The sequence below is a fragment of the Streptomyces sp. NPDC001401 genome (assembly GCF_042895385.1).
Taxonomy (GTDB): domain Bacteria; phylum Actinomycetota; class Actinomycetes; order Streptomycetales; family Streptomycetaceae; genus Streptomyces.
Genome location: NZ_JBIAWI010000009.1, coordinates 224,011 through 434,516, shown reverse-complemented (window position 1 = coordinate 434,516; position 210,506 = coordinate 224,011). Strand labels below are relative to the sequence as shown.

Annotated in this window: 181 protein-coding genes, 11 pseudogenes and 1 riboswitch (1 of these 193 running past the window's edge); of the genes and pseudogenes, 99 read left to right on the top strand and 93 right to left on the bottom strand. The window is 70.2% G+C overall.

Features of this window, described 5'->3' with window-relative positions:
* Positions 1-579: pseudogene (locus ACFY10_RS29580) on the top strand (alkene reductase); the annotation flags it as partial.
* A 580-nt stretch (positions 580-1,159) separates the two neighbouring features.
* Positions 1,160-1,732, top strand: coding sequence for a TetR/AcrR family transcriptional regulator (locus ACFY10_RS29575; RefSeq protein WP_390668257.1), 573 nt, complete (start codon positions 1,160-1,162; stop codon positions 1,730-1,732).
* Positions 1,733-2,086: 354 nt separating this feature from the next.
* Here ACFY10_RS29575 and ACFY10_RS29570 read toward each other — a convergent pair whose 3' ends face one another.
* Together ACFY10_RS29570 and ACFY10_RS29565 are read right to left on the bottom strand one after the other, a co-directional pair.
* A complete protein-coding gene (locus ACFY10_RS29570; RefSeq protein WP_390668235.1) occupies positions 2,087-2,230 on the bottom strand; it encodes an alpha/beta fold hydrolase in 144 nt (47 codons plus the stop codon).
* 686 nt (positions 2,231-2,916) lie between these two features.
* Complete coding sequence (locus ACFY10_RS29565) at positions 2,917-3,768, bottom strand: alpha/beta fold hydrolase (protein ID WP_390668234.1); 852 nt, start codon at positions 3,766-3,768, stop codon at positions 2,917-2,919.
* A gap of 505 nt (positions 3,769-4,273) precedes the next feature.
* Between ACFY10_RS29565 and ACFY10_RS29560 the strand changes: the two are divergent.
* The 4 genes and pseudogenes from ACFY10_RS29560 to ACFY10_RS29545 all read left to right on the top strand — a co-directional run.
* Positions 4,274-4,875 (top strand): annotated as a pseudogene (locus ACFY10_RS29560) (TetR/AcrR family transcriptional regulator).
* 373 nt (positions 4,876-5,248) lie between these two features.
* Complete coding sequence (locus ACFY10_RS29555; protein ID WP_390668233.1) at positions 5,249-6,211, top strand: NADP-dependent oxidoreductase; 963 nt, start codon at positions 5,249-5,251, stop codon at positions 6,209-6,211.
* A gap of 103 nt (positions 6,212-6,314) precedes the next feature.
* Positions 6,315-7,184: an alpha/beta fold hydrolase gene (locus ACFY10_RS29550; protein WP_390668232.1), complete on the top strand. Its 870-nt coding sequence runs from the start codon at positions 6,315-6,317 to the stop codon at positions 7,182-7,184.
* 1,090 nt (positions 7,185-8,274) lie between these two features.
* A pseudogene (locus tag ACFY10_RS29545) lies at positions 8,275-8,398 on the top strand (transposase); the annotation flags it as partial.
* A gap of 65 nt (positions 8,399-8,463) precedes the next feature.
* Here ACFY10_RS29545 and lipB read toward each other — a convergent pair.
* From lipB to ACFY10_RS29525, 4 genes are all read right to left on the bottom strand, one after another.
* The gene (lipB, locus tag ACFY10_RS29540; protein ID WP_390668231.1) at positions 8,464-9,132 is read right to left on the bottom strand and encodes a lipoyl(octanoyl) transferase LipB; all 669 of its coding nucleotides are present in this window, start codon (positions 9,130-9,132) and stop codon (positions 8,464-8,466) included.
* Positions 9,133-9,317: 185 nt separating this feature from the next.
* Positions 9,318-9,761 carry a hypothetical protein gene (locus ACFY10_RS29535; RefSeq protein WP_390668230.1) on the bottom strand — a complete coding sequence of 148 codons (444 nt, stop codon included), beginning with the start codon at positions 9,759-9,761 and terminating at the stop codon, positions 9,318-9,320.
* Positions 9,762-10,527: 766 nt separating this feature from the next.
* Positions 10,528-11,013 carry a DUF6114 domain-containing protein gene (locus tag ACFY10_RS29530; RefSeq protein ID WP_390668229.1) on the bottom strand — a complete coding sequence of 162 codons (486 nt, stop codon included), beginning with the start codon at positions 11,011-11,013 and terminating at the stop codon, positions 10,528-10,530.
* A 119-nt stretch (positions 11,014-11,132) separates the two neighbouring features.
* The gene (locus tag ACFY10_RS29525) at positions 11,133-11,747 is read right to left on the bottom strand and encodes a DUF6230 family protein (protein ID WP_384574507.1); all 615 of its coding nucleotides are present in this window, start codon (positions 11,745-11,747) and stop codon (positions 11,133-11,135) included.
* Positions 11,748-12,019: 272 nt separating this feature from the next.
* Here ACFY10_RS29525 and ACFY10_RS29520 point away from each other — a divergent pair, with 272 nt between their 5' ends.
* Positions 12,020-12,730 carry a MerR family transcriptional regulator gene (locus ACFY10_RS29520; RefSeq protein WP_390668228.1) on the top strand — a complete coding sequence of 237 codons (711 nt, stop codon included), beginning with the start codon at positions 12,020-12,022 and terminating at the stop codon, positions 12,728-12,730.
* 93 nt (positions 12,731-12,823) lie between these two features.
* On the opposite strand, the gene ACFY10_RS29515 is transcribed toward ACFY10_RS29520, so the two are convergent.
* From ACFY10_RS29515 to ACFY10_RS29490, 6 genes are all read right to left on the bottom strand, one after another.
* On the bottom strand, positions 12,824-13,108 hold the full coding sequence (locus tag ACFY10_RS29515; protein WP_390668256.1) for a hypothetical protein: 285 nt from the start codon (positions 13,106-13,108) through the stop codon (positions 12,824-12,826).
* 42 nt (positions 13,109-13,150) lie between these two features.
* Entirely contained in the window at positions 13,151-13,507 is a 357-nt protein-coding gene (locus ACFY10_RS29510; RefSeq protein WP_390668227.1) for a hypothetical protein, read from the bottom strand.
* Between the two features lie 277 nt (positions 13,508-13,784).
* The gene (locus ACFY10_RS29505; RefSeq protein WP_390668226.1) at positions 13,785-15,461 is read right to left on the bottom strand and encodes a CocE/NonD family hydrolase; all 1,677 of its coding nucleotides are present in this window, start codon (positions 15,459-15,461) and stop codon (positions 13,785-13,787) included.
* Positions 15,462-15,565: 104 nt separating this feature from the next.
* On the bottom strand, positions 15,566-16,444 hold the full coding sequence (locus ACFY10_RS29500; RefSeq protein WP_390668225.1) for an alpha/beta fold hydrolase: 879 nt from the start codon (positions 16,442-16,444) through the stop codon (positions 15,566-15,568).
* Between the two features lie 535 nt (positions 16,445-16,979).
* The gene (locus ACFY10_RS29495) at positions 16,980-17,549 is read right to left on the bottom strand and encodes a TetR/AcrR family transcriptional regulator (RefSeq protein WP_390668224.1); all 570 of its coding nucleotides are present in this window, start codon (positions 17,547-17,549) and stop codon (positions 16,980-16,982) included.
* A gap of 770 nt (positions 17,550-18,319) precedes the next feature.
* Positions 18,320-19,537 carry an acetyl-CoA C-acetyltransferase gene (locus ACFY10_RS29490; RefSeq protein WP_390668223.1) on the bottom strand — a complete coding sequence of 406 codons (1,218 nt, stop codon included), beginning with the start codon at positions 19,535-19,537 and terminating at the stop codon, positions 18,320-18,322.
* A 576-nt stretch (positions 19,538-20,113) separates the two neighbouring features.
* On the opposite strand from ACFY10_RS29490, the gene ACFY10_RS29485 reads away from it, so the two are divergent.
* Genes ACFY10_RS29485 through ACFY10_RS29470 form a run of 4 tightly spaced genes read left to right on the top strand, consistent with a single transcriptional unit; the run spans position 20,114 to position 23,476 of the window.
* Complete coding sequence (locus ACFY10_RS29485; protein ID WP_390668222.1) at positions 20,114-21,259, top strand: acyl-CoA dehydrogenase family protein; 1,146 nt, start codon at positions 20,114-20,116, stop codon at positions 21,257-21,259.
* A 42-nt stretch (positions 21,260-21,301) separates the two neighbouring features.
* Positions 21,302-22,039 carry an SDR family oxidoreductase gene (locus tag ACFY10_RS29480; protein ID WP_390668221.1) on the top strand — a complete coding sequence of 246 codons (738 nt, stop codon included), beginning with the start codon at positions 21,302-21,304 and terminating at the stop codon, positions 22,037-22,039.
* A 16-nt stretch (positions 22,040-22,055) separates the two neighbouring features.
* Positions 22,056-22,814, top strand: coding sequence for an SDR family NAD(P)-dependent oxidoreductase (locus tag ACFY10_RS29475; protein WP_390668220.1), 759 nt, complete (start codon positions 22,056-22,058; stop codon positions 22,812-22,814).
* Between the two features lie 35 nt (positions 22,815-22,849).
* A complete protein-coding gene (locus ACFY10_RS29470; protein WP_316765879.1) occupies positions 22,850-23,476 on the top strand; it encodes a TetR family transcriptional regulator in 627 nt (208 codons plus the stop codon).
* Positions 23,477-23,932: 456 nt separating this feature from the next.
* On the opposite strand, the pseudogene ACFY10_RS29465 reads toward ACFY10_RS29470, so the two are convergent.
* The 7 genes and pseudogenes from ACFY10_RS29465 to ACFY10_RS29435 all read right to left on the bottom strand — a co-directional run.
* Positions 23,933-24,337: pseudogene (locus tag ACFY10_RS29465) on the bottom strand (MFS transporter); the annotation flags it as partial.
* Positions 24,338-24,679: 342 nt separating this feature from the next.
* Complete coding sequence (locus ACFY10_RS29460) at positions 24,680-26,146, bottom strand: class I adenylate-forming enzyme family protein (protein WP_390668219.1); 1,467 nt, start codon at positions 26,144-26,146, stop codon at positions 24,680-24,682.
* A gap of 74 nt (positions 26,147-26,220) precedes the next feature.
* On the bottom strand, positions 26,221-27,105 hold the full coding sequence (locus tag ACFY10_RS29455; RefSeq protein WP_390668218.1) for an MBL fold metallo-hydrolase: 885 nt from the start codon (positions 27,103-27,105) through the stop codon (positions 26,221-26,223).
* Positions 27,106-27,278: 173 nt separating this feature from the next.
* Complete coding sequence (locus tag ACFY10_RS29450) at positions 27,279-28,112, bottom strand: peroxiredoxin family protein (protein ID WP_390668217.1); 834 nt, start codon at positions 28,110-28,112, stop codon at positions 27,279-27,281.
* Between the two features lie 94 nt (positions 28,113-28,206).
* Complete coding sequence (locus ACFY10_RS29445) at positions 28,207-28,647, bottom strand: tautomerase family protein (RefSeq protein WP_390668216.1); 441 nt, start codon at positions 28,645-28,647, stop codon at positions 28,207-28,209.
* 80 nt (positions 28,648-28,727) lie between these two features.
* The gene (locus ACFY10_RS29440) at positions 28,728-29,633 is read right to left on the bottom strand and encodes an alpha/beta hydrolase (RefSeq protein ID WP_284432432.1); all 906 of its coding nucleotides are present in this window, start codon (positions 29,631-29,633) and stop codon (positions 28,728-28,730) included.
* 173 nt (positions 29,634-29,806) lie between these two features.
* Positions 29,807-30,760: an AraC family transcriptional regulator gene (locus ACFY10_RS29435; protein ID WP_390668215.1), complete on the bottom strand. Its 954-nt coding sequence runs from the start codon at positions 30,758-30,760 to the stop codon at positions 29,807-29,809.
* Between the two features lie 100 nt (positions 30,761-30,860).
* On the opposite strand from ACFY10_RS29435, the gene ACFY10_RS29430 reads away from it, so the two are divergent.
* Positions 30,861-31,907 (top strand): AraC family transcriptional regulator, encoded by a 1,047-nt coding sequence (locus ACFY10_RS29430; RefSeq protein WP_388539822.1) that lies wholly within the window; start codon positions 30,861-30,863, stop codon positions 31,905-31,907.
* A 45-nt stretch (positions 31,908-31,952) separates the two neighbouring features.
* Here ACFY10_RS29430 and ACFY10_RS29425 read toward each other — a convergent pair whose 3' ends face one another.
* Complete coding sequence (locus ACFY10_RS29425; protein ID WP_390668255.1) at positions 31,953-34,196, bottom strand: SpoIIE family protein phosphatase; 2,244 nt, start codon at positions 34,194-34,196, stop codon at positions 31,953-31,955.
* Positions 34,197-35,029: 833 nt separating this feature from the next.
* Positions 35,030-35,656 (bottom strand): annotated as a pseudogene (locus ACFY10_RS29420) (peroxiredoxin).
* A 291-nt stretch (positions 35,657-35,947) separates the two neighbouring features.
* Between ACFY10_RS29420 and ACFY10_RS29415 the strand changes: the two are divergent.
* Positions 35,948-36,544, top strand: a complete 597-nt coding sequence (locus ACFY10_RS29415) for a winged helix-turn-helix domain-containing protein (RefSeq protein ID WP_390668214.1) — start codon at positions 35,948-35,950, stop codon at positions 36,542-36,544.
* A complete protein-coding gene (locus tag ACFY10_RS29410; RefSeq protein ID WP_390668254.1) occupies positions 36,460-37,026 on the top strand; it encodes a transposase in 567 nt (188 codons plus the stop codon). Before ACFY10_RS29415 ends, ACFY10_RS29410 begins: the two co-directional genes overlap by 85 nt.
* Positions 37,027-37,702: 676 nt before the next feature.
* On the opposite strand, the gene ACFY10_RS29405 is transcribed toward ACFY10_RS29410, so the two are convergent.
* From ACFY10_RS29405 to ACFY10_RS29375, 7 genes and pseudogenes are all read right to left on the bottom strand, one after another.
* The gene (locus ACFY10_RS29405; protein ID WP_390668213.1) at positions 37,703-38,875 is read right to left on the bottom strand and encodes a thiolase family protein; all 1,173 of its coding nucleotides are present in this window, start codon (positions 38,873-38,875) and stop codon (positions 37,703-37,705) included.
* A 56-nt stretch (positions 38,876-38,931) separates the two neighbouring features.
* Positions 38,932-39,609, bottom strand: a complete 678-nt coding sequence (locus ACFY10_RS29400; RefSeq protein WP_390668212.1) for a 3-oxoacid CoA-transferase subunit B — start codon at positions 39,607-39,609, stop codon at positions 38,932-38,934.
* A 98-nt stretch (positions 39,610-39,707) separates the two neighbouring features.
* Positions 39,708-40,364, bottom strand: a pseudogene (locus ACFY10_RS29395) (3-oxoacid CoA-transferase subunit A); the annotation flags it as partial.
* 841 nt (positions 40,365-41,205) lie between these two features.
* The gene (locus tag ACFY10_RS29390) at positions 41,206-41,832 is read right to left on the bottom strand and encodes a CGNR zinc finger domain-containing protein (protein WP_390668211.1); all 627 of its coding nucleotides are present in this window, start codon (positions 41,830-41,832) and stop codon (positions 41,206-41,208) included.
* 122 nt (positions 41,833-41,954) lie between these two features.
* Entirely contained in the window at positions 41,955-42,743 is a 789-nt protein-coding gene (locus tag ACFY10_RS29385; RefSeq protein WP_390668210.1) for an enoyl-CoA hydratase/isomerase family protein, read from the bottom strand.
* A gap of 69 nt (positions 42,744-42,812) precedes the next feature.
* Complete coding sequence (locus ACFY10_RS29380) at positions 42,813-44,033, bottom strand: alpha/beta fold hydrolase (RefSeq protein WP_390668209.1); 1,221 nt, start codon at positions 44,031-44,033, stop codon at positions 42,813-42,815.
* The gene (locus tag ACFY10_RS29375; RefSeq protein ID WP_390668208.1) at positions 44,030-44,752 is read right to left on the bottom strand and encodes a flavin reductase family protein; all 723 of its coding nucleotides are present in this window, start codon (positions 44,750-44,752) and stop codon (positions 44,030-44,032) included. The genes ACFY10_RS29380 and ACFY10_RS29375 overlap by 4 nt, the downstream gene beginning before the upstream one ends.
* Positions 44,753-45,055: 303 nt before the next feature.
* Between ACFY10_RS29375 and ACFY10_RS29370 the strand changes: the two genes are divergently transcribed.
* The 3 genes from ACFY10_RS29370 (at position 45,056) to ACFY10_RS29360 (ending at position 47,940) form a co-directional block, all read left to right on the top strand.
* Entirely contained in the window at positions 45,056-45,922 is an 867-nt protein-coding gene (locus tag ACFY10_RS29370; RefSeq protein ID WP_390668207.1) for an alpha/beta hydrolase, read from the top strand.
* Entirely contained in the window at positions 45,915-46,811 is an 897-nt protein-coding gene (locus ACFY10_RS29365) for an alpha/beta hydrolase (protein WP_390668206.1), read from the top strand. The genes ACFY10_RS29370 and ACFY10_RS29365 overlap by 8 nt, the downstream gene beginning before the upstream one ends.
* Before the next feature lie 277 nt (positions 46,812-47,088).
* The gene (locus ACFY10_RS29360) at positions 47,089-47,940 is read left to right on the top strand and encodes an MBL fold metallo-hydrolase (protein WP_390668205.1); all 852 of its coding nucleotides are present in this window, start codon (positions 47,089-47,091) and stop codon (positions 47,938-47,940) included.
* A gap of 1,816 nt (positions 47,941-49,756) precedes the next feature.
* Here the strand turns inward: ACFY10_RS29360 and ACFY10_RS29355 are convergent.
* The gene (locus ACFY10_RS29355; protein WP_390668204.1) at positions 49,757-50,455 is read right to left on the bottom strand and encodes a dienelactone hydrolase family protein; all 699 of its coding nucleotides are present in this window, start codon (positions 50,453-50,455) and stop codon (positions 49,757-49,759) included.
* Between the two features lie 206 nt (positions 50,456-50,661).
* On the opposite strand from ACFY10_RS29355, the gene ACFY10_RS29350 reads away from it, so the two are divergent.
* A complete protein-coding gene (locus tag ACFY10_RS29350) occupies positions 50,662-51,390 on the top strand; it encodes an FAD binding domain-containing protein (RefSeq protein WP_390668203.1) in 729 nt (242 codons plus the stop codon).
* Positions 51,391-51,651: 261 nt separating this feature from the next.
* Here ACFY10_RS29350 and ACFY10_RS29345 read toward each other — a convergent pair whose 3' ends face one another.
* Complete coding sequence (locus ACFY10_RS29345) at positions 51,652-52,605, bottom strand: alpha/beta fold hydrolase (protein ID WP_390668202.1); 954 nt, start codon at positions 52,603-52,605, stop codon at positions 51,652-51,654.
* Between the two features lie 133 nt (positions 52,606-52,738).
* Between ACFY10_RS29345 and ACFY10_RS29340 the strand changes: the two genes are divergently transcribed.
* The 3 genes from ACFY10_RS29340 to ACFY10_RS29330 all read left to right on the top strand — a co-directional run bounded on the left by ACFY10_RS29340 (position 52,739) and on the right by ACFY10_RS29330 (position 53,953).
* Entirely contained in the window at positions 52,739-53,350 is a 612-nt protein-coding gene (locus tag ACFY10_RS29340) for a TetR/AcrR family transcriptional regulator (protein ID WP_390668201.1), read from the top strand.
* 54 nt (positions 53,351-53,404) lie between these two features.
* Entirely contained in the window at positions 53,405-53,581 is a 177-nt protein-coding gene (locus tag ACFY10_RS29335) for a hypothetical protein (RefSeq protein ID WP_390668200.1), read from the top strand.
* 207 nt (positions 53,582-53,788) lie between these two features.
* Complete coding sequence (locus ACFY10_RS29330) at positions 53,789-53,953, top strand: hypothetical protein (RefSeq protein WP_390668199.1); 165 nt, start codon at positions 53,789-53,791, stop codon at positions 53,951-53,953.
* An 86-nt stretch (positions 53,954-54,039) separates the two neighbouring features.
* On the opposite strand, the gene ACFY10_RS29325 is transcribed toward ACFY10_RS29330, so the two are convergent.
* On the bottom strand, positions 54,040-54,963 hold the full coding sequence (locus ACFY10_RS29325; protein WP_390668198.1) for an SDR family NAD(P)-dependent oxidoreductase: 924 nt from the start codon (positions 54,961-54,963) through the stop codon (positions 54,040-54,042).
* A 149-nt stretch (positions 54,964-55,112) separates the two neighbouring features.
* On the opposite strand from ACFY10_RS29325, the pseudogene ACFY10_RS29320 reads away from it, so the two are divergent.
* Positions 55,113-55,976: pseudogene (locus tag ACFY10_RS29320) on the top strand (helix-turn-helix transcriptional regulator).
* 4 nt (positions 55,977-55,980) lie between these two features.
* On the opposite strand, the gene ACFY10_RS29315 reads toward ACFY10_RS29320, so the two are convergent.
* Positions 55,981-56,721, bottom strand: coding sequence for a GntR family transcriptional regulator (locus ACFY10_RS29315; RefSeq protein ID WP_390668197.1), 741 nt, complete (start codon positions 56,719-56,721; stop codon positions 55,981-55,983).
* 224 nt (positions 56,722-56,945) lie between these two features.
* On the opposite strand from ACFY10_RS29315, the gene ACFY10_RS29310 reads away from it, so the two are divergent.
* From ACFY10_RS29310 to ACFY10_RS29285, 6 genes are all read left to right on the top strand, one after another.
* Positions 56,946-58,097 (top strand): ABC transporter substrate-binding protein, encoded by a 1,152-nt coding sequence (locus tag ACFY10_RS29310; RefSeq protein WP_390668196.1) that lies wholly within the window; start codon positions 56,946-56,948, stop codon positions 58,095-58,097.
* Positions 58,094-58,990: an ABC transporter permease gene (locus ACFY10_RS29305; protein WP_390668195.1), complete on the top strand. Its 897-nt coding sequence runs from the start codon at positions 58,094-58,096 to the stop codon at positions 58,988-58,990. The genes ACFY10_RS29310 and ACFY10_RS29305 overlap by 4 nt, the downstream gene beginning before the upstream one ends.
* The gene (locus ACFY10_RS29300) at positions 58,978-59,790 is read left to right on the top strand and encodes an ABC transporter permease (protein WP_390668194.1); all 813 of its coding nucleotides are present in this window, start codon (positions 58,978-58,980) and stop codon (positions 59,788-59,790) included. The genes ACFY10_RS29305 and ACFY10_RS29300 overlap by 13 nt, the downstream gene beginning before the upstream one ends.
* A gap of 2 nt (positions 59,791-59,792) precedes the next feature.
* Positions 59,793-60,869 (top strand): ABC transporter ATP-binding protein, encoded by a 1,077-nt coding sequence (locus ACFY10_RS29295; RefSeq protein WP_390668193.1) that lies wholly within the window; start codon positions 59,793-59,795, stop codon positions 60,867-60,869.
* A 61-nt stretch (positions 60,870-60,930) separates the two neighbouring features.
* Positions 60,931-62,397 (top strand): HAD-IA family hydrolase, encoded by a 1,467-nt coding sequence (locus ACFY10_RS29290; RefSeq protein ID WP_390668192.1) that lies wholly within the window; start codon positions 60,931-60,933, stop codon positions 62,395-62,397.
* A gap of 133 nt (positions 62,398-62,530) precedes the next feature.
* Entirely contained in the window at positions 62,531-62,998 is a 468-nt protein-coding gene (locus tag ACFY10_RS29285) for a hypothetical protein (protein ID WP_390668191.1), read from the top strand.
* Between the two features lie 2 nt (positions 62,999-63,000).
* On the opposite strand, the gene ACFY10_RS29280 is transcribed toward ACFY10_RS29285, so the two are convergent.
* The 11 genes from ACFY10_RS29280 to ACFY10_RS29230 form a co-directional block, all read right to left on the bottom strand.
* A complete protein-coding gene (locus ACFY10_RS29280) occupies positions 63,001-63,996 on the bottom strand; it encodes an MASE1 domain-containing protein (protein ID WP_390668190.1) in 996 nt (331 codons plus the stop codon).
* A 50-nt stretch (positions 63,997-64,046) separates the two neighbouring features.
* Entirely contained in the window at positions 64,047-64,877 is an 831-nt protein-coding gene (locus ACFY10_RS29275) for a PP2C family protein-serine/threonine phosphatase (RefSeq protein WP_390668189.1), read from the bottom strand.
* 153 nt (positions 64,878-65,030) lie between these two features.
* The gene (gene pgm, locus ACFY10_RS29270; RefSeq protein WP_390668188.1) at positions 65,031-66,671 is read right to left on the bottom strand and encodes a phosphoglucomutase (alpha-D-glucose-1,6-bisphosphate-dependent); all 1,641 of its coding nucleotides are present in this window, start codon (positions 66,669-66,671) and stop codon (positions 65,031-65,033) included.
* Positions 66,672-66,753: 82 nt separating this feature from the next.
* Entirely contained in the window at positions 66,754-67,926 is a 1,173-nt protein-coding gene (locus tag ACFY10_RS29265; RefSeq protein WP_390668187.1) for a serine hydrolase domain-containing protein, read from the bottom strand.
* A gap of 107 nt (positions 67,927-68,033) precedes the next feature.
* A complete protein-coding gene (locus ACFY10_RS29260; RefSeq protein ID WP_390668186.1) occupies positions 68,034-69,641 on the bottom strand; it encodes a serine/threonine-protein kinase in 1,608 nt (535 codons plus the stop codon).
* Between the two features lie 53 nt (positions 69,642-69,694).
* A complete protein-coding gene (locus ACFY10_RS29255) occupies positions 69,695-71,287 on the bottom strand; it encodes a cation acetate symporter (protein WP_390668185.1) in 1,593 nt (530 codons plus the stop codon).
* Entirely contained in the window at positions 71,281-71,664 is a 384-nt protein-coding gene (locus ACFY10_RS29250; RefSeq protein ID WP_390668184.1) for a DUF485 domain-containing protein, read from the bottom strand. Before ACFY10_RS29250 ends, ACFY10_RS29255 begins: the two co-directional genes overlap by 7 nt.
* A gap of 418 nt (positions 71,665-72,082) precedes the next feature.
* A complete protein-coding gene (locus tag ACFY10_RS29245) occupies positions 72,083-72,556 on the bottom strand; it encodes a carboxymuconolactone decarboxylase family protein (RefSeq protein WP_390668183.1) in 474 nt (157 codons plus the stop codon).
* A 111-nt stretch (positions 72,557-72,667) separates the two neighbouring features.
* Positions 72,668-73,120 carry a flavodoxin family protein gene (locus tag ACFY10_RS29240; RefSeq protein WP_390668182.1) on the bottom strand — a complete coding sequence of 151 codons (453 nt, stop codon included), beginning with the start codon at positions 73,118-73,120 and terminating at the stop codon, positions 72,668-72,670.
* Positions 73,121-73,187: 67 nt separating this feature from the next.
* A complete protein-coding gene (locus tag ACFY10_RS29235; RefSeq protein WP_390668181.1) occupies positions 73,188-74,069 on the bottom strand; it encodes a YegS/Rv2252/BmrU family lipid kinase in 882 nt (293 codons plus the stop codon).
* 51 nt (positions 74,070-74,120) lie between these two features.
* On the bottom strand, positions 74,121-75,719 hold the full coding sequence (locus ACFY10_RS29230) for an FAD-binding oxidoreductase (RefSeq protein ID WP_390668180.1): 1,599 nt from the start codon (positions 75,717-75,719) through the stop codon (positions 74,121-74,123).
* A 94-nt stretch (positions 75,720-75,813) separates the two neighbouring features.
* On the opposite strand from ACFY10_RS29230, the gene ACFY10_RS29225 reads away from it, so the two are divergent.
* From ACFY10_RS29225 to ACFY10_RS29210, 4 genes are all read left to right on the top strand, one after another.
* On the top strand, positions 75,814-76,413 hold the full coding sequence (locus tag ACFY10_RS29225) for a TetR/AcrR family transcriptional regulator (protein ID WP_390668179.1): 600 nt from the start codon (positions 75,814-75,816) through the stop codon (positions 76,411-76,413).
* Positions 76,410-77,987, top strand: coding sequence for a glycerol-3-phosphate dehydrogenase/oxidase (locus ACFY10_RS29220; protein WP_390668178.1), 1,578 nt, complete (start codon positions 76,410-76,412; stop codon positions 77,985-77,987). Before ACFY10_RS29225 ends, ACFY10_RS29220 begins: the two co-directional genes overlap by 4 nt.
* 103 nt (positions 77,988-78,090) lie before the next feature.
* The gene (locus ACFY10_RS29215; RefSeq protein ID WP_390668177.1) at positions 78,091-78,372 is read left to right on the top strand and encodes a hypothetical protein; all 282 of its coding nucleotides are present in this window, start codon (positions 78,091-78,093) and stop codon (positions 78,370-78,372) included.
* Positions 78,373-78,765: 393 nt separating this feature from the next.
* Positions 78,766-80,046, top strand: coding sequence for an MFS transporter (locus ACFY10_RS29210; protein WP_390668176.1), 1,281 nt, complete (start codon positions 78,766-78,768; stop codon positions 80,044-80,046).
* Positions 80,047-80,119: 73 nt separating this feature from the next.
* Here the strand turns inward: ACFY10_RS29210 and ACFY10_RS29205 are convergent, their stop codons facing one another.
* On the bottom strand, positions 80,120-82,201 hold the full coding sequence (locus tag ACFY10_RS29205; RefSeq protein ID WP_390668175.1) for a DUF1996 domain-containing protein: 2,082 nt from the start codon (positions 82,199-82,201) through the stop codon (positions 80,120-80,122).
* Positions 82,202-82,371: 170 nt separating this feature from the next.
* Between ACFY10_RS29205 and ACFY10_RS29200 the strand changes: the two genes are divergently transcribed.
* Positions 82,372-82,959, top strand: coding sequence for a hypothetical protein (locus ACFY10_RS29200; RefSeq protein ID WP_390668174.1), 588 nt, complete (start codon positions 82,372-82,374; stop codon positions 82,957-82,959).
* 127 nt (positions 82,960-83,086) lie between these two features.
* On the opposite strand, the gene ACFY10_RS29195 is transcribed toward ACFY10_RS29200, so the two are convergent.
* Together ACFY10_RS29195 and ACFY10_RS29190 are read right to left on the bottom strand one after the other, a co-directional pair.
* A complete protein-coding gene (locus tag ACFY10_RS29195) occupies positions 83,087-84,448 on the bottom strand; it encodes a cytochrome P450 (protein WP_390668173.1) in 1,362 nt (453 codons plus the stop codon).
* A gap of 164 nt (positions 84,449-84,612) precedes the next feature.
* Positions 84,613-85,392 (bottom strand): maleylpyruvate isomerase family mycothiol-dependent enzyme, encoded by a 780-nt coding sequence (locus ACFY10_RS29190; protein ID WP_390668172.1) that lies wholly within the window; start codon positions 85,390-85,392, stop codon positions 84,613-84,615.
* A gap of 349 nt (positions 85,393-85,741) precedes the next feature.
* Between ACFY10_RS29190 and ACFY10_RS29185 the strand changes: the two are divergent.
* The 4 genes and pseudogenes from ACFY10_RS29185 to ACFY10_RS29170 form a co-directional block, all read left to right on the top strand.
* Positions 85,742-86,614, top strand: a pseudogene (locus tag ACFY10_RS29185) (chitinase); the annotation flags it as partial.
* 89 nt (positions 86,615-86,703) lie between these two features.
* The gene (locus tag ACFY10_RS29180; protein ID WP_390668253.1) at positions 86,704-88,884 is read left to right on the top strand and encodes an RICIN domain-containing protein; all 2,181 of its coding nucleotides are present in this window, start codon (positions 86,704-86,706) and stop codon (positions 88,882-88,884) included.
* A gap of 19 nt (positions 88,885-88,903) precedes the next feature.
* Positions 88,904-89,734, top strand: a pseudogene (locus ACFY10_RS29175) (ThuA domain-containing protein); the annotation flags it as partial.
* 150 nt (positions 89,735-89,884) lie between these two features.
* Entirely contained in the window at positions 89,885-91,615 is a 1,731-nt protein-coding gene (locus ACFY10_RS29170; RefSeq protein ID WP_390668171.1) for a dolichyl-phosphate-mannose--protein mannosyltransferase, read from the top strand.
* A 24-nt stretch (positions 91,616-91,639) separates the two neighbouring features.
* On the opposite strand, the gene ACFY10_RS29165 is transcribed toward ACFY10_RS29170, so the two are convergent.
* Positions 91,640-92,272 carry a GNAT family N-acetyltransferase gene (locus tag ACFY10_RS29165; RefSeq protein ID WP_390668170.1) on the bottom strand — a complete coding sequence of 211 codons (633 nt, stop codon included), beginning with the start codon at positions 92,270-92,272 and terminating at the stop codon, positions 91,640-91,642.
* Positions 92,273-92,362: 90 nt separating this feature from the next.
* Positions 92,363-93,790: an alkaline phosphatase family protein gene (locus ACFY10_RS29160; protein WP_390668169.1), complete on the bottom strand. Its 1,428-nt coding sequence runs from the start codon at positions 93,788-93,790 to the stop codon at positions 92,363-92,365.
* A 153-nt stretch (positions 93,791-93,943) separates the two neighbouring features.
* On the opposite strand from ACFY10_RS29160, the gene ACFY10_RS29155 reads away from it, so the two are divergent.
* The 4 genes from ACFY10_RS29155 (at position 93,944) to ACFY10_RS29140 (ending at position 100,737) form a co-directional block, all read left to right on the top strand.
* Positions 93,944-94,084 carry a hypothetical protein gene (locus tag ACFY10_RS29155; RefSeq protein ID WP_390668168.1) on the top strand — a complete coding sequence of 47 codons (141 nt, stop codon included), beginning with the start codon at positions 93,944-93,946 and terminating at the stop codon, positions 94,082-94,084.
* Positions 94,085-94,293: 209 nt separating this feature from the next.
* Positions 94,294-96,828, top strand: a complete 2,535-nt coding sequence (locus ACFY10_RS29150) for a SpoIIE family protein phosphatase (RefSeq protein WP_390668167.1) — start codon at positions 94,294-94,296, stop codon at positions 96,826-96,828.
* A gap of 104 nt (positions 96,829-96,932) precedes the next feature.
* Positions 96,933-99,737, top strand: a complete 2,805-nt coding sequence (locus ACFY10_RS29145) for a SpoIIE family protein phosphatase (protein WP_390668166.1) — start codon at positions 96,933-96,935, stop codon at positions 99,735-99,737.
* 151 nt (positions 99,738-99,888) lie between these two features.
* Positions 99,889-100,737, top strand: coding sequence for a chitosanase (locus tag ACFY10_RS29140; RefSeq protein WP_390668165.1), 849 nt, complete (start codon positions 99,889-99,891; stop codon positions 100,735-100,737).
* A 50-nt stretch (positions 100,738-100,787) separates the two neighbouring features.
* Here the strand turns inward: ACFY10_RS29140 and ACFY10_RS29135 are convergent, their stop codons facing one another.
* Together ACFY10_RS29135 and ACFY10_RS29130 are read right to left on the bottom strand one after the other, a co-directional pair.
* Entirely contained in the window at positions 100,788-101,720 is a 933-nt protein-coding gene (locus ACFY10_RS29135; RefSeq protein ID WP_390668164.1) for a CU044_5270 family protein, read from the bottom strand.
* Entirely contained in the window at positions 101,713-102,348 is a 636-nt protein-coding gene (locus ACFY10_RS29130; protein ID WP_390668252.1) for an RNA polymerase sigma factor, read from the bottom strand. The genes ACFY10_RS29135 and ACFY10_RS29130 overlap by 8 nt, the downstream gene beginning before the upstream one ends.
* A 222-nt stretch (positions 102,349-102,570) precedes the next feature.
* Between ACFY10_RS29130 and ACFY10_RS29125 the strand changes: the two genes are divergently transcribed.
* The 3 genes from ACFY10_RS29125 to ACFY10_RS29115 all read left to right on the top strand — a co-directional run bounded on the left by ACFY10_RS29125 (position 102,571) and on the right by ACFY10_RS29115 (position 105,860).
* A complete protein-coding gene (locus tag ACFY10_RS29125) occupies positions 102,571-103,935 on the top strand; it encodes an FAD-dependent oxidoreductase (RefSeq protein ID WP_390668163.1) in 1,365 nt (454 codons plus the stop codon).
* Between the two features lie 166 nt (positions 103,936-104,101).
* A complete protein-coding gene (locus ACFY10_RS29120) occupies positions 104,102-105,265 on the top strand; it encodes an FAD-dependent oxidoreductase (RefSeq protein WP_390668162.1) in 1,164 nt (387 codons plus the stop codon).
* 103 nt (positions 105,266-105,368) lie between these two features.
* A complete protein-coding gene (locus tag ACFY10_RS29115) occupies positions 105,369-105,860 on the top strand; it encodes a lamin tail domain-containing protein (protein WP_390668161.1) in 492 nt (163 codons plus the stop codon).
* 90 nt (positions 105,861-105,950) lie between these two features.
* On the opposite strand, the gene ACFY10_RS29110 is transcribed toward ACFY10_RS29115, so the two are convergent.
* Positions 105,951-106,952: a hypothetical protein gene (locus ACFY10_RS29110; protein ID WP_390668160.1), complete on the bottom strand. Its 1,002-nt coding sequence runs from the start codon at positions 106,950-106,952 to the stop codon at positions 105,951-105,953.
* Positions 106,949-107,329 carry a PadR family transcriptional regulator gene (locus ACFY10_RS29105; RefSeq protein WP_390668251.1) on the bottom strand — a complete coding sequence of 127 codons (381 nt, stop codon included), beginning with the start codon at positions 107,327-107,329 and terminating at the stop codon, positions 106,949-106,951. The genes ACFY10_RS29110 and ACFY10_RS29105 overlap by 4 nt, the downstream gene beginning before the upstream one ends.
* 304 nt (positions 107,330-107,633) lie before the next feature.
* On the opposite strand from ACFY10_RS29105, the gene ACFY10_RS29100 reads away from it, so the two are divergent.
* Positions 107,634-108,803, top strand: coding sequence for a hypothetical protein (locus ACFY10_RS29100; protein WP_390668159.1), 1,170 nt, complete (start codon positions 107,634-107,636; stop codon positions 108,801-108,803).
* Positions 108,804-108,892: 89 nt separating this feature from the next.
* Here the strand turns inward: ACFY10_RS29100 and ACFY10_RS29095 are convergent, their stop codons facing one another.
* Positions 108,893-109,924, bottom strand: a complete 1,032-nt coding sequence (locus ACFY10_RS29095) for a hypothetical protein (RefSeq protein WP_390668158.1) — start codon at positions 109,922-109,924, stop codon at positions 108,893-108,895.
* A gap of 240 nt (positions 109,925-110,164) precedes the next feature.
* Between ACFY10_RS29095 and ACFY10_RS29090 the strand changes: the two genes are divergently transcribed.
* The 3 genes from ACFY10_RS29090 (at position 110,165) to tgmB (ending at position 111,789) form a co-directional block, all read left to right on the top strand.
* Positions 110,165-110,455 carry a YkvA family protein gene (locus tag ACFY10_RS29090; RefSeq protein ID WP_390668157.1) on the top strand — a complete coding sequence of 97 codons (291 nt, stop codon included), beginning with the start codon at positions 110,165-110,167 and terminating at the stop codon, positions 110,453-110,455.
* A 132-nt stretch (positions 110,456-110,587) separates the two neighbouring features.
* Positions 110,588-110,779 (top strand): putative ATP-grasp-modified RiPP, encoded by a 192-nt coding sequence (tgmA, locus tag ACFY10_RS29085; protein WP_390668156.1) that lies wholly within the window; start codon positions 110,588-110,590, stop codon positions 110,777-110,779.
* Between the two features lie 17 nt (positions 110,780-110,796).
* Positions 110,797-111,789 (top strand): ATP-grasp ribosomal peptide maturase, encoded by a 993-nt coding sequence (gene tgmB / locus ACFY10_RS29080; RefSeq protein ID WP_390668155.1) that lies wholly within the window; start codon positions 110,797-110,799, stop codon positions 111,787-111,789.
* A 9-nt stretch (positions 111,790-111,798) separates the two neighbouring features.
* On the opposite strand, the gene ACFY10_RS29075 is transcribed toward tgmB, so the two are convergent.
* Together ACFY10_RS29075 and ACFY10_RS29070 are read right to left on the bottom strand one after the other, a co-directional pair.
* Positions 111,799-112,014 (bottom strand): hypothetical protein, encoded by a 216-nt coding sequence (locus tag ACFY10_RS29075; RefSeq protein ID WP_390668250.1) that lies wholly within the window; start codon positions 112,012-112,014, stop codon positions 111,799-111,801.
* 244 nt (positions 112,015-112,258) lie between these two features.
* On the bottom strand, positions 112,259-112,498 hold the full coding sequence (locus ACFY10_RS29070) for a DUF5133 domain-containing protein (RefSeq protein ID WP_390668154.1): 240 nt from the start codon (positions 112,496-112,498) through the stop codon (positions 112,259-112,261).
* 169 nt (positions 112,499-112,667) lie between these two features.
* On the opposite strand from ACFY10_RS29070, the gene ACFY10_RS29065 reads away from it, so the two are divergent.
* On the top strand, positions 112,668-113,003 hold the full coding sequence (locus tag ACFY10_RS29065) for a hypothetical protein (RefSeq protein ID WP_390668153.1): 336 nt from the start codon (positions 112,668-112,670) through the stop codon (positions 113,001-113,003).
* Positions 113,004-113,134: 131 nt separating this feature from the next.
* Here the strand turns inward: ACFY10_RS29065 and ACFY10_RS29060 are convergent, their stop codons facing one another.
* On the bottom strand, positions 113,135-113,992 hold the full coding sequence (locus ACFY10_RS29060) for an aldo/keto reductase (protein WP_390668152.1): 858 nt from the start codon (positions 113,990-113,992) through the stop codon (positions 113,135-113,137).
* Positions 113,993-114,252: 260 nt separating this feature from the next.
* Between ACFY10_RS29060 and ACFY10_RS29055 the strand changes: the two genes are divergently transcribed.
* Entirely contained in the window at positions 114,253-115,146 is an 894-nt protein-coding gene (locus ACFY10_RS29055; protein ID WP_390668151.1) for a Gfo/Idh/MocA family protein, read from the top strand.
* A gap of 21 nt (positions 115,147-115,167) precedes the next feature.
* Here ACFY10_RS29055 and ACFY10_RS29050 read toward each other — a convergent pair.
* A pseudogene (locus ACFY10_RS29050) lies at positions 115,168-115,518 on the bottom strand (hypothetical protein); the annotation flags it as partial.
* A 25-nt stretch (positions 115,519-115,543) separates the two neighbouring features.
* Positions 115,544-115,873: a hypothetical protein gene (locus ACFY10_RS29045; protein ID WP_390668150.1), complete on the bottom strand. Its 330-nt coding sequence runs from the start codon at positions 115,871-115,873 to the stop codon at positions 115,544-115,546.
* Between the two features lie 109 nt (positions 115,874-115,982).
* Here ACFY10_RS29045 and ACFY10_RS29040 point away from each other — a divergent pair, with 109 nt between their 5' ends.
* Entirely contained in the window at positions 115,983-117,095 is a 1,113-nt protein-coding gene (locus ACFY10_RS29040; protein WP_390668149.1) for a PP2C family protein-serine/threonine phosphatase, read from the top strand.
* Here ACFY10_RS29040 and ACFY10_RS29035 read toward each other — a convergent pair.
* Positions 117,067-119,328 carry an MMPL family transporter gene (locus ACFY10_RS29035; protein ID WP_390668148.1) on the bottom strand — a complete coding sequence of 754 codons (2,262 nt, stop codon included), beginning with the start codon at positions 119,326-119,328 and terminating at the stop codon, positions 117,067-117,069. The genes ACFY10_RS29040 and ACFY10_RS29035 overlap by 29 nt on opposite strands.
* Positions 119,329-119,491: 163 nt before the next feature.
* Here ACFY10_RS29035 and ACFY10_RS29030 point away from each other — a divergent pair, with 163 nt between their 5' ends.
* Complete coding sequence (locus ACFY10_RS29030; protein WP_123969739.1) at positions 119,492-119,698, top strand: hypothetical protein; 207 nt, start codon at positions 119,492-119,494, stop codon at positions 119,696-119,698.
* A gap of 45 nt (positions 119,699-119,743) precedes the next feature.
* On the opposite strand, the gene ACFY10_RS29025 is transcribed toward ACFY10_RS29030, so the two are convergent.
* Positions 119,744-120,874 (bottom strand): sulfite oxidase, encoded by a 1,131-nt coding sequence (locus tag ACFY10_RS29025; protein ID WP_390668147.1) that lies wholly within the window; start codon positions 120,872-120,874, stop codon positions 119,744-119,746.
* A gap of 248 nt (positions 120,875-121,122) precedes the next feature.
* Here ACFY10_RS29025 and sthA point away from each other — a divergent pair, with 248 nt between their 5' ends.
* From sthA to ACFY10_RS29010, 3 genes are all read left to right on the top strand, one after another.
* Positions 121,123-122,526 (top strand): Si-specific NAD(P)(+) transhydrogenase, encoded by a 1,404-nt coding sequence (gene sthA, locus ACFY10_RS29020; RefSeq protein ID WP_390668146.1) that lies wholly within the window; start codon positions 121,123-121,125, stop codon positions 122,524-122,526.
* 272 nt (positions 122,527-122,798) lie between these two features.
* On the top strand, positions 122,799-124,271 hold the full coding sequence (locus ACFY10_RS29015; protein ID WP_390668145.1) for an APC family permease: 1,473 nt from the start codon (positions 122,799-122,801) through the stop codon (positions 124,269-124,271).
* Between the two features lie 11 nt (positions 124,272-124,282).
* The gene (locus ACFY10_RS29010; protein WP_390668144.1) at positions 124,283-125,242 is read left to right on the top strand and encodes a hypothetical protein; all 960 of its coding nucleotides are present in this window, start codon (positions 124,283-124,285) and stop codon (positions 125,240-125,242) included.
* A gap of 15 nt (positions 125,243-125,257) precedes the next feature.
* Here the strand turns inward: ACFY10_RS29010 and prcB are convergent, their stop codons facing one another.
* On the bottom strand, positions 125,258-126,112 hold the full coding sequence (gene prcB / locus ACFY10_RS29005) for a proteasome subunit beta (protein ID WP_390668143.1): 855 nt from the start codon (positions 126,110-126,112) through the stop codon (positions 125,258-125,260).
* A 93-nt stretch (positions 126,113-126,205) separates the two neighbouring features.
* Entirely contained in the window at positions 126,206-126,601 is a 396-nt protein-coding gene (locus tag ACFY10_RS29000; RefSeq protein ID WP_390668142.1) for a YybH family protein, read from the bottom strand.
* A 104-nt stretch (positions 126,602-126,705) separates the two neighbouring features.
* Here ACFY10_RS29000 and ACFY10_RS28995 point away from each other — a divergent pair, with 104 nt between their 5' ends.
* Entirely contained in the window at positions 126,706-127,362 is a 657-nt protein-coding gene (locus ACFY10_RS28995) for a nucleoside/nucleotide kinase family protein (protein ID WP_390668141.1), read from the top strand.
* On the opposite strand, the gene ACFY10_RS28990 is transcribed toward ACFY10_RS28995, so the two are convergent.
* From ACFY10_RS28990 to ACFY10_RS28965, 6 genes are all read right to left on the bottom strand, one after another.
* Positions 127,352-129,184 (bottom strand): hypothetical protein, encoded by a 1,833-nt coding sequence (locus ACFY10_RS28990; RefSeq protein ID WP_390668140.1) that lies wholly within the window; start codon positions 129,182-129,184, stop codon positions 127,352-127,354. The genes ACFY10_RS28995 and ACFY10_RS28990 overlap by 11 nt on opposite strands.
* A 49-nt stretch (positions 129,185-129,233) precedes the next feature.
* A complete protein-coding gene (locus ACFY10_RS28985) occupies positions 129,234-130,949 on the bottom strand; it encodes a hypothetical protein (protein ID WP_390668139.1) in 1,716 nt (571 codons plus the stop codon).
* Positions 130,950-130,951: 2 nt separating this feature from the next.
* Entirely contained in the window at positions 130,952-131,854 is a 903-nt protein-coding gene (locus ACFY10_RS28980) for a carbohydrate ABC transporter permease (protein ID WP_390668138.1), read from the bottom strand.
* Positions 131,851-132,762, bottom strand: coding sequence for a carbohydrate ABC transporter permease (locus tag ACFY10_RS28975; RefSeq protein ID WP_390668137.1), 912 nt, complete (start codon positions 132,760-132,762; stop codon positions 131,851-131,853). Before ACFY10_RS28975 ends, ACFY10_RS28980 begins: the two co-directional genes overlap by 4 nt.
* Before the next feature lie 115 nt (positions 132,763-132,877).
* Positions 132,878-134,209, bottom strand: a complete 1,332-nt coding sequence (locus ACFY10_RS28970) for an extracellular solute-binding protein (protein ID WP_390668136.1) — start codon at positions 134,207-134,209, stop codon at positions 132,878-132,880.
* Between the two features lie 280 nt (positions 134,210-134,489).
* Positions 134,490-135,623, bottom strand: a complete 1,134-nt coding sequence (locus ACFY10_RS28965; RefSeq protein ID WP_390668135.1) for an ROK family transcriptional regulator — start codon at positions 135,621-135,623, stop codon at positions 134,490-134,492.
* Positions 135,624-135,852: 229 nt separating this feature from the next.
* Between ACFY10_RS28965 and ACFY10_RS28960 the strand changes: the two genes are divergently transcribed.
* From ACFY10_RS28960 to ACFY10_RS28935, 6 genes and pseudogenes are all read left to right on the top strand, one after another.
* On the top strand, positions 135,853-136,752 hold the full coding sequence (locus tag ACFY10_RS28960) for an N-acetylglucosamine kinase (protein ID WP_390668134.1): 900 nt from the start codon (positions 135,853-135,855) through the stop codon (positions 136,750-136,752).
* A 200-nt stretch (positions 136,753-136,952) separates the two neighbouring features.
* Entirely contained in the window at positions 136,953-138,881 is a 1,929-nt protein-coding gene (locus ACFY10_RS28955) for a phosphatase PAP2 family protein (protein ID WP_390668133.1), read from the top strand.
* A 42-nt stretch (positions 138,882-138,923) separates the two neighbouring features.
* Positions 138,924-140,669: an ArnT family glycosyltransferase gene (locus ACFY10_RS28950; protein WP_390668132.1), complete on the top strand. Its 1,746-nt coding sequence runs from the start codon at positions 138,924-138,926 to the stop codon at positions 140,667-140,669.
* 130 nt (positions 140,670-140,799) lie between these two features.
* A complete protein-coding gene (locus ACFY10_RS28945; protein ID WP_390668131.1) occupies positions 140,800-141,723 on the top strand; it encodes a MurR/RpiR family transcriptional regulator in 924 nt (307 codons plus the stop codon).
* 435 nt (positions 141,724-142,158) lie between these two features.
* Positions 142,159-142,533 (top strand): hypothetical protein, encoded by a 375-nt coding sequence (locus tag ACFY10_RS28940; protein ID WP_232648728.1) that lies wholly within the window; start codon positions 142,159-142,161, stop codon positions 142,531-142,533.
* Between the two features lie 167 nt (positions 142,534-142,700).
* A pseudogene (locus ACFY10_RS28935) lies at positions 142,701-143,419 on the top strand (PP2C family protein-serine/threonine phosphatase); the annotation flags it as partial.
* 59 nt (positions 143,420-143,478) lie between these two features.
* On the opposite strand, the gene ACFY10_RS28930 reads toward ACFY10_RS28935, so the two are convergent.
* Both ACFY10_RS28930 and ACFY10_RS28925 read right to left on the bottom strand, forming a co-directional pair.
* Positions 143,479-143,664: a hypothetical protein gene (locus ACFY10_RS28930; RefSeq protein ID WP_390668258.1), complete on the bottom strand. Its 186-nt coding sequence runs from the start codon at positions 143,662-143,664 to the stop codon at positions 143,479-143,481.
* 59 nt (positions 143,665-143,723) lie between these two features.
* Positions 143,724-144,383, bottom strand: coding sequence for a peptidoglycan-binding protein (locus tag ACFY10_RS28925; RefSeq protein ID WP_390668130.1), 660 nt, complete (start codon positions 144,381-144,383; stop codon positions 143,724-143,726).
* A 214-nt stretch (positions 144,384-144,597) separates the two neighbouring features.
* On the opposite strand from ACFY10_RS28925, the gene ACFY10_RS28920 reads away from it, so the two are divergent.
* Positions 144,598-145,269 carry a TetR family transcriptional regulator gene (locus ACFY10_RS28920; protein WP_390668249.1) on the top strand — a complete coding sequence of 224 codons (672 nt, stop codon included), beginning with the start codon at positions 144,598-144,600 and terminating at the stop codon, positions 145,267-145,269.
* 165 nt (positions 145,270-145,434) lie between these two features.
* Positions 145,435-145,848, top strand: a complete 414-nt coding sequence (locus tag ACFY10_RS28915; protein ID WP_365838376.1) for a zinc ribbon domain-containing protein — start codon at positions 145,435-145,437, stop codon at positions 145,846-145,848.
* 7 nt (positions 145,849-145,855) lie between these two features.
* Here ACFY10_RS28915 and ACFY10_RS28910 read toward each other — a convergent pair whose 3' ends face one another.
* Positions 145,856-147,199, bottom strand: coding sequence for a Gfo/Idh/MocA family protein (locus ACFY10_RS28910; RefSeq protein ID WP_390668129.1), 1,344 nt, complete (start codon positions 147,197-147,199; stop codon positions 145,856-145,858).
* Between the two features lie 187 nt (positions 147,200-147,386).
* Between ACFY10_RS28910 and ACFY10_RS28905 the strand changes: the two genes are divergently transcribed.
* Positions 147,387-150,164 (top strand): hypothetical protein, encoded by a 2,778-nt coding sequence (locus ACFY10_RS28905; RefSeq protein ID WP_390668128.1) that lies wholly within the window; start codon positions 147,387-147,389, stop codon positions 150,162-150,164.
* 64 nt (positions 150,165-150,228) lie between these two features.
* On the opposite strand, the gene ACFY10_RS28900 is transcribed toward ACFY10_RS28905, so the two are convergent.
* The 3 genes from ACFY10_RS28900 to ACFY10_RS28890 form a co-directional block, all read right to left on the bottom strand.
* Entirely contained in the window at positions 150,229-150,615 is a 387-nt protein-coding gene (locus ACFY10_RS28900; protein WP_390668127.1) for a PPOX class F420-dependent oxidoreductase, read from the bottom strand.
* 129 nt (positions 150,616-150,744) lie between these two features.
* Complete coding sequence (locus tag ACFY10_RS28895) at positions 150,745-151,503, bottom strand: type 1 glutamine amidotransferase domain-containing protein (RefSeq protein ID WP_390668126.1); 759 nt, start codon at positions 151,501-151,503, stop codon at positions 150,745-150,747.
* Between the two features lie 56 nt (positions 151,504-151,559).
* Positions 151,560-152,738, bottom strand: coding sequence for a MalY/PatB family protein (locus tag ACFY10_RS28890; protein WP_390668125.1), 1,179 nt, complete (start codon positions 152,736-152,738; stop codon positions 151,560-151,562).
* A gap of 160 nt (positions 152,739-152,898) precedes the next feature.
* Between ACFY10_RS28890 and ACFY10_RS28885 the strand changes: the two genes are divergently transcribed.
* Entirely contained in the window at positions 152,899-153,729 is an 831-nt protein-coding gene (locus ACFY10_RS28885; RefSeq protein WP_390668124.1) for an SAM-dependent methyltransferase, read from the top strand.
* A 115-nt stretch (positions 153,730-153,844) separates the two neighbouring features.
* Complete coding sequence (locus ACFY10_RS28880; protein ID WP_390668123.1) at positions 153,845-155,227, top strand: S1 family peptidase; 1,383 nt, start codon at positions 153,845-153,847, stop codon at positions 155,225-155,227.
* A 117-nt stretch (positions 155,228-155,344) separates the two neighbouring features.
* Here ACFY10_RS28880 and ACFY10_RS28875 read toward each other — a convergent pair whose 3' ends face one another.
* Positions 155,345-155,530: a hypothetical protein gene (locus ACFY10_RS28875; RefSeq protein WP_390668122.1), complete on the bottom strand. Its 186-nt coding sequence runs from the start codon at positions 155,528-155,530 to the stop codon at positions 155,345-155,347.
* 99 nt (positions 155,531-155,629) lie between these two features.
* A complete protein-coding gene (locus ACFY10_RS28870; protein ID WP_390668121.1) occupies positions 155,630-156,790 on the bottom strand; it encodes an ROK family protein in 1,161 nt (386 codons plus the stop codon).
* A gap of 167 nt (positions 156,791-156,957) precedes the next feature.
* Between ACFY10_RS28870 and ACFY10_RS28865 the strand changes: the two genes are divergently transcribed.
* Genes ACFY10_RS28865 through ACFY10_RS28850 form a run of 4 tightly spaced genes read left to right on the top strand, consistent with a single transcriptional unit; the run spans position 156,958 to position 161,465 of the window.
* Positions 156,958-157,923, top strand: coding sequence for a carbohydrate ABC transporter permease (locus ACFY10_RS28865; protein WP_390668120.1), 966 nt, complete (start codon positions 156,958-156,960; stop codon positions 157,921-157,923).
* Between the two features lie 17 nt (positions 157,924-157,940).
* Entirely contained in the window at positions 157,941-158,864 is a 924-nt protein-coding gene (locus ACFY10_RS28860; protein ID WP_390668119.1) for a carbohydrate ABC transporter permease, read from the top strand.
* Positions 158,865-158,874: 10 nt separating this feature from the next.
* A complete protein-coding gene (locus ACFY10_RS28855) occupies positions 158,875-160,224 on the top strand; it encodes an ABC transporter substrate-binding protein (RefSeq protein WP_390668118.1) in 1,350 nt (449 codons plus the stop codon).
* Between the two features lie 38 nt (positions 160,225-160,262).
* Positions 160,263-161,465 carry a Gfo/Idh/MocA family protein gene (locus tag ACFY10_RS28850; RefSeq protein ID WP_390668248.1) on the top strand — a complete coding sequence of 401 codons (1,203 nt, stop codon included), beginning with the start codon at positions 160,263-160,265 and terminating at the stop codon, positions 161,463-161,465.
* 32 nt (positions 161,466-161,497) lie between these two features.
* On the opposite strand, the gene ACFY10_RS28845 is transcribed toward ACFY10_RS28850, so the two are convergent.
* Entirely contained in the window at positions 161,498-162,196 is a 699-nt protein-coding gene (locus tag ACFY10_RS28845) for a L,D-transpeptidase family protein (protein WP_390668117.1), read from the bottom strand.
* A 154-nt stretch (positions 162,197-162,350) separates the two neighbouring features.
* Positions 162,351-163,148: an SDR family NAD(P)-dependent oxidoreductase gene (locus ACFY10_RS28840; RefSeq protein ID WP_390668116.1), complete on the bottom strand. Its 798-nt coding sequence runs from the start codon at positions 163,146-163,148 to the stop codon at positions 162,351-162,353.
* Positions 163,149-163,197: 49 nt separating this feature from the next.
* On the opposite strand from ACFY10_RS28840, the gene ACFY10_RS28835 reads away from it, so the two are divergent.
* The gene (locus tag ACFY10_RS28835; RefSeq protein WP_390668115.1) at positions 163,198-163,731 is read left to right on the top strand and encodes a hypothetical protein; all 534 of its coding nucleotides are present in this window, start codon (positions 163,198-163,200) and stop codon (positions 163,729-163,731) included.
* A gap of 2 nt (positions 163,732-163,733) precedes the next feature.
* On the opposite strand, the gene ACFY10_RS28830 is transcribed toward ACFY10_RS28835, so the two are convergent.
* From ACFY10_RS28830 to ACFY10_RS28815, 4 genes are all read right to left on the bottom strand, one after another.
* Entirely contained in the window at positions 163,734-164,648 is a 915-nt protein-coding gene (locus tag ACFY10_RS28830) for an SDR family oxidoreductase (protein ID WP_390668114.1), read from the bottom strand.
* Positions 164,649-164,752: 104 nt separating this feature from the next.
* Positions 164,753-165,160, bottom strand: coding sequence for a hypothetical protein (locus tag ACFY10_RS28825; RefSeq protein ID WP_390668113.1), 408 nt, complete (start codon positions 165,158-165,160; stop codon positions 164,753-164,755).
* Between the two features lie 142 nt (positions 165,161-165,302).
* On the bottom strand, positions 165,303-165,932 hold the full coding sequence (locus ACFY10_RS28820; protein WP_390668112.1) for an MBL fold metallo-hydrolase: 630 nt from the start codon (positions 165,930-165,932) through the stop codon (positions 165,303-165,305).
* Positions 165,932-167,017: an S-(hydroxymethyl)mycothiol dehydrogenase gene (locus tag ACFY10_RS28815; protein ID WP_390668111.1), complete on the bottom strand. Its 1,086-nt coding sequence runs from the start codon at positions 167,015-167,017 to the stop codon at positions 165,932-165,934. Before ACFY10_RS28815 ends, ACFY10_RS28820 begins: the two co-directional genes overlap by 1 nt.
* Before the next feature lie 154 nt (positions 167,018-167,171).
* Between ACFY10_RS28815 and ACFY10_RS28810 the strand changes: the two genes are divergently transcribed.
* Positions 167,172-168,926: an ABC transporter ATP-binding protein gene (locus ACFY10_RS28810; protein WP_390668110.1), complete on the top strand. Its 1,755-nt coding sequence runs from the start codon at positions 167,172-167,174 to the stop codon at positions 168,924-168,926.
* A gap of 114 nt (positions 168,927-169,040) precedes the next feature.
* On the opposite strand, the gene ACFY10_RS28805 is transcribed toward ACFY10_RS28810, so the two are convergent.
* On the bottom strand, positions 169,041-169,883 hold the full coding sequence (locus ACFY10_RS28805; protein WP_390668109.1) for a (2Fe-2S)-binding protein: 843 nt from the start codon (positions 169,881-169,883) through the stop codon (positions 169,041-169,043).
* 207 nt (positions 169,884-170,090) lie between these two features.
* On the opposite strand from ACFY10_RS28805, the gene ACFY10_RS28800 reads away from it, so the two are divergent.
* The 9 genes from ACFY10_RS28800 to ACFY10_RS28760 all read left to right on the top strand — a co-directional run bounded on the left by ACFY10_RS28800 (position 170,091) and on the right by ACFY10_RS28760 (position 181,093).
* Positions 170,091-171,083, top strand: coding sequence for a FecCD family ABC transporter permease (locus ACFY10_RS28800; RefSeq protein ID WP_390668247.1), 993 nt, complete (start codon positions 170,091-170,093; stop codon positions 171,081-171,083).
* Entirely contained in the window at positions 171,080-172,132 is a 1,053-nt protein-coding gene (locus ACFY10_RS28795) for a FecCD family ABC transporter permease (RefSeq protein ID WP_390668108.1), read from the top strand. The genes ACFY10_RS28800 and ACFY10_RS28795 overlap by 4 nt, the downstream gene beginning before the upstream one ends.
* On the top strand, positions 172,129-172,938 hold the full coding sequence (locus tag ACFY10_RS28790) for an ABC transporter ATP-binding protein (protein ID WP_390668107.1): 810 nt from the start codon (positions 172,129-172,131) through the stop codon (positions 172,936-172,938). The genes ACFY10_RS28795 and ACFY10_RS28790 overlap by 4 nt, the downstream gene beginning before the upstream one ends.
* Positions 172,939-172,971: 33 nt before the next feature.
* Positions 172,972-173,991 carry an ABC transporter substrate-binding protein gene (locus ACFY10_RS28785; protein WP_390668106.1) on the top strand — a complete coding sequence of 340 codons (1,020 nt, stop codon included), beginning with the start codon at positions 172,972-172,974 and terminating at the stop codon, positions 173,989-173,991.
* A gap of 83 nt (positions 173,992-174,074) precedes the next feature.
* Positions 174,075-175,250 carry an acetyl-CoA carboxylase biotin carboxylase subunit family protein gene (locus tag ACFY10_RS28780; protein WP_390668105.1) on the top strand — a complete coding sequence of 392 codons (1,176 nt, stop codon included), beginning with the start codon at positions 174,075-174,077 and terminating at the stop codon, positions 175,248-175,250.
* On the top strand, positions 175,247-176,950 hold the full coding sequence (locus ACFY10_RS28775) for an IucA/IucC family protein (RefSeq protein ID WP_390668104.1): 1,704 nt from the start codon (positions 175,247-175,249) through the stop codon (positions 176,948-176,950). The genes ACFY10_RS28780 and ACFY10_RS28775 overlap by 4 nt, the downstream gene beginning before the upstream one ends.
* The gene (locus ACFY10_RS28770) at positions 176,947-178,149 is read left to right on the top strand and encodes an MFS transporter (protein WP_390668103.1); all 1,203 of its coding nucleotides are present in this window, start codon (positions 176,947-176,949) and stop codon (positions 178,147-178,149) included. Before ACFY10_RS28775 ends, ACFY10_RS28770 begins: the two co-directional genes overlap by 4 nt.
* The gene (locus tag ACFY10_RS28765; protein ID WP_390668102.1) at positions 178,149-179,888 is read left to right on the top strand and encodes an IucA/IucC family protein; all 1,740 of its coding nucleotides are present in this window, start codon (positions 178,149-178,151) and stop codon (positions 179,886-179,888) included. The genes ACFY10_RS28770 and ACFY10_RS28765 overlap by 1 nt, the downstream gene beginning before the upstream one ends.
* A complete protein-coding gene (locus ACFY10_RS28760; RefSeq protein ID WP_390668101.1) occupies positions 179,885-181,093 on the top strand; it encodes a type III PLP-dependent enzyme in 1,209 nt (402 codons plus the stop codon). The genes ACFY10_RS28765 and ACFY10_RS28760 overlap by 4 nt, the downstream gene beginning before the upstream one ends.
* Positions 181,094-181,189: 96 nt before the next feature.
* Here ACFY10_RS28760 and ACFY10_RS28755 read toward each other — a convergent pair whose 3' ends face one another.
* On the bottom strand, positions 181,190-181,483 hold the full coding sequence (locus tag ACFY10_RS28755; RefSeq protein ID WP_390668100.1) for a hypothetical protein: 294 nt from the start codon (positions 181,481-181,483) through the stop codon (positions 181,190-181,192).
* Positions 181,484-181,656: 173 nt separating this feature from the next.
* On the opposite strand from ACFY10_RS28755, the gene ACFY10_RS28750 reads away from it, so the two are divergent.
* Both ACFY10_RS28750 and ACFY10_RS28745 read left to right on the top strand, forming a co-directional pair.
* Complete coding sequence (locus tag ACFY10_RS28750; RefSeq protein ID WP_390668099.1) at positions 181,657-182,022, top strand: nuclear transport factor 2 family protein; 366 nt, start codon at positions 181,657-181,659, stop codon at positions 182,020-182,022.
* A gap of 244 nt (positions 182,023-182,266) precedes the next feature.
* A riboswitch (ZMP/ZTP riboswitch) is annotated at positions 182,267-182,350 on the top strand.
* A 23-nt stretch (positions 182,351-182,373) separates the two neighbouring features.
* The gene (locus ACFY10_RS28745) at positions 182,374-183,231 is read left to right on the top strand and encodes a bifunctional 5,10-methylenetetrahydrofolate dehydrogenase/5,10-methenyltetrahydrofolate cyclohydrolase (protein WP_390668098.1); all 858 of its coding nucleotides are present in this window, start codon (positions 182,374-182,376) and stop codon (positions 183,229-183,231) included.
* Here the strand turns inward: ACFY10_RS28745 and ACFY10_RS28740 are convergent, their stop codons facing one another.
* Positions 183,232-184,206 carry a CU044_5270 family protein gene (locus tag ACFY10_RS28740; protein ID WP_390668097.1) on the bottom strand — a complete coding sequence of 325 codons (975 nt, stop codon included), beginning with the start codon at positions 184,204-184,206 and terminating at the stop codon, positions 183,232-183,234. It abuts the gene before it with no gap.
* Positions 184,199-184,747: an RNA polymerase sigma factor gene (locus tag ACFY10_RS28735; protein ID WP_390668096.1), complete on the bottom strand. Its 549-nt coding sequence runs from the start codon at positions 184,745-184,747 to the stop codon at positions 184,199-184,201. Before ACFY10_RS28735 ends, ACFY10_RS28740 begins: the two co-directional genes overlap by 8 nt.
* Before the next feature lie 105 nt (positions 184,748-184,852).
* Between ACFY10_RS28735 and ctaD the strand changes: the two genes are divergently transcribed.
* Together ctaD and ACFY10_RS28725 are read left to right on the top strand one after the other, a co-directional pair.
* Positions 184,853-186,460 carry a cytochrome c oxidase subunit I gene (gene ctaD, locus ACFY10_RS28730; protein ID WP_390668095.1) on the top strand — a complete coding sequence of 536 codons (1,608 nt, stop codon included), beginning with the start codon at positions 184,853-184,855 and terminating at the stop codon, positions 186,458-186,460.
* Positions 186,457-186,807: a hypothetical protein gene (locus ACFY10_RS28725; RefSeq protein WP_390668094.1), complete on the top strand. Its 351-nt coding sequence runs from the start codon at positions 186,457-186,459 to the stop codon at positions 186,805-186,807. Before ctaD ends, ACFY10_RS28725 begins: the two co-directional genes overlap by 4 nt.
* Here the strand turns inward: ACFY10_RS28725 and ACFY10_RS28720 are convergent.
* Positions 186,800-188,767, bottom strand: coding sequence for an RICIN domain-containing protein (locus tag ACFY10_RS28720; protein WP_390668093.1), 1,968 nt, complete (start codon positions 188,765-188,767; stop codon positions 186,800-186,802). The genes ACFY10_RS28725 and ACFY10_RS28720 overlap by 8 nt on opposite strands.
* Before the next feature lie 240 nt (positions 188,768-189,007).
* Between ACFY10_RS28720 and ACFY10_RS28715 the strand changes: the two genes are divergently transcribed.
* Entirely contained in the window at positions 189,008-190,234 is a 1,227-nt protein-coding gene (locus ACFY10_RS28715) for a glycosyltransferase (RefSeq protein WP_390668246.1), read from the top strand.
* A 35-nt stretch (positions 190,235-190,269) separates the two neighbouring features.
* Here the strand turns inward: ACFY10_RS28715 and ACFY10_RS28710 are convergent, their stop codons facing one another.
* The gene (locus tag ACFY10_RS28710) at positions 190,270-190,932 is read right to left on the bottom strand and encodes a TetR/AcrR family transcriptional regulator (RefSeq protein WP_390668092.1); all 663 of its coding nucleotides are present in this window, start codon (positions 190,930-190,932) and stop codon (positions 190,270-190,272) included.
* 160 nt (positions 190,933-191,092) lie between these two features.
* Here ACFY10_RS28710 and ACFY10_RS28705 point away from each other — a divergent pair, with 160 nt between their 5' ends.
* Complete coding sequence (locus tag ACFY10_RS28705; protein ID WP_390668091.1) at positions 191,093-192,352, top strand: YncE family protein; 1,260 nt, start codon at positions 191,093-191,095, stop codon at positions 192,350-192,352.
* Positions 192,353-192,539: 187 nt separating this feature from the next.
* Here the strand turns inward: ACFY10_RS28705 and ACFY10_RS28700 are convergent, their stop codons facing one another.
* Both ACFY10_RS28700 and ACFY10_RS28695 read right to left on the bottom strand, forming a co-directional pair.
* Positions 192,540-194,396, bottom strand: a complete 1,857-nt coding sequence (locus ACFY10_RS28700; protein WP_390668090.1) for an endoglycosylceramidase — start codon at positions 194,394-194,396, stop codon at positions 192,540-192,542.
* 93 nt (positions 194,397-194,489) lie between these two features.
* Positions 194,490-196,508, bottom strand: a complete 2,019-nt coding sequence (locus ACFY10_RS28695) for a GTP-binding protein (protein WP_390668089.1) — start codon at positions 196,506-196,508, stop codon at positions 194,490-194,492.
* A gap of 227 nt (positions 196,509-196,735) precedes the next feature.
* Between ACFY10_RS28695 and ACFY10_RS28690 the strand changes: the two genes are divergently transcribed.
* The 7 genes from ACFY10_RS28690 to ACFY10_RS28660 all read left to right on the top strand — a co-directional run bounded on the left by ACFY10_RS28690 (position 196,736) and on the right by ACFY10_RS28660 (position 204,398).
* Positions 196,736-197,206 (top strand): (2Fe-2S)-binding protein, encoded by a 471-nt coding sequence (locus tag ACFY10_RS28690; RefSeq protein ID WP_390668088.1) that lies wholly within the window; start codon positions 196,736-196,738, stop codon positions 197,204-197,206.
* Positions 197,203-199,575, top strand: coding sequence for a xanthine dehydrogenase family protein molybdopterin-binding subunit (locus ACFY10_RS28685; RefSeq protein WP_390668087.1), 2,373 nt, complete (start codon positions 197,203-197,205; stop codon positions 199,573-199,575). Before ACFY10_RS28690 ends, ACFY10_RS28685 begins: the two co-directional genes overlap by 4 nt.
* Positions 199,572-200,426, top strand: a complete 855-nt coding sequence (locus tag ACFY10_RS28680) for an FAD binding domain-containing protein (RefSeq protein ID WP_390668086.1) — start codon at positions 199,572-199,574, stop codon at positions 200,424-200,426. Before ACFY10_RS28685 ends, ACFY10_RS28680 begins: the two co-directional genes overlap by 4 nt.
* A 75-nt stretch (positions 200,427-200,501) precedes the next feature.
* Complete coding sequence (locus tag ACFY10_RS28675; protein ID WP_390668085.1) at positions 200,502-201,359, top strand: AAA family ATPase; 858 nt, start codon at positions 200,502-200,504, stop codon at positions 201,357-201,359.
* A gap of 155 nt (positions 201,360-201,514) precedes the next feature.
* Positions 201,515-202,687 (top strand): VWA domain-containing protein, encoded by a 1,173-nt coding sequence (locus ACFY10_RS28670; protein ID WP_390668245.1) that lies wholly within the window; start codon positions 201,515-201,517, stop codon positions 202,685-202,687.
* Positions 202,680-203,780 carry an XdhC family protein gene (locus ACFY10_RS28665; protein ID WP_390668084.1) on the top strand — a complete coding sequence of 367 codons (1,101 nt, stop codon included), beginning with the start codon at positions 202,680-202,682 and terminating at the stop codon, positions 203,778-203,780. Before ACFY10_RS28670 ends, ACFY10_RS28665 begins: the two co-directional genes overlap by 8 nt.
* 18 nt (positions 203,781-203,798) lie before the next feature.
* Complete coding sequence (locus tag ACFY10_RS28660; protein ID WP_390668083.1) at positions 203,799-204,398, top strand: SRPBCC family protein; 600 nt, start codon at positions 203,799-203,801, stop codon at positions 204,396-204,398.
* A 49-nt stretch (positions 204,399-204,447) separates the two neighbouring features.
* On the opposite strand, the gene ACFY10_RS28655 is transcribed toward ACFY10_RS28660, so the two are convergent.
* From ACFY10_RS28655 to ACFY10_RS28645, 3 genes are all read right to left on the bottom strand, one after another.
* Positions 204,448-205,371, bottom strand: coding sequence for an aminoglycoside phosphotransferase family protein (locus ACFY10_RS28655; RefSeq protein ID WP_390668082.1), 924 nt, complete (start codon positions 205,369-205,371; stop codon positions 204,448-204,450).
* A gap of 280 nt (positions 205,372-205,651) precedes the next feature.
* Entirely contained in the window at positions 205,652-206,152 is a 501-nt protein-coding gene (locus ACFY10_RS28650; protein ID WP_390668081.1) for a metallophosphoesterase family protein, read from the bottom strand.
* Positions 206,153-206,211: 59 nt separating this feature from the next.
* On the bottom strand, positions 206,212-207,024 hold the full coding sequence (locus ACFY10_RS28645; RefSeq protein ID WP_390668080.1) for an SAM-dependent methyltransferase: 813 nt from the start codon (positions 207,022-207,024) through the stop codon (positions 206,212-206,214).
* 157 nt (positions 207,025-207,181) lie between these two features.
* On the opposite strand from ACFY10_RS28645, the gene ACFY10_RS28640 reads away from it, so the two are divergent.
* The 4 genes from ACFY10_RS28640 to ACFY10_RS28625 form a co-directional block, all read left to right on the top strand.
* Positions 207,182-207,643 carry a MarR family winged helix-turn-helix transcriptional regulator gene (locus tag ACFY10_RS28640; RefSeq protein WP_390668079.1) on the top strand — a complete coding sequence of 154 codons (462 nt, stop codon included), beginning with the start codon at positions 207,182-207,184 and terminating at the stop codon, positions 207,641-207,643.
* Positions 207,640-209,049, top strand: coding sequence for an MFS transporter (locus tag ACFY10_RS28635; protein WP_390668078.1), 1,410 nt, complete (start codon positions 207,640-207,642; stop codon positions 209,047-209,049). The genes ACFY10_RS28640 and ACFY10_RS28635 overlap by 4 nt, the downstream gene beginning before the upstream one ends.
* Positions 209,050-209,052: 3 nt before the next feature.
* Positions 209,053-209,637, top strand: coding sequence for a hydrolase (locus ACFY10_RS28630; RefSeq protein ID WP_390668077.1), 585 nt, complete (start codon positions 209,053-209,055; stop codon positions 209,635-209,637).
* Positions 209,638-209,757: 120 nt separating this feature from the next.
* Positions 209,758-210,506, top strand: the 5' end (the start) of a protein-coding gene (locus ACFY10_RS28625; protein WP_390668076.1) for a glycosyltransferase family 2 protein. The gene runs 1,210 nt beyond the window's last position; only the first 749 of its 1,959 coding nucleotides appear in the window; its start codon is at positions 209,758-209,760; the stop codon falls past the right edge of the window.

The window sequence follows — 210,506 nt, the reverse complement described above, 5'->3', positions numbered from 1 at the left end:
GCCATCGCGGCCGGCGCCGACGGCGTCGAGATCCACGGAGCCAACGGCTACCTCCTGCACCAGTTCTTCGCCACCAACACGAACCAGCGCACCGACCAGTACGGGGGCTCCCTCGACAACCGCATCCGTTTCGCGGTGGAGGTCGCCACGGCCGTGGCCGACGAGATCGGCGCCGACCGCACCGGCGTCCGGATCTCTCCCGGCAACCCCTTCCAGATCAACGACCTCACGGAGAGCGATCCCCACGAGCTCTACCCGCACCTCCTGCGCGCCCTCGCTCCCCTCAACCTCGCCTACCTGCACATCGGCCACGGCGGCGACGAGGAACTCCTGCATACCCTCCGGAAGCTGTGGCCGACCACGCTGCTCCTCAACCGGGGCGGCGCCGATCTCTCCACCCGCGCCAAGGACATCGAAGACGGCCTGGCCGATGTGGTCACCGTCGGCACCATGGCACTCGCCAACCCCGACCTCGTCGAGCGCGTACGCACCGGCGCACCCCTGAACACCCCGGACCCCGCCACCTTCTACGGCGGCGGCGCGACCGGCTACACCGACTACCCCACCCTCGCCGCCTGACGAAGGACCGCGCGTCCGGGCGAAATCATCGCCCTCGCATGCCTGGAACAGGCCTACGCCGCACGGTGGTGACGACCCGAGGAGTAGCGGGCCGTCACCACCGTGCCCGTAGGCATTTCCCTCGCACCTTCGAGAGGGAGACGCACCGAAAAGAGCACGCGGTTGCTGGAACCATGGGCAAGAAGGAGGTCCGCCCGGGCTGCCAACTGCGCCTGGGCCAGGGCGGTTTGACAGCCCTTGCTGACAACGGCGCCGATGGCCCGCACCGTGCCCGTGTCATGGAAATGGACGTTGCTGATCCCGCGTGACGCGGCCAAGGAGTCCGACGCTTCGACGACTTCCACCGCCACATCGGCCTGTCGGAGGCGTCCCCAGTGACCGTTTCCGGAAGTTGATCTCGGCCGGCATCCTGAAGGCCGTCCCACTGAGCCAGCGGGCGAAGCATACGTACTCGGCCCCGAGGGTCCCGTCCGGAGAACCGGCACCCGAATGGCCTGCTGATCGTAATATTACGTACATCAGGTCATGGATTAGGCTTGACTGCGAGGCATCGGTCTTACGGAGCGAACGGAGGATGCTCGTGGTGCGCTACGCCAAGGAGCACAAGCAGGCGACGCGGCAACGGATCATCGAGACGGCGGGCCACCGATTCAAGCAGGACGGCATCGACGGCTCGGGCATCTCCACCCTCATGTCGGATGCCGGGCTCACCAACGGAGCCTTCTACGCCCACTTCGCATCCAAGGACGACCTCGTCGCCAACGTCGTGACCGACCAACTGCGCACACAGGTCGCGGGGTACGGCACTCTGCGGCCCGGCCGCCAGGGTCTCGAAGACCTGGTTCGCGAATACCTGTCGCCTGGACACCGGGACCACCCCGGCGACGGATGCCCCTCCGCCGCGCTGCTCGACGAGATCAGCCGCTGCGGGGACGAGACGCAGCAGGCTTACACCGACGGCGCACGAGACATCGTGAACGAGATCGCCGCCCGCCTGACGCCTGCAAATCCGCAGTCCGCCCGGGGCAAGGCCATCGGGCTCTTCACCATGATGGTGGGCACGTTGCAGCTCTCCCGAGCCCTCTCCGACCAGAAGTTCTCAGACGAGGTCCTGGCGCAGGGGATCGAGAACGCCCTCTCGTTCATGCACTGAGGGGAACCGTTCACGGCCTCGCAACGCCGCCGAGGGCAACGGCCGCGACGCTGGAAGCCGCCCGATGCGACGGTCACGGCCAGTGGAATCACGATCATCGCGGACGGCGGCCACCCAAGGGAAACGCCATCGCCCGCGCCACGAGGCTCGTCCCCGCGTCGACCACGCCCTCGCCCGGCTGACGGACGGGGGCGGCCGGGCGTGGGCGTCCACCAGGCCGAGCCCAGCCTCACCGGGATGCCCGGGAAGTAAGCTGCACCTTCCGGAGGGTCTGCCCGACTCGCTCATACCCGGGGGCGCCACGGCCCTGAGGCGACACCCCCCGTCTCATACGGCGACCCCACTCGACGCCTACTACCGTTCGAGGAACTCGAGAGCCGTCTGCACGAACTGTCGGTGGAACTGGAACATGCCGCCGTGACCGGCGTCGGGGTAGATCACCAACTCGCCGTTCGGCACCCGCCTCGCCAGGTCGGCCGAGTTCTGCGACGGAACCATCCTGTCGCTCTCACCGTTCCCGAACGTGCTTCGGCCTCGCCGACGATCTCGGCTCTCCAGGTGGCGGAGGAGCAGATGCTCACGCCTCGGTGACCGCGGGCCGGATCAGGACGCCGTCGGCGGACAGCTGCGGGGTCTTGGGTTGCGCCACTGCTCGCCCATACCCCTTGTCCACCTGTCCAGCAGGGCCACTACCGCGGCGTGCCCACAGCCCGGGGCCGAATCAGCGCCGACGGATGCGGAGGCCGACGAGGCGCCGGGAGCTGTCAGGGAGTACCTCGGCAGGGCGAGCGGGAAGCTGCGATCCCCACCGGACGGACGAGGCCCGCTTGGCCGCCACGGGAGCGCACAGACAGGGGAGTTGAGCCGATGGAAGGTGGACGGGCGAGCGGCCCCGCCCCTGCCCCCGGGAGGCACCGGAGCTCCAGGGACGCCGACACACCTGACGACAAGGAACAAGACGGCGACTCGACGCTCATGACACACATGGGCAGAGCAGGACAGCCGGATTCAGCATGGGCCAGCTGCGCGGGGTCTCGTCACCCGGGCACAGCGACCGCCGCTCGCTCGGCGGTGCCGTTCGACACTCGTGCGAGCGCCGCCTCACACGGCTGCGAGGCGGCGCTCGCACGCTGACACCGCCGCCGCCCGTGCATCGGTCCGGGTCGGCGGCGAGAGCGGTGCGGTCAGACGGCGAGGAAGTCGGCCACCTGCTTGGTGAAGGCCTTGGCGTACTGGAACAGGAACGCGTGGCCGACGCCGGTGTAGAGCACGAGGGTGGCGTCCGTGAGGTGCTGGACCGCGACATAGGAGTTGTGCGCGGGGATCATCACGTCGTCGAGACCGTTGGCGTAGAGGACCGGATGCTTGATGGCCTCCAGTTCCGAAACCACCTCGTCGAAGGGGGCCGCCAAGAGGCTCGCCGCCGCGGTGAGCATGCCCTGGGCCGCCGCCTCGGAGACCGTGGGGCCGCCGCCCGCAAGCCGTGTCGAGACGTGGGCGAAGTGTTCGCGCCCAGAGGCGTGGGCCGTTTCCGTCTCGGAGTAGAACAGGTACAGCATGTCCTCCAGGTCGGCATCGGGCTTGGCCATGATGCCGAGGACCTTCTCGCTGAAGGCCGGAGCGTCGGGCACCCAGCCGGCCGGGCCGCTTCCTGCCACGACGAGCTTGCGCACCAGCTCAGGGCGCCGTACGGCCACACGCTGGGCGACGATGCCACCCAAGGACCAGCCGAGCAGGTCGGCCTGGGCGAGGCCGAGCGCGTCGATGAACTCGATGGCACCCGCGGCGAACCCTTCGAGGGAGTCGCGCGGCTCGCCGTCGGTGCAACCGACGCCGACGTTGTCGAAGACGATCACGTCGTGATCCGCGGCCAGGTAGTCCAAGAACTCCGGGTCCCACCAGTCGATGGTGCCGCGGAAGCAGTTGAACAGGACCAACGGGACGCCACCCAGCGGACCCATCCGCCGGTAGGTGAACCGTGCTGAGGAACCTTCGACGGTGAGATCCTCGGCCTTGTCTGCCAGATACGTGCTCATTGATGGCCTTCTCTTGTCGGTGGGTGTGCACGACATCTCACGGGTCCGCTCGGGCAGCACCGCGAAGACGTGCGGGGGTGCCGGACGGGGTCCTCTCCGTCGGCGCCGATGCGTTGAGCCGACGCTGTCGACGGGGGTCGAAGATCCGCCCGAATCGGCCGATCACTCCGTCGGCCTGTGCGTCGCCGCTTGCATGAAGCTCGCGGAAGATCAGCCGCCGCTGTCGGCAGCACTCAATCTTCCAACTTAATATTATGTTCGTAATACTGCGCAGGGGGCGCTGCGGGCGCAGGCGGCGTTCGAGTCCAATGACCGTCACCACACTGCGGAACGAGTCCAGGCGGGCGCAGAGGCTGACCACCAATCGAGCTCCCGATGCAGCGCGGCGCCATCGACTTCAGACGGCAGCCGACGTCCCGAAATCTTTACATTACGTTCGCAATACAATACGGCGAGGGAGCCGGTGACGGGCGAGCAGCCCCACGGACAAGCGAAGGAACGTGCCGTGCGATACGGGAAAGACCACAAGCAGGCGACCAAGCAGCGGATCATCGAAGCGGCCGGCCGCCGGTTCAAGCTGGACGGCATCGACACGTCGGGCATCTCGACACTCATGAAGGACGCGGGGCTGACCAACGGCGCCTTCTACACGCACTTCACATCGAAGGACGACCTGGTGGCCACCACGGTCACCGACCAGCTAGAGGCACAGAACGCGAGCATCGTCACGCAGGCAGCACCCGGCCGCGCCGGGATCGAACAGATAGTGCGGTGGTACCTGTCCGCGTGGCACCGCGACAGCCCCGGCGACGGATGCCCCTCCGCCGCTCTGCTCGACGAGATCGGGCGCTGTGCAGACCCGACCAAGCAGGCTTACACCGACGGTGTACTGCTAGTCATCGACGGCATCGCCGCCCGCATGGACCCGGCGACCCGCTCTCGGTTCGCACCAGGACACTCAGCGCTTACGCCATGATGGCCGGCACGCTACAGCTCTCCCGAGCCCTCACCGACCGGCAACTCTCCGATGACCTCCTCAACCAGGGCATCCACAACGCCCTCGCACTGCTGGACGTCGAACGTGAGCACGCCGGGACCACGAACTGAGTCACCCGCCGCACGCACCCCAAGTCGCTCGCCAGGCGCATGTGACGCATCGCCCCGCACTGCACCAACCCCTGGCCACAGAGATCGAGCACCCCGCCGAGGCCTCAAGAGTCACAGCCGCAACGGCGGCCGGAACCCGCCGGTCAGCCTTGCATCCACCACGGGTACGCCCCCCGGGGGTGCGGCTCCAGTTGCGGTCCGCAGGCCGGCAACTTAAGATTATGATCGTACTTTAATTCCGGTCGACCCTCGCCTAAGCGACGTCGACACCCGGAGCGCCCGGGATGGCAGCACCCCCTGTCCGCCTACGGACGAGATGCGGAGACGACGATGAGGGCCTTTCACGGTAGAGCGCTACGGCGACAAGGCCGGCGTGCGTGCCGGCGAGGTGCCGGATCCGGAAGTGGGCGCGGACGACGTGCTGGTCCGGATCCAGGCCGCGAGCATCAACCCCCTCGACCGCATGATCCGGGACGGGGAGATGAAGACGATCCTGCCGTACCGCGCCCCGTTCGTCCTCGGCAACGACCTGGCCGGGGTGGTCGTCGAAGTGGGTGCGGCCGTTACCCGGTACACAGTGGGAGACGAGGTCTTCGCGCGCCCCGGCAAGGACCGGATCGGCGCGTTCGCCGAACTCATCGCGGTGCACCAGGACGACGTGGCACCCAAGCCGGCCACGCTGACCATGGAGGAGGCAGCGTCCCTCCCCCTGGTCGCCCTCACCTCGTGGCAGGCGCTGGTCGAGAGGGCACGCATCCAGCCGGGTCAGAAGGTCCTCATCCACGCGGGCTCCGGCGGCCTGGGCACCATCGCCATCCAGTTGGCGAAGCAGCTGGGCGCACACGTGGCGACCACTGCGAGCACGGCCAACGTCGACCTGGTGAAGCGTCTGGGCGCGGACGTCATCGTCGACTACAAGAAGCAGTCGTTCGAGACTGTCCTGCACGGCTATGACCTGGTCCTGGACTCGCTCGGCGGCGAGACACTCAAGAAGTCCCTGGACGTCCTCAAGCCCGGCGGGAAGGTCATCAGCGTCTCAGGCCCTCCCGACGCCGCTTTCGCCCGGGAGCTGGGAGCGAATCCGATCATCCGGCTGGTGATGTCCGCACTGAGTTACCGGACGCGACGACGCGCCCGGCAGCGCAACATGACGTACTCGTTCCTCTTCATGAAGGCCAGCGGGGACCAGCTGCGCGAGCTCACCCCTCTCATCGAGGCCGGCAGGATCCGGCCCGTCGTCGACACCGTCTTCCCGTTCGAGTCGACCCGAGAAGCCCTGGAGTACGTCGAAGCGGGGCGCGCAAAAGCAGGCAAGGTCGTCGTCAGGATGACGTGACGGAACACTCCCCCGCTCATCGATCACGGTCTTCCACGAGCGCGGACGACAGCGCCCCCCGCCACGAGAAGCGCCCTCAAACCCACTACAGAAGGTCCTGGACATGACCACACCGCGGAATCCCCCGTCCCCCTCGACGCCGGCCTACCAGAACGCGCCGACCCGTTCCGTGTCCGTTCGCGGCGAGGACTTCGCCTACCGGGAGCTCGGCCCCGCGGAGGGCGTGCCGCTGATCCTCCTGATCCACCTGGCCGGAGTCCTGGACAACTGGGACCCGCGCGTCGTCGACGGACTCGCCTCGAGCCGTCGGGTCATCACCTTCGACAACCGCGGCGTGGGTGGCTCGAGCGGCTCCACACCGGCCACCGTCGAGGCGATGGCGGACGACGCCGTGCTGTTCATCCGAGCCCTCGGATTCGACCAGGTCGATCTGCTCGGCCTGTCGATGGGCGGCTTCATCGCACAGGTCATCGCGGAAACGGAGCCGCGCCTCGTCCGCAAGGTCATCCTCGCCGGCACGGGGCCCGCCGGAGGGCCCGGCATCGACAAGGTCCCGGCACTCACCATCCAGGCCACACTCAAGGGCGCCCTGACCCGCCAGGACCCCAAGCTCTCCCTCTTCTTCACAGCAACCGCAAGCGGCAGGCAGGCCGGACGCGACTTTCTGGAACGACTGAAGGAGCGCACACAGAACCGCGACAAAGACATCTCGCTACCGTCGTTCCGTGCCCAGTTGAAGGCCATCAAACGCTGGGGCCGCCAGGCACCGTCGGACCTGTCGAAGATCCACCAACCGGTCCTCGTGGCAAACGGTGAGAACGACCGGATGGTGCCTAGCCAGAACACACTCGACCTGGCCGCACGCCTCCCCCGGAGCGAACTCGTCCCCCTCTATCCGGATGCCGGCCACGGGGGAATCTTCCAGTACCACGATGAATTTGTGGCAAGTGCGCTCGACTTCCTTGCGTCTTGACCCTGAGCGGATGCCCTTGGAGCCGGTCCCACATGCGCCCTTGCCGATGCGAGTCGACCGGGTGCCGGACGCCAGGGCATCCGCCAGTTGCCGCACCTCTCCCCAACTTCAACGTCCGCTCCCGCCGCAAGCGCTCGATCCGCGCCCAAAGGGCTTCGCCCTTCAACTCGTAACTCGAGCACGGGCTAGCACTTAACGTACGATCGTAATAATAGGGCTGAGGGCGACACCCTGCGTGCCCTCAAGGCGGCCGGCGCTAAGGTCGAGCTACAACCCGTATCCCTCCCCGTCGACATGACGACCAGTCATGACATATTTCTGAGCCTCCTCTACGGCGCGTTCACCTACGACCGGCGGACTGACAGCGGCCTCCAACGCCGCGCTCCTCGCGCGTTTGGTCCAGCATCCTCGTGGAGAAGCCATGCATGCCTTGCGAGGAACCTTCCAGTCCCACTACAGCTGGCTGCAGGCGGACGTTGCACGCCATGAACTTGCAGGACGCGGAACGGGTGAATCCCACTCATGACTTACTCCGGTCTCGGACAACACACTCATATCCGCAGAAGGGCGGACAGCTTCATTGCAGTCCGGCGACCCTCGGAACGTTCAATCTCGACACACACGGCCATCGATGCGGAACCAGGGATACAGCACCCCCACCGGGATTCCGACTGATGAAACCGGTCGGTTTCAGGATCATCGCAAACCGATCAGTTTATAATTCCAAGTCGAGGCGCCGGCCCAAATCCCAGCAGCTCCAGGAAGCCGGATGCGGCGCCACCGCTGTCATCGGGGCGCTCCGAGCCGCGAGTGGAGCGGCTCGCTCCAGGTCACACAAACGGACCAGGTCCGTCGCGCCGACACGGCCATCGGGGCCGCCCCACCCAGCAGTCGCCGTTACCGGCTCCCGGTGACCTGCCGGCCCCAGATGATGGCCTCGATCTGCCTGGGCCCGGATGACGCCGATACCGTGCTCCATCCGCTCGATCGACAGCGACTCCCCGCGGAGCTGGGAGTTCCCGGCCAGTTCTCCGGTGGCGGGCCTGTGTAACGGCAACTCACCGACGAGCATTGGCAGGGTCGAGCCGTTCTGCCGATAGGCGAGTACGGTCCGTACCCTGAGCGGCTGCGTGAGCAGTTCGAGAGGGGTGATTTGGCGGTTCCGCACCAGCAGTCAGTGGCGGGAAATGCCGGGCCAGTTCGGCCCGTGGGCCGACGGGCTACGGGAGGCGGGGACTGGAAACTGAGCGGCGGCCACCGCGCAAGCGCCTGCCCCGGCTCAGGAGGCTGTGCGCGTAGGCGCCAACTCGGCTGTTACGGCGTCGGCTACAGCGTCTTTCACCTGCGCCTCCGTGGGTGTGGGACGGCCGAGTTCGGCAGCGAGTTGAGCCAGCGAGGTCATCCGAACACCGGGCAGGGCGCAGGCCGTGAATGTGGTGTACACGTCGAGGTCCGGGTCGATATTGAGCGCGAATCCGTGGCTGGTGACGCCGCCGCTGATGCGCATGCCGATGGAGGCGATTTTGCGATGCCCGGGGGTCCACACACCGACCAGGCTCTCGGCGCCTCGGGGTGTGTCCCGGCGTATCGCCTCGAACCCGAGTGCCTCCAGCGCACGGATCAGGGCGTGTTCGATCCGTCGTATCAAGCCGCGCGGTCCCAGCTCGCGTACGTTCAGCACGAGATACCCGATCAGCTGCCCTGGCCCGTGATAGGTGGCGTGACCTCCCCGGTCGGCTTCGACCAGGCTGATCGGTGAAGCCGGTTCTGGCAGTTGGTCAGCCGGTGTCCGCGCCGTGTAGGTGATCACGGGAGGGTGGGTGAGCAGAAACAGCCGATCCCCAGTACGCCCCTGCTTCCGCTCGGCCACCCAACCGGCCATGTCGGCCTGCGCCACCTCATACCGCACCTCACCCAGATCGACCCGCTCCAACTCCCCTGACTGCATTACCTCTCCTTTGCCTTCGAGGCGATGTCGCCTCGCGCCGCGCCTGCGAAAACCCGCCCCCGACGAACAGACCACGGCCGCTGCTTTCGCCGCTGCACCAGCAGACCACCGTGCACGCGACACCACCCCGCGGACAGGTGTCGTCACCCATGACCGCGACCCACCACAGCCGCTTGCGGCCGGCTTCAGCGGGGTGTTCCGTACCCGTGGATCCCCGGGATGGCGAGTTGTCCGCCTGTCTGCCCTGCCTGGTCGATGTCGGCGTCGTCCAAGCCGAGTTGGAGCTTCAGGTCGAGCCTCCCGACCATGTCGTACAGCCACTCCGGAATGGTGTCCGGAGTGAGGTGCAGGCGGAGGACGGGTGGTGCGGGAAGGTTTTCGATGCTGGAGAGGGTGCCTGTGAGGCTTTCGACGTACATGGTGATGTCGTCACCGCGGAGCGCGGAGGTGGAACCGGGCGCTCCGTCGATGTGCTGGATCTGGGGGCCGACGGGCACCGCCATCTTCAGGTCGCGGATCGTGACCGCCGCCGCGGTGAACTTGAGTACCCGCTTGGGCCCGGCGGAGGTGTCCACGGTCACCACGCCGCCGAAGACGAGGTCGTGCAGTTCGAGGCGGCTCTCCTTCATGTTCCATGCCTCGGCGGAGAATCGGCCGGCCTCATGGTCCTCAGGGGCCTTGAGTTCACTGATGTTGCAGGTGCGGGCAGTTCCTTGGGGCGACTCCGGTCGGGGCGACGGCTCGGCGGTCCGGTGGCTGGGAGCAGGTGATACAGGTGTGGTGGGCAGCCGGGGCTCGGGCAGTGCTCCGGACTCTGGCCTCGAGGTGGCCGAGCTTGGTGAAGGGCTCGCGTGGAGTGAGGGGCTCGCGTTGGGTGACGGGCTTTGCTGCTCGGCGTCGTCGCGGAAGAGGGGACCGAGGATGTCCGCAAGGCTGGTTGTCGCGGAGGTTGCGCCGGGCGAGGGGGCGGGAGTGGCGGTCGGTGCTGGGGTCGGGCCCGCTCCCTCCTCGTCCGCGTGCGACGGCGGCTTGACGGGCTCCCCGCTCGGGTGGGCGCCGGCCGTGCGGGGATCAGCGGACGGGGTGGGGTTTGCGGGAGCGTTCGTCGCTGAAGTTGAGGTGTCGTCGGGACGGGCGCAGCCGACACCGCTGGTTCCCGGCGCGCCTGACCCCTCTTCGGAAACGGAGAGCGCCGCAGTGGCGCTCGTGTCCGCGGACTCGGGCAGGCGTTGACTTCCCAGGATGAGGGCGGTCGGCAGCGCGGTCAGCGCGAGTGCCCTCCCGACCGGCAGACGCAGACGCGTCAGCGCGGACGTACGGGGGGTGGCGTGCCGGCCCCTCGGTGGTCGAGCGAATCGGGGGGCTGCGGCCTCGTTGTGGGTGTCGGGCGACTGGTCACTCACTCCCTTGTCCTCCCGCCCGGCTGACGGCGGCTGACGGCCCCTCGGCGCCGTCGGGTATGTCCTCCGGGTGCCCGTCCACCGGGCCCCACGCCAGAGCCAGGAGTCCGCCCGCCGCCGCGAGCAGTGTGCCGACGAGGAATCCGCCGAAGTTGGAGATGGGAAGCGACAGCACGCCGAGGAACACCGCGACGCAGCCGGCGAAGAACCTGATGACCGGCTGGAACCAGAGGAGTCCGCCCAAGACGATCAGAGTCAGGCCGATGACCAGGGACCCGGCCCCCGCAGTGGTGGACATCGCCACGGACAAGGCGCCCAGGGAAAGGTTGAAATACGGGAAGTAGATGATGGGCGCAGCGGCAAGGAGCACCAGCAGACCCGCCCAGAAGGGGCGGGTGCGACGCCAGGCCCGGAAGTCCCGGCGAGCGCGGGCGAAGCCGCTGTCACTGTGGGGGTGCGCGGGTGCACCTGCACTCGTCATGTGGCAGCTCCCAAGTCGTGGTGGGGGTGAGGGCGTCCGCGAGGACGATGGAGCACTGCCGCCCCCTGGGCAGTCGCCGGTCGCTTCCGCGCACGGGCAACTAGAGGGCGGGAGCAAGGTCAGAAGCAGTCGTGGCGGCCGGCCGCGATGTTCATGTGGAGGCCCGCCAGTTCGAACGTTCCCGCGGTCGTGGCCCAGACCTTCTGGTGGGCATCAATGATTTCGACCGCGTCCGCCTGTTGGGCGTAGCCGTCGGGATCGACGTGGTCCTTCGGGTTGACCTGACCCTTGGTCATGGAACCGGTGGCGACGCCGATGTCGACGTTGGTGAAGGTGCCCTTCTTCGCCTGGAGATCGGTCATGTCGATGTACAGGTCCTTGGCCTTGACCGGCGTACCCGATCCGCCGGCCTTGAGCGTCATCGTGTAGGTCCCGAGGACGGGTATGTCCACCGGGACGGACTGGCACATGTCGGTGACCGTCGCATTCTTGATGGACGAGACGGAGACGGGCACGTGCTTGCCGTTCTTGGCGACGTCGACCGTGGCGTAGTTGCCGAATCCGGTGCCGCTCAACTTGCCGGCCGAGACCTGGAAGTCGGAACCGGAGATGCTGAACGAAGCGGCCAGTGCGCCCTGGGCCATGGAGACGGCGACCGCCGCGGTGGCGGCCACCGTCGGCACCGCACCGATGGCAAAGCGCTTCCAGTGGGTCTTGCCGATTCGCTGGGACATTGTGTGGTCTCCGTTGTCGAGGCGTACGAGACGACCGGACCCAGAACCGACTGGCCCGGGCCCAGGGCGGGGGAAGAACTACGGCTGGGTGTGGCCGTGGCGGTGCAGGCGGCTTCCGCGGGCGCATGTCGTCCACGCACACGGAGGAAATGGCACACCGAAGAAGCACTCGATAGCGTTACTACCGGGTACCAGATAGTGGCACTATCGAGCTCGGGGAGGCAACCCCCGGTAACGCGATACTGGTGGGACAGTTGAGCGTGAGGGAGCGCATGAGGATTTCAGAGCTCAGTCGCCGGTCCGGGGTACCGGTGGCGACCATCAAGTACTACCGACGGGAGGGGCTGCTCCCCGAGGGACGTGCGCTGAACCCGACCACGGTCGAGTACGACGAGGAGCACATCCAGCGGCTGCGTCTGATCCGTTCTCTCATCCAGCTCGGCGGGCTCTCCGTCGCCCGCACCCGTGAAGTGCTCGAAGCCGTCGACCGTCCACTGGATGCGTTCGAGACCCTGGGCGTCGTCCACCACGCACTGCCCGTTCCCTCCGCGGAGACGAACGGGAAGAGCGGCGCGGACAACGAGGACGGTCCCGGAGCGGAGAACGCCGCCGACGAGGCTGTACCGGGCGGAGCCGCCGCGAGGGTCGAGGCTCTCATCGAGAACATGGGCTGGCGGATCTCCGACGCGTCACCGCACCGCCCGGCACTCGCCGAAAGTCTCGCCGCGCTGAGCCGCCTCGGCACCGACTACACGGCAGACGACCTCATCCCCTACGCAGAGCTCGCCACGTCCACCGCCGATTTGGACTTCGCGCAGTTCGAGGGGATCGAGGACCGCATCGCCCTCGCCGAGAGGGCGGTGGTCCTCACCGTGCTGTTCGAGCCGGTCGTGCGGCTGCTACGGCGCCTGGCCCAGGAGGACGCGAACCACCGTCGCCATGATCGCCGTGCGCGCGGGCGGGGCGAGAATCCGGAGGGGTGAGTCCCCAGCAGTGCACCGCCGACACCCCCCGCTCGCGACGGCAGCGAGGGCCGAAGTGCCCCGGGTGAAACCACTTCGGCCTCTCGGGAGGGTTCAGCCCGTGGCGAAGGGGACCCGCTCATCGCCTCCGAAGTCCGCGTCCGACCGCACCGGGGAGCCAGACGCTTGATCCGCCGGCCGGTACCAGCCGCCGGTTGAGGTGACCGTCGCCGATGAGGGTGGTGTAGGCGACGACCAGGCCAGCGCCAGTTCGAGGCCCCCGGCGACAGCGTGACCATGCACCACGGCGACCCATGGTTTCGGGCTGGGCGCAATGCGGCTGAAGCGGGCCGACACGTCGGCCAGGAAGTCGACCGGGTTGTCGCCCCGCTCGTGCAGCTCCAGGAACTGGTGAAAGTCCCCGCCGGCACAGAAGCTCGGTCACCGGCCTGCCACGGCGATGACCGCGGTGCCGGGGTTGGCCTCAGCGCTGGTGATCTGTTTGTCCAGGGCTTCGATGAGGGTGATGTCGAGGGCGTTGCGCCGCTCGGGGCGGTTGAGCAGCAGCCACCGGACGGTGCCACGTTGCTCGACGAGCAGAGGTTCGGTGTCGGTCAACGTGGCTCCGGGGCGGCGAGTTCGGTGCGCCTGCGATTGCGCAGCAGGTAGCGCTGGGTCTTGCCGCTGGGGGTCTTGGGCAGGGCGTCGATGAAGTGGATCGCGGGCGGCGTAGCGGGCCTTGACCAGCAGCTGGAGTTCGGTGGCCAACTCTGGCATCAGATCGAGCAGGCGGGTCACTCGTGCCCCCTTGGCCCAGGACCTCGGTGCCGTACTCGACCGGATGGCCGCCGCCTCCGGATCCGGCCGCGTCATCGCAGGCCGGTCGAGCGGAACCTGGTCGGTCTGCTGACCGAGGAATCTTCACCGCGGCGTTTGCCGAGGGGCAGGCGCCCGTGGGAGGTCATCGCCTCCGCCGCAGGATGCCTGCCGCCCTTCGACCGAGCCGACATGGCTACTTCGGCGCCCTTGCCCACCGGAGCAACGGATCGGCGGGCTCTCCCATCGCTCCTCCCGGTCAGGCTGGAGGCACCACGGGCAGGACGATGCGGGACGGCCGGGCGGGATCGTGGAAGACCTGCTGCCGGGCCACTCGCGCCGTGGTCGCGTTCTCCTCGGGTTCGCCGGTGTTGAGGTTGCGGTCCCAGCGCGGGAAGTTGCTGGAGGTGACCTGGACCCGTATCCGGTGACCCGCCCGGAAGACGATGCTGGTCGACCACAGGTCCACAACGTGCTCGACCGCCTCGCCCGGTGTCGCCGCCCGCACCCGAACAATGCCGTCGGTGACATTGCGGGAGACACCGTGCTCGTCGACGTCACACAGCCGTGCCACCCAGTCGGTCGAGGGCCCATCCGTGGCGGCGAAGAGCACGGCCTTGACTCGGCCGGTCACCTCGATGTCCTCGGCGAGGGGTTCGGTGGTGAACACCAGGACGTCCTCGCGCGCCTCCACGTCCCTCTGGTCGAGAGGCCCGGGACGGAACTCGTCGGTCATCAGCAACGCGCCGCCGGTGGTGGGCACCGGGTCCATGGGGTCGTAGGTGAACTCCTCGGCCTGCTCGGCGACGGCGGGCGGCTCCTGCGTCAGGCGTCCGTCGGCGCGCAGGTGGAAGTCCGTGTCCACGGCCCGCGACAGGGGCCATTCCGTCTCCTCGCGCCACTGGTTGACGCCCATGACGAACAGCAGCACCCTGCCCGTGTCCGGCTCCAGCGCCTCACCGTCGCCGATCGTACGCTGGAACCAGTCGAGCTGGAGACCGTGCAGGGGTCCGCGCATGCCCATGAAGGCGGAGTTCGCGCCGAACCCGAAGTTGACGTCGCCGATGACGTGCTGCTGGTTGGCGTGACTCCACGGACCCATGATCAGCGTGGCGGGCCGACCGGCGCGGCGCATGACGGTGAAGTTGTCGAGCGTGCCCTGGGTGAAGATGTCGTACCAGCCACCGACCTGGAAGGTGGGCAGGTCGACCTCGTCGTGCCGGCCCGCGACACGGGAGGAACGCGCCCAGTCGGGCTCCCGTCGGGAACGCTCGTAGCCCAGCTCGGGCAGGTGGTGCCGGGCGAACGCGGGAAACCGCCCGGCGGGCAGTTCGCCGTAGCCGCCGTCGGCCAGGCCGTCGAGATCCTGCACGAGCCTGCCGAGGCTGCCGCCGAGCGTGGCCGGGTCGGCGCTGTGACGGCGCATCAGCGCGTCGGCGCCCATCATGAGGGACCAGGGCGCGGTGATGCCGAGTTCGATCGCGCCGCCGCGCGTCCACAGTCCGTCGTCCGGGTCGGACCAGGTGACCATCGGCGCGATCGCCTTCAGCTCCGGCGGCTTGGACAGCGCCGCCATCCACTGGGTGTTGCCGAAGTAGCTGGCGCCGATCATGCCCACGGAGCCGTTCGCTCCGGGAAGGGCAGCGGCCCACCGTACGGTGTCGTACCCGTCGCTCTCCTCGTACGTCCAAGGCTCCCACTCCCCCTCGGAGGCGAACCGGCCGCGGGTGTCCTGGAGGACCACCATGAAGCCACGCCGAGCCGCCGCCAGGGGATCGAGGAGGGCGATCGCCAGGGCCATCTGCTTGCCGTACGGCAGTCGGCTCAGCAGCACCGGCCACGGCCCCGTGCCCCCGGGCCGGTAGACATCGGCGCGCAGCACGGTGCCGTCACGCATCTCGGCCGGAACGTCGAACTCGATCTGAATCTCTGCCACGCGCTGCTCCTTTGCATGCCACGGCACTGTCAGGCACATGGTCGAACCTGGTCCCCGTCCCGCACTACACCCGAACGGGGGTGACTACGGCGCTCTCGGGGCGGTCAGGCCACCGCGTTCAGCAGGTCGGCCAGCAGGTCGGGCCGTTCCAGGGCAATGAAGTGGCCTGCTCCCGGCACCTGTGTGAAGTCGGCGGCCGGCAGCAGCTCCTTGTTGGCTTGCCGGTCCGATGGCCGCGACCAGTCCTTCTCCCCGTAGACGAGGTGGACGGGTGCCTTGACCTCGGGGTAGCGCGAGCGGGCGGCGATGAGGCTGGGCAGGCTCTGGTACACGGCTCGGGCGACGCTCGGGTAGCCGGGGCGGCGGCCCACCTGGAGGAGCTCATCGACGTAGTCCGCCTGCAGGGCGGTCTTGTCGACCAGCCCGCCCTGCAGGATCCTGCGGAAGACGGCCTTGGGCTCCACCCCGGCGACCACCGGGCCCACCCCCGGAGTGAGGGCACCGCCGACCACCACACGGGCGAGAAGACTGGACCGGGCGATACCGCCGCGGAAGTCGTACGTGTTCACCGCGACGACGCGCCGGACCCGCTCGGGCAGGTCGGCCGCGGTGGTCAGGGCGAGCACCGCCCCCATGGACTCCCCGACCAGCGTCACGTCGTGGAGGTCGCGTTCGGTCAGGAGCCGCTCGACGCCCGCGCGCATGGCCGGCTCGTCGTACGACGCACCCGGCACGATCTCGGAGTAGCCCATCCCCGGCAGATCCAGGGCATACACGGTGTACTGGTCCGCGATCAGCGGGATGAGGTCGCGGAAGTGCTCGGCCTGCGTGCGCACGGTGTGCAGCAGGACCACGGGAGCGCCAGTGCCCGCTCTGAGGTAGCGCAGGGTCCCCTCGTCGCTGCGGTGTCCTGCGCGCGGGGCGAGGGTATGGCTGGTGGTTCCCGGGATGTGAATCGTGGGACGTGGCTCTGGGCTGGGCATTTCGCTGGCTTCCCTTTGTGTGAACTGCTGCAGACGGGTGATTCGGACAGGGCCCGCCCGAAGGGGGCGTGACCACGGACCAGCCCTTGGATTCATTGAGAAACCGACCGGTTTCCATCACCGTAAACCGATCGGTTTCCAAGCGCAAGGCTGAGGTTGCCATCCGCAGCAGTAGGGTCAGCGCACAGGAGAGACGCGAGAGTGTCATCCGCACAGCGGTCGCCGATTCCGCACTCAAGGGCTACTACGGCACGCCTAAACGCTCCAGCTGCAGGTGTAGGGCTACGCCGCCGCGGCCAGCCGCCGAGGCCAAGGGTGATACGGCCAAGCGGTCCGGGCCGACTGGATGAGGCCCTGGGAAACCGCGTACCTGCTGTTGGGTGCTGATTTCGACGAGACGACGGCCTTCCTGGCGCGCGGCACGCCCGTCAACACCCTTACGGCCACCGGGCTCCCCTCGATTGCGGGGAATCAGGGGCGGGAGCCATCGGCCTGGGGCGGGCACGGTCACGGCGCCTGCTCGCAAGGGGATGCGTCAGTGCACGGCTGCCGCATCGAGCAGGTTGGTCACGGTGGGCGTGACGAGCCCTGTCAGATTGTCGGCTCCAATCCCCGCGCGCGCGCTTGCGCCGTCGAAGACCAGGCTGAGCTGCCGGGCCAGCAGGTCGGGATGGCTTGCCCCGCCCCGTTCGGCCTCGACACGGAAGAAGGCAGTCAGATTCTCTTTGACCCGGTGGGCCACCTGGCTTGCAGGGTGACTCTGGTCTTTGAGCTCGATCTGAGCAGCCAGGTACCGACAGCCTTGGAAGTCGGGCGCACCCGCCTGCTCCTCCAGCTGGTCGAAGACGTACAGGATTCGCTCGCGGGGTGAACGGCCGTCATCCGCCGCCGGCAGGAGCCCGGCTGCGAAGGCAGAGGCGCGCGCCCCCAGGCTCGCCGCCAGCAGTTCGTCCTTGCTCTCGAACAGCTGGTACAGGGAACGCTTCGACACCCCCGCCGCCTTGCACAGCGCCTCGACGCCGATGCCGACACCGTCTCGGTAGGTGAGCGTGGCCGCCGCCTCCAGCAGCCGCTCTCTGGTACTTGGCTTCACTTCGGTGGTCATACCGCGAGGTTAACTCGATGTGGACAAAACGAAAACCGATCGGTTTACAGCGCCTTGCCGGGGCGCTCTCGCGCCGCCCACGGGCCGAGCGGGCCTGTGAGTACGGTTCCGCTACGCGGGGACGGCGGTCTTCTCGGCTTCGTCCGGGCGGGGATGCGGTGAAGCCCCTGGCGGCCGCCCGTCACCCCCGAAGCCGGCGAGTGCGGCCGCGATGAGGCCGACGGTCATCCTCACCAGCCCCTGGCCAGGCCCGCGCCCACTGGGCGCCGTTGTAGAGGATCTCTGCCGCAGCGGCTTCGAACTCTGGGAGGACGCGCGCGAAGGGTCGTGGCCAACCTACCCGTGACGGACCTCGCAGGCCGGGACAGTCGGGAAGCGGCCGTCGCCTCGGACCTCCCTTGGGCCGGGTAAGCACAGTGCCCGTGGCGATGAAAGGAACAGCCCTCGGCCGAAACAGGTGGGGGTGTGGAATCCATGCTGGAGCAGGAACGTGCCCGGACCCGAGAAGCCCGCTTCGGATCGCTGGCGCGCGCGGCGGCAAAGCCGCTGCACCGATACCTAGCTGCGCCGGGCGGACACCGACGCGGCAGATGACATCCTCGCGGAGACGATGCTCGTGCTCTGGCGCGCATCGAGGACGTGCCCGGGCTCGGGAAGGGCCCCGTGACCGACCCCGACAGCGTGCTGCCCTGGTGTTACGGCGTCGCACGCGGCTGCTTGTCCAATGCCCGCCGGGCGGACGGGCGCGTGCCGGGACCGACGGGCTACGCCTAGGCGAGCCGCTCGATCAGCATGGCCATGCCCTGCCCGCCGCCGACGCACATCGTCTCCAGGCCGATCTGTTTGTCATGGGCCTGAAGGTTGTTGATGAGCGATCCGGTGATCCGCGCTCCGGTCATCCCATAGGGGTGACCCAACGCGATGGCCCCGCCCGAAACGTTGAGTTTGCCCTCGTCGATCTGCAGCGCCTGTGCAGAGCCGAGCACCTGCACGGCGAATGCTTCGTTGATCTCGACGAGGTCGACGTCGCTCATGGTCAGGCCTGCGTGGTCGAGTGCCTGACGAGTGGCCTCGATGGGGCCGAGGCCCATGATCTCCGGCGAGAGAGCGGTCACGCCGGTGGAGATGATGCGGGCCAGCGGCTGCAGGCCGAGTTCACGCGCCCGGACATCGGACATGATGACGAGGGCCGCCGCTCCGTCGTTGAGCGGGCACGAGTTGCCGGCAGTGACGGAGCCCTTCTCACGGAAGACCGGCTTGAGCGCGGAGACCGCATCGAGCGTCGTCCCGGGCCGCGGGCAGTCGTCCTCGCTCACGATCGAGCCGTCGGGCAGGGTGATCGGGGTGATCTCCTTGCGGAAGTGGCCGCGCGCGATGGCCTCCTCGGCCCGGTGCTGCGAACGAACCGCCCACCGGTCCTGCTCTTCGCGACTGATGCCCGTGAGGGAGGCAACGTTCTCCGCGGTTTCACCCATGCTGATGTACACGTCGGGCACCAGTCCCGACTCGCGAGGGTCGGTCCAGGCCTCGTGGCTCGCCTGCCTGGCGGCCGACCGTGCCTGAGCGACGCGGAACGCGGGATTCTCCGTGTCCGGCCAGGAGTCCGAGTTGCCGTTGACATACCGGGACACGGCCTCGGTGCCCGCCGAGATGTAGGCCGAACCTTCGCCTGCCTTGATCGCGTGGAAGGCCATCCGCGTCGTCTGCAGCGACGATGAGCAGTAGCGGGTCACCGTGGTGCCCGGCAGGTTGTCGTAGCCCAGTTGGACCGCGACGTTGCGCGCCAAGTTGAAGCCTTGTTCGCCACCGGGCAGGCCGCAGCCGAGGATCAGGTCTCCGATCTCGTCGGGGTCGAGGTCCGGGACCTTGGCGAGCGCCGCAGCGATCACCTGGGTGGCGAGATCGTCGCTGCGCATCTCCTTCAGCGACCCCTTGAACGCCCGACCGATCGGCGAGCGGGCGTAGGACACAATCACGGCTTCGGGCATCTGGGTGCTCTTCTCGGAGATCTGACGGTGGGTTCTGTCCGGGCGAGCGGCTCTCAAGCTCCGGCAGAACAGGGATTACGTCAGCAAGGTAGCCACCCGAAACAGGTAGTCCATAGGACGATCGCGCCTCGCCCTGGTACGTCCGCGCCAGACGACCCCTGCCCGTTTCGTATTGGTTCGGGTACCTCGGTGAGCGCCTCGCCCGGGCCCGCCGTCCTCCCGCACGCCCTCGGCGACCGAGGCAATCGCATACAGACGTTCGGCGGCACTGCGGAGCGAGCACGCCACCGATCCGCGCCTGCCTGCGGGCATGGCCGCCCATCACCCCGCTCAACCAGACCCGTCAACACGGTTGATTTGTTGGGAGTCGATGGGGGAACCGCCGGCGGACTCCACTGCGCGCGATGGAGGACCCCCGCGGCGTACGTCATGTCCGCCTACCTCGCAGACGGGGTTGACGGAATCGACCCGTCCAAGAAAACTAAGCACTCGCATAGTTACTATGCACTCGCTTACTTCCTACTTCCTACTTCCTACTTCCTACTTCCTATTTCCGGCGAGCGACGAGGAGCTCCTGTGCGCCGTACTGTCTTCGATGCCGACCACGAGGCCTTCCGGAGCTCCGTCCGGGCATTCGTGGAGCGCGAGCTGCGGCCGCGCCAGGAGGAGTTCATCCAGCAGCGGGCGATCGACCGCGCCGCGTGGAAGGCCGCTGGGCAGCGAGGACTGCTCGGGCTGCTGATACCGGAGCAGTACGGCGGCAGCGAGGCGGGCGACTATCGCTTCACCGCGGTGCTGCACGAGGAATTCGCCAGGCTGTCGGTGGCATTCGCCTCCTCGTTCACCATCCACTGCGAGGTCGTCGCCCCCTACCTGGTCGAGCTGACCACCGAGGAGCAGCGTGAGCGCTGGCTGCCGCGGTTCTGCGCGGGCGAACTGATCACCGCGATCGGCATGACCGAGCCCTCGGCAGGTTCCGATCTCGCTGCCCTGCGGACCACGGCCGTACGCGACGGGGAGAACTGGACCCTCAACGGTTCCAAGACCTTCATCACCAACGGCTTCAGCGCCGACCTGGTGGTCGTCGCCGCTCGCACCAGCCCGGAGAAGGGCGCCAAGGGCATCACCCTGTTCGCCGTGGAGACGGACATGCCCGGTTTCGAGCGCGGGCGCAAGCTGGACAAGGTCGGTCAGCACGAAGCCGACACCGCCGAGCTGTTCTTCCACGACGTGCACGTCCCGGCCGCCAACGTCATCGGCGAAGTCGACCGCGGCTTCATCCACATGATGGAGCGGCTCCCGCAGGAGCGGATCGGTGCTGCCGTGCTCAACCTGGCCCACGCCGCGCAGATCCTGAACGAGACGCTGGAGTATGTGAAGGAGCGCAAGGCCTTTGGCCAGTCCGTCGGCTCCTTCCAGTACAACAAGTTCCGACTCGCCGAGATGGTCACCCAGATCGAGGTGACCCAAGCCTTCGTCGACCAGTGCATCGCCGCCCACGTCACGGGCCGGCTCTCAGCGGTGGACGCGGCCAAGGCCAAGTGGTGGACCGCCCAGGTGCAGAACGAGGTCCTCGACGCCTGCGTCCAACTGCACGGCGGATACGGCTACATGAACGAGTACCGGGTCGCCCGGGCCTGGCAGGACGCCCGCGTCACCAAGATCTGGGCCGGCTCGAACGAAATCATGAAAGAACTCATCGGCCGCGACCTCGGCCTGTAAGGCCCGTGGGCACGGACACCACTATCCGGATGGGAGCGCCCGATGGGCAACCTCAGCTTCGACTTCACCGGCCACACCGTGATCATCACCGGCGCGGCCCGCGGCATCGGCCTCGAACTAGGCCGGCACCTGCGCACTTCAGGCGCGGACATGGTCATTGTCGACCGAGACGAGGACGAACTCCGCGCGGTGGCGAAGGAGTTGGACGCTCTATGGGTGGCCGCGGACGTCGCCTCCAGCACTGACGCGGAGCGTGTCGTCGCCACCGCGCTGGCCGAGACCGGCCGCGTCGACGTCCTGGTCAACAACGCCGGGATCCTGCGCGACGGCGTCCTGTGGAAGCTCACCGACGACGACTGGGACGCCGTCCTGGCCGTTCACGCGGGCGGCGCCTTCCGGTTCACCCGGGCGTGCGTCCCCCACTTCCGCACGCAGAGGTACGGCCGGGTCGTCAACGTCACCTCCTACTCCGGCCTGCACGGCAACATCGGCCAGTCCAATTACGCCACCGCCAAAGCCGGGATCATCGGCTTCACCCGCACCGCCGCCAAAGAGCTCGCCCGCTTCGGCGTCACCGTGAACGCCATCTCCCCCAACGCGGAGACCCGCATGGTCTCTTCCGTCCCCGCCGAGAAGCGCGCCGAGCTGACTGCCGGCATCCCGATGGGCCGCTTCGGCGATCCCAGCGAGATGTGCGCGGCTGTCGCCTTCCTCGCCTCTGAGGAGGCCGGCTACATCACCGGTGCCGTGCTGCCCGTCGACGGCGGCCTGTCCATCTGACCTCACTGGAGCCCCTGTGAACATCCTCGACCGCTTCCGCCTCGACGACCGCGTCGCCATCGTCACCGGCGCTTCCTCCGGTCTCGGCGTCGCCTTCGCTCAGGCTCTCGCCGAAGCCGGGGCCGACGTCGTCCTGGCCGCCCGACGCACCGACCGGCTCGCCGACACCGCCCGCCTCGTCGAGGCCACGGGCCGCCGCGCCCTGTGCGTCAAGGCCGACGTCGCCTCGCCCGACGACTGTCATGCGGTCGCGGCGGCAGCCGCGGACTTCGGCCACGTCGGCGTCCTGGTCAACAACGCCGGCGTGGCCGCTGCGGTCCCGGCCAGCCGGGAGACACCGGAGCACTTCCGGCACATCATCGACATCAACCTCATGGGTGCCTACTGGATGGCCCGGGCGGCAGCCAGAGTGATGACCGGCGGCGGCTCCATCGTCAACATCGCCAGCGTCCTTGGCCTGGTCAACACCGGCCTGCCGCAGGCCGGCTACTCCTCGTCCAAGGCGGGCCTGCTCGGTCTCACCCGCGACCTGGCCGCCCAATGGAGCCACCGCAAGAACATCCGTGTCAACGCCCTCGCCCCCGGCTACTTCGCCTCCGAAATGACCGCCCGTCAGGACGCCGACAACATCGACGCCATCGTCCGCCGCATCCCGCTTCCCCGCACCGGCGAACCCGAGGAACTCGCCGCCGCCGTGGTCTTCCTCGCCTCCGACGCCTCCAGCTACGTAACCGGCACCACCCTCACCGTCGACGGCGGCCTCGTCATCAGCTGAGCAGACCGACAGACGTGATCCGCAAGAATGGGCGCGTGACAACCAGCGCAACCGACGACCTGTGGGGCGAGGCCGGCCCCGGCTCCCGGCGCATCCTCGAGGCGGCGCTCACGGCCTTCGCCGCCCGCGGCTACCACGGCGCCTCCACCCGCGACATCGCCGCCGCCGCCGGGATGAGCCCGTCGGCCGTCTACGCACACCACCGCACGAAAGAAGACCTCCTCTACGCGATCAGCCTCGCCGGCCACCGCAGCGCACTGGCCGCAGTGGAACGCGCCCTGGCGGAGGAGGTGACGGCGGTCGGCCGGCTTCGGGCGCTGGTTCACGACTACACCGCCTGGCACGCCCGCCACCACCTGCTGGCCCGCGTCGTCCAGTACGAGCTCGGCGCCCTCGCGCCGGACCACCGTGACGAGATCCTCCGGCTCCGCCGCCGCACCGAGGAAGTGGTGCTCGACGAGATCGCGGCCGGCATCGCGTCAGGGGCGTTCCGCACCGAGGACCCGGGCGGTGTAGCGCTGGCGGTACTCTCCCTCGGCGTCGATGTCAGCCGCTGGTACGCCCCCGGCGGCCACCACACACCCGTCAGCCTCGGCCGCCGCTACGCGACGCTGGTGCTGGCCATGCTGGGCACCGACCACCGGTCCGCGACCGCAGGCTGACGAACGACGTCGGCTCTCTCCCATCACGGCTACGTCGTGCTCGGTCAGCCACGGGCGCCCCGGCTTCCCGGAGAAGTCGAGCACCCAGATGTCGAGTTGGGGATGGTCGGCCTGCCAGGCCTCCCTGGGTACGCCTGCCTCGCTCCGGCAGTTCGAACCCACGCCTCCCGGCGGCGCTCGGCGCTCCGGTGCGCCCTCACTATCGGCCCCGGATCGACAAAGGTGACGATCTCGTGCACTGTGCCTACCGGGGGCTCGGCCGATCCCTCCGGGCCGCGACGCCGGACGCCTGCCGTTGGAGCGCCGCTGTCGGGAGACCAAGCGTCCTCAACCCAGGCCCTCGATGAAACATCCAGGGCATCGAAGCGGCCCGCGTGACAGGCAACCAGCCACCGCTGAGCGGCTTGGTACGGCACCTGCATCGCCGGCGGGGCCGCTGTGAGCGTCACCCGGTCGGGCGGGTAAGCACCCTGCTGCTCGGCACCGCCTGCAGGCACGCGCCGCGAAGAGCAGGCCGGGGCCCGTCGCGGCGCCGCCAGGGCGGACGCTGCCGCGAAGCCGACCAGGCCCACAAGGAAGGTCCGCTCGCGTCCGACCAGGTCGGCGATCCGACCGCCCGCAGGCAGACTCCCGAACGCGAGCGTGTATGCGGTAATCACTCACTGGCGGCTGTCATCGAACGCCCCCAGTCCCCGCTGGGCCGAGGGCAGAGCGATGTTCACGATCGTGGTGTCCAAGACACCATCGGCTGCGCGAGGGCGATCACGCCCAGGCCCACCACCGATCCGGATCAGGAGACAGCTCGTCCGATCGGGCGTGGGCGGTGGCCGAAGTTCTGCCGGGCGTCTCACCGGCTCGCATGCGCTCAGTCCGGGTGAGCCGGCTCCTGACCGCCTCCGCGCCATCCCGTCGTGGGCGTCGCGATGGCCAATGTGCACTGCCAAGACGCAGGCAGGGTCGTCGGTCGCGCAGGCCGTGGTGAGTTGCGGAGGTCGGACGCGGCGCGGGACATGGAACCGTTCGTCAGATGCTCGCCCCTTGCCTCTCGGTCGTCCATCCGCACGAGCATGCCCCTGAAGCGTCACGCCGGTCCCTCCAGCCAGCACCTTCGAAGACGATCGGGTGGTGGGAGGGAATCTCGCCCCGCGGGCCACCCGACCTTCGAAGATGGCGAGCCCTCGATGACCGAGCATCTGCTGGTGGTCAATGGGATGACAGGGCTGCAGCGTGAGCGGCCCGCAACGAGGGCTTGTCGATCTTGCCGACGGCGTTCTTGGGGAGGGCGTCGACCACGAAGAACGACGTCGGCCGCTTGTAGCCACTGAGGTGTTGCGCAGTCAGCGCTTCCAGAGCCGCGGGGTGGACGGTCGTACCAGGCCGCGGCTGGACGTAGGCGACCACCACCTCTCCCCACTTGTCGTCAGGCACACCGATGACAGCGGCCTCGAGAACACACGGGTCAGCCGTGAGGACGTCCTCGATCTCCTTGGGGTAGATGTTCTCGCCACCACGGATGATCATGTCTTTTGACCGCCCGACCAGGGTCAGGTAGCCGTCCGCGTCCAGGTGGCCCACGTCGCCTGTGTACAGCCAGCCGTCCACGATCGTCTTCGCCGTGTCTTCCGGCCGGCCGAGATAACCACGCATGACGTTGGGGCCGCGCACGATGACCTCACCATCCATGCCGGTCGCCAGCTCGTTACCCTGCTCGTCGACGATCCGGAGCTCCTGCCCCGGGACGACAACCCCCACGGTGCCTGCCCGGCGCGGACCCGCGACGGGGTTGACGGTGGAGAAGCAGGTTCCTTCGGACAACCCGTAGCCCTCGATGATGGGGAAGCCGTACCGAGCCTCGAAACGGACCGGCAATTCGGCGGAGGCGGGTGCCGCACCGCACGTGCCGAAACGCAGCGAGGACGTGTCAGGTCGAACATCGGCCGGCAGCGCCTCGAGCATGTTGTAGATCGTGGGCACGGCACTGAAGTAGGTGGGCCGCTCCCGCTCGACGAGATCGAAGAATGTCTTGGGGTCGAATCGATCAGTGATGAAGACACTGCCGCCTGCCACCAGCGGCATCAGCACGCTGACCACGATGGCGTTGACATGGAAGAGCGGCAGGATCAGCAAGCAGCGGTCGGTCGGCCCGGCCTCGATCGCCCGGCACCCCATCGCCGCCATCGCGTCGATGTTGGAGTGGTCGAGCATCACGCCCTTCGGTACGCCCGTCGTTCCGCTGGTGTAGATCAAGAGTGCCGGCGCGGTCGAGTCCGGCTGCGGCGTCGGACCCGACCCCACCACCTCTCCGTACAGGTCGTCGACGGCCAGCGTGGCGACGCCTGCAGCGGTCGTGCCATCCTCGACGACCAGCACGCGTGCGCCCGAGTCGTGGACCTGCCGCGCGACCTCACCCTCGGTCAGGCTCGGATTGACCGGGGTGACGGTCGCCCCGAGCCGCCAGGCCGCGAACAGCAGAAGCACGAACTCGACGCGGTTCCTCAGCTTGAGCGCCACGACATCGCCGGTACCGATCCCAAGGTCCTGAAGGTGACGAGCAGCAGCCCGGACACGGGTCAGGAACTGGGCATTGGTGAGCGACTGACGCCCGTCGGCAACCGCGGGCCCATCCGGAGTGGATGCGGCGCGACGGTCGGGCAGAGAGGCGAAATTCATGGTGAGGTCACCTATCGTGGTGTGGCGCGTTTCGACGCGAAGGCAACAGTGCGGGCTTCGGGTGACAGGCTCGGTCACTCAGCAGCATCGCGCTTCGCGATCGCCTCGCCGGCGGAGAACTGGAGCGTCCAGACGTTGCCGTGGTGCGGGTACTTCTCCACCATGGTGGCCACCAGCTCTTCGGCGTCCTTCGCGACCTCGGAGGCGGACGCGAAGTCCTGGATGTAGGCGCGGGTCTGGGCGATCATGGTCTCGACCGCGTAGTCGTCGCCGTCGGGCCTGCGGTGTCCGGACACGATCATGCGCGGGCGGAGGCTCTCCACGGTGTCGACAGTCTCGAGCCAGTCCTGCCACTCGTCGGGCGTCGACAGGCCGAGCATCGGGTGGATCTCGTTGTAGATGGAGTCACCGGCCACGACGACGTCGATCTCGGGGATGTGCACGATGCTCGTGGGATGGATGTCGGCCTGCTTCACCTCGATGATGTGCAGGCGAGATCCGTCGACGTACAGCGTGTCGCCTTCGAGTGGCTCCGGAAGCGGCCCCGCCATGATGCAGGAGTCGCCGAACAGCATGCCCCACTGCTCGATCTGAAGCTGCATGGTCTGCTTCATGGACTCGACCACGTGGGGCAGCGCCACGGCCTTCGCCTCCGGGAACCGCTCCAGGAGCGGTCCGAAGCCCAGGTAGTGATCGGCGTGATCATGGGTGATGTAGATCGTCGTGAGCTTCTTGCCGGTGCGCTCGATCAGGTCACCGAGGTCACGGACGTCGTCCTTGAGGTAGAGCGCGTCGATCAGGACCACCTCGGTGGCGCCGCTCACGAGCGTGGCCGTGGTGGGCGAGAAGGTGCCGTTCGGTACGCCGGGAAATTCCTCGGCCGGGACATTCGGCCAGCGACCGACGAAGACCGTGGCGCGGATGGGTGCGGCCGGCGAGGAGTGGGGGGCAGTGGTCACGAGATACCTCCGGTTGCGGTGTTGTCGGCCGACGCGGCATTACGCACGTCGGCGGCGGAGTCACGTTATGAACGCACGCTCGGCGACTCATAGAACGAGTGCGCCGAGCGCTGGTATGCGAGCGCCACGTTGCTCTGAAGCACCACCGTGGCTGCTGGAGCGGTTGATACGGCTCACTGAAGGACAAGCAACCCCGCGGAGACAGCGGCAGCGCAGAGTGCCAGAGTGATCGCGACGGTCGGCGCGACGCGCCGTTCGCTCGGCAGGGAGCGGAAAAGTCCGGACAGCGTGATCATCGCTGCGACCGGTTGTGCGGCTCGCCAGAAATCGCGCAGGGCCCCACGACCGGCCGCAGCGAGCGCGGTATCCGCATACGCCGTCATCCGCGTCAGTGCGCGTGTCGTCTGCCCCACATTCGTAGGCAAGGGTGCTCGGCCCACGACGACGGCACGCAGCGCCTCCTCGAGCGGCTCCAGTCTGTTCGACCAATGTGCCCGGAACACGATGGTGCCTGAGGGGTCGATGATGTACGCCGAGCTGGGGCGCGTGCCGAACGCGCGATGCACCGTGCCGTCGATGCCGTCGACGGCGACCTCGAAGCCGAAACCGTGATGGCCCTTGAGAGCGCCCGCGTTACGCATCTTCTCGTCGATCATGCGTGGCTGCGGAGTCTCGGCGCCAGGGTGTGCCTCACGAACGTTCACCACCACGAACCGGATCGCGTCACCGTACGTGCGGTGCAGGTCGAGCAGCCCCCGCCCCGCGCTCTCGGTTACCGGGCAGGTCAGTGTACCGAAGACGAGCAGGACGGGACGGCCGTCCGCGGCGATACTTTCGCTGCTGAAGCGGCCTGCGTCAGTTGTCGGCAAGTCGATGTGGGGAATCCTGTCCCCGGCTCCCAGGTCGCCCCCCGGAATCCGCAGATCGCGCATGATGTCCGCGAAGGTCGGCCGGTCGATGCGGTAGCGGGTGCCCTCGCCGCGGGTGGTACGCGCTGTGGTCATCATGCGCTCCTCAGACGGATCCTCCGGAGATGGATGAGGTCCCGGGGCCCGCACGGTGGACAGGACCCCCACGGTGCCTCGGGACCTCGGTCAGGGGTCAGCGGGTCAGCTCGTAGGGGACGGGACGGTTCTCCCTGGCCCAGAGCTTCTCGATGTCGGACTCCGGCGGAGGCGGAACGAGGCCCTGGACGCGCCACAGGTCCATGGGGGTCTCGTCGATGTGGACCTCCCAGTCGTAGCCACGCTCCTTCACGAACGGCGCCAGCTTCTCCTCGATGACCTCCATGCACAGGAACCGCATCTCGGGGTCGTCCATCTGCCGGGCGATGTGGTCCACGCGGATCCGTATGAAGTTGTTGTTTGCCTTAGCACCGACGTACATGGTGTTCGCTGGCATTTCCTTGAACAGGACGACGACATAGAACTTCGGCAGGTCATAGGCGTAGTCCGTGTAGAGCGAGGTGATCCTCTCGGACAGTTGTTCCTTGTCCTCCGGGGTGAAGGCGCTCTTCGGGGTGAAGATCTCCCAGTACGGCATTGCGGCTCCTTGATGGATGGATCGGTGACGGAAGGTGCGGCTCGTCGATGCGGCTCAGGAGGGGGGCTCAGGAGAGGGGCTCAGCCCCGGAGGTGCTTGACGAAGTGGTCCCGTGCGGCTGCGGAGAGCTCGTCGAAGCCGGGGCCGCTGTAGAAGTCGAAGTGGCCGCCCTGCTTGACGATGATCTGCTTCGGCTCCCGGGCCTCTTCGTACGCGTCGAGGGCCAACTCGAACGGTGCCACCCTGTCGTTGTCAGCCACGATCATGAGCAGCGGGGTCGGCGCGATGCGGCTGATGAAGGTACCCGGGGCGTACTCGGTCACCATTTCCATGCTTCGAGCCGTCAACTCGTTCTTCCAGTTGGGCGCCCGGTCCGCCGACGTCTTGCTGAACCACTCGTAGGCGTCGGCCGCGGGCATCACGGCCTGCGCCGTAGGGTCGGCCGCGACGACCGGGACCATGGCGGGCTCTCCGCCGGTGAACCGGTTGAGTCGGTCGCCCTCCTGGATCGCACGGAAGACCGGGATGAAGTCCGGCCGGATCGCCCGGCTCAGGGTGCGCGGACCCGTGATGAACGGCACCTGGGAGACGACGGCCTTCACCCTCTTGTCGATCGCCGCGACCATGAGGACGTGTCCACCGGAGAAGCTGGAGCCCCAGATGCCGATCTTCGACGCGTCCACCTCGGGGCGGGTGGTGGCGTAGGTGATCGCGTTCCGGAAATCCCGGTACTGCAGGACCGGGTCGACCTCCTGCCGGGGAGTTCCCTCACTGTCGCCGAAGTTCCGATGATCGTAGGCGAGCACGTTGAGGCCGGCTTCTGAGAAGACCACGGCATAGTCGTCGAGGTGCATCTCCTTGACGCATGACAGCCCGTGCGCCAGGACCACGACCGGTGCCGGCGTGATGGTGTTCCTGGCCGGATAGAACCAGCCCCGGAGGGTGACGCCGCCCTCGCCCTGGAACTCGATGTCTTCTCGATTCATGGGATCTTCCGATTCGCTTGCGATGGTCCGTCGGTCGTGTGGAGGTTCACTCGGAGTGATCCGACACTCGCGAGTAGTGGTGCCGGGCCCAGAATCCACGAATGCCTGTGAGGGCTCATAGAAGGATCGCGCCGCGGGCTGGTATGGGTGTGCCACGGCCTACGAGGAGACGGTCAGGCGCATCCGTGGGCTTCCCGGTAGTCGCCGGGCGACAGCGAGAACTCTCGACGGAACTCCCGTCCGAAGTGGCTGGCATCGCAGAAGCCCCACCGGTGCGCGATCGCGGCAATGCAGAGGTTCGTGTTCACCAGGTCGCCTCTGGCCGCTGCCAGGCGGTGCATGCGGATGACCGCCCCGACGGTGTCTCCGGTCGACGCGAAGGCCCGGTGGACCGTCCTCGGAGAAACGCTGTGGGCGGCGGCGAGGTCGGCGACTCTGACCGGTCCACCGGCGAGATGGTCGATGATCCAGTCTTCCAGCCGCCGTCGGAGCAAATGCAGGAACTCGTCGTCGCCGATGTGGGGTCGACTCGCACGGATCATGCCGGCGATGAGGACGAGGAGGGCGTTGCGCGCTCCCTCGACCTCCGCCGGGGACATCCGCCCGACCTGACGGTCCATGCTCATGAGGAAGCCGTGGAGGAGGTTGGCGAAAGGGCTCTGAGCCGTGTCCAGGAGCAGGCAACCGGGTGCACCGCCCCCCGCGTCGAACGGGGACAGGGCGCTCATGGGCACCCGGACCGTTCGTTTGGCCAGGTGATCCGGGATGACGAACCGCCCGGTGGTGCGGGTGCTCATGATGAGAACCGTTCCTGGTCGCAGGATGACGGTCTCGTCAGAAGTCTCGATGATCTGTTGGCCGGCCCTGGCCGCGAGGAGCAGCAGCGCGTCATCGTCCTGACGCACTGCGTTTCTGCCTCGGGTCCCTTCGACCTGCGGGCACACCCAGTCGGTGATGAGAAGGTCTCCGAGGTCCAGCTCCTCGGCAGATCCGAAGCGCTGGTCCGGCCCTGTGAGCTGCAGGTCCATGGAGACAAGGCGGTCGCGGACGGCGAGCCTCCAGCGGACGTCCAACTCTTCGGGTGTCAGCAGGTCGGCGGGGCTTAGCATGGATGGGGCGACAGTCACTTCGGCTCCAGCTCGGTAGAAGCTGTCCTCTCGGTCGTGACGTGTAGTTTGCTTCGTTGAAACATTCCGGTACTTGCCCTGAGGCGACAAGGATTTGTCCTTGCGTGACACCGATCTTCCTGTCCGGTGCTCGGCCCTGCAGGGGCTCTCCGCGCTCGTCACCGAGATCGGCGGCTCGGGCCCCGAACTCCTCGCGGCATACGGCTTCGACGAGGCGAGGATCGCCGAGGGCAACTCGTTCGCCAGTCTCCGACTGGTGGAGCGCGTTCTCGAGGAAACGGCCCGCCGATTCACGCTTCCGGACCTCGGGTTGAGGATGGCGGCGCAGCAGGATCTGCATGTGCTGGGGCCGCTGGCGATCGCCATGGAGAACTCACGCACGATCGGCGAGGCCGTCGAGTGCGCGAGCCGGTACCTGTTCGTCTACAGCCCGGCCCTCTCACTCGAGGAAACCGACGATCCGCTGGGAAGTCCCGGTGTGGTCGGCCTTCGCTACACGACCACGGGCATCAACGCCTCACCACAGGCGATCGACTACGGCATCGGGATCGTCCACCGAGTCCTGACGCTGCTCCACGGCGACGCACCGTACGGACTTCGTTCGGTCCTGCTTCCACACGCTCGCCTGGTACAGGAAAGCTCCTACCGGAAGTACTTCGGGGCCGAGGTCAGATTCGACTGTCCGAGCGCGGTCCTGCGTGTCCCGAGCCAACTGTTCTCGACACCGGTCAGCGGCGGCGACGACCTGCTTCACGACATCGCGATGGACCATCTCGAAACGCACTTCGGCCACCAGCACGTGCCGATGTCGGACCTGGTCGCAGCGATTCTCGGCGAACAGCTCGGATCCAGCGGTCCGGACCTGTCGAAAGTCGCGCGCCTGCTGAGCCTCCATCCGCGTTCACTGCAGCGGTCCCTGTCCAAGGAGGGCACGACCTTCTCCGGCGTCGTCGATCGTGTACGCAGGAGTCAGGCCCTGGACTTGATCACGAGGACCGACCTGTCCTTCTCGCAGATCGCGGCCAGCCTGGGGATGCAGGAACAGTCCAGCCTCACTCGTGCGGTACGTCGGTGGTTCGACACGTCACCTTCCAGACTGCGACGCGAAGGACTGGTACCGAAAGGTCAGTCCGCCCTCATTGACTGAGCGTGCTCCGCAAGCCCCGAGCCGGCCCCGGGTGATCTCGTCTCTCTACGGTCTCAAGGGCGCCGTCACAGACCTGAGCTCGGAGCTGCCTCTGCCCGGGAGGGCCTGTTCGGCCCAGATGACCTTGCCCTCACCGCTGTGCCGTGCGCCCCAGCGCTCGGCGAGCTGGGCGACCAGGAGCAGGCCACGGCCGCCTTCGTCGAAGACCCGGGCATGGCGCAGGTGCGGGGCGGTGCTGCTGGCGTCGGAGACCTCGCACGTCAGAGTGGACTGGAGGATCATCCGCAGCTGTATGGGGGCTTTGCCGTAGCGGATGGCGTTGGTCACCAGTTCGCTGACCATGAGCTCCGTGGTGAAGGACAGTTCTTCCAGGCCCCAGGCGGCGAGTTGGTCGGATGCGTAGGTGCGGGCGCCGGCCACGAGCGCCGGGTCGGAGGGGAGATCCAATGTGGCGACATGCCTGGCGTCAAGCGCTCGGGTTCGCGCCACGAGAAGAGCGATGTCATCGGTGGGGCGGCCGGGCAGCAGCGCGGACAGCAGGTCCTCGCAGGTCGCCTCCAACGAAGCGGGTGCTCGGGCAAGGACGTTGCGCAGCAGCGTGAGTGCGGTGTCCACGTCGCGAGCACGGCTTTGGATGAGGCCGTCGGTGAACAGGACCAGGAGACTGCCTTCCGGCAGTTGGAATTGGGCTGTTTCAAAGGGGAGGCCGCCCAGACCCAGAGGCGGGCCGCTTGACAGTTCCGGGAAGCCGACCACCCGGAGGGCTGGGCTGTGGCCGCCGGAGTCCAGGGAAGTGACGACGGCCGGTGGAACGTGTCCGGCGCTGGCCAGGGAGCACAGGCGGGAGACCGGGTCGTAGACCGCGTACAGGCAGGTGGCGATTATCTCGTCCGCACCCCGTTCCTGCTCACGCTGCATCCGGATGACCACGTCATCGAGGTGGGTGAGCAGTTCGTCGGGCATCAGGTCGATGTCCGCGAGAGTACGGACGGCCGTCCGCAGGCGGCCCATGGTGGCAGAGGCGTGGAGGCCGCGGCCGACAACGTCACCCACCACGAGTGCGACGCGGGCACCGGACAGCGGAATCACGTCGTACCAATCGCCGCCCACGCCTGCCCGGGATCCGCAGGGCAGGTAGCGGCAGGCGGTCTCGACGGCGGACTGTTCGGGCACCTGATGCTGGAGCAGGCTGCGCTGGAGCGTGAGCGCCGTGGAACGCTCGTGGGTGTAGCGACGGGCGTTGTCGATGTACACGGCAGCTCTGGACGCGATCTCGTGGGCCAGGCGCAGATCCTCGTCGTCGAACGGGAGTGCGGTTCGGTGGCGGAGGAACTGCACGAGGCCCAGGGGGGTTCCGCGGGCCCACAGCGGGACCAGGAGCACTGAGTGGATGCCGAAGATCCGCAGGGCACGTCTACGGTCCGGGGAAGCCGCCAACCATGGCGGAACGTCCGAGCCCTCAATGTCGTGCCGCAGGGGCTGTCCAGTGGCCAGTGAGCGAGCAGGCTCCGACCCCTCGGGATATGTGTGCCTTTCCCCGGTGCCGACTGCTGAGTCCGGGCAGCCATCCAATACGGATTGCTGGGCGACCCGACGGACTGCCGACGCAACGTGGGCCGGCACCACATCCCCCTCCTGGAGCGCGGAGTCGAGTAGGTCGACGGTGACGAGATCAGCGAAGCGGTCGGTACCGACGTCTGCCAGTTCCTGGGCGGTGCAGTCGGTGTCCAGGGTGGTCCCGATCCGCGTGTTGGCCTCATTGATCACGCTCAGCCGCCGCTGCAGCCAGCGGTCGCGTTCCTGCTGGTACGCCGCGACGGCCTGCTCCGCGGTGCGATCGACGTACTCGAAACCCATCGCGCTCAGTGCGACCGTTGCCGCGTTGATCAGCTCCGGGGCGTCGGTGAGACGGGTTGTCTCCTCGTAGAGCAGATGAACAAGACGAGCCTGGACCAGCCGATAGATGCGTAGGAGATCACTGATCGGCACCCTGTGCTTGGCGAGTAGGCGAGCGAGCTCAATGGCGGCAGGCGGCGTCTTCACATCGGTCTCTGTGCCCTGCTCGAGAAAATCCAGAAGGGTGGTGATGTGTTCCGACGCAGCCATTGGCAGCACAGCGGCGATGTCCTGGTATGCCCACACCTTCGGAAGCTCCCAGCGCAAGCACTGCAGCGACGCATCGACCAATTGGTCCGCTCGCGGCTCGAGCCCTCGAGCGAGATCGCTGATGAAGGCATGGGTGTCGGTACCCACATCCACAATGTACGGGCAAAACGGGTGGGCGGGCATCCGCCTGCCTGCCTCGAACATGCAGCCGATCCGTGGGCTGGTGGTGCCACGGAGTGTGGAAGGTGGTGGTCGTGCCGCGTTCTCGTGGCATCACCAGAAGCTCGGCCCGGAGGGACGCGCCTCGGCGCAGCAGGCGCGCTGGGGCCAAGGGCCTGGGTGACGGTGCCAGCACCGGACTACCAGCGGATTCTGGGTGTGCTGGAGGAGTGGCGAACAGGGGGACCGGCGAAGGCTCAGAAGATCGCGGCGGAGCTGGGCCTGGGGACGACGCCGGCGAAGGTCGAGGGGGTGCGCTCGAAGGCCAGGCACCTGGCAACCCGGGGGGCTCAGGCAGGAGACGTCGGAGATGTTCAGCACCGACCGGCGGCCCATGGTCGCGCCGGACGCCGGCCCATCGTGGCTGCCCCGGCCACCGCCCCGCACCTGGGGCGGGGTCCTGGTCGTCGATGACTCCGGCGACCGCAAGGCCAGCCGGGGTCGCGGGTGCTTTCGCCGCTGTCGCGCAGGATGACGAGCGGGACGGGATCGAGCAGTGACACCAGCGCGTAGGTGGCGCACCAGCCCCCGTGGGGGGGATTGAGCTGGAGGGCGCCGGGGGCGAGACCGGCGTCCCGCATGGCCGGCGCGACCACACATGCCTGTGGACCGGCCGCCGGAACGGTCCCCTGCGCACAGATCGTCGACGTGGGATCCGGTCCCGGCGCGATCACGGTACAGCTGATCGAGATCGCTACTTCGGACGGCGCGGTCTGGGCCGTCGACCGGGACGGCGACGCGCCTGCGCAGACATCATTGCTTTCTCCGCCCGTATTGGCTGGTTGGGCGGCGGGAGACTACGGCTGGTCCGTCAGGCGCAGGTATGGCTTCACCGTTCGATATCCGGGAAACCGAATGGCTGCCTCTTCGTCACTTACGGCAGCGGTGATGACGACCTCCTGGCCCTACTGCCAGTCCGCAGGCGTGGCCAGTTGGTGCTGAGCCGTGAGCTGCAGAGAGTCCAGTACTCGAAGAATCTCTGCGAAGTTCCGCCCCGTGCTGGCCGGATATGTCATGGTCAGCTTGATCTTCTTGTCGGGCCCGATGACGAAGACGGTGCGCACCGTCGCTGTGTCGGATGCGTTCGGGTGGATCATCCCGTAGAGGTCTGCAACAGACCGATCGCTGTCGGCGATCATAGGGAAGTTGACCTGGGCGCCCTGCGTCTCGGCGATGTCCTTCGCCCAGGTGCGATGGTCCTTGGCGGAGTCGACCGACACCGCAGCGATCTTCGTGTCACGCCTGGCAAATTCGGGTTCAAGTCGGGCGGCCGCACCGAGCTCCGTGGTGCAGACCGGAGTGAAGTCGCCGGGATGGGAGAACAATATTCGCCAACTCTCGCCGAGCCATTCATGAAAACGCAGTTCACCGGTGGCGGACTCTGCCGTGAAATCTGGGGCGAGGTCACCTATTTGGAGCGTCATTTCGGGGTTCTCCTTCAGCCAGAGTGGGTTGTGGGAAAGCTGCGTGGCGAAGTGCCACTGAAGCACCTGCAGATCGAAACCAACGTGACGGCGAACAGCACTGATCCCCAAGCCTCGGTGGCGACGCGGACCGTGCCGAGCCGGCTCTATCGCTCCTGCGAGGGAGGAAGGCTGCGGATCGCGCCGAGGGTCCTGTTGCGCAATTCACGGGACTTACTGACTTCGGCTCGTCGGGGTGAACTTCCGCGATGTGCCTGATGGACCCGGTGTGGTGGCTCTATCCAAGGGCGTGTGAGATATGCGGATGGGGGCGGGCTGACCGCTGCGGGTCGGCTGCGCCGTGAGTCGGTGCGGATGCAGGCGGCTGAGCTGTTCGAGCAGGGCGTCAAACCATTGGACGTGGCACGGCGTCTGCGGGTGAGCGGGAAGTCGGCTTACCAGTGGCACCAGTTGTGGCGGTCCGGTGGTGTGCGAGCTCTCAATTCCCGCGGCCCGAGCGGTTCGCGATGCCGTCTGTCCCCGCGCTGTCTGGAGAAGCTGGCCGCGTATCTGGAACAGGGCCCGGCCGCGCACGGATGGGTGGAGGACCAGGTGTGGACCGCGGCGAGGGTAGCCACGCTGATTGGCAGGAAGTTCCACGTCTCCTACAGCGTCTCTGGGGCGACGAGGCTGATGCACCGGCTCGGCTTCAGCCCGCAGGTCCCCGCGCGGCGGGTCGCCGAGCGCGACGAGCAGGCCGTCACAGTATGGAGGGAGGCGACCTGGGACGAGGTAAAACAGCCCGGGCGGCCTGCGGGGGCTACATCTGCTTCGAAGGCGAGGCAGGCTTCACCCGCCGGCCGCCCAGGGTACGCACCTGGGGCCAGCGCGGCCGCACCCCGGTCGTGACCGTCAGCGGTCGGCGCTCAGGACGGCTGTCAGTGGCCGGACTGATCGCGATGAGGCCCGGGTCTCGCACCCGGCTGTGCCACCGCCTGCGCACCCACCCCGCCGGCCGGGGCAAGCGCCGCAGCATGGGTGAGCGCGACTTCATCGCGTTGATCGACGGTGTCCACCAGCTCGTCAAGGCACCGATCGTGCTGGTATGGGACCGCCTGAACACCCATGTTTCTCAAGCCATGCGCGAGCTGATCGCCGAGCGTGCCTGGCTCACGGTGTTCCTCCTGCCCGCCTACTCGCCCGACCTCAACCCCGTTGAGTGGGTCTGGGCACACGTCAAACGCAGCCTGGCCAACCTCGCCGTCGTCGCCCTCGACCGACTCGAGACCCTCGTCCGTAACCGGCTCAAGCGCCTGCAGTACCGGCCCGACACTCTCGACGGCTTCATAGCCGGCACCGGCCTGACCCTCGGCGATCCAGCATCACCTTGACGGCCGAAGTCCGGAGTGCAGACGTTCGTCTGCGTAGCATGTGCCAGATGAGGACTTGGGGTCAGGCCCTGTCGGAGAGATACCTGGCGGTCGAACGCGTAGCGGGAGCCGGCCTGCCACGGACCCGCCTCCAGAAGTGGGCTTCGCGGCACCCGGTACGGCTTGGTGTCTACATCGCTGTTCCCGTGACCATCGGAGGCTTGTTGGTAGCCGAGAAACCCGGATCGGTGGTGGTTGTGCTCATCGCCGGGCCGGGGTTGGGGGCCGTCTACTCCCTGATGGTCATCATGGACCGGGTCCTTCGAAGCCGCATCAGGCGGCGTATGGGACTCGATAGCGAGGACTGAATTAGACGTGGTCAGGGTCAGCAGGACTAGCGCATAGGTTCACCCTGACGAGCCGAAGTGAGTATCGCTGCCCTGTACAGAGGCTTACCTGTCCGTGCAGGAGGGGAGGCCGCTCTTCGTCAGCCGCGGAGATCCCGCCGACGGCCCAGGCGTGCAGCAGGGCTTGTGCGCGGCGTAGGCGCGGGTGGGACCCTGGGCGGCCATGCAGGCGAAAGCGGTCGCCTCGGCCAGCAGGCACGCGGCGGCGGTATCGGCGTCGCCGCCAGCTGAAGGATCCCGCTGCACACAGTGGGCGTAAACCCCGCCGTTGTCCGTTGTGGTGTGCCCGGTCATGCTTCGAGCACTACTGCGAGTCCCTGGCCGACGCCGATGCAGATGGCGGCGACGCCGATACCGCCGCCGCGTGCGGTAAGTGCGTGTGCGAGGTGTCCGACGATGCGTCCTCCGGAGGCGCCGAGGGGGTGGCCGATGGCGATGGCGCCGCCGTCGACGTTCACCTTCTGGGGATCGAGTTCGGGCCAGAGCCGCATGCAGGCGATGCTCTGGGCGGCGTATGCCTCGTTGAGTTCGACGAGGTCGACGTCCGACCAGGTTCTGCCGGCGCGGGCGAGGGCGCGGTTGGCTGCCTCCACCGGGGCGATGCCGAAGACGTCCGGGTCGTTGCCGGCCACTCCTCGTCCGGTGATGCGGGCCAGGGGTTGTGCTCCGGGCAGTGCGTTCTCGGCTCCGAGCAGTACTGCGGAGGCACCGTCGTTGAGGGGAGAGGAGTTGCCCGCTGTGACGCTTCCGTTCGCGAGGAATGCCGGCTTGAGCGCGGCAAGGGCGGCCATGCTCGTGTCGTCGCGGATGCCCTCGTCGCGGTCGAGGTGGACACCGGGCATGCTGATGATCTCTGCCGCGTAAGCGCCGTCGGCGAATGCGCGTGCCGCGTTCTGATGGCTGCGCAGGGAGAAGGCGTCCTGCTCCTCGCGTGAGATGGCGAAGCGTTCCGCGAGGATCTCGGCTGTCTGTCCCAGGGGGATGGTCCACTGCTCGGGCATGCGGGGGTTCACGAGCCGCCATCCCAGGGTTGTGGAGATCATGGTCGCGTTGCCTGCCGGGTAGGCTCGGTCCGGCTTGGGCACGACCCACGGTGCGCGGCTCATCGACTCGACGCCGCCGGCGAGCACGAGCGTTGCGTCACCTGCTTCGATGGCGCGGCTGCCCTGGATGACTGTCTCGACTCCGGAGCCGCACAGGCGGTTGACGGTCACGCCGGGCGTGCTGGTGGGGAACCCTGCCAGCAGTGCGCCCATTCGGGCCACATTGCGATTGTCCTCGCCGGCGCCGTTGGCGTTGCCGAACACGATGTCGTCGATCCGCTCCGGGTCCAGGTCCGGCTGCCGCTCGACGAGGGCGCTCATGACATGTGCGGCGAGGTCGTCCGGGCGTACGCCCGCCAGTGCTTTGCCGTACTTTCCGAAAGGGGTTCGTAGCGCGTCGTATACGAAGCTAGCGGTCATGACCTCGTCCGTTTTCGTTCATGGTCGTCGAGTGGCGGAATTGTGCTGGCGCCTTGTCAGGAACGGCCGGCAAGGGGGACGGCTCGTCCATCCCCGAGGTGCAGGCCGGTGGCCGAGGCGAGCGCGTCGATCGTGGCGGTGCCGAACAACTCGCGCACCGCAAAGCCGGCGGGGGTGATGTCGAATACCGCGTGGTTGGTGTAGACGCGGGTGACGCAGCCCACGCCGGTGAGGGGGTAGGTGCACTGTGTGACGAGTTTTGGTGTGCCGTCCCGGGTGAGCAGATCGGTCATCACCCACACCGACTTGGCACCGATCGCCAGGTCCATCGCCCCGCCGACCGCGGGTATGGCGTCGGCAGCGCCGGTGTGCCAGTTGGCCAGGTCGCCGTGCTCGGATATCTGGAACGCCCCGAGCACGCAGATGTCCAGGTGACCTCCGCGCATCATGGCGAACGAGTCGGCGTGGTGGAAATAGGAGGCTCCGGGCCGCTCGGTCACCGGCTGCTTCCCCGCGTTGATGAGATCTGGATCGATGTGGCCCGGCACTGGTGCGGGCCCCATCGCCAGCATGCCGTTCTCGGTGTGCAGGACGACTTCCACATCTTCGGGGATGGCATCGGCCACGAGTGTCGGCGCGCCGATCCCCAGGTTCACGACGGAGCCCTCGGGAATGTCGAGCGCGATGCGGGCGGCGAGTTCGCGGCGGGAAAGGCCGGAGCTGAGAACGGTCATCGGTTTTCGTCCCGTGATTCGATGGTGCTCGGGTTCGGGTTGCCCTCCGCGTCCGCGGCGCCGACGAATGCACCCTCACGCAGCCATGTCCGCTCTCCGACACCGACCACCCGATCGACGAAGATCCCCGGCGTGACAACGGTCTCGGGATCGATCGCGCCCAACTCCACGACGCGGTCCACCTGTACGACGGTGCTCTGCGCGGCGGCAGCCATGATCGGCCCGAAGTTCCGCGCGGTCTTGCGGTACACCACGTTGCCCCAGCGGTCGGCCAGATGGCCGCTCACCAGCGCATAGTCAGCCTGCAGAGGGTGTTCCAGCACGTGGTCGCGCCCGTCGATGACCCGATGCTCCTTGCCGGCGGCCAGCGGGGTGCCGAAGCCCGTGGGAGTGAAGAACGCGCCGATTCCCGCGCCTGCGGCTCGGATGCGTTCCGCCAGTGTCCCCTGCGGGGCGAGTTCGAGCTCGATCTTCCCCGCCCGGTAGAGGCGGTCGAAGACATAGGAGTCGCTCTGACGCGGGAACGAGCAGATGATCTTGCGGACGCGGCCTGCTGCGAGCAGAGCGGCCAGGCCCGTGTTTCCGTTGCCTGCGTTGTTGTTGATGACCACGAGTTCGCGGGCGCCCTGCTCGAGAAGGGCGTCGATCAACTCCACGGGCTGACCGGCTCTGCCGAAACCACCGATCATGATCGTTGCCCCGTCCTCGATGCCAGCCACGGCCTCGGCGACACTCGGACAGACCTTCGAGATCAAGTGACATCACCCTTTCGCGAAGCGGCCTCAACGCCGCTCTGCTGGCGGTAACAGTACATCGGGAGAGGCGATTCGTACATAGCCCAAACACTAATGGCTATGTACAAGACGGTGGGCCATCCGGCGGGCGGCAGCGGGGCGTGCCTCATGTGCCCAGAGGAAGTGTCCACAGGAGGAGTCCGGCCGCCGGACCGCGAGCTGCGAGGAGCCGCCGGACGCCGTGGAAGGATTCGACGGCCGTGACCGCCGTGGGTTGCCGAGGACAGCGCCGAACTGGCGGAGGCTCGTTGATCGCCGAGCCGAGCGCGAACGGCGCAGGCAGCGACTGGGCGGCGGCTCCGGACTGGGCGGGCAGGGTGGACCCGTACCGAGCCCGGTCGGCAGCACGGTGGGCATGGGTACGAGGGCGGTCGCCGCCCATGGAACCCTGGGTGCCGATGGCAACCTGCCGCCGGCCGACGGGAATTCCGGCAGGAGCGGGGCTGGTGACGTAGGCGAGACCAGGGCGGCGAAGGCCGCCTGCAGAGCCCGCCCCGCGATCAGCGACGCCCGCGTTCGACGCGAGGACGCACGGGGCACAAGCTGGAGACGGCCTGCGTGACGAAGCGGCGGCCGACGAGCATCCCGGGAACTCCGCCGGGCAGATCACACCGTACGGCGGGTTGCCCAGCGTGCCGCGGCGGGAGGCGTCAGCCACGCTTCGGGTCGGTTGCCTCGGTCGCTGCCGGACGGGCGGTGGCGGGCGTCACCGTCCCGCCGGGCTGACTCGGTCTTTGTGACTGAGCATCTTCGGCAGCGCCCGCACCGCGCGCGACGGCGTCCGCTCGCGGATGCCGTCGCATCACCGCGCCGAGGAGCGCCCGCGTTCCTTCAGACGGGCCCGATAGGCCCGTACGTTCTGGGTGTTCCCGCAGGTGGTGACGTCGTGCCAGAGACGCGAGCAGTTCTTGGAGCGGTCGTAGAACGCGCCGCGACAGCGAGGGTTCGCACACACCTTCAGTCGCCGCATCGTGTCGGCATAGGTGGCGGCGGCCAGTTGGATCATGACGTACGAGCGGAGAAGTTCGACGCCCTTGCCGCGAGCGTGCAGCCGCGCGCCTCCGGCGTCCAGACTGACGGCTGCCGTCGTCTCGATCGACGGTGCGGCGACGGCGGCGGAAGGTTCGTCGGCATGCCTGGTGGCCAGCGCGGCACGGAGGTCGTCGCGCAGCGATTGGAGGCGACCGAGGCCCCGTGCATCAAGGGGGCATGGAGCGGAAGGAGCGCTGGAGTCGATACTGCTCAGCGTTGCGAGGGAGGACCGGAGCCACTGCTCCGCCATATCGACGGACTCCAGGAGGTCAGGCTGGCGTGGCTTGCCCAGGCTCGCTGTGTTCAAGAGGTCCTGTACGAATCCCAGCCCGCCTGGGGCGTTGTGTTCGACTTCCTCATAGCGAGCCGAGGCCGGCCATTGGACCGCCGCACTCATCGTGTCCTCCTGGTGCCGTCAGGGTTCTTGCATGGCCCCTGTAAGAGCCTATCGCTTTCACCTGTGACCCATGGCCAGACCGCATGAGCGGGGCCGCCTGCAGGACGGCCCCGCGAGAGGACCTATTCCCCGGTGAAGTCGACAGTGGGTCGGGGCCGTCCTGCCTTGTAGGCCGCCACGGCCGACGTGAGAGCGACAGCCACATCCTTGGACTCGAACAGGGGGATGGCGATGTCGAACATCGAGTCGTCGGCGGCCTTCACGCCACCGGCTTCCCACACCCGCAGCAGCGCCTTGTGCGCGGCGTGCGCCCGGGTGGGCCCTGCGGCCACCTTGCGGGCGAACGCCCGAGCGGCCTCGATGACTTCGGCATCGGGCAGGATGTGGTTGACGACTCCGGCCTGCGCCATCGTGGCAGCGGGAACCTGTTCCGAGGTCAGTGCCCATTCGTAGGCCCTGGCACGGCCCGCACGAGCGGCCGATCGGTAGATGCCGCCAAGCAGGGTGACGATGCCCAGCGTCTGCTCGGGGTGCCCGAACCGGGCGCCCTCGCCGGCGAAGATCACGTCGGAGCGCAGGGCGAGTTCGAAGCCCCCGCCGAAGCACAGGCCGTTCACCGCTGCGACCACTGGCACGGGAATCTGCTCGAAGCGGTTGAAGGCGAACATGTACCGCTCGAACAGCATCCGCAACTGCCGCACGTCGAGGTCGGGCCACGTGACGATGTCCCCGCCGAAGCAGAAGTCAGGCCCTTCGGCCCGCAGCAGGATCGCCCGCGCCCCCGATGACTCCGCCTTCTCGACCGCTGCGAGCAGTTCCTCGGCCATCTGTTCGTCGATACGGTTCTGCGGCGGGTTCTCCAGGACGATCTCGGCGACGTGGTCGTTGATGTCGAAACCAAGATGGCTCATCGGTCTTCCATTTCTTTCCTGCAGGCACGGTTGCTGAAGGTGGCCGCGCGGGACAGTCGGGGAACTGGGCTATGCGCCCGGAGCGGGCTGCGGGTCACCCGCATAGAAGTGATCGGGCGGGACGATGCCGACCAGCCGGTCGCGGACCGTGGCGGAGAATCGCAGGACTGCTCCGAGCGGACGATGGTGGATCGCCGCCCGGACGACATCGCCCTCTGCGTTCTTCTCCAGAAGAGTGACGCCGGAGAACTCCACTCCGCCGAACGCCGTCGCCTTCCACTGCAGGTAGGTCGTGGTCGCGTCGGAGGCCTCGGCCGTGAACTCCAGCGACTCGTAGATCGTGCTCGCAGCCGCGAGAGCAGAGGCGACGAGTGCCCGACCGGCGATCGGCCGGGCAAGAATGCTGGCCTCCAGCACGACGTCCTCGGCGAAGCCCTGGGCGAAGGTGTTTTCGGAATGCTCCGAGAAGCCGCTGCGCCAGCCCGAAGCCGCATCGCCGGCATTCAAGTTCTGGAGGAAGCCAAGGACTTCGCGGGCCAGGGCGTGGGGGTACTCCACGTGCAGCCAGTGCCCACCGCCGGGAACCGTCGCCTGACGCGCAGCAGGGAAACGAGGCGCGATGGCGCCGGTGACAACTTCCTCGGTGACGAAGCCGTCGCTGTCGCCGCGGACAATGAGGACGGGGCCCAAGTACGCGCTCTGTTCCGGTGCCTCCTCGATACCGTTGTTCCAGATGTCGACGTACCGTGCGACCACGGGCGGGGCAACCAGCAGGCCGCTGCGGCCCAGCGCATCCAGTGCCTCCTTGCCGAGCGCCGGCGAGAGCTGGGTGCGAACGGCACGCTGGGCCTCCGCGTTCCCGCCGAGTGCCCGGAACGGCACGACGGCTTCCTCGGACAGACGGGTACCCCCGAGCGGGACCGGCGTGAGCAGAACCAGTCCGGCGACGCGCCCGGGCCGGGCGGCGGCCGCGAGTTCGGCAACCTGGGAGCCCATGCTCTGGCCCACCACAACGACGGGTCCCTTGATGTCGTCGACGACGGATGCGACCTCGTCGGCGAACAGGGCCAGGCTCAGCTTCTCCGTGTCCTCGGCAAAGGACGCACGGGTCCCGGAACCCGGAAGATCGATACGCGCCGTCGCCACGGCACCCTTCAAGGCTTCGACGAAGCCGTCCCAGACCGTGGCATCGTCCAGGAAGCCGTGGACGAGCAGCAGTGTCGGCGCCTGCGGGAGCGCCTCGCCACCACCGGTACCGGCCGGGTCGGTGCGAGCAAGGTCTCTGGTCATTTCGGTTCCGTCCTCGTTGATCCGGAAGGCGACCATTCCGCCGTGTCGATGGGTGAGAAGTCAGTCGGACGTTCATCGAGCCGCGGGCTGCGCGTCACGCGCAGACGCTCGACGAGCTCCTCGGGAAGGGGGGTGGTGAAGATGTTGTCGACGAGCGAGTACTCGGCGGCCAGACGCCCGACGGCCCCCAGGGCACCGATGTCGATGCGCCCGCCGGGCAGGTAGAGGTCGTCGCGCACGTGGAAGCGCTCCACGCGCCCCCAGACCACGTGGTCCGGCATCGGGGGCATGGGGATGATCCGGTCGACCACGCACTCCATGGAAACAGGGGCGTCGGCGATCCGGGGCGCCGCTACGACCTCGCACTCGCCCTTCTCCAGGCCGAGTGCCTCGAATTCGTCGACCTCCGGGTCGAACTCGAAGGCGGAGCGGTGCACCTCGTCGGCATGGCCGATCGACGCCATGTTCACCACGAACTCACCGGTGTCCCGGATGTTGACGAACGTGTCCTTCAGGGTGACCTCGTCGGAGCGGGGCTGAAGGGAGATCGACACGATCGGGGGAAGGCGGCCGACGACGGTGAAGAAGGACACCGGGGCCACGTTGCCGATGCCCGCGGTCGACCGGGTGCTGACCCAGGCGATCGCGCGCGGCAGAACGCTGCCGATGAGAAGTTTGTAGCTCGACCTGGCGTCGAGCGATGCCGTATCGATGATCATTTGCACTCTCCGTTGAACGCCTCATCCGAAGGCTGCCGGTCTCGGCCTGCTCTCGGCGCCCGCGACGATGGCCGGCTCGATTCCCCGTCGGTACCGGGTGCGGACAGCCCCGGGGAAGCGCGGGGCGAGAGGGACGACCTCTGATGTGTACAGGAGCGTAGCGCCTACACTTGTGACAACGCCAGGTGTGCGCCACCGGAAATACCTGCCGGTACTCCGGAGAGGGAAGGTCGCTTCAACACATTCGAAATGACAGAGCCATACCGTTGTCACCTATGTACCCAGCTGTTAGGGTCCGCCGCTATGAAAGCAACAACGCTTCCAGGTCTCACCGGGGAACCGGCACTGGAGATGCTCCACGCCGCACCAGTGAGACCCGCGGCGCCCGGAACACCCCAGTTGCTGTTCGTGCACGGTCTGGGCTACGCCGCCTGGGTCTGGGAGGACTGGATGGCCGCGGCGGCCGCGGCCGGACACGACAGCTGGGCGGTCTCTTTGCGCGGCCACGGTGGCAGCGGCGGCACCGCTGCCCGCTCCGCGCTGAGCGACTACGAGGCCGACGTCGTCCGCGCCGCACGCTCGCTCCCGGGGCCCGTCGTGCTGATCGGGCACTCCATGGGCGCGCTCGTCGTCCAACGCGCGGCCGCGGCGGCGAACGCCGCTGCCATGATCCTGGTCGCTCCGCTGCCCCCACGGCCCGCGGTGCACACGATTCTGGCGGTACTGCGCCGGCAGCCGTTGGAAGTGCCGCGCTACATAGCCGGCAGGCCGATCAAGCTCGGTCCCCACATCCTCTACGCCCACCCGGACGACCCGGCGACGGCCGAGGCGAGCAAGCGTGTGACCCCCGACTCCCCGCTCGTCCAGTACCAGTTCCTCTTCCACCGGCCGACGCGCGTGCCGCCGCTGCCGATCCTGGTACTCGCCGCCGCGAAGGACCGGCTCGTGCCCCTCGTCTCCGTACGGGCCACTGCGCGGCGCTACGGGGCGCGACTCCGGAAAATCGCCGGCGTCGGACACACCATGATGCTCGACCCGGAATGGTCCGAGGGCTGGAAGCAGATCGAGTCCTGGCTCGCCGACGGCCCCCCGACGGCAGCCCACCCCACCGGCCCGCCACCCACCCGGCGCGGCAGGAGTGTTAGTACGGAAAAGAGGAACCATGGTTGACAGGCGAGACGTGGCCTTCACCGCCGACGGTGGAGTGACCCTGCGCGGCTGGTACTTCGTGCCCGAAGGCGAAGGCCCGCATCCGGCCATCTCCATGGCTCACGGCTACGCGGGCGTCAAGGAGCACTCCCTGGAGGGCTTCGCCCGGCGGTTCGCCGAGGCGGGCTTCGCCGTACTCCTCCACGACCACCGCACGTTCGGCGCCAGCGACGGCGAGCCACGTCAGGACGTCAATCCGTGGGTGCAGGCCGAGGACTGGCGTCGAGCGATCTCATTCCTGGAGGCGCAGCCCGAGGTTGATCCGGACCGGCTCGGCGTCTGGGGAAGCAGTTACGCCGGTGGGCACGCCATCGTGCTCGGTGCCACGGACCGGCGCCTGAAGGCCGTCGTCGCGCAGGTTCCGAACATCAGCGGCTACCGGCAGGGGCTTCGGCGGGTGCCTCCGCATCTGGTTCCCGCCCTTGAGGAGGGATTCGCGGAGGAGGAACGCAGCGCCGCCCGCGGGGAACCGCTCCAGTACCAGCAGATCGTCAGCAGCGATCCGGCGGTCCGCGCGTCCTACTACTCCGGCGACGCGGTCGACTTCTATCTCCAGGAGCTGCCGGAGGGAGTCTGGGAGAACCGGGTGACCGTACGGTCCACGCGTATGGCGCGCATGTACGAGCCTGGGTCGTTCATCCGCAGGGTGTCCCCCACGCCTTTGCTGATGATCGTTGCCGAGGACGATTACCTGACGGTGACCGACGTCGCCCTCGAGGCCTACGAGGACGCCCTCGAACCCAAGAAGCTGATCCTCATCCCCGGTGGCCACTTCGACCCGTACCTCGCCCAGTTCGAGCGCGCCTGCTCGGAAGCACTCGACTGGTTCCGGAAGTTTCTGCAGGCATAGAACGAGTGCACCCGCGAGGGAATCGGCCGGGTCAGCATCCGGCCTGATGGATGATCAGACCAGCTCGTCGGTGAACTCCTCGTCGTTCAAGTGACGGCAGGATCTTGGAAGAGGGACCCCACCGTTGCCCCCGCCTGGCGAGCCAGGCACCCGGCTGGGTGGCGTCCGGACCCGGTATTCCGGGCGAGCTGGAGCAGTTCACGGAAGGTGCGCCCCAACACGGCCGCCTCGACCGCGGGGCACGGGCCCCATGACGACTAAACGACAGGAGTCGGCCTTGGCCGGTAAGAAGGACCTTCGATACGCGGTCCACATCTCACCCTCGATCCCCACTGAGATCAGTGATCTGCCGCCCGGTGTGGAGCGGCGGATGTGGTCGCCCATCTCCTCGACGCTCGTCTACGGCGAGCGGGACGCGGTACTCGTCGACCCGGTCATGACGGTCCAGCAAGCCGTCGCGCTCGCCGAATGGGTGGAAGCGTACGACCGGAATCTGACGACGGTCTACGTCACCCACGGGCATGGAGATCATTGGTTCGGGCTGGCGACCCTCCTCGAGCGCTTCCCGAACGCCCGAGCGGTCGCCACGCCGGCGGTCGTCGAGCACATGGCGAAGCAGATGGAGCCGAGCTTCGTCGAGAGCTTCTGGAACGCGAGGTTCCCGGGCCAGATCCCGGACCGCCTCGTGGCAGCCGACCCGATGGAGGACCAGGTGCTCGAACTCGAGGGCCGAGAGTTGACGGTCGTGCCGCTCGGTCACACCGACACCGACGACACGACCGCGCTGCACGTCCCGTCCATCGGGCTCGTGGTCGCCGGGGATGCCGCCTACAACGACGTGCACCTCTATCTCGCCGAGTCGCCGAGCGAGGGCCGCAAGGCGTGGAAGGAGGCGCTAGGCGTGATTGCCGGCCTCGGAGCCGACCATGTCGTGGCGGGGCACAAGCGTCCCGGCCGGCCTGACTCCCCGGACATCCTCGCCGAGACCCGCGCCTACATCGATGACTTCGAGGACTGCGTCGCGCGCACCGCCTCCACTGAGGAGCTCTACCAAGCGATGCTGGAGATCCATCCGGACCGGGTCAATCCGGGCGCCCTGTGGGGCTCGGCCCGTTCGGTGAAGGGCTGACGCGACACGCCTTCTTCGGCCCCGTGCCACTGTGGCCTGCACCATGCGTCCGGCTGACAGCCGATCACCGACCCGTGGTACGCGCAAGGCCGCGCTGTTCAGGCGGTCGCCCCTTCCGGAGGCCCCACGACGGCTGGCCAGGCGAAGTCCGCCGCCCTCGAAGACCGGCCAGCGGGCGAGCCATGGCAAGGCGGTCTGCTGTGCGGGTGAGGGCGGTGTAGGAGCGTCGTCGCCACTGCCACGAGCCTTGGGAAATCTTCATGCCCGACTCTGCCCATGCCGCCCGACACCACCGACTGCTCGACCGGATCGAACATGCGGCGGAGCAGGCCTGACTGGAGTCGTCGGAAGGGGCTTCGCCACGCGGCGGGCACTCGCGGCAGCGCCGCCCCCGGCGTTGACTATTTGCGGGCAGGCGCCGCGGAGTCCTGAGCTCCTGGAACGCTCAGGAGCGCACGAATGGCGTCACTCGCGGCGGTCAGGATGCCGTTCGCCTCGTACCGCGAGGTGAGTTCGGTCGACCGACCCCGCTCAGCCGCCTCCACGGTGTCCCAAGCGAGGGTCGCCCCGCTGAAGCGGGCTTCCAGGCTGCCCCGTTCGCCGCGGGCGCACGGGCGTCCGTCACCCCGCGCGGGGGACCTCACCGTCACCGACGACATCAGTGTCGACCTGGACACAGAAGATGTGAACTCCCTCAACTGCCCAGCCATGGGCGGGACTTACTTGAGCACCACTCAAGGGCCCTCACGGAGGTCCATGAACTCGTTGAGGTACCGAGATTTCCAGTTCGGCGTCGGTGGCGGCGAGCCGACCGAGGCTGTGCTGATGTCGGCGCCGAGGAATGGCAGTTCCGGGGCGTACCGGCTGAAGCGAGAGCGCCAGCTGCCTCGCAAGGCGGCCGGGCAGCCAGCTACGCCACCCGCCTACCACCCGTCTCCTGGATAGCCCTTGCCGCCCGGCAGGTCGGTCTCGGCCAGGAACCGCCAATCCCGCGCCGTCGCACATCAGCCGTCCCGCCTGAAGACATGTCCGCAGGACATGATCACAAAAGGCGTGCACCACCACCAGCGAAGAATCCGCTGGTGAGCCCCCCGCGCCTGGCAGCCGACCACAGCCACTCAGCGCCCCTTCAGCGGCTCATCGGACCGACGGCTCGTGGCGCTGCCCCCGTACACGAGGCGAACCAGCACGTGACCTCACACCACCCTGACCAGCGGCGACACGCTCAACAGCCTAAAAGGGTGCGGATTCGACCCGGATTCGACCCGCGAACCCCAGACTCCAAAACGATCAGTAGTTGACCTGCAGCAATGCTGAATCTTGCCGCTGTACCGAGCATCGATCGACAGACGGGTATCACATTTGCAATTAAGCAGACATGTTTGGGCGAATAACGCTACGCAGTGAGTAGTCGCACTCACCGTCGCCCTCTCCGGCTAACCCAAGCGCGAACCGAACAGCAGCACCACCCGGGCCACCTACTCTGGCGACTAGGGGCTGACAGAACAGGGCTCTGACCAGCCTCTTTACAGAAGTCCTTCCGCCTGGCAGATGCCGCCTTGCCGAGCCGATACAAGCCTCACGACCCTGATTCCAACCACGGCACGCGGGGCGACGGCGCCCCGCCGACAGGGACGGGAACCCCCATGCCTCACATGACCGCCTTCGCCAGGAACCAGTGGTTCTTGGCAGGAGCGGTAAGTCCGCCAGGGCTGCTGGACGTACAGCCTCCGTCCGAAGCGTCGGCCGGCCCGATCTGTGGCGGCTTCGGCTGCCCGGGCTCCGTCGGCCGGGCAAGGGGCTTCTTCCGGTCCGGCTAAAGGTCGATCGCGCCGTCCGCCGCGCAAGCCTGCGCGGCCAATCCCTCCGCGCCCGGATCCGGCTGCAGTATCTGGGCGACGATCTCGGCCGTGGCCCGGTGCCAGTCACCGCTGCGACGGAGCATCGCGTGGTCTGCGCCCCTGACCACGACCATGCCTGCCCGGGCCCCGGCCTCCCGGGCCCTGCGCACGTAGTCCGCCGATTCGGCGGGTGGCGTCACGCGGTCGCGGTCACCGTGCAGGACGACCAGCTGCACGCCGTCGAGGTGACGGGCGGAGTCCTCCGGCGGGCACCACGGGGCCAGCGCCAGCACGCCGCGCACCAGCGGGTGCGACGCGGCCCGCAGGGCCGCCCGGGCTCCCATCGAGTGTCCTACGAGGACGGTGGGCACGGTGCCCGCCAGCCGCTGAAGTTCGTCGAGCGCACGCAGAGCGTCGCGCGCGGGATCGCCGTCGTTCCAGCCCTGGTATCGGTAGCGGACCTGGCCGAGCAGGGCGTTCCGGGGCGCGGCCGACGCCGCTGCCCGTAGTACCGGGTGCATACGGAGCGCGGCCGGCTGCCAGGGGCGCGCCGTGCGACGGCTCAGCTCGCGGCCGCCATGGAGCGTCACGATCGCCGCGGCCGCGGTATCGGCCGGTGTGTGCCGCACGATCAGCGCAGACCAGTTCCGCTGCACGTCCCCACCATTGCTCACCGCTACGGCACCCCTCCACTCGGGACTGCCCATCCTCCCCCAGGAGATCCGACGCTGTGGCGGGGAGGGGCGCACGCAGTACAGCAGTGAGCCCTGTACGCGCCTCCACACGCGTGAGGAAAATGCGCCATGTCAGCGGTCTCGTGGCCGAGGCAACGTGCACCTCGGCTCGAATGCTCCAACTCGTCGAGAAAGCAGGTCGGCCCGTGCTGCTACGTCTGCCCGAGTCCGTGTCCGAAGCGCAGGAATGCATCGCTGAGGGAGCGGTGCCCATCGGCGGGGCGACGCTGGTCTGGGCCGGTTGGCAGCGCGACGGATTCCCCGAGCAGGCCATGTCGCTGCGCAACCTGCCGGAGGCCAATGTGATCGCGCGCGGGGCGCTGGGCTCCGCCGTGGTGCTGAACCGGATCGACGAACGGGTGCCCGAGGTCCTCCACCAGGCGGCCGCCACGGTAGGGACCGGAGCCGTGCGGCGCACGGCCACCGTGGGTGGCAACCTGGTCGGCAGCACGCTGCGTTGCCTGCTGCCGGCGGCGCTTGTGCTGGATGCCCGGGCGACGGTTCTCGACCGGGACGGGGTCTACGAGACCGACCTCGCCGAAGTCATGGCCAAGCACCACCTCCTGCTCAGCCTGCACTGGCGTGAACCGCTCGCCAGCAGCTACCGCAAGCTGCCGGGTGAGGCGGGCGGACCGCCACCGTTCGTCGTCGCCGCCGCGGTGCACACCGACGACGACGGACTCGAGCGCCTGCAGGTGGCTGTGCGCGACGGCTACGAAGTGCTCGCCGGCAGCGCTCGTTGTGGCGCCGGGGCCGAAGAGGCCATCGACGGCCTTCGTGATTCGGCCATCGGCACGCTGTGCTCCGCGGGTCGGGACGCGGTGCGCCAACACGTCACGGATCTGTTGGCCCGTCCGGGCGGGGGCGTTCGTTGAGGCAGTGACGCGGCGGCCGACTGCGCTGGCGTACGACGACGGAGGCGTAGAGGTGGCCGGCGGTGCATGGAGCTGCCGTCCACGGCACGGCAGAGGTCGAACGGTGGGTCGGATCAGTGCCACAGATGCCTGGCGCCCACCTTCGGACTCCTGCGGGCGACGCGCTTGTTGGGGATGGCGAAGAGAACCCTCGCCAGGCCTCCGCGCAGTCACTTTCGGACTGCCGCAGCCCCGGCACCCCGTACTCGCCCCGGCCGCCTCTCACACACCTTGGCCGGTTTGCGGTGACCGCTTGAGGAACGTCATCAGGGCCGTCAGCATCTCGTCGGGGGTCTCCTCGGCCGGGTAGTGCCCGCAGCCGGGAATGACCAGGCTCTCCACGTCGTCGGCGGCAAGCCGCATCGTCGCGCCGACCCGTTCGCCCAGGTTCTCTGCTCCGCCGATCGCCAGGACGGGCAGATCCAGCCGCCGGGTCCGGCGCCGCTCGTTCTGCGGGATGGTCACGTCGAGCGCACGGTAGAACGCGAAGCTCGACCGCAGGGCGGCAGGGTCCTCGGCGAGGGTGTCGACGTAGTGCCGGACGGCGTGGTCGGGCAGCGGTTTCGCGGCCTTGCTGGCGAACTGTCCGCCGAAGTAGAGGTGTTCACGGCCCCTGACCAGCTGTTCATTGAGCTCGGGGAGCCGATTGAAGGCGAAGTGCCAGAGTTTCTCATTCGCCTCGGCGGTACCGAGCAGCGGGGTCGACGGGGACAGTCCCGGGATGGCGGCCTCGGCGACCGCGAGGCGGGCGACGCGCTCCGGGTGGTCGACCGCCAGGGCGTAGCCGACCCACATGCCCACGTCATGTCCGGCCACCGAGAACCGCTCGTGCCCGAGCTCGGCCATCAACGCCACCGCGTCGCGGGCGAGCGTGCCGGTGTCGTACCCCTCGAGGGGCTTGTCGGACAGCCCCACGCCCCGTGAATCGATGGCGACGACCCTGAAGTGCCGGGCCAGCCCGGGCATCACGAGGCGCCAGGCGTACCACGTCTGGGGCCAGCCCGCGAGAAGTAGCAGCGCCGGTCCTTCCCCGCCGGTGACAGCGTGCAGGCGGACATCTCCCGTGTCGACGTAGCGACTTGTGAAGGTGCGGGCGAAGCCGTCCGGGAGGTGCGGCGCGCGGGAGACGGAACCCCGGCCTTCGGGAACGGACGGACCGACTGGGGACGGACTCACCATCATCCTCTTTTCGTGGGAACGACGGACCGCCACGCTAGCCATCTTGGATCGATCAGTCAAAGATACTTGGACCGATCGATCCAAGAAGCGTTAGGCTCGCGGCGACAGCACGGAACGAGAGGTGAGCGGCATGTCCGGCCGAAAGCAGTTCGATGTCACGACAGCCCTGGACCGGGCCATGCGCGTGTTTTGGCAGCACGGATACGCAGGGGCCTCGCTCGACGCCCTCGGCTCCGCCACCGGCCTCGGCCGCGGATCGCTGTACGGCGCCTTCGGCAACAAGGACGCGCTCTTCCGCCAGTGCCTCGACCGCTACGCCTCGATCTACGGAGCGCGGCACGAGGAGGCGCTCGCGGCGCACCCCGGCGACCCGGTGCGCGCCGTGGAGGCCTTCTTCGACGCCACCCTGGCCCGCATCTCCGATCCGGCGGTTCCGGACGGCTGCCTCATCGCCCAGTCCGCCGTCCAGTCGCCGACGCTGAAGGAGGAGAACGGCGCCCATGTGCGCGCCCTGGTCGACGCTCAGCGCGGACGGGTGCGCGGGGCGCTGGACGGCGCCCCGGCCGACCCCCGCGTACTCGACGAACTCGCTCTGTACGTCGTCGCCGTCAACCAGTCGCTCGCCGTACTGAGCCGGGCCGGCACGCCGGAGGAGGAGCTTCGCATCGTGATCCGGCTGGCGTGCGGCACATTGGCGGACAGCCTCGCCCACGCAGCCTCAGAAGCCCCCGCCCACAGCTGACGGTCCAAGACGAGGACAACGCGCGCCGTCATACCGTGAGGCATACATCTCGGGGTGATCGTGGCAATTCTCTACTGCCTGCAGTTCAGCGGGGAGTTGAGCGACTCCGAGGTCGAGCGCATCGCGGGCATGATCCTGGAACGGCCCTTCCACGACCTCGCCGTCGAGGAGCAGTACGCCGGCATTGAAGCCGCCCTGGCGGCGGAGGCCTGGGAAGACGACCTGTCCTGACAGCCGCATGGCGAGCCGTTGATCCGGGACTTCCTGCAGCGCGTGTTTGAGGCGCCTGGACGAGCAGCAGCCGTGGCAGGAACCGCCCTTCGGTACAAGAGTGGAGTGCTGCCCCGGGGCCAGGGCCCATGCAAGGCAGAACAGACGGGTTGCGCTCTGGACCGTCCGGCGAGTTGTCGATCGGGCCGACGCATGCGCTCGTCGCCGGTGAGGGTCTGGGTCGAGTCGCCGCGCCGGCGCGACCGGCTGTACCTCTCCGGCTGGTACGTCGGCGGGGTCGACGCTTTCGGCCTGGCCGGTCGCCGTGAAGTCGTCGCACGGGTGACGTCGCTGCTGCGGTGCACCGCCGGCTTCCGCACGGCCGAGCGCTGATCGTCTCGTCCGCGGACGGACTGCTCCCGCGCCGGGAGCCCGACGCAGGCTGGTCACGTGGGTGGAGCTCGGGCCCAGTCCGGCGCTCAGGCGGTGTGCGCGGCGGTCAACCGTTCCGCGGCGTCCCAGAGTTCGCGTTCGCGGCGGGGGTCGTAGGACTCCGCGGAGGAGCGGGCCACGTGTGCGCGGTCGACGTAGCAGCCGGTCGGTGCCACGGTCGTGCCGACGGCGAGGTCGGCGAGGTGGCGGCCCGCCGCCGTGCGGCTGGTGGCGAAGGGGGTGAGGATCATCGCCGGCAGGATGCGGTGCATGGCGAACCGGGAGACAGAGCCGGCGTTGCGGGCGAGGTCGGTGCCGGGGACGAAGCCGGGATTGTAGGCGATGACATCGATACCGGTCGGCAGGCGGCGGGCGTGCTCGTGGACGAGGTGGATGGCGGCCAGTTTGCTCGTCGAGTAGGCGGTGCGGCCGGCGGTCGTGGTGTGCAGCTCGGGGAAGGCGGCCGGGCGGGCGAGGACGTCCGGGGAGCGCCAGGCGGGGCCGGGGACCATGCCCAGGTTGTGCCTCAGGTCGCCGAAGTGCGTGTCGCTGACGGTGATCACGATCCGGGCGGGGCGGACGAAGTGGGCCTGCAGGCGGCGGACGAACAGGTGGTTGGCGAGTACGTTGACGGCGAAGGTGGTCTCGAAGCCCTCGGGGCCCTCGATGAGCGCGTTCGTGCACTGCACGCCCGCGTTGCCCACGAAGCCGTGCAGGGGCGGCAGTTCGCCGTGTTCGAGACGTTCGCGGATCTCGTCGGCCGCCGACCGTACGCTTTCGAGTGAGCCGAGGTCGGCCGTGACGTACGAGACCCTGTGTCCGCCCGTGCCGAGGTCTGCGGCCGGCCCGGCGCCGGAGGAGCCGCGGGCCACGACGAGGAGATGGGTGTCCGGTGACTCGCGCAGGATGCGCTGCGCTGCAGCGCGGCCGATCCCCCGGCTCGCGCCCGTCATCACGATCGTGGACGGCATGAAGGGCTCCTTCGACGGTTGTTCGCTGAGCGCCTCCAGCGGCGCATCACCCACGCTCACCGCTGCCGCGCCCGCCAAACAGTGCCGTCCGCGTCGGTAGGACCGGCAGTACCCAGGCTGCTGTCGCCGCCAGCGGCGACAATGGCCGTATGGCCACCTCCCGATCTGATTTCGGCTCGCTCCTGCACGCCTGGCGCGACCGTCTCTCCCCCGGGGACGCCGGTTTCCCCGAGACGGTCGGCCGACGCGCGCCCGGGCTGCGTCGTGAGGAGCTTGCTCAACTGGCCGGTCTGTCCGTCGACTACGTCCTGCGTCTGGAGCAGGGGCGGGCCCGCCATCCCTCGGCCCAGGTCGTCGGTGCCCTCGCGCGGGCCCTGCAGCTGTCCCGGGCCGAGCGCGACGAGCTCTACCGGAGCGCGAGGCTGCTGCCGCCCCAGGACGAGACGATCAACGCCCATGTGCCGCCCGGCATCCAACGACTGACCGCACGCCTCGGAGACGTCCCGATCGGCGTGTTCGCAGCCGACTGGAGTCTGGTGTGGTGGAACGCCATGTGGAGCGCCCTGCAGGGCGATCCCACCACGTTGCCCGTGTACGAACGCAACCTCGCCCGCGCCGTCTTCGGCGACGGGCCCGCCAGTGCGGCAGTGCGCCCCTTCCACTCCGAGCGCGGCGGCGACACCTTCGCCGCATCGATCGTCGCCGACCTCAGGCACGCCGCGTCCCGCTACCCCACCGACACCCAACTCGCGTATCTCGTACAGGACTTGCGGGCGACCTCCCCCGCCTTCGCCCAGCTCTGAGCCACGGCGAGTGCGGCTCAGCACACCACCGACCGCAAGACCGTCCGACATCCGGAGGTCGGCGACATCCTCCTCGACTGCGACGTCCTGATCGTGCCGGGCGCGGATCTGCGCGTGGTCACCTACACCGCGGCAGCCGGCACCAGCGACGCGGCCAAGCTGGACCTCCTGCGCGTCACCGGCAGCCAGGCGGCCCCCACGCTGCCCTGATGCCTCAATCCGCCGTCTTGCGGGCCAGCGCGTTGTTGTCTATCGAGTTGTGCACGCTGAAGCTGACGGCGTCCGAGCGGTAGCGGTCGTCCGACCACTCCACCGGGCGTCCCTCGCGGGTGGTCGTGATGCGGCGGACTCGCAGAAGGGGGCTGGTGCGGCGGATGCCGAGGAGTTCGGCGTCCTGGGCGCTCGCCGCGACCGCGTCGATGACGTGCTCTCCGTAGGCGAAGACCAGGCCCGTGCTGTCGTACAGCCGCTGGGTGACGGACGGGGCGTCGGATTCGATCTCCTCGACGGCGGGTGAGATCCAGTCGGCGTACACGGTGCGCTCGACGAGGACCGGTTCGCCGTCCAGGCCGCGGACCCGCAGGACGTGCAACACCCGTGCACCCTCCCGGAGTTGGAGACGGGTGGCGTCCTGCGCGGTGGCGGGCAGGTACTCCTGGGCCACGACCCGGCCGGTGGCCTCGCGGCCCATGGCGCGGGCCCATTGGGCGAAGCTGCGCAGTTCGGCGAAGCTCTGGCTGCGGCGGCTGGCCAGAACGACCCGGCGGGCGCCCTGGCGGGAGCCGATCAGGCCCTCGGCGGTGAGCGCGGCGACGGCCTGGCGGACGGTGCCGCGCGAGACGCCGTAGTGGGCGGCGAGTTCCGTCTCGGCGGGCAGCCTGCTGCCGACCGTGTACTCCTCACGGTCGATCGCCCGCCGCAGCTCGTCGGCGATCTCCTCGTGTCGTGTCGCCACCGTTTCCCTCCGAGTCTGCTGCTGTGCACAGCGTGACCAGCGTAATCGAGGCCGGCAGGTGATCGCGCTTACCCCGAACTATGCAGGGAATGGGAGGTCACAATTTCGCCACTGTTTACGAAGAGGTCACCACGGGCGGCCTTACTGGGGCCAACTTGTTCAGACAAGTTCTCAGCCTTGTGCGTCCTTGTGCGTCCTCCCCTGCGCCCCCTTCTGGAGTCACCGTGTCCCAGCCGAGAACAGCCGCCCTGGCCGGCTCCCTCGCCGTCGTCGCCGCACTCGCCCTCAGTGCCTGCGGCGCCGCTCCCGACAACGCGTCGACGACCGCCGACGGCAAGAACGCGGCCACCGCCACCTCGGCCGCCGACTTCGGCGGCCTCGACGCCCTGGTGAAGGCCGCCAAGAAGGAGGGCACGCTGCACGCCATCGCGCTGCCCCGCGACTGGGCCAACTACGGCGCCCTGATCGACGGCTTCACGAAGAAGTACGGCATCAAGATCACGGTGGAGAGCCCGGACGGCACCAGTCAGGACGAGATCAACGCCGTGACCTCGCGCAAGGGCCAGGACCGTGCCCCGGACGTCCTCGACCTCGGCAGCTCCTTCGCGCTCAGCGCCGCCCAGCAGGGCCTGCTCGCGCCGTACAAGGTGGCCTCGTACGCCGACCTCCCCGCCGGGCAGAAGGACCCGCAGGCGCGCTGGTACAACGACTACGGCGGCTACATCTCCATCGGCTGCGACGCCAAGCGCGTCAAGACCTGTCCGACGACCTTCGCGGACCTGCTCAAGCCGCAGTACAAGGGCCAGGTGGCGCTCAACGGCAACCCCACCAAGTCCGGTTCGGCCTTCGGCGGCGTGTACGCGGCCGCGCTCGCGAGCGGCGGCTCCTTCGACAGCATCCAGCCCGGCCTGGACTTCTTCGCCAAGCTGAAGAAGAACGGCAACTACACGCCCGTCGAGTCGACTCCGGCGACCGTCGAGAAGGGCGAGACGCCGATCAGCATCGACTGGGACTACCTGAACGCCGGTTACGCCGACGAGTTCAAGTCCAAGGGCGTCGACTGGAAGGTGTCGGTGCCGTCCGACGGTCAGTTCTCGCAGTACTACTCCCAGGCCATCAACAAGGACGCCCCCCACCCGGCGGCCGCCCGCCTGTGGCAGGAGTATCTCTACAGCACCGAGGGCCAGAACCTGTGGCTCAAGGGCTACGCCCGTCCGGCGCTGATGACCGCCATGGAGAAGGCCGGCACCCTCGACAAGACCGCCGCCGCCAAGCTCCCGAAGGTCTCCGGTACGCCGTCCTTCCCGACCGAGGCCCAGCAGAGCAAGGCCAAGACGGTCATCGCGCAGGGCTGGTCGAAGGCCGTCGCCGGATGACCACCGCTCTGACGCGTGTGGACGTGGCGCCCGTCGCTTCTGCGAAGCGGCGGCGCCGCGCCCCCGGCTGGCTCGCCGTCGTCCCGCTGCTGGTGTTCACCGCGATCGCCTTCGGTATCCCCGCCGTGGCCATGATGAACGGCGCCTTCACCGTCAAGGACCAGGCCACCGGCGCGACCTCCTACACGACGGCCAACCTGACGATGTCCCTGCAAGGGGCTTACCTGACCGCGCTGCTCGGCAGCGTCAAGCTGTCCGCCGTCTCCGCCGCCCTCGGCGTCGCGCTCGGACTGCCGCTTGCGCAGGCCGTCGTGACCTCGCGCTTCCGCGCGCTGCGCGAGGCCGTGCTGACCGCCTCCGGCGTCCTCGCCAACTTCGGCGGCGTCCCGCTGGCCTTCGCCTTCGTCGCCACGCTCGGCAACTCCGGCGTGCTGACCACGCACCTGGGCCTGACGGACAAGGGCTGGGACCTCTACAGCTTCTGGGGACTGGTCATCGTCTACCTGTACTTCCTCATCCCGCTGATGGTTCTCACCATCACGCCCGCCCTGGAAGGCCTGCGCGTCCAGTGGCGCGAGGCCGCGCAGAACAACGGCGCCACGAGCCTGCAGTACTGGCTGCACGTCGCCCTGCCCGTGCTCGCGCCGTCCCTGCTCGGCGGTCTGGTGCTGCTCTTCGGCAGCGCGTTCGCCGCGTACGCCACCGCCGCGGCAATGGTGGGCAGCGCGGTCCCGCTGGTCACCCTCCAGATCGCCGATGCCCTCGGCGGCAATGTGCTGGTCGGCCAGGAGAACGTGGCGCTCGCCCTCAGCCTCGACATGGTCCTGGTCGCGGGCCTGGTCATGGCCGTGTACCTGCCCCTGCAACGACGGAGCGCGCGATGGCTCGCCTGAACCTGTGGCGGTGGGCCGTATTCGGCCTGGCCGCGCTGTACTTCCTGGTGCCGCTGGCCGCGTCCGTGGTCTTCACCGTCGATGTGCCGGGGGGCGTCTCCTTCGACGCCTACACGAAGATATTCTCCGCCGACGGCTTCGTCTCCAGCCTGCTGCTCTCTCTGGAGCTGGCCGCCGCCACCATCGCCGTCGTCCTGCTGCTGATGGTGCCCGCCATGGTCGCGCTGCGGCTGGGCGCGCCGCGGCTCAGGCCGGTCGTGGAGGTGGTGTGCTCGCTGCCGCTGGTCGTCCCGCCGATCGCGTTCGTCGCCGGGATGTCCACGGTCCTCAAGTGGGGCCCCGAGTACCTCTCCCGCACACCACTGTTCCAGACGATCGTTGCGATCCAGAACCCGAGCTTCCCGTTCGTGCTCGTGCTCGCGTACGTCGTGATGGCGCTGCCGTTCGTGTACCGGGCTCTGGACTCCGGGCTGCGCGCGATCGACGTGCCCACCCTCGTCGAGGCCGCCCGCAGCTGTGGTGCGAACTGGCTGCAGGCGCTGGTGCGGGCCGTGCTGCCCAATCTGCGTGGGGCGCTGCTGAACGCCGCGTTCCTCACGCTGGCGCTGGTGCTCGGCGAATTCACCGTCTCCCACCTGCTGGGCTATACGCCGTTCGCGGTGTGGATCGTCAACGTCGGCGGCGAGCAGGCCCAGCTGTCCGTCGCCGTCTCCGTGCTCAGCCTGCTCGTCACATGGGCCCTGCTCCTCACGCTCGCCGGTGTCGGCGGGCGCTCCCGAACGACTTCCTCCCGGGGATGAACATGACCGCCACCACGCTTCAGAAGGCCGCTCCGGCCACCGCCGCGACCGTTGAATTCCGGGGCCTGCGCCGGGAGTTCGGACCGACCGTCGCCCTCGACGGGCTCGACCTGACCGTGCAGCCCGGCGAGTTCCTGGCGCTGCTGGGCCCGTCCGGCTGCGGCAAGACCACCGCGCTGCGCATGCTCGCCGGCTTCGAACACCCCGACTCCGGCGAGGTGTTGGTGGACGGCGAGGACGTCACCCAGGTGCCGGCCCACCGCCGGGACGCCGGGATGGTCTTTCAGTCGTACAGCCTCTTCCCGCATCTGAGCGCCCTCGACAACGTCGCCTTCGGGCTGCGGATGCGCAAGGTGGGCACGGCCGAACGCCGCTCCCGTGCGGCCGAGTTGCTGGAGCTGGTCGGTCTCGCCGACAAGGGCGGCCGGTTCCCGCACCAGCTCTCCGGCGGCCAGCAGCAGCGCATCGCTCTCGCCCGCGCCCTCGCGCTGCGGCCCCGCGTCCTGCTGCTGGACGAACCGCTGTCCGCGCTCGACGCCAAGGTGCGGCTCACGCTGCGCGAGGAGATCCGGCGGCTGCAGCAGGAACTCGGCATCACCACCCTGTTCGTGACGCACGATCAGGAAGAGGCCCTGTCCGTGGCCGACCGGGTCGCCGTGATGCGGGCCGGCCGGCTCGAACAGTGCGCCGAACCGGCCGAGTTGTACGGGCGTCCGGCCACCGCCTTCGTCGCCGAGTTCGTCGGCACGATGAGCCGGATTCCCGGGCGGCTGTCCGGCACGACCGTGGACGTCCTCGGCCTGCGGCTGCCCGCCGAGGGGACCCTCCCCGCGGCGGCGGAGGTGGACGTGCTGGTGCGGCCCGAGGCCGTGCACGTCACCGCGGACGCCACCGGTGACGCCCGGGTCATCGCCACCGCCTTCCTCGGCGCCGCCACCCGTATCACCGTGCGCCTGGCCGACGGCACCGAGGTGAAGGCCGATCTGCCCACCCATGAGGCCGCCGGGCTGGGAGCCGGAGCCACCGTACGGGTGTCGCTGCCCGAGCGTCCGGTGCTGGTCGCCGAACGGGTGGCGTGAGACGCCGGGCACTCGCCCGTAGGACATGCAGGAAATCTCCCCACACACGAAAGCTGAGACCGTGACCCAACCCCCGCTCCAGGCCGTCCTGTTCGACATGGACGGCACGCTCGTCGACACCGAGCGGCTGTGGTGGGAGGCGGTGCAGGACGTCGCCACGGGCCTCGGCCGGCCGCTGACTGACGCCGACCAGCCGGAGGTGCTCGGCAGGTCGGTCGAGCACACCGCCGCCTGGCTGGGCGGGCTCACCGGGACACCGGATCTCGCCGGCCGGCTGCACTCCGAGTTCAGCGACCGCGTGCGCACCGGCATCGTGCCGCGTCCCGGCGCGCTCGGCCTCCTCGACGCCCTCGCCCGCGACGGTGTGCCGACCGCCCTGGTCACGGCCTCGCCCCGCGCGGTGGCCGACAACGTCCTGGCGGTGCTCGGCGCCGACCGCTTCCGGGTCTCCGTCACCGCGGACGACACCGAGCACACCAAGCCCGCCCCCGACCCCTACCTCGCCGCCTGCCGCGCCCTCGGCGTCGACCCCGCCCGCTGCGTGGCCGTCGAGGACACCCCCACGGGGGTCGCCTCCGCGGAGGCCGCCGGGTGCGCCGTGCTGGCGGTACCGTCGCTGGCGCCGATCGAGGCGGCTCCCGGGCGGACGGTCGTGGCCAGTCTGGAAGAGGTGACCCCGCACCGGCTGCGGGCCCTGGTGGGTCCCCGGCTGCGCGTGCTGAGCTGGAATCTCTGGCACGGCGGCGCGAAGGTCGACGACCACCGTGCCAAACAGCTCAAGGTCATCCTGGACACCGAGGCCGATGTCGTGGGCCTCCAGGAGACGGCCGGCACGGCGGCCCGGGAACTCGCCGACGCGCTGGGCTGGCACCACCACCAGGCCGGCGAGAACCTCGGCATCATCAGCCGCCACCCCATCACGGCCCGCCTCGGCGACCCCGACGTCGGCTTCTACGGAGCGGCCGGCGCCCGCATCCGTATCGGCCGCGCCCACGAGGTGGACGTGTGGACGGCCCATCTCCACTACACGCCGTACGGCCCCTACGAAGCGGCCTTCGACGGGCTCGGGCCGGCCGAGCTGATCGCCCATGAAGACGTGCGTCTGGCCCAGATGCGGGAGACCCTGCGCCGGATCGCGGAGTCGGCGGACGAGACGACACCCGTGGTCCTGACCGGCGACTTCAACTGCCCCTCCCACCTGGACCGGCCCGAGGTGGCCTGGCCGGTGACCAGGGCGGCCGAGGATGCCGGCCTGCGCGACTCCTACCGCGAGGCCCATCCCGACCCGGTCCGCGCACCGGGCCACACCTGGTCCCCCGTCCACACCCGCAACGAGGACGACATCACCCGCCCGGAACCGCAGGATCGCATCGACTACGTCCTCCACAACGGCCGCGGCCTCGAAGTCGTCGACTCCCGCACCGTCGTCACCGGCGTCCCGCGCGCGTGGCCGGACGTCGCAGGCAACGACTGGCCCTCGGACCACGCGGCGGTCCTCACCACGTTCGCCCTGAACCACCGGGAGTGACCCGACGCCGACGGCCCGGCCCGAGGCGTTGCTCCGTCCGAGTGGTGTATCCCTTTCCGCGGTCGTAGCGTCGAACCGAGCCATAGCGTCGGAACGTCATAGCGTCGGTAGGAGACGGCAGCGGGGAGCGGACATGCGCAGGCACACATTGAGTACGGCGGTCACGCTCTGTTTCGCTGCCTCGCTCGCGGCAGCCGCAAGCGCCCCCTCCGAAGCCCGGCCGACGTCCCCGCCTCCCGCGCACACGGCACGGCAGCAGGCCAGGGTCCCCGTGCTCGTCGACTGTTTCTGGCACCCGGAAGTACGCCCCACCGACTTCGTGCTCGCCTGCGGTGACGGCAACAGCCGCCTGGCCTCGCTGCATTGGTCCCAGTGGGGCCCGACTTCGGCCAAGGCCGAGGGCGTCAACATCGTCAACGACTGCAAGCCCTACTGCGCGGCGGGCAAGTTCCACTCGTACCCGGTCGTCGTCCGGCTCGACCGCGCGCAGCCCTGGAAGAAGCGCCCGCACCTGCAGCACTACAGCCGGATGACCCTCGAATACCCGGCCGGCAGGCCGGACACGTTCTCGCCCACGGTGACGTATCCCCTGTGGAACTGAGGTCACCGCCGGTCGTCCGCCTCCATGGGCGGCCGGCTCTGCGGGTTCTCCCCCGCGGTGAGGTGTTCCAGGACCTCGACCAGTTCCTGGCAGGCCTGTTCCACCGACCGCCTGGTGTTCAGCTGCTCGGTGATCACCGCTGACAGGAGCAGAGCGGTCAGCGCCATCGCACCGTTGAAGGCCTGGAGCTTGATCATCACTTCGACGCCGGTCAGGCGGGCGAAGGGTCCGACCCGGTCCGTCGCCGCGGTGGTGGCCATGACGGACGCGAAGAGGGCGCACAGCATGCTGCCCGCGAGCTGGAAGCGCAGGGCCGCCCAGATCAGGAGCGGGTAGACGAGGAACAGCAGGCTCACGGAGCTGTGGGTGGCGAAGGGGACGAGGGCGCAGGCGACGAGGACGAGGCCCAGGCCCTCCTTCCACCGCAGCGCGTGGCCCCGGCGGCGCGCGCCGTACAGCACCAGCAGGACCGGGGTGACGATCAGAACGCCCATCGCATCGCCGGCCCACCAGGCCGACCAGACGAGCCAGAAGCCGTCCGCGGCGAGCTTGCCGGTGAGGACGAGCAGACCTGCACCCGCGGTCGCGCTGATCAGCGTGGCGGCCAGGGCTGCCAGGAACACCAGCGCGAAGCCGTCCCGCAACCGGCCGAGATCGGTGCGGAAGCCGGCCTTGCACAGCAGGTAGTACGCGCAGACAGGGGCGGCGGTGTTGCCGACAAGGGTGCCGATGACGGCGGGCTGGATCGGGCCGATGGACATGATGACCACGAGGGTGCCGAGTGCGATGCCGGGCCAGATGCGCACCCCGAGGAGCAGCAGACAGGCCACCGCGACGCCGGTGGGCGGCCAGATGGGGGTGACGACCGCGTGCTCGACGACGAGCTGCCGCAGGAGCCCCAGCCGCCCGGCGGCGAAGTAGCAGGCAGCGACGGCCAGCGTCTGGAGGGCCCAGACGGCCGGTCGGCGCAGATCCTGGACAGCCACCACAGCTGCCATCAGACACCGGTGCCGCCCGGCCGGCGAGGCGGGAGGCGCCGGATCCGGCCCTATGGCTGAATGCCGGGACCGTCGTGGGTGACGACCAGTACCGCGGCGTCGTCCTCGTGGCCGACCCGCTCGGCGATCTTCATCACGCCGGCGGCGAGGGCGTCGGCCTCCATGCCGGCGACCGCGGCGATGCCCGCGAGCCGTACCACCTGGTCGAGGCCCTCGTCGACGCTCAGCGACGGCCCCTCCACCACGCCGTCCGTGAGCAGGACGAACACGCCGCCCGTGGTGAGCCGGTAGCGGGTCACCGGGTACTGCATGCCTGCCTCGATGCCGAGGGGCGGTCCGCCCTCGTCCTCGGCGATGCCGGACTGTCCGTCCGCCGTGGCCCAGAGGTGGGGGATGTGTCCGGCCCGTGCACTCTCCAGGACGCCGGTGGACGGGTCGAGCCGCATGAAGGTGCAGGTGGCGAAGAGGTCGGTGCCGAGGGACAGGAGCAGGTCGTTGGTCCGGGCGAGGAGTTCGCCGGGCTCGCTGGTGACCGAGGCGAGTGCGCGCAGGCCGACCCGGACCTGTCCCATGAAGGCGGCCGCCTCGGTGTTGTGGCCCTGGACGTCGCCGATGGACAGTCCGATGCGGCCGTCGGGCATCGTGAACGCGTCGTACCAGTCGCCGCCCACGTTCAGACCGTGGCAGGCCGGTGCGTAGCGGACGGCCAGGTGGAAGCGGCAGGCGGCGGGCAGGTCCCGGGGCAGCATGCCGCGCTGCAGGGCGAGGGCCAGCTCCACCCGGGAGCGTTGCAGCTCCGCGAGTTCGCGTGCCTGGGCGGTCAGCGACCCGAGTCTGGCAAGCAATTCGTCGCCGTCCTCTGTCGGACGCTCGAGGGACATTGATCACTCCGGCGGGACCGTGGGCCATGGCCCCTTCGGGGCAAATCCCCAGATTATGCGTTTAAGGGGATGTTGGCGACACGGCGGCCGGCGAAGTCCGCTCTGCGGCTGCGCCGGGCCCGCCCTGCCACGGTCCTCGCCGTCGTGCGCGGATCAGCCGCCGAGGGCCGCCATGACCACGTCCTTGGCCTCCTCCTGCACCTGGCGCAGATGGTCGGGGCCGCGGAACGACTCGGCGTAGATCTTGTACACGTCCTCGGTGCCCGAGGGGCGGGCCGCGAACCAGGCGTTCTCGGTGCTCACCTTGATGCCGCCGATGGAGGCGCCGTTGCCCGGGGCCTCGGTGAGCACCCCGGTGACCGCTTCCCCGGCCAGGGTGTCCGCGGTGACCTGGGCAGGTGAGAGCTTGGCGAGCAGTGCCTTCTCCTCGCGGGTCGCCGGGGCGTCGATGCGTGCGTAGGCGGGCTCGCCGAAGCGGGCGGTGAGGGCGGCGTAGTGCTCCGACGGCGTCTTCCCGGTGACCGCGATGATCTCGGAGGCGAGCAGCGCCAGGATGATGCCGTCCTTGTCGGTGGTCCACACCGAGCCGTCCCGGCGCAGGAAGGACGCCCCGGCCGACTCCTCCCCGCCGAAGCCGATCGTGCCGCCGACCAGCCCGTCCACGAACCACTTGAACCCGACGGGGACCTCGACCAGGCGGCGTCCCAGGTCGGCGGCGACCCGGTCGATCATGCCGGACGACACCAGGGTCTTGCCGATGCCCGCGTCGGCGGGCCACTGCCCCCGGTGGGCGTACAGGTAGGAGATGGCCGCGGCCAGATAGTGGTTGGGGTTCATCAGGCCGGCGTCCGGTGTGACGATGCCGTGCCGGTCGGCGTCCGCGTCGTTGCCCGTGGCGATCTGGAAGCGGTCGCGCTGTTCGATGAGCGAGGCCATCGCGTAGGGCGAGGAGCAGTCCATACGGATCTTGCCGTCCCAGTCGAGCGTCATGAAGCGCCAGGTGGGGTCGGCAAGGGGGTTGACCACGGTCAGGTCGAGGCGGTGCTGTTCGGCGATACGGCCCCAGTAGCCGACCGAGGCGCCGCCGAGCGGGTCGGCGCCGATGCGGACGCCTGCGGCGCGGATCGCGTCCAGGTCCAGCACGCTCGGCAGGTCGGCGACGTAGGCCCCGAGGAAGTCGTGGCGGCCGGTGGTGGGGGCGGCGAGCGCACGGGCGTAGGAGATGCGGCGGACGTCCTTGAGGCCGGCCGCGATGATGTCGTTGGCCCGGTCCTGGATCCAGGAGGTCGCTTCGGAGCCCGCGGGTCCGCCGCTGGGCGGGTTGTACTTGAAGCCGCCGTCGGCGGGCGGGTTGTGCGAGGGGGTGACCACCACTCCGTCGGCGAGGCCGGAGGTGCGGCCGCGGTTGTGGGTGAGGATGGCGTGCGAGACCGCGGGGGTGGGCGTGTAGCCGTCCGCGCTGTCGATGAGCACGGTCACTTCGTTGGCCGCGAACACCTCGAGCGCGGTGACCCGGGCGGGCTCGGACAGGGCGTGGGTGTCGGCGCCGAGGAAGAGCGGGCCGTCGGTGCCCTGCTCTGCGCGGTACTCGCAGATCGCCTGGCTGGTCGCGGCGATGTGGTCGTCGTTGAACGCGGTCGCCAGGGACGACCCGCGGTGTCCTGAGGTGCCGAACGCCACCCGCTGCCCCGGGTCGGCCGGGTCCGGGTGCAGCGCGTAGTACGCGGTGACCAGCCGGGCGACGTCGATGAGGTCCTCGGGGCGTGCCGGGCTGCCCGCTCGCTCGTGCTGCATGTGCCCGCTCCTCCACATCGGTTGACCAAAAACGCTTGCCGCCCCATCTTCCCTCGTCGTGGGGGCGGCTAGCGAGGGCGGGTCAGTGCCCTGACCGTGCCAGCAGCGCGCAGACGAAGTTCTCCTGAACGGCGCGCAACCGGCTGAGCAGCTCCGGCTTCTGGGACTCGTTGATCTGAGTGGTGACGGAGAAGGTCAGGGATCTCCGGCCGTCCGGGGTGGCGGCGATCAGCTGGGTGTAGCCGGGGAAGTTGCCGGTGTGCCCCAGTACGACACCGCAGCGCGTCGCGTAGCGGAAGACGGCGAGGCCCGCCATGTTCCGGCCGGGGCCCGCGGGTTCGGATGCGCCCGCGATCCAGCGCCGTTGTTCGTGCACGACGCCTCTGCCGTAGAGCGCGCCGCCCGCGTAGCCGCGGATGAAGCGGGTCATGTCGGCAGGTGTGGAGATGATGCCTCCCGACGCCCATGAGCCGGAGGCGCCGAGGATCTCGCTGACGTCCTCCGGGGGCGACACGGTCGTGTCGTAGCCGTGCAGATAGGGCTCGGGGATCAGGTAGCCCTGGGGAAGGGTCGTGTTGTGCAGGTCCAACGGCCGGTAGACCAGGACTCGCAGCAACAGCTCGTACGGGCTGCGGGTCGCCGCCTCCGCCATCAGGGCGACGGCGATGTTGTCGGAGTTGGAGTAGCGGTACTGGGTGCCCGGGCGGAAGTTGAGGGGTTGGTCGGCGACGAAGTCGAGCAGGCGGCGGGAGTCGAAGTGGTGATGCGGGTCGGCGGCGAGGATGCTCCGGAACTCGGCGGCCGCGCTGAAGTCCGGCAGCCCGCTGGTGTGGTTGAGCAGTTGCCGGAGCGTGACGCGGTGCCAGGCCCGGGGCAGTCGTGGCAGCCGTTCGCCCAGCGTCTCGTTCAGGCGCAGGGCGTGCCGGTCGACCAGGCTCAGGGCCACGGCTCCGCTGAAGGCCTTCGCGGTGCTGGCGATGCGCATGTGGTCGTGCGGGCTCGGGAGACGGCCGGTGGCGAGGTCCGCGACGCCTGCCCGCACGACGCGGGTGGTCCCGTCCCGCCGCAGCACGGCGATGACGCCGGGGGGTCCACCGGGGGTGCGGACGAGCTGCTCGGCCTGTTGCTGCAGATCATCGCGGTGCGGGGCGGGGGTCGCGGCACGGCTCGTCGCGGCCGGGCCGAGGGCCGTGACGCAGACCGCGACGAAGCAGGAGGCCAGCAGGCAGGAACGGACGGCGAAGCGATGGGGCATGGGGACTCCAGGCGGCGGGGCTGAGGTGCAGGCCCAGCTTTTCCCCCGCCCGGATGCGAGGCCTCCCATGCTGCTGCATACGGCCGAACGGCGCCGCACGCCTGCCGTCATGCGTCGGCCGGATTCACCTTCGTGACATTGCCCTGAGGAGTGGCCTCGACATAGCCGGTCTCGCCGTATTCGTTGGTGAGGTAGACCTTTATCGTGGCGGGCCGCTCAAATATCTTGCTCGGCGGTTCCAGCCACAGGTAGGCAAGTGTCGGCTTGTCGACGTGGAGCTTCTTCTCGGCGAGGGCGAGCAGGCTGGGCAGTACGTCCCAGTTGAAGTTCTTCAGGCTCACCGGAGAGTCGCCGCCCGTCAGAGTGCTCTTGAAGAGGCCCTTCTCCAACCCGCTCGCGGGGCGGTAGGTGTAGGAGTCGTAGCGCGTCCGGCTGCCCGGAACCATCGCCTCCAGCGATATGTACCCGGGGTAGATCTTGAAGTCGCCGAAGGTGGTTCTACCTGTCTCGTCGTCGATGACCTTGAGCGCCTTGCGGATGGCGGCGGGCGTGAGCATGCCGGTGGCGAGCTTCGACGTCCCGCTGGGCGCCGGTGATCCCGACGGCTCCGTGGCCCCGGGGCTCTGTTGCCGTGTGGTGTGCCGGCTCGGTGCCGAACGACTGGGTCCCGCAGCTCCCGACGCTTCATCGCCTTTGTCGCCAACGGACAGGGCCAGCCAGGTCGCCCCGCCCACCAGCACGGTGCCCGCCGCGACCGAGGCGATCAGGGCACGGCGCGTACGGCCGGGGCGGGGTACCACGGTGTCGGGCGACGGTGGCGTCGGTGGCGGTTGCGGAGGTGCCAGCGGGTAGGAGGTCGGGCCGGAGTCGTCGACGGCCTCGGCTGCCGCGGCGAGCAGTCCGTCGACCGTCCCCGCGTCCGGCCGTGTCGCAGGATCCCGCACCAACACCCGTTCCAGTACGGGCGTCAGCGGTCCTGCCTGTTTGGGCGGCGGGACGTCCTCGTGCAGTACGGCGGCCAGCGTCGCCAGGGTCGTTCCGCGCCGCAGCGGGTGGTGGCCCTCGACGGCCACGTACAGCATCATCGCGAGCGACCACAGGTCCGCCGCGGGCCCGCCGTCGCCGCCGGTCACGCGTTCCGGGGCCATGTAGTCGGCGGTGCCGATGACCGATCCGGTGGCGGTCAGCGCGGTGGAGTCACGGATCGCGGCGATCCCGAAGTCGGTGAGGACGGGCCTGCCGTCACTGCGCAGCAGGACGTTGGCGGGCTTCACGTCGCGGTGCTGGACGCCCGCGGTGTGGGCGGCGCGCAGGGCGTCGAGCACGCCGCGGCCCAGGCGGGCGGCTTCGGCGGGTGTCATCGGTGCGCGGGCCAGCCGGTCGGCGAGGGAACCGCCCTCGACGAGTTCCATGACGATCCATGGGTAGGTGCCCTCGCCGCCGTCGACGATGTGATGGATGGTCACGACGTTCGGATGCTGCACCCGGGCCAGGGCGCGGCCCTCGCGCAGTACCCGTTCGCGCAGCATCCGTGCCGAGTCCGGGTCGTACTCGGCGAGGTCCGGGCCGGCGGGCCGGACCTCCTTGACGGCCACGCTGCGGTGCAGCAGCAGGTCGCGGGCGCGCCACACCGTGCCCATGCCGCCGCCACCGAGCCGGGTTTCCAGCTCGAAGCGGCCGTCGACAACCCGTCTGTCGGTGTCCCCGTCGTTCATGGCGAGGAGCATAAGGTACGCGAAATCCTCCAGCGCACCCCGGCGGGCTCTCGTCAGTCGGCGGCTCCGACCAGCGCGCGGACCTCGAACTCGTCGTATGCGTCCGGGACTTCGGGCCGGCTCAGGACCGTGCCGAGCCAGCCGAGGAGGAAGCCGGCCGGGATCGAGACGATGCCGGGGTTCTGCAGCGGGAACCAGGCGAAGTCGGCGTCCGGGTAGAGCGAGGCCGGGGTGGAGGAGACGACGGGTGAGAACACGACGAGGAGTACGGAGCTCAGCAGGCCGCCGCAGAGGCTGAGCAGGGCGCCGGTCGCGGTGAAGCGCCGCCAGAACAGGGTGTAGACGAGGGTGGGCAGAAGGGCGGAGGCGGCGATGGCGAAGGCGAGGAAGGCCAGGGTGGCGGTGTTGGCGCCCCAGGAGACGAGGGCGAGGAGCATGGCGAGGACGCCGATGACTGCCGCGGCGAGCCGGGCGACCAGGAGTTCCTCGGTCTGTTTGGCCCGTCCCTTGCGGACGACCTCGCCGTAGAGGTCGTGGGCGGCGGAGGAGGCCGCGGCGAGGGTGAGTCCGGCGGCCACCGCGAGGAGCGTGACGAAGGCCAGACAGGAAAGGAGGGCGGTGAGGACGCCGCCGCCGAGTGCGTGCGCGAGCAGCAGCACGGCCGCGTCGCCCTTGTGGTCCATGCGTGCGATCGTCTCCCGGCCCACCACGGCGGTGGCGCCCAGGCCGAGGACGCCGGCCGCCAGGCAGACGAGGCCCACCAGGCCCATCGCCCACACGACCGAGCTGCGCAGAACGGTGGTGGAGCGGGGGGCGAGCAGCCGCATCATGACGTGCGGGAGGGCTGCGAGGCCCAGCACGATCGCCAGTTGCAGGCTGAGGAAGTCGAGTTTGCTGGTGGTGCTGGCGCCGTAGCGAAGTCCGGGCTCCAGGAAGCGTGTTCCCATGCCGCTGTGGTCGGCGGCCGCCGTCAGCAGGGCGTCGATGTTCCAGCGGTAGTGGTGCAGCACCATCACGGCGGTCACGGTGACGCCGGAGATGAGCATCACGGCCTTGACGATCTGGATGAACGTGGCTCCGGGCATGCCGCCGAGTGCCGCGTACACGATGACGACGGTGCCGATGACGACCACGCACAAGGTGCGGGTGGCCGCGCTGGGTTCGCCGGTGAACTGGGTCAACAGGGCGACGCTGCCGACGAGTTGGGCCACGAGGTAGAGGGTGGTGACGGCCAGGGTGCAGATGGACAGGGCGAGCCGGACCGGCCGCTGCCGGGCCGGCATGCGCAGGGCGATGGTGTCGCCGAGGGTGAACCTGCCCGCGTTGCGCAGGGGTTCGGCGATCAGCAGCAGGACCATCATCCAGGCCACCGCGGTGCCGCCGAGGTAGAGGAGTCCGTCGTAGCCGGTGAGAGCGACCAGGCCGGTACTGCCCAGGAGGGTGGCGGCGGAGAGGTAGTCGCCGCACATCGCCAGCCCGTTGCGCAGGGGGGACATGGTGCGGTTGCCGAGGTAGAACTCGCCGATCTCGTCGCGCTGCGGAGCGGTCAGCAGCGCGGTGAACAGGGTGACGACGACCACGCAGAGGAAGAGCAGGAATGTCAGCTGCAGGCTGAAGCGGTCCACGACGGCGGCGGTCGTCACCATGTGCGGTACCCCTCGGTGTGCTGGGAGGCGGGTGACCGGTCGGGCCGGCCCGGCCGGTCGGGCTGCTGTCGGTGGGCCTGGGTGCGGAAGCCGCGGGCGATCGGGTCGACGTGCGTGCGCATGTGCACGATGTGGCGTCGCGCGATCAGGGCCATCACCACGAACTGCCCCAGTCCGAGGGTCAGTCCGAGGGTGAGGTGACCGTGCAGTGAAGTGTTCATGAGCTCGGGTGTGAAACTCGACAACAGGACATACAGGAGGAACCCGCCGACGGCGACTGCCGTCATCCGCACTCCGGATCGCCGGTGTGCACGGCGCAGCAGCTGGAATTCAGGGCTGTCGGATATCTCGCGTCGTTTCGCCTGCTCGACATTCACGCGGGCACACCTTCTCCACTTCTTGGTGCCGCACGCATGCCGGAAAGGAGTGCCGAAGGAGACCACCGTGCGGGCTTTGTGGGGGGTTCGTGAATCTGGAATCAGCGCTTTCCGGATTCCTTCGGTCCCGCCATTGGGTGGGGCGGGACCGGGAGCCGGAGTATTGCAGCGCGCCCGTTGAACTATCAACCGCACGGAAGAGTGAATTTCCGACGCTGACTCATTCACGCACTGATCCTGCGTTCACGGGCACCGCACAGCCCATGAAAAGCATGGCGCACGAGAATAGTCCGTACCTTTTCCGCGGGAAGGCTGTCTCAAATGCAGCGCACAAGGATGTCGGCCCGGCGCAGCAGAACGGCCCGGGCGAAGGCGCCCGGGCCGTGTGCCGTTTCCGGTGGTGGTCAGATGCCCGGCGTCATCCGAACATGCCGGGCTGGTAGTCGCCGGCGGGCTGCTGCACGATGGCGTTGAAGCGGTTGTACATGTTGATCATGGCGATGGTGGCGACGAGGGCGGCGAGCTGGTCCTCGTCGAAGTGCTTGGCCGCGTTCGCCCAGGCCTCGTCCGTGACACCGCCGGCCGCGTCGGCGATGCGGGTGCCCTGCTCCGCCAGCTCCAGGGCGGCGCGCTCGGCTTCGGTGAACACCTTGGCCTCGCGCCAGGCCGCGACGAGATGGAGACGCTGCGCGTCCTCCCCCGCGGCCAGGGCGTCCTTGGTGTGCATGTCGGTGCAGAAACCGCAGCCGTTGATCTGGCTGGCGCGGAGCTTCACCAGCTCCTGCGTCGCGTGCGGCAGCGTCGAGTCCGAGACGACCTTGCCGGCCGAGTTGATGTACCGGAAGAGCTTGGCTGCGACCGCGTTCTCGAAGATGTTCAGACGGGCTTCCATGGTGCGCTCCTGTGCCGTTGTCGGTGGTTACACCTCTTTGACGGCACGGCTCGGCAGGTTGTGACACATCCGAATGTGACCTGCGTCTCCCTCGGCTCACCAGGTTCCGGCTCAGTCGAGCAGTCCCGCGGCGAGCGTCGCGCCCAGCTCCCAGCAGGCCTCGACGTCCGGCTTGGCGGGCTCTCCGGTGACGGTGACGGGCTTCGCCGTGCGCCGCCAGCCGAGGCCGGTCGTGATCGCCTCGATCCCGCGCACCGCGCCCGTGACGTCGCTCCCGCCGTGCACGTAATAGCCGAACGGCCTGCCCTGCGTGGCATCCAGGCACGGGTAGTAGATCTGGTCGAAGAAATGCTTGAGGGCTCCGGACATGTAGCCGATGTTGGCCGGGGTGCCGAGCAGGTATGCGTCGGCGGCCAGTACGTCGGACGCCGTGGCCGCCAGCGCCGCCCGCCGCACGACCTCGACGCCCTCGATCTCGGGCGCGGTGGCACCGGAGAGGACGGCTTCCAGCATCGTCTGGCAGTTGGGCGAGGGCGTGTGATGCACGATCAGCAAGGTGGGCACACTCTGCACCCTAGTTCAGGCCCGATACGGCCCTCTGTGCGAGGAAGCACGAGATCGCCCTGCGCGCTCAGCACAGCACGCGCAGCGCTCCCGGCAGGACCCTGACGGTGACGGGCAGGACGGCCTCGACCTCCCCGTCGGCGCCGTAGGGCACGTCGCGGTCGGCGGAGATGGTGATCTCCCTGCCGCGCAGGATGCGCACCTGTGGCCGGTTGACGTGGGTGCCCGTCTTGAGTTCGTTCATCAGGGCGAAGAACAGCCGCCGGGGTGCCTCGCTGATCATCACCACGTCCAGCAGGCCGTCGTCCACGCGGGCGTCGGGGGCGATGAGGCGGCCGGAGCCGTAGTACCCGGAGTTGGCGGCCACCACCGTATAGCCGGTGTGCAGGTGTTCCTCGCCGTCGACGACGACCCGGTAGTGGGCCGGCCGCCAGGTGGTGACGGCCCGGAGGCCGCCGGCGTAGTAGGAGGCCGCGCCCCGGAGGAGTTTGGCGTGGTTGGCGTGGCGGTTGGCGAGGGCGTCGACGCCCGCGTACACGCTGCCGAGGACGACGGTGCGGTCGTGGACGGCCGACTCGACCTCGATGGTGTCGACGTCACGCGGGTCGTGGTGGAGCAGTACCTCGGCCAACTCCGTTGGTTCCGTGGGGAGTTCGAGTGCTCGGGCGAAGTCGTTGCCGCGGCCGGCCGGGACGAGGCCGAGTACGGCTCCGGTGCCGCTGAGGGCGCCGCCGATGCCGCCGGCCATGCCGTCCCCGCCGACGGCGAGCACCACCCGGCCCTGGCTGCCCGCGTGCCGGGCGAGCTCCTGGGCGTGGGCCAGGCTGCGGCTGTACTCGGTCTGCAGCTCGGCGCCCGCCTCCCGCAGCAGCCGGGCCACGGCGAGAAGCGCGGCGGCTCCGGTGGATCCGCCCGCGGTGGGGTTGACGACGGCGGTGAACTGTCGCATCGGTGTGCCTCCGAGGGCGGACGGGCCGGTACTGGCGAACAGGGGTGACGGTCAGTCGTCGAGGGGCAGGAGGACCCCGGGGTTGAGGAGTCCGGCCGGGTCCAGTCGCCGTTTCACGGCGCGCAGGGCGTCGACGGCCAGCGGGCCGGCCTCGCGGACGTACCAGTCGCGGTGGTCGGTGCCCACGCCGTGGTGGTGGGTGATGGTGCCGCCGGCGGCGAGGATCGCCTCGTTGGCGGCGTGCTTGGCCCGGGTCCAGTGCGCCACGGGGTCGGCGCCCTGGGCCGAGACCACGGTGAAGTACAGCGAGGCGCCGTTCTCGTAGACGTGCGAGATGTGGCACATGACCAGGGGCGGGGTACCGGCCTCGGTGAGTGTGGTGGTGAGCGCGTCGCGTACGGCCGTGTAGAGCTCGGGGATGCGGGACCAGAAGGTCGCCGTCTCCAGCGTTTCGGCGAAGGCGCCCGCGTCCAGCAGGGCGTCGCGCAGATAGGGGGCCGAGTAGCGGCCGTGGGCCCAGCGCTCGCCCGGCTCCTCGCCGAGCGGTGTGCCACCGCACTCGCGCAGGACGGCCGCGGCGCGCTCCCGGCGGTACGAGACGTCCTCCTCCGTGCCTTCGTAGCCGGCAATCGCCGCGCATCCGGCGGCCGCCTGGGCGTCGGAGGCCCCGATCGCGTCCGGCTGGGCGAGGCCGATCAGGGTCTCGGTCTCGTCGGACAGGCGCAGCACGGTCGGGCGCGGCCCGTCCTGGGCGAGGCGGCGCAGTGCGGCGGCGCCTTCCTCGAAGGAGGGGAAGCGCCAGCCCTCGTAGACGCGGGTCTGCGGGACCGGGCGGACGCGGACCGTCACCGACGTGATCACGCCGAACGCCCCCTCCGAGCCGAGGAAGAGCTGGCGCAGGTCGGGTCCGGCAGCGGAGCGCGGGGCGCGGCCCGTGTCGATGGTGCCCTCGGGCGTGGCGAGGGTGAGGCCCAGCACCATCTCGTCGAAGCGGCCGTAGCCGGCGGACGCCTGGCCGCTGGAGCGGGTGGCGGCGAAACCGCCGATGGTGGCCCACTCGTAGGACTGCGGGAAATGGCCGAGCGTGAAGCCGTGTCGGGCGAGCAACGCCTCGGCCTGTGGGGCGCGCAGGCCGGGTTGCAGGGTGGCGGTGCGGGAGACCGCATCGAGGGCGAGCAGGCCGTCCATGCGCCGCAGGTCCAGGGCTGCGAACGGGCCCCGCCGCCCGGGGGCGAGTCCGCCGACGACGGAGGTGCCGCCGCCGAACGGGACGAGCGCCAGGCCGTGTTCGGCACACGCGCGCAGCACGGCGAGGACCTCGTCGTGGCCGGCCGGGAGCAGCACCGCCGCCGGAGTGTCGTCGACGTCGCCCTCCCGGATGCGCAGCAGATCGGGGGTGGACTTGCCGCGGGTGTGCCGGATACGGGTCTCCGCGTCGGTGCGCACGTACTGCTCGCCGCCCACGGCCGCCACGAGGGCCTGGTGCGCCGCCGGCGCCAACTGCCCCTCCGCGACGGCGATGTCCGCCAGGCCGACCGGCTCGGCGGTGCGCGGCTTGACGCCGAGCAGATCGCGCAACAGCCCGATCACCGTGTCGGGCAGCGGCGTCGCCTTGGCGGGGTCGCCCCAGCCGCTCCACAGCATGTCCATGACTGTCGTCCTCACCGGTCGATTCGAGCGATTCCGTCTTCGGATCCGTCTTCCGACGGCGCCTGCGGGGCGCCGGGGCGTTACACTGTGACACATGACGCCTATTCGTCACAACAGCTCGGACAGTGATGCGGTGCTGGACGCGGTGCGGGACTGCGTCCTGGCCGTCGGGGTCCGCCGTACGACACTCACCGATGTGGCCCGCCGCGCGGGCGTCTCCCGGATGACGCTGTACCGGCGCTGGCCCGATGTGCGCACGCTGGTCGGTGACCTGATGACCCGTGAGTGGGTCGACGTGGCCACGCGGGCGATACCCGAGCGCAGACCGGAGGCGGACGCGCGCAGCCTGCTGGTGGAAGGGCTGGTGGCCGGCGTGGAGTCCTTCCGCGCCCATCCCCTCTTCCGCAAGATCGTCGACGTCGATCCCGAGCTGCTCCTCCCCTATGTCCTGGACCGTCGCGGTGCCAGTCAGATCGCCCTTCTGGAGCTGCTGGCCGACGGACTGAAGGAAGGGCACGCCGACGGGTCGGTCCGCGTCGGCCATCCCGAACGTCAGGCCCGTTCCCTGCTGCTGATCGTCCAGTCCTTCACCCTGTCCCTGCGGACCATGACCGACGAGGAGGACCCCGACCTGTCCTCCGCGGCCTTCCTCACGGAGCTGCGCTCCATCCTGGAGAGGACCCTCACGCCATGAGCCCCAGCCCCGCCCCCGGATCGTCCCTGTCCGCCGCCCGGCGCTCGCGCGAACTGGCCGACACAGTCGGCGGCCCCACCCTGGACGTCCTCGTCGTCGGGCTCGGCGCCACCGGTGCCGGAGCCGTCCTGGACGCCGCCGCACGCGGCCTGAGCGTCGCCGCCGTCGATGCCCACGACCTGGCCTTCGGCACCTCCCGCTGGAGCAGCAAGCTGATCCACGGCGGGCTGCGCTATCTCGCCTCCGGCCAGCTCGACGTCGCCCACGAGAGCGCGGTCGAGCGGGGCGTGCTGATGGAGCGCACGGCACCTCACCTGGTCCGCGCGCAGCCGTTCGTGCTGCCGCTCACCCCGCTGGTCTCCCGCGGCCAGGCGGCGCTCGCCCGGGCCGGCTTCCGGGCCGGCGACACCCTGCGGCTGTCGGCGCGCACCGCCCGGGCCACGCTGCCCGCGCCGCGCCGGCTCTCCGCGCTGGAGACCCGCCATCTGGCCCCCGCCGTGCGCACCGACGGCCTGCGCGGCGGCCTGCTGTCCTGGGACGGCCGGCTCGTCGACGACGCCCGCCTGGTGACCGCCGTCGCCCGCACCGCGGCCGCACACGGGGCACGGATCCTGACCCGCCTCAGGGCGCTGGAACTGACCGCCTCCGGCGCCCGCGTCCGCGACGAACTCACCGGCGAGGAGGGCGAGATCAGGGCCCGCGCGGTGATCAACGCCTCCGGTGTCTGGGCGGGCGGCCTGGTGGACGGCATCCGCATCCGCCCCTCCCGCGGCACCCACCTGATCCTGCGCTCGGACCACCTCGGCCCCCTCCCGGCCGGCCTGCACATCCCCATCCCCGGGGAGAGCAACCGTTTCGTCCTCGTCCTGCCCCAGGGCGACGGCCGCGTCTACGTCGGCCTCACGGACGAACCCGTCGAGGGCGACATCCCCGACGTGCCCGAGGCGCCCGAGACGGACATCGGCTTCCTCCTCGACGTCCTGGGCTCGGTCCTGGACGTACCGGTCCGGCGCGAGGACGTCGTCGGGGCCTTCGCGGGACTGCGCCCCCTACTGGACACCACACCGGAGGCCGCGTCCGGCGCCGCGGCCAGGACCGCCGACATCTCCCGCCGGCACGCGGTACTCACCTCGTCCGAGGGCGTGATCACCGTGGTGGGCGGCAAGCTCACCACGTACCGGCGCATGGCCGAGGACGCCGTGGACGCCGCCGTCGCCGCCCGCCGCCTCACCGCCGGCTCCTCCCCCACGGCCTCCCTCCCGCTCGTCGGCGCCGCGTCCCCCCGGGCGCTCGACGCGGTGCAGGCACCTCGCCACTTGGTACGGCGCTACGGCACCGAGGCACCGGCCGTCCTCGCACTCGGCGCCGACGACCCCCGGCTGGGCGAGCGGGTGCTGCCGGGCCACCCCGTCACCGCCGCCGAACTGCTGTGGGCGGTGCGCCACGAGGGGGCCCTCGACGAGGCCGACGTCCTCGACCGCCGCACCCGGATCGGGGTGGTGCCGGCGGACCGTGCCGCGGCGCTGGACGCCGCGCGGGAACTGCTGGGCGAGGCCCTGGCCCGGAGGAGCTGACAGCCCGCGGCCTGCCGCACCGGTCCGGTCGCCCCGGCGGCGTCGGCTCCGCCGCATCGGCTCGCCGCGCGAAATGGCGAATGTGCACCTATGCTCCATTTGCGTGACACATACCTTCGACGAGCTGGTCGAGAAGCAGCGCGCAGCCGACGAGGCGCACATCCGGGTCGAGGAGCTCCAGCACTCCTACGGCCCGCTGACGCAGCCCGGCGGCTGGAGCGGACAGCAGAGCGACACCTACGAGACCGCCCGCCGCGCCTGGCGCGACCTGGCCCGTGAGGCGCGGACGTCGGTCGCCGAGTATGCGAAGGAGTCGGGCAAGCCGCGCAACGAGGTCGAGGCCGACGTCGAGCAGGCGGTACGGCAGTCCGAGCACAGGCACTGACCGGCCACTGACCGGCCGGGGGCGGAGCCGTCGCGGCGCCCGCGGTCAGGGCCTCGTGCGCGGCGCACAGCCGGCGGCCGGCCGCGCTGCCCGTACATGACGCGAACCCGGCCACCTCTCCCGATCAGCCGTCCCGACCCGGCCATCGCCGCTATGATGTTGTCGGTTTCCGGAACCCCATCGCTCAGGTCCGCTTCCGCGGACGGCGCGGGCCGCCATCGGATCGGCCGGTTCCGTCTGGAGAAACCAGCTTCCCCGTATCGCTCGACACCTGTCGTCGTATCGACCGATACGGCCGCACCGCACCGCACTCCATGTGACACCCCATCAGCACCCTGCTGATGGGGTGTCACTCGTTTTGGACCACCTCACCGAAAGGACGCACCGACCGCGATGACCTCCCTGCCCCGCAAAGACGTCGACGACCCAGCGCCCGAAGCACCGGACATCCCGCTGCGCCGTGTCCCCGACTTCCGCCGGTTCTGGCTGTCGCGTGTGGTCTCCGGGCTGGGATCCGCCGTCACCACGGTGGCCCTGCCCGTGCTGGCCTTCCAGGAGACCGGCTCGCCTCTGATGGTCTCCCTGGTGGCGGCCGCGGCGACCCTGCCCTACGTGGTCTTCGGGCTGATCGCGGGTACCGTCGCGGACCGGACGGACCGGCGCCGCCTGATGATCCTCACCGACTGGCTCAACGCCGCCTGCATCGCCTCCGTCCCGGCCGCCTCCGCCCTGGGCATCCTGACCGGCGGCCAGGTTCTCTTCGTGGCCCTCGCTTCGGCCGCCCTCGGCCTCTTCTTCGACGCGGGGGTGTACGGCTTCGTCCCCGACATCGTCGGCAAGGACAAGCTGACCGAGGCCAACAGCGCCGTCTACGGAGCGCAGACCGTCGTACGCATCGCCGGGAACGCGGTGGCGGGAGGTCTGATCGTGCTGTTCCGCCCGGCCGGCACACTGGCGCTGGACGCCCTGTCCTTCGCCGTCTCCGCGCTGCTCCTCGGGGCGGTCACGCACACCAGCGCCCGGCCCGACGAGCCGGCGGTGCAGCGGCCGGGGTTCAAGGAGTCCGTCCGGGAAGGACTCCGTTTCCTCCATCGCCACCCGACGCTGCGCCTGATGACCGTGGTCGGCACCCTGCAGTCCTTCTCCGGCGGGGCCATCATCGGCCAACTCGTCGTCTTCGCCGACCGCGTTCTGGGCATCCACGGCTCCGACGGGCGGATCGGCCTGCTGTACATGGCGTGGAGCGCCGGAGGCATCGGCGGGTCCTTCCTGCTGCCCCGGCTGCGGCGCCGTTTCGAGGCGTTCCCCCTTCTCCTGGGGGTGCTTCCCATCGGGGCCCTGCTCGGCCTGGTGGTCGTCGTCACCTCCGACTGGCGGGTCACGCTGGTGGCCCTGGCCGTGTGGGGGTCGGCCTACCTCGTCGTCCTGGTGAACACGATGACCTACTCCCAGGAGGTGACGCCGTCCGAGCTCCAGGGCCGGGTCAACACCACGCGCCGGATGCTCTCTTCGGGCCTGGGTGTTCCGCTCGGCGCCCTGGTGGCCGGCACCCTCACAGCGCGGGTGGGCGTCCAGGCCGGGATGTCGACGGCCGTCGTGTCGATCGCTCTGGCGGCCCTGCTGGTCTGGGGTGTCCAGGTGCGCAACCGGCTGCGGCCCGGGGAAGGGGCGTAGCACCGCCGGGGCCGCCGCCGATCCGGCGGCGGCCCCGGCCACCCGTGCCTCTGCCACGCAGCGCTCTCGGGCGTCAGCGCACGTGACGGCGCCGCGTGCGGGTGAGCAGGAACAGCCCTGCGAGCAGCAGCACCGTGCCGGCCGTGGCGGGCCACAGGGTGGTGCCGGTCTCGGCCAGCGCGCCGCCCTGGACCGCCTGCGGCTCGGTCTGACCGCCGGCGGCAGGATCGTTCCCGCCGGTGGCCTGGGGCTGGGCGGAGTTGTCGCCCGCGTTCGTGCCGTTCTTCGCGGGGGCGGCCGCGGCGCTACGGGAGGCCTTGGCCGTCGCGTAGACCCTGGGTTCCGACGTGCTGGACACCGTGGGCGTGTCGTCGTTGGCCGGCTGTTCGGTCTCCGGAGCGGCGGTCGTGGGCTGCGCGGTCGGGTCGTCGGATCCGCTGCCGGAGTTCCCCTTGCCGGACCCGTCGCCGCCCGAGTTCCCCTTGTCGTCGCCGGCGGGCGGCGTGGTGGGATCCTCGGTCGGCTGGGCGGTCGGCTCCTGGGTGGGTTGGTCGGTGGGCTGGTCCGTGGGGTTCGCGGTGGGCTGATCGCTGGGCTGGTCCGTCGGCTTCTCGGTCGGCTGCTGGGTCGCTCCCCCGTCCGAGCCCGGGTCCTCGCCGGTGCCCGCACCGCACTGACGGCCGCCGTTGATGCAGGACACGACCTCCTTCATCAGGCCCTCGTCGAAGACGTTGATGAAGTCGCCGTGGTCGGTGACCGGCTTGTGCAGCTGCTCGGGGAAGGAGTCCACCGCGAACAACGGGGTCGTACGGCCGCCGTCCTGCAGGCTCGGCGCCTTGACGTCGTAGACGATGCGCTGCACCAACTGCGGGATGGCCTTGAAGCCGTTCGCGCAGTTGCCGGAGGCGTCGGCGAAGGCCACGTGGGTGCGGTGGTTGGCGCTGTCGATGTTGCGGCCGTCCCAGCAGCTCTGGAACTTGAACGTGCGCACCACGTCGCTGCCCTGCGGGCACAGCGGGTACTTGTCCTTCAGCTGCCGGTCCTCGAACCCGGTGCAGCTCCAGGAGGCGTTGGCGTTGGCAGGGCCGTTGACGAACGCCTTGGCGTCGCCGGTGATGATGCGCAGCAGACGCGGCATCTCGGTGACCTGGCTGCGCTGGTTGCCGATGAACGTCAGCGTGACCTGCTTGGGCGTGACGATCTCACCGGCGTTGCCCTCGATCCCGCCGCCGGGCTTGTTCGCGTCCTGCTCCTGGGTGCCGTTCTGCAGGCGCAGCACCGGCCAGTAGTACGTGGACTTGTCGCCCGGGTTCTCACAGCTGGTGTCGGCGTTTGCGAGGTCGTCGTCGCTGGCGAAGGCGTTGTTGGACTGGTTGCCGACGTAGTCGTGGAAGTGGTGGGCGCCGTTGGTGACACCCGGGGCCACGATCACGTTGTCCGAGTTGAACAACCCGTTGGCGTTCACCCCGCAGCTGGTGGTGAAAGTGCCCTTGGAGGCGAAGGAGTTGAGGTCCGGCGCCGGGGCGTTGGGCTGGACGGTGTTGATGTCCTGGTAGTCCCCGGCGACCGGACCGTTGCCGGCCTGGCCTCCGTTGCCGCCCTGCTGGCCGCCGCCGTTCTGCTGGTCTCCCTGCCCTTGCTGCTGGCCGTTCTGGGAGTCGCCGCCCGCGTTCTGGCCGCCGTTCTGGTCGTTCCAGGTGCGCATCGAACAGTCCGCCATGGAGTCGAGCCCGTCGGGACGCCCGCCGGCCTGGTCGAGGGCGCCGCCGATGCGGTCGAGCGACTCGGCTCGCTTCTCCTTGAGCGGATTCATGACCGTGTCGTCGGTGTAGCCGCTGTCCTGGCGTTGCTCCGGCGTCGCAGCCTGCAGCCGCTGATAGGCCTCCGCTATCTGCTGGTCCATGGAGGCGAGTTCTTTGTCGACGTCGCCGCGTGCCTGGTCCGGCACCTGCGTCAGCTTGCTGCCGACGTCCGGGCAGTCGATCGTGCCGACCGCGGCACTGCGCGTCTGCGCCCCGTCCGTGCCCGAACCGCCTTCCGTCGCAGAGGCGTAGACGTTGGCCGCCACCAGCCCGCCTCCGCCCAGCATCAGCGCGAATGCCGCAAAGGTTGCGCGGCGCGGGCCTGTTGGGCGTCTGCGCGTGTTGCGTCCCACGAGAGTTCTCCTACGGATCACGGCGGTCAGGCATGGAAATCCCTCGCCACATACGGACGGTGGCACCGGCGTGTTCAAGGGCCCCACAGATTCATAGGAACCTCTCAGTAAGCGCGTGCCCCCACATCCCCACACGTGGCGCAAACCGGGGCAGCACGGCACGGGGGAACGTGGCCGGGCAGGGCTTCGACGTGTGGGCCGCCGCCGCGCGTACGAGCGGTACATGGGGCGGTGGAGCCGCCTGGTGGCCGACGAGTTCCCGACCCGGCTGGACTGAGCAGCCTGTTGGATTCGCGCCCGCGGACCGGGTGCACGGGCCCCCTCCCGCGTTCTTCACCACTGCCGGCGCACAGACCCTTCCAGTGGGCGGCGCTGCGGGGGACGTGGGCGTCAGCGGGCCGGCCCTCAACTTCCGGCCCGAGCCCGGTTCAGGGGTGGCCGAAGCCGCGCGTGTGGTGGCGCCCGGCGGGCCGGTCACCGCGTATGTGTGGGACTGCGTCGAAGGCATTGGGTTTCTACAGCACTTCTGGGACGCCGTAACCACCCTGGATCCGTCGTCGGCGGCGGAGTCGGACGAGGGCCGCGGGATCCCGCCGCTCCGGCCGGCCTCGCTGCGGCGGCTGGGGAGCGAGGCCGCGCTGGTCGAGGTGGAGGACGTATCCATCGAAGTCCCGACCTGCTTCGCCGACTTGGCGCTCGGCTCGTCCGGACGGCTCGATCGCGCTCCGGGCGCGCGCTTGGGGCGTGCGGGGCCGTAAGGCGGGCGGGTCGTCGAACGCTGACGGTCGGCCCGTGATGCCGGTGTTCGCCGCGCAGCTCAGTGACCCGCACGCCGTGGCCCCGTAAACCGCGAAAAGGGGGATGATTGTCTGCGGTTCCGTCGTTTCAGTCGGCGGCGAACTCCCCGCGTTCCTGCACGGTCATCATCATCTTCCCGGGCCGCACGGTGGCCCGGCCGACGGGCCGTACGATCTGGCCCGGAGCCAGCTCCAACCGCACCCGGCGCAGGATCGTGGCCAGGCCCGTGGTCAGCTCGGTCATCGCGAACCGGTCCCCGATGCACTTGTGCTTGCCCGCCCCCCAGGGGACGAAGCCGCCGGGCGGGGGCTTCTGCTTGTCGTCGAGCCACCGGTCCGGATCGAACTTCAGCGGATCCGGGTAGAGCTCGGGGTCGCGGTGCAGGGCGTGCTGGCAGTAGGCCAGATCGGTGCCGGCGGGCAGGGTCCACTCCCCCAGGCGGGTCTCGGCGAGGGTACGCCGGGTCACGATCCACCCGGTGTGATGCAGCCGCAGGACCTCGGTGATGACCCGGTTCAGATAGGGGAGGCTGGTCATGTCGTCGAACGTGATGGGCCGGTCGCCGAGCACTTCGTGGAGTTCGGTGAGGACGCGGGCCTCGATGTCCGGGTGGCGGGCGAGTTCGTAGAGCACCCAGGCCAGCGTGGTGGCCGTGTTCTCGGTGCCGGCCAGTGCGAGGGTGAGGATCTCGGAGCAGATCTGCTGGTCGGTGAGCGGAAGTCCGGTGGTCTCGTCCTCCGTGCGCAGCAGCATGGAGAGCATGTCGCCGGTGTCGTGCCCGGTGGAGCGGAGGTCGGAGACCGCCTTGCCGATGGTGGCGTGCACGGCGTCACGGGCCCGCATGAAGCGGCGGTTGAAGGGCAGCGGCAGGCGCTCCACCCAGTCGGGCAGCATGATGCGCACTCCCACGCTGTCCATGACCAACATGATGTCCTGCCGCAGCCGGCGGAAGGTGTCGGCGTCGAGACTGCCGGAGAAGATGGTCTGGGTGAGCATGCCCAGAGAGAGTTTGATCATCGTCTCACGGACGTCGAGGAGCTGCCCGGGCTGCCAGCTGTCGACGGCCTCGGTCACCTGGCCGCGCATCACGTCGACGTAACCTGCGATCTCGCGGCGGCCGAAGGCGGGTTGCAGCTGACGGCGTTTGCGGACGTGGTTCTGTCCGGCGACCGTGACCACGGATTCGCCGAGGAGTTGGCCCATCTTGTCGAAGAAGCGGCCCTTGTCGAGGGTGGGGGCGAGTTCGGTGAGCATGGTGCGGATGAGTGCGGGGTCCTGGACGACGAGCGTACGGGTGCCCGGCTGCAGGGTGATCTCCACGATCGGGCCGTAGCGCCCGCGCAGCGAGGCGATGAAGGCCAGGTTGTCGTGCCAGAGCTGTATCGCGTGGCCCAGCAGCGGGAGTGATCCCGCCGCCCGGGGTATGGGGGGAGGCGCTACAAGCGTCACGAGGCGTCATGCTCCCTTCAAGATGATCATTGCGCTTCTATTACTGCCCAGCCGCGAACCCCGGGCAATCCGGCCTCGCGCGTGTCCTCCGCCACGCTCGCCCTGCGGGCATCCCCTGACCGCCCTGCCTCGGCCGCCGTTCGGTGCCATGCCCCTTCACCCCTCTACGCCTCCAGCCAGAACCCCGTGCGGGTGAGCCAGAGTTCGAGCAGTGCCGTGTCGCCGTGGGTCTCGACGGCGGGAGCGGGCCGCCGGTAGAGGAACAGGAGCAGTTCCGTCACCGGTGCGCGTACGGTCGCGGCGGCCTCCGCGCGCCCGGGGTGCCACACGGGCCGGTCGCCGCCGAGGTCGACGTGCCACTGTCCGGCTCCGGTTGCCTCGAACTGGAGCGTACGGCCGGGGCCGAGCAGGTCGGGTTCTGCCGGCCGGGGCTCGTATGCCTCGGGGACCGTCGCGAAGTCCATCCACTCGTCCACCGCGTCCGCCGCGAGGCCGTCGTCGACCGTGAATGAGGCACCGGTCGCCAGCGCGGCGTCGGCTCGGTGCACGAGGGTCTCGTGGGTCATCCTCCTGGCCCAGAAGGCGGCCGTGTTCCGCTCGTGGGCCGGCGTCCACACCCGGGCATCGGGCCCGGCATCGCGCAGGGTGGCACCGAGTTCCGCGGCGCCTTCGCCGAGCCAGTCGTCCAGTGCGTCGCCGTCCAGGTGGGCGTATACGGCCGGGTCGTCGACGGGGTCGCCGGGAACGGGTTCGAGGGCTCGTGTCCGGACCACCTCGTCCGCCCATCGGTGGTCCCCGCCCACGTGCCGCAGCAGCCGCCCGAGATCCCAGCCGGGACAGGTGGAGACGTCAGCAGCCGTGTCCACCCCTCTGACCTGTGCTCTGAGCAGCTCGGTCTGGGAGACGATCGCGCGGCAGTAGTCGTCGAAGGTCAGCGAGGTCATGCGCTCATCATGAACTGGCGCAGCGGGACGCGGCATCCCGCCACCGCTCATTTCTTGAAGAGATGACGCGGACTCGTGTCACTGAGGCTTCACCTCTTGACGTGTTTGGTTCAGACCTTTAGGTTCCCGGTCACACAGCTTCACGAGTGCGCCCAATGTTCATTGATGTGAACGCCCCTGTGCTGCTTCCACCCCCCACCGTCCGTCGCCGGCGAAAGGCTGTGATCCCCCACCCATGAACCCCCAACCCCCCACCCATGGCGCCGTGTTGCGCGCCTGCCTCGCCATGGCCCTGTCCGCCCTCACCGCCGGAGCCCTCAGCGCCGCTCCCGCCGGCGCCGCCCCGGCCGCCGCCCCCATGGCCGTCGCGCCGTACCTCTACAACGGCTGGGGCAGCCCGCCCGACCCGAGCACCATCACCAGCGCCACCGGCGTCAAGTGGTTCACCCTCGCCTTCGTCCTCAGCAACGGGCACTGCAATCCGCAGTGGGACGGCAGCCGCCCGCTCACCGGCGGCGTCGACCAACGGACCGTCAACACCGTGCGCAGGGGCGGCGGTGACATCATCCCCTCCTTCGGCGGGTACAGCGGCAACAAGCTGGAGAGCTCCTGCTCCAGCGCCGGGGAGCTGGCGGGGGCGTACCAGAAGGTCATCAACGCCTACGGCCTGAAGGCGATCGACATCGACATCGAGGCCGACGCCTACAGCAACCCGACCGTGCAGCAGCGCACGGTGGACGCGCTCAAGACCGTGAAGGCCGACAACCCGGGCCTGAAGGTGTACGTCACCATCGGCACGGACCAGAGCGGGCCCGACACCAGCCTGATCAAACGGGCGGCGGCGTCCCGACTGTCCGTGGACGCCTGGGCGATCATGCCGTTCGACTTCGGTGGTGCCGGCAAGAACATGGGGACGCTGACCCTGCGGGCCGCCGAGGGCCTCAAGTCCGCGCTCAAGAGCGCCTACGGCTACGGCGACGACCAGGCGTACCGGGACATGGGCATCTCCTCCATGAATGGGATCACGGACCAGAACGAGAAGGTCACCGTGGCCGACTTCCGCACCATCCTCGGCTACGCCCAGCAGCACCATCTGGCCCGGCTCACCTTCTGGTCCGCCAACCGCGACCGGCCCTGCACCGGCGGCGGCGCGGACAGCTGCTCCGGCGTCGGCCAGCAGGCCTGGGACTACACGCGCGTCTTCGCCCAGTACACCGGCTGAACTCCCCCACAGCCGTACGCACTTCCCACCCCCCACCCGCATGGGAGACAGCCGTGCCCGGATCGAGGAGAACCACCGGCAACCGCCGTATGCGGATGCTGCTGACCGCCTTCGCACTCGCCGCGGCCGGCTCCGGTGTCGCGGTCGTCGTGCCGCACACCGCACAGGGTGCCCAGGCCGCGGCGCTGCCCACGAGCTGGGCCACGGTCGTCAACAAGGGCAGCGGCAAGTGCGTCGACGCCCGCGGCGCCGGCACCGCCGACGGGACCGTCGTACAGCAGTACTCGTGCAACGCCGGCCAGGCCCAGCAGTGGCGGTTCCAGGACACGTCCGACGGCCGGGTCCAGGTCGGCAACAGGAACGACGCCGCCAGGGTCTGGGACGTCACCGACGTCTCCAGCGCGGACAGCGCGCCCGTGCAGCTGTGGACGTACGGCGGCGGCGCCAACCAGCAGTGGCAGGCGGCCGTCGAGGCGGACGGCGCCTATCACTTCGTCAACCGCAACAGCGGCAAGTGCCTCGACGTGCCCTCTGCCTCCACCGCGGACAGCGTCCAGCTGCAGCAGTACACCTGCAACGGAAGCGCCGCACAGTCCTTCTACGTCAACGCAGTCGACGCCCAACAGCCGCCCGGCACCCCGGACTTGGGCCCGAACGTCACCGTCTTCGACCCGTCGACCCCGGCCGCCACCGTCCAGAGCAGCCTCAACGCCGCCTTCGCGCAGCAGGAGACGAACCAGTTCGGCACCGCCCGCAAGGCGTTCCTCTTCAAGCCGGGCACCTACGACGCCGACGCCAACGTCGGCTTCTACACGCAGGTGGCCGGGCTCGGCCTGTCCCCCGACGACGTGACCATCCGGGGCGCGGTGCACGCGGAGGCCGACTGGTTCCAGGGCAACGCCACCCAGAACTTCTGGCGTTCGGCGGAGAATCTGTCAGTCACCCCGACGTCGGGCACGGACCGCTGGGCGGTGTCGCAGGCGGCGCCGTACCGTCGTATGCACCTGCGCGGCAACCTCCAGCTGGACGACGGCGGTTGGTCCAGCGGCGGGTACATGGCCGACACCAAGGTCGACGGGCAGGTCCGGTCGGGCTCTCAGCAGCAGTGGCTGACCCGTAACTCCCAGCTGGGCAGCTGGACCGGCGCCAACTGGAACATGGTCTTCGTCGGCAGCCAGGGCGTGCCCGCCACCAGCTTCCCCAGCCCGCCGTACACGACGGTGGCGCAGAGCCCGGTCACGCGTGAGAAGCCATTCCTGTACGTCGATTCGGCCGGCGCCTGGAAGGTGTTCGTGCCCGCCGTGCGCACCAACTCCAGTGGAACCAGCTGGAGTTCGGGCACACCCGCAGGCACCTCGCTGCCGCTGTCCGACTTCTTCGTAGTCAAGCCCGGTGCGACGGCCGCCCAGATGAACGACGCACTCGCGGCGGGCAAACACCTGCTGATCACTCCCGGCGTCTACCACCTCGACCAGCCCCTCAAGGTCACCAAGCCCGACACGGTGGTCCTGGGCCTGGGACTCGCCACGCTCGTCCCCGACAACGGCATCACCGCCATGACCGTCGCCGACGTCAACGGCGTCCAGCTCGCCGGGCTGCTCATCGACGCCGGCACCACCAACTCCGCGCAACTGCTGGAGATGGGCCCGAGCGGATCCTCCGCGGACCACAGCAGCGACCCCAGCTCCCTGCACGACGTGTTCTTCCGCGTCGGCGGCGCGGGCGTCGGCAAGGCCACCACCAGCCTCACCGTCAACAGCGACGACGTCATCGGCGACCACCTGTGGATCTGGCGCGCCGACCACGGCAGCGGCGTCGGCTGGACCACCAACACCGCGGACACGGGGCTCGTGGTCAACGGCGACGACATGACGATGTACGGCCTGTTCGTCGAGCACTACCAGAAGCACCAGACGATCTGGAACGGCAACGGCGGCCGCACGTACTTCTACCAGAACGAGATGCCCTACGACCCGCCCAGTCAGGCGGCCTGGATGAACGGTTCCACGCAGGGCTACGCCGCCTACAAGGTCGCGAACTCCGTCACCAGCCACCAGGTCTACGGCTTCGGCAGCTACTGCTACTTCAGCACCGATCCGAGCGTGACGGCCGAGCACGCCATCGAGGCCCCGAACAACGCGAACGTCCGCTTCACCGACATGGTGACCGTCTCCCTCGGCGGCACGGGCACCATCCGCCACGTCGTCAACGACCGCGGTGGACCGTCCAACTCGTCGACCAACGTGGCCGACCTCGTCAACTACCCCTGACCGGAGAGGAGTTCATCCGATGCACGCCATCAAAGCCGGCGCAGTACGCATCCTCGTGCTCCTGGCGATCCTGCTGACGGGGCTGTCCGCGCCACGCGCCCAAGCGGCAGCCCAGCCGTTCAAGGTGCTCGCCCTCTACAACGGCACCTGGGACGCGGCCCACATCAGTTTCGTCCACGAGGCCAACGACTGGTTCCCGAAGCAGGCCGCACAGAACGGCTTCACCTACACGGCCAGCAACAACTGGGACCTGCTCGCGAACGGCGGGGTCAACGGCTACCAAGTCGTGCTGTTCCTCGACGACCTGCCGCAGAGCTCCGCCCAACGCAGCGGATTCGAGCGCTACATGAAGGGCGGCGGGGCCTGGATGGGCTTCCACGTCTCCGCCTTCACCACGAACGCGCAGAGCTGGCCCTGGTACCACAACCAGTTCCTCGGCAGCGGCAACTTCAAGTCCAACACCTGGGGGCCGACCACCGCGGTCCTGCGGGTCGAGGACCGCACACACCCGTCGACGAAGAACCTGCCGGCGACCTTCACCTCGTCCGTCAGCGAGTGGTACAGCTGGTCGAACGACCTGCGCCGGAACCCCGACATCAAGGTCCTCGCCTCGGTCGACCCGAGCAGCTTCCCGCTCGGCACCGACCCCGACCAGAGCTGGTACAGCGGCTATTACCCGATCCTGTGGACGAACACGAAGTACAGGATGCTGTACGCCAACTTCGGCCACAACGCGATGGATTACGACACCAACACCACCCTGTCGTCGACGTTCGCGAGCGAGGCGCAGAACCGCTTCCTGCTCGACGGGCTGAAGTGGCTGGGCGGTACGCCGAGTTCGCACCTGCCCGCGCACTCCTGAGCCGGTGCGCGAAGGGCCCCGACCGCCGCGCGGGTGCGGTCGGGGCCCTGCTCCGTTCACGCCCCCGGTTTGCGGAGGTCACGCCGCACCCCCCGGGCACCGGACCTGATCCGCGCTGGCGTTCCCTACGATGACCCGGTGACGAGTGACACCCCCACACGGGCCGACGTCGACGAAGACGCCCGCGCGAGCGCTGCACCCGAGGCCACCCCCTGGGCGCAGCGGCTGCGCCGGTTCGGTTACGCGGCAGGTCCCCGCGCCGATGCCCGCGCCCGCCTGGTGCCGCCCTTCCCCGAACCGGGCACGAGAGTCTGGGAGTTGGTGGGCCTCGGCCCTCGGACGGCCCGCCGCCTCGCGCAGTCCATGGGCTGGCTGGGACCGGTTCTCGTCGCCGTGCTGGCCGGCGCGCTCCGGTTCTGGCGGCTGGGCCGGCCACGGGCGGTCGTCTTCGACGAGACGTACTACGCCAAGGACGCCTGGGCGATGCTGCGGCTCGGCTACGAGGGCACCTGGCCGGACCGCAAGATCGCCGACCCCCAGATCCTGGCGCACCCCCAGGTGATCCCGCTCTCCGACACCAGCAGCTTCGTCGCGCATCCGCCGATGGGCAAGTGGGTGATCGCCCTCGGGGAGGGGACGTTCGGTCTGGATCCGTTCGGCTGGCGGTTCATGATTGCGGCGCTCGGCACCCTGTCGGTGCTCATGCTGTGCCGAATAGGGCGCCGTCTGTTCCGCTCGACGCTGCTCGGCTGTCTCGCCGGTGCGCTGCTGGCGGTGGACGGCCTGCACTTCGTGATGAGCCGTGCCGCCCTGCTCGACCTCATTGTGATGTTCTTCGCGCTGGCGGCGTTCGGCTGCCTGCTCGTCGACCGGGACAAGGCGCGGGCCCGGCTGGCGGCCGCCCTCCCCGTCGGCGACGAGGGCTTCGCGCGTCCCGACCCGTACACCGGCGAACGTGTCGGCACGGGCCTGCGTCCGTGGCGGCTCGCGGCCGGTGTCTTCCTGGGACTGGCCGCCGCGAGCAAGTGGAACGGCCTCTACTTCCTGGTGTTCTTCACGGCCCTGACCGTCCTGTGGGACGTCGGCTCCCGCCGGGTGGCCGGGGCGGGCCACCCGTACCGGGCGGTGCTGCGCAAGGACCTGGGCTGGTCGGTGCTCTCCCTGATCCCGGTCGCCGTACTGACGTACCTGGCCACCTGGACCGGCTGGTTCATGTCCGACAACGGCTACAACCGGCACTGGGCGGACGGCCGCGGCGGCACCTGGTCATGGATCCCGGCTCCCCTGCGCAGCCTGTGGCACTACGAACACGCCGTCTACCAGTTCAACATCGGCCTCCACACCCCCCACCGTTACCAGTCCAATCCCTGGGGCTGGCTGGTCCAGGGACGCCCCGTGGCGTTCTACTACGAGTCGCCGACGGCCGGGCAGCAGGGCTGTCACGCCGCTGCGGGCTGCTCGCAGGAGATCCTGGGCCTGGGTACTCCGCTGCTGTGGTGGGCGGCCTGCGGTGCGCTGCTCTACCTTCTGTTCCGGTGGGCGCTGCGCCGCGACTGGCGCGCGGGCGCCGTCCTGTGCGCGGTGGCCGCCGGATACCTTCCCTGGTTCAACTACCAGGACCGTACGATCTTCTCCTTCTACGCCGTCGCGTTCGTGCCCTACCTGTGCCTGGCCGTGGCCATGATGGTGGGCGCCCTGCTGGGACCGTCGGGGGCCGGCGAGTGGCGCCGGCTGATCGGCGCCGTGAGCGCGGGTGTGCTGGTGCTGCTCATCGCATGGAACTTCATCTACTTCTATCCGCTCTACACGGGCACGACGATCCCGTACGGCGACTGGCGCGCGCGGATGTGGCTGGACACCTGGATTTGAAGTCGGGGGCCATGTACTCGGGCGTCACAGATTCTCCAACTCCCCTGTCGTGCGCCCGAGATACGTGACCGGACCGGGGTCCGGCACATCGATCGGGTGGAAGCCGAGGCGGTCGTAGAAAGCTCTGGCCGGAGTGTTGGCCGTGACCATGGAGAGGTGCACGGCGGCGACGCCCCGGTCGTGCAGGGCCCGCAGGAAGGTCCGCATCAGCTTGCGGCCGTGACCGCGGCCCTGCCATTCGGGGAGCAGGTCGATGTGCAGATGGGCCGGGTACCCGGCGACCTCGGGGACGATCATCCGCTCGGGGCGGTGCAGGAGGGGGATCATCTCCTCGTCCGGGGTCGTCGGCGGTCCGGCGGGCTCCGGGTAGCGGTCCGCGACCAGGGGCAGCCACTTCGTACGGAAGGCCTCGACGAAACGGGGCGTGTGCGCGGTGCCGAGGATGTAGCCGACCGCCCGGCCGTGCCCGTCGTCCAGGACGAAGGCCAGCTCCGGTTCCAGCACGACGTAGGGCGCCGCGAAGATCGTCGGGAAGATGGTGGGGTCCGCGTAGACGGGACGGCTGTCCTGGCCGTTGTGCGCTGTGCGGATGCAGATGTCGTAGAGGGCTTCGCGGTCCTCGCAGCGGTAGGGGCGGATCGCCGGCGTCGGGGTCACCGCAGCATCCTGCACAATTGGGAGCGCTCCCACAAGGCTCGGCGAGGGACCGGGAGGATGGCGCTGCCCGGGCCCTCGCCGCGATGTGCTTCACACGTGCGGGCGGCCGCCCTGTTCCTGGTGCGGGAAAGTCTGGTCGGCCCCGGGAAGCGTCGGCTTCGGCAGGGTCGCCACCTCCTCCTTCGCCTTCTCCAGCTGCTCCGCGGTGTCGTCGGGCAGCCGGGGCGGGCGCGGGCGGGCGTCACGGAAGCGGAAGGCCGTGGTGAAGTCGCCGAAGGTCCGGCGCCGCCAGTCGCTGATGTTCGGTTCCTCGGCCCCGGTGAACCGCTCCAGGAACTGCAGCGCGGAGGTGTGGTCGAAGGCCTCCGAGGCGACCCAACCACCCACGGTCCAGGGCGAGACGATGATGGCGGGCACGCGGAAGCCGCCGCCGATCGGCAGCCCCTGGATGTACTCGTCGGGTGTTCCCGCGGGCGCGGTCGGTGGTGCCACGTGGTCGAACAGGCCGTCGTTCTCGTCGTAGTTGAGGATGAAGGCGGTCTTGCGCCACACCTTCGGGTTCGCCGCGATGGCCTCGATCTTCGAGGCCACGAAGTCGGCCCCCGCGGCGGGCAGGTAGTCCGGGTGCTCCGACTGGTGGCTCGTCGGCATGATCCAGCTCACCGCCGGGAGGCGGTCGCCCCGGGCGTCGTCCTCGAAGGTGCCCTCGGGCTGCGGGCGCACGCCGCGCTCGTACAGCTCGGAGCCGGGCTGCGCCGTCCTGAACGTGGCGAACTGCTCCAGCATGTTGCAGCCGTAGTCGTCGTCCTGCTGGTAGACCTTCCAGCTGATGCCGGCCGCCTGGAGGCGTTCGGCGTACGTCGTCCAGCGGTACGGCGTGGGCGCGACGTTGCTGATGATCGGGCCGCCGTGGGTGCCGGCCGGGTCGATCGAACCGGTCATCCACATCAGGCGGTTGGGCCAGGTGGGGCCGAAGACCGAGCAGAAGTAGTGGTCGCAGATGGTGAAGGTCTCGGCGAGCGCGAACTGGAACGGGATGTCCTCGCGGGTGTAGTAGCCCATGACGTAGGGGCCGTTGACGCCGTCGGCCTTGCGGTGGGCGGGCAGCCACTGGTCCATCCTGCCGCCGTTCCAGGCGGCGTGCTGCACGGACCAGGCGTGGCTGGTGGAGGGGATCGCCTGGGCGCTCGACTTGTGGGTGTCGAGGTGGAAGGGCAGCAGGTAGCCCTTCGGGTTCACGGCGTCCGGCTGGTAGAAGACGGATCGCCCGTTGTCGAGCTGCAGTGCGTCCGGGTCGCCGAAGCCGCGGACGCCCGAGAGGGTGCCGAAGTAGTGGTCGAACGAGCGGTTCTCCTGCATCAGCAGGACGACGTGTTCGATGTCGCGCAGCGAGCCGTTCTTCGGCGGTCCGGCGGCGACGGCCTTGCGGACGCTCGGCGGGAGGAGGGAGAGGGCCGCGGCGCCGCCCAGCGCGCCCGCGGCACCGCCCAAGAGCCTACGGCGTGTCAACTCGGCCATGATTGCCCCTTCTTGAGCGGGAGAAGCTCTGTGGAGTGGCGGCCGGCCCGGCTGAGAGGCGGACCGCCGATCACTCTCCGCTCGAGGCGGCAGGGCACATCAGGGGTGGGTGATGAACATGTACGCAACGTGCGGCAAGGAGTTGGCCAAGCCGTGACCGTCAACACCGGGGCGTTGCACGGCTGTTGCCGCGCGTTGAGAAAAGATGGCTACTGCATCGATCACGGAGTCGACCCGGCGGCCGCGCGCTGCCGGACCGGAGGCCCTGTCGGCCGCATTCGTGAGGTGCCGTGAATCGCTGCGCTGCGTGACCACGGCGTGCCCCCTCGATGCCCTGCGCCGGTGATCTCCGCCTCGCTTCCGGCGGGCGCGGTGCACCCCTGCGACGCCCGGGAGCCGTGATTCGTCTGCGGAAACTGCGACCGCCCAGGTGCGCCACAGGCCCGTAGTGGCGCATTCTTGCTGTGTCGCCCGCTGGACGGCGGACGGACGAGGTAGGGCCGATGACTCGCGCGGAGCACGCACACCGGACGCCCGGGCAGCTGGCCGCGCTGCTGATCGACGCCTCGACAGAGGCGATCGGCGCGGCCGGCGGGCACTCGGGAGGGGTCTATCTGCGCTCCGGCACGCCCGGGCTGCTGCGCCTTGCGGTACTCGCGGGGCTGCCGGGCCCGCTGTTCCGGCCCTGGTGGCGGCTGCATGTGGACCGCCCGTTCCCGGTGGCCGACGCCTACCGGCTCGGTGTGCAGGTGGTCCTACCGAACGCCACGGAGACGATGCGCCGCTATCCCCAGTTCGCGGCCGGGCTGCCGTTCCAGTTCGGGTCGATGTACGTACCGGTCGTGTGCGGGTCGACGACCTTCGGTGTGCTGACCGTGCTGCGGCCTTCCACCACGGACGCCACCGAGCTGCTCCACCACCGCGATCGCATGGTGCGGCTGGCCGAGGACCTGGGCACGGCCCTGCGGCGCCTGGAGGACGGCGGCAGGTCGTCGGTGGCCTGGGACGGGGAGCCCGTGTGCGTACGGTCGCCGGGCGCGCGCCCGCCCGCGGGGCGTGCCGGGGGTTTCGCCTGGGATCCGGTGACGGACGTCGTGACCGTGGACGAGCGTCTGCCCGCGCTGCTCGGGGTGCCGGTCGACGCGTTCGCCACGTCCGTGGAGGCGCTCGCGGACGCCGTGGCCCCGGCCGAGACGCAGCGGGTGCTGGCCGCGCTGCGGGAGACCGCCGCGGGCCGGCCACCGCCCCTGCCGCTGTATGTGCGGGCCGAGGACGGCGCGCTGCGGCTGGTGGAGCTGTGGAGCCCGTACGCCGCTCCCGCCCCGCCCGGCACACCCTCCGGCGCGCATCCCGTCCGGGGCTTCGTCGTCGATCCCGGTCCCGGCGCCGCGGCGGACGCCGCGGCAGACCTGCTGCCCGACGGGGTGCTCTGCCTGGACCGGCTGGGGCTGATCCTCTACGCCAACCCGCGAGCCGGACAGCTGCTGCACTGCTCCCGGACGCAGCTGCTGAGCCGTCCCCTGTGGGAGGCCGTGCCGTGGCTGAACCAGCCTGCCTTCGAGGACCATCTGCGCAGCGCGCTGCTGTCCCCGGACCCGGTGCGCTTCCATGTCGGACGGCCCGGCAGGGACGACGAGGAGGGCGAGGGGCCGTCGTACGAGGGCGCCTGGCTCGACGTCTGTGTCTATTCGGGTCCGGACGTGCTGACCTGCACGTTCCGCCCGGCGAACCGCGTGGCGGCCGCCGCCGCCGACCTCACGCAGGAGCCGGCCGCGGCCGCCTCGCCCGGGGTCCCGTCGATGGCTCCGCTGTACCGCCCCATCGTCCTCGCCATCGCGCTGACGGAGGCGGTCACCGCACGGCAGGTGGCAGCCGTGGTCATGCGGGAACTGCTGCCCGCGTTCGGCGGCCGCCGCCTCGCCATCTATCTGCTGCAGGACCGGCACCTGTATCTGGCCTGGGAGAGCGGCTTCCCCAAAGGGTTCCTCGCCCCCTTCGAGGGCGTGGGCCTGGACGCCCATCTGCCCGGCGTCGAGACGCTGACCAACGGCCGGCCGATCTTCTTCGACTCGATGGAGCAGCTGGCCGCCGCCTACCCGGGCATCGCCCTGGACGCGGACGAGGGGGCGCGCGCCTTCCTGCCGCTGATCGCCTCCGGGCGTCCGGTCGGTTCCTGCATCCTGGGTTTCGACGGGTCCCGCAGCTTCAGCACCGAGGAGCGCACGGTGCTGACCGCGCTCGCCGGGCTGATCGCCCACGCCATGGAGAAGGCGAAGCGCTACGAGAGCGAGGCGGCGCTCGCGCGCGGGCTGCAGCAGGCCCTGCTCCCCCGCCGGCTGTCGGCCCACCCGCAGGTGGAGACCACCGGCCGCTATCTGCCGGGCACGCAGGGCATGGAGGTGGGCGGCGATTGGTACGACGTCGTGGAGGCGGGGGACGGTCTGGCGCTGGTCATCGGCGATGTGCAGGGGCACGGTGTGCAGGCGGCGGCCACGATGGGTCAACTGCGCAGTGCGGTGCGGGCGTTCGCTCTCGGGGACCGGCCGCCGGACGAGGTGATGAGCGGCACGAACCATCTGCTCATCGATCTCGATCCCGGACAGTTCGCGAGCTGCTGCTACATCCGGCTGGATCCGGCCTCGGGCCTGGCGCGGGCGGCCCGCGCCGGGCACCCGCCGCCGCTGCTGCGTCACCCGGACGGCCACACCGAGGTGCTGGACCTGCCCGGCGGCGTGGTGCTCGGGGTGGATCCGCACGCCCAGTACCCCGTGGCCGAGCTGCGGATCGAGCCCGGCGCCGTGCTCGCGCTGTACACGGACGGCCTCGTCGAGCGGCCCGGCGTCGACATCGACGACGGCATCACGGCTCTGCGGGTGGCGCTGGCGAAGGTGGGCGCGCCTGCCGTCCGCCCGGGCCGCCGTCCGCTGGCCGGGATCGCCGATCGCCTCACCGCGGCGGCCCGGCACTCCGCGGACCGCCCCGACGACATCGCGCTGCTCCTCGCCACGCGCCGTGCGGCACACGGGAACCAGCGGTGAAACCGTCCCTCGCCCGTGACGTCGGCACACGCACAGGGGGCGAACTCTGTCACCCTCTGTGACGCCTCTCGCCTCACGCGGCCCGGCAGTGTAGACATGGGCACATGGTCCGACTTCCGGACCGCTCCGGGACCCGGTCGCACCGCCGTCCCGGCGGTCTCCGTGCCCGCCGCGCGAACGATCGCGCCCACGCAGCGCACGGGCAGCGCACGACGCGGACGCCGCGCAGTGCGCCCACCCACGAAAGAGGGCACACGGGCGAGCCGGAACCGGGGCGCATCACGGCGTTGCGGTCGGCGCTGACCGGACGCAGCATCGCCCGGCAGGTGTTCGTCCTGCAGGTGGTGATCGTGCTGCTGCTGGTGGTCGCGGCGGTGGTGGCGCTGTATCTGCAGGTCCGGCACGACAGCACGCAGGAGGCCCGCAACCGGTCGGTCGCCGTCGCCCAGGCGTTCGCCAACGCGCCGGGCACCCGCGAGGCGCTCGACAGCCCCAATCCCACGGCAATTCTGCAGCCGCGGGCGGAGGCCGCCCGCAAGGCGACCGGCGTGGACTTCATCGTCGTCATGAACACCGACGGCATCCGCTACACCCACCCCAAACCGAATCGCATCGGCAAGAAGTTCGTGGGGACGATCGAGCCCGCGCTGGCCGGCGGGACGGTGGTCGAGGAGATCAACGGGACGATCGGGCGGCTGGTGCAGGCGGTCGTGCCGATCAAGGCGGACGACGGCAAGGTCGTCGGCCTGGTGTCGGCGGGCATCACGACCGCGACCGTGGGCGGCACCGCCGACCGGCAGCTGCCGCTCGTCCTGTTCGCCGCGGCCGTGGGACTCGCCCTGGCCACCGGGGGCACCGCGCTGGTCAGCAGACGGCTGCTGCGCCAGACGCACGGCCTGGGCCCGCACGAGATGACCCGCATGTACGAGCACCACGACGCGGTGCTGCACGCCGTCCGCGAGGGCGTGCTCATCGTCAGCGGCGAGGGCCGGCTGCTGCTCGCCAACGACGAGGCGCACCGCCTGCTCGACCTGCCCGAGGACGCCGAGGGCCGGCACGCCCTCGACCTCGGCCTCGCCCCCGACACCGCCGAGCTGCTGGCCTCCGGGCGCGTTGCCACGGACGAGGTGCACCTGGTCAAGGACCGGCTCCTTGCGGTCAACCAGCGGCCCACCGATGTCCAGGGCGGCCCGCCGGGCAGCGTCGCCACGCTCCGCGACTCGACCGAGCTGCGCGCCCTGTCCGGCCGTGCCGAGACGGCGCGGGAACGCCTGAACATGCTGTACGACGCCGGGGTGGGCATCGGCACCAGCCTGGACGTCGCGCGCACCGCGGAGGAGCTGGCCGAACTCGCCGTCCCGCGGTTCGCCGACTTCGCGACGGTCGACCTGTTCGACGCGGTGCTGGGCGGCGGCCAGCCGGAGGCGGTGACGTCCTTGCGCCGTACCGCGTCGAGCGGGGTCCGCGAGGACGCCCCGCTCTACAAGGTGGGCAGGCAGATCAAGTTTGTCGACTCCTCGCCGCAGGCCCGCAGCCTGCACTCCGGGCAGGCCGTGCTGGAGCCGCACCTCGACGGGGCGCCGGGCTGGCACGCACAGGACATGGAACGCACCGCACAGGTCGTCGAGTACGGCATCCACTCGCTGATCACCGTGCCGCTGCGCGCCGGATCCCTGGTCCTGGGGGTGGTCAGTTTCTGGCGCTCGGAGAAGCCCGAGCCCTTCGACGCGGACGAACTGGCTCTCGCCGAGGAACTGGTGGCCCGCGCCGCGGTCTCCATCGACAACGCCCGCCGCTACACGCGCGAGCACAGCATGGCCGTGACCCTGCAGCGCAGCCTGCTGCCCCGCAGACTGCCCGAGCAGAGCGCCCTGGACATCGCCTACCGGTATCTGCCTGCGCAGGCCGGAGTGGGCGGGGACTGGTTCGACGTCCTGCCGCTGTCGGGCGCCCGGGTCGCCCTCGTCGTCGGCGACGTCGTGGGGCACGGACTGCACGCCGCGGCCACCATGGGACGGCTGCGCACGGCGGTCCACAACTTCTCCGCCCTCGACCTGCCGCCCGACGAACTCCTCGCCCTGCTCGACGAGTTGGTCGGCCGCATCGACCAGGACGTGACGGCGGACGGCGGCAACGCCCCGGTCACCGGCGCCACCTGCCTGTACGCGATCTACGACCCGGTGTCCCGGAAGTGCACCATCGCCCGGGCCGGCCACCCGCCGCCGGCCCTGATCCGGCCCGACGGCGGCGTCGAGTTCCCCGACGTGCCCGCCGGTCCCCCGCTCGGCCTCGGCGGTCTGCCGTTCGAGACGGCCGACCTGGTGCTGGAGGAGGGCAGCCGTCTCGTCCTGTACACGGACGGGCTGGTCGAGGACCGGGAGCGGGACATCGACGAGGGGCTCGCGCTCCTGCGGGGCGCGCTGGAACGCGCCGGTGAGTCGCCGGAGGACACCTGCCGGGTGGTGCTCGACTCACAGCTGCCGGCCCGGCCGAGCGACGACGTCGCCCTGATCGTCGCCCGCACCCGGGCACTCGACCCCGACCGGATCGCCGACTGGCAGGTGCCGAACGACCCGGCGGCGGTCGCGGAGGTGCGTGCCTCCGTCAGCCGGCGGCTGACCGGGTGGGGGCTCGACGAGCTGACGTTCACCACCGAGCTCATCCTGAGCGAGCTGGTCACCAACGCGATCCGCTACGGCGCCGACCCCATCCATGTGCGCGTGCTGTTCGACCGCACCCTGATCTGCGAGGTCTTCGACAGCAGCAGCACATCGCCGCATCTGCGGTATGCGGCGATGACGGACGAGGGCGGCCGCGGCCTGTTCCTCGTGGCCCAGATCGCCGACCGCTGGGGCACCCGGTACACCCCCGAGGGCAAGGTCATCTGGGCCGAGCAGCCGCTGCCCTGACTCACCCCCTTTTGGTCCGTACCTTCTTCGTACGTCTCTACGAACTTCTCGCGCGACGGGTGTGCGCTCTCGCCGTCCTCTGATAGGAAACCTTCCTATCAGTATCATCGCATGGCCAACTCCCCACCCCCCACCACCACTTGGAGCCCCCGTGAGGCACCTCTCCAGCGACCCCGCACATCCCGCCCGCATCTCGCGCCGCACCGTACTCCTCGCGGCCGGAGCGTCCCTGGCCGCGGCACCCCTCCTGCGGCCCTCGCACGCCTCGGCCGCACCGGCCGCGGCAGGCTGCGTGGGCCTCGACGACCCGGCGAAGAAGGAGATCGCCATGAAGCTGGTGTCGAGCGCGGAGAACTCCTCGCTCGACTGGAAGGCGCAGTACAAGTACATCGAGGACATCGGCGACGGCCGCGGCTACACCGCCGGGATCATCGGCTTCTGCTCCGGCACCGGCGACATGCTCGACCTCGTCCAGCTCTACACCGACCGCAAGCCGGGCAACGTACTTGCCAAATACCTCCCGGCGCTGCGCGCGGTGAACGGCTCCGACTCGCACGAGGGGCTGGACCCGAACTTCCCCCGCGACTGGCGCAAAGCGGCCCAGGACACCGCGTTCCAACAGGCGCAGAACGACGAGCGCGACCGCGTGTACTTCAACCCGGCAGTGAAGCAGGGCAAGGCGGACGGCATCGGGACGCTGGGGCAGTTCACGTACTACGACGCCATCGTGATGCACGGCGACGGCGACGACGCCACCAGCTTCCGCAACATACGCAGGCGCGCACTGAACAAGGCGAAGCCGCCGGCGCAGGGCGGTGACGAGGTGGCGTACCTGAACGCCTTCCTCGACGCCCGGGTGTGGGCCATGAAGCAGGAGGAGGCGCACAGCGACACCAGCCGCGTCGACACGGAGCAGCGGGTGTTCCTGCGGAACGGAAACCTGTGTCTCGACACACCGCTCAACTGGAAGGTGTACGGGGACAGTTACCACATCGGCTGACGGAACGCGGGCTGCCGTACCGCCCCCGCGCGGTACGGCAGCCCAGCGGCTCAGGGGCGCTGGCCGATGCGGTCCACGACGCCCAGCTCTTCCAGGCCTCGCATCTCGTGATACCAGGCGACCTGCCGCCACTCGCCGTGGACCTTCTTCGCGCTGCTTCCCTTCAGTCGCAGGCCCAGGTAGGCATAGGTCTTCGGGTCGAACACGAACGTGAAGGACGTCTCCGGGTACGAGAGAGCGATCCCGCGGCGGCCGAGGGCGTCCACCTCGTGGTAGTCGAGCCTGATGTCCGGCAGCTTCGCGACGGCCTCGAAGGTGGCGGCCTCCAGACCCGGCGGCATGACCCGTGGCCCCTGCATCAGCATGCAGGCGTTCATGAACGCCTGCATGTCAGCCTGCGGGGTGCTCTTCTGCTCCATCCTGAGCCACTTGAGGAGCTTGTCCGGGTCCGTCGGCCACTTCGCCAGCTTGGCGTACTCGGTCGGCGGCCACCTGACCTCGTGCTTGGTCAGCGGAGGATCGTTGTGGACCTTGCCGAACTCCTCGCGCCGGGAGGGCTTGGAGCCATCCACCGACATCCAGCTCTCGTCCGTCCAGGTCTTGACCCTCCCGTCCTTCACATAGGTCCGGGTGATGTAGGTCTTGGTGTAGAGGTACTGGTCGTTGCGCGGAATCGGCGTGTCGGCGCTGTCGGCCCGGGACCGGTCCGCCGCCTTGTGCAGCAGCTGCGCCGCGTTCAGCGTGGTCATCCGCGGGGCACCCGTGTCCCCGTCGCGCCGCGCGGCGACCACGACGCCTCCTGCGACCGCCGCCGCGGCGGTCCCGGCGACGGCGACCCTGAGCATCAGCCGCCGGGAAAGCGCACCCGAGCGACCCTCCTGGACGATGGCGTGCTGCAGCCGGACGCGGGCGGCGGAACGGGCGTCGTCGGTGAGCGGGGGCACGTCGGCCTCCAGCTCGCGTACCGCGGTGAGATCATCCACGATCGGTCTCCTCGATCTCCTCGTTCTCCTCGTGAAGGGCTGTGGGATCCGACCCGCCCAGTGCCTGACGCAACTTGGTCCGTGCCCGGTGCAGCCTCGAGCGCACGGTGCCCACGGGAACGTCCAGGGCCTCGGCGGCCTCCGTGTAGTCGAGATCGCCCCAGGCGATCAGCAGCAGCACGTCCCGGTGCCGGGCGGGCAACGCCGCCAGGGCGCCGGTCAGTTGGGCGCGGGAGCTCTCCGCGCTGACCTTGGCGGCCACCCGGTCCGCGAGCGGCTCGCCCTCGGCCGGCGAAGCGGTGGCGACGCGGGAGAGGGCCTTGAGCCGGCGGGCCTCCGCGCGCCGGTGCTGGCCGACCAGGTTGGTGACGATCCCGTACAGCCAGGGGCGTGCCTGCGGCCGCGACAGTTCGTAGCGCCGTCGCTGCTGGAAGGCGATCACGAACGTCTCGGCCATCAGGTCGTCGGCCGCCTCCGCGCCGAGCCGCCTGGCCGCGTACCGGTGGATGTCGTCGGCGTAGCGGTTGAAGAGCACCGCGAACGCGTCGGGCTCGTCCCAGGACCGCTCGATGACCGAGGCGTCGGAGACGCAGTCGTCGTCCGAGCCAAGGGCGGGATCAACTCCGATGCTCGGCAAGGCGGTCACTGTTCGCCTTTCAGGTTCATGGACTTCCCTCGAGGTCGCGGGCATTGTCGACTCCTGTTGGCCGATGCCCGCGTTCGAGTTCCCGTTCCCGGCTCATAAATTTGATTTATGAGCTAATAGACCGGACCCGCCTACCGACTTAGGCTTGCCTTAGCTTAGGCTTCCCGTTCGAGTCGCCTGTCATCGCTCGAAGGGAACCTGATCATGCCGCGCCCCCTGCGGGTAGCCATCGTCGGAGCCGGCCCCGCCGGGATCTACGCCGCCGACGCCCTGCTCAAGTCCGAGGTGGCCGCCGACCCCGGCGTGTCCATCGACCTCTTCGAGCGGATGCCCGCCCCGTTCGGCCTGATCCGCTACGGCGTCGCCCCCGACCACCCCCGCATCAAGGGCATCATCACGGCCCTGCACCAGGTGCTCGACAAGCCGCAGATCCGTCTCTTCGGCAACGTCGACTACCCGAACGACATCAGCCTGGACGACCTGCGCGCCTTCTACGACGCCGTGATCTTCTCGACGGGCGCGACGGCCGACCGCGAACTGCGCATACCCGGCATCGAACTCGACGGCTCCTACGGCGCCGCAGACTTCGTGTCCTGGTACGACGGCCACCCGGACGTTCCGCGCACCTGGCCGCTTCAGGCGGAGAAGGTCGCCGTGCTCGGCGTCGGCAACGTCGCGCTCGACGTGGCCCGCATCCTCGCCAAGACGGCGGACGAGCTGCTGCCGACGGAGATCCCGCCGAACGTCTACGACGGCCTGAAGGCCAACAAGGCGCTGGAGATCCACGTGTTCGGCCGCCGCGGCCCGGCACAGGCGAAGTTCTCCCCGATGGAGCTGCGGGAGCTGGACCACTCCCCCAACATCGAGGTCATCGTCGACCCCGAGGACATCGACTACGACGCGGGCTCGATCGAGACCCGGCGCGGCAACAAGCAGGCCGACATGGTCGCCAAGACCCTGGAGAACTGGGCGATCCGCGACGTCGGCGACCGCCCGCACAAACTGTTCCTGCACTTCTTCGAGTCGCCCACCGAGGTCCTCGGCGAGGACGGCAGGGTCGTCGGCCTGCGCACCGAGCGCACCGCCCTCGACGGCACCGGCAACGTCAAGGGCACCGGCGAGTTCAAGGACTGGGACGTCACCGCGGTCTACCGCGCGGTCGGCTACCTCTCCGACAAGCTCCCCAAGCTCCCCTGGGACATCGACTCCGGCACGGTCCCGGACGAGGGCGGCCGGGTCGTCCAGGAGTCCGGCGAGCACCTGCAGTCCACGTACGTCACCGGCTGGATCCGGCGCGGCCCGGTGGGCCTGATCGGCCACACCAAGGGCGACGCCAATGAGACGGTGGCCAACCTGCTGGACGACCACGCGAACGGCCGTCTGCAGACGCCGGGTTCACCCGAGCCCGAGGCCGTGGACGCGTTCCTCGCCGAGCGCGGCGTCCGCTTCACCACCTGGGAGGGCTGGTACAAGCTGGACGCGGCGGAGAAGGCACTGGGCGAGCCGCAGGGCCGTGAGCGCGTGAAGATCGTCGAGCGCGCGGACATGCTCGGGGCGAGCGGCGCCTGACCTGGACGAACGCCGGTCGTGCCACGCCGCCGAGGCCCCGTGGGACGACCGGCGTCGTCATCGCTGAGAGATCGTCGGCTCTGCACGGAACCCGTGGTGTCGCTCAGGCGTTCCCCCCTGTGTGCGTGCGACCGCGGGGGCCGCACGGATCCGAGCGGGGTGGGGCGTGGCGCGAGTACTGGTCATCGGCGGCGGAATAGCCGGCACCGCGACGGCTCTGGCCCTGCGCAAGGCGGGCTTCGAGGTCACCGTGCACGAGGCGCATCCCGGCTCGGCCGAGGACCTGGGCGCGTTCCTCACCCTCGCGAGCAACGGCATGCGCGCCCTGGCACAGATCGACGCCTCTGCCGCGGTCACTGCAGTCGGCTTCCCGCTGACCTCGATGCGGGTCCTGGACGACGCGGGCGCCGAGCTGGCACAAGTCCCCCTCGGCGAAGCCGCCGACCCCCTCCTGCAGTACCGCTGCCTGCGCCGCGGCGACCTCAACACGGCCCTGCAGGCGGAGGCCGCACGCCGGGGCATCGTCATCCGGCACGGCGCGCGGCTCACCTCCGTCGAGGACGGCCGCGGCAGCATCACCGCGCACTTCACCGACGACAGCACCGCCACCGGCGACCTGCTGATCGGCGCCGACGGTCTGAACTCCAAGGTCCGCCACCGGATCGCCCCGGACACCCAGCCGTGCTACGCCGGCCAGCGAGTCTTCTACGGCTACACCGGCGCCGCAGCGCGGTCCGAACCGGACGCACGCATCACCATGGTGCGCGGCAGCACCGCCGCCTTCGGCTACACCGTCTCGCCCGACGGGGAGACGTACTGGTTCGCGCGCGTGGCCGGCGAGCCACTGCCCGCCGACGAGATCGCGGACGCCACACCCGCCGCATGGCGTGATCTGCTCGTTCCGCTGCTGCGCAAGGACGCCACGCCCGCCGCGGACATCGTCGCGGCCACCGGCGACGACGTCATGGTCACCAACGCCACCGAGATACCCGCCGGCACACCCTGGCGCTCCGGCCGGACGCTGCTCATCGGCGACGCGGCCCACGCCGCCTCCCCCGCGACCGGGCAGGGCGCATCGATGGCCCTGGAGGACGCCGTCGTCCTCGCGAAGTCCCTGCGCGACGCACCGGACACCGAGACCGCGCTCTCCCGCTACGAGGAACTGCGCCGCCCACGCGTCGAGCACAACATCACGGTCAGCGGCAACATCTCGCGCGGTGTCCACGCACCGTCCCCCGCCGCCCGGGGCACGGCCGCGTCCCGGCCCGGGGACGACGAGCTCGTCCGGCTCCTGGAGTGGGACACCGACGTCTGGACCCGCTCGGGGTAACCCCGGGCGGCGTACGCCCATTTCGGCGAAATCGGCCCCCAAATCCCCCCGGTTGTATACGCTCCAGATCCTTCACCGGAAATCCACAACAGGGGGGATTTACATGCGTATGCGCTCTGTCGCCGCCATAGCCGCCGCGGGCACGCTCGCCGTGCTGGCCGCCGTCCCGGCCCACGCCACCGAGTACCGCTCCGCGCTGAAGATCAAGGGCATCCAGTACGACGCGCCCGGCCGCGACTCCAACAACTGCACCACCGGGAACACGGACGAGGAATACCTGACCATCAAGAACTACTCGTCCGGCACGACCGTGAACCTCAAGGGTTACGTGGTGAAGGACAAGGCCGGCAACAAGTTCACCTTCAGCCGCAACCACTACCTGCAGCCCGGCGACTATGTGAAGCTCCGCGGCGGCCACGGCACCGACTCCGACAGAAACAACGTCGTCTACCGCAACAACTGCAACTTCATGTGGAACAACGACAAGGACACGATCTACGTGTACAAGCCGTCCGGCAGCGGCGCCGATTCGCACGCCTACACCAAGAGCGGCAACGACCCCGACGGCAACGGCTACATCACGTTCCACGGGTGACGACGGCCGACCGCGAGAGCAGGACGCGCCGGACGGCCGCCCAAGGCTGAACAGCGCCGGGCCAAGGCGCGACCGTATCGCCCGCGCGGGTCAGCGCGCGGCGAGGTCGCGCCTGGCCACGACCGCCAGCACCACCGTCAGCAGCGCGAGCGCGGCCGTCTGGCCGAGCGCCCCGCCGAGGTAGACGGCGGGGAGGGGGACGCCGAGCCAGGGATACAGCGCGGCGACCCGCACCACCAGGAGCAACAGGCCGAGCGCGGCCAGGGCGAGGGCGGCGCAGGCGGCGCTCCGGTCCGTACGGTGCCTGCGCAGCAGGAGCCAGCCGAGGGCGCCGACGACGAAGCTCGTGGCCGGTGCCCAGGCCGCATCCGCCATGGCCGGCAGCACCACGAGGGACGCACCCATCACCACACTGCAGGCCGCAAAGGCGAGGCCGGGCGAGCCGAGGGGCAGCTCCGCCGCCGGGGCGTCGCGGTGGTAGGCGGCACACAGGGCGAGCGCCGGCAGCCAGGCGAGCAGCGCAGTGGAGGTGGCGAACCAGGGGTCGGAAGGCGTCAGTTCACTCACCATCGGCCCGATGAACGGCCACAGCGTGGGCAGCGCGGCGAGCAGCACTGACGCCCGGGCAAGGCGCCGGCGGTCGTGCAGGAGCGCAAAGAAGGCGACCGTCCACAGCAGCGGCAGCGTCCACGTTGCTGCCTCGACGACGCCGTGCAGCACTCCGCGGCCGGTGAATCCCGACACGAACATGTCCCAGTCGCGCGGGCCGTGGGTCGAGGACCAGGTCAGGGTCAGCACCCGATCGACGACCGCGGCGGCAGCCTGCAGCAGCACGGCGAACAGGGCGAAGTTGCGGACGGCCGATCCGAGCAGGACGTACGGCCGTGGCGCCCCGGTGGCGGCCAACCTGCTGCGCACGGCGAGGGCTGCGACGCTCGCCACCTCGCCCAGCGTGGGCCTGCTCTGGTCCTGGGTCTCCCGGTCGAGGTCCCACAGGTACACCTCGACCATCTCCTCCTCCCGGTCGCGCCGGTAGTAGGCGGGGAGCAGGCGCAGCACGGTGCGGTAGCGCGTCTCGAGCAGCGTCGTCATGCCAGGCCTCCTGCGAGTCCGGGGCCTGCGGTGGGACCGGTGACCGGCTTCGCGGCCGCTCCGGGTGTCTTGCGCCCCTCGGCGATGCGCTCCTTGGCGGCGCTGGCGCCCGCCGCCATGCGCTCCGCCTCCGCGTCGAGGGCATGCATCCCCTCGTCCGTGAGGCGGTAGTAACGCCGCAGCCGGCCCTCGTGCACCTCCTCGCGGTCCAGCACGATCAGCCGGTCCGCGGTGAGCCTGTCCAGCACGCCGTACAAGGTGCCGACGCGCAACTGCACTGCGCCGTCGGACAGATCCTCGACCTCCCGCAGAATCCCGTAGCCGTGCCGGGGCTGGTCGGCCAGGGCGGTGAGGACGAAGAACGCCGCCTGAGTCATGTTCCTCGATGCCATGCAGCCATGATATCTCGGATTCCGATATATAGCGCATCGCCGAGTCACACGGGCGTGGCAAGGCGCGAACAGGACCCGCCCCTAAGCGGATGGTGGGCGGGCCCTGTTCGCGGGCGCCATTGTGGCGGGCCCGGTGCGCCGGGGATACGGGTGAACCGGGTCTCCTGGAGTGGACCGCACGCACCCCGAGTGCGCCGCGCACCTCCCGCGCGACCACCCCCGGGCGAACGCCGCCGACGCGCGGTGACGATACTGGTGTATGCACGTGCCCCCACCCTCAGATGGACTCATGCGCACTTCCCCCTCCGTCCGCCCGACCCCGTCCCCCGCCCTGTGGCTGGCCCGCGGCCGCCATACCGGACCCGATGCCGAAGACGTCGTGCGCCGGACGCTGCACCGGCTCAAGGACGACGGGACCATCGACGACCATCTCGAGGTGTCTGTCTCCGAGGCAGCCGCGAGCAGTTCGGACGCCGTCTTCGAGGCGCGGTGGACGGTCGCCGACTCGGTGACCGTGCGGGCCCGGCTGGTCCTGGTGCGCGACGCGGAGCCCGGCGTGGAGTGGGTGCTGGCCGCGGAGGCGGAACGCCCCTGGGACCTCGGGTGGCCGTCCCCCGCCACCATGTTCTGGCCCGACGGACCGGATGCGTCCTGGGACCACCAGCCCGTCACGGGGCTGCGCTTCCGGAAGGTCAACCGCCTTCCCGAGGACGACAAGGACATCCGGCGCCTGCTCCGCAACTCCGTGCGCGGAGGCTGGAACATCAACGTCGTCGTGCACGAGGCGATGACACCCGACGAACATGGCCGGCTGCCGATCGGCCCGCTGCTGCCGCCGAGCCTGCGGCATCGCGTGGTGGAGCACCGTGCCGCACCGGACCAGCTGCGCATCGTGAACCGGGCCCTGCGCGAGTTCGGAGTGCAGGTCCCGCGCGGCGGTGCCGTCCTGCTGCCTCCGACACCGGCCCCGCAAGGCTTCGAAGCGGACGACTTCTCCGTACGCACCGTCTTCCTCGACGGCTCACGGCCGGCGGAACTCGTCGACACCCTGGCCCGTTTCGCCGCGCTGCCGCTTGCGCTGCCGGACGGTGCCGAGGGGGTGGTCACCGCGCTGCGGGACGACTGGCAGTTGATGACGCTCGAGGAGGAACTCGCCCGCGCACGCGGCCTCGTGGCCATGTACGCCGAGGCGCTCGAGGCCATGACCAAGTCCCGGGATCTGTACCGCGAGGCCGCCGAGCGCGCGCACGAGGCGCTGGCCGTCTACCGCGACAACGGCGACACCGTGCCCGCCCGGCCGCAGCCGCCCGCCACGCCCCAGGGCTCCCCGTTCCAGCAGCTGACCCGAAGGCTGGAGCGCCTGAAGGACACCGCCAAGGCCCTGCGCCCCGCGTCGGCCGGGGACGGCGGACGGGGGACGGAGGGCGCGGGTGAGCGGCCGGACGAGTCCGGCCGCTGAGACCCCCGTTCACAGACTCTGCAGCGCCCGCGGCGCGCAGTACCGCGGGCGCTGGACCGTGACGGCCCCGATGTCGGGGAGCCGGCGCATCAGTCCGGCCGGCTCGCCGTGGCCAGCGGGCGGGATGGTGGGGTCATGGCCGGGGGGTGCGCGGTGACGCGCAGGACCAGGGCGGTCAGGGCCGTCAGTGCCGCACACACGGCGGCCAGGCCCGCGAGCCAGCTCGGCGCGAGCGTGAGGTCGAACGCCTGGGACAGCCACGAAGAGTGGAACCAGCCCCGGTACAACTCGGCCGCGGCAAGCAGCGCCGGTACCACGACAGCGAGCGCCAGGGCGGCCGGGCCGGGCCGCAGGGTCACCCGTACGGCCAGCAGGGCGTACAGGGCCGACACCGCGACGCCTGAGACGTAGACGGGAACGGGCTCGCCGGACTGGTACATCGGGAACCAGAGCACCGCACACAGGAAGAGTGCGGCCGCGACGAGCAGGCCCGGCCACGGCGGACGCTCGGGGGGACGCTCCGGCGCTCGGGCGGGACGCCCCAGCGTGGCGCCGACACCGTAGGAGGGCAGGGTCAGGGGAGGGGGCGGCGGGACAGCCCGGTCCGGGCCCCACTCCTCGTCGCTGTGCAGCCGGGCCTGGGGCCACGCCTCCGGTGGGGTGACGCGGGCTGCGCGGTCTTCGCTCAGCCGGCCGATGAGTTCCACGAGGTCCTCGACGGACCGAGTCGAGGCGGCCGCCCGTGCTGCCTGCTCCCCGCAGTGGTGCTCCTTCGACGTCTGGTGAAGCAGCGCCATCAGCCGTGTCACTTCCTCCACGGGACGGTTCTCGACCGCCGCGCGGATTGTTTCATCCGCACTGGCGGCGTCGCGCGGCGGGCTGGTGAGCAGGGCGACCAGACGGGTGACGTCCTCGACGGAGCGGTCCGTGCCGATCGCGCGCAGCGCCTCGATGGTGGAATTCGCGTACTGCGGGGACCGCTCCAGCATGGTGATGAGGTTGGCGACCTCCTCCACGGGCCGGTCGTTGACGGCGGCGTGCACCAGGGCGCTGAACGGGTCGTCGTGCGCGGCAGCTATCGGGCGTTCGTTGGGTTGGGGTGATGAAGAGCGAATGCTCATGACGCTCCTGGATGGATAGATGGAATTGTTCGCCACTCTCGCGTCCCGCGACGCGTTTCACGACATTGCGGTGCAGTTGCCATTACTAGGGGCAGGTTCCGGCCCGTGCCACTCGGGTGGGCCGCAGGTATGAGCCCCCTGCGTGCTTCTGACGGGGCGACGGGGGACACGTACGAACGCCGGATGCGGGAATGCGAAAAAAAGGGGCGCGCCGTTCGGCACGCCGGATGGAGGAGGACCGTGAAATGGACCACAACGGTGATCGTGGTCGCCGTTGCCCTCGCGGCACTCGCCCTCACCGTGGCCGTCGCCCTCCTGGTGCGACTGGTGCGGGCGCGGCGCGACCTCAGGCGTGCCGGGCTGCCGACCGGGCCGCGCTGGATTTTCTGGGGTGCCGTCCTGTACTTCCTGCTGCCGACCGACCTGCTGCCCGACCCGGTCTACCTGGACGACATCGGCGTCCTTCTCCTCGCTCTGCGCAGTATGCGCGGCTCTCTCGACGGGCCGAATCGTCACGAATCCTCCCTGTGATTACGCAGAGTAGGGAAACCAATCACTCGTTCGATTCGTATAAGTGACTGGAAGGGCAATGCAGTCGGCGGACCGGGCGGCGCCGCGGGGAGCGGACCGCCGGGTCGGTGCTGCACTGACGAGGGAGACACGATGCAACCGTTCGCGCTCAACTACGCACGTCCGGCGGTGGAGTTGGAAGCCACGACTCCGTATGTCTACGACTCCGGGCTGCAGTTGAACGTGCTCATGGACGGCCGGGTCGCCGCCGGCGACCTCGCGCTGCTCAGTCAGTTGGGGACCACGACGTCCACCGCGGGCTCCAAGACACACTTCGACGACTGAACGCGGAACCGCCGACTATGACCGTGCTGATCCTGACCTGTGAAGAGGACGTGACCGCCGACATGGTGGTCGTGCACCTGAACGCGTCCGGGGTCCCGGTGGTCCGCCTGGACCCCGCCGACCTGCCGGGCGGTGTCGCGCTGTCCGGTGAGTACGTGCACGGCCGCTTCCGCGGCCATCTCCAGTCCGCGGGCCGCCTGGTGAGCATCGCCGGGCTGCGGTCGGTCTGGGTGCGCAGGCCGGGGGCTGCGGCCGCGCGGGCGGCCGAGCCCTCCGCGTGGCTGGCCGAGGAGTCCGCCCAGGCGCTCTACGGCATGCTGCGGGGCTCGGACGCCCGCTGGATGAACCACCCCGACGCGGCCCGTCGGGCCCGCCACAAGCCGTGGCAGCTCCGGCTCGCCCAGCGCTGCGGGCTGCCCGTGCCGGCCACTTTGATCACGACGTTCCCGCAGGCGGCCCGGGAGTTCGCCGACCGTTATCCGGATCTGGTGGTCAAGCCGGTCTCCGGGGCGCATCCGCAGGATCCGCCCCGGGCGGTGCCGACCAGCCGGGTCGCGCCGGACACGGACTTCTCCGCGGTGGCATTCGGGCCCACGCTGTTGCAGCGGCGAGTCGGCAAGCGGGCCGACATACGGCTGACCGCGGTGGGCGAGCGTCTGCTGGCGGCCCGCAAGGCGGCTGCCGACGATGCGGATCCCGACGATCCCGGTTCGGTGGACGTGCGCTTCGCCTCGTCCGGCATACCGTGGCGTGCGACCGACGTCCCGCCGCGCATCGCCGACGCCGTCCGCTCGTATCTGCGTGAGGCCGAACTGGCCTACGGCGCCTTCGACTTCGCCGAGGACGCCGACGGGACGTGGTGGTTCCTGGAGTGCAATCAGTCGGGGCAGTTCGGCTTCGTCGAGGTGGAGACGGGTCTGCCGATCGCCCGGACCATCGCGGAGTGGCTGGCCGATCCCGGGCCGGAGCCGCAGACACGAGTCAACGGCTCCAGCACCACGGTGTGTTGAGGGCGGCGGTCAGTGGGGCAGCGAGCCGGGCAGCAGCGCGGTCCGCTGCCACCCCGCCCCCGGGGCGGCCTGGCGCTCGGGGGAGGGCACGGCGCCGAAGGACTGCAGCGGCCGCATGGCGTACTCCAGTTCCCGGCTCACGCGCTCGGCCTCCCGGCGAGCCTGAGTGGGGACGTCGCCGCGCTCGGCGACGAGTCGGTCGTAGATCGGGGAATCCTGGAACACCAACGCGCCTTTCGTGTGGTGGCCCATGCGCATGGGCACGGCTGTCGAGTGTATGCGCCCCGGGATACCTGGGTGTGAATTCTCCAGGAGCACTTGACGCCGGCACGGCGGTGTGGCCGGCCGACGGCCACTGCGGTGTCTGTGCGTCATGCCCCTCGAACGTGAGGGCGGGCAGCCTCAGTTCACCGTGGACGAGCAGTCGGCGGTTCCAAGAGCGGTCGCATCTGCTGAAGCCGTCGCCGCGTCAGACGGCCAGCGACAGGCCGCCGTCCCCGCCTGCGGTCCGCCGCGAGGCGATCAGCAGGGCGTCCGCCTTCGCGATCGCGTCCTCGACGCTCGAGGCTTCCATCGTGGCGCACAGCGCGCGGCTCACATCCGCCAACTCCCGTGCCGTCTGCGGCTTCTCACGCTCCGCCTGCGCGATGCGCAGCGACGCGTATCTGGTGAGCAACGTTCTGACGACCTTCGGGTCCGGAACGAGCACGAAGCGCCCCTCTCTTTGTTTGCGCCTCGCATTCCCGAGCAGGCCCGGACCATTCGCATCTTCCGCGCCCAGGGTCTCAATTGACGCAAAACCGCCGTCCGACCCGATTCCCAGCGCGCCGCGAGGCGTTGAACAGAGGGTAACCCCCTCAGCACGAACGGTGAAGCCCATGAACCGCTCCGGCCGCCTCCTCTGCACCCTCTACCTCACCACCAGCGCCGAACTGGCCTGGACCACGGTCCTCGAATTCCTCCACGGCCCCCGGTGGGCCGCATGTCTGTTCGCCGCGGCGAGCCTGGTCCCGGTCATCGCCGTCGTCCGCGAGACCCTGATCCGCGACCTGCGCAGGTCCGCCGCCGCGGCGCGCCACCCCGCGCGCACGGCCGCCGACGAGATCGTGCGCGGGGAGCTGAACGCCGCGTGCTGCGAACGGTGGTGGACGAGCCTCGGCATTCACCACGACTCGACCTGCCCGCACGGGATGCGGCGCAGCAGCGCCGCCTGACTTCGGTGAGCGGGAGGCGGCAGCGGGGCGGTCACGTGCAGTTGCGTGTACGCCCCGCCGCCGAGCAGGAGTTCCTCGTACGTCCCGGTCTCCGGGATGCGGCCGGTACGCCGTGGTGACGGTGTGTCGTGTCAGACGGCGTCGAGCTGCGCGAGTTCCTCGGCGGCGAGCTCGAGTTCCGTCGCGGCGAGGGAGTCGAGGATGGTCTCCGGGCGGCTGGAGCCGGGGATGGGTACGACCACCGGCGACTTGGCGAGCATCCAGGCCAGGCACACCCGCTGCGGGCTCACCCCGTGGGCCTCGGCGATCCGAGCGAACGGCGCGTAGGCGGACCCCAGTTCACGGGCCCGGGAGATGCCGCCGAGCGGACTCCAGGGCAGGAACGCGATGCCGAGTTCGTCGCAGAGCTCCAGTTCCGGCTCACTGGAGCGGAAGGCCGGCGAGAACTGGTTCTGGACGGAGACCAGCCGGCCACCGAGGATCTCGTTCGCCTGCCTGATCTGGTCGGGGTTCGCGTTGGAGATGCCCGCCAGGCGGATCTTGCCCTCGTCCAGCAGGTCCCGGACCGCACCGACGGACTCGGCGTACGGCACCCGCGGGTCGGGGCGGTGGAACTGGTACAGCCCGATCGCCTCCACACCGAGCCGCCGCAGGGACGCCTCACAGGCCTCCTTGAGGTGGCGGGGGCTGCCGTCGAGGGTCCAGCTGCCGTCGCCGGGGCGCAGATGGCCGCCCTTGGTGGCGACCAGGACGTCCCGGCCGCGGTCGTGGGAGGCGAGGGCCTTGGCGATCAGGGTCTCGTTGTGGCCGACCTCGTGGGCGTCCCGGTGGTAGGCGTCCGCTGTGTCGATCAGGGTCACGCCCGCGTCGAGGGCGGCGTGGATCGTGGCGAGGGAGCGCGCCTCGTCCGGCCGTCCCTCGATCGACATGGGCATCCCGCCCAGGCCGATCGCGCTTACTTCGATGTCACCGATGCGGCGGGTGTGCATGTGCTCGTGCCCTCTTCCGGTTGTCGCACGGGACCGACTGGCGTTCGGCCCACCGCACATGGAGTACGGCGATGCCGGAACGCACTCCAGCGTGACCCGCGCACGGGCCGGAGGTCCAATAGAGGAAAGAGAACGCATTCAGCAGCCGCGCAACTGAATCGCCGCGTCCGCCGAACCTGCTTGCGCGGTCGCCCGGTCGGTGTGCGACGCTCGCTGGCGACCGACCGTCACAAGGGGCGGCGGAGTGGAGAGGCGGCGGCATGCGCACAGGACTTCTCGGTACCGGCCCCTGGGCGGGGATGGCGCACGCCCCCGCCCTGCACGAGCACGGCGGGCTGGAGTTCGTCGGGGTGTGGGGCCGCCGTACGGAGGCCGCGAAGCAACTCGCCGACCAGTTCGGAACGCGTGCCTACGACGACGTCGACGCGCTGTTCGCCGATGTGGACGCGGTCGCGGTCGCCCTGCCTCCGGCCGTGCAGGCGGAACTCGCTGTGCGGGCGGCACGGGCGGGCTGCCATCTGCTGCTGGACAAACCCCTCGCCACGACGGTCGAGCTGGGGCGGACCGTGGTGGATGCGGTCCAGGAGGCCGGGGTCGCCTCGGTCGTCTTCTTCACCAGCCGCTTCCTGCCCGAGACCGAGGCATGGATCACCGAACAGTCAGGGGTGGGGGGCTGGTTCACCGCGCACGCCCAGTGGCTCGGGGCGCTGTTCGGCGGTGACAGCGACAGCCCGTTCGCAGACTCGCCGTGGCGGCGGGAGAAGGGCGCACTGTGGGACGTGGGTCCTCATGCCCTGTCCGTGCTGCTGCCGGTCCTCGGTGACGCCCGGCGTGTGGCAGCCGCGGCGCCCGGCCCCGGGGACACGGTCCAACTGGTCCTCGACCATGTCGGCGGCGCGTCGAGCACCCTGACGCTCAGTCTGTCGGCCCCGTCCGCGGCGGCGGGCGCCGCTGTCGAACTCCGGGGCGAGGCAGGGGTGTCGGTGCTGCCGGAGAGCTCCGAGGGAGCTGTCGCCGCGCTCGTGCGTGCCGCCGACGCGCTGCTCTCCGCCGCCCGTACCGGACGGCCGCACGCGTGCGACGCCGCCTTCGGGCAGCGGGTCACCGAGATCCTCGTCGAGGCCCAGGACCTGCTGGACGGTGCCTCCGGCTGACGCGGCGTCACCGTCCGTCCGCACCAGGTGCTGATAACGCACCGTGCGGGCCAGGAAGCGGTCCATCAGCGCCCGTTCCAGCCACACCGCTGCCGTATGCGGGACGTCCAGCCCGGCGACGCGGACGGCCAGAGCGCCGAGCCCTCCAGGACCAGGCCCGGACCGGCCCCGGCCTGGGCCGCATGGGTCGCTGTCACCGTGCGGATGCGGGGCCACAGCCGTTCGTAGTGGCTCCCGCTGCGGGCTTCTCCAGGGCCTCCCGGGGTGGCGGGCCAGCCCGTCCGTCGACAGATACCCGAACCCTAGACGCTCCGCCACCGCTCGCCCGACCGTCGACTTCCCCACGTCCGACGTCCCCCCGATCAGCACCACCCGCGCGCCGGGCGCCCCCGCACCCCTACGCACGCTCGAACGGTTCGTCGCTCCAGCGGAACCAGGCCCGGTCGCCCTCGATGTGCAGCAGGAATTCGGGAACGGGTCCGTCCGGCGACGACAGGGACACACGTCCTGTGATCTCGTCGTAGGCCGCTTCCCACTCCTCCCAGTGTTCTTCGTCGTCCCGCTCCATCAGGGCGAGTTCACGGGCGAACAGATCCCGGACCGCCGCGAAGGCCGGACCGGCGGTGAAACGGCCGGACAGCCACGGAAAGTCGGCGTCGTCGATCAGGATCTCCCCGACCGGCTCCTCGCCGGTGCGCACCTGCCAGACCTCGCCCTCGAACCCCACGCCGCATCCCCCTTCAGCCACCGCCGATCACGCCATTGATCAGGATGCCACCCGGCACTGACAGTCTGCCCGGCGTGCGGGAGGCGTCCCGCCGTAGGAGCGTGGTGCTGTGGGAAAGGTGCACCTCCTGTCACCGCGGCGACAGGACCACGACCGGCGGGGCTGGCTGCGGGGCGCGCCACCGCCCCCTCTGGTGCGGGTGCTCCCGTTCTGCCTGATCGCGGGCGTCTGTGCGGCCACCCTGGCCAGTGACGAACCCCTCGACATCGGTTTTCTGCTGGGCGCCATCCCGCCGCTGGCGGTCCTCTCGTACGGGCCGCTGATGACCGCGGTCCTCGGGGGTGCCGTCGTCGCCGTGCTCAACATCCCGGCCTTCCAGCTCAACCACCCGGGCAACACGGACCTGTTGACGATCTCCTTCGTCTCCGTGCTGAGTGTGTTCGTGGCCTATGTGCGCAGCCGCCGCGACGCCCAGCTGGATCTGGAGCGCACGGTCGCCGAGGCCGCGCAGCGCGCCGTCGTCCCCGAGCTGCCCGAGCGGGTCGGCCCGGTCCGCTGCGTCGGCCTGTACCGGGCCGCGCAGCGCGGCACGCTGGTGGGCGGCGACTTCTTCGACGTACGCGAGGGGCCGCACGGCGTGCGGGCGGTGATGGGCGACGTCCAGGGGCACGGGCTGTCGGCAGTCGCCACGGTCGCCTCCCTGCTCGGGGCCTTCCGGGAGGCGGTGCTGGACCAGCCGGACCTGGAGTCGGTCGCCGCCCGGCTCGACCGCAGGCTGGAGGTGGATTCGGCGTCGTCCCGGTATGCCGAACTGTTCGCGACCGCCGTACTGCTGGAGTTCGCACCGGACGCCCGGTCGGTACGGATGGTGTCCTGCGGACATCCGGCGCCCGTGCTGCTGCGCGGCCGGCAGGCCACCGAGATCGAGCTCGCCGCGTGGACGCCGCTCGGCCTGGGCCTGTCCGACGGCGGCCCGCACGCCGGGCTCACGCTGCGGCTGGAGCCCGGCCACAGCCTGTTCCTGGCCTCGGACGGCGTGAGCGAGGCCCGGGACTCCTCCGGCACCTTCTACCCGCTGACCGACCGCCTGGCCGCGCTGGCCGACGACGACCCGGCCGTGCTCGCCGGCCGGGTCTGGGCGGATCTCGTACGGTACTGCCCTGCTGTTGCCGACGACGTGACGATGCTCGTCCTCACGCCCGCGTCACCGGGCGTCGGCTGACGTCCGACGCGGGGCTCTCCACCTGGTCGCCCTCGGCGTCGATGTGCGGCAGGATCCGGTCGAGCCAGCGCGGCGTCCACCAGGCGCGCGGCCCCAGCAGCGTCATCACGGCCGGCACCATCAGCAGCCGTACGACGGTCGCGTCGATCAGCACGCTCACGGCGAGCCCCAGGCCGAGCATCTTGACCACGATGTTGTCGCTGACGATGAAGGCCGCGAAGACGCTCACCATGATCAGAGCGGCGCAGGTGATGACCCGTGCGGTGATCTCCAGGGCGTGGGCGACCGAGGCCTTTGCGTCCCCGGTGCGCAGCCAGGCCTCGTGGACGCGGGAGAGCAGGAAGATCTCGTAGTCCATGCTCAGGCCGAAGATGATCGCGAACATCATCATCGGCACATAGCTCTCGATGGGCACCTTGCCGTTGACGCCGAGCGCGGGCCCGCCCCAGCCCCACTGGAAGACGGCCACCACGACGCCGTACGAGGCGCCGATCGACAGCACGTTGAGGACGGCCGCCTTGACCGCGACGAGCAGGCCGCGGAAGACCGCGAGGATGATCAGGAAGGCGAGGCCGACCACGACGCCGATGATCAGGGGCAGCCGGCTCGCGACGATGTCACGGAAGTCGACCTGGGACGCCGTGGTGCCGGTGACGTAACCCTTGGCGGATGTGCCGGAGACCGCGTCGGGGAGGGTGTGGTGGACCAGGCGGTTGCTCAGGTCGGTTGTGGTGGCGCTCTGCGGTGACTGTTTCGAGTAGACCGTGCTGATCAGGACGTCCCCGTCCTGGGTGGGCGTCAGCGCTGTGACCGTGGCGGCGCCGGCCACGCCGTTGAGGGTCTTCTGCGCCTGCGCGGACAGGGAGGAGCGCTGCGTGGACGGTACGGAGGTCTGGTCGATGACGACGGTGAGCGGGCCGTTGGAGCCGGGGCCGAACGCGTTCGTCATCAGGTCGTACGCCCGCCGGTCGGTGAAGGAGGTGGGGTCGGCGCCGTCGCCGATGTGGCCGAGCTGGAGGGAGAGCACCGGGATGGCGAGGACGACGACGGTCACGACGCCCGCGGTCAGGAACTGCCAGGGCCGCCGCTCGACCCGCTGCGCGTAGCGGTGCCAGGTGCCCGTGGGTGCGGCGCCGGGGGCGGCGTCGGTCTCGGCGACGGGGCGCCGTACGTGGTAGCGGTCGATGCGTTTGCCGACGAGTCCGAGCAGGGCCGGGACCAGCGTCAGCGCGCCGATGACCGCCGAGACGACCGTCACGGCGGCGGCGAGGCCGAGTTTCGCGATGAAGGACACGCCGGATACGGACAGCCCGGCGAGGGCGATGATCACGGTGCAGCCGGAGACGAGGACGGCCCGTCCGCTGGTGGCGGTGGCGTGGCCGGCCGAGCGGACCGGGTCGGCGCCGTTCATGAGGTTCTGCCGGTGCCGGGTGAGCTGGAACAGGGCGTAGTCGATGCCGACACCGAGCCCGATCATCGTGGCCAGGGTCGGCGAGACGGTCGCGAAGGTGAACGCCGCGGCGAGCAGCCCCAGGCAGGCGAGCCCGCCGATCACGCTGATCAGCGCGGTCAGCAGGGGGACGCCGGCGGCGATCACACTGCCGAAGCCGATCAGCAGAACGACGATTGCGACGCCGAAGCCGATGAGTTCGCTCACCCGGTCGTCGGCGGCGGGCCGGGCCAGTTCGCCGAGCGGTCCGCCGTACTCGACCTGCGCGCCCGCCGAGCGCAGCGGCTGGACGGCCTTGTCCACGCCGTTCAGGTAGTTGTCGCCCAGGGTCGAGGGCTGCACGTTGAAGCGGACCGTGATGTAGCCCGTCTTCTCGTCGGAGGCGAGGGGGCCGACCTTCGAGGGCGGGACGGACAGCGGGTTCTGGGCCGACAGGACGTGCGGCAGTTTCTGCAGGTCGCCGACCGTGGTGGACATCTGCGAGCTCAGCGCGGTCAGGGATTTCTGTCCGTCGTGCAGGACGATCTGGCTGCCGTAGCCGCCCGCCGCGGGATCATGCTCTTTCAGGACATCCAGGCCCTGCTGGGACTGCACTCCGGGCAGTGAGAAGTTGTCGGAGTACTCCCCGCCGAAGTTGCGGTTCAGGGTCTGCAGCGCCACGAGCGCCACCAGCCAGGCCACCATGACGATCACGAAATGCCTGGCGCACCACTCCCCCAGCCGTCGCAGTACCCCTCCGCTGACAGCCCCCGCGCCCCCAGCATCCTTGCGGGTCGGTGACATGGCCTCGGTCTTCTCTGCCGGTCGAGACGGTCGTTGACTTTCATTAGACGCCCGTCCTGTCACTCCGGCATCTCGGGTCGCTTGCGTGCGCTTCCGGATGCACGCCGGGCTCCCGCGATGAATGGTGTTAGCAGTAGCGATCCGGACTCGAGGAGCAGAGATCATGCCGACGTCACAGCCCGACGTGTCCGGGCCGTCCGAGGACCGCGTCACCCCGGACGACCTGCTCCACACCCGTACCGGCACCGATGTGTCGCCTGAGGACCTCGTCCTTGCCACGGGCAGGGACATCACCCCGCGCAACCTCGAATGGGCCAGGCGCAAGCTGGAGACGGAGGGCCCCGCCGCCCTGGAGAAACTGCTGCCGTAGAGCCGTGCCTGTTCCCGTACGCCCGCCTGGAGATCCGGTGCCGGTTCAGTCCGTGTCGCCGGGCTCCAGGCACAGCACCGGCACCCGCTGGACGAGGTTGTTGGTGAAGCCGCCGCGGTTCCAGTGCTGGTCCAGCGGCTGGGTGTGTCCTTCGGCGTCGGTGGCCCGCGCGCTCAGCACATGCTCGCCCGGGGTCGCCGTCCAGTCGAAGTGCCAGCGGCGCCACGCCCACCGGCGCCCGCCGTCGGCCTCCAGTTGGGCGTCGTGCCAGGTGCGCCCCGCGTCCGTGCTCACCTCGGCCCGCGCGAGCGGTGCCCGTCCCGACCAGGCGCGGCCCTCCAGCGTCACCGGGCCCGGCCGCACCACGCGGGAGCGTGACATGAAGTCCGGGAAGCCGGGCGGGATCAGCAGGGCGCGCGGCTCGATCCGGGTGACCGGCTCGCCCTCGTCGCCGGAGTCCTGCCTCAGCCGGTAGGCCACGCTCTGCTGGAAACCGGTGAACGGCGCGTCGGCGACGGTGATTTCGCGGAGCCACTTCACATGGGCCATCCCGTACCAGCCGGGCACGATCAGGCGCAGCGGTCGGCCGTGCTGGGGTGGCAGTGGGGCACCGTTCATCGCGTAGACCACCAGTACCTCGGGCTCGGTGCCGGTCGCCACGTCCACCGGCAGGGACCGCTGGTAGTCCTGTTCGACGCCGCGTTCCACGCCATGGTCGGCGCCGGTGAAGACCACGTCGACGGCGTCGGGCTCCACTCCGGCCTCGGCGAGCAGCAGCCGCAGTGGTACGCCCGTCCACTCGGCGGTGCCGACCGCCTCGACGAGCCAGGGCTGGCTGACCGGACGAGGGGTCAGCAGGGCCCGGCCGTTGCCCGCGCACTCCATGGTCACGCGCGTGGTGACCTGGGGGAAGGCCCGCAGTTCGGCCAGGTCCAGCTGCAGCGGACGGCGGACCCGGCCCCCGACGGTCAGCGGCCAGAGCATGTCGTCGGGGACGTACGGGATGTCGTAGTGCGTCAGCAGGTAGTGCAGGCCCGGCGGGGTGACGTCGTGGCGCAGCGCCTCGAGCGGCAGACCGTGGTTGCGGGTGGCGAGCGCCAGTTCGTCCCGGCCGATGCCCTCGTCGGGGGCGGCCAGCCGGGCGGGTGTGCTCGCATCGGCGAGTCGATGGCCCATGCCGGCATTATGCTCCGCTGGTTGTGCCGATGTGCGGCGCCGCGGGGGCGCGATATGTGCCGTCGGTTGTCTGCGGCGCCGTCGTGGCTGGTCGCGCAGTTCCCCGCGCCCCTTCCGGGGCGCGGCTGCCGGCGGGCTCCTTCGTGCGGCACAGGACGGCAATTGCCAGGTCCCCCCGGTGACTTCGTGTGCGATCGTTGCCCGTTCAGTCTTTCGAAGCGGGGGCCGGGGCTGACAGACTCCTGAAGGTGCCCGACTTCGACATGCTTGTCATTGGATCCGGCCCGGGTGGCCAGAAGGCCGCCATCGCCGCGGCCAAGCTCGGCCGCCGGGTCGCCGTCGTCGACCGCCCCGACATGGTCGGCGGGGTCTCCATCCACACCGGCACCATCCCCTCCAAGACCCTGCGCGAGGCGGTGCTGTACCTGACCGGTCTCACCCAGCGCGATCTGTACGGGCAGAGCTACCGGCTGAAGGAGGACATCACCGTCTCCGACCTGACCTCGCGCACCCAGCACGTGGTCGGCCGGGAGGTCGACGTCATCCGCAGCCAGCTCTCCCGCAACCACGTCTCCCTCTTCGCCGGCACCGGCAGTTTCGTCGATCCCCACACCATCGCGCTGCGCGAGGTCACCGGTCACGAACGGCTGCTCAGCGCGGAGCACATCATCATCGCCACCGGTACCCGGCCGGCTCGGCCCGACAGCGTCGAGTTCGACGGCCGTACGATCATGGACTCCGACAACGTGCTGGAGCTGGAACGCGTCCCGCGCTCCATGGTCATCGTCGGCGCCGGCGTCATCGGCATGGAGTACGCCTCCATGTTCGCCGCGCTCGGCAGCAAGGTGACGGTCGTGGAGAAGCGTGCCGGGATGCTGGACATGTGCGACGTCGAGGTCATCGAGTCGCTCAAGTACCACCTGCGGGACCTCGCCGTGACGTTCCGGTTCGGCGAGACCGTCGCCGCCGTGGAGCGGCATCCACGCGGCACGCTCACCATCCTCGAGAGCGGCAAGAAGATACCGGCCGACGCCGTGATGTACTCGGCGGGCCGGCAGGGCCTGACCGACGAACTCGACCTGGACAAGGCCGGACTGTCCGCAGACAGGCGCGGCCGGATCACCGTCGACGAGCACTACCGCACCGAGGTGCCGCACATCTACGCCGTCGGCGACGTCATCGGCTTCCCGGCGCTGGCCGCGACGTCGATGGAACAGGGGCGGTCGGCCGCCTACCACGCCTTGGGCGAGCCGGTCGGCCAGATGCACAACCTGCAGCCCATCGGCATCTACACCATCCCGGAGATCAGTTTCGTCGGCCGGACCGAGGACCAACTCACCGAGGACTGCGTGCCGTTCGAGGTCGGCATCTCCCGCTACCGCGAACTGGCCCGTGGCCAGATCATCGGCGACTCGCACGGCATGCTGAAACTGCTGGTCTCCCCCGAGGACCGCACGCTGCTCGGCGTGCACTGCTTCGGTACCGGCGCCACCGAACTCATCCATATCGGCCAGTCGGTGATGGGCTGCGGCGGAACCGTCGACTACCTGGTCGACGCGGTCTTCAACTACCCGACGCTGGCGGAGTCCTACAAGGTCGCCGCCCTCGACGCCACGAACAAGCTCCGGCAGATCGACCGGATCGGCGACTGACCGCCCGCCTCCACAGGGGAGCTCACCGGCCGCAGCCGGGAGGTTACCCCCTGGTCAACTTGAAAGCTCAAAGTCTGGGGCTATCATCACTCGCACACACGGCGTGACCGTCCGGCAACGCACCGGCCGGGCGGTATCCGTCGCGCCTTTTCGCCGCCCCTGACCCGAGGCCAACCCTCTTCCGTCCGGGGCGGGTTCACCACCCCCCACCTCCCCCTACGCCGTCGGGGCGGGTCGCCCTCGCGTCGTGCAAGACGGAAAGCAGCGCAACCATGAGCAACAGCAGGGGCAGAGGGCTGCAGGCCAATGCCCTCGGTACGTTCGACACCGTGGTGATGGCCGTCGCGGGCAGCGCTCCGGCGTACTCGATCGCCTCGACCACCGCGGTCCTCGTCGGCGCGGTGGGCCTGGCCAGCCCGGCCGCGCTGCTGTACTGCGCGATACCCATGCTGGGCATCGCGCTGGCCTTCTCCTACCTCGGCCGTATCGACGTGAACGCGGGGGCCAGTTACTCCTGGGTGGGGCGCACGCTCCATCCCTTTCTCGGGTTCATCAGCGGCTGGGCGCTGGTGATCTCCGCGACCATCTTCATGGTGGCCGGCTCGCTGCCCGCCGGGGCGATGACGCTGGCCCTGTTCGACGACGGCCTCGCCGACAACACCGCACTGTCGACGGTGGTCGGCGCGGCCTGGTTCGTCGTCATGCTGCTCGTGGTGCTGGGCGGCGCCCGCCTCACCGTCCGCGCCCAGCTCGTCATGTCCGGCGTCGAGCTCACGATCCTGGCGCTTTTCGCGGTGCTCGCCGTCTTCCACACCGGGGGCGCCCGCCCGTTCGACTGGTCCTGGCTCGGCTTCTCCCACTTCGACGGGGTGTCAGGCTTCGCGTCGGGCGCGCTCGTCGCCGCGTTCTACTACTGGGGCTGGGACGTCACCAGCAACCTCAGCGAGGAGACCCGCAACAGCCGTCGTACGACGGGACTCGCCGGCCTGATCGGGGTGGGCATCGTCTTCCTGCTCTTCGAGGTCTTCACCATCGCGGTGAACGTCATCCTGTCGTCGAAGCAGATCGAGGCGAACGACGCGAACGTGCTGGGCGCGCTCGGCGAGGAGATCTGGCCGGGCTGGGGCGGCAAACTGCTCGTCGTGTCGGTGATGCTGTCGACCATCGCCACCCTGGAGACCACCCTCATCCAGGTCACGCGCTCCCTGTTCGCGATGGGCCGCGACCGTACGATGCCCTCCGCGCTCGGCCGGGTGCACCGCACATGGAACACCCCGTGGGTGGCCATCACGGTGGTGGGCGCAGTCGCGCTGGCGATGTTCATCGCCTCCAACGCGCTCGGCTCGGTGGGCGACATCCTCTCCGACGCGATCCTGGCGATCGGCCTGCAGATCGCCGTGTACTACGGCCTCGCGGGCCTCGCGGTGGTCGTGGCGTACCGCAAGATGCTGCTGAAGTCGCCCGCCAACTTCCTGCTCGGCGGGCTGTGGCCGCTGTTCGGCGCCCTGTTCATGTTCTGGATCTTCGCCGAATCACTGAGCGAGCTCGACACCGCGGTGATCGCGATCGGCATCGGCGGGCTCGCCGTCGGGCTGGTCCCGATGCTCTGGTACTGGAGGCAGGGCAGCGACTACTACCGGCCTGCCCGCCTGGACGCCAGCCGCACCGTCGAGACAGAGTACGTCCCCGACGGCGTGCCGGCCGCGAACTCCCGTGTCCACGAAGGTCTCTCCACCGACTTCTGAGGCAGACCCCGATGGCGAGAGACCGATTCGCTCCCGACTACGACCCCGATTGCGGCGACGCGCCCCTGACCAACGCACGCCACGACATCGTCATCGGCCGCTGGCAGGGCCTGAGGGACCTGCTGCGGGCCACCGGCCCGGACTGGCTCGCGCGCGGCCACCGGGTCCGGCTGCTCGCTCAGGCCTGCGCGAGCAGTTCGACCGTCGAGTCGTGGCTGGCGGCCGAACCCCACAGCGGTGACGCGCTGGTGCTGCGGGCGGCGACGGAGACGGCCCGCGCGTTCAACCTGGCCATCGCCGCCGGCCGGGGCGTGCCGATCGACCAACACCGCATCGACACCGCGGTCACGGCGTGCCTGCAGGCCGCGGAGGCCTACCTGGACGACCCCACGCCGTGGATCTCCCTGATCTCGGTGGCCCGGCTGTACTCCTCGGGGGTGCGCCGGCAGGAACTGTCGCGCTGGTGGGACGAGCTGCACCAACGCGACCCGTACAGCGTGGAGGGCCACCTCCAGATCCTCCACTACTACTCGGCACGCTGGCACGGCACCCACGGCCTCATGTACGACTTCGCCCGCGACGCCGCCGGAGTGGCACCCGCGGGCTGCGCACTGCCGGTTCTGGTGCAGTACGCGCGGATGGAGGAGTACCGCTACGCCCTCGACGCCGCGAAGGGCAGCCAGTCCGCGGTGGGCCTCGGGCAGCACTGGAACCACGACGGCGCCGTCAGCGACGTACGCCGCACCTGGCAGCGCTGGATCATGGGCCGCCCGGACAACGGCATCGCTCCCGGCGAACTGCGCGACCTCAACTACCTGGCACACGCCGCCTGCAACGCGCACGTTCCGGACATCGCCGCCGCCCTGCTGCGGATGCTGGGGCGCCGGGCCACCCGAACTCCCTGGTCCTACACGGGAGATCCGGACCAGCAGTTCGTCAAGTGGCGCAAGGAGCTGAAGCTGCGGGGATGACTGGGCGGCCCGCGGTCAGGGTGCGGCGTTCGGCCCGTCCGGGCGGCTGCGGCGCTGCTCGACCATCTCCCGGCTCAGTGCCTCCGTGTCCGGCTCGGACAGCCGCTCGAAGCCGTCCTCGGTGATGACCGACACGATGGGGAAGATACGGCGGTTGATGTCCGGGCCGCCGGTCGCGGAGTCGTCGTCGGCCGCGTCGTACAGGGCCTGGAGGGCGGCCAGGGCGGCCTCCCGCCGGTCCATGCCCTTGTGGAACAGCTTCTTGAGCGCGCCCCGGGCGTACGGCGATCCGGAGCCCTCGGCGTGGAAGTCCGTCTTCTCGTACAGGCCGCCGGCGACGTCGAAGCTGAAGATGCGGCCCTTCTCGCCGTCCGGGGCGGACTCGTCGTAGCCGGTCAGGAGCGGTACGACGGCGAGGCCCTGCATGGCCTGGCCGAGGTTCTGCCGGATCATGCCGGCCAGGCGGTTCGCCTTCGCGTTGAGGGTCATCGGGATGCCCTCGATCTTCTCGAAGTGCGCCAGCTCGACCTGGTACAGCTTCACCATGTCCAGGGCGAGTCCGACGGTGCCGGCGAAGGCCACCGCGGTGTAGTCGTCCGCGGGATGCACCTTCTCCAGGTCGCGTTGTGCGATGAGGTTGCCCATCGTGGCGCGGCGGTCGCCGGCGATCAGCACGCCGTCGCGGTAGGCGAGGGCCAGCACGGTCGTGCCGTGCGGGAACCGGCCGGGCTCGGCGCGGACGCCGTCGGGGAAGGGGCGGCGCGTGGGCAGCAGTTCGGGGCGGTGCGCAGCCAGGAACTCGGTGAAGGACGCAGCTCCCGGAGTGAAGAACTCCTCCCCCAGCCTGCCATCCGTGTCACTCGCGGTCATGCCACTCCCCCTCCTCGTCGGTCGACATTCGACTCCTACCTGAACCGGGCCCGCGGGAAACGCCCGGATCGCGCACGGCGGCCTGTCGGTTCGTCAGTCGTGGGGGAACGAGTGGTGTTCGTGCGCGACCAGCCAGCGGTCCCGCTCCTTGCGCAGGCCGAACGTCAACCGCAGGCGGAGAGTGGGGTGTTCGGCCAGTTCCTCAGGTGTGGCGCAGCGCAGCAGTGCGTGCGCGTAGGCGACGTCGGTGCCGGCGGTGACGTCGAGGGACTCGATGTCGAAGCAGGCGCCCTGGGCCTGCCACACGAAGAACGGCGGCCAGGTCGCGCGGTAGGCGGCGAGGCCGTGGATGCCCTGGTGCGGCGGCGGGACGTCGTACATCACGATGTCCTCGGCGTGGTCGGCGAGGACGCCGTCGAGGTCGCCGCGGTGGACGGCCTCGGCCCACTTCTCGATCAGTGTGCGGATCTGTGCTGCGTCGTCGGGCACGGCACCGGCTCCCTTCCTCACCACGGATGTGTCCCCTCTACTGAGACGACTCCCCGCGCCGCCGCAGTTCATCGCGCCGCCGCCCGGGTGACAGACTCTGCCGTGTGCCACTGACTTTCGACGATCTCCTGGCCCGTGCCCGCGCTCTCCCCCGAGGCGGACGGCGCGCCGTCCTCGGTATCACCGGCAGCCCGGGCGCGGGCAAGTCGACCCTCGCGGAGAGCCTGGTGCGGGAGCTGAACGGGACGGCCGGACAGCCGTGGGTCACGCACGTCCCCATGGACGGCTTCCACCTCGCCGACGTCGAGCTGGACCGGCTGGGCCGCCGGGACCGCAAGGGGGCGCCCGACACCTTCGACGCGGCCGGATACGCGGCGCTGCTGGCCCGACTGCGCGAGGAGGACGAAGCCGAGGTGGTGTACGCGCCGGGGTTCGAGCGGGTGCTGGAGCAGCCGATCGCGGGCGCCGTCCCGGTGCCGCCGACGGCCCGGCTGGTGGTCACCGAGGGCAACTACCTGCTGCTGGAGACGGGAGCCTGGCCCCGCGTCCGCAGCCGGCTCGACGAGGTGTGGTTCTGCGAACTGGACGAGCAGGAACGCCTGAGGCGGCTGATCGCCCGGCACGAGGAGTTCGGCAAGGAGCACGAGGAGGCGGTGGCCTGGGTGCGGCGCAGCGACCAGCGCAATGCGGAGCTGGTCGCCGCGACCCGGGCCCGGGCGGACCTGGTGGTCCCGGTGGGCGAACTCGCCCTCAAGTACTGACCGCGCGCAGCGTCAGCTCCGGCTCGCCCTGCTCGTCCTCGGCGCCGATCACCGCGGTGAAGGCGGAGGTACCGATGGTCAGCCCCTCCCCGGTCCGTTCGACCGACACCGTGAGCGGCGCCTCGGAGCCGTACCGTACGGCGAACACGTGCAGATCATCCGGTGTGCCCGGGATCGGGCCCGCCTCCAGGGCGGTGGAGCTGACCAGGTGGCGCCAGCCGTCGTCGGGGTTGCCGTAGCCGCGCGGGTCGGCGGCGAGTGCGAACGCCGCCTGCTCCTGGCTGAGTTCCGCACGGGCGTCGAAGTGCTCCTCGCCCTGCGCCTGCGGGTGGGTCAGGCGGAGCGTGCCCGCCGACGCCACCGCGCCCTGGGCCGTCCGGCGCACCCGGTCGCCGTCGTCCTCGGCGTACGGCAGGCCGGCGAGCAGATACGGCTCTCCGGGCAGGCGTTCGACGGCGACCGTCGTCCACAGGCTCGTGCCGTCGGTGACGTAGAGGGACCGCACGTGCCGCAGGACGTGGTCGCGGCCGACCACCGGTTTGGTGACCAGCTTGGCGGCCAGGCCGTCGGTGCTCAGGTCCCGCACCCGGACCTCACCCATGGGACGGCAGAACACGAATCCGTCCAGTACGGGGCCGAAGCCGTGCTGCCGGTTCACGGCGGCCGGCAGGTAGTACGTTCCCCCGGCCTCGACCAGTGACGGGGTCATACGGTCGTCGAAGGCCACCGAGACGGTGCCCGCCCGGAGTTGGTGGCGCACGGGCTCGGTCGAGGGGGTGCGGTGCCAGCGCGTGGGGTCCTGGATCTGCCAGACCAGCATCCAGGCGAAGTGCCCGTCGACGCCGCCGTCGGGCTTGACGGCGTGCCGCCCCCAGCGTGTGTCGCCCCGGTAGCGGCCCAGGTCGGAGCCGATACGGCGGCTGAAGTAGCGCAGGCCGAGGACCGACTCGAAGCCGGAGTGCTGCTCACTGTAGCGGGGACCGCCGTTGTCGAAGCCGCCGCCGGTGAGGCGGGCGTCGATGTAGCGGGCGAGCGCGTCCCCGTCCTCCGCGAAGATCTCCTCGCCGCTGACCCGGTGGGCCTGGGCGAGGAAGGAGAGGGAGATCGGGCCGTAGTTGTTGTCGTAGGCGCCGCCGTGCTCGGGAGGCAGCAGGGCACCCCGGTCGCGTACCCGGTGGGCACGGATCTCCTCGGTGTAGAGGCCGATCGCCCGGGCGCGGGCCAACTCCCCTTCGTCCGGCGGGAGATGGCGTGCCAGCATCAGGCCGCCGACGACGCAGCCGATGGCCTGGTTGCCGGCCTCCTGCGGGTTGAAGAAGGTCGCCTCGGTCAGCCACCACCAGTAACCCCGTGCCACGTCGAGCAGTTGGGCGCGCTGGTCGGCATCGACCAGGCCGTCCGGTGCGTCGAGGATGTTGACGGCCTGGAGCAGCGCCCACACCGTGCTCGGCCAGTCGCCGATGGGATGGGCACCCGCCTCCAGGACGTAACGGGCGTAGGGGAAGCCCGAGTTGCGGATCCTCAGGTTCGGGTAGCCGGGGTTGTCCTCGGTGTAGACGCGCTCGTTCAGGTGGAAGGCGAGGCTGCGGTGCACCGCTTCCGGCAGCCTCGGGTCCTTGGTGCGCTGAAGGGCGAGCACCAGCAGGGACGTGAGGCCGAGGGAGGTGTCGCCGATGTCGTCGACGCAGTCAGGGTGTTCGAGGTTGCCCTCCGGCGTCATCCGCCGCAGGGCCTGCTCGACCACGTCGGCGAGGACGGCGTCGTAGGCCTCGGGGGTGTCGGGGAGGTCGTGCAGGGGGCCGCGCTGGTGGAGGAGGTGCACGGGGATCAGTCCTTCATGCCTGAGGTGGCCATGGCGTGGGTCGTCGGGGTCACACGACAGGTTCGGACCGGCGGGCGCGCAGTGCGACGGTCAGGGTCTGCGGGCCCTGTCCACCGAGGTAGACGCGGTTACCGGTCGTGCCATCGGTGCCGCCCACCACGGTGTAGTCCTGACCCGGGTCGTAGCGCAGCACGTCGCTGCGGTCCGGCCCGGCGAGCGGTTCGCCCGTCTCGACGGCGGCCTCGACCCGGATCTCGTCGTCGCCGACGCGGTAGGTCAACGGCTCGGTCGTCAGGCACCAGCGTCCGTCGCCGAGCGGTACGGCGCCCTGCGGCTCGCCGCCCGGCCGGAAGGTCAGTTCGAGGGCCCAGGGCACCGATGGGCCGCTGATGTCGATCCGCAGGTCGGCCCCGTCCTCCCGCAGGTCGACCTCGACTCGGGTCGTGTGGGAGACCTCGTCCTGAGGGCGGTCGGGGAAGGCCATCGCCGCGGAGAAGCGGCCCTCGTCCACCAGACGGTAGGCGCCGTCGTCGCGCCTGAGGTCCTTCGGGAGCGGCTGGTAGTAGGCGGTGGTGAGGGTTTGGGTGAGCCGGTACCGGTTGTCGGCGAGCTGTTCCATGTCGGCGGCGCGGAACGGGCCCAGGTCGAAGAACACCCGCGAGAGGCGGACCGCGTCGAGGACGGCGGCACCGGCGAACAGGCGCAGGAAGGTGGGGTTGCAGGCGAGGCCCGAGCGGATGCGCCGGTGCTCGGGCACGTCGGAGCCGCCGTACACCACGGTGTGCGCGGTGGCCGAGACGTGTGCGGCGAGGCGTGCGGTAGGGAGGTACCGGTCGCGCGGGAGCTTCTCCGCGTCCGGGGCCGGCAGGGCGCGGCACAGATCCGGGGTGAGGAGGGTCTGGGCGAGCAGGTCGGGGTCGTTGATGCCGTCGGCAGCCGCCAGGCGGGCCGCGCGGGCGAAGTCGCCCCGGCCGGTGCGGATCGCGAGCAGCCGGTAGTGCGGCAGGTAGGGCCAGAGCGCGAACGAGAGCCTCTGGTCCTGGCGGCGCGAGTGGACGGTCTCCACCGTGCCGTCCGGCCTGATCAGGTCCAGGGTCGTGGCGAGGTTGCGTTCGACGGCGTCCAGCAGGTCGGTACGCCCGAGCACCTCGGCCAGCAACAGCAGCGACGGGTTGGTCACAATGGACGCGTAGACGGCGCTGCGTTCCGAGTACAGGCCGTCCGCGTCGATGTCGACGCCCTCAGCGAGCCACTCCTCGGCGCGGGCGAGCAGCCGGGCGTCCGGGAACGAGCGGTGCAGCCGGGCCAGCGCCGCAGACAGCTCCCAGCGGTGGTTCGGGGTGTGCACCCCGCCGGTCAGGAGAGGGCCGGTGGCGGCGCCCGCGATGTCGGCGAGCGCCGCCGTGACGTCAGCCAGTTCCGGCCCCGCGCCCGCGGCGAGGACGTGCGCGTCGCACACGTCGTTGACGGTGAACGCGGAGTCCGGCGGCGACTGCACGTTGTCGCCGCCCGCGAAGAGGCCGGAGGCCGTCTGCAGGGACCGCAGGGCACGGAGGTGGGTCAGCGCGGCGGCGACGGCCCGCTCGCTGCCGTGCAGGGCCGACTCCGGCGAACGGTACGCCGCGACCAAGGTCTTCACCCGCCGGGCCAGGGCGCGGTGCGGCCCGATGAATTCCGCCGACGGGTCGGCCGCGAGCAGGGCGGCCGACCCGTCGGCGGCGAGCGCCGCTGCGCGGACGAACTCGTGGTCGAGCAGGGCGGTCAAGGTCAGTCCTTCAGTCCGGCATTGATGTCGGCGCCCATGACGTAGCGCTGGAAGACCAGGAAGATCACGATCAGCGGGATCATGGAGATGACCGATGCGCCGAGCAGGACCGACCAGTTGATGTTCTGCGCGCCGACGATGCTCTGGATGCCGATCTGCACGGTGAACTTGTTGGGGTCGTTGAGCATCAGCAGCGGCCAGATGTAGTCGTTCCACCGCCACTGGAAGGACAGGATGGCGAGGGTCAGCATGATCGGCCGGGACAGCGGCACCATGATCCGGAGGAAGATCGACAGTTCGCGCGCGCCGTCGATGCGTGCGGCTTCCACGAGTTCGTCCGGGACCGTCAGGAAGAACTGACGGAACATGAAGCATCCGGTCGCGGTGAGAACCGCCGGGAAGATGATGCCGGCGAACGAGTTGTAGAGGCCGAGGTTGCGGACCACCAGGAACTCCGGGGCGAGCATGACCTCGCCCGGCAGCATCGTGGTGGCCAGGATGCAGAGGAAGAACGCCTTGAGCCATTTGTTGTCGTACTTGGCCAGCGCGTACCCGGTGCAGCAGCTGACCCCGACCGTGAGGATCGTCGTGATCACGCACACGATGGTCGTGTTGATGAAGTACTGGGAAAAGTTGGCACTGCGCCACGCCGTCAGGTAACCCGACAGGGTGGGGTTGTGCGGAACCAGCGTCAGCGGATAGGAGAACAGGTCGCTGGCCGGCTTGAGGGAGCTGAGGATGAACCACAGCACCGGCAACCCGTAGAGGCACGCGAGGATCCACAGCAGTGTCGTCGCGGACACCGCCTGCCGGATCCCACCGCGTGCCGCGCCGCCGGGCCGCTTCTTGGAGATGACCCGTCCTGGATCGGCGTCGACCTTGCGAGGCATGTCTGTGGTTGTCATCGGTTCTCCACCCGCCGGTTGACGATCAGCTGGATGATCGCGACGGCCATCAGGATGAGCATGAGCACGAATGACGCGGCGCTCGCGTAGCCGATCTGGCCCCGTTTGAAGCCGGTCTCATAGATGTACTGGACCATCAGGTTGTTCGACGTTCCGGGTCCGCCGTTGTTGAGCGCGACGAACACCGGGTATTCCTTCATCGCGTTGATCGTGTTGAGCAGGATGACGATGAACGAGGTGGGCGCGATGCTCGGCAGCGTGATGCTGAAGAACTGGCGCCATGGGCCGGCGCCGTCGAGCGAGGCCGCCTCGTAGTACGACACCGGTACGTTCTTGATCGCCGCGATGAACAGCAGCATCGTGAAACCCGTCCACATCCAGGATGCCGCCATCACCACCACCAGCAGCGACAGGTCCGCGTTCGACTGCCACGGGACGGCGCTTCCGCCGAGCTTCCCGATGACGTAGTTGACCAGTCCGAAGTTCTCACCGAACAGCCACCGCCACAGCACACCCACGACGATGGGCGACAGCAGCCACGGGATGAAGAAGATGACGCGGGCGACGGACGCGCCCTTGGCGTGCTTGCTCACCACCAGGTTGGCGGCGAGCAGTGAGAGCGCGAAATTCAGCGGTACGAAGAGGACGACGTACAGCAACGTCCGGATCAGGGCGTCGTAGAAGGTGGAGTCCCCGAACAGGTTGTGGTAGTTGTCCAGGCCGATGTACTGGAACGCCCCCACACCGGTGTAGTTCGTGAAGGAGTAGACGAGCCCGATCACCGCCGGCCAGACGAAGAACAGCGCGAAGAGCACGACATTGGCCGCGATGAGGACGAGCGGCGCAAGGGTGTACTTGCTGCGTCTCCTGGGCGGGCTCGCGGACACGTCCGAGGCGCCTTTTGTCATCTTCCTGACTCCGTGCTGGTGGAATGGATTGCGGTGGGTTCACGCCATGAGCCCGGCATCGTGTGGGCGTAAAGGGCCGGGGGCGCTGTCGAGACACCGCCCCCGGCCCTGTGGCTTACGATCCGCCGCCGACCTGCTGGTTGTAGCCGGCCACGATGTTCTCCAACGCCTTGTCGGACGACTGCTGGCCGTTGACCGCCTTGCCGAGCTCCGTCTTGGTCGGGTCCTCGGTGAGACTCTTGCCCTTCAGCACCCAGTCCGTCTGCGCGCCGTTGAAGTAGCCGGAGATCGGGGCGTACAGCGGGATCTCCTCGTTGTACAGCTTGAACGCCGCCTGTGCCGCCTCGGACTTGAAGGGGTACTTCGGGGTCAGACCGCTCTCGACGGGCAGGAACCCGGACGCCGCACACAGCTCGGTGTAGTGGGACGGCTCGTACAGCCAGGACATGAACTTCTTCGCGGCCGTGGCCGCGTCGCCGTTGTTGTTGAACCCGACCATCATGCCGCCGCTGTTGACGTCACTCGCCTGCACCGGCTCGGCGGGAGTCGGGACGCTCGCCCAGTCGAACTTCTTGATGCTCTCCGAGAAGGCGGCGACCTGCCACACGCCGGACCAGTAGGCGACCACGTCACCGCTCTGGAACATGGCCGACGGGTCGGCGCCGCTGGTCCACACCGACTTCGGCATGGTCTTGTCGTCGTTCCATCCGACGAAGGTCTTCACGGCCTTCTTGGTCGCCGCGTCCACCGAGAACTTGCCGGAGGCGTCCGCGTGGACGTACTTCCCGCCGAGCTCGTACACCATGGCGCGGAGCCGGGACGGCGACTGGTCGAATGTCAGGGAGTACTTGGCGCCGGTCTTCTCGCGGACCTTGTTCGCCGCCTTGATGAAGTCGGTCCAGGTCCAGGTCTTGTCGGGCGAGGTCGGGAAGGAGACGCCGGCCTTCTTGAACAGCGTCTTGTTGATGAACATGCCGGACGCGGTGACGTCCGAGGGGATGGACAGCACCTTCCCGGACGAGTCCTTGGCGAGGAAGTTGGCGTTGATGTTGTTGCTCTTGTTGTTGGCGATGGAGCTGAGGTCAATCAGATTCTTCGACCAGATCGGGTCCAGCGCCGGCACGGCCGCCACGTCGGGCAGGGAGTTCGCCTGCGCGGCGTTGTGCAGCTTCGTCGTGTAGCCGTCGTAGGGGATGTTGACGAGCTTGACGGAGACGCCGGCTTCCTTCTTGTACTGCGCCACCAGCTTCTTCCAGCCCGCGTCCTGCCCCGGAACAGTGGAGATCCAGAACGTCAGCGACTTGGAGTTCCCGCCCGAGCCGGACCCCGACCCGCCACAGGCGGTGAGCAGAAGGGCACCTGCCGTGGCCACGGCAGCGAGGGGAACCACACGGCGTATGCCGCCGCGGCCGAGACGGCGGGAGCGCCGCACACCCACACTGGTCATTTTCGATCCCTTTTCGTCGTACTGGACGGAGCACGGCGCCAGCCGAGGCGGCACGGGTGCATTTTGCAGGAAATTTCGAATTTCGCTTTCCGGGGCACGGCCTCGCCCGGCCGCGTCGCCCTGACGGATGGTGTCCCCGGCCATGAGGGCCGTCGTCGCACAAGCACGCCCTCGTGCGACTGCCGTACTTCGCGTACGGGCGGGAGGCTCACCCGGAGTCGGCGTCCCGGCCGACTTAGAAAGCGCTTGTCCGGACATTGGCAGATCGAGTCGGAGGCCGTCAATCCTTCGCCCCCGCGGCCTCGGTCACGGTTTGGACTCCTCGGGAAACCGCGAGCCGGGCGGCGCCCACGACGGTGCCGAGATCGCCGACCGTGCTGCTGACGACTTCGGTGGGCCAGCTCAGCCGGGCGAGCTCGGCGCGCACACCGGGCAGGATCTGCGGGTCCGCGCCGGTGCTGCCGCCCAGGACGATCAGTCCCGGGTCCAGTACGGCGGTCACGGCGGCGGCAAGACGGCCGACGTCGGCGGCGTGGCGGCCGATCACGGCGCGGGCCGCCACCCGGCCGTCCCCGGCCAGGGCGAAGAGCTGCTCGGCGGTGCGCGGGCACGGCCCGTCCTCGTCCGGCCAGCCCTCGGCCGCGCGCCGCAGGAGCGAGCGGGCGCCGATGTACTCCTCCAGGGCCTCGTGGCGCGGCTCGCGGCCGTCGTCCCAGGGGTAGGGCAGCCGGGCCAGCTCACCGGCGGCGCCGTTGGCCCCGCGCAGCACCTGACCGCCGACCACGATGCCGAGGCCGATACCCACGCCGATCCGCAGATAGCCGAAGGTGCGCCTGCCGCGCGCGGCGCCCTCGTGCAGTTCGGCGAGCGCGGCGCAGTTGACGTTGTTCTCGAGGTGGACGGGAACGCCCGGCGGCAGCGCGACGGCCATGGCGTCGAAGACGGGGCCGGCCTTGGCCGTGGCGGGGCGCATGCGGGCGCCCTCCTTCTCCCGTGCGGTGACGTCGCCGACGGCGACGACGACGGTGCGCAGCGGGGCGCCGGCAGGCAGCGCGACGAGCGCCTCGCGCACCACGTCGGCGGCCTCCTCCCGGGCCCCGGTGGCCTGGGCCAGCAGGGTGCCGTCCAGGGCACAGCCGCGCACCCGGGTGAGGGCGGGGCCGAGGTCGACGGCGAGCACGGCCCCGGCGGCCGGCCCCAGGCCGTAGACGGCGGCGGAGCGGCCCGTGCCGCCCGAGGCGGTGCCGGAGTGGGCGGCGAGCCGGGCGCCCTCCAGCTCCGCGACGGCGGAGGACACGGTGGGCTTGGACAGGCCCGCCAGGCTTGCGAGCTGGGGCCGGGTCGCGCTGCCCGCCTCGGCGAGCACGGCGAATACCGCGCTTGCGCTCTCGGTCAGGCGGGGGGCTTCCGCCACGTCGTGTATCACAGTTCTCCCACGGGTCACGGGCCGCTCAGTGGTCGAGTGCGCGATGCCTCTTGACGCACTGTACTTCGTTAGTTAACTTCCTAACGAACTTCACGGTACTCGCCTGCCGTGTCCGTCAGAAGCCCGTCCCGGGGCTTCCCTAGTTCACCAACTCCCGTTCCCACCAGCACGGTTCGCCCGCCGTCGCGGCCCAGCGCATCGACGAAAAAGAGGTTCCGTGCAGGACTTCACGCCCCTCGTGGTCGGTATCGACGTGGGTGGCACCAAGACACATCTGCGTGCCTACGTCGGCACGGAGCTTGTCGCCGATCACGTCCGGACGAGCAGCGGCTGGCGGCCGCACGACCCCGTGGCCGCCACCGGCTGGCTGGCCGCGCTGGTCGCCGACGCGCTGCCCCAGGGCGCACGCCCGGCGGCTGTCGCCGTGGGCGGCCACGCCTGCGAGACTCCGCGCCAGTGCGCCCAGATCCGTACCGCCCTGCAACTGCACTTCGACGCACCCGCGCTGGTCGTGGGCGACGCCGAACTGCTCGTGCCCGCCGCGGGCCTGGACAAGGGGGTCGGCCTGGTCGCCGGCACCGGTTCCGTCGCGGTGGGCCGGCTCGCCGACGGCAGCTCCCTCCAGGTCGGCGGCTGGGGTGCGGTGCTCGGCGACGAGGGCGGTGCGGCCGGTCTCGTCCGCGAGGCCGCACGGGCCGCCTGGGCGGCGCACGACCGCGGGGAGGAACCCGATGAGCTCGCCCGGGGTCTCCTCGCCTCCTTCGGCGTCTCCGAAGTACCGGCGCTCGGCGCCGCGTTGGAGAGCGCCACGGATGTCTCCGCGCAGTGGGGCCGGCATGCGCCGGTCGTGTTCGCGGCCGCCGAGGCGGGCTCGCCGCTCGCCCGTGCGGTGATCGCCGAGGCCGGCCGTTCGCTGGCCGCGCTCGTGGAACGGCTCGCCGCGCGCGGGGTGGTCGTCGACGACGTGGTGATCGCGGGCAGCACCGTCCTCGCTCAGGGTTCGCTGTACGGCGCGTTCGCGACGGCGCTTGCCCGGTCCGTGCCCGGAGCACGTCCGCAGCCGCTGCGCGCACCGCCGGTGGAGGGTGCGGTGGCGCTGGCCCGTTCGATCCTGTGAACCGGTCGGCCCGCGTTCACGCACACGACACGTCACGGTCGCCGGGCCCTCGCCGACGGGACAGGACCCGGCCGTAGATCTTCGCTCAAAGCTTCACGGGACGCACCGGATTCGCACATCGCCCGCGTCCCACGGGACACCTCTGATCGCACGATCTCCTTCCCGGCCGCACGGCCGAAGAACTGAAGAGAGGCACACGCATGCCGTCACCTGCCGGGCACCGCTCCTCCTCGAAGGCCGGTCGACTCGCCGTCAACAGGCGGGGGTTCCTCAAGACCTCCCTGGGCGCCTCGGCCGGTGTGCTGGCCGCGCCCACCTTCGTGACCTGGCTGACCGCCGCCGACGCCAAGGCCGCCACGACGCCCGCGGCATTCGTCGACGACTACAAGACCAACGTCCCGACGAACCTCACGCCCGAGACCAACGCGGTCGTCCGCGCGCTCGGCGGGTTCGCGCAGATATGGAAGACGGGCGGCGCCTGGAACACCGGCACGCCCCTGCAGCCCGACGTACTGCGCGCGAACATGGACTATTGCGCCGAGATCACCGGCGCGCGCACGGACGCGCAGGCGAAGGATGCGTTCCTCTACGACCGCCAGCACCAGAGTTACGCGATGATCGCGGGCCTGGGTCCGCTGGCCGGCCTGTACAAGGCGGGCGCCAAGGCGGTCACGTCGATCACCAGCGCCCCGGACGGCACGCCGCCCGCCAAGATCGACGACGCGGTGCCCGCGGACGCCCCTGCCGGCTCCGCGCTCGGCGCCGGCTCGCACGACTCCGTGCTCGGCAAGGTGGCCGAACTGGTCGACACGGTGCGCGGCCCGTACGCCTCGGGCAACCCGTCCAAGTACGCCTTCCAGTACCCGCGTCCGTGGCGCATGAACGAGGACAGCGAGGTCGTCGACACGGGCGCGAAGGACGCGCTCGGCTACCCCGTGTACGACTCGAAGGTGGTCGTCGCGCCGCAGCTGCTGCGCCAGCGCAACACGTCCCCGACGGACGACGGCGGCTTCCCCAGCGGCCACACCAACGCCTTCCACCTGGCGGGCCTGGCCTACGCGTACGCCGTGCCGGAGCGTTTCCAGGAGCTGGTGACCCGGGCCTTCGAGCTCAGCCACACCCGGATCATGGCGGGCATGCACTCCACGGTCGACGTCATGGGCGGCCGCATCATGGCCACCGCCCTCGCCGCCGCCACCCTGGCCGACCCGGCGAACGCCGGCCTCAAGGCCGCGGCCCGCGCGCAGGCCCTGGCCTACTTCGAGGCGCAGACCGGCACCACGGCCGACACGCTGTACGACTACGCACACTCGGACGGCACCGACCCCTACGCGGACCGGGACGCCAACGCCCGTGCGGTCCGGCCCCGCCTGACGTACGTGCTGACCCGCCACTGCCGCAGCGAGCCGCTGACCGTGCCGAAGGGCGCGGAGGTGCTGCTGGAGACGCGGCTGCCGTACCTGGACGCGGACCAGCGGCGCGAGGTGCTGCGCACCACCGCGCTGCCCTCCGGGTATGTGCTGCTGGACGGCTTCGAGCAGTGGGGGCGGCTCAACCTGTTCGCCGCGGCGGACGGCTACGGCGCCTTCGACACCGACGTGACCGTCACTCTCGACGCGGCCGCGGGCGGCTTCGGTGCCGCCGACAGCTGGCGCAACGACATCTGCGGCGACGGCGGCCTCACCAAGCTGGGCAGCGGCACGCTCACCCTGGCCGGCCACAACAAGTACACCGGCGGCACCGTGGTGAAGGACGGCGTGCTGGTCGCCGCCTCGTCGCATGCGCTGGGCCACGGCTATGTGCGCGTCTCGGGCGGCACGCTGCGGCTGCAGCGGCCCGTGCAGGTGCACGGCGTATACGCGCAGGAGTCCAGTGCGCTGGACCTGACGCTCCGCTCGGGCCACGAGCCCGCCCTGGAGGTCACGCGCCGGGCGGTGCTGGGCATGGGCAGCATCCTGACGCTGCAGCTCGACGCCGACCGGCCGCCGGCCGCGGGCAGCACGGTGCGGGTCCTGTCCGCTGCGGGGCTTCGCGGCCAGTTCGACCGCGTCGAGCTGAACTCCGACCAGCTGCGGGCCGTACCCGTCTACACGACGGAAGGTCTGTCGGTACGACTCCTGAAGCGGTAACGCACGGGAGGCGGGAGCTGATGCGAAAGTAGGGCCCATGGGATGGGTCCGGATCACTCCCGCCCCCTCGCGGTCCGTGTCACCGCGGGGCGGATGATGGCGCACGAACAGCACTCGGTCCTCGAGCCGGGCACACACGACGACGAGGAACACCCGCCGCCGCGGGCGACGGCCCCCGAGGGGTCGCCCCGCCCGCGCAGGCGGTGGCTGGTGCCGCTGCTGGTGTTCGTGCTGCTCGCCCAGATGGCCGCGGCCATGGTGACCACCGCCGTGCAGCAGACGCCGACGATCGACGAGCCGATCTACGTCGCCACGGCCGCCGACTATCTTCACGAGCACCGCGTCCGCTTCAACCCCGAGCACCCGCCGCTCGGCAAGCTGGTGATCGCGGTCGGGGTGGCGATCGCCGATCCGCACGTCGACACGTCGTACAAGGGCGACCAGAGCCGATTCGGGGCGCATCTGCTGTACACCTCGGGCAACGACCCCTGGCGGCTGATGTTCTGGGCCCGGCTGCCGATGATCGTGCTGACGCTGCTCTTCGGGCTCGTGGTGTTCGCCTTCACCCGTGAACTCGCGGGCACGAAGGCCGGGTTGGCGGCCCTGGCCCTGTACGCCTTCTCCCCCGACATCATCGCGCACGGCTCGCTGGCCACTCTGGACGTGCCGGCCGCCGGGTTCGTGCTGACGTCAGCCTGGCTGCTGTGGCGAGCCCGCCGACGGCCCCGGCTGTACGTCCCGCTGGGCGGTCTGGCGCTGGGGGCGGGGCTGGCGACCAAGATGAGTGTGCTCCCGGTGGTTCCGGTGCTGCTGGCACTGGCCGCCTGGTCGGTGTGGCGGGCAGGGGCGGAGGACCGGCGCAGAGCACTGCTGCGGGCGGCCGCGGGGGCAGCCGTCGCGGCGGTGGTGGCCGTCGCGGTCGTATGGGCGTCGTATCTGGTGGTCGATCCGCGGCTGCGGTGGACACCCGATCAGCCCGTACCCGCGGTCCACGGGCTGAAGGGGCTGCTGGTGCGGCTGCTGCCGTTCCCGGCGTCCTACCGGGACGGGATGCGCATCCAGTTCGGTCTCGAGAACTACCCGTGGCAGGGCTTCCTGTTCGGGCATCTGTACACCGGGTCCCGCTGGTACTACCTGCCGGCCGCGCTGCTGGTGAAGACGCCGCTCGGCATGCTCGCCCTGTGGGCCGCCGGTGCCGTGGTGCTGGTGGCGGTGCGGCGGCTGCGGCCCGCGGCGCCGTACGTGCTGGTGCCCGCCGGTGTGCTGCTGGCCGCGGCCATGACCGGTTCACGGGACTTCGGGACCCGGTACGCGATCTTCGTGCCGATGTTCCTGGCGGTGGCCGCGGGCTGTGTGCTCGCCGTGCGGTGGCGGTGGGCGCCGCTCGTGACGGGAGCGCTGGTGCTGTTCGTCGCGGTCAGCTCGCTGCTGACGTACCCCTACTATCTGCCGTACTCCATCGAGGCGTTCGGCGGTCCTGCCAAAACGCATCTGCGGCTGCACGACTCCAATGTGGACTGGGGCCAGGATCTGGGCCGGCTCGCCGACCGGCTGCACGAGCGGTACCGGGGCGAGCGGATCTGGCTGGTGTACAAAGGCAGCGGCGTGCCGTCGTACTACGGCATCGACGCGTCCGATCCGCGCAAGGTGCCCTCGCGTCAGGTGCGCGGGCTGCTGGTCGTGTCGGACTCGGCGGCGGCCAAGGCGCGAGGCCGGCTGGCCGCGTTGATCCGCAGCAGTCGTCCGGTGGACGACGTCGGTCATTCGATCACGATCTATCGCCGGTGAGAGGTGGCACAAGGTACCGGCGCGCAAGCTGAGGATCCGGCTGCCGGCGCCGGATGCCCTCGTACAAACCCTGGTCACGACGGTGTGTGGGCTATGTTGAAGCACTGTGGGAGACAAAGGAGGCGCACCGGTGTCATCGCCGCAGCAGGCCCGCGCACAGGCGTCCGCGATCACCTCGGGCAAGTCGACTCCGGAGGCCGAGGCCGCCCCGGCCTCCCAGCTCAGGACGCTCTTCGACCGGCCCCGGCTCTCCCCCGGCCAGCGGCGCATCGCCCAGTACCTGATCGAGCACATCACCGAGGCGGCGTTCCTTTCGATCACCGACCTCGCCGAACGCGTCGGTGTGAGCCAGCCCTCGGTCACGCGTTTCGCCGCGGCGGTCGGCTTCAGCGGCTACCCCGCGCTGCGCGAGAAGCTCCAGTCGATCGCCCTCGGCACCCTGGCCGGCGGCCCCGCCGCGACCGAGGAGAACGGCAGCAACGAACTGCAGGCGGCGGTCGACGCGGAGATCGAGAACCTGGAGAACCTGCGGCGCGACTTCGCCGACCCCGACCAGTTGATCGAGCTCGGCCGCAAACTGTCGGCGTCGACACCTCTGACGGTCCTGGGGCTGCGTATCTCGGCCTCGCTGGCCGAGTACTTCGCCTACGCCGCGCGCCGTATCCACCCGGACGTGCGGCTGGTGACGCGGGGCGGCAGTGTCGCCTACGACGCGTTGTTGCAGTCGCGTGAGGCGGGCGGTACGTGGGTGCTGGCGTTCTCGATGCCCCGGCACGCCCAGGAGACCCTCACGGCCGTACGGGTCGCGCGCAGCGCCGGGTTGAAGGTCGCCCTGGTCACGGACCTGGCGCTGGGGCTCGTGGCCGACGAGGCGGACGTGGTCCTCGCCACCGGCACCGGCTCCCGTCTGGTCTTCGACTCCTACGCTGCGCCCGGCGTGATCGCCTCCGCACTGCTGCAGGCCATGACCGACGCCGATCCCGAGCGCACCCAGGCGCGGCTCGAGGAGTACGAGCAGATCTCCGACCAGCACCAGTTCTTCCTGCGCGACTGATCCGGCGCCCGCGACCGATCCGGCGCCCGCGACCGATCCGGTGTTACAGCGGAATTACAAAGGGACCTTTCACAACATACTGCGCATGAATGTTTTCATGCTTCTTGCAAACCGGACGGCATATATAAATACTTCTCACGGATCGCGCACCGGCACACTCCGGGACACGTTCCGTACCCCCGTCCCCACCCCGCATCGCCCGGAGAAAGCCGACGGTCCGCCCATGCGCCTGCACCATCCGCCGCGCCGGCACCGTCTGCTCTCCCGGGCCCCTGCACGGACACCCGAAGCCGCCGTCTCCTACCCGCGTCGGCGCCCAGGGTGTTCGGTCGGGCCTCGCCTCTGCGAGCGCCCTTGGCGGCCCCGGTCATCCCCTAGACCGGGGCCGCCCGCCCTCGTCGGACCACCCCACGCGACGCCGCACACCCGGAAGCGATGATCATGCAACTGACGACCACGCGCATCAGCCCGGACTGGCCGTGCCAGGTCAAGACGCCCGGCTCCTACGACTGGGAGCGCTCGGCGGCCAGGTGGCTGCGCGAGCTGGTGCCGGCCCGCTACGGCAGCTATCCGGCCCTGATCCGCCACCCCGTGCTGCTGGCCCGCCATGCGCAGATACAGGTGCAGCACGAGATCCGGGTCGCGCGTACCGCTCTGCAGACCGCCCGCGCCGACCTGCCCGCGCTCGGACTGCCCGAGTCGGTCATCGAACACACGATCAAGCTGTACGCGGCGGAGGTGCTGCAGCTCCAGCACATTGCGCGCAGCGTCCGAGCGGTCTCCCAGGCCCTGGTCGACTCCGGGCGCTGACCGCATCCGCTTTCGGGTGGACCGGGGCGGGCAAGGCCACGGTCGAAGGCCGCACGGTGCGCGATGCTCGACGCGTGACGGGCGGGCCGGCGGAGTCCCGCCCCGCGCAGGACACCGTCGCACTGACCAAGGTGGTCGCCAGGCAGCGCGCAGAGATGGACCGGCTGCTCCCCGGACGCCGCCGAGGAGGAGCTGCAGCGGCGTATGGAGGCCGGGACCGGTTCGCTGCACGAGGAGTGCTGGATCACGCTCGGCGGCCCGGCACCCCCGGAGCGGGCGCCGGCCGGCCGCAGCACGCTCTGCTCCACCTGCCCACCCGCCCCGTGCGCCTGGCGGGGCTGCGTGTCGAAGTCGCCTATCTGCCCGCCCAGTCGGGCACCCACGTCGGCGGTCACTGGTTCAGCGCCGTCGAACTGCCCGACGGGGACGCCCTCTTCGTGGTCGGTGACGTCGCCGGACACGGCATCGACGCGGTCGCCACGATGACCCAGCTCCGATTCACCGCCAAGGGCATGGTCATCACCGGGTCCTCGCCCGCTACGCCCCCGCCGAGCGCCGCCTGGTCCGGGCGCAGGCGGGCCATCCGCCGCCCGTGCTGCTGCGCGGCGGCCAGGCGCGCTGTCTCGACCGTCTCGGCGGCATGCTGCTCGGTGCGAGTGCGACCCCGTCCTTCGCGGAGGCGCAGTGCCCTCTCATACCGGGCGACCGCGTCTTCCTCTACACGAACGGCTGGTCGAGCGGCCCGCGGAGGGCCTCGACGGGGGCTTGAAGCGGCTCTCCGAGGCCGCCCTGAGCCATCATCACACCGCCGAGCCCGGCTCCCGGGGTGCCGCTGCTCGCCACGATGCTGGAGGGCGAGCGGCGGGACGACGACTGTGTGCCCGACCCCTGGGTTTCCGGTGGATCCGCAGTAGGCGGCCGCGCGGGCCGGTGGCCGGCCGCCTTTCACTCGTCGCCGCGGTGCCGCCAGTACCAGAGCACGCCCACGATCAGGGCCAGCAGGAAGACGGTGGGCAGGACCAGCCCCGGGATGCGGGAGCCGTTCATGGGCGTGGCTTTCGGGTCGGGCGGGCGGGACGCCACGTACGGCGGCCCGGTGCCCATGGTGACCCGCGACAGCCGATTGTCCACACCGTCCACCGGGTCTTTTTTCAACCCGTTGCATGGTGTTCGCGGGGCGCCCCGCCGCCTCAGCCGGTGCCGGAGGCCGTCCGGGACTCCAGTGCGACCCGGGTGTCGTTGCCGTAGACGCCCGTCTCGTCGCCCCTGATGCCGTACCAGAGCTGGAAGCGGGCCACCGCGGCCTTGAGGGTGGCGTCGTAGGAGCCGCCGGTGGAGCCGTTGTCGTAGACGTTCGGGATGCGCAGCAGGCGTTCCTGCAGGTCGGTCACGGCGGGGCCGCTGTCGCCCTCGCGGAGGGTGCCCGAGCCGTCGGGGTCCGATGCGGCGGCGGCGGACGCGGTCGGCTCGGCGGACGCGCTGGGGCGGGGTACCTCGGCGGCGGCTTCGCCGCTCCTGCCGTGCAGCAGGAGGGCGCCGCCGAAGCCGACGAGGGCGGCCGCGGCGACGGCGATCGTGACGGCGGCGCGGCGCAGTCCCGGCCCGAACCCGAAGCGGTCGCCGCGGCGCGGTGAGCCCGGGTCGTCGGTACGCACGGGCGGGAGTTCCTGTGTCTCGCCCTCGTCCCAGGACCGCGGGTCCGGCACGGCGACGGACTCGAGGTCGCCGGTGCCCTGCTCCATTTCCCTGAACAACTCCGCCAGGGCGTCGGTGCGGCGCGGGCGCAGGACCACGATCGGTTCCAGCGGCGGGCGGTCCTGCGGCGACCCGGATGCGGGCGGTGTGGGCACAGTGCTCTCCTTCCGTCCCCAGGCTGGGGCGTCCGCCGTCTGCCGAGGAGTGATACGCGGCCGCGGCGCCGGGAGTTCATCGGGCGGCATACGAATGGCCGGCGGGCCGCGAAAGCACTCAGTTCCCCGACACCAGTGCACTGAGTGCCATCGGTGGCGCCGCGATGCTACGTTCCAGTCCATGAAGACGGAGGCGGCGGCCGTGAAGCCACCGATGCGGGACGCCCTGGTGGCGGCGGCGTTCCAGCTGTTCCTGGAGCGGGGTTACGAGCAGACGACGGTCGACGACATCGTGGCGCTCGCCGGTGTCGGACGGCGGTCGTTCTTCCGTTACTTCCCCTCCAAGGAGGACGTGGTCTTCCCCGACCACGAGCGGTGCCTGGCCGACATGACGGCCTTCCTCGCCGACAGCGGCGACGAGGACGAGCCCGTGCGGCGGGTCTGTGACGCGGCCCGCCTCGTGCTGCGCATGTACGCCGAGAACCCGACCTTCTCCGTGCAGCGCTACCGCCTCACCAAGAAGGTGCCGGGGCTGCGGGCGTACGAGCTGTCCGTGGTGTGGCGCTACGAACGCGCCCTCGCGGAGTACCTGCGCGCCCGTTTCGCCGGCCGGCGCGACGGGACTCTGCAGGCGGACGTGATCGCGGCCGCCGTGGTCGCGGCGCACAACAACGCGCTTCGGTCCTGGCTGCGTTCGGACGGAAAGGGCGACTCCGACGCCGCGGTGGACCACGCGCTGGGGTATGTCCAGTCCGCCTTCGGTACGGCTACCCCCGTGCACCGCGGCGGCGAGGAGCCCGAGGACGTGGTGGTCGTCGTCTCCCGGCGCGACGCACCCCTGTGGCGGGTCGTCCAGGAGATCGAGTCCGCGTTCGGACGGAGCTGACCGGGCGGATCACGGCGGCCAAAATTGAGGGTACCGAGTGCCTTTACGCGTGGCACTGAGTGCCATACATTGGTCGCGTGCACGGTGGCACGGTGAACCGCGCACGTGCGTGCACGGTTGACCCGCGCACGTGGGATTCCGGCCGAGCGCAGGGAGTTGACCAGCGTGTACCACCACTCAGGAAACGTTGCTCGTCAGGCAGCCGGCTCCGCGGCAGGCGTGCTCGATCCCCAGGCGCCCGACGCGGACACCATCCTCTTCCAGCGCTGCACCTGGTGCGGCACCGCCATGTACCACCGGCTGCTGTGCCCGGTCTGCCAGGGCGGCGACCTGCGGACGGAGCGCAGCGAGGGCGTGGGCACGGTCCGCCACGCGACGATCGTGCACCGCAACACTCCCGCCGCGCGCAATGTGTCGCTCGTGGAGATGGCCGAGGGATTCGTCGTGCGGGGCAGGGTCATGGGCCCGCTGATCGGCATCCACAGCGGTGACCGGGTCCGGCTGTCGACGGCCAAGGACCCGGTCCGCGGCGAGCCGGTCTTCCAACTGGTCGACGAGCCCTACCGCGCCTGGTCCTGACGCTCCCTCAGCCCTTCCACACCCCGGGGACCAGGTCCCGCACGGCCACCGGCCGCCCCGTCTCGAAGCACCGGTTGGCGGCAAGCCCGACGGCCAGGGCGAGGGCGCCGTCGCGTTGGGTGGCCGTGGGATGCGCCGCCGCACCCTGAGCCGGCTCACCGAAGTCCACGGATCCGAACAGCGCGTCGAGCATGCGGGGGTCTCCCCCGCCGTGGGCCTCGTGCGCGACGTCGAGCGGCACCTCGACCGGCGGCCGCCACAGCGGACGCAGGGTGAGTCGTGCACCGACCGCGTGCTCGGCGGCCGTGTCCCCGTGCAGCGCGCCCCTGTCCGAGGCGACCGGGGTCCGGGGCTGCGCCCACCGGCTCTCCTCCACCTCCAGCTCCAGGCGGCCGGCGCTGCCGTTGAACATGACGCGGTAGCCCTCCCACGGGGCGTAGGCGGTGAGGTGGTACGTCATCGTCGCCCCCCGCGCGTAGCGCACGAGGACCGCCATGTCGTCCTCGATGGTGACCGGGCCGCCGAAGACGTTGCGGTCGCGGATGTATCCGTCGTCCGGCTCGGCGTCCAGATACAGGGCGCGCAGGGTGTCGTTGCCGGCCAGGTCCAGCGCGAAGGGGTCGTCGGCGGCCGGGGCTGCCCCGTGGGCGCGGTCGTAGTCCCGGCGCAGTCCGTGGCGTTCGCCCGCCTCGGGGCCGTAGAAACCGAGCCGTCCGTAGCCGAAGACCTCGTGCGGCTCGTCGGCGAGCCACCAGTTGACCAGGTCGAAGTGGTGGCTCGACTTGTGCACCATCAGGCCGCCGCTGCTCTGTTTCTCGCGGTGCCAGCGGCGGAAGTAGTCGGCGCCGTGCCGTATGTCGAGGACCCACTCGAAGTGGACGGACAGGGTCTCGCCGATCGCACCGTCGGCGAGCAGGGCGCGCACAGTCTCGTGCACCGGGTTGAAGCGGTAGTTGAAGGCCACGGTGAGGGGGTTGCCGGTCGCCCGCACCGTGTCGAGGATGCGCTCGCAGCGCTCCGCGTCGACGGTCATGGGTTTCTCGGTGACGACGCGGCAGCCCGCCTGCAGCGCCGGCACGATGTAGCGGTCGTGTGCGGCGTCGACGGTGGTGACGACGACCTCGTCGATGTCCTCCTTGGCGAGCATGTCGGTGAAGCGGTCCGGTTCCCACTCGGTGGCGGCGGGTTCCCCGGCGGCGGCCAGCGCCCGGTTGTGGAAGGCCATCCGTGTCGGGCTCGGGTCGCACAGGGCTGCCACCCGGTGGGCGGGGCGGGCGGCGAGGCCCCGGACGAAGGTCTGGGCACGGTGACCGGTGCCGACGACGGCGGCGCGCAACGGAGTTCGGCTCATTGGGGGGTCCTGTCCCGCAGGCCCGGCGCCCATGCCTCGTCGTCGCGGTCGGCCTGATCGCATCGCCGGACACCGGCCGAATCGGCAGGCACAGGCAACCCACGACTCCCTCCTGTCGTCCTCTGAAACGCGTGAGGCCCCCGGCTGACCAACGGGGTGCTTTTGCTTGGTACTTGAGGAGGGGACCTTGTTCCGTGCCCGGCGAATATGGGTGACCGCTGCGGCGGTGCTCGCGGTGGCGGGGGGATCGCCAGGGCTGGCGCAGGCGGCAGTGCCGTCGGACGTCAGACCGTCAAACACAGCTGCCGACAAGGAGGGTGGCCTGCCGCCCGGCTGGAGGATCGCCGGTGAGGGGGCCGAGCGGCAGCTGGTCTGGCGCTCGACCGCTCCGGTGCCGATGGGAGACGCGCGCGTCGAGTTCTACTCCGGGGGCCGGATGCTGGGCGTCCCCCGGCCGGACAAGGACGGCCGCACCTTCCGTCTCGGCCTCGGGCGAGGCGCGGCGACGACCGGGCTGAAAGGCCTTCATGTGCAGGCCGGCGGGCGGGAGTTGGACGCCGCCGGTCGTACCGAGACCCCGGGCGGGCGGCGCTCCGCGGCGGCTGCGCCGCCCGCCCGGCTTCCCGCGAACTCCGTGGACCCCGGGAAACCGGGCCAGTACGGCACCACCACCGGCGAGTACGACCTCGACCCCGTGAAGCTGCCCGGCTTCCCCCAGCCGGTCGAGATGCGTGCCGTGGTGGTCGCGCCGAAGGGCGCCACCGGCCACCGGCCGCTCGCCCTGTTCCTGCACGGCCGCCACTCCACCTGCTACACCCGCACCGACGTGACCGGCGACTGGCCCTGCCCGCAGGGCACCAAGCCGATCCCGAGCTACCGGGGCTACCTGCGCGACCAGCGGCTCCTGGCCTCGCAGGGCTATGTGACGGTGTCGATCTCGGCCAACGGCATCAACGCCCAGGACGACGCGGCCGAGGACGGCGGCGCACAGGCCCGCTCCTCACTGGTCCGCCAGCACCTGGCCCGCTGGGCCGACTGGGCCGCCCACCCGGGCTCGGCCCCCGCGGCCGTACGCAACGCGCCGCCGGCCGACCTCTCCCGCGTCCTGCTCGTCGGCCATTCACGCGGCGGCGAGGGCGTGAACCGGGCGGCGATGGACAGCCTCTATCCGCCGCCCGCCGCGCAGGACGGCTATCACGGCCCGGTGCGCTGGCACATCCGCGGCACCGTGCTCATCGGACCGACGATCTTCGGCCAGAATCCGGTCGCGGACGTGCCGTCGGCGACGATCCTGCCGGGCTGCGACGGTGACGTCTCCGACCTGCAGGGCGAGGTTTACGTAGACGGCACCCGCGGGGTCAGCAAGGGTTCCGCGCTGCACAGTGCGGTGTATGTGGTGGGCGCCGACCACAACTTCTTCAACACCGAGTGGACTCCGGGGCAGGCGCAGGCGCCCGCCGAGGACGACTTCTACAACGAGCCCGGGCACCGGGACCCGGTCTGCTCCCCGGGCACCTCGACCCGGCTGACCGCGAACCAGCAGCACAAGGCCGGCAGCACCTACATCGCGGCGGCGGCCCGGCTGTTCGTCGCCGGGGACGACCGCGTACGGCCCCTGCTCGACGGGTCGGGCCGGCGGGCCCCCTCGGCCGATCCCGCGCGGGTGCTCACGCACGCGGTCGGGGCGAACCGCGCCGGCGGGTTCCTGCCGGACGGCAAGGTCACGGTGACCGGCGGACGACTGTGCTCCGCGGTGGATCCGGACGCGCACGTGGCCTGCCTGGGCCCCAACACGAAGGGCGCGTCGCCGCACTTCGCACAGTGGGAGACGGATCGTGAGGTCGGTCGTCGTGCGGTCGCACTGCAGTGGTCGTCGGCCGGATCGGCGGTGAAGGTGCGTCCCGAAACGCCGGCCGAACTCTCCGGCGCCAAGGACCTGGCCCTGCGGGTGATCGTGCCGCCCAACTCGAAGGGCACCAAGCTCGACGTGTCCCTCACCGACACCCATGGCAGGCGGGCCGCCGTCGGCCGCATCGCCGTCGACGGCCTGCCGGGCACGGAACGGACCGCTTCGTACTGGGCGCGCGAGGTGCGCGTCCCGCTGTCGGCCGCGTCCCGGGCCGGTCTCGACCTGAAGCACGTCAAGTCCCTTGAACTGACGCCGCGTTCGCGCTCGGGCAAGGCCTGGCTGATGGACGCCTGGGGCTGGCGCCCGGGCACCCCTGCGGTACAAGAGCCCGCGCTGCCGCGCGTCGACATCGGCCGTACGACCGTCAAGGAGGGCGACTCGGGCGTCCGTACGTACCGGGTGCCGGTGCAGGTGTCCGGGCAGGGCAGCGGGCAGGTGCGGGTGTACGTCGCCGACCCGGTCACCGGCAGGACCCAGGCCCGCCTGGTGACGGTGCATCCGGGCGGTCACGACATCGACGTACCGGTGGAGGTGAAGGGCAACACGCGCTACTCGTACGACGTGGACAACACGGTGATCGTGAAGGCCGTGCAGGGCGCTGTCATCGGCTCGTACCGCGGTGGCGTCACGGTGCAGAACGACGACCCCGTACCCACGATCACCGTGACGCCGGAGGCGGACCGGGTGACCGAGGGGAAGCCGCTGAAGTGGAAGGTGTCGCTGTCCGAGGCCGCGGACGTGGACCTGAGCCCGATGTTCGTCGTTGCGCCGGTCACCGGCGGTCCGGAGCTGTCCACCAAGGACGTCGACCCGGCGTGGCTCGCCAACGCCTCGGGCGAGTCACCGGATCCGGAACGCCCCCTGTCGCAGGTCAGGTACCTCTACTTGGGGGCGGACGTACCGAAGGGAAAGCTGAGTGCGGAGGTGTCCCTGCCGACGGTCAGGGACCGGGTGACGGAGTCGGCCGAGTCGGTGCGCTTCCAGCTGACGAACGACAACGGTGATCCGCAGCCCGGCGGGCCGGTGCTGAGCGGCACGGTGCTGGACGCGTCGTAGGCCGGCGTTCGCCGTGGTGACGGCCGCGCGGTTCTCCCGGGAGGACCGCGCGGCCGTACGCGTCTCAGGTCTGCAGCGACACGCGGATGCCGACGGTGCCCTTCAGGCCGCGGCGCAGCCGGCTGCCGAGCAGGGTGAGGCGGCCGACGATGCCGTACTTGCGGGCGATCAGCTCGCGATAGCGGGCGACGGTCGCCTCGTCGCCGATCTGGGCGGTGGCCGGGAGCTGCGCGCCGGTGGGGTTGCCGCGCAGGTCGCAGGGGCCGACGAGGATGTCGCCGCGGGCCCGGATCCGCTTCACCTTCCAGGAGTCGGCCGCCGTCCACACACCGAGCGTGCCGCCGTCGCGCACCACCCACACCGGGGTGGCGACCGGGGTGCCGTTCTTGCGGTAGCTGGTGATCAGCACGTATTTGCCCGCACCGAGCCGCTCCAGCGACGTGTCGTCCATACCTCAAAGTCTAAGCAGGGGTGCCCGAAGTCGGCTCCCGGTTCGGCAGCGCCCCGACAGGGGCGCGGGGAACGGCGCGACCAGCCGCGACGTACCCGCAGACAACTCACCGGGCTGACAGCGGAGCGCCTATGTACCGAAGGACGACCCCAGGAGTTCGAGATAGCGGCGAGCGAAAAGGTACGCGTCCCCCGGCCAGCGCGCCGACAGATAGGTGCCGTCCTGAACGACGAAGGCGGGCGAGTCGTCGTCCGCCGTGCCGCGCCGGGTCAGTACCCGGGGCCCGCGCTCGAACTGGACGGCCGGGTCGGTGAGGGCGGAGCGCACCTCGTCCTCCACGTACGCCGGGTAGGTGCGGTAGTAGCGGCCGAGGCGCCAGGCGGTGCTCAGGTAGGCGGTGCGTTCCATGTACTTGGGCAGGCAGGTCGTCCTGCGGTCGGCGAGGATGCTGCGTCCCGTGCCGGGGTCCCTGGTGCGGGCCAGGACCAGCACTCCGTGGCAGATCGCACCGACCGGCCGGTCGAGCGCCCAGAACCGGGCGACCTGCTGTCGCAGCCGGTCCGAGCCGAGGTACTGCCGCATGCCGGGCGCGTGTCCGCCGGGCAGCAGCAGTCCGTCGTACGCCGTGACGTCCACGTCGGCCCAAGCGGCCGTGGCGGTGAACTCCGGTGCCGCGGCGAGCTGTTCGTAGTAGCGCTTGGGTTCGTCCTCCGCGCCGAGCTGCCCGAAGAGCACGCCGGTCAGCAGCCGTGGATCGGCCGCGGGCCGGGTCCGGGCGCGCTCGGTGGCGAAGACGACCTCGTGCCCGGCGTCGGTGAGCAGCCGCCAGGGCACGGCGACCTCGGTGACGTCGAAGTCGTGGTCGGGGAGCGGGATCAGCACGCGCATGCGGGCCATCATGCAACGCTGTCACGTGTCCATGACACCGCCACCTGGGGATTGGTTCAGACGAGTGCTGCTGTCATCCGCCGGACGCCTTCCGTGATCAGCTCGGGCGAGGTCGCCAGGTTCAGGCGTACGTGCCCCCTCCCACCGGTGCCGAAGGGGATTCCGGAGTTCAGCGCGACCCTCCCCCGCTCCAGGAACACCTCCGCCGGATCGTCTCCGAGGCCCAGTGCGCGGCAGTCGAGCCAGGCCAGGTAGGTGGCCTCGCCCGGACGGTAGGCGAGGGCGGGGAGGTGTTCGGCGAGCAGGCCGGCGAGCAGGCGCCGGTTGTCGTCGAGGCCGGTGAGCAGCGCGTCCAGCCAGGCGGTGCCGTCGCTCAGGGCGGCCGTGTGGGCGATGACGCCGACGTGGCTGGGGCCGTGGCCGACCTCCTCGGGCAGACGGGCGAGGTCGGCGGCTGCCGCGGGGCCTGCGATGGCGAGTGCGGCTTTCAGCCCCGCCAGGTTCCACGCCTTCGACGCGGACATGAGGGACAGGCCGCTCTCCGCGCCGGTGACGCTCAGATACGGCACGAAGTCGGCGCCCGATGCGGTCAGCGGGGCGTGGATCTCGTCGGCGACCACGCGGACGCCGTACCGGTCGGCGAGGGCGGCCACGGCGGCCAGTTCCCCGGCGGTGTGCACGGTTCCGGTCGGGTTGTGCGGGCTGCACAGCAGATGGGCGGCCCGGCGCCCCCCGGCGACCGCCCTCCGGAAGGTCTCCTCCAGGGTGTCGAAGTCGATACGCAGGTCCGCCCCGAGCGGAGCCTCCAGGACCTGCCGGTCCATGTGCTCGATGAACTGGAAGAACGGCGGATACACGGGCGAGTTGACGACCACCGGATCCCCGTGCCCGGTGACCAGCTTGAGCATTTCGACGACACCGAGCATGACGTCGGGCACGATCGCGGTGCGCTCCACGGCGAGCCCGTCCCACCCCCACCGCTTCTCGGCGAACCCGGCGAGCGCCTCGGCGTAGGCGGTGCCCGCCGGGTAGCCGGTGTCCCCGAGCGCAAGCGCCTCGGTGACCGCGCGGACGACGGGTTCGGCGAGGGGCACGTCCATCTCGGCCACCCACAGCGGCAGCACGTCGGCGGGGTAGGTGCGCCATTTCATGCTCGTACGACATCGGAGGCTCTCGGGGGAGAGTGCGCGCAGGGGGTTCGGTTCACCGGACGTGCCATGCGGGATGCTGGTCATGAGGCACAAGATAGGCGGCTGTGGTGTGACCTGGCACGACCTGGAGATGCGTGCTGCAAAAACGCCCGTACCGCACCCTCGGCATACATCAACTCCGCCGTCTAGATTGCCGGTTGACGTCGTACGCACCACACCATCAGGCACTCCAGGAGCAGACCCCGTGACGGAGAACCCGGCAGCCACCGAAGATCCCGCCGCGGCGCTGCGCAGCCGCATCGAGACGCTGCGCCCGCACACGGCCCGGATCTGGAACTACTGGCTCGGCGGCAGCGACTACTACGAGGTCGACCGCATCGCAGGCGACCGGATCCGCGCACTGCATCCGGCGATCGGTGAGTACGCCCGCGCCGACCGCCTCTTCCTGGGCCGCGCCGTGCGTCATCTCGTGGCGGACGCGGGGATCCGGCAGTTCCTCGACATAGGCACCGGCCTGCCCACCGCGGACAACACGCACGAGGTCGCCCAGCGTCTCGCCCCGGACGCGCGGATCGTCTACGTCGACAACGATCCACTCGTGCTGGCGCACGCCCGCGCCCTGCTCATCAGTTCACCCGAGGGCCGCACGGACCACCTGGACGAGGACCTGCGCAATGTCGACTCGATCCTGGAACGCGCCGCCGACACCCTGGACCTCACGCAGCCGGTCGCCCTGATGCTGCTCGGGGTGGTCATCTTCATCGGCGACGACGAGGACCCGTACGGCATGGTGCGACGGCTGATGGACGCGCTGCCCTCCGGCAGCCACCTCGTCCTGTCCCACACCATCACCAGCCCCGCACTGTCCGAGGTGGACGAGGCGGTCCGGTTCTGGAACGAGCACGGCATCCCGCCGTTGACCCAGCGCACCCCCGAGGCCGTGGCCCGGTTCTTCGACGGTCTGGAGCTTCTGGAGCCGGGCGTGGTCTCGTGCTCGCGCTGGCGGCCCGAGCCGGCGGACGGGGGCGAGCCGCAGGAAGTGGCCATGTACGGCGGGGTGGGCCGCAAGCGGTGAGAAGATCGCCCGCGCGCTGAACGCGGCCGTCCCCGGCCACGTATGGAGAGAGGGCACTCAACGACCGGAGGGCCCCGCGGTGTTCACACCGCGCGTTCGGGTTCGGGAGCCATGCATGAGGCACGCACGACGACGGATCGTCCGGCGAGTGACGCGGCTGGCGGCCGTCGGCGGACTCCTCCTGGGAGGAGCGATGGTGACGCAGGCCGCCATGGCCAGTGAGACTCCCGGTACCTCCGCCCTCCCGCTCAGTGCCTCGGGAACCTCGGACAACCCGGGCACCGCGCTCGTCTCCCGGCTCGGCACCTCCCGTACGGCGGGCACCTGGATCGGCGCGGACGGGCGTCCGGTCGTCGCGGTGACCGACGACGAGGCAGCGGCCGAGGTCAAGCGTGCGGGTGCCGAGGCGAAGATGGTGTCGCACAGCATGAACGAGCTCAAGGCGGCGGCGTCGACGCTGCGTGCGGCGCCCCGGGTCGCGGGCACGGCATGGGTCATGGACTACCGGACGAACCAGGTCGTGGTGCAGGCCGACAGCACCGTCTCGGCGACCGACTGGTCGAGCATGTCCAAGGTCGCGAGCGGCATCGGCAGTTACGTCCGCATGGAACGCACCCAGGGCACTTTCACCACCCGTCTCAACGGGGCGTCGCCGATCCTGTCCACCGGCGGGCGCTGCTCGGCGGGCTTCAACGTGACGAACGGGCAGAGCGACTTCATCCTCACCGCCGGGCACTGCGGGCCGACCGGGTCCATCTGGTTCGCGGACAACCAGGGCAACCAGCAGCTGGGCAAGACGGTGCAGCAGAACTTCCCCGGCAGCGACTTCTCCCTGGTCCAGTACGCGAACGGCGCGGCGGGTGCCGGGGCCGACATCGTGGCCATCGGCAACGGCAACGGGGTGCGCATCACGGGTGTCGCTGATCCGGCCGTCGGGGAGCGGGTGTTCCGCAGCGGCAGCACCAGCGGACTGCACGACGGCGAGGTCAAGGGCCTGGACGCCACGGTCAACTACCCGGAGGGCACCGTCACCGGCCTCATCGAGACGAACGTGTGCGCCGAACCCGGGGACAGCGGCGGCCCGTTGTTCTCCGAGGGCATCGCGCTGGGCGTGACCTCGGGCGGCAGCGGCGACTGCACCTCGGGCGGTACGACGTTCTTCCAGCCCGTGACGAAGGCGATGCAGGCGCTCGGCGTCCAGATGATCGTGTCGAAGCAGGCCGCCGCTGGGCAGAGCGGTTCGCCGAGCTCGGCGCCGTCTTCCTCGGCCACGCACAGCGCGATCGCACCCGGCACGACCTCACCCGGCTCCTCGACTCCCGTGACGGGCATCGCGGACGGTTCGACGCTGCTGGCCCGGCTCACGAACCCCCAGAACATCGGTCCCGGAATGCTGGTGATCGGAGGCAGCCTGCTCGCCCTGGTGGCCACCCGCTGGATCCGCGCCGAACAGGACCGCAAGGCGTACCGGCGCTACTACTCGGCCACGTGGGGCTGATGCGTCGGCCGGCAAGTGGCCTGTTCACGCAGGAAGTACGGGAAGTACAGGAAGTAAAGGAACTACAGGGAGTACGGGAAGCAGCGGACGGCCGGGGCCAATACGAGAAGGGGGCGCTCAGGCCGCCCGGGCCGGCTGGGGGGCCGCGGCGGCCCACTCCAGGACGAGACGCTGGTACTCCTCGCGCTGCTCGCCGCTCAGTGTCCCGCCCGACCGGCGCCACAGGGCCCGGATCTCCTCGTTGACCTCGGCTGCCGAGCGATCGGAGACGGGTTCAACAGTGGTGGACATGCTGTGAAGCATACGGCTCCAGAGGTGAAGGCGCTGTGAGTAAGGCAACAGGAAACGGGCATATGGGACCGTGTTGCTGATCACGTCATCTGGCAACGCCGATCACCGAGTTCACGCTTCCGCCGCCCCCAGCACCAGCACCTGGATCGCCAGAACGGCCGCGCCGCGGGCCCAGTCGTGGAAGTCGGACACCTTGGTCTCCAGGGGGACCGGGCGGGCCATCGGATGCCGGTGGGCGGTGATCGTCTCCCTCACTGTGTCCCCGGCCACATCCATCAGGCCGACGCCCTCGCCCGCAAGAAGGATCTTCTGCGGCATCGCGAAGTTGGCGATCTGGGCGACGAGGGTGCCGAGAGCGCGCGCCGCCTCGTCGATGACCCGGGCGGCCATGGGTTCACCAGCGGCGGCGAGGCCGAGGATCTCCTCGTACGTCCGGTCGCGGCCGGTGGCGGCCCGGACCTGGTAGCGGATGCTGGAGATGGTCAGCAGTGAGACGGCGCTGCCGCGTTCGCCGTCGGGAGTGAGCGGCCCGTTGGGGTTGATGATCCAGTGCCGGCCGAACCCGCGGTCCTCCTCCGCGCAGGGGACCCGTTTGCCGCCCAGGACCAGCCCGTAGCCGATGCCGGCGCCGATGGTGAGGACGACGAAGCGGTCCAGGCCCCGGCCGGCTCCGAACCAGGTCTCGGCCTCGACGAGGGCGGCGACGTCGTTCTCGACGACGACGGGCAGCCCGGTGCGCTCCTCGACGAGCCCGGCCAGCGGGACGTCCCGCCACCGCAGGAACGGCGACTCCCCCACCACGGCACGGTCCTCGACCAGACCGCCCACACCGATGCCGATGCCGGCGAGCCGCGGGTGGGCGCGGGCGAGCTCCTCCGTCATCTCGGCCAGCAGGTCCGCGACTTCGGCCGGGTCGTGGGTGGTCAGCGGTCGGTCGTGGCGGGCGACGATGTCGCTGCGGAGGGTGGTGACGACGCCGTAGACCATCTCCTCGGTGATCTTGAAGCCGATGAAGGAGCGGGACTCGGCGACGACGGCCAGCGGCTGCGAGGGGCGCCCCTGGCGCACCTCCGCCGGGGCTCCGGCCTCGGCCACCTCGATCAGCAGACCCGACTCGATCAGCGGTTTGGTCAGCCGGGTGAGGCTGCCCGCGGAGAGGTCGAGCCGCCGGGCGAGTTCGGTGCGCGACAGCGGGCCGTTGACGAGCACCTCGATCGCCACCGAGCGCTCACCCGGGCTCAGCGGAAGCCAGCTGTCGGCAACTGTGGTCATGAAGGTCAGACTCCCACATGATTTCTTTTGTAATGAAAGCAACCAGGTCAGGATAGCGCGCTCGACATCTCCAGAAAAAGAAGTCTGCAGGCCCCTTGACGCATGGATTCTTTCGCACCAAAAGTAAGTGGCCGAGGACGAGCCGCCGCAGACGAGGGAGTCTCCCGATGACCATCGCCTCCAGCAGCCCTCCGTCGCGCCTGCCGCTGCGCGGCGCGGAGGGGGCAGGGACCGAGCAGAGGACGCGACGGGCCAAGGCCCGTGAGAACGGGGGCGACGGACGACTGGCCGCGGTGTTCATCGCGCCGGCACTGCTGGGCTTCTCCGTCTTCCTGCTCTGGCCGACGCTGCGGGGCATCTATCTGAGCTTCACCCGCTTCAACCTGCTCACCCCGGCCGAGTGGGTGGGCCTGGACAACTACGTGCGGATGGTCCACGACCCGATCTTCTGGGACTCGCTGAAGGTCACCGTCGAGTACGTGCTGATCAACATCGGTATCCAGACGGTGTCCGCGCTCGCCATCGCCGTGCTGCTGCAGCGGCTGACCCAGTCGGCCGTGCTGCGCGGGATCGTGCTGACGCCGTATCTGATGTCGAACGTGGTCGCGGGCCTGGTCTGGCTGTGGATCCTGGACAACCAGCTCGGCATCGGCAACGAGATCATCTCTGCGCTGGGCTTCGACCGCATCCCGTTCCTGGCGGACGAGACCTGGGCGATCCCGACGATCGCGCTGATCAACGTGTGGCGGCACGTCGGCTACACCGCGCTGCTGCTGTTCGCCGGTCTGCAGGCCATTCCGAACGACGTGTACGAGGCCGCCAAGGTGGACGGCGCGAGTGAGTGGCGGATGTTCTGGCGGATCACCATGCCGCTGCTGCGGCCGGTCCTGGCGGTCGTCCTGATCATGACGGTGATCGGTTCGTTCCAGGTGTTCGACACGGTCGCCGTGACGACCGCGGGCGGTCCGGCGAACGCCACCAACGTGCTCCAGTTCTACATCTACGGTGCCGCCTTCGGCCGCTTCCAGTTCGGCTACGCCTCGGCGATGTCCGTGGCCCTGCTCGTCGTCTTGAGCGCGATCACCATCCTGCAGTACCGGATCACCCGGGCCGGCCAGAGCGACCTCGGCTGACGGGAGAGGAGACAGACATGGCTGCCGTGACCACTACGACAACCACACGCATACGGCCCCTCGGGCGCCGGCTCTCCCTCGGCCGCATCGCGGCCTGGGCGGTGATGGCCGCGATCGTGCTCGTCACCCTGCTGCCGTTCTACTGGATCCTGCGCACCGCGCTGTCCACCAACAGCGGCCTCGCCGCCCACCCCTCCGACCCGCTGCCGGTCGGCCTGACCACCGGTGGTTTCGAGCGGGCGCTGGGCCTGCAGTCGGCCAAGGAGGCGATCGCCCAGGGCGGTGCGGGCGGCGGGCTGAAGTTCTGGCGTTATCTGCTCAACTCGGTGATCGTCTCGACGCTGATCACCGTCTGCCAGATCTTCTTCTCCGCGATGGCCGCGTACGCCTTCGCCCGGCTGCGCTGGCGCGGCCGGGACAAGGTGTTCGGACTGTTCCTCGCCGGGCTGATGGTGCCGGCCATCTTCACGCTCCTGCCGAACTTCGTGCTGATCAAGCAACTCGGCCTGGTGGACACCCTGTTGGGGATCGCCCTGCCGACGATGTTCATGACGCCGTTCGCGGTGTTCTTCCTGCGGCAGTTCTTCATGAACATCCCGAGCGAGGTCGAGGAGGCGGCGCTGCTCGACGGCGCCGGAAAGGTGCGGATCTTCTTCCGGGTGCTGCTGCCGATGGCGTCCACGCCGATCATGACGCTCGCGGTGCTGACGTACATCACGGCTTGGAACGACTACTTCTGGCCGCTGATGGTCTCCTACAGCGACAGCTCGCGCGTCCTCACGGTGGCCCTGGCGATCTTCCGGGCGCAGACGCCGCAGACCGGCACCGACTGGTCGGGCCTGATGGCAGCCACCCTCATCGCGGCTCTCCCGATGCTCGTGCTGTTCGGGTTCTTCGCGCGCCGCATCGTCGGCTCCATCAGCTTCACCGGCATCAAGTAAGGGGACGGACATGCGAATTCGTATGCGTACGGTCACGGCTGTGACCGGAGCGCTGGCGCTGTCCCTGGTGAGCGGATGCGCCAAGGGCGGCGGTGCCGGGTCGGCGTCGGACACGGTGACGTACTGGCTGTGGGACTCCAACCAGCTGCCCGCCTACCAGGCCTGCGCCAAGGGCTTCGAGCAGCAGAACCCGGGCCTGCATGTGAAGATCACCCAGCTCGGCTGGGACGACTACTGGACCAAGCTGACCGCGAGCTTCATCGCCGGCACCGAGCCGGACGTGTTCACCGACCACATCCAGAAGTTCGGCCAGTTCGCCGACCTGAAGGTGCTCGAGCCGCTGGACGACCTGGGCATCGACCCGGCCGCCTACCAGAAAGGCCTCGCCGACAACTGGATGGGCCAGGACGGCCACCGCTACGGCGCCCCGAAGGACTGGGACACCGTCGCCCTCTTCTACAACGAGAAGGCGGCGAAGGCGGCCGGTCTCAGCGCCGGGCAGCTGAACAACCTGTCCTGGAACCCGAAGGACGGCAGCAGCTTCGAGAAGGCCGTCGCGCACCTCACCGTCGACAGGAACGGCAAGCGCGGCGACGAACCGGGCTTCGACAAGAACAACGTCAAGGTGTACGGCCTGGCCAGCAACGGCGCCGGGGACGGAGACGGCCAGACCCAGTGGAGCAATTTCGCCGCCTCCGCGGGCTGGACCTACACCGACAAGAAGCGGTGGGGCACCAAGTACGGGTACGACTCCAAGACCTTCCAGTCGGTCGTCAAGTGGTACTTCGGGCTGGCGAAGAAGGGCTACATGGCGCCCTTCACCGCCTACAACTCCCAGTCCAGTCCGGGCAACGCGCAGGTGGCCGCGGGCAAGGCGGCGGCCACGTTCGACGGCGCGTGGATGATCTCGACGTACGCCGGGTTCAAGGGCATGAAGATCGCCACCGCGCTCACCCCCGAGGGCCCCACCGGCAGGCGCGCCACGATGATGAACGGCCTCGCCGACTCCATCACCAAGAACGCCGCCAACAAGGCGGGCGCGAAGAAGTGGGTGCAGTACCTGGCGTCGGACGAGTGCCAGAAGACCGTGGGCAGTTACGGCATCGTCTTCCCGGCCACACCTGATGGCACGAAGGCCGCGGTGGCGGCGTACAAGAAGAAGGGCATCGACGTCACGGCCTTCACCAGGCCGGTCGCCGACAAGAAGGACTTCACGACCTTCTCCTATCCGATCACCAACTATGCGGCCGACGTGTTCGCGCTCATGCACCCGGCCATGCAGGACATCTACGGCAACGGCAAGTCCGTGAGCAGCCTCGACCAGACCAACAGCCAGATCAACCTGATTCTCGACCAGTGAGTCGACCTGTCACTCGACCCATGAAGGGCATGCCTTACATGACGTTCTCCCTCGGCATCGTCGGTGCCGGCCAGTTCTCGGGCCAGTTCGCCACGCTGTTCCAGGCCCATCCCGGCGTCAGCGACGTCTATGTCACCGACCTCCTGCCCGAACGGGCCGAACAACTCGCCGCAGCACAGCAGTTGGCGGGCACCTTCCCCTCGTACGAGGCCATGCTGGAGTCCCCGGCCGTCGACGCGGTCGCCATCTTCACGCAGCGCTGGACGCACGGCCCGCTCGTGCTGCAGGGCCTGAATGCCGGCAAGCACGTGTACTCCGCCGTCCCCATGGCGATCGCCACGGAGGAGATAGCGGCGATCATCGACGCGGTCAGGGCGACCGGGCTGACGTACATGATGGGCGAGACCAGCCAGTACAACCCGGCGACCGTGCACGCCCGCAACCAGATCGCCGAGGGCGCCTTCGGACGGATCTTCTACGCCGAGGGCGACTACGTCCACGACATGGACCTGGGGTTCTACGAGGCGTACCAGTACAGCGGCGGCGAGAACTGGAAGCAGACCGCCAGCTATCCCCCGCTGCTCTACCCCACGCACTCGGTGGGCGGGGTGCTCGGCGCCTGGCAGACGCATGCGGTGAGCGTGTCGGCGATCGGTGTGGTCGACGAGCGGGGCGACGGCGTCTTCGACAAGGACGTCAGCCAGTTCGGCAACGACATCTCCAACGCGACCGCGCTGTTCGAGGTGGCGGGCGGCGGTTCGTTCCGTACGAACGAGTTCCGGCGGGTCGGCTATCCCTCGCACATCCGGGAGTCGCGTTTCCGGTTCTTCGGCACCGACGCGAGCATGGAGCAGCTCGCCACGGTGGCGCTGTGGCAGGACAAGAAGGGGGTGCAGGACATCAGCGAGCTGCTGGAGCCCAAGCCCACACTGTCCCCTGACGACCCGTCACTGCAGCACATCGCGCCCGATCTGCGGGCCGCCTTCACCTCGGGTTCGGCGCCGGTGCACGACCGCGCGCGGCTGCCGCGGGAGTTCGACAACCTGCACAACGGGCACGAGGGCAGCCACCACTTCCTGGTCGACGACTTCGTGACCGCCGTGAACACGCGGTCGCTGCCGTCGGTGAACGCGTGGGTGGCCGCCCGCTACACCCTGCCGGGCATCGTCGCGCACCAGTCGGCGCGGCAGGGCGGGGCCAGGCTGGAGATCCCGGACTTCGGGGACGCGCCCGAGGCGTGACGCCTTTGCGAGCCGGGTGCCTGCCTTTCGCGTCAGGTGCCCGGCTTGCGGCCGTAGACGAAGACGTCGTCGCCGGTCTTCAGCAGCGACCAGTACTTCTGGGCCGTGGCGGAGGTCATGTTGACGCAGCCGTGTGAGCCCGGCGGGTTCCACATGCTGAGGTTGACCGAGTGGAAGGCCTGGCCGCCGTCGAAGAACTGGCTGTAGGGCATGGGCACGTTGTAGATGTTCGAGACGTGGTTCTTGTCCCGCCAGTAGATCTTCTTCAGGCCGGTGCGGGTCTCGTAGCCGTCGCGGCCGGTGCGGACCGGGACGGGGCCGTAGACGAGCCTGCTGCCGTCCTGGATCCAGCTGAGCTGGAGTGTCAGGTTCACGCAGGCGATGCGGCCCTTGTTGACGGGGCAGGCGCCGTCCCGGTTGGGGTTGTTCCCGACGGCCTTCTGCTTGTTCATGAGGTCCATCACGCCCCAGGTGACAGAACCCGCGTACCCGATGTTCGGGGTGATGCCGTGCTTGGTCTGGAAGGCCTTGATGGCCTTGCAGTCGGCGGCGGACTGCTTGCCGTCGACCGTCAGGCCGAGGAACTTCTCCACCTGCTTCTGGTAGGGCCCGGTCTGTGTGGTGCAGCTGGTGGCCGCCTGCGCGGGCGCGCTGCCCAGGGCGAGTGTGAGCGGCGCCACCAGTCCGGTGATCCCGAGTGCGACGGCTCCCCGTCTGCGTATGTCCCCCATGGCCTGCCTTGCCTTTCGTGCGGATGGGTCGTCTGATCTGCGATGTCTGCCAGCTAGACCGGCGTCCGGCGCGATCGGTTGCAGGAATCCCTCACGATGCGACGAAACGGTGACATTCGCAGTGCCGCAGGTCACAGCGTGATGCTTCGCACCGCTAAGCGTTCCTGTCCTGCCGCGTCGCCCGGAGGAATCCCGTGTTCACGGCGGTGACGCCGCCGTCGACCGTGAGCGCGGTGCCGGTGATCCAGGACGCCTCGCGGGAGGCGAGGAAGGCGACGGCGGAGGCGATGTCGTCCGGCTCACCGACCCGGCCGAGGGGATACAGCCCGCGCATGGTCTCGAGCTCGTCGTCACGGCCCTCCCAGGCCGAGGTGCGCACCGTGCCCGGCACCACCAGGTTGACGCGGACGCCGCGTGCGGCAACGTGCGCGGCCATGGTGCGGGTGAGGGAGCCCAGGCCGGCCTTGGCGGCGCTGTAGGCGTGGTTGCCGAAGTCCTGCAGGGCGTTGACGGAGCCGATGTTGACGACGGCGCCGCGGCCCGAGGAGGCCAGGTGCGGGAGGGCGGCGCGGCAGCAGTGGTAGGTGCCGGTCAGGGTGATGTCGAGGTCGCGGGCCCACGCGTCGTCCGGCCCGTCCTCGAAGAGCGGCGTGTCGGGTGTGCAGCTCGCGGCGCTGTTGACCAGGACGTCGAGCGAGCCGAAGGCGTCGACGGCGTGCGCGACGGCCGCCTCCACGGATCCCCGGTCGGCCACGTCGCACGCCAACGCCTCGGTGGCCAGGCCCTGTTCACGCAGCGCGGCCGCGGTCTTCTCCGCCTCGGGCGGATCGACGTCGGTCACCAGGACCCGCGCACCTTCTTCGGCGAGCCGTCGGGCGACGGCGGCTCCGATGCCGCGGGCGGCGCCGGTGACGAGAACTCCGTATCCCTCGAAGCGCTTTGTATCAGCCATGGGCCGAAGCTACTCCCCGGACGATCAACGGGGCAGATAGCGTGCGCACATGTCCGCGTTCATGCAGCAACTTCCCGCGCTCATAGGCGTCGTGATCGGCGCACTGGGTTCCTATCTGGCGGTCGTACGGGGCGACCAGGCGCGGTTCCGCCGGGAGCAGGCGGTGCGGTGGGAGGAGCGGCGGCTGGCGGCGTACGTCGACTATGCGCGCGCGCTCAAGAGATCCGTAACGCTGACGTACCAGGTCGCCTCGCACCTCGGCGACGACCCGCACCCGCATCCGCTGCCCCTGCAGGAGGCGGAACCGCAGCTCGCCGAGGCGATGACCGCCCGGGATCCGGCCTGGGAAGCGCTGCTGCTCCTGGGCAGCCCCGACGTGGTGGAAAAGGCCAGGGCGTGGGTACTGACGCTCATCGACATGGAGCAGTACGTTCGCCAGGACACCCGCGATCCCGCGGCCTGGCATGCCCTGTTGGAGCAGCAGCGCGACAGGCGCGACGGCTACTACACGGCCGTGCGCGACGATCTGGCACTGCCGCCGGGCCACTCGGCACGTTGGGCCCCGCCAATGCTGCGCACCTGATCTCACCTGTACCCGGTCGTGTCGGCGGATTTGCCCGCGTCCTGCACCTCCACGAGATAGCGCCAGGCGTCCGGGCGGCTGCCGTCCAGGTCCGTGAAGCCGTACGCCTTGGCCAGTCCCCCACTGGAGAGGGACTCGCCGTTCCACCGGGCCACGTCGGGGTCGGCGGCGAGGGCGGCGACGGCGCGGCCCACGTAGCGCGGGGTCTCGGAGATGGCGAAGTGAGGGACGCGTTCGAGGGCGTCGCGCCAGTTGTCCTCGCGTACGCCGAACTGCTCGAGCATGATCTCCGAGCGCAGCCAGCCCGGGGTGAGGGCGACGGCGGTGGCCCCGCGCGGTCCGAGTTCATGGCCCAGGGCGAAGGCCATGCGCAGCACGGATGACTTGGCGAGGTCGTAGAAGAAGGAGACGCGGTAGGTGTCGCGGTTGTACTCGGCGGTTCCGTCGGTGACCTCGACGACCAGGCCGCCGGGGTGGCGCAGGAGCAGGGGCAGGGCGTGGTGGCTGGTGATCGCGTGTGTCTCGACGGCGAGCCGGAGCAGCCTGAGTCCCTTGTCGAGGTCGTGCTCCCAGACCGGGCTCTCCCATTGGAAGAGGTTCTCGCCGCCCCAGATGTCGTTGACGAGGACGTCGAGGCGGCCCTGTTCGTCCGCGATGCGGTCCACGAGGGTGCGGACCTGTGCGGGTTCGAGGTGGTCGGTGGGTACGGCGATGCCCTGGCCGCCCGCCTCGGTGACGAGGTCGGCGGTGTCCTCGATGGTCTCGGGGCGGTCGTACTCGGAGCGCTGGGTGCGGGTGGTGCGTCCGGTGACGTAGACCGTGGCTCCGGCCGCACCGAGCTCCAACGCGATCCCGCGGCCCGCGCCCCGCGTCGCCCCTGCGACCAGCGCGACCTTACCCTTCAGCGGCTGTGACATGTCCGGCCTCCCGTTGAACGCGTTTGTCGCCTTCACACTGCCGGGTAAGCCGGACATCTTCTGTCGTCTTTATGCCGAGTGTTGCGTCGTCCTCGGCACGCGAGTCACCTCGGCTGCGTGACCGTCAGTGCCCACCGGATCGTCTGCGCCGAGGCGTCGACGCCCACGCCGAAGGATCCCCACTGGACGACGCCCGGGTCCAAGGTCACCGAGCCGACGCCGGCGGTCCCGGCCGGGCAGTCGACGGAGAACTCTGCCACCTGCGTGTCCTGCGACTGCATCGTCACCTGCACGCTGCCGCCGCCTTCGCACGCCACGGTGAGCACGGTCCGCCGATACGGGCTCGCGCCGGCCGACACGGCGCCACCGTCGCCCGTCTGCTCCGGCACCCACAGCAGGCCGTCCTCCCCGGGGTGCGGCAGTAGCACGTCGTCCGCCGAGGCGGATCCGGTTCCGGCCGCGACCGCCCCTAAGGCCGCCAGCGCCGTCAGAGCCAGTTGGGTACGTCTCATGCCTACTCCCTGATGATCGGTTACGGAGCCGTCAGTCTGCGTCGGCGGAGGCCGCGGAGCATGAGTACGCGTACTCATGCGGCTGCGGGCAGCTTCGCCTCGGGTGTCGGGCCGTCGGAAGCCAGGCGCCGGAGGTCCGGCCTCAGTGACCGCGGGCGATCCACTCCTCCAGGTGCGGGGCCTCGGCGCCGATGCTGGTGGAATCCCCGTGTCCGGTAAGGACTTTGGTGTCGGGCGGGAGGATGAGCAGCCGGTTGCGGATCGAGTCGATGATGGTCGGGAAGTGCGAGTACGACCGTCCCGTGGCGCCGGGTCCGCCCTGGAAGAGGGTGTCGCCGGTGAAGACCGTGGCCAGGGCGGGGTCGTAGAGGCAGACGGCGCCCGGCGCATGGCCGGGGGTGTGGAGGACCGTCAGGTCGGCGCCTGCCGCCTCGATGACCTGGCCGTCGACCAGGTGGGCGTCCGGGTCCCGGTCGGGGTGGGTCAGCTTCCACAGGGGCAGGTCGTCGGGGTGCAGCCAGATGGTCGCGCCGGTCCGGTCGGCGAGCGCGGGGGCGGCGTCGATGTGGTCGTTGTGGGCGTGGGTGCACACGATGGCCACGAGGCGGCGGTCGCCCACGGCTTCGGCGATGGCGTCGGCGTCGTGAGCCGCGTCAATGACGATGACCTCGTGGTCGTCGCCGACGAGCCACACGTTGTTCTCCACCTCCCAGGTGCCGCCGTCCAGGCTGAAGGTGCCGGAGGTGACGAGGCGTTCGATGCGTGCGGCCATCACAGCACCACCACCGAGCGCAGCACGTCGCCGTGGTGCATCCGCTCGAACGCCTTCTCCACGTCGGTGAGTTGGATGGTCTCCGTGACGAACTTGTCCAGCGGCAGGCGGCCTTGCAGGTGCAGGTCGATGAGCATCGGGAAGTCGCGGGAGGGCAGGCAGTCGCCGTACCAGGACGACTTCAGCGACCCGCCGCGCCCGAACACGTCCAGGAGGGGAAGTTCGAGCTTCATCTCCGGGGTGGGCACACCGACAAGGACGACCGTGCCGGCGAGGTCACGCGCGTAGAAGGCCTGCTTGTACGTCTCCGGGCGGCCGACCGCCTCGATGACGACGTCGGCGCCGAAGCCGCCGGTCAGCTCCCGGATCGCCTCCACCGGGTCGCTCTCCTTGGAGTTCACCGTGTGCGTGGCACCCATCTCCCGTGCCTTGGCCAGTTTCCGGTCGTCGAGGTCCACCGCGATGATCTTCCCTGCGCCGGCCAGGTTCGCTCCCGCGATCGCCGCGTCCCCCACGCCGCCACAGCCGATGACGGCGACCGTGTCGCCGCGGCCGACGTTCCCGGTGTTGATCGCCGCTCCGATCCCGGCCATCACCCCGCAGCCCAGCAGCCCGGCCACCTGCGGCGAGACACTCGCATCCACCTTCGTGCACTGCCCGGCCGCGACCAGTGTCTTCTCCGCGAACGCGCCGATGCCCAGCGCCGGGGACAGCTCGGTGCCGTCGGTGAGGGTCATCTTCTGCTCGGCGTTGTGGGTGTTGAAGCAGTACCAGGGCCGTCCCCGCAGACAGGCCCGGCAATTTCCGCACACGGCACGCCAGTTGAGGATCACGAAGTCGCCGGGTGCGACGTCCGTGACGCCCGCGCCGACCGACTCCACCACACCGGCGGCCTCATGACCGAGCAGGAAGGGGAAGTCGTCGCTGATGCCGCCCTGTTTGTAGTGCAGATCGGTGTGACACACCCCGCAGGCCTGGATCTGTACGACCGCTTCCCCGGGTCCGGGGTCGGGCACGACGATCGTCTCCACCCGTACCGGCTCGCCCTTGCCCGGTGCGATCACGCCGCGTACTTCCTGCGCCATGGCGTTGAACCCTTTCGTCAGCGGATGTCCCTCCCTGCGACCCTACGGGTGACTGATCAGTAACGGAGTCGGCGGTCCACCGCCCGGGACCGGCCGCGCCTCGGGGCGGGCGCCGACGTAGCCTGAATGCTCCGCACGACTCTCGAGGAGCGCCGTGAGCATCGCAGAGACCGAGCCCCGACCGCCCGCCTGGCGGCTGCTCCTCGCGTACGTGCGACCGCACCGCTGGGCCCTGCTGACGGGCGCGCTGCTGTCGCTGGTCACCGGGGCCACCGGGCTGCTGCTGCCGCTGGTGGCCAAGGGGCTGATCGACGACCTGTCGCACGACCGGGCCATCACCGGCGCGCTGCTCGCCATGTCGGCTCTCGTGGTCACCAACGCCGCGGTGGGCGCGCTCGGTTCGTATGTGCTGCGCCGGACCGCGGAGTCGGTGGTGCTCGGTGCGCGGCGCGCCCTGTCGTCGTATCTGCTGCGGCTGCGGATCCCGGCGGTGGACCGCAGCGAGCCGGGCGACCTGATGGCCCGCATCACCTCCGACACCACGCTGCTGCGCGAGGTCACCACCGACTCACTGGTCGGGCTGGGCACGGGCGGGCTCACACTCGTCGCGACGGTGGTGATGATGGGGCTGGTGGATCCGGTGCTGCTCGGGGTCACCCTGTGCGTGATCCTCGGGGCGGGCACGGTGCTCGGTGTGATCGTGCCGCGCATCAACCGGGCGAGCCGGCAGGCACAGGACGCGGTCGGTGTGATGGGCGCCTCGCTGGAGCGGATCCTCGGCGCGCTGCGCACCGTGAAGGCGTCCGGCGCCGAGCACCGGGAGGAGCGGACGCTGCACGAAGCCGCCGAGGAGTCGTGGCGGCAGAGCGTGCGGGCCGCCAAGTGGTCGGCGGCGGCGGGCAACACGGCCGGTCTCGCGATGCAGATCGCGTTCATCACGGTGCTCGCGGTGGGCGGGGCGCGGGTGGCGACCGGTGCCATCCAGGTGGGCACGCTGGTCGCGTTCCTGCTGTACGTCTTCTACCTCATGTCGCCCATCCAGCAGGTGGTCGGCGCGATCACGCAGTACCAGACGGGGGCCGCCGCCCTCGCCCGCATCCAGGAGGCGCTGAGCCTGCCCTCCGAACCGGCGGCCCGCCCCGCCCCGTTGCCCACCCCCGGCGCGGAACCGGCCGCGGTCGCCTTCGACGAGGTCCGCTTCCGGTACGCCGGGGACCTGCCGTACGTCCATCACGGGGTGACGTTCGCGGTGCCGGCCCGCGGGATGACGGCGTTCGTGGGCCCGTCCGGCGCGGGCAAGACCACGGTGTTCTCCCTCATCGAGCGGTTCTACGATCCCGAGTCCGGCACCATCACCCTGGACGGACTCGCCTTGCAGGACTGGGAGTTGCCCAGGCTCCGGTCGGCGATCGGCTATGTGGAGCAGGACGCCCCGGTGCTGTCGGGTTCGCTGCGGGACAATCTGCTGCTGGGCAACCCGGATGCGGACGAGGCCGCCGTGACGCGCGTACTGAAGACGACCCGGCTGGACGGCCTGGTCGCGCGGCTGCCCGGCGGCCTCGACACGCTGGTGGGACACCGCGGCACCAAGCTGTCGGGCGGCGAGCGGCAGCGGGTCGCCATCGCCCGCGCGCTGCTGCGCCGGCCACGGCTGCTGCTGCTCGACGAGGCCACCTCGCAGCTCGACGCGGTCAACGAGGCGGCACTGCGGGATACGGTCGCCGATGTCGCCCGTACTACTACGGTTCTTGTCGTCGCGCACCGGCTGTCGACCGTGACGATGGCCGACCGGATCGTGGTCATGGACGCGGGGCGGGTGCGGGCCGTGGGGACCCACCGGGAGTTGGTTGCCGGAGATCCGCTGTATGCGGAGCTTGCGGCCACGCAGTTTCTTGCCACCGCCGGCTGAAGGCTTATTCGTTCGTCTGCGGCTTCGTCGTGGCTGGTCGCGCCCACGCGGCGGAGCCGCAAATCAAACACAGTCCCGCGCCCCTTGAGGGGCGCTCCCCTGGCCGTCACGTTCTCAGTTCTGGAGTCTGCGCAGGCGCTCCGCGTCGCCGGTGCGGGGGCAGGTCACGCAGGCCTCGGCGGGCCGGATCGCGTAGAACATGCAGCAGCCGGTACGGGTACGGGTGACATGCCGTCGGCCGTCGTCGCCCGCCAGGTAGCGGAAGTCGGCGCCGCCCGGGTAGGGGGGTACGCCGATCGGCAGCACTTCGGTGGCGGCCCGTACGGCCTCGTCCTCCTGACCGAGCATCCGGCCGAGGTACCAGATGCCGGACACGAGATCGTCGGCGACCATGCCCCACAGGGAACGCGCCCCGCGTCGTGCGACAGGGCCGATCGCGGCCAGCAGCGGACGGATGTGGTCGGCGACCGCCATGCGCAACTCGGCCCGCAGCTGCTCTTCCTGAGAGAGCGTCAGCACTCCGGGCAGCGCAGCGACGGGGTCGCCGGCCAGACAGGCGAGCTCGGTCCCGGGTGTGATCTCGTACGCACCCGTGGCGAGGTCCAGCCGCAGGTCCTCGGGCCGGATCCGGGGCACTCGCCGCTCGAGGTACCAGGTCCCGCCCATCAGCACGCCGAGGGTCCAGGCGTAGTCGTGCAGGGCCCGCGAGGCGGCGACGTCACGGCGGGCGGCGACCGCGTAACGGGCATGGATGCGGGTCGCCTCGGCGTCGACGAAGGCGTCGAGCGCGCCGCGGTCCGACACCAACTCGGCCGCTGTGACGTCGGCTTGGGTTTCGTCGCCCGGCTCCATGACCCGTACGTCCAGCGCTTCGCAGACGTCGGCGAGTCTGCGGTAGGCATCGCCGAGGGCATGCGTGACGGCACCGGCGGGCGGGGTCTTCAGGGCCACGGGCATGGGCGCTCCAGCACAGGAGGTTCACAGAAGATCAAGAAGGCAAGGCTTACCTTACTTCACTCCGGATAGGGTGATCCACAAGGCATCAGCAGCACCTGATCATGGAACCCCCACGTCAGGGTCATCTCACAGCCAATTGAAAAGTAAAGGAAGGCTAGCCTAAGCTCACGGCTTGTGACTGCGACCCAACGGGGCGCACCTACCGGTGTGCCCTTCCATGCCCTCAGACACCTCCCCGTGTTCCTCGCCGGACTGGGTGCGCTTGTGCTCTGCACTGCCCTGAGTCTCGCTCTCGGCGCCCGGTCGGTACCCCTGTCCACGGTGGCCGACGCGCTGTTCGGCCACGCCCATGGCCGGGAGGCGCTGGTGGTGACCGGGCTGCGGCTGCCGCGTACCGTCATCGGTCTCGCGGTGGGGGCTGCGCTCGGGGTCGCCGGGGCCGTGGCCCAGGGCATCACCCGTAACCCGCTCGCGTCGCCGACCACCTTGGGCATCAACGCGGGCGCCGGTTTCGCCGTCGTCGTCGCGATCTTCGCGCTGAGGCTCAACGACCCTGCGCAGTACGTGTGGTTCGCGTTCGCCGGTGCGGCGGGTGCCGCCCTGTTCGCGCAGGCGCTGGCCCGCCGTGCCGGAGACATCGATCCGGTACGGCTCGCTCTCGGCGGCACCGTGCTCCAACTGGTGCTGCTGTCCTGGACGTCGGCGGTGATGCTGCTGAACCAGCGCACGCTCGACGAGGCCCGCTTCTGGCTGGCCGGATCCCTGTCCGGCAGGCCCCTCGACGTGCTGTGGCCGGTGCTGCCCACCCTGCTGCTCGGCCTTGTGCTCGCCCTCGCCGTCTCCCCCGCCCTCAACGCCCTTGCCCTGGGTGACGATTCGGCCCAGGCGCTCGGTGTGCCGGTGGCCCGGATCCGGCTGGCCGGAGGCATCGCGGTCGTCCTGCTCTCCGGGTCGGCGGTCGCCGTGGCCGGTCCGGTCGCCTTCATCGGCCTCGCCGCGCCCCATCTCGTACGTCCCCTGCTCGGCGCCGACCACCGGCTGCTGGTGCCCGGCTGTCTGATCGCCGGACCACTGCTGCTGCTTGCGTCCGACGTCCTCGGCCGGATGGTGATCCGCCCCTCGGAGCTGGAGGTCGGCATCGTGACGGCGTTCCTGGGCGCGCCCCTGCTGGCGCTGCTGGCCCGGAAGGTGGCCCGATGACTGCCACCGTCGCTGTGTCCGCCCGTACGAGGTCCACGTCCCGCATCCGGGTGCGCCGCCGTGTCCTGGTGTTCGCCGCGACCGGTCTCGTCGCCCTGTTCGTGCTGCTCACCGTGGACCTGACGACGGGTGAGATGCCCCTGCCCGCGGGCACGGCGCTGCGGGCGCTGGTCGGGCTCGGGGATTCGGGGGACGTGCTGGTGGTGCAGCAGTTCCGGGCGCCCAGGGCGGTGGCGGCGATCGTCGCCGGTGCCGGTCTGGGGGCGGCGGGCTGCGTGCTGCAGCGGCTGTTCCGCAATCCCCTGGCGTCTCCCGATGTCATGGGCGTGACAGGCGGGGCGTCGCTGGGTGCGGTCGCGCTGATCGCCGCCGGTGCCTCGCAGGCGCTGATCCCGGTCGGCGCGCTGGGCGGGGGCCTGCTCTCGGCGCTGCTGCTGGGCGTGTTCGCCTGGCGGTCCGGGCTCGCCGTCACCCGGCTGGTGCTCACCGGGCTCGCCGTGCAGGCCGGCCTTGCCGCCGCCGTGAACCTGATGATCGTGCGCTTCCCGGCCGAGCTCGCCGGGTCGGCCCTGCAGTGGACCACCGGCTCGGTGTACGGGCGGACCTGGACGGAGGTGTGGGGGGCGGGCGGCGCCATGGTGTTCGCGCTCGCCGTCGCGCTCGTACTGCACCGTCGGCTGGCCCTGCTCGACCTCGGGGACGAATCGGCCGGGGCCCTGGGCCTGCGAACGTCCGCCGCTCGCCTCCAACTTCTCTTCGTCGCCGTGGCCTTGGCGTCGCTGGCCGCCGCGCTCGCCGGTCCGGTGACCTTCGTGGCGCTAGCGGTGCCGCACGTCGTGCGCTTCGTCACCGGCCCGCCGACGGCCGCGTCCCTGGGGCTGGCCGGTCTCACGGGAGCGGTGCTGCTGCTCGCCTCCGACCTGGTCGTGCAGCACCTGCTGCCGATCGAGGGGCTGCCGGTCGGGGCGGTCACCGCCACGCTGGGCGCGCCCTGGCTGCTGGTGCTCATGTTCCGGCAGAGCTCACCCGTCCACAGGAGCCACGCATGACCAACCAGATGCAGACCCAGGGCCTCGATCTGCGCTACGGCGACCGGCTCGTCGTCGGCGGGCTCGATCTCACCCTGCCGGGCGGCGCCGTCACCGCCATCGTGGGGCCCAACGCCTGTGGCAAGTCGACCCTGTTGCGCGGGCTGAGCCGGCTGCTCGCCCCGTCCGCCGGGACCGTCACGCTGGACGGCGCGGACATCCACCGTATGTCCGCGCGGACGCTCGCCCGCCGGCTGGGACTGCTGCCCCAGCAGCCGGTCACACCGGAAGCGATCACCGTCGAGGCGCTCGTACGGCTGGGCCGCTATCCGCACCAGCGGCTGCTGAGCCCCTGGTCGGCGGCGGACCAGCGGGCGGTGGACGAGGCCCTGGAGCGCACCGGCACCACGTCGCTGCGCGACCAGCCCGTCGACCGGCTCTCCGGCGGTCAGCGCCAACGCGCCTGGATCGCCCTGGCGTTGGCCCAGGACACCGAGCTGCTGCTGCTCGACGAACCGACCACCTTCCTCGACCTGCGGCACCAGCTCGACGTCCTCGACCTGGTCGCCGCCCTGCACGCCGAGGCGGGCCGCACCATGGTGATGGTGCTGCACGACCTCGGACAGGCCGCCCGCTACGCGGACCACATGGTGGTCCTCAAGGAGGGCCGCCTCGCCGCCGCCGGCGCCCCGGCCGACGTCCTCGACGCGGACCTGGTCAGATCCGTGTTCGACGTGGACTGCCGGGTGATCCCCGATCCGGAGACCGGCACCCCGCTGGTCGTCCCGAAAAGCAGCGCGGTGCGGCACTCCGCCGCGCCCGCCTGACCCGAAACCCCCTACCGGAAAGACCGACCCCCCATGTTCAAGCGCTCTCCCCTGCGCGGAATCGGCCGGCTGATCGCCGTGCTGCTCTCCGTCGTGCTCGGTACGGCCGTACTGGCCGCCTGCGGCAGTGAGAAGTCCAGCGACGCCGACACCGCGAAGGCCTCCGGCTCGGCGTCGGCCGGCTTCCCGCGGACCCTCAAGACCGTGATGGGCGACGTCAAGATCCCGTCGCAGCCGAAGCGGGTCGTGGTCCTCGACACCGGTGAGCTGGACGACGTCACCCTGCTCGGCATCGACCCGGTCGGCGCGGTCGCCCCGCACTTCAAGACCGAGGGCGGCTTCCCGACGTATCTGAAGGGCGAGTTGAGCGGCACCGCCGACGTCGGCCCGCTCCTGGAGCCCAACCTGGAGAAGATCGCCTCGCTGAAGCCCGATCTGATCCTGTCGTCGAAGGTCCGGCACGAGAAGGTCTACGACAAGCTCAGCGCCATCGCCCCGACCGTCTTCACCGAGACCACCGGCGGCGTCTGGAAGCAGAACCTGAAGGTGCACGCCGAGGCGCTCGGCCTGGAGAAGGAGGCCGCCGCGAAGCTCAAGGAGTACGAGACGCAGGCCAAGGCGCTGGGTGAGGCCATCAGGAAGAAGGACGGCGGCACCATGCCGACCGCGTCCGTGGTCCGCTTCATCGCCGGTCCGACCCGCCTGTACCAGTCCAACTCCTACAGCGGTGTCGTCCTGAACGACATCGGCTTCAGGCGGCCCAAGTCCCAGGTCTCCAACGACCCCGACGTCACCATGAAGGACGTCAGCCCGGAGGAGATCGACCAGGCCGATGCCGACCTGATCTTCGTCACCACCGCCGACACCCCGGACAAGACCCAGCAGAAGCAGGTCACCTCCAACCCGGTCTGGAAGTCTCTCCCGGCTGTGAAGAACGGCAAGGTCCACACGGTCCCGGACGAGACCTGGATGTCCGGCATCGGCGTCCAGGCGGCGGAGCAGATGCTCAAGGACGTGGCGAAGGCCACCGGCGTGGAGCTCCCGAAGAAGTAACTCCCGCTCTTTCGGGGCGGGCCGCGGCACCGTCGCCGCCCGCCCCCAACCCCCCACCCGCCAGCGGAAGTTGTTCATCAGCCATGCGCCTGTACCTGCTTGCCCTCAATCCGACCGACTCCGTCTCCGAGGGCTTTCTGCCCGCCGCCGCCCGGCTGGGCCTGGACGTCACCGTCCTCACCGACCAGCCCGGCGCCCATCGCCGCGCCCACCCGGAGATCGAGGTCCTGGAGTGCGACGTGCGCGACCACCGGGCGGTCATCACCCGGATCTCGACGCACCACCGTCCCGACGCCGTCTTCACCAACAGCGACCACCTCCAGGCCCAGGCCGCCCTGGCCGCCGCCTACTTCGGCCTGCCCGCCAAGGACTGGCGGGCCGCGCTGCGCACCAAGGACAAGGCGGAGATGCGGCGCAGGCTCGCCGCCGCCGGCGTGGACACGGTGTGGTCGGCCGAGCTCACGGAGCCGATCGCGCCGGACGACGCGCCGTACCCCTGCGTCCTCAAGCCCCGCGAGGGCGTGGCCAGCGAGGACGTCGTCCTGGTCGACGACGCCGAGCAGCTGACCACGCACGCCAAGGAAATCCTTCAGCGCCGTCCCGGTGCCGTCCTGCTCGTCGAGGAGTACCTCCCCGGCGAGCTGTACACCCTGGAGACGCTCGGCGACGGCCACCTCCGCCATGTGCTGGGCGGCTTCCACACCGAGCTGTCGCCCCCGCCGTACTTCATCGAGGAGCGCCTCACCTTCGTCCCCGCCCACCCCGAGGCGGTCGTCGCCCAGGTGCTCGCCCAACTGGACGCGCTGGGCGTCGGGTTCGGCGCCTGTCACACCGAGTTCGTGGTGCACGCGGGCCGGGCCAGGATCATCGAGGTCAACTACCGTGCCATCGGCGACCAGTGCGATCTGCTGCTGGCCCGGCTGCTGGAGATACCCCTCTTCGAGCTGATCCTCCGTGCCCATCTGGGCGAGCGTCTCCCCGCCGACCTGGGAGCCCGCCGCGACGGCGCCGCGCGCCTGGAGTACCCGTGCGCCGGGCGCGCCGGAACCCTGGCGGAAGCTCCCTCCGCCGCGGAACTGACCGTCGACGGCATCCATCTGACGTACCGTCCGCTGCGGTCCGTGGGCGAGCGGCACGAGTTGTATCGCACCAACCGCGACTACCTCGGCGTCCTGCGGGCCGTCGGCACCGACCAGGCGACGGTGGACCGGGTGTCGGCCGGCTTCCTGGCCGCACAGCGCTGGGAGATCCAGCCGTGACCGCGCCGACCGTGACGGACACCTGCGAGGCGGAGCTGCTCACCCGCGTGCTCAGCGCCCTGCTGCGCGAGGACGTGGTCGGGTTGCGCAGCCGCGGCACGCTCGAGCACCGGCCGGACGGTGACTGGCTGCGGCTGCCCGCCGCCGACGACGCCCTGCTGCTGCCCGTCACCGAGGACGGATACCAGTGCGAGCACCGGGCCCGGCTGCCCCTGCTCGTACGCGAGTCGGACGGCTCCGAGCTGACCTCGTGCCAGACCGTGCTCGACGCGCTGCGCGAACTCGCCGAGCCCGTGGACCGCGACGGCTTCGACGCGTTCGCCGAGGAGTGCCGCCAGACGTTGGACACGATGCGGTTGCACGAGCAGACCCGGGACGAGGTGGGCCGGCGGCTCGCCGACCGGTACGGGGACGATCCGGCCCGGTGGACGGGTCCGGCGTACGACACCCTTGCAGCCCGCCTCGACCACCCCATCTACCCGACCGCGCGCGGCCGCTCCGGCCTGGCGGAGGAGCAACTGCGGTCGTACGCACCGGAGTTCCATCCCCGCTTCGCCCTGCGCTGGCTTGCCGTGCCGCGTGACGCGGTGACCGTCAGCGGCCCGCTGCCTCAGCTGTGGCCCACTCCCGCGCGGCTCGGTCTGCCCGAGGTGGAGCAGACCCATGTGACGCTGCCCGTCCACCCGTTGACCGTGGGCGCGCCGCTCGACGAGGCCCTGCGCACCACCGGCCTCGAAGGCCGCGCGCTGCTCGCCGAGCACGCCCACCTCGAAGTCGTGCCGACGCTCTCGATGCGCACGGTGGCGGTGGCCGCGGATCCGTCCCTGCACCTCAAACTACCCCTGGCCACCGCCACGTTGGGCCTGCGCAACAAGCGCTCCATCAAGCCCGGCACGCTCGTCGACGGCGCGGCGGGGCAACGGCTGGTGGAGGCGGTGATCGCGCGCGAACCCCGTTTCCGGGACACGATCCTGCATGCCGACGAGACGACGTACGCACACGCCGGGCACGAACTCCTGGCCGTCCTGTGCCGCCGCTTCCCGGCCGGTCTCGAGGACTCCGTCGTCGTGCCGCTGGCCGCGCTCCTCGCCGAGGCGCCGGGCGGGCGGCTGGTCCTCGACCATCTGGCCGACCGCTTCTACGGCGGCGATCCGGCGGCCCTGCTGGACGCCTGTCTGACTCTGCTGTTCGACTGGCAGACCACGCTGTTCGGCCATGGCATCGCGCTGGAGTCGCACCAGCAGAACGTCTCGCTGGTGCTGGCGCCGGGCAGTCTGCGGCTGCTGTTCAAGGACAACGACGGGCCTCGCATCAACGCCTCGCGGCTGGCGGCCGTACTGCCCGGACCATGGGGTTTCGACGATCCGCGGACGTTCACCGCCGGGGACGGGCCGGTCGCCGACGTGTTCGCCACCATCACGGTCCATCTGTGCGCGGGGGCCTACGCATTCGGGCTCGCAGGGCACCGGGAAGCGCTGCTCGATCTCGTACGCGAACGGCTCGCGCAGGCCGTCGGCCGGCTCGGCGGTGAAGCGGGCGCGGTCCTGCGGGCACATGTCCTCGAGGCGCCGCGGCTGCCGGTCAAGGCCATGGTCACGGCCGGCACGCTGCTCAGCAAGGAGCGCTCGGGTGCCGCGGACGTCAACAAGCACTACACGAGCGGCCCCAACTACCTGCTGTCCGGCGGGGGTTCGGCATGAGCACCGAGACTCTGCGGATGCCGGGCACGGCGTTCAGCCGCGGGCATGTGCACGCGGTGGCGGGCTGCTACTTCGTGGCATCCTTCGCCGCGCTCGGGCTGCCGCCGTATCTCACCGAGATCCTCCCGGAATTGGGTGACCGCGGGGCCCGCTGGGCGGGGGTGCTGTACGTCGTCCCCACCGTGTTCGGTGCGCTGGGCGCCCCGTTGTGGGGGCGGCTCGCCGACCGCCACGGCCGTAAACGGCTGCTGCTGCGCGCCCAGTTGGGGCTTGCCGTGGCCTTCCTGCTCGCGGGCTGGGCGGACTCCCTGGCCACGTTCACCGTGGCGCTGGTGCTGCAGGGCATCCTCGGCGGCACGTTCGCGGCCTCCAACGGGTACCTGGGCGCCGCTCTGGAGGGGCCCGCCCTGTCCAAGGCGCTCACCCTGATGCAGGGCAGCGCGCGGGCCGCGCTGGTCGTGGCGCCGATCGTGGTGGGCTCGCTGTCGGGCTGGCTGTCACCGCACCGCCAGTACGCCCTGCTCGCCGTACTGCCGCTGACGGCAGCCCTGTTGCTGGCGGCGCTGCCCGAACCGGAGCCTGCCGCACGGGAGTCGGAGAGCGCCCCCGAGACGACCACCGCGGCCGAGCCGCCGATGATCTCCCTCAAGGCCCTGTACGCCTTGGAGTTCGCCTTCGTGTTCTCCACCGTCATCTCCTTCCCCTACTTGATCGCCCTCGTCGACGACCGCCTCCCGGGCACCTCGCCCACCCTCTCCGGCGTGCTGTTCGCCCTCCCCCACCTGTGCTACCTGGTGTCGGCGCTGGCCGTGCACTCCGCCTTCCACAGCCGCCCCCGGACCGGGATCGCGCTCGGCTTCGCCTGCATCGCCCTCGGGCTCGCCGGGCACGGGGTCGCCGGTTCCCTGCCCGTGCTGATCGCCGTGCGGCTGCTGCTGGGCGCGGGCCTCACCCTCGGCCTGGTGTGCCTGTCGGTGCTGGCCGCCGACTGCGCCAAGGGCCGGGCGCCGGGGGGGATGTTCGGCTCACTGGAGTTCTTCTCCAAGGCCGGCGCGGTCGCCGCCGGCCTGGCCGCGGCGGCGGGCAGCGCCCGCTTCGGCCCGACCGCACCCGTGCTGACCGGCAGCGCGGCCGCCGCCGTCACCGTACTGGCCACCCTCCTCCCCCCGCTGACCCCCCGCACCCGCAGGAGCCGCTGATGCCCTCGCTGACCCGCCCCCAGCCTTCGGCCGGGGGCGCCGCACCCGCCCGCCTCCCCTCCGCCGACGACGCGGTGGCCCACACGCTCCTCAACTGCCTGCTGCGCGAGGTGTCGGGACCCGAGCGCCAGTCGGTCGTCGCCGACGGCCGCCTGCTGCTGCGGCTGCCGCGCCGCGGAGTGCTGCTGCGGGTCGCGCTGCGCCGCACCTCGCTGCTCGGTGCGCACCGGTTCACCGGCCCGGTGAGCGAACAGGGCGACGGCGGTTGGTCGGAGGTGGACTGGCGGCGCCTGGCCGAGTACACGCACGACGAGCTGTCGTTGCGCACCGGCGTGCGCAACGAGGAGTTCCTGGAGCAGATCGCCTCCAGCCACGGCGCCATCGCCACAGCGCTCGCCGCCGCACGCCCCGCCCCCTTCCCCGACGACCGGCTCTCGGCCTACCTGGCCTCCGAGCAGTCCCTGCTGTTCGGGCACCGCTTCCACCCCACGCCCAAGGCCCGCACCGGCGACCCCCGCGCCTGGTCCGCGTACGCCCCTGAGGTCGGCGCCTCCTTCCCGCTGCGGCACCTCGCCGTCCGCGCCGAGCTCATCGCCGAGGAGTCCGCGGACCCGTCGGCGACCGCCCCGCTGGACGGACTGCGCACCGACGTACCGCGGGGCTACCGGCTGCTGCCCGCCCACCCCTGGCAGTACGAGACGCTCCGCACCCACCCCGCCCTGCGCGCCGCACTCGACCGCGGTGACATCCTCGACCTCGGCCCGGGCGGACGCCCCTTCGCCGCCACCGCCTCGGTGCGCACCCTGTACGACGGGGAGACCTTCCTCAAGTTCAGCCTGAACGTCCGGATCACCAACTGCCTGCGCAAGAACAGCAGTTACGAGCTGTCCGGCGCCGTCGCCCTGACCCGTGCCCTGGCCCCGGCCCTCGCCGACCTGGCCGACCGCTTCCCCGGCAGCGCCGTGCTGCGCGAGCCGGCCTACCGCACACTGGCCCTCCCCGGCTCGGACGGCACCCCCGACCGCGAACTGTTCGAGGGCTTCGGCGTCATCGTCCGCGAGGGCCTGCCGCGCCGCCTCGCCCCGGGTACGGTCCCCCTGCTCGCGGCGGCCGTCGCCGACGAGTACCCGACCGGCGCCGCCCACATCTCCCGGCTCCTCGCCGGAGCGGACGTGCGGACGACCCTCGGCTGGTGGTCGTCGTATCTCGACCTGCTCGTCCCGCCCGTCCTGGCCGCCTACTTCGACCACGGTCTGGTCCTGGAACCCCACCTCCAGAACGTCCTGGTCTGCGTCGGCGCCGACGGGATGCCCGCGCAGGTCCTCTTCCGCGACCTGGAGGGCACCAAGCTGGTCCCCGAACACCACGCCGACACGCTGGCCGCGCTGCCGCCCGAGGTCGCGGGCCCGATGACGTACGACGCGCAGCGCGGCTGGGACCGGGTCGTGTACTGCCTGCTGGTCAACCATGTCGCCGAGCTGCTCGCCGCCCTCGCCGACCTGCACCCGCAGGCGGAGGCCGCCCTGTGGGCCCGGGTGCGCGCCACGCTCCAGACGTACTCCGACCGCTACGGCTGCCCGCCGAGGCTTGCCGCCCTGCTCGCCGGGGTGCCACTGCCCGCCAAGGCCAACCTGCTGACCCGCTGGGAGCGCAAGGCGGACCGGGAGGCCGGCTACGTCCGGCTGCCGTCCCCGCTCGCCGAGGACATCCTGCGCGACCCGGCCGGGAGCACCCGATGACCGACCCGACGCCCGCGGTCCACGACCGCGTCCTGTCCCTGCCCGCCACCGAACTGCCCGCGTACGTCTACGACTTGGCCGCGCTGCGCACGCACGCCGCCGCCGTCCGGGCCGCCCTGCCCGAGCGGGTCGAGGTGTACTACGCCGCCAAGGCCAACCCGGAGCCGGAGATCCTCGGCTCACTCGGCCCGTACGTCGACGGCTACGAGGTCTCCTCGGGCGGTGAACTCGCCCATGTGGCCAAGGCGATGCCGGGCCGACCGCTGGCCTTCGGCGGTCCCGGCAAGACGCCGGACGAGGTGCGGGCCGCGCTGGAGCTCGGCGTCGACCGGTTCCATGTGGAGAGTGCGTACGAGCTGCGCATGCTGGCCGAGCTGGCCCGGACGTGCGCTCCGGGGCGGCGGGTGGCGGTGCTGCCTCGGGTCAACCTGCCGGTCGCGGACGGGTCACTGGCCGGAAGTTCCCTGGCCATGGGGGGCCGTCCCACACCGTTCGGCCTGGATCCGGCGCAGGCCGTCGAGGTCGTCCGAGCCCTTGCCGACGGGACGTATCCGCACCTCGAACTACGGGGCATTCACGCGCACTTGGCCAGTGGCCTGCAGGGGGCTGAGCAGCTGGCGGTGGCCGAGTCCGTCGTGTCCTGGGCCATGAATCTCGGTGTTCCGCTCGCCGAGGTGAACGTCGGCGGCGGCATGACCGTCGACTACACGGACCCCGACCGCCGCTTCGACTGGACCGAATACGGCAACGGGCTCGCCCGTCTGACCGAGGCGCACCCCGGACTGACCCTGCGCATCGAGCCGGGGCGGGCGCTGACCGCGTACTGCGGCTGGTACGCCACCGAGGTGCTGGACGTGAAGCACAGCCACGGCGAGGAGTTCGCCGTCGTCCGCGGCGGCACCCATCACCTTCGGACCCCGGCGACGAAGGGACACGACCAGCCCTGCTCCATCCTGCCGGTGGACGCCTGGCCGCACTCGTGGCCGCGGCCGGCCGCCGAGGGCGAGCTGGTCACCCTGGCCGGGCAACTGTGCACACCGAAGGACGTCCTGGCCCGCCGGGTGCCCGCGCCCGGGCTCAGGGCCGGCGACCGGGTGGTGTTCTCGCTGGCCGGCGCCTACGCGTGGAACATCTCCCACCACGACTTCCTGATGCACCCCCGGCCCGGCTTCCACTTCCTTCACCTTTCAACCGGAGGGCTGTGATCACATCCCGGCACGGTCACAGGCACAGCCGAAGGGCCGCCCGGAAATCGGGCGGCCCTTCGGCTGTGCCGGAACGGACGATGCGGCGTCGGCCTGTTACAAGGCCCGCGGCAGCCCGCTGGCGGCTCCCATGCGGGCGACCCGGTCCAGCTGCTCGAGGTTGTTGAGGCGGTTCAGCTGCCGCAGCTGCTCGGAGGGGCGCGGCACCTCGGCCCTGCGCTCCGCCGGGATGCCGCTCTGGGCGAGCGAGTCGAGCGTGGAGATCGGGTTGAGCTCGCTCGCGTCCTTGTTCTGGATGGTCGCGTCGGACGCACAGGCAAGGGGCGCGGCAAGGGCGGTGATTCCTGCGGCGAGACCAACGGCGGCGACGATACGTCGTGTTGAGATCATGCTCCCCACAACGGCACCGGACCTCCGGCGGTCACGGCTGCGCCACGCCACTCACCCATCAGGGGCAGTGGTCCGGCTGCGCTTGCCGAGGCTGCCGCGGCGGAGGAGTCTCGGATGAGAGGCCCTTCGCGGCCCGCTCCTCGTCGGGTCGCGGCCCTCGAAGGAGGTTCATCATGGGCACCGCGGCAACTCCTGCCTTCAACGCCGACACCCTGCGTCGGGGCGTCGAGGCACACACTGCGGCAGACCTTCTGTCGCTCTACGCGGACGACGCGCAAGTACGGATCGTGGACCGCAACACGCAACCCAGCAAGCCCCGTGTCCTGCACGGACGCGGCGAAATAGGCGCGCTGTTCGATGACATCTACAGCCGTGACATGACGCACAAAGTGGACCAGTGCATCATCCAGGGCGACCACGCCGCCTACAGCCAGTCCTGCCAGTACTCGGACGGGACGCGCGTCCTGGCCGAGTCGATGATCACGCTGCGCAACGGGAAGATCGCCGAAGAGGTCCTGATCCAGGCATGGGACGAGTAGGAGGCAGAACCGGGAGGGTCCAGGTCACTTCCCGCTTGACCTGGACCTTCTCGGCTCGTACGGCCCTCGGGCGAGCACGTCCGTCCCGGCCTCGGACCGGCACGGCACGACGGCTGGCGTCCGTCGCTCTGCTGCGGTCGGTGCTGAGAAGGGCACGGTCCCGCCCACTTCCTGCTGCTCGAAGGCGGCGGGTCCTGCACCGGTGACTGCCGCTCCTGACCGCCCTAGCGGCTCGGCTAGCCTGAGGGCGGGCCGTGACTGGCGCTGAGGTGGAGCACCACCGGGGAGCGGCCACGCAGAGTCGATGCCGCGCGCCTGGGCGATCCGGTCACACCAGCCCAGGAGTGGATCATGTCTCAGGCACGACTCATGGAGGGCACCGCCCTCGCACGGCGCATCGTCGAGGACACCACCAAGCGGGCGGCCGACCTCACCGACCGCACCGGAACGGCGCCCTGTCTGGCGACCGTTCTGGTCGGCGAGGACCCCGCTTCCGTCACATACGTCCGGATGAAGCGGAACCGCTGCCGCAAGGCCGGCATCGAGTCGCGCCATGTGGAACTTCCCGCCGCCACGACCACCGAGGAACTCGTCGGCACGCTGCGCTCCCTGTCGAGCGACCCCGGTGTGCACGGCATCCTGCTGCAGCACCCGATGAGCGAGCACATCGACGAGCGGGCCGCGTTCGAGGCGATCCCGCCCGAGAAGGACGTCGACGGCGTCACCTTCGCTTCCTTCGCGACGATGAGTTTCGGCCTGCCCGGGTTCGTGTCCTGCACACCCGGCGGAATCATGCGGCTGCTCGACGAGTACGACGTGGACCCTTCCGGGAAGCGGGCCGTGGTCGTGGGCCGCAGCGCCATCCTCGGCAAGCCGGTCGGCATGCTGCTGCTCGCCTGCGACGCGACGGTCACGTACTGCCACTCCCGTACCCGGGACCTGTCCTCGGTCGTGCGGGAGGCGGACATCGTGGTCGCCGCCGTCGGGCGGCCGCGGCTGATCCGGGGCGAGGACATCAAGCCCGGGGCCGTCGTGATCGACGCCGGCTACAACCCGGGCAACGTCGGTGACGTCGACTTCGACTCCGCGGTGGAGCGGGCTGGTCTGATCACTCCGGTGCCGGGCGGTGTCGGCCCGATGACGATCGCCACGCTGCTGGAGCAGACCGTTGAAGCGGCTGCTGCCGCCGCCCGGCACCCCGGGGTGTGATCAGCGCATCCAGGCGCTGTAGTCCATGACGTCTCCGGCCTTGACGCCGTACTCCGGCTCCGCCTTGGTGACGACGGTCTCCAGGCCGAGGACGACACCGGTGGACGGCTGCATGATCAGCATCCGGCGGTAGCCGGCGCCCTCGTACTCGTATGCCTGGCCGCGCCGCCCGAGCCGGTCCGTGACCTGGCCGACCGGCCGCAGCCCCTCGGCGCCCGCGAGGAGGCGGGCGAGCGTCGCGGACTCGCGGGCGCCGAGGGTCCAGTGATCGAGCAGCTCCGCCACACCGTCGAGGAGTCCCGGGGTCGTCAGCCTGGTGTGGGTGTACGTGGCCTCCTGCAGGTAGGCCCGCAGCCGCGCCGTATCGTTCGGCGGCGGTGACTCGGGCGGCGCGTCGCTCCAGCTCGGCGGATAGGTCTGCCTGCTGATGACATGGCCGTCCTCGACCAGGTGCGGATCGCCGCCGTCGTCGCGGAGGACCGGCCGGCCCGGGTGCCGCGGGTCGGTCGCCACGACAAGCTCGGTGTGGCTGCCGTCGGCCTTCCAGCGCACGACGCGCTCCTCCGGGAGCGTCACCGGGGGCTTGTCGTCGCTCATGCCCATGCTCCAGGACTGCACATGCGTGCCCTTGCGCAGCTTCGGCGCATCCTCCGCCGTGGCCTGCCGCTGCGCCCGGTCGGCCAGCTCTTTCAGGGGTACGGGGGTGGAGTTGGCCTGGACGACCAGCGGGCGGGGAGCCGCGACCGCGGTGGTGGGGCTCGGGCCGCCGAGCGTCAGCGTCAGCGCGGTCGCGGCGACGAGGGCAGTGGCCGCGAGGCTCCAGATGAGCCGGGTGCGGCGGCGGCCGGTGGGGGGTTCGTGCAGCAGCCGGTTGAGGCGGCGTTCGGCGGCATGGTCGAGGGGGCCGTCGCCGTAGTGGGGGCCGTCGACCGGCACCGGATTGGCGCGGCGCAGGAGTTCGAGTTCGTCAGCCATGGTCGTACTCCTTCGCGGCTGTCGGACCGGTCTTCTGTGTGGGGTGCATGCGGTCTATCTCGGCTCTCAGCCGGCGCCGGGCGCGGTGCAGCCGCATCGATGCGGCCCGTCTGCCGCAGCCGAGGGCGACGGCGACCTCGTCGATGGCCAGTTCCTCCCACGCCGTCAGGCGCAGCACCTCCTGGTCGGCCTCGGACAGGCGGGCCAGTGCGTCGTGCACCCAGGCGCCCGGGGCCTCCGCGTCGGGGCTCGCCACGATCTGCCGGCCGTGCGCGCTCTCGTCGTTGCCCAGCCGGTCGACCAGCCGGCGGCGCCGCCCGTAGCCGCGTACCGCGTTCGCCAGGCAGTTGCGTGCCACGCCGTACAGCCAGGGCAGCGGGGATCCCGGCAGGTCGGCCCGGCGTCGCCAGGCGACCGTGAACACCTCCGCCACCACTTCCTCCACCTCGCTGGTCCGCCCGTCCAGTCGCCGCGCGACATAGCGGCTGACCGCCCAGTAGTGCTCGCGATAGGCAGCGGCGAAGATCTCGTCGTTGCTCATGTTCCGTTCGTGTCCGGCACCAGCCGGATCGTCACACCCATTTCCGTGATTCTCGACGCGTCACTCGAGTGTGACCGGCGTGCCCGGAGCGGACACAGGCGGGGCATGAGGCACCTCAAGTGGCTGACGACCACTGATCACAAGACGATCGGGACGCTGTACCTGGTCACGTCGTTCGCGTTCTTCCTGATCGGCGGCGTGATGGCGCTGCTGATGCGCGCCGAGCTCGCCCGGCCTGGTCTGCAGATCATGTCGAACGAGCAGTTCAACCAGGCGTTCACGATGCACGGCACGATCATGCTGCTGATGTTCGCGACGCCGCTGTTCGCCGGTTTCGCCAACTGGATCATGCCGCTGCAGATCGGCGCGCCAGATGTGGCCTTCCCCCGGCTGAACATGCTCGCCTACTGGCTCTATCTCTTCGGCTCGACGATCGCGGTCGGCGGCTTCCTCACCCCGTCCGGTGCGGCCGACTTCGGCTGGTTCGCCTACAGCCCGCTGTCGGACGCGGTCCGCTCGCCGGGCGTCGGCGCCGACCTGTGGATCATGGGTCTGGCCTTCTCCGGCTTCGGCACGATCCTCGGTGCGGTCAACTTCATCACCACCATCATCTGCATGCGCGCGCCGGGCATGACCATGTTCCGCATGCCGATCTTCGTGTGGAACGTGCTGCTGACCGGTGTTCTCGTACTCCTGGCCTTCCCGGTACTGGCCGCGGCCCTGTTCGCGTTGGAGGCGGACCGTAAATTCGGTGCGCACGTCTTCGATGCGGCCAATGGCGGCGCCCTGCTGTGGCAACACCTCTTCTGGTTCTTCGGCCATCCAGAGGTGTACATCATCGCGCTGCCGTTCTTCGGCATCATCTCCGAGGTCATCCCGGTCTTCTCCCGCAAGCCGATGTTCGGCTACATGGGCCTGATCGGTGCGACGATCGCCATCGCGGGTCTGTCGGTGACGGTGTGGGCCCACCACATGTACGTCACCGGCGGTGTACTGCTCCCGTTCTTCTCCTTCATGACGTTCCTCATCGCCGTACCGACCGGCGTGAAGTTCTTCAACTGGATCGGAACGATGTGGAAAGGGTCGTTGAGTTTCGAGACCCCGATGCTCTGGGCGACCGGCTTCCTGATCACGTTCGTCTTCGGCGGCCTGACCGGCGTGATGCTCGCCTCACCACCGCTGGACTTCCCGACCTCCGACACCTACTTCGTCGTCGCCCACTTCCATTACGTCATCTTCGGCACCGTCGTGTTCGCGATGTTCTCCGGATTCCATTTCTGGTGGCCCAAGTTCACCGGCAAGATGCTCGACGAGCGCCTCGGCAAGATCACTTTCTGGACGCTGTTCATCGGCTTCCACGGCACCTTCCTGGTCCAGCACTGGCTGGGGGTGAACGGAATGCAGCGCCGGATTCCCGACTATCTGGCGGTGGAGGGCCTGACGACGCTCAACACGGTGTCGACGATCTTCTCGTTCCTCCTCGGAATGTCCTTCCTGCCCTTCTTCTACAACGTCTGGAAGACCGCGCAATACGGCGAGAAGGTCGAGGTCGACGACCCGTGGGGCTACGGCCGTTCCCTGGAGTGGGCGACCTCCTGCCCGCCGCCGCGGCACAATTTCGTGGCCCTCCCCCAGATCCGGAGCGAATCCCCTGCGTTCGACCTGCACCATCCCGGATCCCATGCCCCGGAAAGGGAGTTGACTGCGCCATGAGCAATGAGGACGCGCAGATGCTCCTCAGCGAGATCGAGGGACACCTGCTGATCGCCGCCGCCCGCGAGGAGGGACGTACGGCCGCCGCGCGTTTCAGCGCCTCGTTCGACTGGCTGACGCAGGCTCAGCGGGAGGACGTGGAGCGCCGGTTCGAGACGGAGTACCTCGTACTCGCCCGCGCCTCGTGGCAACGCTCCGCGGAGCGTGCCCGCGAGTTGCGGGGCGAGTACGAGGAGACCTACCGCGGCCTGCGGCGCCGCCTGCTGGCCGGCTGGCTGCTGGCGTGCACCGCGGTCACGGCCGTCGGCATCCTGCTGTTGCCGCTCGCCTGGACCGGCCCTAGTTGAGCGTCCACTTCTGGTTGTCGCCCGTCCCGCAGGACCACAGCACCATGGAGGTGCCGTTGGCCGTGGCGGCGTTGTAGGCGTCGAGGCAGAGGCCCGCGTTGACGTTGGTGATGGTGCCGTCGCTGTTGACGTTCCACTTCTGGTTGTTCTGGCCGTTGCAGTCCCAGATGACGACCTTGGTGCCGTTGGTCGTGCCGAGGTTGTAGGCGTCCAGGCACTTGTTGCCGTACACCACGAGCTCCTTGCGGGAGGTGTACGTCCAGGCCTGGTTCTGGCCGCCGTTGCAGTCCCACAGCTCGGCCTGGGTGCCGTTGGTGATCGTGTTGTTGTAGATGTCCAGGCAGCGCCCGGACTGTTTGCCGACGACCTGGGAGCCGCCCGCCCCCGGCAGGGGTCTGACGGTGATCGAGTCGAGGGTCGGGGCGCCCGAGAAGGTGAGCGAGTTGGCGGAGCCCTTGGACAGGCCGACCTCGACGGAGATCGTGCCCGGGCTGGAGCCGGTCGGCGGGAAGGAGACCGCGGTGGCGCCCTGGCCGTTGACCTTGAGGGTGCCGGTGCGTGCCGCGGACGTGTTGTTCGTGTACGACACGTCGACGACCTTGACGCCGGTGCTCCCGGCGACGACACCGGAGAAGCCGGAGGTACCGGTGTACGTGCTGCTCGACGCCTCCGTCCCCCCGGTGACCGACAGCATGACCGAGCCCCCTGCAGGAACGCTCGTGGTGTAACTCGTGCCGTAGGTACCGACGTTCGCGCGCGCCCACAGGTCACGCACGGTTGCGGACGCATTCGTCAGACCGAGGTCGGACCAGCGGACGGTGATGTTCTGGGCGGTGGAGGTGCGGTTGAGGAGAACGACGGCACGGTTGCCGGTGCCGGCGAGGACCTTGCCGTACACCTGCAGCCCGGTGGTGTCCTCGGCGACCTTGACGCCCTGGAGACCGCGCGGGTCCTGGTCGACCCCGATGACCTCGGGATTCTTCAGGATCCCGGCGGTCTCGGAGGTCATGGTGGCCAGGTTGTTGCCGGCCAGGAGCGGTGCGCCGGAGATGGCCCACAGGTTCATGTGGGTGCGGTTCTGGGCGGCGGTGAAGCCGTCCATGCCGACCATGAGCATGTCCGGGTCGTTGTAGTAGCCGGTGTGCTGGGCGGTGGGGTGCAGGGTCTGGTCGAAGTTGGAGAGCAGGTTCGTCATCGACGGCTTGTCGCCGTAGTAGATGATGTCGGTGCTGGTCCGCCACATCGGGGCCTGGCCCGGCGCCCAGTTCCAGGGGTTCTGCTTGCCCCAGTTGCAGATCGACAGGGTGAGGGGGCGGCCGGTGGTGGCCGTCGCCTTCGCGACCGCGTCGCTGATCGACTGGTACGTGGTCGCCGCGTCGAGCTCCTCGGCGTCTCCGCCGCACCAGTCGACCTTGACGAAGTCGAAGCCCCACTTGGAGAACTGGAGCATGTCCTGGTCGTAGTGGCCCTCGCTGCCGGTGTTCGGGGCGGCGGGGCGGCCGGTCGGGAAGTAGTAGCCGCAGCCGTTCTTGCCGGCGTCGGTGTAGATGCCGGCCTTGAGGCCCTTGCTGTGGATGTAGTCGGCGATGGCGCTCATGCCGCCGGGCCACTCACTGGTGTCGACGGTGATGTTGCCGGCGCTGTCGCGGGTGCCCTGCCACCAGCCCTCGTCGATGTTGATGTACTTGTAGCCGGCCGCCGGCAGCCCCGCCGCGACGAACGCGTCGACCTGCTGCTTGATGACGTTGTAGTCGATCTTGGCGGCGAAGCTGTTCCAGGAGGCCCAGCCCATGGGGGCGGTGGGCACGGATATCTGACGGGTCGTCGCCGCCTGCGCGGGGCCGGGCGCCGCGAACAGGAGCGCGGCGACCGCGGTGAGAGCAAGGGCGAGGAGGCGTACGGCGGCGGCTCTGCAGCGGCGTACGAGACCTCTGCGGGTCGAGCGCGGAGGGGAGTACATGCGGCTCCGTAGGTGATGAGGGGGGAGGGACCCCGGCTTCCTTGGGGGAAGGGCATTCGAGCAGGTCATCCGGCATTTCGAACACAGATCGGTGCACCGAACGTATTGCGCGCTGAAAGTAGAGCCACAAAGAGCGCCAAGTCAACGGAAGTGACAAGCGTGAAGTGGCCTTTCTCGATGGGGCGTTCTCGCTGAAAGGCCTGCGGCGGCGCCATACTGGCCGTCGTGCGCGTAGCGATCATGACGGCGGGATCCCGGGGCGATGTCGCCCCGTACACCGGACTCGGACACGCTCTCTCCCGTGCCGGTCACGAGGTCACTCTGGTGACGCATGCCCGTTTCGAACCGCTCGTGGCCGGGTCCGGGGTCCGTTTCCATTCGCTGCCGGTGGATCCCCAGGCCGAGCTGGAGTCCTCGCGGGGACGCGGGCTGCATCGCAGTGCGACCGGTGTGGGGAAGCTGGTGCGGGTGGTCGCGATGGCGCGGGCGCTGGTCGGGCGGATGACGGACGATCTCGTCGCGGCCGCCCGGTCGAGCGACATACTGCTGCTGTCCGGTTCGGTGGGGCCACTGGGGCACACCATCGCGGAGGGTCTGTCCCTGCCGTACCTGGACGTTCCCCTCCAACCCCTCGCCCCCACACGGGAGTTCGGGCCTCCGATGCTGGGCGTCCGCTCACTGGGAGCGGTGGGCAACCGGATCGCCGGGCACGGGGTGAGCCTGGCCGTGGAGCAGGTCTTCGCCGGGGCACTGCCTGCGGTGCGGGAGCGGCTGGGGCTGCCCCGTGCGAGCGCCGCCGCGGCACGGCGGGCGCGGGAGCAGCAGGGGCGGCCGGTACTGCACGGATTCAGCCCGCTGGTGGTGCCGCGGCCGGAGGACTGGCGGCCGGGCCTGTCCGTGACCGGATACTGGTGGCCATACGACGGAGCGGCCCAACTCCCCTCCCACGTACAGGACTTCCTCGACGCGGGACCAGCACCCGTGTACGTCGGCCTGGGCAGCGCGACCGTGCCCGACCCCGAGCGGTTCAGCACCGCCATCGTGCGCGCCCTGCGCCGGGCCGGGCTGCGTGGAGTGATCCAACGCGGCTGGGCCGGCCTTGCGGTCTCCGGCGACGACATGCTGACCATCAGCGAGGTCCCGCACTCCGCGCTGTTCCCCCGTATGGCCGCAGTGGTCCACCACGGAGGCGCGGGCACGACGGCGGCGGGTCTGCGCGCCGGGGTGCCGGCCGTGCCGGTACCGATCCAGTTCGACGAGGGCTTCTGGTCTGCCCGCCTGGTTTCCCTGGGCGTCGCCCCACGCACCCTGCCGCTGCGCCATCTCACCCCCGGCACGCTGGCCACAGCACTGATGCGGGCCACCGGAGACCCTGCGTTCGCGCGGCGCGCGGCGAAGCTGGGGGCGCGGATCCGGGAAGAGGACGGGGTGGCTCCGGTGCTGGCCGCGGTGAACGGGACCGGCTGAACACGCGCTCAGCGCCCGGCAGCGGCGCACCCCGCTCAGTCGGTCGGCCCGCCCCACCCCGGTGGGCGCAGAATCGCCAGCAGCTGCTGGACCAGTTCGTCCACCACTTCGTCGAGCGTCGCGTTCACCCATCCGGCACTCCAGTCGTGGAGCAGCCCGTTGACGCTGCCGATGAAGGCCGTCGCGGCAATGCGGTAGTCGCGGGGGGCCGCCTCTCCGTGGGCGGCAGCCGTATCCGCCTCGGCGCAGATGAGGTCCACCCAGCGGGAGCGGCGGGCCAGGCGCTGTTCCTCGAGGCGCGGGCTCACGCCGATGATCTCGACGAAGGTGATCCTGATCCGGCGTGGATCGCCGGTGACGTTCGCGGCGTAGGCCCGGAAGATCGCGGTGACGCGCTCCGCGAGCGGGAGACCCTGCGCCTCGGCGAACGCGGCCAGGACAGCCTCCTCGGCCCAGTCGTTGACCTGGAGATGCAGCGCGGCCAGTACGTCCTCGAGGGTGCGGAACTCCTCGTAGAACTGCCGCGTCGACAGGCCCGCGGCCTCGCTCAGTGCCGCGACCGTGGTCGCACGGTAGCCGGGATCGCCGCCGAAGAGTTCGAGCGCGGCGTCGAGGAATCTGCTGCGCCGCTCGGCCTGCCGTTCCGCGGCGGTCTTGCCGCCGTAGCGTCCGGTCGGCGCCCTGAGCCTGCCCGCCACTGAACCTCCCTTGTCGCCTGATCCGCCAATTTTGTCGTGTACGCAGTCTTGTGGAGAAGGGCACCTCTTCCTTACTTTCCAGTAAGTATGAATCTGAACGCGCTTCTTTTCAGATTCGACCGCCCCCTTCCCGCGCCCCCACCCAGAGGAGAGAGCACTCATGCCTGCCTTCAGAACCAGGCACCTTTGCTCCGTAGCCGCCGCCCTCGTCCTGACCGTCACCGCTCCCGCGACCGCCGCCTCCGCAGCCACCGGCTCCGCCACCGCCGCCGCCCTGCGCGAGGTGATGTTCGTCGGCAACAACTGGGACGGCACCGCCGACGTCATCAAGTCCACGGGCGACTTCGCGAAGGTCGGCCGTATCAATGTCATCCCGGACAAGGACCAGCGGATGGCGGAGATCAACGCCGACCCGATCAAGTGGATCTACTTCATGGCGATCCGCAACGGTGTCGGCGAGGGCCACGACCAGTTCGTGGACGACATGTACTCCACGCCGGACGGCAAGTCGGTCGTCGTCTCCCGGCCGAGCTTCGCCGACGTCGTCTCGATCGACCTGGCCTCCGGCAGCATCAACTGGCGTTTCCCCGTGGCGGGTTACCGCTCCGACCACATGGCGGTCTCCCCCGACGGAACCCGGGTGGCGGTGTCCGCCTCGACCGCGAACACGGTGCACGTGCTGGACATCAACACCGGCAAGCAGCTCGGCTCGTTCGCGACGGGCGACAAGCCGCACGAGAACATCTTCACCAAGGACGGCAAGTACATCTGGAACATGGCCATCGGGGACGTCAACACCTCCCTCGACGACCCGGCCTGGGACTGGACGAAGGGCGACCGGCACATCACGGTCGTCGACGCGACGACCTACAAACAGGTCAAGATCATCGACATGCGGACCCGGCTCGACGCGATCGGTCTCAAGGACTTCTCCGACGCCGTCCGGCCCGCCGTCTTCTCGCCGGACGAGTCCAAGCTCTACTTCCAGGTGTCCTTCTTCAACGGCTTCCTCGAGTACGACGTCGCCGCCGACAAGATCACCCGGGTGAAGACGCTGCCGAAGAACCCGGCGACCAGCGAGGACCGCACCACCTGGGTCAACGACTCGCGCCACCACGGCATTTCGATGAACCCGGACGGCACCAAGCTGTGCGTCGCGGGCACGATGGACGACTACGCGACGGTCGTCGACCGCGCCACCCTCCAGGAGGGGCCGCTGGTGACCGCCTCCAAGCCCTACTGGGCCACGGTCAGCGGCGACGGCAAGGACTGCATCATCTCCGAGAGCGGCGCCGACCAGGTCACGGCGATCGACTTCGCGACCGGGCAGAAGGTCACGTCCGTGCCGGTCGGGGACCATCCACAGCGCGTGCGACTGGGCCATGTGGAGGCGAACTGGTCGGGTACGTCCGGCAACTGACTCCCGTCGGCGGCGAGCTGGGGCGGCACGAGAACACGGCCGCCCCACCTTGCTGCGGGGCGCGGCAGGCACCGGCACCGAGATGCGGCGTACGGCCGTATGCGCGAGGCGGGTCGCACGGCCGTCGGAGAGCCTCGGGCGGGCGCGCGGGAGAAGTTCCCCCGCCGGGCCCGCCCGAGTCCCGTTCTCAGAAGTGCGCCGCCGCCCAGGCCGCCAGCTCGGACCTGGCCGCGCTGAGCAGGCTCGCCGACGGTGCTGTCGCCCCGTTCGTCACCAGCGCATAGTGCAGGACGCCGGAGTCCGAGTCGGTGAGCAGGAGGCGCCGACTGCCCGTGCCGCCGGGTTCGGGGGCCGCCGCGATCGGCGTCGACGTCGCGTAGGCCGGCGGGCCGTACACCGTGCCGAGGTCGGAGACCACGGTGGTCGTCGAGGTCGGGAAGGACGCGGGCAGATGCAGTTCGGTGGGCGCCGTCCCGTTGCCCGACCGCCAGACGAGCAGCCCGTACTGGCCGGACCCGACCAGCTGGGACACGTTCGGCAGTGAACTGGACACCGGGTTCCAGGTCAGGGTCGTCGAGCCGTCGCGGGAGCGGTCCTCGTAGGTGAAGGCGAGCGTCTTACCGGCCGTCGCACTCGGGTAGACGCGGTCGAGGAGCCGGTTGTCCTGACGGAGCGTCGCCACGCCCGAGTCGTCGAGTCTTACGGCGGAGAGATCCTCGTCGTTCCAGGCGTCGCCGGAGGTCTGGACCTTGTCGGGGTTGTCGTTCATCAGCTCGTGGTGGCGGCCGTTGTAGATGTCCCACTGCCACTGGTTGCCGGAGAGGACCGCTCCGGAGGAGGCCGGGTTCGCCCACCAACCGGAGCCCGGCAGACGGGAGTCCAGGGCCTGGTACATCGCCTTGTCGACCGTCGGGGCCTTGCCCGACACCGTCCCGGACAGCGGATGGCCGAATTCGCTGACCACGGCGGCCGTCCCGGCGGCCGATGCCCGGTCGCGGATCGTCCCGAAGTCCGTCGCGTACTGCCCGTCGGACGCGTTGCCCCACATCAGGATCCCGGAGATTGCCTTCTGGTCGTAGAAGTGGGTGTTGAAGACGTAGCGCGGGCCGAGTGTGCCGGCGTCCAGCAGCCCGCCCTCCTGCTTCTGGGAGTCGATGTTGGCGTTCCAGAAGAGGTTCGGCTCGACGAAGGCCGGCTTGTCCTGCCACCCGGCCGCGTCCATCCGGGCCCGGAACTTCTGGTAAAAGGGCCACAGCAGGTTCTGCTCCCAACTGCGGCTGGTCTGGCCCGAGTCGTAGCTGCCCGCGTACGGCTCGTTGTAGGGGTCGAAGCCGACGACGCCCGCGAACTCCGCGTCGCTGAGGTGCTGTTCGACGTATGCCATGGCCTTCTGGGCGGTGTCGAGGAAGGCGTCCTGCAGGCCGTAGGTGTTGTGCCAGAAGTCGTACTGCGCCTTGGTCACGGCCTGGTTCTGGGTGATGTTCTGGCCCCAGAAGAGGCAGATCCCGCAGGACTCCGTCGGGTAACTCCCCAGTGCCACTGCCCACTTGGGTGCTCCGTCGCCCGTGTACCAGCTGCCGGTGTTGAAGAGGTGGCGGGAGTAGAGGTCCTGGTGGAAGTCGGGGTAGACGCGGATGCCTGCGTCGAGGAACGCACGCATCTGGTCGGTGGCGGCGGCCAGGTAGGCGGTGTCCACCGTGCCGCGGGTGGGTTCGGCATGGGCCCAGGAGAGCAGGAAGCGGACCGAGTTGCCGCCGCCGAGGGCGCGCAGCGCGGTCGCCGACTTCCTGGCGTCGGCGACCGAGGCGAAGGGCAGGCCGCTGTTCTCGGCCAGCTTGGACTCGCCGGAGACGTTGTAGCCACGCAGCACGACCTCGCGGCCGTTGCCGTCGACGAATCTGCCGTTCTGCACGGTCAGGGGTGATTCGTCGAACCAGAGGGAGTCGGGAAGGGTCGCGGCGGTGGCGGACGGCGCGCCCGCCACCGTCAGAGATCCGAAGAGGACAACCAGCACGAGGAGCAGACGTGTCCGGATATTCGGCATGTTCACTACAGTCCGGTGATGTCCGGACACCGTCAATACTTCTGACTCCTGAGTAAGTATCAGGTTTTCCGATGCCGTTCTTTCTCAGCCACCTCAACTGCCCACTCGACGCGTCACGTTCAACAGGTACTCCTTGCGGTTGAGGGGGTTGTGGTCGGTGCGCGGACGTTCGGGAACCGTTCCGTGAGTGATCGGTGCGTAGTGGTCGAAGGCGCTCTCCAACTCGCCTTCGCCCCGCGTGAGTCCGGGCAGCCGCTGCTCGAGTTCGTGCACCCGGCCGGCCGGGACCGCACCCTCCAGGACGCAGACGGCGCCCTGCGTCTCGGTCGTCTGCGGTACGGCCCGCAGCGCGGACAGCACCGGCAGCAGGGCACCGAGGGTGTCGGCCGGGGCTTCGAGGCGGAAGCGGTGCATGGGCTCGTGCACCCGGGTGCCCGCCCGGCGCAGCGCCTCGATCAGCACGAGCGGGGCCAGGCCGCGGAAGTCGGCGCCGGTGCTGGACATGCTCTTGTCGAAGCCCTGGTGGGCGTGGCTCTGCCGGGGCGAGTAGCCGGAGTGGGTCATGGTGACCGTGCAGTCGGTGACCTGCCAGCCGTGCAGGCCCTGGCCGAGGGTTTCGCGGACGGTGTCCTCGACGGCCTTGAAGAAGGCGTACGGCATGGCGCCGAGCTCCACCTCGAGCCGGAATTCCACGCCCGAGCCGGTCGGCGCGGGGTCGACGCGCAGGCCGACGGTGGCCAGGAACGGGTTCGGGTCCTTCTTGTTGAACTCGACCGCTGCTCCTGTCCCGGACGGCCGCTCGATGCAGATGACCGTGGTCTCCCGGAAGGTGACCTCGAGCCCGAACTCGCCTGCAAGGGTGGCCTGGACGACCTCCTTCTGCACCTCGCCGTACAGGGACACGGCGGTCTCCTGGCGTACCTCGTCGTGGCGCAGGTCGATCAGCGGGTCCTGTTCGGCGAGCCGGGTGAGCGCGAGATGCAGCTTCCGCGTGTCCACGCCCGGGCCCGGGACGACCACCGTCTCCAGCGTGGGCGGGGCGAAGAAGTGCTCGTAGGCCTTGCGGGGCTCGCCCAGCGCGTCGCCGATCCTGATGTCGGTCAGGCCCCACAGCCTGGCGATCCGGCCGGCGGGGACGGCGTCCGCCCGGACGTCGGTGCCGTGGTCGAAGACGCTGATTGCGGTGACTCTTCCCTCCTTGCGTCCCTCCGTGCGGACCTCGCCGAAGGGGATCCGGTCGCGGATGCGCAGGGTGCCGGAGAACAGGCGCGCGTACGCCACCTTCTCCCCCGCCGGGCCCCGCTCGACCTTGAAGACGGTGCCCGAGAGGGGCCCGTCGGGGTCGCCGTCGGCCGGCGGCAGAAGTTCTCTGACGCCGGCGACCAGAGCCTTCACGCCCGCGCCGGTGATGGCTGAGCCGAAGTGGACGGGGTGGACGAGGGCCTGGCGGGTCTGGGCGGCGAGGGCCGCACGGAGGGTGGTATGTGACATGGCACTGGAGGTGGCATGAGTGCCATGTGACATATCACCGCCCTCGACATAGGCGGCGAGCAGGTCGTCGTCATGGTCGGCGAGCACGTCGAGCGCCGTCGGAGCGAGCCCCGGCACGAAGCGGGCATCGGGCGTGCCCAGCCCGCGTACCGTCCCCATCGGCACGGCCGCCGGCGTGAGCCGCTCGGAGATCTCGCGCAGTACGCCGTCGTAGCGCGCCCCACGGCGGTCGATCTTGTTCACGAACAGGAGGGTCGGGATGTGCAGCCGCTGCAGCGTCCGCATCAGGACGCGGGTCTGCGCCTGGACGCCCTCCACGGCCGAGACGACAAGTACGGCGCCGTCGAGCACCCCGAGCACCCGCTCCACCTCGGCGATGAAGTCCGGGTGGCCGGGGGTGTCGATGAGGTTGACCGTCACGTCGTCGATCGCGAACGAGACGACGGCGGACTTGATGGTGATGCCGCGCTGCCGTTCCAGCGCGAGGGTGTCGGTCCGGGTGTTCCCGTCGTCGACCCGGCCGGGCTCGTCGATCACGCCGACCGAGTGCAGCAGCCGCTCGGTCAGGCTGGTCTTACCTGCGTCGACGTGCGCGAGGATGCCTAGGTTGAGCAAGTGCACGAAGCGTCATGTCCTTCGAAGAGTGGGTCATTCCTTCCTGGGCGGACATGAACGGTGCGCGCATTGCTTCTCCTGGAGGGTGTGGTGGCAAGACCCGTGAAGTGCACCAGTACCGGCACCACAGCGGCAACGGATTAACGCTCAACCAATGACTCCGCTGCCCTCGCCCCCTCCGGGAACCGGTCATAGAGTGACGTACATCACGTCCCGTGATCCTGGGAGGGCACATGACCCACATCTCGGTGAAGGTGGACGGCACCACGTACGAGGACGACGTGGAACCCCGTCTCCTCCTGGTCCACTACCTGCGCGACCGCCTTGGTCTGACCGGCACCCCCATCGGCTGCGACACCTCGAACTGCGGGGCCTGCACGGTCGAGCTGGACGGCGTGAGCGTCAAGAGCTGCTCCGTGCTCGCCGTCCAGGCGGACGGAGGTGAGGTGACGACGGTCGAGGGGCTGGCCCAGGACGGGGAGCTGACCGCCCTCCAGCGCGCCTTCCACGAGAAGCACGCCCTGCAGTGCGGCTACTGCACGCCGGGGAAGCTGATGGCCGCGCGAGATCTGCTGCGCGAGCACCCGCACCCCACCTCGGAGGAGATCCGCCACGCCCTCGAGGGCAACCTCTGCCGCTGCACCGGCTACCAGAACATCGTGCGGGCCGTACAGGCCGCCTCCGAACAGGAGGTCCCGGCATGACCGACCAGGCCGTGGAGAGCGAGGTCGGGCGCGCCCGGCTCCGCAAGGAGGACGCCCGCCTGATCACCGGGCAGACCAACTGGACCGACAACATCAACGTGGGCGGGCTGCTCCATCTGGCGATCCTGCGCAGCCCGATGGCCCACGCCCGCATCGAGCGCATCGACGTCTCACCGGCCCTGGAACGCCCCGGTGTCATCGCGGCGTTCAGCGGCAGCGACCTCGCGGACGGACTGGGCTCCCTCCCCTGTGCCTGGCCGGTGACCGAGGACATCGTGCTGCCCGACCACCCGCCGATCGCCGTCGACGAGGTGCGGTACGCGGGCGACCCGGTGGCGGTGGTGGTGGCCCGCGACCGGTACGCGGCCGCGGACGCCCTGGAGGCGATCGAGGTCGACTACGAGCCGCTGCCCCCGGTCCTGGACCTGGAGGCCGCGCTCGCCGACGACTCCCCCCTCGTCCACTCCGACAAGGGCACCAACCGCTGCTACGTCTGGCCCCTGAAGACGGGCGAGGACTTCGACTCCGTACGGCAGCGCGCCGAGGTGACCGTCAAGCGCCGCTACCACCAGCAGCGGCTCATCCCGAACGCGATGGAGCCGCGCGGGGTCGTCGTCACCCCGCTCGCCGCGTCCGGCGAGTACACGCTGTACTCGGCCACGCAGATCCCGCACATCCTGCGGATCATGATGGCCGTGGTCACCGGCATCCCCGAGCACAAGCTCCGGGTGATCGCCCCCGACGTGGGCGGCGGCTTCGGCTCCAAGCTCCAGGTGTACGGCGAGGAGGCCCTCGCGCTCGCGGTCGCCCGGCGGATCGGCCGCCCGGTGAAGTGGACCGAGTCCCGCTCCGAGGGCTACCTGGCCACCCACCACGGACGCGGCATGATCCAGGACGTCGAGATCGCCGCGAACCGGGACGGCAAGCTGCTCGGCCTCAAGGTCGACCTGCTGGCCGACATGGGCGCCTACCTGATGCTCGTCACCCCGGGCATCCCGGTCCTGGGCGCCTTCATGTATCCGGCGATCTACAAGATGGACTCCTACGACTTCACGTGCACCGGCGTCTTCACGACCAGGACGCCCACCGACGCCTACCGCGGCGCCGGGCGCCCGGAGGCGACGTTCGCCATCGAACGGATCATGGACGAGCTGGCCGTCGAACTCGGCCTGGATCCGGTGGAGTTGCGGCGCCGGAACTGGATCGGGCACGAGGAGTTCCCGTACACGTCGATCGCGGGCCTGACCTACGACAGCGGCAACTACGAGGCCGCGACCGAGAAGGCGCTCGCACTCTTCGACTACGACAAGCTGCGCGCCGAGCAGGCGGACCGCAACCACCGAGGTGACGCGGTACGGCTCGGCATCGGCGTGTCGACGTACACCGAGATGTGCGGGCTCGCGCCGAGCCGGGTGCTGCGGGATCTGCGGTATGCGGCCGGCGGCTGGGAGGCGGCGACGATCCGGATGCTGCCGACCGGCAAGGTCGAGGTGGTCACGGGCACCAGCCCGCACGGACAGGGCCATGCGACCTGCTGGAGCCAGATCGCCGCCGATGTGCTGGGCGTGCCGTTCGAGGACGTCGAAGTGGTGCACGGCGACACCAAGGCGGCGCCGCAGGGCATGGACACCTACGGGTCGCGCTCCCTCGTCGTGGGCGGGACGGCCGTCCACCTCGCCGCGCAGAAGGTGGTCGACAAGGCGCGGAAGGTGGCCGCGCATCTGCTGGAGGCGAGCGAGAACGACCTGGAGTTCACCAACGGCGTGTTCTCCGTGAAGGGCTCCCCGGACGCCCGCAAGACCATCCAGGAGGTCGCCTTCGAGACGTTCACCTCGCACGACCTGCCCGACGGCATGGAGCCCAGCATCAACGCCGAGCACCTGATCGAGCCGGACAACTTCTCCTACCCGCACGGCACCCACCTGTGCGCGGTCGAGGTCGACACCGAGACCGGGCAGACGCACATCCGCTCCTACGTCTGCGTCGACGACGTCGGCAAGGTCGTCAACCCGATGATCGTCGAGGGGCAGGTGCACGGCGGTCTCGCGCAGGGCATCGCGCAGGCGCTGTACGAGGAGGCCGTGTACGACGACGAGGGCAACCTGGTCTCCGGCACCATGGCCGACTACCTCGTACCGTCGGCTGCGGACCTGCCGGACTTCACGACCGAGCGGACGGAGACGCCGGCCACCTCGAATCCCTTGGGCGTCAAGGGAGTCGGCGAGGCGGGCACGATCGCGTCCACGCCCGCCGTCGTCAACGCGATCGTGGATGCGCTGCGGCCCCTGGGCGTTCAGGACGTCCGCATGCCCTGCACACCCGAGCGGGTCTGGCAAGCGGTTCGGTCCGGGAAGGAGGCCAGGTCATGATTCCTCCGGCATTCGACTATGCCCGGCCGACCAGCGTCGACGAGGCGGTACGCGCGCTCGCCGACGCCGGCGAGGAGGCGAAGGTGCTGGCCGGCGGGCAGAGCCTGCTGCCGCTGCTGAGGCTGCGGCTGGCCTTTCCCGAGCTGGTCGTGGACGTCGGCCGCATCCCCGAGCTGCGCGGGGTGCGCGAGGACGGCGGCACGCTCGTCATCGGCGCGATGACCACGCACCACGACGTCATCCACGATCCGCTGGTCCGCCGGCACGCGGGCCTGCTGGCGTCCGCCACGGCGACGGTCGCGGATCCCGCTGTACGGCACCGGGGCACCCTGGGAGGCTCCCTCGCGCACGCCGATCCGGCCGGCGATCTGCCCGCGGTGGTACTGGCGCTGAACGGCGAACTCGTGGCGCAGGGGCCGCGGGGGCGGCGCACGCTGCCCGCCCGTGACTTCTTCGTCGACTATCTGCAGTCGGCGCTCGAACCCGACGAGCTCCTGGTGGAGGTGCGGGTGCCGAAGGCGGACGGCTGGGGCTTTCACTACGAGAAGTTCCACCGGGTGGCGCAGGCCTGGGCGACGGTGGGCGTGGCCGCGCTGGTGCGGCGCGACGACGGGCACATCGCCGAGGCGCGGGTCGGCCTGACCAACATGGGCTCGACGCCGCTGCGCGCCTCGGCGACCGAGGACGCCCTGTCCGGGGCCGGGGATGCGGAGGCCGTGGCGCGGGCCGCCGAGTCCGCTGCCGAGGGGACCAGGCCGTCGCAGGACATCTCGGCCTCGCCCGAGTACCGCGAGCACCTGGCGCGGGTGCTCACCAGGCGGGCGGTCCTGGCCGCCGCCGGAATGGGGTGAGGACCGATCACGCACAAGCAGGACCCGATCGCGGACAGGCGCGACCCGATCGCGGACATCTCCGGCCCGGAGCAGGTGCGGGCCCGTCTGGAGGAGACGGGGTACCTCGTCGACGACGGGCTGGCCACCGCCTGCTTCCTGGCCCTGCGGCTGCACCGGCCGATCTTCTGCGAGGGCGACGCGGGCGTCGGCAAGACGGCACTCGCGTCCGCTCTCGCCGAGGCGCTGGACGCACCGCTGATCCGGTTGCAGTGCCACGAGGGCATCGATGCCTCGCAGGCGCTGTACGACTGGGACTTCCCGCGTCAGCTGCTGCATCTGCGGGCCGCCGAGGCGGCCGGCGTCAAGGACGCCGACCGGCTCGAGAGCGAGCTGTACGACCGTCGCTTCCTGGTCGCCCGGCCGCTGCTCAAGGCCCTTCAGACGCAGCCGTCGGTGCTGCTGGTGGACGAGATCGACCGCGCCGACGACGAGTTCGAGGCGTTCCTGCTGGAGCTGCTGTCGGAGTTCTCGGTCACGATTCCGGAGCTGGGCACGCTGCGGGCCGAGGTGCCGCCCGTGGTGGTCCTGACCTCCAACCGCACCCGCGAGGTGCATGACGCGCTGAAGCGGAGGTGCCTGTACCACTGGTTCGACCATCCGGGCTTCGCCCGCGAACTGGCCATCGTGCGGCGGCGGTTGCCGGCCGTCTCGGCACGGCTGGCGGAGCAGGTGACCGCACTGGTGCAGGCGCTGCGCTCCCAGGACCTGCTGAAGCCGCCGGGTGTCGCCGAGACGATCGACTGGGCCCAGGCCCTGGACGCGCTGGGCGCGAACGAGGTGGACGCGGAGCTGGCCGTGGCGACCCTGGGATCGGTTCTGAAGTACCGGGAGGACGCGGAACGGGCGCGGGGGCTCGATCTGGCGGCGGTGCTTGCGGAGCGGGGGGCTTGAGCGCCGTGGACGGTGCAGGGCGGGCGGAGAACGGGAGCCGGTGGGAGACCGACGGGCGCGAGCCGGACGGCGGGCGCGCCGGCACGGCGGGGCCGGACGGCGCAGCCCGCCACGTGGGCGTGTCGCCCGACGGGCCTGCGGACCCGCTCGGCCGGATCGCCGTCGGCGCCCGTGCCGACGCCGCCCTCCTCGGCTTCGCCCGTGCCCTGCGGGCGGCCGGGGTCGACGCGAGTGCCGAGCGGGTGCACGCCTTTCTGCGGGCGGTGGACGAGCTGCGGACCGGGATGCGGGCGGACGTGTACTGGGCGGGGCGGCTGACGCTGTGCGGCGGGCGGGACGACCTGGAGCGCTACGAGCGCGTGTTCGCCGCCTACTTCGGTGGCGCTCCGCCCGCCGGGCGGACGGTGACCGTCCCTCCCCCGCCCCGGTTGCGGCTGGCCGCACGGGAGGGACCGGTGCCCCGTACGGCCGCTCGCGACGAGGACCACCAGGCACCGCCGACGGCCGCCCTCGCGAGCTCCGCCGAGGTCCTGCGCCACCGTGACGTCGCCGAGCTGGACTCCGCCGAGCGTGCGCAACTGCGCCGTCTGCTGGCCGCGTTCGCGCTGCGCGGCGAGGTGCGGCGGACCGCGCGACGGAGGCCGGCGCGGCGCGGGGAGGTCGATCCGCACCGGACGGTGCGGGAGTTGCTGCGGCGCGGCGGCGAGCCGGCGCGGCTGCTGCGGCACGGGCGGGCCGACCGGCCGCGGCGGGTCGTGCTGCTCGTGGACGTCAGCGGTTCGATGGCGCCCTACGCGGATGCGCTGCTGCGTTTCGCACATGCTGCTGCGCTGGTGCGCTTCGCACCTGCTGCCGGCCGTGGGGGCCGTACGGAGGTGTTCACCATCGGCACCCGGCTGACCCGGGTGACCGTCGAACTGTCGCACCGCGACCCGGACTTGGCGATGGCCGCGCTCGCGGCGGCCGTGCCGGACTGGCGCGGCGGCACCCGTCTCGGGGAGCTGCTGCGCGAGTTCCTGGACCGCTGGGGGCAGCGGGGCATGGCGCGCGGGGCGGTCGTGGTGGTGCTGTCCGACGGGTGGGAGCGTGGGGATCCGGAGCTGCTCGGCGCCCAGATGCGCCGCCTGCACCGGCTGGCGCACCGGGTGATCTGGGCCAATCCGCGCAAGGCACGCCCGGGTTACGCGCCCCTCGCCGCCGGGATGGCGGCGGCGCTGCCGAGCGTGGACGCGTTCGTCGAGGGGCACAGCCTGGCGGCGCTGGAGCGTCTGGCGGCGGTGGTGCGCGGCGTCGAGTCGGCCCCCGTGGAAGGAGCGGATCGTGCGTGAGATTCTCCCGACGCTGAGCGAGTGGTACGCGGCCCGGGTCCCGTTCGGACTTGCGACCGTCGTCGCCGTGAGCCGCAGCGCGCCGCGTGATCCCGGTGCGGCCATGGCGGTGGGCCCCGGCGACGAGGCCGTGGGGAGTGTGTCCGGCGGTTGCGTCGAGGGTGCGGTGTTCGAGCTCGCCAAGGAGGTCATCGAGAGCGGCGAGGCACGTCTGGAGACCTTCGGTTACAGCGACGAGGACGCGTTCGCGGTGGGGCTCACCTGCGGTGGCGAGATCACCTTGCTGGTACGGCCCGTCACGGCAGAGACCGACCCGGGCTTCGCCGCGGTCGCGGAGTCCGTCGCCGCGGGCCGTCCGGTGACCGTGGCGACGGTGACGCAGGGGCCGGCGAGGCTCGGGGCCGCCCTCGCCGTCTGGCCGGAGGAGGTGTCCGGCACGCTGGGCTCGACCGGCCTGGACGTCGCCGTCACCGCCGACGCGCGCGGCGAACTCGCCCTGGGCGCCACCGGGTTGCGGCACTACGGTCCGCACGGAGAGCGCCGCGAGGACACGGTCACCGTCTTCCTGCACTCCTTCGCCCCGCCGCCGCGCATGCTGGTCTTCGGCGCCATCGACTACGCGGCCGCGGTCGCCCGCATCGGCAGCTTCCTCGGCTATCGGGTCACCGTGTGCGACGCGCGCCCGGTGTTCGCCACCCCCAAACGCTTCCCGGACGCCGTCGAGGTGGTCGTGGACTGGCCGCACCGCTACCTCAGGGGCGCCGAAACCGATGAGCGCACGGTCATCTGCGTCCTCACCCACGACCCCAAGTTCGACGTGCCGCTGCTGGAGGAAGCACTGCGCCGCCCGGCCGCCTACATCGGGGCGATGGGCAGCCGCCGCACCCACGACGACCGCAGGAAACGCCTGGTCGAAGCCGGACTCACCGGACCCGAACTCGCCCGGCTGCGCTCACCGGTCGGGCTCGACCTCGGCGCCCGTACGCCCGAGGAGGTCGCCGTGTCCGTGGCCGCCGAGATCGTCGCGCTGCGCTGGGGCGGCAGCGGCGCCCCGCTGACGGCCACCGGTGGGGCCATCCACCCGTCGACGTAACGCCCGTTGGAGGAAGTCATGGAGCTGCACCACGAGTTCACCGTGCCGGTCCCGGTCGACGACGCCTGGCAGACGCTCCTCGACATCGAGCGGATCGCCCCGTGCATGCCCGGGGCGACCGTCGAGGAGTACGACGGAAAGACCGTCACCGGCTCGGTGAAGGTCAAGGTGGGTCCGATCACCGTGACGTACAAGGGCACCGCCGTCTTCGAGGAGCAGGACGAGGCGGCGCACCGCATGGTGCTGATCGCCAGCGGCCGGGAGACCCGCGGCCAGGGCACCGCCCGCGCCACCGTGACCGGGAGCCTGACCGAGCGTGAGGGCGGTACGGCGGTGTCGGTGCGGACCGATCTGACGGTGACCGGGCGTCCGGCGCAGTTCGGGCGCGGTGTGATGGCGGAGGTGGGCGACCGGCTCGTCGGCCAGTTCGCCCAGTGCCTGTCGGAGCGGATCGTCGAGCCTGCCGGGGCGGTGGCTGAGCCGCCGGAGGAGTCCGAGCCCCTCGACCTGTTCCGTACGGCCGGGGTGCCGGTGGCCAAACGGGCGGCGGTGGCAGTCGCGGCGGTGGTCGTGGTGGCGGTCGCGTTCGCGCGGGTACGGCGGTGGCGGCGGGGGTGATCTCCCACGGGATCGATCTCCTCCGGGTCGCCTCCGGGGCTGCTCTGCCTCAGGCTCCGTTGCTCCGGTAGTCCGCGAGGATCGCCGCCAGGTGCTTCAGGGCTGCCGTGACCCGGGCCGGATGGTCCCGGAAGAAGGGGTCGTCGGGGACCGGGAGCGATCCCGCGAGGGCCCAGCCGCGGCCCCGCGCCCAGGTCGCGTCGTCGGCGCCGACCGCCTCGCGGAAGACGTCCCGGGCCCGTGCGGGCAGGAACTTCCAGGCGGGCACCAGGTCCACGGCGGGGTCGGCCACGGCCAGCGTGCCGAAGTCGATGACCGCGCTCAGCCGCCCGCCCTGGGCCAGGAGGTTGCCCGTGTCCAGGTCGCCGTGGATCCACACCGGCGGCTTCTCCCAGGCGGGCGCGGCGAGAGCCGCCTCCCACACCTCCGTCACCGCGTCGACATCGACGAGGCCCGCCTTCTTCAGGGCCTCGAGCTTGGGCCGGACGCGGGCCTCAGCGGCCAGGGAGTCACGCGTGTCGCCCAACGGCACACCGCGGAAGGCGTTGCTCTGCTCGGGGCCGGGGCCGCCGGTGGGGTCTACGGCCCGCAGGGCGGTGATGAATTCGGCGAGGTCGAGGGCGGCCTGGACCGGGTCGGCCAGGGCCTCGGCGGTCGCCGTCTCGCCGTCCAGCCACCGGTAGACGGACCACGGGTAGGGGTAGCCCTCGCCGGGCTCGCCCATCGCAAGCGGCTCGGAGACGGCCAGCGGGAGGTACGGGGCCAGGCGGGGCAGCCAGCGGTGCTCGCGCTCCACCTGACCGACCCAGTGGGCGTAGCGCGGCAGGCGTACGGACAACTCGTCGCCGAGCCGGAAGGTGGCGTTGTCCATGCCGGACTGCGGCACCGGGGTGACGGGCAGATGGGCCCATTGCGGGAACTGGGCAACAAGCAGACGGCGTACGAGAGTTGCGTCGATCAGCACGCCGTCCATCTCAGCGGGGCGACGGCCGGACGTCCATCGAATTTAGGGGGTGTGAGACCGGCTGTGAGGGGTAGCCACGCCACTACGGGGCCATGCACGCCCCCGCGACACAGCACCTCTGCGGGAACGAGGTCCGTGACAGCGCACACTCGCAGCGCCCGGGCCGCTCGCAGCTGCATGGAGCGGCCCGGATCTTGTGAGGTCACCGCGAGCAGCACCGGGAAGTACCCGGTGCGCGTGTACGGCCGCTGCTGCCGGGTGCGCCGCCCCGCTGCCCGGAAAACGGCGGCTACCTCGGAGGCAGGCGGTGCAGCTGTACGTCGGTGAGCAGGCCGTCGGCCACGGAAGCGGTCATATAGGTGCAGTGGGGCTGACGGCGCCGGTCGGTCGGGGAACCGGGATTGAGCAGGCGCAGGCCGCCGGGGGCGGTCGTGTCCCACGGGATGTGGCTGTGCCCGAAGACCAGTACGTCGAGGTCCGGGAACCGGGCGGCACAGCGTGTCTCCCTGCCCTGCGCCGGGCCCGTCTCGTGCACGACCCCGAAGCGCAGCCCGCCGATCTCGGCATACGCCACCTCGGGCAGCCGGGCACGCAGCGCCGGTCCGTCGTTGTTGCCGTACACGCCGACGAGCCTGCGGCAGCGGGCCTCCAGCAGGTCGAGGGTGTCCGTGTCGACCCAGTCTCCGGCGTGGAACACGACGTCGGCGCGCGGGAGTTCGGCGAGGAGCCGGGCGGGCAGCTCCTTGGCGCGTTTGGGGAGGTGGGTGTCGGTCGTCAGCAGAAGGCGCACGCAGGCAGCCTAGAGAGGGCGTCGGCGCCACGGGGCGCACGGTCCGCCCGGTGCGTCGGTCAGGGCTTGCGGCCGACGCCGCACCACATGGGCAGGCCGGGTGCCGGGCCGTCCCCGGGGCCCGGGTGCCAGTCGGGGAGTTCGACGACGCCCGGGTCGAGAAGGTCCGTTCCGGCGAAGAAGCGGGTGACTTCGGCATGGGTGCGGGGTGTCGCGCCGGCGTGCTCGGCGGCCCGTTCGTTGTACACGCGCATCGACGCGGCGACCGCCTCGGCCCCGATGTCCGCGGCGGGGTGCGAGAGGACGAGGTGACTGCCGGGGGCCAGGGCGTCGAGGAGGCGCCGGGTGATGGCGTGGGGGCCGTCCGCGTCGGGGACGTACTGCAGGATCGCGACCAGCATCAGCGCCACCGGCTGCGACAGGTCGAGCGTCTCCTGCGCCGCGGTGAGGATGCGGTCGACGTCGCGCAGGTCGGCCTCCAGGTAGTCCGTCGCCCCTTCCGGGGTGCCGACGAGCAGCGCCCGGGCGTGGGCCAGGACGACCGGGTCGTTGTCGACGTAGACCACCCGGGCGCCGGGGTCGAGCCGCTGCGCCACCTCGTGGGTGTTGTCCGCGGTGGGGATTCCCGTGCCGATGTCGAGGAACTGCCGGCTCCCGGCCTGCGCGGCCAGCTCGCGCACGGCACGTCCGAGGAAGGCCCGGTTGGCCCGGACGGCCGGGACGATCTGCGGATTGGCGGCGGCGGCCAGCTCGGCCGCCTCCTGGTCGGCGAGGTAGTTGTCCCGGCCGCCCAGCCAGGCGTTGTAGACCCGTGCGGGGTGCGCCACGGAGGAGTCGACCGGTGCGATCCCGCCTGTCGGGTGCTCGTGCATACGGATCCGCTCCCCTCGCCGCCGTTCCCCTGTCGCCGCACACGGTAATCCAACGGGCTCAGGAACAAGCCGAGTTGACGGTCTTCGCACGAGATATACAGCTGAAACTGTTCAGTCTGGACTGGACAGTTTCAACTTACGGTTTTACTGTGGGGGCATGGATGCACAGGCCCTCGACCCTCCCGAAGGCATCGGCGACTCCGCCGCCCGTGCGGCGCGCGATCTGCGGGTCATGTTCAGTCGACTGCGGCGCCGTATCAGGGAGGTCGCGGAGGACGACGAGCTCACGCCGCCCCAGGTCTCCGCGCTCACGCTGGTGGCCAAGCACGGGGCCGCCACGGCCAGCGCGCTGGCCACGGCGGAGGGTGTGCGGCCGCAGTCGATGGCGACCACGCTCGCCGCGCTGGACCGGCAGGGGCTGATCCGGCGCAGTCCCGACCCGGACGACGGCCGCCGCCAGCTGGTCACCCTGACCGACGCGGGCCGACTGCGGGTCGAGGGCGACCGGCAGGCGCGTGAGGAGTGGCTGGCCCGGGCGCTGCAGGACCGCTTCACCGAGGACGAACGGCGGACGGTCCTCGAGGGACTGGCCCTGCTGGAACGGCTCACACAGCCGTGATACCTCGGCTCACCGGCATCGGGCGCGCCGCGCGGACCGCCCGCCCCTCCCCCGCCGGGTTCGACCGGCGGCTGATCGCGCCGATGCTGCTCGGTTCGGTACTCAACCCGATCAACTCCTCGATGATCGCGGTGGCCTTGGTGCCGATCGGCGTCGCCTTCGGTGCACCGCCGGCCGAGACGGTGTGGCTGGTCTCGGCCCTGTACCTGGCCACGGCGGTGGGGCAGCCGGTCGTCGGGCGGCTCGTCGACATGTACGGGCCGCGTCGCCTGTATCTGATCGGTACGGGGCTGGTGGGGATCGCCGGGTTCCTCGGCGCGCTCGCTCCCTCGCTCGGCGCACTGACCGGCGCGCGCGTGCTGCTCGGTTTCGGGACCTCGGCGGCGTATCCGGCGGCCATGCGGCTGACGCGGAGCGAGGCCGAACGCACGGGCCGGGACAGCCCGGCCGGGGTGCTGACCGCGCTCGCGGTGGCCAACCAGACGGTGGCCGTGATCGGTCCCGCCCTCGGCGGGCTGCTGATCGGCGTCGGCGGCTGGCGGGCCGTCTTCACCGTCAACGTGCCGCTGTCCGCGGCCTGTCTGGTCCTCGGCGCGCTGCGGCTGCCGAGGACGGCACGGGCCGCCGAGAGCCGTGGGCGCGGTGTCGACCTGCCCGGGATGGCCCTGTTCGCGGTCATGCTGGTCTCGCTGATGCTGTTCCTGACAGCGCCCCGGCCCGGCCACTGGTATCTCCCGGTGCTCTCCGCCGTGGCCGGGGCCGGCTTCGCGGTCCGGGAGCTGCGCGTGCCGGATCCGTTCGTCGACCTGCGGGTGCTCGGCGGCAACGTCCCGCTGATCGTCACGTATGTGCGTCAGCTGCTCGGCTACACGACGGCGTACGCCTTCATGTACGGCTTCCCCCAGTGGCTGGAGGAGAGCCGGGGACTGCACGCGGCCACCGCCGGGCTGGTGCTGCTGCCGCTGTCGGGCGCCGCGCTCGCCGTCTCCGCGCTCACCGGACGCCGCGAGGCCGTCCGCGGCAAGCTCCTGGCCGGCAGCCTCGTACAGATGGCCGTTTGTGCGGCGCTGCTCCTGGTCGGCTCCGGGACCCCGGTGTGGGTGCTGCCGGCCCTGGCAGCGGTGATGGGCGTACCGCAGGGGGTCATCGGGCTCGCCACCCAGACCGCGCTGTACCGGCAGGCCGAGCCCGCCCGCACCGCCTCGGCCGCCGGACTGCTGCGCACCTTCGGATACCTCGGCGCCCTGGCCGCATCCGCCGCCAACGCGGCCTTCTTCACCCACCGCGCCGACACACCAGGTCTGCACGACCTGGCCCTGTTCATGCTCGCCGGGTCCGCACTGCTCCTGGCGACCGTTCTGCCCGACCGCTCACTGAGCGCACTCACCCCCTCCGGAAAGGCCTGATCCATGACCGTCACCGCCCTCGACCCGCGCACCGCCCTCGTCGTGATCGACCTCCAGGCCGGCATCGTGGCCGCGCCCACCCAGCCGCACACCGGTGCCGAGGTCGTCACCCGTACGGCGGAACTCGCCGACGCCTTCCGTGCCCGTGATCTGCCCGTGGTGCTGGTCCGGGTCTCCTTCGCCGCCGACGGGGCGGACACGGTCCCCGGCCGCACCGAGGCCTCCCGCCCGGGCGGCACCCTCCCGGAGGGCTGGGACGTCGTGGTCGGTGAACTGGCCGGTCACCCCGGGGACATCACCGTCACCAAGCGCAACTGGGGTGCCTTCCACGGCACCGATCTCGACGTCCAGCTGCGCCGCCGCGGTGTCACCCAGATCGTGCTGACGGGCATCGCCACCAGCATCGGCGTGGAGTCCACCGCCCGCGCCGCGCACGAGCACGGCTACCACGTCACACTCGCCACCGACGCCATGAGCGACCTGGACGCGGAGGCCCATCGCAGCAGCCTCGAACGGGTCTTCCCGCGGCTGGGCGAGCGGGGCAGCACGGCCGAGATTCTGGAGCTGCTGGCCAAGGCGCACGACTGACCCGGCCGACGGGGACGATCTGACGGGGGGTCCGGAGTGGGACGAACTCTCCGGCAGAGATAGCATCTGGCCACCCGCACACATACATACGGCGAGCGACCCGAGGGGGCTCGGAGCCCGATGCCGGTCAAGGTCAGTGTCATCGTCCCCGTCTACAACCCGGGGCCCTACATCGAGGACTGCATCACCTCGCTGCTGAAGCAGTCCCTGCCGCCCGACGAGTACGAAGTGATCTTCGTCGACGACGGCTCCACCGACGACACCCCGGCCCGGCTCGACGCGCTCGCCGCCGAGGAGCCCCGGGTCCGGGTGATCCACCAGGAGAACTCCGGCTGGTCGGGCAAGCCCCGCAACGTCGGCATCGCCGCCTCCCAGGGCGAGTACGTCATGTTCGTCGACAACGACGACTACCTGGGCGACGAGGCCCTGGAGCGGATGTACGGCTACGGCGTGGCCAACGGCGCCGACGTCGTCGTCGGCAAGATGGCCGGCCAGGGCCGCTCGGTGCCGGTGGAGCTGTTCCGCCGCAACCGGCCGCGGGCCAGCGTGCGGGATGCCCCGCTCATCGACAGCCTCACCCCGCACAAGATGTTCCGCCGGGCCTTCCTGGACGAGACCGGCCTCCGCTTCCCCGAGGGCAGACGGCGGCTGGAGGACCATGTCTTCGTGACGGAGGCGTATCTGCGCGCGGCCAACGTGTCGGTGATCGGCGACTACGTCTGCTACTACCACCTCCGGCGGGACGACGCCTCCAACGCGGGCTTCCAACGCTTCGACCCGGTCGGGTACTACAAGAACCTGCGGGAGGCGCTGGACGTAGTCGAGCAGTACACCGAGCCGGGCGAAGTCCGCGACAGCCTCCACCGCCG

Excerpts from the sequence above, each read along its gene's own strand:
- ACFY10_RS29530 (WP_390668229.1), bottom strand. The coding sequence starts at position 11,013 with ATGACGAGTGCAGGTGCACCCGCGCACCCCCACAGTGACAGCGGCTTC.
- ACFY10_RS28835 (WP_390668115.1), top strand. The coding sequence starts at position 163,198 with ATGTCCGCGTTCATGCAGCAACTTCCCGCGCTCATAGGCGTCGTGATC.
- ACFY10_RS28815 (WP_390668111.1), bottom strand. The coding sequence starts at position 167,017 with ATGGCGCAGGAAGTACGCGGCGTGATCGCACCGGGCAAGGGCGAGCCG.
- ACFY10_RS29375 (WP_390668208.1), bottom strand. The coding sequence starts at position 44,752 with ATGATCATCGATACGGCATCGCTCGACGCCAGGTCGAGCTACAAACTT.
- ACFY10_RS29535 (WP_390668230.1), bottom strand. The coding sequence starts at position 9,761 with ATGAAGGAGAGCCGCCTCGAACTGCACGACCTCGTCTTCGGCGGCGTG.
- ACFY10_RS29295 (WP_390668193.1), top strand. The coding sequence starts at position 59,793 with ATGACCGCCACCACGCTTCAGAAGGCCGCTCCGGCCACCGCCGCGACC.
- ACFY10_RS29015 (WP_390668145.1), top strand. The coding sequence starts at position 122,799 with ATGAGCAACAGCAGGGGCAGAGGGCTGCAGGCCAATGCCCTCGGTACG.
- ACFY10_RS28830 (WP_390668114.1), bottom strand. The coding sequence starts at position 164,648 with ATGTCACAGCCGCTGAAGGGTAAGGTCGCGCTGGTCGCAGGGGCGACG.
- ACFY10_RS29125 (WP_390668163.1), top strand. The coding sequence starts at position 102,571 with ATGCCGCGCCCCCTGCGGGTAGCCATCGTCGGAGCCGGCCCCGCCGGG.
- ACFY10_RS29565 (WP_390668234.1), bottom strand. The coding sequence starts at position 3,768 with ATGAGCACGTATCTGGCAGACAAGGCCGAGGATCTCACCGTCGAAGGT.
- ACFY10_RS28895 (WP_390668126.1), bottom strand. The coding sequence starts at position 151,503 with ATGCGCGTGCTGATCCCGCTCCCCGACCACGACTTCGACGTCACCGAG.
- ACFY10_RS29305 (WP_390668195.1), top strand. The coding sequence starts at position 58,094 with ATGACCACCGCTCTGACGCGTGTGGACGTGGCGCCCGTCGCTTCTGCG.
- ACFY10_RS28755 (WP_390668100.1), bottom strand. The coding sequence starts at position 181,483 with ATGATCTCAACACGACGTATCGTCGCCGCCGTTGGTCTCGCCGCAGGA.
- ACFY10_RS29380 (WP_390668209.1), bottom strand. The coding sequence starts at position 44,033 with ATGACCAGAGACCTTGCTCGCACCGACCCGGCCGGTACCGGTGGTGGC.
- tgmA (WP_390668156.1), top strand. The coding sequence starts at position 110,588 with ATGCAACCGTTCGCGCTCAACTACGCACGTCCGGCGGTGGAGTTGGAA.
- ACFY10_RS28845 (WP_390668117.1), bottom strand. The coding sequence starts at position 162,196 with ATGGGGGACATACGCAGACGGGGAGCCGTCGCACTCGGGATCACCGGA.
- ACFY10_RS29030 (WP_123969739.1), top strand. The coding sequence starts at position 119,492 with ATGCCGACGTCACAGCCCGACGTGTCCGGGCCGTCCGAGGACCGCGTC.
- ACFY10_RS29285 (WP_390668191.1), top strand. The coding sequence starts at position 62,531 with ATGCGCAGGCACACATTGAGTACGGCGGTCACGCTCTGTTTCGCTGCC.
- ACFY10_RS28750 (WP_390668099.1), top strand. The coding sequence starts at position 181,657 with ATGGGCACCGCGGCAACTCCTGCCTTCAACGCCGACACCCTGCGTCGG.
- ACFY10_RS28655 (WP_390668082.1), bottom strand. The coding sequence starts at position 205,371 with ATGGACGGCGTGCTGATCGACGCAACTCTCGTACGCCGTCTGCTTGTT.
- ACFY10_RS29525 (WP_384574507.1), bottom strand. The coding sequence starts at position 11,747 with ATGTCCCAGCGAATCGGCAAGACCCACTGGAAGCGCTTTGCCATCGGT.
- ACFY10_RS28740 (WP_390668097.1), bottom strand. The coding sequence starts at position 184,206 with ATGGCTGACGAACTCGAACTCCTGCGCCGCGCCAATCCGGTGCCGGTC.
- ACFY10_RS29390 (WP_390668211.1), bottom strand. The coding sequence starts at position 41,832 with ATGAGTGCGGCGGTCCAATGGCCGGCCTCGGCTCGCTATGAGGAAGTC.
- ACFY10_RS29425 (WP_390668255.1), bottom strand. The coding sequence starts at position 34,196 with ATGCCCGCCCACCCGTTTTGCCCGTACATTGTGGATGTGGGTACCGAC.
- ACFY10_RS29060 (WP_390668152.1), bottom strand. The coding sequence starts at position 113,992 with ATGCACACCCGCCGCATCGGTGACATCGAAGTAAGCGCGATCGGCCTG.
- ACFY10_RS29265 (WP_390668187.1), bottom strand. The coding sequence starts at position 67,926 with ATGCCCCATCGCTTCGCCGTCCGTTCCTGCCTGCTGGCCTCCTGCTTC.
- ACFY10_RS28780 (WP_390668105.1), top strand. The coding sequence starts at position 174,075 with ATGCGCCTGTACCTGCTTGCCCTCAATCCGACCGACTCCGTCTCCGAG.
- ACFY10_RS28790 (WP_390668107.1), top strand. The coding sequence starts at position 172,129 with ATGACCAACCAGATGCAGACCCAGGGCCTCGATCTGCGCTACGGCGAC.
- ACFY10_RS28860 (WP_390668119.1), top strand. The coding sequence starts at position 157,941 with ATGGCTGCCGTGACCACTACGACAACCACACGCATACGGCCCCTCGGG.
- ACFY10_RS29500 (WP_390668225.1), bottom strand. The coding sequence starts at position 16,444 with ATGCCCAGCCCAGAGCCACGTCCCACGATTCACATCCCGGGAACCACC.
- ACFY10_RS28770 (WP_390668103.1), top strand. The coding sequence starts at position 176,947 with ATGAGCACCGAGACTCTGCGGATGCCGGGCACGGCGTTCAGCCGCGGG.
- ACFY10_RS29235 (WP_390668181.1), bottom strand. The coding sequence starts at position 74,069 with ATGCGACAGTTCACCGCCGTCGTCAACCCCACCGCGGGCGGATCCACC.
- tgmB (WP_390668155.1), top strand. The coding sequence starts at position 110,797 with ATGACCGTGCTGATCCTGACCTGTGAAGAGGACGTGACCGCCGACATG.
- ACFY10_RS29180 (WP_390668253.1), top strand. The coding sequence starts at position 86,704 with ATGCGGATGCTGCTGACCGCCTTCGCACTCGCCGCGGCCGGCTCCGGT.
- ACFY10_RS28820 (WP_390668112.1), bottom strand. The coding sequence starts at position 165,932 with ATGGCCGCACGCATCGAACGCCTCGTCACCTCCGGCACCTTCAGCCTG.
- ACFY10_RS28795 (WP_390668108.1), top strand. The coding sequence starts at position 171,080 with ATGACTGCCACCGTCGCTGTGTCCGCCCGTACGAGGTCCACGTCCCGC.
- ACFY10_RS28970 (WP_390668136.1), bottom strand. The coding sequence starts at position 134,209 with ATGACCAGTGTGGGTGTGCGGCGCTCCCGCCGTCTCGGCCGCGGCGGC.
- ACFY10_RS29220 (WP_390668178.1), top strand. The coding sequence starts at position 76,410 with ATGAGCCCCAGCCCCGCCCCCGGATCGTCCCTGTCCGCCGCCCGGCGC.
- ACFY10_RS28785 (WP_390668106.1), top strand. The coding sequence starts at position 172,972 with ATGTTCAAGCGCTCTCCCCTGCGCGGAATCGGCCGGCTGATCGCCGTG.
- ACFY10_RS29100 (WP_390668159.1), top strand. The coding sequence starts at position 107,634 with ATGCGCACTTCCCCCTCCGTCCGCCCGACCCCGTCCCCCGCCCTGTGG.
- ACFY10_RS28690 (WP_390668088.1), top strand. The coding sequence starts at position 196,736 with ATGACCCACATCTCGGTGAAGGTGGACGGCACCACGTACGAGGACGAC.
- prcB (WP_390668143.1), bottom strand. The coding sequence starts at position 126,112 with ATGACCGCGAGTGACACGGATGGCAGGCTGGGGGAGGAGTTCTTCACT.
- ACFY10_RS28660 (WP_390668083.1), top strand. The coding sequence starts at position 203,799 with ATGGAGCTGCACCACGAGTTCACCGTGCCGGTCCCGGTCGACGACGCC.
- ACFY10_RS28950 (WP_390668132.1), top strand. The coding sequence starts at position 138,924 with ATGGGTCCGGATCACTCCCGCCCCCTCGCGGTCCGTGTCACCGCGGGG.
- ACFY10_RS28745 (WP_390668098.1), top strand. The coding sequence starts at position 182,374 with ATGTCTCAGGCACGACTCATGGAGGGCACCGCCCTCGCACGGCGCATC.
- ACFY10_RS29440 (WP_284432432.1), bottom strand. The coding sequence starts at position 29,633 with ATGAATCGAGAAGACATCGAGTTCCAGGGCGAGGGCGGCGTCACCCTC.
- ACFY10_RS28700 (WP_390668090.1), bottom strand. The coding sequence starts at position 194,396 with ATGCCGAATATCCGGACACGTCTGCTCCTCGTGCTGGTTGTCCTCTTC.
- ACFY10_RS28910 (WP_390668129.1), bottom strand. The coding sequence starts at position 147,199 with ATGAGCCGAACTCCGTTGCGCGCCGCCGTCGTCGGCACCGGTCACCGT.
- ACFY10_RS28715 (WP_390668246.1), top strand. The coding sequence starts at position 189,008 with ATGACGGCGGGATCCCGGGGCGATGTCGCCCCGTACACCGGACTCGGA.
- ACFY10_RS28680 (WP_390668086.1), top strand. The coding sequence starts at position 199,572 with ATGATTCCTCCGGCATTCGACTATGCCCGGCCGACCAGCGTCGACGAG.
- ACFY10_RS29245 (WP_390668183.1), bottom strand. The coding sequence starts at position 72,556 with ATGGAAGCCCGTCTGAACATCTTCGAGAACGCGGTCGCAGCCAAGCTC.
- ACFY10_RS28840 (WP_390668116.1), bottom strand. The coding sequence starts at position 163,148 with ATGGCTGATACAAAGCGCTTCGAGGGATACGGAGTTCTCGTCACCGGC.
- ACFY10_RS29550 (WP_390668232.1), top strand. The coding sequence starts at position 6,315 with ATGACCACACCGCGGAATCCCCCGTCCCCCTCGACGCCGGCCTACCAG.
- ACFY10_RS28825 (WP_390668113.1), bottom strand. The coding sequence starts at position 165,160 with ATGAGACGTACCCAACTGGCTCTGACGGCGCTGGCGGCCTTAGGGGCG.
- ACFY10_RS29105 (WP_390668251.1), bottom strand. The coding sequence starts at position 107,329 with ATGACTCAGGCGGCGTTCTTCGTCCTCACCGCCCTGGCCGACCAGCCC.
- ACFY10_RS29490 (WP_390668223.1), bottom strand. The coding sequence starts at position 19,537 with ATGCCCGAAGCCGTGATTGTGTCCTACGCCCGCTCGCCGATCGGTCGG.
- ACFY10_RS29230 (WP_390668180.1), bottom strand. The coding sequence starts at position 75,719 with ATGGACATGCTGTGGAGCGGCTGGGGCGACCCCGCCAAGGCGACGCCG.
- ACFY10_RS29570 (WP_390668235.1), bottom strand. The coding sequence starts at position 2,230 with ATGGTTCCGTCGCAGAACTCGGCCGACCTGGCGAGGCGGGTGCCGAAC.
- ACFY10_RS28685 (WP_390668087.1), top strand. The coding sequence starts at position 197,203 with ATGACCGACCAGGCCGTGGAGAGCGAGGTCGGGCGCGCCCGGCTCCGC.
- ACFY10_RS29095 (WP_390668158.1), bottom strand. The coding sequence starts at position 109,924 with ATGAGCATTCGCTCTTCATCACCCCAACCCAACGAACGCCCGATAGCT.
- ACFY10_RS29460 (WP_390668219.1), bottom strand. The coding sequence starts at position 26,146 with ATGAATTTCGCCTCTCTGCCCGACCGTCGCGCCGCATCCACTCCGGAT.
- ACFY10_RS28720 (WP_390668093.1), bottom strand. The coding sequence starts at position 188,767 with ATGTACTCCCCTCCGCGCTCGACCCGCAGAGGTCTCGTACGCCGCTGC.
- pgm (WP_390668188.1), bottom strand. The coding sequence starts at position 66,671 with ATGCAGCACGAGCGAGCGGGCAGCCCGGCACGCCCCGAGGACCTCATC.
- ACFY10_RS28875 (WP_390668122.1), bottom strand. The coding sequence starts at position 155,530 with ATGCTTCACAGCATGTCCACCACTGTTGAACCCGTCTCCGATCGCTCG.
- ACFY10_RS29495 (WP_390668224.1), bottom strand. The coding sequence starts at position 17,549 with ATGACCACCGAAGTGAAGCCAAGTACCAGAGAGCGGCTGCTGGAGGCG.
- ACFY10_RS28890 (WP_390668125.1), bottom strand. The coding sequence starts at position 152,738 with ATGACCAGCATCCCGCATGGCACGTCCGGTGAACCGAACCCCCTGCGC.
- ACFY10_RS29450 (WP_390668217.1), bottom strand. The coding sequence starts at position 28,112 with ATGATGACCACAGCGCGTACCACCCGCGGCGAGGGCACCCGCTACCGC.
- ACFY10_RS29480 (WP_390668221.1), top strand. The coding sequence starts at position 21,302 with ATGGGCAACCTCAGCTTCGACTTCACCGGCCACACCGTGATCATCACC.
- ACFY10_RS29260 (WP_390668186.1), bottom strand. The coding sequence starts at position 69,641 with ATGAACGACGGGGACACCGACAGACGGGTTGTCGACGGCCGCTTCGAG.
- ACFY10_RS28940 (WP_232648728.1), top strand. The coding sequence starts at position 142,159 with ATGATCATGCAACTGACGACCACGCGCATCAGCCCGGACTGGCCGTGC.
- ACFY10_RS29405 (WP_390668213.1), bottom strand. The coding sequence starts at position 38,875 with ATGACCGCTAGCTTCGTATACGACGCGCTACGAACCCCTTTCGGAAAG.
- ACFY10_RS28630 (WP_390668077.1), top strand. The coding sequence starts at position 209,053 with ATGACCGTCACCGCCCTCGACCCGCGCACCGCCCTCGTCGTGATCGAC.
- ACFY10_RS29280 (WP_390668190.1), bottom strand. The coding sequence starts at position 63,996 with ATGGCAGCTGTGGTGGCTGTCCAGGATCTGCGCCGACCGGCCGTCTGG.
- ACFY10_RS28980 (WP_390668138.1), bottom strand. The coding sequence starts at position 131,854 with ATGACAACCACAGACATGCCTCGCAAGGTCGACGCCGATCCAGGACGG.
- ACFY10_RS29210 (WP_390668176.1), top strand. The coding sequence starts at position 78,766 with ATGACCTCCCTGCCCCGCAAAGACGTCGACGACCCAGCGCCCGAAGCA.
- ACFY10_RS28900 (WP_390668127.1), bottom strand. The coding sequence starts at position 150,615 with ATGGACGACACGTCGCTGGAGCGGCTCGGTGCGGGCAAATACGTGCTG.
- ACFY10_RS28880 (WP_390668123.1), top strand. The coding sequence starts at position 153,845 with ATGAGGCACGCACGACGACGGATCGTCCGGCGAGTGACGCGGCTGGCG.
- ACFY10_RS28955 (WP_390668133.1), top strand. The coding sequence starts at position 136,953 with ATGCCGTCACCTGCCGGGCACCGCTCCTCCTCGAAGGCCGGTCGACTC.
- ACFY10_RS29385 (WP_390668210.1), bottom strand. The coding sequence starts at position 42,743 with ATGAGCCATCTTGGTTTCGACATCAACGACCACGTCGCCGAGATCGTC.
- ACFY10_RS29025 (WP_390668147.1), bottom strand. The coding sequence starts at position 120,874 with ATGGGCCATCGACTCGCCGATGCGAGCACACCCGCCCGGCTGGCCGCC.
- ACFY10_RS28735 (WP_390668096.1), bottom strand. The coding sequence starts at position 184,747 with ATGAGCAACGACGAGATCTTCGCCGCTGCCTATCGCGAGCACTACTGG.
- ACFY10_RS29300 (WP_390668194.1), top strand. The coding sequence starts at position 58,978 with ATGGCTCGCCTGAACCTGTGGCGGTGGGCCGTATTCGGCCTGGCCGCG.
- lipB (WP_390668231.1), bottom strand. The coding sequence starts at position 9,132 with ATGCAGTCAGGGGAGTTGGAGCGGGTCGATCTGGGTGAGGTGCGGTAT.
- ACFY10_RS28865 (WP_390668120.1), top strand. The coding sequence starts at position 156,958 with ATGACCATCGCCTCCAGCAGCCCTCCGTCGCGCCTGCCGCTGCGCGGC.
- ACFY10_RS29055 (WP_390668151.1), top strand. The coding sequence starts at position 114,253 with ATGCGCACAGGACTTCTCGGTACCGGCCCCTGGGCGGGGATGGCGCAC.
- ACFY10_RS29065 (WP_390668153.1), top strand. The coding sequence starts at position 112,668 with ATGAACCGCTCCGGCCGCCTCCTCTGCACCCTCTACCTCACCACCAGC.
- ACFY10_RS29110 (WP_390668160.1), bottom strand. The coding sequence starts at position 106,952 with ATGACGACGCTGCTCGAGACGCGCTACCGCACCGTGCTGCGCCTGCTC.
- ACFY10_RS28705 (WP_390668091.1), top strand. The coding sequence starts at position 191,093 with ATGCCTGCCTTCAGAACCAGGCACCTTTGCTCCGTAGCCGCCGCCCTC.
- ACFY10_RS28850 (WP_390668248.1), top strand. The coding sequence starts at position 160,263 with ATGACGTTCTCCCTCGGCATCGTCGGTGCCGGCCAGTTCTCGGGCCAG.
- ACFY10_RS28975 (WP_390668137.1), bottom strand. The coding sequence starts at position 132,762 with ATGACAAAAGGCGCCTCGGACGTGTCCGCGAGCCCGCCCAGGAGACGC.
- ACFY10_RS29150 (WP_390668167.1), top strand. The coding sequence starts at position 94,294 with ATGACTCGCGCGGAGCACGCACACCGGACGCCCGGGCAGCTGGCCGCG.
- ACFY10_RS28765 (WP_390668102.1), top strand. The coding sequence starts at position 178,149 with ATGCCCTCGCTGACCCGCCCCCAGCCTTCGGCCGGGGGCGCCGCACCC.
- ACFY10_RS28855 (WP_390668118.1), top strand. The coding sequence starts at position 158,875 with ATGCGAATTCGTATGCGTACGGTCACGGCTGTGACCGGAGCGCTGGCG.
- ACFY10_RS29370 (WP_390668207.1), top strand. The coding sequence starts at position 45,056 with ATGAAAGCAACAACGCTTCCAGGTCTCACCGGGGAACCGGCACTGGAG.
- ACFY10_RS29190 (WP_390668172.1), bottom strand. The coding sequence starts at position 85,392 with ATGACCTCGCTGACCTTCGACGACTACTGCCGCGCGATCGTCTCCCAG.
- ACFY10_RS29340 (WP_390668201.1), top strand. The coding sequence starts at position 52,739 with ATGTCCGGCCGAAAGCAGTTCGATGTCACGACAGCCCTGGACCGGGCC.
- ACFY10_RS29145 (WP_390668166.1), top strand. The coding sequence starts at position 96,933 with ATGGTCCGACTTCCGGACCGCTCCGGGACCCGGTCGCACCGCCGTCCC.
- ACFY10_RS29275 (WP_390668189.1), bottom strand. The coding sequence starts at position 64,877 with ATGTCCCTCGAGCGTCCGACAGAGGACGGCGACGAATTGCTTGCCAGA.
- ACFY10_RS28870 (WP_390668121.1), bottom strand. The coding sequence starts at position 156,790 with ATGACCACAGTTGCCGACAGCTGGCTTCCGCTGAGCCCGGGTGAGCGC.
- ACFY10_RS29325 (WP_390668198.1), bottom strand. The coding sequence starts at position 54,963 with ATGCCGTCCACGATCGTGATGACGGGCGCGAGCCGGGGGATCGGCCGC.
- ACFY10_RS29010 (WP_390668144.1), top strand. The coding sequence starts at position 124,283 with ATGGCGAGAGACCGATTCGCTCCCGACTACGACCCCGATTGCGGCGAC.
- ACFY10_RS29365 (WP_390668206.1), top strand. The coding sequence starts at position 45,915 with ATGGTTGACAGGCGAGACGTGGCCTTCACCGCCGACGGTGGAGTGACC.
- ACFY10_RS28760 (WP_390668101.1), top strand. The coding sequence starts at position 179,885 with ATGACCGACCCGACGCCCGCGGTCCACGACCGCGTCCTGTCCCTGCCC.
- ACFY10_RS28725 (WP_390668094.1), top strand. The coding sequence starts at position 186,457 with ATGAGCAATGAGGACGCGCAGATGCTCCTCAGCGAGATCGAGGGACAC.
- ACFY10_RS29255 (WP_390668185.1), bottom strand. The coding sequence starts at position 71,287 with ATGGTGACGACCGCCGCCGTCGTGGACCGCTTCAGCCTGCAGCTGACA.
- ACFY10_RS29035 (WP_390668148.1), bottom strand. The coding sequence starts at position 119,328 with ATGTCACCGACCCGCAAGGATGCTGGGGGCGCGGGGGCTGTCAGCGGA.
- ACFY10_RS29225 (WP_390668179.1), top strand. The coding sequence starts at position 75,814 with ATGACGCCTATTCGTCACAACAGCTCGGACAGTGATGCGGTGCTGGAC.
- ACFY10_RS29400 (WP_390668212.1), bottom strand. The coding sequence starts at position 39,609 with ATGACCGTTCTCAGCTCCGGCCTTTCCCGCCGCGAACTCGCCGCCCGC.
- ACFY10_RS29445 (WP_390668216.1), bottom strand. The coding sequence starts at position 28,647 with ATGCCGTACTGGGAGATCTTCACCCCGAAGAGCGCCTTCACCCCGGAG.
- ACFY10_RS28805 (WP_390668109.1), bottom strand. The coding sequence starts at position 169,883 with ATGCCCGTGGCCCTGAAGACCCCGCCCGCCGGTGCCGTCACGCATGCC.
- ACFY10_RS28920 (WP_390668249.1), top strand. The coding sequence starts at position 144,598 with ATGCGGGACGCCCTGGTGGCGGCGGCGTTCCAGCTGTTCCTGGAGCGG.
- ACFY10_RS29520 (WP_390668228.1), top strand. The coding sequence starts at position 12,020 with ATGAGGATTTCAGAGCTCAGTCGCCGGTCCGGGGTACCGGTGGCGACC.
- ACFY10_RS29160 (WP_390668169.1), bottom strand. The coding sequence starts at position 93,790 with ATGGCCGAGTTGACACGCCGTAGGCTCTTGGGCGGTGCCGCGGGCGCG.
- ACFY10_RS28640 (WP_390668079.1), top strand. The coding sequence starts at position 207,182 with ATGGATGCACAGGCCCTCGACCCTCCCGAAGGCATCGGCGACTCCGCC.
- ACFY10_RS28645 (WP_390668080.1), bottom strand. The coding sequence starts at position 207,024 with ATGCACGAGCACCCGACAGGCGGGATCGCACCGGTCGACTCCTCCGTG.
- ctaD (WP_390668095.1), top strand. The coding sequence starts at position 184,853 with ATGAGGCACCTCAAGTGGCTGACGACCACTGATCACAAGACGATCGGG.
- ACFY10_RS29115 (WP_390668161.1), top strand. The coding sequence starts at position 105,369 with ATGCGTATGCGCTCTGTCGCCGCCATAGCCGCCGCGGGCACGCTCGCC.